Source organism: Paenibacillus sp. ICGEB2008 (assembly GCF_000307675.1).
GTDB classification, from domain to species: Bacteria; Bacillota; Bacilli; order Paenibacillales; family Paenibacillaceae; genus Paenibacillus; species Paenibacillus polymyxa.
Genome location: NZ_AMQU01000007.1, coordinates 1 through 230,686, shown reverse-complemented (window position 1 = coordinate 230,686; position 230,686 = coordinate 1). Strand labels below are relative to the sequence as shown.

Here is a 230,686-nt window from a genome sequence, read left to right as displayed (position 1 = left end):
AGGGGAAAGTGACTCAAAGCAAAAAATAACTGAAAGACCAAAAGGCCAACATAAGTTGGCCTTTCCATTAACATCAGGTCCTTCAATCACATCATCATGAGCAGAAATTCAGTTTATAATGCTGATACTCGTTCTTTTTCACCTACGCTATTAAGGACTGGTTCGGCATTTTGACTGAAAAAGTTACGTAATGCTTTGTTCTTATGAGCCATGATCCCCATCACCAGAGCAACTATTCCCGATGCCAGAGGAAGGTATACCCAATGGATTCTATCCAATAGTATTCCGTACAACCCGATTCCGAGCGGAGTTGCTAGCATAGTGATCGAGCTGATTACACCAAACACCCCGGCTCTGATATGTTCTGGAGTATACAGCTGCACATAAGATATCATGGGAACATTGCTCATTGAATTAAAAAATCCGGTTACTGCCAAAATCATAATGAAGATGAACGTCATCTGTATCAGGCTTCCTGATGTTGAGGGAAACAATAATGGGAAACACCATGTTAGGAATAAGATGGCTTGAAGCTGAAACAGGATAAATATTTTGGTAATAACAAATTGATGTACTTTCCGACGTGAAACCACAATGGCTCCCGCAATGACTCCTACGAACCAGGCTCCTTGAATAACAGATAGTTGCTGAGCTGAAAGTTGAAGTTCCTGATAAGTCACATACGGCAGCACAACCTGGACTAATGGAGCGAGCATAAAATTGATACCAACAAAGATAACAAGTAAATACATTATGGCTTTTTGCTTGTTTATATACGCAAACACGTCTTTTACGCTGTCTAAATAACTTGAGGATACCGTTTGTTCATCAGACTTCCTGAATTGTAACCATAGTTGCATTAATCCAGCCGAAATAAATGTTATTCCGTTAATCATCACAATCGTTTCCAAGCCCCAAGCACGATAAGTAATTGCACCCAGGATCGGGCCAAGTACATTTATGATTGCTCCTATACTTTGATAGGAAGAGTTTACGCTATGAACGTTGTCTCTTTCCACTAAGTTAGGAATTGAAGCATTCAGCGTTAGGAACGTAAATGATTGAATAAGGCTTAATATAACGGAAAACACGGCAAGCAACATAACATTGGTTGAATCCAACAAGAAAATGGGTAAAAAGATTAGTAGCGCTATTCCGCTTAATATCTCGGTAATGACAAGCACTTTTTTCTTATTACTCCGGTCTATAACTACACCTGCAAAAATATTAACAAATACTCCGGGCAGAATGGACAAGCCTAACACCATTGAAAATACAGTGGCCGACCCAGTGATATCCAAAATATATAGACTTAAAGCAAACTTAAAAATCGAACTTCCTAGCTCCGATATAAGCCTAGTCACAGAAAAAATAAATAGGTTCCGGCGAGCATAAAACGAAAATTCCTTTGGCTGATTCATGAGATCCCCCTATTCGGTTAGGGCAAGAGTTACAGAACGGTTGCCCAGCGTCTTTCCAATTGCTCCAAGGCACTTTGTAGATGATTCCGTACTATACTTTCGTCTTCTGAAAAAGGTAGAGTTAGTGCCACAAACAGATTAGACTCGCTATCATGCCAAACTTCGCATAAGATTCGTGTTCTTCCTTCAACATTGACATTACCCAGATCCACCGTTTGTAGGAGTTGATGCTCACTTCTCAGCTCACCAAGGAAATTAAATACAATTGGCATTCTATCCAAAGCCTGCTGCAAGTATCCTCCAGATAAAGGATAATCATTCTGTACATCCGGGTTATACATTAAGTTAGCAAAGCTGATATTATGTTCAGCTGCCCATTGAACACTTTGGCGAACCTGCTGTTCTAGAGATACCAGATTTTGGTCTAAATTAGTTAGTATCGGGATATGATCCACAAATTCACCAATAACATCATAGTAACGCTTCTCTCCAAAGCTTCGGCCATATTGCGTTACCCAAATGGGAACCTGACTAAGCTCGAAATACATTTTACAAAAAGCAGTGAACGTAAAGAATGCAATCTCCCAATGACTAGTGTTGTCCAAGTGAATTACTCTCTCGGAAGATTTCAAATCCCAAATGACAGTTGTATGCCCTTCAAGTACTGCTTTTTGACTTACAAAATCGGTTATAAGACCAATTGCACGATCAAACTTATCTAGATTATAGGTAGTAACTAATTCCAAATCATCAACACCCTGAGGTCCTTCCATAATATGAGCTGTAAAATCAGAGTAACGATTTCTGCTCCCTTTAGGCGTTTCCTTTCCAGCTCGTACACATTCATAATAAGTGTTGAACTGGTGCTTAATAATCTCACTGCTCATAAAGTCAAAGATCGAGTGCGAAAAAGGTAATATAAGCATGTAGTCTTTCAGATTCTTTTTCACAATCAATATCCGATATAAGAGTGAATTGCTCAGTTCATGCTGCTTGTAAAAATAAGGCCAGACGATATTATTCAGAATCACTTGCTGTGTATCTTCATCGTACATAGAGATATCAACCAGTGGTACAGGAAGATGATCTGGTGCTTCCCTTACTTGCCACTGCAATTCTCCGTTTTCTTCACACAGCGTACTTCTCATCAAATCCTGCTCTCGAATAATCTGCCGAATCGCTTCTTCCACATATTCCATGTTCATATGTTTTTCTAGCGGAATAATCGTGCCAGAAATATCACTATGTTGGAGATGGTAACGTTGTGTTGGAGAAACAGGCAGTCTCTCTATCACTCCTAGGCTTAAAATAGCTTTGGAGAAAACGTCCAAATCATTGTCAATTCTTTCTGTCCATATGCTCTTAATGTCTTCAAGATTGGCCTTTTCCAGTCTCAGGTTTTCTTCTCCATGCCAAGTGATGTAATGAGGCTGAATCGATTCATCGCATTTCATGTCCAACAGTTCCATAATCTCTTTTTCAAAAGAAATGGCTCCATCTTCTAGATGCAGAACGATATAAGATTTTCCATTGAATTGCTCTTGTTGTAAGCATCCCTTAACGTTCAGCTTTTGATGCAGCAACGCTATAATTTGATCAAATTGTTGGGCAAGTGCAGAATGGTTTTCTTCCATCCCTTCCACATGTAGTGCCAACTCTCTGACCGTAGGGTATTGATAGATACTGCTCAACCGTAATTCACTACTCCAAATCCCTTGTAACCTGGATGCAAGCTGAATAGCCGTTAAAGAATGTCCTCCCAGTTCAAAGAAATTATCGTCGATACCCACATGTTCAATACCAAGTACACTCATCCAGATCTCAACTAATTCCTTTTCCAGCTCACTGCTTGGCTCCACATATTCCGTTCCGGTACCAAATTCCAGCTCAATCTCTAATAGCATACGACGATTAATCTTACCACTCGACGTGAGCGGCATCTGATCCAAGAATACAAAATAGGCTGGAATCATATACTCTGGAACTGAGACAGATAAATTTTGTCGCAACATTGCCGTTGTCACATGAGGTTCGGCAACAACATACGCCCCCAAACTAGGCATCCCCGTTCGGTCATCAGCACGGGCAAGTACTGCCGCTGCCCGAACTCCATCATGCGCAAGCAAAGCCGCCTCAATCTCACCCAGTTCGATCCGATATCCGCGGATTTTCACCTGATGATCGATTCTGCCCATATATTCGATATTTCCATCCGGCAACCATCTGGCCAGATCCCCTGTTCGGTACATCCGTCCTCCCGGCTCGTATGGATCTTCTACGAACTTCTCTTCCGTCAATTCCTCCCGATTCACATATCCTCGCGCTACACAATCGCCTCCAATATGCAGTTCGCCAGGTATCCCTATCGGTTGCAAACGGTCCTTCTTATCCAAAATGTACAATTTTACGTTATCAATCGGCTTCCCGATCGGAATGCTCTCCGGTTCATGCTCGACAGGACAGTCATAATACGCCACCTCCACGGTCGCTTCCGTTGGCCCATACAGATTGTGCAGCGTGGCACCGCCGCCTCCTATCAGACGGTTAAACCGACGCACATGCTCTGTCATCAGCGCTTCCCCGCTGGCAAATACCCGTCGTACACTGCGCATTTTCCCCGCAGCTCCGCTGTGTTCCATGTATTCCAGAAACGCGCCCAGCATCGACGGCACAAAGTGCAATGCCGTTACCCGGTTAGACTCAACTGTTTCAGCTATTGTGGCCGGGTCCTTCTCTCCTCCTGGCTCCAAAAAGCATACCGTTGCCCCTTGGATGGCCCACGAGAACAATTCCCACAACGATACATCAAAGGTATATGGTGTCTTTTGCAGGATTACATCCTCCGCTCCAAATGGAATCCGCTTTTGCATCCAGTGCAGACGATTGATCAGCGAGGCGTGCTCAATCATGACTCCTTTAGGCTTACCCGTAGATCCCGAGGTGTAAATCACATACACCAAATCCGTCGAGCGATTGATCGATTCCGGATTCTTTTCTCTTTCTGTTTGCTCCTTTTCCTGTACCAGCAAATCTTCGATAGCGATCAGTTCCCTGGTTGTTCCATGACAGCGAAGCTGTTCCACTAACTCCTGCTGGGTCAATAAAATGGATGCTCCACTGTCCTCCAGCATGAACGCCAGTCGTTCTTCAGGGTCCTCTGGATTCAGCGGCAGATAGGCTCCACCTGCTTTCAAGATTCCTAGTAGTCCGATAATCATCTCCAACGATCGGTGAACCGCGATCCCCACCACACGATCAGGTCCTACTCCTTTTTCCCGCAGCACATGAGCCAACCGATTCGCTTGGGCATTCAGCTCCCGATACGTTAACTGCCGTCCTTTGTAAAGGGCTGCCGGATGCTCCGGTGTTCGCTCCACCTGCTCCTCAAACAATTCATGGATTGTCTTCGCTCGCGGATAGATCGCTGTCGTATTGTTAAATTCATTTAAAATCACTTCTTTCTCCGGTAAAGAAGTTACTTCAATCGAGGATATACTCATCTCTGGATTATCCACGATTTGTCGGACTACGCCATTTAGATGATTTTTTATACGTTCCACAAATTCTCTACTTAAGGTATCAGCGTTGTACAGAAATTTAATGTTCAGTTCGTCTTTCAGGGAAACAATAAGATTAAAGTCATAGTTTGTCTGTTCATAAAAGGCCATATCTCGCACATGAATTTTCAGATTGTGCTTCTGTAGCGCCTCTTCTTCGCCATACTCAGGGTAATTTTCAAACACAATAATATGATCTAACAGGCTTTGCTTCAGTGTGGTTACGGACTGAATGTCCGCTAATGATGTGTACTCATACTTAACCGATTCGATGGAGCTTTGTTGAGCTCTCTTGGCCATTTCAATGAAGCTTTCATTCTCCTCGCCATAAATTCGCACGGGAATCGTATTAATGAAAATACCTACCATGCTCTCAATGTCTGGGATTACTGGCGGTCGCCCTGAAACTACGGCTCCAAATACTACATCGTTGGTATTGTTATATCTTTGAAGCAATGCCCCCCACATGGATTGGAACAACGTGTTGACCGTAATCCGATTATGAGATGCAATCTCTGTTAATCGTCGTGTCATTGTTTGGTCTAACGAAAATTCCAGCTGACTCGTCCGGTAACCACCTTCTTTAGCCTGCAATTTGAACGTCTTCGGTATAACTGCACATTGCGCATATCCATCCAAAGCCTGTTTCCAATATTGCATGGACTCCTCTTTGTCCTGTTTTTCCAGCCAACGGATATAAGTTGAATAAGCAGGGGCTGTTTCAGACTTAAGCGGTCTACCATTTTTCAAATCTAGATACATGCTCATAAAATCGTGGTAGACAATCCCTACGCACCATCCATCCATAATCATATGATGGAAGGTCCACATCATAAGGAACTTATCAGGAGTTGTTTTTAATACATTTATACGTATTAGTGCCTCATTGGATAAATCAAATCCACGCAGAAGATCTTGTTTTTTGTAATCCTCTAGATAAGCGGTAATTTCTTGCTCATTCATCCCGGTAAGGTCATAAAACCGAAACTCTGCATGTTGATGTTTACGCACTACTTGCCGAGGTTCACGTATACCGGTAAACACAAAATTCGTACGCAATACTTCATATTTTGCCAACAATTCTTGAAAACTCTGTTCCAGAAGCTCCTGCTGTAGTTCACCTTCCATTTCAATCGCGACTTGTTCCACATAAGCTGTAGTTTCCGGCTCCATCATGTAATGGAACAGCATTCCCTGCTGCATAGGTGTTAACGGGTAAATATACTCTACCTGTTCAGTCCCACCAAACTGTGTGAGAATCTGATCTAATTCAGGAATAGAGAGAGTATGGTCTTGGTAATCAGATGGTGTGAGAACCTTCTGTGAAATGCTTGTACAGTGATTAATTAACATTTTTAAATGCTCAATATACATAAGGGTTAATTGTTCAATAGCATGGTCTTCATGCTCGCCGCGAATATATCCAAATTCAAGTAACAGTTGGTCTTGGGAAACAATACTGTTGATGTCCAGTGTAAAATGGCTTTCTGCCCCTTCACCAACAGAACGTCCAGGAGATAACGGTGACGATTCAAAGCTTCCCTCTTGCGTACCATCCATAAATTGTCCCAGATAATTAAAACTGATTTGTGGCTGTATGTTAAAATCTAAATCTCGAATATGCTCCACATCGGCCAAATACTTCAGAACTCCGTATCCAATCCCTCGATTGGGGATATGCCGAATCATTTCCTTAGTTCGCCGAATAACAGTTGAAATATCCTCACTATCCCTCATATCCAGCACAACAGGAAACATCGAAGTAAACCAGCCTATGGTTCGAGTAACATCAATTTCCTCCATAATCTCTTCCCTGCCATGTCCTTCAAGATTAATAGCGAAGATTTTACTACCCGCCCATTGCTTAATAGCCAGTCCAAGTGCTGATAACAATAAGTCATTAATTTCGGTATTATAGGCCTGATGAGCAGTTCCAAGCAGTAGCTGTGTATCTTGCTTGTCCAACCGGACAGCTATGCTCGTTCTTTCTTTTTTCACTCCATCCTCATCAGTACCTGTGCTCTTCTGAGGAAATGGAGACTCACATTGAACACCTTCAATTTGCTGCCAATATGCCTTCTCCTTCAGTAAAGTCCGACTGTTCGAATACTCTGCAAGCCGGTCGGACCAATACTGAAAAGAGTCCGTTTTATCCGGCAAAGCGATAGCCTTACCCTGTAATGCCTGGGTATATGCGCTCTCCAAGTCTTCCAATAAGATTCGCCAGGAGACCCCGTCAATAACCAAATGGTGAATAGCAATCAGCAAATGCTGACCTTGATCTGTTTGGAACAAGCCCACCCGGATCATCTCACCTGCTCTTAAGTCCATGGTAGCCTGTAGCCGACTCGCCTCTTCCTCAATCTTGCTTTCAGCATCGTTATTTCCTTGTAGATTATAAATATTTAAATGAAAAGGCTTTAACTGCGTTCCCGTATGGTATTGGCAAACAGAATTCTGACCAATCTCATACGCCATTCGTAGGGCATCATGGTGAATAATAATATTCTCCAAAGCAGTCTTTAGGGCTTCTTCATCAAATACACCACTAGTAAACAACATAACTGCTTGATTAAAATGGTTCCGATCATCCTGTACATTTTCGAAGAACCATCTTTGGATTGGAGTTAGCTGTACCTCACCTGTTACCGCCTTCTGGTCAATGATTCTGGAACGACGTTGGACATATGGTGCTACTTGCTGAACAGTAGGGTGCTGAAATATGTCCTTCATATCCAGCTTTAATCCCTCTTGGCTCAACCTTGCGATAACTTGAATGGCCTTAATAGAGTCTCCTCCAAGGTCAAAAAAACTGTGACTAATTCCAATTCCCTCTTGTCCCAGCACGCCTTCCCAAATTTTAACCAACTTCTCTTCCGTAGGGCTTGTTGGTGGTTCATACAGCGTGCTCAAGTCTAAGTTAATATGAGGCTCTGGCAGTTTCTTCTGATCCACCTTGCCATTAGCGTTCAGTGGCAAACTGTCCAGCAGGATTAAGCTGGATGGCAACATGTAATCTGGTAAATACTTCGCCAAGTAACGGCGAATAGCTGAAGTATTTAATTCCCCATCTGTCACCATATATGCAGAAATACGGTTTTGGCCGGATGGATCCGGCTTAGCTACAACTATTGCCTCTTTAATACGTTCATGGGATAGTAGTTGATTTTCAATTTCTCCAAGTTCTATACGAAAACCCCTAATTTTCACCAGATGATCTTGGCGGCCTACAAATTCAATATTTCCATCTGGAAGCCATTTTGCAATGTCACCTGTTTTGTACATTTTCTCGCCTGGATTAAATGGATTGTCTATAAACTTTTCGTTTGTAAAATCAGGTAGGTTCAAGTAGCCCTGGGATAGTGCATCCCCTGCTATACAAAGCTCTCCCGGTATACCAATAGGCTGCAATTTAAGATTTTTATCCAGAATATACACAGTAGTACCTGTAATCGGGGCTCCAATCGGAACGGTACCTTTCCGTTCATGAATCTGATCTACACCATAACAGGTAGCAAAGACCGTGCTTTCGGTAGGACCGTACATGTGCAGCATTTTATGGGGCCCGATATGTTCAAACAACTTGCTCACATGCGGTAGCGAAACCCGCTCTCCACCAAAAAGTATTTTGCGAATTGTAGTAAAACATTCAATATTGGTTTCTATCAACGTGTTAAACAAGGCGGTAGTAATAAAAAATACCGAGACATTTTCATTTCGAATCAAGGAAGACAGTTTTTCTGGATTCAGCATATTCTCTTTACGTAAGAGAACCAGCTTAGAACCATTGACCAGAGCGCCGAATATATCAAAGACCGACCCATCAAAGGCATAGTTGGATAACTGCAAGAGAATATCCTGTTCCGTAAGATTGATATAATTGGAGTTTTTAATCAATCTCTCCACGTTATAATGCATGGTCAGATTCCCTTTTGGTTTACCTGTTGAGCCAGAGGTATATAGCACATATGCCAAATCATCCGGTTCATTCACATAAGGTAAGTTACTAGAATCCAAATCCTTAACGATAGTATCGAGCTGATCCAAATCAAGGATTTCCCCTGCAAACGCATCTGCTCCTGCCTCTTTTATGAAAGTTGATTCAGTCAGGACATGATGGGAAGCCAATAATAGTGTTATCTTGCAATCGTATAGCATCAGACTAATTCGCTCCGCAGGATAATCTGGTGCCAGAGGAACATACGCACCCCCAGCCTTTAAAATCCCTAGGATTCCGACTATCATTTCAAAAGATCGCTCTACCATCATGCCAACAAGCGTATTGGCCTGTACTCCTTTTTCTCTAAGCACTCTGGCAAGCTGATTCGCTCTATCGTTTAACTCGCTGTAAGTCCATTGTTGTTCCTCGAACGATACTGCGACACGCTCCGGCGTCTTCGCTACCTGCTCTTCAAAGAGCTGATGCAGCAATTTTCGGTTATCTTTCTCGTTAGAAGCGGGTACCGTATTAAATTTCGTTAACAAAATCTCTTCTTCGGATGCAGTTACCATGTTTACGTCGCCAATCCGTGCATCCGCAGAGTCCACAATAGTCTGTAAAATCTGCAAATAATGCTTCGACATTCTCTCAATACTTTCTTTGTAAAACAGCTTATTACAATAATCAATTCGAAAAGAGAGTCCCTCTTGATCCGCTTCTGCTGTTAACGTTAAGTCAACTTTGGCTATGCCAGCTTCAACAGAATAGGGCGATATGGATATCCCGTCAGCTTGCAGGCTTACCGAATCGGTATTTTCTAGAGAGAACATCGTATCAAACAGAGGATTTCGGCTTAAATCCCTGTGAAGTTCGAGCTTATCTACAAGATCTTCTATTGGATAATCCTGATGTTCGAATGCTTCCAGGCTGCTTCTTTGCACCTCCAGTAAAAATTGCTTGAGCGTTTTGTCAGCAGCTGGGCGGTTACGCAGCACAAGTGTGTTAACGAACATCCCCATAATATTTTCTAAATCCGTATGATTACGACCTGCTATTGGAGACCCTACCACGATATCTTCCTGGCTTGAATACTTATGCAGCAATACGTTGTAAGCCGATAGCAGTACCATAAATAAAGTGGTCCGATTTTCTGTAACAAATTGTTGTAGACCTTCACTAAGTGTCTTATCAGCTTGAAAAGAATACCGGTCACCTTCAAAGCTCTGTACTTGAGGTCTCGTGAAATCAGTTGGTAGATTAAGGACAGGAAGCTCATCCGAAAACAAGTCTAGCCAGTATTGTTCCTGCTTAATCAAGTGTCCTTCTTTGATCCACTCACTATTCCAAACGGCGTAGTCTTTATATTGAATACGCAATGGTGGCAATGAGTTCCCGTGATACAATGCCGTGAAATCATTAGCCAAAACGCTCATGGAAACACCATCTGCAACAATATGGTGCATATCTACCATTAAAATATGCCTATTGTCCGAAATACGCACCAGCTTCGCCCGCAACAATGGAGCCTGACCTAAGTCAAACGGTCTTACGAACGTTTTGAATATCGCTTGAATCTGTTTGTCCTGTGCTTCTATTCCGATATCATCAACCTGTTGGAGACTCAGTTGAAATGGAACCTCACTATGAATTTTTTGTACTGGCTCCTCTGTGCCCCACTCAAATGATGTCCGCAATGCCTCATGCCTATCTATTAGATCCCTGAACACTTGCTCCAGCCGCTGGATGTCCAGTTCTCCCTCCATCAGTAAGGCAAAGGGCATATTGTATGCTGTTTCTGCTCCTTCAAACTGATGTAAAATCATTTGTCTCTTTTGAACGGATGTCACTGGATAAGAATCGCGTAGCTCGGCAGGAGCAATATCCATCATCGTCCCAGCTGCAACCTCTGGTCCGCAGATCAAAACACTCATTTCTTCGATGGTCGGATGTGCAAAAATATCACGGAGTGGAATTTCAACTTGCAGCAACTTATTGATTCGAGACATAAGTCGAGTCGCCGTTAGTGAATGTCCACCCAGTTCAAAAAAGTTGTCATGTATACCGATGGAGGATATGTCCAGCAACTTCTCCCAAATCTCGGCTAGTTTTCTTTCCGTTTCGTTTCTTGGTGCAACGTAGCTGGTGGCTCGCATCCCATGATCCGGTTCGGGTAGCGCTTTACGGTTAACCTTGCCACTGGACAGGTGCGGCATAACATCTAGCCGAACGAAATGACTTGGCACCATGTAATCCGGTATAAGTGCCTTCAAATGTGCCCTTAAAATAGATGTGTTCAAACCCTCTCCGCTTTCAACATATGCGCATAAATATTTGCCGCCATCTCGATCATCAAGGGCAAGTACTGTAGCCGCCTTGATACCTTCGTACGCGAGTAAGGCCGCTTCAATCTCACCCAGTTCGATCCGGTAGCCCCGAATTTTCACCTGATGGTCGATCCGACCCATATATTCAATGTTTCCATCCGGCAGCCATCTCGCCAAATCTCCCGTTCGGTACATCCGTCCCCCCGCCGCATAGGGGTCTTCTACGAACTTCTCCTCCGTCAGTTCTTTCCGATTCACATATCCTCGGGCTACGCAGTCCCCTCCAATATGCAGTTCGCCTGGTACGCCTATTGGCTGCAATCGGTCTTTATGGTCCAAAATATACAATTTCACGTTATCGATCGGCTTCCCGATCGGAATACTCTCCGGTTCTTGTTCCGCAGGACAGTCGTAATACGCCACCTCTACCGTCGCTTCCGTCGGTCCATACAGGTTGTGCAGCGTGACTCCTTCGGCCCCCAACAAACGGTTAAATCGGCGGACATGCTCTGTCATCAGCGCTTCCCCGCTGGCAAATACTCGCCGTACACTCCGCATTTTCCCGGCGGCTCCGCTGTGCTCGATATACTCCAGGAACGCTCCCAGCATGGATGGCACAAAATGGATTGCCGTTACCCCGTTGGCCTCCACCGTTTCGGCTATCGTTGCCGGGTCTTTCTCGCCTCCCGGCTCCAAAAAGCATACTGTCGCTCCCTGAATCGCCCACGAGAACAGTTCCCACAACGATACGTCAAAGGTATAAGGCGTTTTTTGCAGGATCACATCCTCCGCTCCAAACGGAATTCGTTGTTCCATCCAGTGCAGCCGGTTGATCAGTGAAACGTGCTCAATCATGACCCCCTTCGGCTTGCCGGTGGAGCCTGACGTATAGATCACGTACACCAAATCGCTCGAGCGGTTAACAGGTTCCGGGTTCTTCTCGCATTCTTCTCCTGTAAGCTCCATCCCCTCCATCAGCAAATCTTCGATAGCGATCAGCTCGCGGTCGGCTCCGTGCGGACGAAGGCGGTCCAACTGATCCCGCTGGGTCAGCAGGATAGATGCCCCGCTATCCTCCAGCATGAATCCCAGCCGTTCTTCCGGGTCTTCCGGATGTAACGGCAGATACGCCCCGCCTGCCTTCAAAATCCCCAGCAGGCCGACGATCATCTCCAGCGACCGATGAACTGCGATGCCCACCATCTGGTCGGGCCCGATCCCTTTCTTCCGCAGGACGTGAGCCACCCGATTCGCCTGGGCATTCAGCTCCCGGTACGTCAATTGCCGATCTTGGTATAGGGCTGCCGGATGTTCCGGTGTTCGCTCCACCTGCTCCTCAAACAATTGATGAATCGTCTTCTCCCTTGGATAAGGCGCAGCCGTCCCGTTGAATTTCTTCAAAATCACTTCTTTTTCTTCTGGCAGAATGATATCTATTTCGTGCAAAACTATATCAGCAGACGAAACTACAGTGCGGGCGATTTCCTCAACATGTCGACCTAATCGATCTATATATTCTGGTTCGTATAATAGACCGTTATAGCTGAATTTCATCCGCAGTTTCTCACCGGGGACAACGTTAAGGTTGAAAGAATAATTAGTCTGTTCAAAGCCAGCCATCTCCGAAACCGCTAAACTGTTTTCGTTTTCGTGATCGGAAGCTTCCTCCATACCCGGGAAGTTTTCAAAAGCCAAAATATGGTGTATCAGATTACTCTTCAACAAACTACCCGCCTGAATATCAGCAAGGGGCACATAATGATGCTGCCCCGCCTCCATAACCGAATGTTGTACATGCTGGACGAAATCCGAAAAAACAAGATGATCCTCTTCACTCGATATACGCACTGGAATAGTATTGATAAATAGGCCTACCATGTTTTCTGCTCCCGGAATATCTGACGGACGACCGGAAACGACAGAGCCAAATACCACGTCGCGGGTGTTGTTGTATTTCATCAATAGCAAACCCCAGATAGAGTGAAACAATGTACTCAAAGTAACCTTGAGTTCTTTGGCCAGTGATTCCAACTGACCCGTTAATTGCGAATCAAAGCTAAAGATTTGCTGCTGTGGATCGTAATCAACGTGGCTCCCTTTACCACTCGCAGGCAAGATACTCTGCTGTTCAAAACCATCCAAATATCGCTCCCAAAACGTAAGCGCTATATCTATATCCTGCTTGTCCAACCACTTGAGGTATTTTTCATAAGAAGGAGCTTCTCCCAGTTGAACTGGCTCATTCTTTTGCAATGATGTGTAGATCTGGAACCATTCTTTCAAAACGATTTCTAAGCACCATCCATCCATAATGATGTGGTGGAAGCTAACGATCAGCTTGTATACATTAGACGCACACTGCAATATGGAGACCCGGAATAACTCATCCCGGGTAATATCAAATCCGTTGGCCTTATCACGTTGAACAAACTGTTCTATATAGGCCACCTGGTCAGATTGCGTTAGTGAAGAAATGTCCTCAAAGTGAATTGCTGGATGCTTCTGCCGAAATACGATCAATTTAGGCTCTTCAATATTGACGTGAAAAACATTGCTGCGCAATATTTCATGGTGCTCAAATAGAACAGAAAGACTTCGATCCAGAAGCTCTACCTCGAGTAAGCCGTTCAAGGTAAGACTCACTTGTTCAAAATAGGCGTACGAAGTTTGATCTAGCAGGCTATGGAACAAGATTCCTTGTTGCATCGGGGTTAATCGGAATATACTTTGAATTTGCAGATCTTTACTCATAATCCACCGCCTAGGAAGATGTATTATTTTTATAGTAGGCCATAATCTCATCCAAATCGTTAATTGAAAGATTCTCATCGCTCACATCTGCGGGAGTCCATTCCTTCTCCTTCTTTTCAGAGCAATGCTCAATAATTTCTAGCAAACGACTTTGCAAGAAATTCCCCAATTTTTGAATACTCGATTCAGCATATTCACGACTGCTATACTCGATCTCGAGGGTTAATATCCCCTGTTCGATACTGCCATTAATATCAAGCACAAATGGTGTCTCGGTCTCCTCACTTACTGTCCGGCCCGGAGAATACTTTGATTCGACAAATAAAGGCGCAACGGAGCCTGAATCAATCTGGCCGTGATAATTAAACCGGATTTCAGGTGCAAAATGTCCCTGATTAGTACTTTTCAAATCGTGTAAGGTCATATATTCCAGAATTCCGAAGTCAATGCCCTTATTAGGAACACGTCGCAACGCTTCCTTGGTCAGCTTAATTTGGTAAGCTAAATCTGCATTATGCTTCATATCCAGATGAATAGGATACATCGTAGTAAACCAGCCGACCGTTCTGGTTATATCTATATCATCAAAGATCTGTTCCCGTCCGTGTCCTTCCAGCAAAATGGTGAATTCATCATTATCAGTCCAGTCTCTCAATGCCAGTCCAAAGGCTGTCAACAGTAGATCGTTTACATTCGTACTATAAGCCTTGTGTACATCCTTCTGCAGACAATCTGTTTGTTGCTTGGAAAGCCTTACGCTGCAGATTTTCAGGTCTTTCCCTCTTCTGTCAGCGACCAGGTAGTCTTTATGAAGCGGTTTACTGGCATGACGGATCACATTCTCCCAATAACGCTTGTAACGAGCTGGACGCGCACCCTTTGCATCATCACCCAGGCGATGGGTCCAGTCCTTCCATGAATGGGTCTTCGCCTGGAAGAGAATTTCTTCATTATTAAGCGCCTGCATATACCCTTGCTCCAAATCTTCCAATAGAATTCTCCAAGAAACTCCATCTACCACCAAATGATGAATCGCGAGCAATAAGTGATCCCCTTGAGCCGTGTGAAACAACCCTGCTTGCACAAGTGGACCCTCTTCCAAATTCATACGCCGCTGAATCGCTTCGCTAAGGCTTTGGATTGCTTCTTCAATGGATGCCTCATGGCTTACATCCAGAACAGTAAGAGCATATGCCTTTCGATTCGTACCATGAATGACGGGAGTGATCCTGTCCGGACTCGCTGTATATGTCATTCGTAAGGCATCATGATGCTCTGTCAGTTTACACAACACCTGATCGACCAGTTCTTCCTTCCATCCCTTTTGGCTATACAACATAACAGCCTGGTTCCAATAGTTCGATTCCGTGAACTTTTGCTCAAAAAACCATCGTTGGATAGGCGATAACTCAGCCTCTCCTTCAATAATCCCTTGTTCGGCTTGAACACTGACTGCTCTTAGATCCGGAGTCAGGCTACCTATCGTTTGATGACGGAAAAGGTCCTTAATTTCCATACGATATCCGTGCTTACTTAGACGTGTGGAAATTTGAATAGCTTTAATTGAATCTCCGCCCAATTCAAAAAAGTTATGATTCGTTCCGATAGGAGCATAGCCAAGAACCTCTTGCCAGATTTCGGCCATCAACGCTTCAACCTCATTGGAAGGAGAAATATAATCTACCTCAATCGACAGACTGTGATCAGGCTCAGGCAATGCTTTTCTATCGATCTTACCGCTCGATAGATAAGGCATAGCTTCCATAGATACGATATAAGCAGGCACCATGTACTCGGGTAGAACTTCTTTAATACGAGCCTTTAATGCTTGTATATTGAACTCCTGGGCATGTTCAACATAGGCGCATAAATAACTTCCCCCAGAACGGTCATCACGAGCAAGCACTACTGCCGTCTGGACCCCTTCGTAGGCCAGTATTGCCGCTTCAATCTCACCCAGTTCGATCCTGTAGCCCCGAATTTTCACCTGATGGTCAATCCGACCCATATATTCAATGTTTCCATCCGGTAGCCACCTCGCCAAGTCTCCCGTCCGGTACATCCGTCCCCCTGCCGCATAGGGGTCCGCTACGAACTTCTCCTCCGTCAGTTCTTTCCGATTCACATATCCTCGGGCTACGCAGTCCCCTCCAATGTGCAGCTCGCCCGGTACACCTATCGGCTGCAATCGGTCTTTATGGTCCAAAATATACAGTTTTACGTTATCAATCGGCTTCCCAATCGGAATGCTCTCTGGTTCCTGCTCGGCAGGACAGTCGTAATACGCCACCTCTACCGTTGCCTCTGTCGGTCCATACAGGTTGTGTAGCGTGGCTCCTTCGGCTCCCAGCAAACGGTTAAACCGGCGGACATGTTCTGTCATCAGCGCTTCCCCGCTGGCAAATACTCGCCGGACACTACGCATTTTTCCGGCGGCTCCGCTATGCTCGATATACTCCAGGAATGCTCCCAGCATGGATGGCACAAAATGGATCGCCGTTACCCCGTTGGCTTCCACCGTTTCAGCTATCGCTGCCGGGTCTTTCTCGCCTCCCGGCTCCAAAAAGCATACTGTCGATCCCTGAATCGCCCATGAGAACAGCTCCCACAACGATACGTCAAAGGTGTATGGCGTTTTTTGCAGGATCACATCCTCCGCTCCAAACGGAATTCGTTGTTCCATCCAGTGCAGACGGTTGATCAGCGATGCGTGCTCAATCATGACCCCCTTCGGCTTGCCGGTGGAGCCTGACGTATAAATCACGTACACCAAATCGGTTGAGCAGTTAACGGGTTCCGGGTTCTTCTCGCACTCTTCTCCTGTAAGCTCCATCCCCTCCATCAGCAGATCTTCGATAGCGATCAGCTCGCGATTGGCTCCATGCGGATGAAGGCGGTCCAACTGATCCCGCTGGGTCAGCAGGATAGATGCCTCGCTATCCTCCAGCATGAATCCCAGCCGTTCTTCCGGGTCCTCTGGATGTAGCGGCAGATACGCCCCGCCTGCCTTCAAAATCCCCAGCAGGCCGACGATCATCTCCAGCGATCGATGAACTGCGATGCCCACCATTTGGTCGGGCCCGATCCCTTTCTTCCGTAGGACGTGAGCCACCCGATTCGCTTGGGCATTCAGCTCCCGGTACGTCAATTGCCGATCTTTGTATAGGGCTGCCGGATGTTCCGGTGTTCGCTCCACCTGCTCCTCAAACAATTGATGAATCGTCTTCTCCCTTGGATAAGGCGCAGCCGTCCCGTTGAATTTCTTCAAAATCAATTCTTTTTCTACCGCTGTTAACAAATCGGTATCACCTATGGTTTGTGTGCTATTAGCTACAAACGACCTTAGCACCACCACCATATGATCCAAGAAGCGTTCAACAGTGTCCTTTTGGAACAAAGCACTGTTATACTCCAAATTTAAATGAAGGTAGCTACCTGTTTCTTCCGCACTCAAGGTTAAATCAAATCGGGATACACCTGGATTGAACGGAAACGGTTTGAATTCCAACCCACTAGATTGTAGCGGCTGTCCTTTTGTATTTTGCATGACAAACATGGTGTCGAAGATCGGGCTTCGGCTCACATCTCTCCGCAGCGCAAGCTTTTCGACCAATTGTTCAAAGGGATATTCCTGATGCTCAAAAGCAGATAAAACCGTTTCCTTAACTTCGTCCAGAAAAGCTGAAAGACTCTTCTCCGCTGAAGGGCTAGTACGTAGTGCCAACGTATTAACAAACATGCCGACGATCTTTTCTGTATCTGGATGTCTTCTCCCAGCAACCGGTGTACCGATGACAATGTCGTCTTGTCGTGCATGCTTGGACAAAACAACGTTATATACAGCCAGTAAAATCATGAACAATGTACTTTGAGTTTCAGCTGCAAGTTTGTGAAGTGGCTCTGTTATATCATCGCCCAGGATTCGGGATACCGTGTTACCTTCATAGCTTTGAATAGACGGTCTTGGGAAATCTGTTGGTAGCTCCAGTACCGGCGGCTCATGTTTAAAGAGATCCAGCCAGTAGGATTCCTGATCTTTAATAAATCCATGATTTACTTGCTCATTATGCCAGCTAGCATAATCTTTGTACTGAACGGATAGAGGCGGAAGTGCTTGTCCATCATACGCTTTTACAAATTCATCCATAATAATAGACATAGAAACGCCATCCGAAATAATATGGTGCAAATCAACCAGCAGCATATTTTGGTTCTCTGTCAACGGAATCAGCTCGCCTCTTAATAAAGGGGCACGGCTCAGGTCAAACGGTTGGACGAATTCACTTAGCACCGTTTCTATTTGCTGTTCCTCTAAATCCTCTTTGCTGGTCAGACTATGAATCTTCAACTCAAATTCTACTTCGTCATGTACGCTTTGAACCGGCTCTCCATTGATCCATGAAAATGAAGTGCGCAATGCTTCATGCCTGTGAATCAGAGTGGTGAATGCCATTTTCAACCGCTCCTGATCCAGATGGCCTTGAACGAGCATGACAGAAGGCATATTGTAAACCAGTTCCGCTCCTTCAAGTTGATGCAGTATCATCTGACGTCTTTGCGAGGAGGAAACCGGATAATAGGTTTGACCAGAAAGTAGAGCAATTTCGGTAAATGTACCTGCCCCTCTCCCGATGGTACGTTCAATGAGTTTGCTCATACTTTCCACAGTTGGATACTCAAAAATTTCACGCATAGGCAACTCGACCTGGAATTCTCGAATAATTTTCCCGATCAGTATTGTAGCCTTCAGCGAATGTCCACCCAGTTCAAAAAAATGGCTGTGTACACCTATTGGGCTCACATGCAGAATATCCTCCCACAAACGTACTAGACGAGTTTCTGTATCTGTACGAGGAGCTACAAACCCCTGCTCCCGAATCACATGATGGGGCTCAGGAAGCGCTCCTCGGTTCACCTTTCCATTATTCGTAAGAGGTATCGCAGCAATCTGTATTAGATGAGCAGGTACCATATACAAGGGCAGAGACGCTTTCAAATAGGATCGTATTTCCTGTGTTAAGAGTTCACGGTCAGACACAATATAAGCGCATAAATACGTTTCGTCCTCTTGGTCCTTTCTAGATAGAACCACGGCCTCTCTGATGTCATGATGAGAGAGAAGGACCTTTTCGATTTCTCCAGTCTCAATACGATATCCACGAATTTTCACCTGATGGTCTGTTCTTCCGAGATACTCCACATTGCCGTCAGGAAGCCACTTTGCCAAGTCCCCTGTTTTATACATGCGCTCTCCGATAACGAAGGGACTATCGGTGAATCTTTCGTCCGTTAGATCAGGTTGATTAATGTAGCCTAGGGCTACTCCTGTACCAGCAATATAAAGTTCCCCCGGAATACCGACAGGAAGCAGTCTCCCCTCCTGATCCAAAATGTACAACCGGTTATTGTCAATCGGCTTACCGATTGGAATACTCTGCAAATCATCTCCATCCGGGCAATCAAACCATGTTGCATCCACTGTTGCCTCTGTTGGTCCGTATAAATTATGCAGAGTTGTGCCATTCGGCTTTCGAAGCAGAGTATTAAACCGTCTGGCTTGCTTTACTGTTAGTGCCTCCCCGCTAGCGAAAACTCGTTTAATACTGCTGAGTTTTCCCTCTGCTTGGTGCTGCTCAACATACTCCAAAAAAACAGACAACATGGAAGGTACAAAATGAAGGGTTGTAATTTTCTGCTCTGCCACCGTGTTCACCAGTAGCTTGGGATCCTTCTCCCCATCAGGTGGAAGAAAGTAGACTGAAGCTCCGGCTATAGCCCACCAAAATAGTTCCCATACAGAAACATCAAAGGTGTAAGGTGTTTTCTGTAAAATGGTATCGTCCACACCAATCGGATACTTTTTTTGCATCCAATGAAGTCGATTCACTATAGAGGTGTGACGAATCATAACCCCTTTAGGCTTACCTGTAGAACCGGAAGTATAAATTACGTAAGCTACATCCTCCGGCCCACTGTAAGGTTCAAGATTAGTTTTTTCAGTTGCCCAGTCTGCTCCGATCGCAAGCACGCTGATATTCTGTGAAAGATCCTTCAATGTAGATTGGATTTCCTGCTGCACCAGCAGGATGGAAGTTCCGCTGTTACCCGCTATATATTGAATTCGTTCCAGAGGATCCTCTGGATTGATTGGCAAGTAAGCCCCCCCTGCCTTAAGAATAGCCATGATCCCGACTAGCATCTCCGGTGAGCGATAGGCTGCAATCCCAACAATCTGGCCGGTTTGCACCCCTTTCATCCTCAAGACGCGAGCCAATCGATTAGCCCGTTCGTTCAATTCCAGATAAGTTAACCGCCCATCAGCGAATGCTGCTGCCAAACGATTCGGCGTCAGCGCCGCCTGCTCTTCGAAAAGCTGTTGAATCGTTTGACTTTGAGGATACAAGGCATTGGTATCATTAAAATCTCGCAGGATTCTGTGTTTTTCCTCGCCAGAAAGCAAATCAATATCGTCCACATCCATGTGCGGATTAGAGACTACCTGTTCAGCTATTTGTTTTAGGTGCAGTTCAATTCTTTGAATATCTGAAGCTTGATAAGCAATACTGTTATAGCCGAACTTCACTTTCAATTCTTTACCAGGAATGACTCCAATATTAAAATCATAATTCGTTTGCTCAAAACCTTCGGTTTCCACAATTGAAGCAAGCTGTTCTCCTTCGCCACCCGCAAGCTCTTCAGTAATTGGATAGTTTTCGAACGCTATGATATGGTGGATCAAGTTCTTACCCAGTGGGGTTAGCATCTGGATATCAGCCAAGGATAGAAAATGGTACTTCCCCGATTCCATCATGTTCTGCTGAAATTGTTTGATTATCTGGGAAAATGTTTGTGCTTCTTTATGACAAATACGTACAGGAATCGTATTAATAAATAATCCAACCATTTTCTCCGACCCTTCCAGCTCAGCTGGACGGCCGGAAACAACGGAACCAAATACCACATCCTTGGTGTCATTGTATCTTTGCAGCAACAGACCCCATATCCCGTGAAATACAGAACTTAAGGTTACCTGATTTTGCTGTGCTATCATTTCCAAACCACGGGTTAACTGCTCATCCAAGGTAAAAATATGGTTGTTCAGCTTGTAGCTTCCATCCTCAGTTGACTTGCTGCTAAGAGGTAAGCCACTTTGCTCTTCCACACCTGATAATTGTTGTTCCCAATAAGCAAGAGCTGTCTTCTTATTTTGCTGCCCTAACCAACTGATATATCGGCTATACGGAAATACAGCGTCCAATTCTGGCTTCTGCTTGATGGAATAAGCTCTGTAAATTTGGAACAGATCCTTCGCAATGGTACCAATACACCAGCCATCCATAATGATGTGATGAAAGCTTAGAATCATTTTGCAGCTTGTATCACTTAATGCAAGAACACTTATCCGAATAAGGAGATCTTTTTCAAGATCAAAACGCATTTTCCGATCATTAATCGTAAAATTATCAACATATAAACGTTGTTCTGCTTCATTTAATTCAGTAATGTCTCTATAATCAATCGTTGCTTCTTTATTAGCCAGCACGACTTGTAACGGTTGGTCTGTTTCTTTATAAACAAACACAGTCCGTAACACATCATAACGGTCAATTAGGGTTTGGAAGCTTTCCTTCAGCGTCTCTGCATTCAACCGTTCATTTAAGGTAATGACCGTTTGATCAAAATATGCTTCTGAGTGCTCGTCTAAAATGGAGTGATATAGAAGCCCCTCCTGCATGGGTGTCAATGGATAAATGTTTTGAATGAGTGCGTTTCTCATACGGCTCACCACTTTGCTACAAGTTTAGTTTGTTACTTAAGAGTTGGGACAGGTTCTGAAACTCATCGATTGACAACTTGTCATAGAGAAAATCAGTTGGACTTTGTTCCGTTACTTGTTTGCTGCAGCAATGGTCGATTAGATTCGTCAAATGTTTTTGGAATAAAAATAATAGTTGTTCAATGGTTTGTTGCTGGTATTCTTGCTTGTTATAGTTGCATGTAATAATTAATTGTTCGCTTTCATTAATAATGCAGTTGATATCTAACGCTACAGATCTTTCCGTGAAGGGACTAGCCTCTTCTCCAGAGGAAAATTTAGAAAGTGTAAATACATCTGTATCTAGTTCCGTATCAAAACGCCCCATATAATTAAAGGCAATTTCAGGAGCGGCCTGAAATGCAGTCACACCAGACTCATTCACTTGAGCATAGTTTAATACCCCATACCCAAAGCCCTTGTTCGGTATCCTTCTAAGGCTGTCTTTAATGTTCTTAATCTGATATGAGAGATCATGCGCATTGTCCACTTCCAGTAAAAATGGATACATTGTTGTGAACCAGCCAACAGTTCTGGAAATGTTCATTTCCTGAAATACTTCTTCTCGCCCATGCCCTTCAAGATAGATCAACACACGAGACTGCTGAGTCCATTCTTTGATACTTAATCCAAGAGCAGTGAGCAAAATGTCATTAATTTCAGTATTGTAGGCCTGGTGCACCTGTCTTAACAATTTGCTAGTGTTCTCATTATCAAGTGATACACTTCCATTTTCACTATCACGCAACATGTTGGTTTCATAGGAGCTGTCTTTAGGCAACGCTCCGGACTGAGTTTGCTCCAGCTGTGCCCAGTATTCCAGTTCCTGCGCCAGCTCCTCGCTTGTTGCATATTGGCTTATTTCTTGTGCCCATGAGCGGTAAGAATCCGTTTTGTCTGGCAAGTGTAGTGCTGTCCCCTGCTGATATTGCTGATAAAGGGACGTAAAATCTTGTAAAATAATTCTCCACGAAACCCCATCAACTACCAGGTGATGAACCGCAATGAGCAGGTGATCCCCCTCAGCAGTCCGGAATAATCCAAGCTTCATTAAAGGACCGGTGGTGAGATCGAAACTACTTTGAATAGCCGTCGCTTCTTGCTCAATCCATGCTTCTGCTGGTAGACCTTCAGGCAGTGATTTTATCGTCAAGGATAGTGGTTGATTGTTTAGTCCTTCATTGTATTGAACGATGCGATCTTCTCTCTGACAGAATGTCATTCTTAAGGCATCATGCTGTTTAACAATGCAGTCAAATGCAGCCATAATCCCTTGCTCATCAAAACCGTCTTCAGAAAATAGCATGACGGACTGATTAAAATGCTGAGGACTTATCTTCTGTAGATGGAAGAATCGCTGCTGTATTGGCGTTAAAGGCAGCTCTCCCTCAATGGCTTCCTGACTAATCTTCCGACGGATCACCTTAACGAATGGGCTCAATTGTCTAATCTGAGGGTACAAAAATAATTCTTTAATGCTTAGCTTGTAGCCATGTGTGTTCAAACGTGAGACGATTTGTAGACCCTTAATAGAGTCTCCTCCCAAATCAAAGAAGTTGTGAGTCGCACTTACGCCTGTTACGGCAAGCACTTCCTCCCATATGTGGGCCAGCAATACTTCAGTCTCACCTGTTGGTTCCACATACTCTACTTCTAAGGCACCGCTCCAGTCAGGTTCAGGTAATGCTTTACGGTTAATCTTTCCGCCTGGTGTTATGGGAATCATGTCAAGCGGAACATACACCGAAGGTATCATGTAATCAGGAAGCTCCTTAGCCAACTGTATTTTGATACGATCCGTATCTACTGGGTTAGCTGATACCACATAAGCGCATAAATAAGAACTTCCCTTATTTTCTTTGACCATCACGACAGTTTCCTGAATTTCAGCTATGCCTAAAAGATGATATTCAATTTCACTAAGTTCAATCCTGTACCCGCGAATTTTGACCTGAAAATCGGATCTACCCAGGAATGCAATATTACCGTCAGGCAAGTATTTAGCTAAATCCCCCGTTTTATAGAGCTTTTCATAGCCAGGCATTGAATAAGGATTATCTATAAAGCTGGCCTTCGTTTTGATCGGATCATTCAAATATCCAATCCCAAGTGGTGTACCTGCAATATACATTTCTCCTGTAATTCCTACGGGAACCCTCTTTAGTCCAGAGTCCAATATATAAATCTTGGTATTGGCAATTGGCTTTCCGATCGGAATTCTGTCTTCATCTCCTGTCACTCGATAAGCAACACAGCCAATACTTGCCTCCGTTGGACCATACAGGTTCGTGATTTGAACATGAGGAAAAATGGTTAAAAATGTATGAACTGTCGATGGCGTAATTTCCTCACCACCAAGAATAACTTGTTGAAGAGAATCCAATTGCTTAGTTCGAGTTGAATTTTGATCTAACTGGTTGACAATAGCATTAAATACGGATGGAACGAAGTCTGTAAAAGAAATACGCTCCTGTTCAATGATATTCGTCATGTACGTAGCATCCACGGTCATGCCTGTTTCCGGCAACACGGTCGTTCCGCCGTTCATTAATGGCCAAAACAATTGCCATACCGCGCTGTCGTATACATGATGAGTCGTCTGGAGAACACTTTGTGCAGCCGATGTTCCAAAATAGTCGTTCATCCATAGAAAACGATTGGTGATTCCTTTATGGGCAGCAATAACTCCTTTGGGTTTGCCGGTTGAACCCGAAGTGAAGATTACATAGATTGGTGATTCCATATCTACATCTACTTCCGGGTTACTGATAGCGTTACTCCTCTTTTCGACTACAGAGCAGTCTATAACTAGATACTCTTCAGCATTTATTTCTGAGCTGATAGGTGTACTTGAATTGACCAATAGGGTAGAACTTCCCAAATCCTGCAGGGCGCTCTGTAAGCGGTCAATAGGCCACTCTGTATCAAGAGGCGAAAAAGCAGCACCTGTTTTCATAACAGCCAGCATGGATACTACCAGTTCCAGGCTCCGTTCCATGAGTATAGGCACATAACTTCCAAGTCCAATTCCTTTAGCCAACAAATTGCTTGCTATCGCGTTCGCCTGATCATTTAACTCCTTGTAGGTCAGCACCTGATCTTGATAGATAACAGCTTTAGCATCCGGTCTTCTATCAGCCTGCTCCTCAATATAATGATGTATGGGTCTTGGCTGTAGATAAGCTATATGAGTGCTGTTATACCGTTCCTCCATAGCAGCCGCTTCTGTTGCGCTTAGAAGATTAATATCAGTCAATGCCATATCAGCGTTTTGGACTACTTCCTCCAATACATTCAGGTAATGCTCGACGAGAAGCTCAATGGTTTCTTTTTTATACAGTTTTGTACTGTACTCAAATTCCAGATGAACTCTCCCAGCCTTTTGTTCGGCATTCAGTACAAGATCGAATTTGGAAATACCCGTTTTGAACGGATATAGCTCAAAATTAAGGTTATCGGCTTGCCACTGCTGTGCATCCGTATTCATAAAGGAGAACATCGTGTCAAACAACGGATTTCGACTCAGGTCTCTCTTGATGGACAGCTTATCAACCAGTTCGGCAAATGAATACGATTGATTTTGCAGAGCTTGCAGCGTGTTTTCTTTTACTTCGTTCAAAAAGGTTTTGAAGCTCTTATGACTAGCCGGATGGTTTCGAATAGCCAGTGTATTAACGAATAACCCTACGATCCCATTGGTATCTGCATGCGTTCGTCCAGATGTTGGGATGCCGATTACGATATCTTCCTGTCCCGCATATTTCCCCAGCAGCACATTATAGGCAGCAAATAGAAGCATAAAGAGTGTGCTATCTGTTTGAATACACGTGAGATTCAACTGTTCTATAAGCTTCTCGGACAGTTCGACTTTCACCATATCTCCAACAAAACTCTGCAATTGTGGCCGCTGATAGTCTGTAGGCAGATCTAGTACGGGAAGCTCCCCTTTATATTGATCAAGCCAATACTGTTCTTGCTTTGCATGAATTTCTGTATTCGATCTGAGCCAAGCAGAGTAATCTTTGTATTGAAGCGGTAAAGCGGGAAGTTCTTCTCCCTTGTACAGCTTGTTCCATTCGTTAATAATAGTGTCGATAGAAGTACCGTCAGCTATCAAATGGTGCATATCAATAAGAAGCATAAACTTATCACGATCCATTTGAAGAAGCTCCGCCCGAAATAGTGGGGCTTTGCCAACATCAAAAGGACGGATGAAATTATGGATCAATGTATCTATGCCCTTTGTCGTAATATCACCAGCAGCCCGGGCAAAGCCAAGTTCAAAGCTTACCTCTGGTTGTACAAATTGCACCGCTCTATCATCCACATATCCGAACGAGGTCCGAAATGCTTCGTGCCGAGCTAATAATTGCTCAAAGGTACGCTCCACTCTTCTTCGATCTACATGACCTTCGATCATCAATGCTGCCGACATGTTGTAAGCCACACCCGTCTCATCCAGCGGCAGCACGGCCAACAATCTGGATTGTGCTGGAGAAACCTCATAATAAGCTTCCTCAGTCACTGCCTCAATTCGTCGATAATCTGTTGGCTTGGCAGCAAGTATTTTCTTGGAGAGTGCTTCGATTGTTGGTGCCCCAAATATATCTTGAGTCGAAATTTCGATATGAAAGACCTCGTTGATTTTCGCAGTCAACAGAGTAGCTTTCATCGAGTGCCCACCTATTTCAAAAAAATGATCGTGTATACCAATCGGCGAAATCTCCAGCAGATCCTGCCACATTTCGATCAATAGCTGCTCCGTTTCATTATTGGGCCCAACGTGCTGTAATTCTTTGTTGAGATGACCACCTGGTTCAGGCAATGCACTTTTACTAACTTTACCATTTGCTGTCAGCGGCATCGCATCCAACAAAATTACATGGGCTGGTACCATATAGTGAGGCAGGCTTGACGACAAATAGTCTTTCAAAATATCTACTGTAACTGATTCCCGCAAAACGGCATAAGCGCATAAATACGGATTGTCATCTGTTCCTTTAATCACTACTGCTGCCTCTTTTACCGCTCTGTGAGCCAACAATGTGCTTTCAATTTCACCTGGCTCAATCCGGTAGCCTCTGATTTTAACTTGTTGATCTGCTCGGCCAAGATACTCTAGCGTTCCGTCAGGTAACCATCTCGCCAAATCTCCTGTTCTGTAGAGCTTCATATTGTCCAAATAAGGGTGTGGGATAAATTTCTGCGCCGTAAGCTCAGGACGATTACGATATTCTCGCGCAATACCTTTACCCCAAACACATAATTCTCCTGGAAGTCCTATTGGTCGCAACTGCAAGTATTGATCCAGAATGAGAACACCCGTATTTGGAATCGGCTTTCCAATACACCCCACTTCTTCAGGCCCCATATCTCGTAACATCGTTGTAACTACGCTATTTTCTGTTGGGCCATATTCATTGAACAATTGAATGCCAGGATGTTTGGCTTGGCTGGCTTCTACCAACCGTTTCGTTGCTTTCTCACCGCCTAACGTTACAACCTTGAGAGACATGGCTTCATCTGGGGCCAGACCCTCTATAACAGACATGTACATGGAAGGAGTACACACGAGATGTGTAATATGACTTGATAAAATTAAGGTCTTCAGAGCCGATAATTCACTCAATTCCTCATTCGTAGGCAGCACCACCGTACTTCCAGACAGCAGCGGAGTAAAAAAGGCACCCACAAAAGCATCAAATGAGCTAGACAGCAATGGCAGGATACGGTCTGTTGCTTCTAGTGCGTATTCATTTATTCTCCAAGATAACGTATTTAATATCGCTCGATGCTCAATACAAACTCCTTTAGGAGTACCGGTTGAGCCCGATGTATAGATCACATATGCCAAATGACTTGAATCCGATTCCCACTTGGAAGACAACTTGCTTTCTGTTTTATACCACTCATCATCGTCCATATTTAGGACTAAGCCTTCATAAGTAGTAGCATTGTAATTAGATGAGTCATTCAACAACAGGAGCGGAGCCCCGCTATCCTCAAGCATAAAGTGAATTCGTTCTTCTGGATAAGAACTGTCGATTGGAAGATAGGCACCACCGGCTTTTAAAATAGCCAACATACCCACGGCCAAATCTAATGAACGACCCGCCATTAATCCGACTACAGTGTCTGCCCCTACTCCCCGCTTCATTAATGCCCTCGCCAGCTGATTTGATTTCTCGTTCAGCTCTTTATAAGTAATCACATGTCCCTGATGAACTACAGCTACATGATCCGGACTTTTGAGGGCTTGCTCTTCGAATTGCAAGTGCAGCGTTTCTTGTTTCTTCACTATCGATGAAGAGGGCAGATCAAAAGTGTTAAAGCCGTGTATTAGCTGTAACTTCTCTTCCTCAGGTAACCATTCCAACTTCCCAATCTCGCTCCAAGGTTGTTCCAAAATGGAGCGTAGTATTTGTATATAAAGACTAGCAAGGCGATCAATCGTTTCTGATCGGAACAATTGGGTACAATAATTGAAGCGTAAGGCCAGACCCTCCTGCCATTCGTCAGCACTTAGTACAAAGTCGAATTGGGAAATCCCTGGATTGAATTCACTTGGATGAAATTTTACTCCATTGGCTTCAAGCGAACTCATCTCAAAATTCTGCATGACAAACATCGTATCAAACAAAGGATTGCGTCCTTGGTCACGACGGATATCCAGTCTCTCAATCAATGCTTCAAAAGGATAGTCTTGATAATCCATAGCTCGTAGAGTCGTTTCCTTGACCTCTTGCAAAAATGAATGAAAACTACGCTGAGGAGACGGACGGTTCCGCAAAGCTAACGTGTTGACAAACATCCCCATCATCGTTTCCGTGTCCGGATGCTGACGCCCTGCCACCGCTGTTCCTACAATAATATCTTCCTGACCCGTATACTTTGCGAGCAGTATATTATAAGCCGCAAGCAGGATCATAAAAGCTGTAGTCCCCGTATTTTTGGCAAGCTTCTTTAATTCTTCTGTCATCGCTGAAGTGATGTTATACGACAATACAGCCCCTTCGTAGCTTTGATGTAATGGTCTAGGGAAGTCCGTAGGCATTGCCAGTATAGGTAATTCTCCGTTCAAAACATTTTTCCAATAATGTTCCTGTTCAAACAAACGATTACTGGTATACTGTTCCTTTTGCCATGCAACAAAATCTTTATATTGAATTTGGATCGGAGCTAAAACTTCACTCCGGTACAGTTGTACGAGTTCATTAAGGAAAAGGGATAACGAAAGCCCATCTGCAATACTGTGATGCATATCCATGACCAACATATGTTTATTAGCCTCAAAGCGAAACAATTCTGCTCTGAAAAGTGGCCATTGGCGCAGATCAAACGGACGGACAAACAAGCGACTCATCTCGTCTGCATCTTTCTCCAATATTTCTGTGACTTTGATTTCAAAAGTCGGCTCATCATGAATAACTTGTACAATTTCGCCATCCACGATATTAAAAGAAGTACGAAATGATTCATGACGCCGGATCAAATCCAGGCAAGCCTTCTGAAGACGGGGGATATCTAGATCCCCATCAATACGCACCTGACCCGTAATATTGTAGGCTGTACCTATCCCCATATCCTGTAAGACAAACATACGCCTTTGGGCATCTGATACTGCATAATGCGTACATTCTTCGAGCTTTTTAATAGAAATGGCTGTTCCTTGTTTGGCTCCTTCGATCACCTTGGTCAAGGTCGAAACTGTCGGTGAATGGAAAAGTACATTCAAAGGGATTCGTTTGCCAAACTCTTGATGAACTCTGGCAAGCAAGAGAGTCGCCTTCAACGAATCTCCTCCTAGATCAAAGAAATTGTCATCAGATCTAACACGATTTAATCCCAGCACCGTTTCCCAAATTTCTCCTACTTTTCTCTCCGTGCTACTAACTGCCTCAACAGGTTCTTTGCTAACAACTTGTTTCATAGTAGAAAGCTGCGACAAGTCTACATATCCCTGCGAATTTAAGGGCATGTTTTCAAGCTGAACGATCTGTTGAGGTACCCATTGGTCTTGCAAATGATTTCGCAATTGCTTGCGTAGGATTTCCTCTACTCCATCATTAAGACTCGTAACATAAGCAACCAAAAGTGTGTCTGCTCTGCCGTCTGTGCTCTGGGCTATCACTTGGCATTCGCTAATTTGTGGAATAGAGGTAATAAATCGTTCAAGTTGTTCAGTATATATGGCATGTCCTTTTATATAGACTCGTTTCTGAACAGGTCCCAACAATTGTAATTCACCGTTTGCGGTTCGCAAAGCCAGGATTCCTGTCGGTAAATACACTGAATTTTCGGAAGGAGATTCGTTTTCCTGTACTACATGCAGTTCCCCGATCGTCCCCACAGGCGCAGGTTGCAGATAATGATCCAGTAAATAGATGGCTCTTGGTGAATCGTTGTCCGTGATGCCGCTGGATTCGAGTTCCACATAGTCCCTGTAGTTTTTAACCCCATATTTCAGTTCATCCTGATTTAAGAGGGAGATATCTACAAAATCCCGTTCCTGCCCATCAGCAATCGTATTCAGGATGTGTAAAAAATACTCTGCCCAAATCTGCATTGTTTCCGGTGCGGCCAAGCTGGCTTTAATATCAAAATCAAACCAAAGCTCTCCCTCGACCTCCATCACATTGAGAAACATGTCATATTTGGAGTACAGGATCGGCGTCGGTATCAATTCGACGTCCAGTCCATGAAAATGAAAATTCTGCATTGGTCGATCCATATTGAAGATGACATTCATCTCAGGTATCCGTATGTTCTCAATACGCTCAATCAGATCAGCAAAAGAGTAGCTTTGAAGCGGTTCGACCTCCTGCATGACTTGCTTAACTTGTGCCATATACTTAAATAAAGAATCTTTACTGGTAATATGGCTCACAATCGGCAGCATGTTAACACAGTTACCGATCAAATTAATTTGTTCCATTCTAGACTGTCCAGAGGTAGGAATACCTACTACTATCGTTGTGTTTCCAGTTAAGCGGTGCAGAAACACCTTATATGCACTCAGCAGTGTAACAAACAAGCTGTTACCCGCTTTAATGCTAAGCTTTTTCAACTTTCTCGCCAGCGTACTGTCTGCCCGAATATTTATTCTTCTTCCTCTATACGATGCTTTCTTCATGCCACCGTCCTCAGACGGAATGTCCATGGCGACAGGGACGGAATCCAATGTCCGTGCCCAGTAAGAAACTGCCTCACTCACTCCTGCATGTTCTAGCTCCAACTGCTGCCAAGCTTGAAATTCTCTGAATTTTGGCGGTACAGGCAACGTGACTATATTTTCACCTTTGCAGAAAGAAGTGTAGGCTTGCTCCCATTCACGGATAAATACTGCCATCGACCAACCATCAGCAACAATGTGATGAAATGTGAACACCACAATATGTTCTTCCGGTTGTAAACGTAAAATGTGAGTTCGGAACAGCGGATCTTTGGACGTCAAATCAAACGCCCTTTTCCCCTCTTCCTCAAACCATTGCTTGACCTTTTCTTCGTGCTCTGATGGAGGAGATCCTGAGAAATCACTCAGTGAGATGACCACATTCACGTTGTCAAGAACATGCTGTTCTTCGCCATCGAGGTCAATAACCGTCCGTAGCGAATCATGCCGGTTCACAATTGCTTGAACTGAACGTTTTACAGTATCAAGCTGCAGTTGACCCTGCATCCGCAAGGCTGCTATTTCATTGAATGCAGTGGATGAATCACTTCTGGATTGCGTAGCAAACCAAATTTGCTGCTGCTCCTTTGTTAAAGGGAACGATGAGGATTCGATGGGAACCACATTATTTTTTCGGTTTCCATTTCCATCCGGTGATGGCGTATTGTCAGGTAAGAATCCCCCTTTTCTCAATTCCTCCACGCTTTCCTTTACAGCCTGTGTAATTTTTTGAAGGTCCCCATCTGTATGAGCAGTCGATAAAAAGCAATTGCGACCTTCCCAAATGTAAATTCCCTTGTCAATCAGCAGATGGAAAAAGAGCTCAATGTCGCCAAACGAAACAAACCGGAATAGTGAGCCATAGTTCACCATGTGGATAGGTACACTATTTTGTTTAAAATAAGTATTCAGCTCTGCTACCCATTCGTTGGTTCTTCGGTTCAGTTGTTCCTGAAGATTCGGCCCTTCAGACTTCAAATATTTCAAAGTCGCTAGAGCCGTGTGCATGGTCAGCGGATGTGTGCAGAAAGTACCGCCTACGAATGTTTTAATATTCGTATTTTCCGGATAGGAGTCGTCTCCGAACGACCACACACCTCCATCTACAGTGTCCATAAACTCTGAGCTTCCGGCGACAATGCCAACAGGCATACCTCCACCCGCCACTTTTCCGTAAGTAACTAGATCAGCTTTAATTCCAAACCAGGCCTGAGCACCTCCTGGATGAATTCTAAATCCTGTAATTACTTCATCAAAAATAAGTGCCGTTCCCGAATGTGCTGTTATTTCGCGAATTTGCTTCAAGAACTCCTTTGGTTGCAAATCCGGTCTGCGACTCTGTACAGGCTCAACCAATACGGCAGCAAGTTCATGTGCATAATGTTTGATAGCTTTTATAGAATCCGGGTGATTATAAGGGAGTACAATAACATCCTCCATCATGCTCGAAGGAATTCCCGGTGCCATGGGTAACGCCTCTCCTCTGCTTGAGTTCGGATCGGACACAGCCAGTACACCATCGAACGTTCCATGGTAAGAACCAGCAAACAGCACTATTTTGGAGCGTCCTGTAGCCGCTCTAGCCAAACGTAAAGCAACCATAACAGCTTCTGACCCCGAATTATAAAAGGCAACCCGCTCCACACCTGTCAGCTCGCTAATCAAGGCAGCAACCTCACCTGCTGTATTCGACATAGGGCCGATCGAAGGCGTACGGTCGTGCACATTGCTCCGCAAAGTATCGGTTAGCCAAGCTGGGTTATGACCCAGTAAATGAACCCCGAAGCCCATAGTTAGATCAATGTACTCATTCCCATCTACATCCCATATCCTTGAACCCGAAGCGCTCTCTGAAATGATAGGATATACGATTTCTTTCCAATAGGACCGGAACCCAGACACATGACGATTATTAGCATGAACCAATCGACTATCCTGTGTGTATTTCTTGGACCCGCGGGTTCGTTGAGTATATCGTTTAATAAAACGCTGTAAGAAATCATTTTGCCGCCCACTGTATCCACTTTCCTCACCGATCAGTAGAGGTTGATAGGGTACAAAGGGTTTGGATTCAGTAGTTGTATTCACTTTAATTGTAGAAGTGATAGGCACGTCAGTTGCCACAGCATGCAGAGTTGTAGGCTGAACACTGACTGTGTCTTTGTTTGTTGTTAACGGTGCAGCCTGAATAGTTCCCCCTTGACCGCCACTAAGCATCTCTAGTTGTTTGGTCAACACTTGAGTAAGTCCAAGCTGTTGGTTGTTCAGTAATTCAATTTGTTGAGAGAGTAACTTTTCCAGGCCACCAAACTCGGACGAAGACTTTGCAGCAACCGTATTTTCTGGATTGACTTCTGTCCGATCATCGACCGTACTTAGAGCATCAGCAGCCGCTACCGATTGGGTGGTATATGTCAAATCTGAAATAAACGTTGTTAGACGATCCAGGTTTGTAACACTTTCAAAGAAGTGGTTCATGGGAACATCCACATTAAATTGTTCTCTAATTTCTTTTTGAACTTGAACTAGCATAATTGAATCCAAGCCCATTTCGAGAAAATGCATCTGTTCATCCAGTTGTTCCACCGTAAAACCGGAAACTTTACTGATTACATCTTTTAATACTTTGGAAATCTTCGCTGTGTAGTCTAGCTGATCTGTAGCTTGCAGTTCTTTTGGATACGCGGACTCCATACTTTTCTCCTCCCTGCCTACGTTACTTATCTGCACTACTTTTGGAGTAAACCAGCAACGATTTCGTTCAAAAGGGTACAAAGGCAGCGACTGGATTATTTTGATATCATCCGCATAAAGCGCTTGCCACGGAATAGCCATACCTTTGACGTACAGTTCACCCAATTGGCGTAGAGCGTGAACATCTGTATGTGCACTTGCTCTAATGGCTGTAATCAATCGACCTACCGTATCATCTTTTTCCCGTTTATGATCAACGCTCTGTTTATGAGAACCTATATACATATCAGGTGTATTCTCTCGTTTGTTCCCGGAAGTCCATCGCTCCAACTTGTGTAATAAATCCTCTGGACTGGAAGTAATAACTGCTAATTTATGTTCCATATGAGCTCTGCCGATATGTGTGGTATAGCACATCTGCTCCAAGGAAACCGCTGGATTTTGGCGTAAATAGTCCACATATCCCTCAACCAAATGATGCAGACTTCGCTCATTTTTTGCAGAAACCGTAAAAAGATGAATGCCATCCGGCGTGTTTACAGAATCATCATCTGTTCGCGTTTCTATAAACTCTTCCATAACAACATGAGCATTTGTTCCACTGAAACCAAAAGAACTTACTCCGCAGCGAAGTGGGGCATCATTTGAACTTAAATCCGCTACTTCTGTCGTTAAATAAAACGGCGACAATTCAAAATTAATACGGGAACTAGGCCTCTTAAAATGAACCAACGGAGGATTCTTCCTCGTTTGCAGCATCAGAACTGCTTTAATAAGACTGGATATTCCTGCTGCTTCAAATAAGTGACCAATATTGGGTTTGACAGAACCTATTGCACAAAATTGTTTTTTATCCGTATATTTTTCAAAGGCTTGTGTCAATCCCGCGATCTCAATAGGGTCCCCCAGTTTAGTTCCCGTTCCATGGGCTTCGATAAATGACAGAGTTTCCGGGTGAATAGCCGCATCATTCCAAGCCGCCTCCACCACTTCTGCCTGTGCGGAAGGACTAGGCGCAGTAATTCCTACCGTTGTACCATCCTGATTCACCGCACTTCCTTTTATTACTGCATAAATACGGTCTCCGTCTTGCAAAGCTTGATCGAGAGGCTTCAACAGAACCGCTGCAACCCCTTCTCCTACACCTGTTCCATCCGCTTCTGCATCAAAGGTACGAGCTCTGTAATTTGGCGATTCCATATCTAGTCCCAGCTTCACTGGTAATAGCATCGTTCGAATTCCTCCGGCAATCGCCATCTTGCAATCCCCTGTCGCTAACGCCTTGCAAGCCATATGAATCGCGACAAGTGAAGAGGAGCACGCCGTATCCACTGTTACTGCTGGACCTTTTAAATTAAGAAAGTAAGAAATTCGACTTGCCAGCACTGACGGTAAATTTCCAACAATATACTGGTGAAATTTGTCCGGTTCTCCTTTAGAGAGCATCCGCTCATAATCGTAGCCCACTTTTGAGTAGCCGACGTAAACTCCTACCTTTTGTCCATGAATCCGATCCCCTGCATAACCCCCATCTTCAAGTGCATGCCATGCCGTCTGAAGGAACAATCTCTGATTAGGGTCCATATAGCTAGCTTCCACAGGACTCAGCTTGAAGAACGCATAATCAAATTTATCAATTTCTTCTAGGAAGCCGCCTTCTATAAACTCTTCTTCTCCCTTCCTTTGATCCACAACTGATAAATAATCGATGGCGTCTTGCTTACGTTGAGAGCCTAAGTTCCCGATACAGTCATCGCCTTGGACAATATGATCCCAATACTGTGACACAGATGAAGAACCAGGTAAGTCCAAAGAGAGCCCAATAATAGCCACGTCCTTGCTATGATTGTGATCCGTATCATCCGTAGGAATATGCTGTTGTTCAGAATCAGTAGGGCTCGCTAAAAATTCTGCCAAGTGAGCTATTGAGGGATGATCAAACAAATCGGTAACTGCAAGCTTAATCCCCAGCTGATTTTCAATTTTGTCTGTAATCTGAACCAGTTGTAGGGAATTGGCTCCTAAATCAAAATAGCTGTCTCTCGTATCAACCTCTTCCCTAAGTAATACCTCGCAGCAAATATCGTGAAGTACTTTTTCGATCTCAAACGAAAGTGTAGGCAATTTTTGATTTTTGTTTTCTTGCTCCATAATCCCTTTTAAAACTAATGAAGTCTCCTGATAATGTCCCGCTTCATACTGAGCCGCAAGCTTATACCTCTGCAACTTTCCACTAGTCGTTTTGGGCATTTGCTTAATAGGTATAATATCGTGAACCGCCCATCCTCCATGACGATACAAATGTTTTTTTAATTGAGTTGCAATTGGAGAAAATTTTCCTATCGTCTTTTTGGATACGACAAATACCACAATTTCCTCTGATTCCATCCCATTAACACGAACTCCACACGCCGCCACACGATTAAGTTCGACTCCTTCTACTTCCTCAGCGATACGCTCGATGTCATGAGGGTAAACGTTCTGTCCATTTACAAATATGATATCCTTTGCTCTCCCTGTGACGACTAATTGACCTTCACGGAAGAACCCCAGATCGCCAGTTCTCACCCATCCGTCTAGCGTCAAAAGTTTGGATGTCGAATTCTCGTTGTTATAGTATCCCTTTGTAACATTTTCACCTTTGATTTGTATATGCCCAATAACGCGATCTGCGACTTCCTCATCCTCGTCATTGCATATTCTGATTTCACAATAATCTAACGACTGACCGACTACAACAAATGGCAGAGCATTATGAAAAGTCTTGTCTACCTCCAAGACAGACTCTCCAATGTTTAAGTGCTTACGATCAACATAAACGGTTATATAGTCAGCATCAATTGGCGGGATAGCAACTCCAACCGATGCTTCTGCTAAACCATATGATGCTCGCATACTCGTTCTTTTTAATCCAAAAGGAGCTAATGTCTCAAGAAATGCGTCACATAATTCAGTAGAGATAGGTTCAGCACCATTGATGATGGTACGGATCTTGGACAGATCCCAGTTCATTGCTTTTTCGGGTTTGAAAAATTGCATGAAATACTTATATCCAAAGTTCGGCGAGGATATAATGCTTACTTGATGTTCACTAGCTTTTTTTATCCAAAGTACTGGCTGACGAATGAACAGCGAAGTCGGCATAATGTACTGATTCACTCCAGCAACTAATGGGGTAATATGATTGTAAATTAAACCCATATCATGGGTTAGAGGCATCCACTGCAAGAACGAATCTTGCTCTGTGACGACCGTCCTATTTATAATTCCACTTGTGTTATGAATGAGATTATGATGTGTAAGGATGACTCCCTTAGGATCACCTGTGGAACCGGAGGAAAACTGAATAAATGCTATATCCTCCAATTGAGGGGTGTGTATCTTTGCAAAGGATTGCTTAGGTTGTTCATGGTCTTGAAGAAGTAATTGATGACGATGGCGGATATTTTCGAATAGGTTATTCTGATTGGTTTTCAGGGTATATTTCTCAAGGTCTTTTAATATTTTGGGCTCGATGAGTAAAAAAGGATCGTTAAGAACATCCCAGATTTTAAAAAGCTTCATTCTATGCTCATCATTGTTACCGATGCTGACAGGTACCGGGATCATACCACCAAGAATGCAAGCCCAAAACGCTTTCACAAAATGACGATTATTTTCTATTTGAAATACGATTTCCTGTCCCTGCTTCACTCCTGCATTCTGAAGATTCTCCAGAAACGCTAGAGCTTCCCAATATAAATCTTTATAAGTAAGTGTTGTTTCGTTTTGATCCGACTCAATAAAGGTTATAAATTTATGGTCACTCTTTCCCCGTTCTGTAATAACATCAACCAGGGTTTTGAACCTTTTTGTATACATGCTATTCCCCCCGTATATCGTAAGATTTATTAGCTTCCAGTTAATAAATTTACAATTTCCAACATCATTGATGAATCTTATTTAGATCATATTAAGAATCGTCTGTTGTTCTTGCTCGGGCACTTGCTTGGTAGTGAGAATAGTACGAATGAGCTCTAACACCTCTGTATTAACCGCATTATAAACGGTGTCATTTTTATGATTTTGAAGTTGATTGATCCTATTTCGGATCTGCTGACTAGGGTAAACAACTCCCTTCATATGTTGTTTGTAATCCCCGTTTCGATTTCGTGCAATAAGCGCTGCTGCAAAGCCTTCCTCCAGACGCTCAAGTGTAAATTTGCGTGTAGTTTGCTGCTTACTTAGCCACTTGTCCGCTTCTTTTAAAGAAGAACTGGTATTAATAGAAAAAGTAGAGATACTAGGATATCTTTCTTTCATTAGCTGTCCAAGTACTTTTCTCGGACCTAATTCTAACGCAACAGTAATACCGTTCTGGTATAAATAATCCATCGTATCTGTCCAACGTACAGGGCTTATCATTTGCTTGTACAGCAAGTCATAAATTGAGAATTCATCATGTGGTAAGGCTGTTACATTGGAAACAACCGGCCACCTTCCCTTGCGTAGCGGGATTTTTTTTAGTTCTGCGGCAAGCTTATCTGCTGCAGGCTTCATCAGAATACTGTGAAAAGGCCCGCTTACTGTTAAATAGTTAACCTTACTATGTTCTAGACGTTTGATTTGCTCCACTATTCGAGCCATAGGTTCTGTATGTCCTGATAGCACGTACTGATTGTTTGAATTGTGACAGGCAATAGATATAACATCACGTTCCGTAGATATCTCTTGACATAAGCTCTCCAGAATAGAAGCAGAAACATTCGCAACAGCAACCATAGTCCCTACCCCGTTGGCTGTAGCCTGCTGCATGAACATTCCTCGTTTTCTCACGATTTGAAGTCCATCTTGAAGGGAGAAAAAACCGCTGCACACCAATGCTGAGTATTCTCCTAAACTATGACCGGCCAACAGTTGAGGTTCCAGTTCCAGTATTTCTCTGCTAGCATAGTATGCAGCAAGACTGGCAGTAAGTAAGGCTGGTTGGGCATTCATGGTCTGAAGAAGCTCTTGGGAATCTCCTTCAAAGCAAAGTTTTGAGAGTTTTACACCTAAGATATCATCCGCTTCATCGAATAAACGCTTTACCACAGTAAAATTATCCCATAGTTCTTTACTCATTCCTACATATTGCGAACCCTGCCCAGGAAAAATAAAAGATACTTTATTCATCTGAAAACCTCTTCTCCAGTGAGCTTCCTGAATATGTGTACTTTTCAAATTTAACTTCTGTTGCAAGTTATAACCTTTATAGTATTAAAGCAGAAATTTATGATCGACATAATTAATGAAAAAAAGAATCATTTAAAAACAAATTAAATCATATGTAATTACCGTGCACTAGCATTTAATAAGCTTGTATTAATAATTTATCAATCGTTATTCAAACCCATGTTTTACTCCTTTTACGAATTAAAATAACGATTTATTTCAACAAAGTCAATGAATAAGTCAACCTTCGAATGTTACATTTTTGTAAATAAAAGGTCGCAAAATGTAGAAATTTGTTGATTATCATTAGATAAAGTCGTTTTCTTGAAAGAATAGCTTTTTTCATTATTTTCACTACATAAAAATAAATAAAATTAAATTATGCAATTGTTAAATATTTTTAAAAGATAAACAAATATACACACTTATTATATTATTGTATTTATCCAAATTATGATATTATACTCTTTTTTGAACCTTGCTCTTAAGCTCAGATTGCTCTATGTTTGAAAACATAAATTAAAGACACTACATGAGTCAGATGTCCTTTACCCCATGAAATTGCTGCTTAAATCATAAATACTATGTAACAATTAAATAACTCTAATAGAATTTTAGAAATATGCGCACGAAAAAATCTACAGATTTTACCAACTGATGAGCTTCGCAGTCTTCCACTGCTGCTCGCTTAGTCTTGAAAAAGTCTGTAGATTTTATAGATACTCGTATTCACGTTATGATCTCTCACTGCTCAAGACCTAGTTATAATCCTCCCAATAGCGATACTTCATTTCATTCTCACCTTTGGTGACGATGATCATGTTCTCGACATGCCCAGTTTCTTTATTTGTCCGGTAGATCATGGTACGGGTTTCTCCCTCATCAGGAACAGAGAACAGCACCTTGTCACTGATCATACCGCCACCAATGCCGACAACGTGTTCCCCCCAGCCGGAGGCTGCGCCCGAACCTGCTCCACTGACGCCAGTCCCGCGCGACAAAATAAGACCCATTCCATATCCGGTAACGGTCTGGGCCGTTTTACCTAGAGCGTGTTCTCCGGCTGATTGAGTATGCTTTTGGACCCAGTAATCGTATTGGTCCGTATTTTGCTCATAACTTATAATATTTCCTTTTTTATCTATAGATATATCTGTTTTGCTTCCGTCTTTACCTGTCAGTTCAGTGACGGCAACAAGGGAATCGGATGTGATCTTGGAAGTCTCTCCTGTATTGTAATCTGTGCGAGTAACCGAGTCCTCGTATTGCAGCTGCAGGACATTCATCTGGTCGTGGATTTTCTGCATGACTTGCTTGTCGCCGATGGTCTCCGCGTTTTTCAATAGTTCCTCATATTGATGATATTTATCCGCGTCTGCCTGCTCCCACTCGTCTATATTTTTGGGTGAATTCACGATATCTTCAGCATGATTTCCAGCCTCTCCGCTACCCGCCAGCGCTGCACTAGCGTTCATCGCTGCTGCCAAGGCTGACCAGAAGCCACGTGTGCTTCCAGCATCCGCATTTCTAAACTTCAAAGCAATGCTTTTCAGCTCAATTTCAATGGATTGAACCTTATTTAATATAGAAGAAAGCGTATATTTAGCTGTACGATAGTCATTATAAAAACGATTTCTCTCCATACCATCCCACTGGCTGTGAAGGCGGTTCATTGTGCTATCCAGACCGTTCAGCTGGTTATACAGTATGCCGTGGGCATTGGCAAATTGGGAGGCCACGTTATCCAGCTGCTCCGGTGTGACTTGGATTTTTGTCATGGTGATCACATCCCATCTTCGAAAATAGGAGATAGACATTAAAGTTTACAGTAATCCTTATTTCATATTGTAAGCTATAGAGGTCGGACATTCATGAGGATTTATACGTATTTGTGTATCCAGAAGCAGTTCCTTTGATATAATGAATCCATATGAGTTTATTTCGACAATATATTATTGAAAGTCAGGTGTAAGGACATGTCAGACAAAAAAAATTATTTTTTTTGATATCGACGGTACATTACTGGACGATGAAAAGAAGATGCCGTTAACGGCAGAAAAAGCAGTCTTTGCTTTGAAAGAGCAAGGACATGAGGTAGCCATCGCAACAGGACGTGCGCCTTTTATGTTCAAGGATATCCGCGAGCAGTTAGAAATTGATTCCTACGTTAGCTTTAACGGGCAATATGTGGTGCTTCGTGGGGAAGTCGTCGCTACCAATCCGCTGAATCGAGAAGCCTTGCAAGCGATGACTGATCTGGCACTCACACATAATCATGCTCTCGTATATATGGATCATATGGACATGAAGGCTAATATTCCTAACGATGAGCTTGTGGAGAAATCGGTCCAAACGCTTAAGGCCAAGATTTCGGTTGGGTACGATCCGCTCTATTTCCAAGGGAGAGATATTTATCAGACGCTGTTGATGTGTACAGCCGAAGAAGAGCCTTACTATGAAGCGGTATTCAAAGCATTTGACTTTGTACGCTGGCATCCAAGTTCAGTGGACGTTGTTCCTCACGCTGGCTCTAAAGCAAAGGGAATCCGCGAAATTACATCCAGACTGGGCATTGCCGATGAGAATCAATACGCTTTTGGCGATGGATTAAACGATGTGGAGATGCTGACAACTATACATAACAGTGTCGCGATGGGGAACGGTTGTGATGAAGCCAAAGCCGTTGCTAAAATGGTCACAAAACGCGCAGATGAAGACGGTATTTTATACGGACTGCAAAAGCTTGGTTTGTTAAGCTAACAGAATTGTTTGACACGCTGAGCATGTTTCGGGAAAAATCAAGTCGGTTTAATGACTTAGATATGAGAAAATAGGAGGTTGTCGTTGGTATGGAAACGGAAGGCTTACGCAATGTCGAACAGCTAGCCCTGAAGAAGTACAAAATTTACAAGCAAAGCCTGCTCCGGTATTTGGCGCGTTCCATGCTGGCAAGTATGTTTATCGGATTCGGCGTTATTGTCGCCTTCAAGACGGGTAACTTTTTTTACATGGAGCATTCTCCATTCACTTATCCCATGGCGGCGCTCACCTTTGGGGCAGCCATCATTCTGATCGCGTACGGCGGCGGTGATTTGTTTACTGGCAACACCTTCTATTACACCTATGCTGCGCTCCGTAAAAAGCTGCGCTGGGGTCAGGTGCTTCGATTGTGGACTGCCAGCTATGGAGGTAACTTGTTAGGTGCGGGGGTATTCGCACTCCTTATATACCTGACAGGGCTGTTTGACTCCTCCAGCGTGAACAGCTTTCTGCTGAACGTAGTTGAGCATAAAATGGAAGCGCCTGCAATGCAGCTATTCTTCCGCGCTATTTTGTGTAATTGGCTGGTCTGCCTCGCCTTTTTTGTGCCGATGTTTATGAAGGAAAATGGCGCAAAGATGTTCGCTATGATGCTGTTTGTATTCTGTTTTTTCATTTCGGGATATGAGCATAGTGTAGCTAACATGTGTACTTTCGCCATTGCGCTCGTGCTGGACCATCCGGGTACGGTCTCTGTCGCTGGCGTCATCCATAATCTCGTTCCGGTTACGCTTGGGAATCTGGTGGGTGGCGTGCTGCTTATGGGGGTTATGTACTATTCGGTGAATCTCCCGTTTTTGGACGAGGAGGAACATTAAAAAAGAAGCCGTGGAACCTGAGTTCCATGGCTTCTTTGCATTCATTTTGAAAAATAGCGTATGCAGTGTCTGCAGGTGCTTCTTTGCTGTTTATTCTGCTTGAGCAGGAAAATGAATAAATTCCTCCAACTCCTTGAACAGCTTTTTGGGATTGACGTTGTCAGGTACAACCAGAGTTAGCGGCTCATCCAGCTTGAGCACATACATGCCTAAAATGGATTTGGCATCTGCCATGCCGCTTTTGCCATGAATCCAGATGTCATACGTATAATTGGATACGATTTGATTGATCTTCTCAATATCCTTAACGTTTTTTACCTTGATGGGTGTCATCATTGCACAGCTCTCCCCTGCGTTGAATTGGGGCTTACAAAACAAGCCTTAACATCACTATACCCTATTTATTAAGAACGTTGCACAAACTTAATTTAGAAAATGACATGCGGCGCGGAGCTAACCTTCCAGTAGCTGCCGACCTTTTCAAAATTCACGGTGATTTTCTCGTTTGGCTGTTTGGCTTCTGCCGGATAAGGCACGGTCAGCAGGTAGCTGCGCTTCACCGGAGTCATGGTTACCATTTTCGCTGTAGCCCGGCTAAACTCTAGCAAATTGCCGCCATCTGCGTTCAATTGAGCGAGTCTACCATTGACTTCAACAAAAAATTTACTGACAAATTGCTCGCTGGCCTGTTTGGTATATGCCTGCGTCAGATAGTTGATCAATTTGGTCTTCGTGCCGATGTCCTCGGACAAATAGCGGTAGCTTTTACCATTCAACTGGAACGCTTGGCCCAACGATTTGCCACCGCTGGTGGCATACTGATAACGAGACTGTGCCTCCAGCACAAGCGGAATCGCACTCTCATGGTTCAGCTTGTCCAGCTGGATTGGATTCACGCTGGTAGCCGTAGCTGCAGCTGGCGCCGAAGTGGACGGCTGCTGCGGCTTGGACGGCTTGGCAGTCGATGGTACGGACGGGACAGCCGCTGGCGCTACCGACGTAGATGGGCGCGGTGCTGGTGCAGACGGAGCTGCTGGTTTAGCCGTTTGGACGGAACCTGCGGCTGGGGCTGTTGTTGCTGGAACTGACGGCGCTTGCGCAGGAGCCGGCGTCGTAACAGACGCAGATGCTGCTGGTGCTGGCACCTGGGCCGGTACGGTAACTGACGGAACGGCGACGCTTGGTTGCGCTGCGTTCGCTGGAGCGGACACAGCGGGCGCAGCAGCGGCAACCTGTGCCGCGCTCAAAAGTGTGGCCGCAACACATAGTGCGGATAGTTTCGTATTTATTTTCATACTTCTATACACCTCCATAATCATATGTCTGCATAAACTGCACACGTCTCTATTATAAGAATTTTGTTTCTCGATTGGGTTGCTAAATTGTTTCTATTTGCCTTTTTTTGTTCATTCTGCGCGAAGTTTGTCCGTATTTACCGGGAGCGTAGGTTCTGACCGCTTCTCCTGCTTTTCCTCGATCTCTTCCAGGGATCGTGACATTTTCTTCATAGATTGGTCCAGCTGCTCCAATCTACGGTTAAGGGTGACGAGAATGTATTTTAACAGAATCAGGCTTAATGCTGCAGGGAATCCGACATTAGTTACGAGCTCGATCATGCTTTCTGTCGTTAAAGAACTCACAGATTCCGCCTCCTTTTCCATACATAAATTACCTCGATAAGAACTAATGTTCCCATTATTATGGAAATCATACGTACTCTTCTATGCCCATAACAAAAAGAGCCCCGATTAGCCTGGAGCCCTATCTGATACTATTCATTTAACCTGCACTCACCCCACTATCGAGCTGCTGCACATCAAGGAGTGTATATGTTCGGCTGCTGGGGCTTGGACATCCCTTCTCCCAAATAAAATCCGGTGTGCGGTGGCTGATTATAGGCTACGTTCTGCCAGGCCACACTCAGGCGGTACACCGGATCATGCATAAGCGTGTAAAATCGGTGTTCTGACTCATAAGGTGTTGTATAGATACGAAGCGCCGAATTATCACTTTTGCGCCAAATGACTTCCTCCCGCCAGTCACCGAACAGATCAGCCTGCAGCGACGGCGTTCCTTTGGTCCCGTTATTGGAACTCGTCCCTGTGGCCGTAAGCAAGTTGGAAGTCGTCGAGTTCGTATAGTTCCACTTGTCGATTTTACCAGCGCTTGAGGAGGTATGATCCAGCAGTTCACGGAGGAGATCCCCATCCCACCAAATTCCGAAGTTAATGGAGGACGGCATCGTGTTGGTAATGAGCTCTCCCTTGGCTGAACGTAACCCGATGCTCGGTGCCCACTGTTCGTTTCCTTTGGTACGCGGATCAATGTCTGCCGACATGCCTCGTCCCGTATCCTTGCCTGTTTTTACGCCCCATAAAATGTTGCCATTACGCGGATCATACATGGCGGCTCCGTAAGTGGCATTTTTGTCCTCGTTCACCTTGAACACTTCATAACCTGAACGGTCCGGGTCCAAATCGCCTACATGAAGTGCATCGCCGTGCCCCATCCCCGTGTTAGCCAGCTTCGCCCCGTTATCGTCTACAACCAGCGAGCCATACACGATCTCATCCTTATCATCTCCATCCACATCTGCCACGCTCAAACTGTGATTCCCCTGTCCAGCCGTCCCGGCGTTGGTGGAGCTATTGCTGTCAAAGGTCCAGCGGCGGCTTAGATTGCCGTTCCGCCAATCATATGCGACTAGAACGGTGCGCGTGTAGTAACCACGTGCCATCACTATGCTGGGTCTTACGCCATCCAGATAAGCAACCCCGGCGAGAAAACGATCCACACGGTTACCATAGTTATCTCCCCAGCTGGACACCGTTCCGCGCGGAGGTACATAGTCAATCGTGCTAAGAGCCTTGCCTGTATCACCTGAGAACACAGTTAGAAACTCGGGACCTTTCAAAATATATCCACTCGTGTTGCGATGATCAGCCGAAGCGTCGCCAATCTTTACTCCTGTACCATCTACCGTGCCGTCTGCTGTCTTGCATACAACCTCTGCTTTACCATCTCCATCAAAATCATAGACGAGAAATTGCGTATAGTGTGCACCAGCCCGAATATTCCGTCCCAGATCAATTCGCCATTTGCGTGTTCCATCCAGCTCATATCCGTCCAAAAATACATTTCCCGTATAACCGGATTGCGAATTATCCTTAGAATTGGAAGGGTCCCATTTCAACACAATCTCATATTCGCCATCCCCATCGAGATCCCCCACACTGGCATCATTGGCATTGTACGTGTAGTTCACATGATCCGGGGTTGTACCTACTGCAGGCTGCTGGATGGGAACGTCCAGATAGTTGTTGTTCCATACCTTTACCGCTGGAGAAGCGGCCTGCTCTGCTCCATTGACCACGGCACGAACGGTATACGAAGATGATGTCGTACCTGCCTTGTCCAGAAAGTTGGTTCTCGATGTAATCGGCGCATCATTCACCTTGCTTGACCCTCTGTACAGATTGAAGCCAACCGAATCCGCTTCCGTACCCGATAAACGCCAGCTCACCAGTATCCCCTCTGGTACCTTCACTGCGACAGTTCCCCTGTTCAGCTTCTCCATTTGCCTCGTAGACGCAGCTGAGATTGGGCTATCCATTGGAGCGACCACTCCACACAACATGACACCGAGACAGAGCAACACAGTATGCCGAAATCTTTTGTTCATCTGATCATTAGCTCCTTTCATGGTTTGTATTTTCAATAAATTTATTTTATATGACTGATAAGTTATGGTTGTTTAAATCTTATGATAGCGCTTACATCATTGTAAAGGGACGATTCCGTCCTTTTTGTTCAAAAATCCGGGCTAATGCTTTAAAAATCAGAGGTCCATGAATAATCGTTCTTCGTCAGCTATGCTTTGGATATCCTCTGAGCTAATACTAATATATTGATAGCCTTCTGCCTGTTGTTTTTTCAATGCCAGTTCCTTCATAAAACGTGGGCTGCCCTCTCCGGCATCCTCATCGTACACAAGCAATAAACCGTCTGTTTTGCGGAAAAGGAGTTCATCCCGTGCCTTGAGTTGCCATATTCCCTGATACGGCTGGCGGCTAACCACTCCCACATAGTCAACTTCGGCACAAATCTGCTGAAAATATTCCTTTTTATCCTCTTTCCATTTTTCCTCCATATTTTGATAAGCCATCATAATAGAGCATTTTAAGTGAGGATATTGCTCCTTTAATGCAATGACGACCTCGCAAGCCCACAAGTCCACCCCGTATTGACCAGGGGTAATCACCCATTCCAGCCCTTCTTCGATCAGGGGAATCAGTCTGCCTGCAATCGCCTTTTTAATGTATGGAATGCCTTCGTGCTTTTGACTGAAAATATTCAGCTCATGGGCACGATAGCCAGAAACGAGCAAGTTTTTCATCATCTCATCGTCCTTCTGAAATTATCATAAAGATTATTGTAAAAACGAACCTCTGCCCTATGGGCTTAACAAGGTTCGTTTTTGGGAAGCTGGTGTTAATTTAGCATTGCTTTTTGGTGCTTAATATTTTTATTACCTCCGCATATCACGCCTTGGACGAGTTTACACGCCGATCTTGAATTCTAACATTGCTGCTCAATATACCAGCATCGCTACTTACTTTGAACGATGGGTAACTTGGATCTGCCTCAAGCCGCATTTGGCTATCGAACTGCTGCTCCTGCTGCCGATCTACCCAAAAAGAATACGAATCGGACTGAATTGCTGTGTCGGTTGCATTCGGTGCATCGATCACCAAAATGGTAAGTACGCCGTTGCATCCACAATCCTCTGTATCATAAAACAACTTGAACATGCCTGGCCGTCCTGAAAGGACCATTGCTAGCCTTTCAACCGACAAGGAATCCAACTCTAAATGTATACTCATGAAATGAATTCTCTCCTTTGTAATTGAAGTGTTTGGATATATTAGGACTCTACAACTTCAAAAAGTCTAAATATAAACTATATTTTCATTATAATCATCTAAAAACTTTAAGTACAAGGAGATCATTAATGATCGCATTTACAAAAGGATACACTGCACCTAGCTTGGCAGCAGGTATTGCCTCTCTCCTGTTAGGTATGGTTCCTAGTGAAAAAGAAGCTCTCAAAAGTAGGATTATTAATGGTTAGTGGGAGATGGGATATCTTCAAGACTTTTTGGAGGACAACCGAGGGAAATATGATTTGATTGATGTCAAATTTTTATTTATTAAATATGAAACAGAGGGAGTCGCTCCCTTACTTGTCGATCAGTCAGTCTACTTGCTACAGATACCCCGGCTGGTTAAAACCAGCCTTTAGTTTCAATCATGTATTAAAAAGGGCTCTCCTGGATTTCTCCAGAAACCCCCTACTTCTCAATCAATCAGCATTGCAGCTTCAAATGTAGCGTTCGTTTTTTGAATGAAAACAATTCAAAATTCTGATATGATATCCACTACCTGCCGGGATACCATCAAAAGATCTACTGTACCAAGTACTAGAATCTTTTTCAGAACTGTTTCCAGATACCTTCTGTGGAACACTCCATTCTTTCCATCCATTCCATACATCTTCCACAATCTCATATTTATTTTTAGCTTCTACGCCATTAATACCTGTGTCTTGCCATCCTTTGATTGTCGCAGAATGGGATGAACCAACAGAAAAGGCATCGCCCCCAATTAGTACAGTTCCATATTGAACCCCACTAAGTCTATAATAGTCTACAGCCGCATTTGTAGGAATTTCAGATGGATTCAGTGCTTTAACGGTTGCAGGATTGCCATCACCAAGAACCAACTTCCACTCTTCACCATCTTTGATTACTTTCAAATTTTGTTTTTCCCCATCCTCTTTGACTGTAACTGCTACACTCGAATTGGACTCTTTTTGGGCACCAACAACTTCAATTTTGTCAAAATCAGTTCTATTACTGCATCCAAAAAATTCTTTTCGTGCATAGCAGTTAAGTATTTTGTGACAACTTTTTGAGCCTCTTGCTCGGATTGATCGACAGCAGTTTCGGATGTAGCTTGATCTTTTGTTAAAGCTTCAGAAGCAGAAACCGAAACTGAAGTATCAGCCGACGGAACAACAGGTGCAGCGGATACAGAAGTACCTAATGCAGCCACCATTGTAAGTGTAGCATGATATATCCCCCGATATGTTTTTTATTGTGGTTTTATAACCTTAAAAGCCCCCTCTTGTATTAACAGAGAAGGCTTTTAAGCGCAAACAGATGTTTTTGATTACTTATCGTTTTCCACATTTGCAAGTTTTTTTGATTTTTTTCACTTTCTTCACAACGCTACTTTTACCACTATTTTTGCGCGAGCTGTTGTTGTTTCCGTTATGGTCTACTCTGCATTCCTCGCAAAGATCCCAGTGGTCACCATACCAGCAAGCTCTGCGACATCTTCTGTGACATCTGTGTTCTGGAGAGTTATATTGCGTTATTTTCTTTTTTACTGGACGACGTGTATTAGCCAATTGGATTCACCTCCCCTCATGCTCTATTACATGCTAAGAGGATGAAAAATGCTTGTACTAATAACAGAAGACAAATCAATCAAAATTGATAACGGATCGCTACTTCAATTGCATTGAGGACACGAGGGAAGTTAACAGAGGCAAAACCGATTGGGTTACAAATATAGGAAAACCACATCATAAAAAAAAACACCTGGCATAAGCATAAGTAAGTAAAATATTAGACTAGATATACAGTTCCAAACGTCTTTTCAATTTTCAAAATCGGCAAACTCGATAAAATAAGTATCCGATTGTCCCCAAAAAAAAGACAGCAGCAGCCTTGGACGAGAAATAAAGTCCTAGACTACCGCTGTTTGATTAAACAAACGTTTCCCTTTATAGCTTAATGCCAAAAGGAGTAGAGACCGCGAAGGAAAACTACTCCTTGGAGTGTTGAACTTTCATTCAAGGATACTATAATTCTCGCTCATTGAAGTCTTAATCTTTTGTTACAATTCTTCCATTCTTGTGTTAGCCGGAGAATATGACCCGGTAGATTGATGGGAAACGATGAAAAGCAAGCTACTGCCAAGCATAACTCATGCATAACTACACATCATTCCCCAGACTACACATCTTTCTCCATTAGAAGCATCCAACCAAATCTGTATGGAAATCTCTAATTTTTTACCAAGCAATCCTTATAAACTAATTTCGCAAAAGTAAGTTTACTAAATGTTGTAAGATACATACAGTGAAAACCTTCAGTTTTTCTGTTCGAAGTTTTTTTGCCTCCCCAATATACACAATTAAGGTGTATGCCTTCCCACATATTGATAAGTACCTTTCGGGTATGCAATCCACTCATTGTGCTGATTAAAAACGGGCGATCCGCATGTTATACCTTGTTTACGAACAAATGTCCCACCTTGAGGAAACAATTGATCCTGCGAATGAAGCTCTCCAAGCACATCTACCACAGTTCCATGATATTTTAGTACATATGCGACCGTATTAAATTCGCTTGGGTTATAAAAATGACCCTCTTGATTAAAATAGGAAACATTTGTAACATCCATAAAATCGTAAAAGATGCTGTTTATGATCAGATACGGTATTAATGGGTTAACCGGATATAGCGCTATGCTGGACACGTTCATGCGGTTCGTATTTTTCATGAATTGGTGAACCTCCAGCTCATATCCTTCTATTTTATGAGAGAAGTCACATTCTCGGTTGTAAAACAATTGCAGCACGATGCGACCGTCTCCACCATCGACATATTGTGAAAAGAACAAAAAAAAATGCCTCCTGTGGTTCCTAATGAACCTGAAATATAGTCGCTCTGCCAGGCAGTACCACTAAATACAACGTGAACGTCCAGCTTTGTAACATCTAATTAGATCAAAGTTGAGCTATAAGTAGAGCCAGTGACTGTATAGGTGAAAAACACGCTCGCTCTACCACCTTTTCCATCCTTTGCTGTCACAAACACCTGTGTGCTTCCTGCTGATTTTGGCTTTAACATAAGCTGTTGGCTTGCTATTTCTGCTTTTACTACGTTTACATCTGAAGTGATCGCATGATACGATAGCTCATCCTGATCAGCACCAAAAAATACATTTTTTAAATCTACTAGAGTATCTCCAGAACCTACAATGCCATATTGATCGGGAGGAACTGTGGCTGTAACAGGTACATGGTTAGGTGTGGGTGTTGGATTCGTTATAGAACTGCCACATTCCTCATGACTCACCGGAGCACCCGGGTGGAAAGCTCCTGTTGGGTCCTCAGTCATTAGACCTGCCGCACGCACCGCCTCTATATAAGGAAGGGCCCAACTCCCCTGTGTGTCATTAAAAGTTACTGCTTTCGCCGTTACGGCAAGCTTAAGTGCATTAGCCAGCAAAGCGGCCATTCCCTTACCCGTCAGTGGTTGATCTGACTGAAATGAGCCATCTGGATAACCGGTGATCAGCCCTTGCTTCACAGCCTCCTGTACCACCTGCAACGCTTGGGACGACATATTGGATTGATCGGTAAAAGATACTGTATTCGCTTTACTCACAATTACTGACGTGTCCCCTTTCTTTTCCACATGGACAAAGCTGTGGTCTTCATGCCATACCTACCAGCAATGTCACGATTAGCGCCTTCTGCCATTCTTTATTGGTTCTTGATCACCAGTTTTTCCTCGTACACGATTCATTCTTTTGTTAGTGAAAAGATCTTATCATCCGCTTCTGAACCGATTCTGAACAACATTAAAATTTTATTTATTCACAATTGAAAATTGATAGAGAAAAAAAGAGCACTTAGCCAATTAGGGCTAAGCACTCTAAAATTTTTATAAACATTGATGTAGAGACCATATCAGGAAGTTGTAGGCTCCCATTGAAAGGTAGCTGCTGACTTGGATGGAAGGGTTGATTTGAAAACGTGATTTCCCTGCCGAACCTTAAAGGTCTTTGTGTTCTCTCCCGTATTGGCGGCAATCAGGACCAGCGTACCATCGGGGTTACGATAAGCGACTGTTTCGATACTTCCACTATAGTGGGTAGAATCAATACGTACCGCACCTGGACGAACAAATTTGCTGGCATGTCCAATCGCATAGTATTCTACATTTTTTGTAACGGCACCGCTTAACGGGTCGATGGTCACTACACCTCTGCAGTTGGTACATCCACCATTGGCCGGACCGCCGGATGGATCAAGTGCAATATTCCAAAAGAGGACGTTTTGCGACCAGTTTCGAGGTGCACCAATAATCAGCTTGGACATATCCCAGCTTAAATCATCTCCAAAGCCTGGGCTCCATGCTCCTCCGCTGCATTCTGTCATATAAACAGGCTTATCCGGAAAAGCATCGTGCACGTCTGTCATCGCTGTCGGCTCTCCTTGGTAGCAATGAAAGGCTGTTCCGTGCGTATAGCTTCGAGCCTGTTCGTCTCCCAGCACGGTCTTGGCATATTCACTCCCTGTATCCCAGTTATGGTCAAAGGCAATAATGTGGGTAGACAAATCGTTTCGACTTAAAGCAGGGCCTAAGTATTGCTTGATAAATTTCGCCTGCTCCACTGCTCCCATACTCATGCTGGGATACTTGGACGTGGTGAATTCCGGTTCATTTTGAATGGAAATCGCCTGAATTGGGACTCCCTCGTTCGCAAAGGCTTGTATATAACGAACAAAATAGTCAGCATACGCCTGATAGACACGCGGATCGGTATAGTCCAAATACCAGCCGTTATATATCTGCTCACCATATTTCATCCAGGGCGGGGCCGTCCAAGGAGTCCCCATAATCCGTAGATCCTGGTTTCTTCTCAGAATTTGCTTCAGCACATCGATCACATCCCGATCCTTGGCAATGGAAAAATGATTTAGCTCATAGTCCTTGCCGGTTGCCACATCATCGTAAGTATAGCTGCTAGGTTGTCCCTGTTCATCCACTGAATAATCTGATGCTCCAATGGTATGGCGAATATAGCTTAATTGAATGCCGCCAGCTGTAAACAAATCATTGAGCAACTGGTCACGTTGATTGGCAGACATGCCATGATTCATCAGATATGCGGACGAACCGGACACGGCTGCACCAAACCCTTCTATCGTCTGGTAACGAATATTGGGTCTAATCTCAACCGTCAGTGTATCCGCACTCGCTGCAGCTTCGTTACTGTCGTCTATTCTCCATGGAATTGGGGCTTGCTGTGTTAGACGATTCGCGGGGTCCGGTGTGGTTAGCCACATACTGACATTCTTTTCGCCTGCCGTGTTCACACCATTCTGCATAGCCAGACTGACCAGAATAGCACCAATCAAGATGATAGCTGCAACTATAAGCAGCAAGAAGTCAGAACGTCGTTGTTTTTGGAGTTTCTTCATCTATATCCTCCTCTCTCTATAATCATCCTGTCTCCATCATTCCTACTATTACAGCTTTCACTCGGTTTTCCCTTTGCATACCTATTAGATCCTATTAGAATGGTTACCTACTTATAGCAAAAAGAGAGCCGGTGCTAGTGCCCGTGCTCTCTTGAAATTTAACCACTTTAAAAGGAATATAACGGGATTACTTTTTTGCCTTTTCTGTAGAGGTTGCCGGAATCGTAACACTTCCTGTCAGTCTTGTATCCTGAGAGGAGCTGCCTACATAAATCGGAACTTCACCAGATGGCATAACCCATGCTTTGGATTTTTCATCCCAATAAGAGAGAGCTTTCGGGTCAAGCTCAATGCGGACTTTCTTCTCTTGGCCCGGCTTTAATTCCACCTTGGCCCAACCTGCCAGTTGACGGGATGGGGTCTCTACATTGGTCGGGAGCTTACCGCTGTATACCTGTACAACCTCAGCTCCAGCTTTTTTCCCAGTGTTTTTCAATTTAAGCGAAACCTCGACTGAACTTGTACGATCGGATTTCTTTCCACTCGCATGCTGTTTTACCTTCAAATCACTGTATCCGAAAGTCGTGTAGGATAAACCGTGTCCAAAGGAGAACGCAGGTTGGATACCCGATTTTTCATATCCACGGTAGCCTACAAAAATACCATCTGAATAGTCACCCACTCCATTGACACCCGGAAATTTCTCCGGTGAGGATACAGGTGTAGACTGCTCGTTAACCGGGAAGGTTACCGGTAGCTTGCCAGAAGGATTTACATCCCCAAACAAGACGCGCGCGATGGCATGCCCTTGTTCTTGACCAGCAAACCATGCCTGTACGATCGCAGGAACTTTGTCCTGCCAGGTGTCCATTTGCACAGCTCTGCCGCTCATTTGTACCACAATGGTTTTCGGATTGGCAGCGGCAACCGCACGGATCAGCCGATCCTGATTGTTTGGCAGCTCCATATCGGAACGCTCCACATAGCCTTCACTCTCATACGTACGCGTGACCACAATCGCAACATCCGATTTTTTGGCCAGCTTTACAGCATTGTCAATCAGCTTGTCTGTCGTATCTGCCGGAGGCTCCCAGCCCAGACGAACCATACCGCCAGAATCGCGACCATTTGTTGGATAATCGGCACGATATTCAATACGTATCTTATGTTTTTCCCCCGCTTTGAACGAGATGTTTTTCTTCGTTGTTTCCAGCTTCGTACCCTGATTATCTACAAATAGCTTATCATCAAGATACAGCTTGCTTGATCCCAAACTGGTTAATGACAATGCATAGTCACCATCCTTGGGAGCTGCAATAGCCCCTGTCCAGCGTGCAGATATCAAACCATTCAGGGTCGTGGGTGTATTAGGAACTTTAGGGGACTTCGCATTGAAGCCCTGATAATTATAAAAGCCAAGGTTCATATTGACTTGATCATCATTGCGCACAAGAATCGGATTGCCTTCCATCTTGTTATTCTTCCAGTATTCGCCTCGCAGTCCCTGCTCAGCATCGCCATAAGTCGCATATCCAACACTGATATTCTCCTTCTGATCGGATGTGGTCAGCAACGAAGATGGAACAGCTGATGGACCTGGCATAATGTCCCCCGCAGAAATAGGATCCGTGCCCGGTGCATACTGGACGGTAACTCCTTTGCCTACACGATTACGAATGCCCTCCAGCGGACTCACCGTGTACGTCGGGTTCACCAACGAACTGCCTCCGCCTGCCACGGTGCCGTTATCTGCATCTGGACCAATTACAGCAATGGATTTGAGTTTATCTTGAGACAACGGTAATACGTTGTTTTTATTTTGAAGCAGCACCATACTTTCCTCAGCCAATTGACGGGCTGTTTTACCATGGTCACGGGCATCAATTTGATTATTTTGAGCCGGGTGATCAAACAAACCTTTACTGAACATCTGCACCAGAATACGCTTAGCCTTATCATCAATCGTTTGTTCACTTACTTTACCAGTCTTGACCGCATCCAGCAGCTGATCTCCCCATTTACCATAAGGGGTTCCCGGTGTTTCCAGGTCCAAGCCGCTATTTGCCGATTCGACTGTACTCAGATTCGCGCCATAATCACTCATCACGAAGCCCTTGAATTGCATTTCCTTTTTCAAAAGGTCTGTCAGGATGGTCTTGTTCTCACATGCCGATTCGCCGTTGACCTTGTTAAAGGAGCACATAGCTCCGCCCAAATCTGCCTTGGCAATAGCCTCCTCAAACGGGCGTATGTAAATTTCATGCAGCGCACGGTCACTGACTTTGACATTTGTCGTGAAACGCTCCGTCTCCTGATTATTCATAAGGTAATGTTTCGCAGTCGCCAAAACAGGATGGCTTTGTACACCTTTGACATAAGCGGTCACCATTTGCGATTGCAGTAGCGGGTCCTCGCCCATAGATTCAAAGTTCCTCGATCCCCATGGAATACGGGCAATATCCATCCCCGGTCCAAGCACCACATTATGAGTTGTATTAAAAGCCTCGTCTCCAATCAAATCTCCATACTGTTTGGCAGCCTGAGTATCCCACGTTGCAGCCAGTGCAATAGGGGCCGGCAACGCAGTTGATTGCTTGTCCTGCACATCCGGATTGGCGATCCGCACACCCGCAGGTCCATCTGCCATCTTTAACGCTGGAATACCCAACCGTTCCATCGAATTATTATAAAATCCATAATAATTGTTGACCTTACCAGTCACCAGATCTATTTTTTCTTCCAGCGTCATTTCTTGTAACAGCAATGCTGTCCGTTTCTCAGCCGACATGGACGTGTTCATCCAAGGCCGATCTGTCCGGCTTCCTGCCGCTCCTGCAATATGCATAGGTCCGATCACAACAGCCGCAATGACTGTCATCATCACCATACGGAACACCCATGTTGATTTTACTTTCACGTTTGTAATTCCTCCTTGATGTTTGGTCATGAGGTGAATGCCTATTCAACGCTCACAGGCTTGCAAAGGCTCTCGACCCTGCGAGCTCCAACAAAAATCCAGAGCCACGGGGTAAGCAAGCAAATCAGCAAAAGCCGCAATGGCTCAAGTGACACGTTTACCACCCTACCGCACATTTTCGGAAATTTCATTGAAAGTTTTTGGAAGAAGAACACTAGGACCTTCATTCTTTCTCATAAAAAGAGAGCGCTAACAATTCAGTTAACCGATCATAAGATTACACTTTTGTAACTTTTTAATGACGTATTTTTAACTATTTATAGTCATAAAAAATGATTCATATGTCCCACACTTTGGCATGCTTCTATGGTCTTTTTTAGCGTGCGACCAAAGCCTCTATTTTAGGAAATTGGGAATACTTATGTATAAAAAATTTCATATAACAAAAAAATCCAGGAACCTGAACGGTCCCTGGAAGCACTGTGGATTCAATGTGATTATTCAAACGGATACCGAAGTCCCCACTGTGAACGAATCTGATCCATCAATTTCATAATTCCTAATGATTCATCCAAAGAAATAGTAGAGCTTTCGAGCAAACCTTCGTTCAAGCAGCGCCCAACTTCTTCTGCCTCAAAAGCATAGCCTGTAGAGGAACGATTATCCTGAAAGTTTTGCGCCTCTTCACCGTCCACAACTAAAGTAGCCGATGTACCATTCAGGAACGACGGAATGTGAATATAGCCCTTGGTTCCATGGATATAAGCTTCATTCGTCAGTCCGAGACGAACTGCCCCATTAAGCATAGCTGTACGTCCTTTTCCATAATCCAACATGATTGAAAATGTCTCATCAACGCCCGTTTCCCCGATATAAGCAGTACTCCATACATGCTCTGGTTCAGGGCCAAACACCATCGAAGCAAAAGAAACGGGGTAAATTCCCGCATCTAATAATGCCCCTCCGCCCAGCTCGGGATTCAATAATCTTCCCTCTGGGTTCCAATCTATGCGAAAACCGAATTCCGCCTTCACCAACTTCACTTCACCAATACGTCCCGCATGTAGCCACTCCTGCACTTGGCGTATCGGAGGCAAAAAACGCGTCCACATTGCTTCCATCAGGAATAGCTTATGGTCACGGGCGTAACGGATTAGTTCCTCCAACTCTTTGCTGTTGACGGTGAAGGGTTTCTCACACAAGACGGCTTTGCCCGCTCGTAGAGCTGCTAGAACATTTTCTTTATGAAAAGGATGAGGAGTCCCTATGTAAATAGCATCGACCTCGGAATCTTGCACTAATTCCTCATAGCTACCGTAAGCCTGTGCCATTTGATGCTTGGCTGCAAATTCGGTAGCGCTTTCAATATTGCGTGATCCAACGGCATATCCTTCTCCATTCGTAACATGTTGCAGATCGGCAACAAACTGATCTGAGATCCACCCCGTACCGACAATTCCCCATTTAATCTTTTTGCTCATACTTGTATCCCTCCCAGTTGTATAGTTAACATTGGCTTACACGGTCTTCTTCATTCTAGCAAACACCTGTCCTAAACAAAAGAAATTCCTGCTCTGCGACAGTTTGTATTGCAGCTCGGCAGGAAGGCAGCGAGGCGAGCACGAAGTCAGTTTTGAGCAGGAATTTCCTTTAGGATCGTCTTGGTTCAGGCCATTTATTGAATGGTGTATTTGTAAAACTTTTTATCTACTTTCATAACTGGAAAGCCCATTGGCAATTCATCAAGAGCTATACTAACAAATCCATTCTTCTCATAAAATCGATGAGCGGCTACGAATTGCGGTGTTGTTCCAAGATAGATTCCCTCAACAGACCGTTCCTTGGCCCATCCTATGGCATGCTGAAGTAATTGATTCGAAACATTAAAGGCTTTGCCTCTATAGTTTTGTTTGACAAACATCTTTCTGAGCGCCGTCTTATGGTTTCCGATATTTAGTAAGGCAACCGTCCCTACTACGATTCCTTCGTGAAGAGCCACCCAGAAGTTGCCGTTACCATGCTGATAAAAGTTTTCAATATCAAGCAGATCAGGCTGATCTTCTTTAGTGATGGCGATATTATATTCGTTCTGTTGAATATGTAGAATTAAATCGACTACTTGCGATTGATACTCAGTTGTGTACTCTTGTAAAAGGATACTATTTATCATCGCTGTATTCTCCTATTATCGTCAATTGTGATGTCGTAAGCTTCCCTTCAAAACCAGGAACAACTTTTTACGCATATCTCCTTATTCGAGCTCGATTCATACCTGATATTAAATAACTCAACCTCCGCAGCTAAACTTAGCTTCCACTTGCACAGTCGATGATTTGTAACCTTGTCTAGATGCGAACGTTGAGTTAATTATGAATTTCTCTATATTACAATTTCTATCCTACGCTTGAAGCTGTTCAAGAATTTGTGGGTCCTTGATTTTCTGATCATCAGCCAGCAACGCTATTTTGGATAGAATCTCGGCTGTTCTTGGATCCTCATCCAGAAACGGCAGGAAGATGCGACCACGATGCTGCGAATGCACCGGAATAATGTGCAGTGCTCCCTTGGCTTGCTTGTAGACCCCACCGCTTCCGAGGTGCACCGCATACTCGCCAAGATTCCCATCTATACGTGCGTAATTCCCATCTAAGCGTACATTGCTAATTTTTAGCAGACGAAGGGATTCCTGTACAATGACCTTACGCATTTCAACGGTTGTCAGACTAGCCTCTGGATCAACGCCGCCTACATGAGCAACACTGACGACCAGATCCACGTCCCGCATAACTTCAGAGAACAGAACAGGTGGAACCTCCTCCAAAGGCACGCTCTTATATGTTGTCCGATCAAAGAACTGCACGGTCTCCAGTGTAGGAGCCTCAGTATCCGCTGGTGAGAACCAGTCGGCCATGGCATACAGGTTCGCAATCAGATTCTCGGCATAGTACACCTTCTGGAGTCCGTCTTCATAGCTGACTGTCCATTGGCGACTTTTTAGTAAGGATACCGTTTTATTCGGCTGTACCTGATGTCCCGCATACCGACGGGAAACTGTCGCGTTGGCACGTTCATCAGCATTCAGCAGATACAGCTCACGGAACACCTGCTTAAATGGCTGGCGTATCTGGCGGTCGAATAAGTCCTTCTGGAATTCGCTCCAACGACCACTTTCGTACAAATGAAGTGGATGTGCAATAACCAACTTATCCTCTTCTCCAATAGTATGCTGTTCAGCAGAAGGAGCAGTCAACACTAACGTATCCCCATTAAAATAACCGAGGTGATCACCAGCTTTGAAAACCAGTGTCCTCACCAGCGAAGCAAGCACAGGATTGCCTAACAATCCTCTTAATTCCTTCACCATAAAGGTCGTACCAGACTCCATAGAGCGTTCCAATTCTTTGCGAGCTCTGCGATATTGGTCTACCAGATCTCCTTTAAGCTCTTTCAACGCCGTAACATACTCATCCTTCTTGAAACGAGCCGGAATGGATTTCAGCGTCTTCCCTTTGCTGACAATTTCAATATCTGCCGTTCCTTCATCATCAATGACCAGTTGTATCGTTGTAGCCTCATCCAAGGCATGGGGCTCAAAATAAGAGCGGAGATCATCCAGCTTGCGAGCTTCCATGTCCCAGACGAGACGGGTTACGTCATCATAACCTGCATTACGTGCCAAATTCCCGAGCGCAATCCGTGAAACCAGTGCCTCACTAGCCTTACGCTGTGCCCCGAATTTCTTGCTTTGTTCCAGAAACTTCTGGATGAAATCATAACGTTCGCGGACATCTGGTTCAGGCGGCTCGGCAAGTGGAATCAAACTGTAGGTCAACAAATGGTCTTTGTTTCGCTTATCTTCCACTGATTTTTCCATTTCACTCCGTTTCAGCTTACCCAACGTCGCATCCGCAAACAATTGGGATCGACGATGATTGGCTCCAGCCGAAATATACTTGGCACAGTCGTACAGCAGATCAAATCGTTCCTCGCCCAGCGTCTCATAGGCCTCATGAAACCAGTGAATATCAAAGGCACCATCATTAAAATCCTGCGGAGCTATCGGTGAATAATGAGCTACAATCGTTTCCTTCTCAGCCGAAAAGCCTTCATTGATATGCGCATGGAAGTACCATGCTGCACTGCGAAGTCCTTCCCACCCGAGATAGCCTGCTACAATCTCAATCCATTGTGGGGCATACATTGCCGCCTCCAACAAACGTTTATCTGTAATTTTAGTTTTCTTCAGCTTCTCCTTGAGTAATGCAGCATCCTCGCCATCACTTGGATAACATGCCTTGAGCAAGTGGCTGAACGATTCTTTTTTGGTAATACGATCACCGTAGCCATACAAATAACCACGCACGAACGTTTCCTTGTCGAGCCCCTCCAGAATACGGATAAAATAATCCATGCCTTCAATCCGGCTCAGACCCATCACCTTTGACGTGGCTTCGGTAGGCAAATCGCCTCGAACCAATTCAACCTCTAGCAGTCGATCAATAACCGTACGACGTATCTCCAAAAATTCTGGCTTGCTGGAAATCCATGTATTACGAGCATTGGTTAAGGTGCTCATATGCCTTCTGCTTTCACTACCGGCCAGCAGCTCCCGATACACTTCACCTACACTGATCAGTCCTTTTTCATAAGCTTTGAAGTGATCCTCCAGATCCAGCGGAGAATAAAAACGATTTTCCATGCCTGGCCATTCTGCGTAGTTCACAAAGGTATGGAAAAAGCGCTTAAAGGACTCATTATCATGGACTCGCCCTTTCTCCAATGCCAACCACGGGCCGGACAATAAATGAAACATTCCCATATCCTCTACAGGTCTATCCTTAGGCATGCTTTGCATTAGTGAATTGAAGGCAAGGTCGATTACGTCAAATGTTTCGGCTCCGGCTGTGTCCATAAAATAAGCATTAATTAATGTGCTTACCTGATCGGAATAGGTCAGCTCTGCCATCCACTTTTGAACCTCGTTAATCCGCTCTAAAGGATACATTTGTTCGGCGAAGTCTTTACGCCATCCTTCTAGCAGCTTTTGCTTGCTTTGTTCTGAATAGCCAAAGTTAAATGAGAAATATCGATAGTAGCGATCCAACGTTTGGTCCATTGGCTCCAATCGATCATAAAAAACAAGCTCCAGCAGATCACGTGCTTCTATGCCGCTTTCCTGCAAATAACGTTCCCATTCCTCATAAAGAGGATATAAAGACAGCCTGGAATCTACTTCTTCATCGACCTGAACCAGTCGTAGAGGGCGAAGATTCGTCCCAATAAGCAATGTATCTTTGTAGCCTGAATAATACTCCGCAGTATATTCCACATCACGATGATGATGAATAAGCTCATCCAGTCCACTCAAAAACTGCTTGAGCTTCTCCAATGGACTAGCAAAAACATCGGCCATTCGGAAATCACCCAGATCAACCTTCTCTTCCAACCAAGCTTCCTTGACATTCGGATCGTACAAGCCAAAGCCGTTTGTCCCTGTATAAGCATCCTCCTGTCCCAGCTTGGACAGCAGTTGCTCCTCTTTGGCGGTGGGTTGCTGAATGATATCCGCTAAAGCCCGCAGATTTTCATACTGCTGGGCACGATCCGGGTCTGCATATATCTTTGTCAATATTTCCAGTCCACCCAATCGTTGCAGTTCCGCCTTCGCACGAAGCAAGCGTTCCAATGAGCCAGCGAGCGGATCTTCCGATTGTGAAAGCAACACACCAATGACACTTTGTCGCAACGAGCCTGTCTTGAGCTTTAATAAAGCTTCCATTTGCTGCATTTCTGGTTCCGACAGCGTCAGCTTGCGCGCCTTGGCCACAGCGAACTCACGGATACTCATACTTTTGTCAGACAAGCTGGAAAAAATAAAATCACGCTGTACCGCATCCTCAGGGTTCTGCACAAAATGGTTCAATATCTCGCCGCGCAGATTAGGGCTAATCTGATCCTTTAAGGCTATAATTTCCCCAATCCAGGAAGCATCCATATCATAACCAGCGAGATACAGCATTTTTTGAATAGGTGCATCCGAGCGGTGATACAGGTTTACATAATCCAGCACCTTGGAAGGCTCGGTAGACTCACCCTTTTTCATATGTACAAATAGATTATGAAGTCGTTCAAAATCCTTACGACGCTCCTCTTTGCTCTCCAGCAAAGGAGTGCGCGCCACTTTAACGATTCGATCCGCGACCGTCCCGCCTTCTACCCATTCATAAAAATAATCAGTTGTATAGTTCGTGAGTATCCAATAGCGAAGCTCCGGATCCGTCTCATCCAGATATTCTCTTGCAATTCCGAGGCGCAAATCCTTGTTTTTAGTATTAGACAGTACATACTGAGCTACAATCTTCTGGTAAGCTGCCCCCTGCTCCATAAGTTGGCGAACCTGTCCATACAAGTCACGTTCCTCATGTACTGCTGTAGCCCACAAACTCATATACAGTTCGTTAGCATTTGAACTGGTCAGCCATTCCTGACGCAATTCACTGCGAGTCAATGCTTCATATGCCTGCTCGATCAGTTGGCGAACGACCCGCTGATTGGCGGATTCCAAGCCCATGCCCGTCCAGACTGCAAGCGCCCGCACCACCGAACTGTAACGAATGAAGCCTTGGTCGATGATCACCTTTAACAGATAAATGAGAGCCTCTGGAGTTCCTTCATCCATTTGCTCCACAATGCTTTGGCGCAATCCCTCCTGAAGCTTGGCCGCTGCCAGCAGCTCGCCAATCATATGATAATTCTCTTCTTGATGGCTCAGCAGCATGCCTTTAATCATATTGCGTGTAAGTAGCGCCGCCTGATTATCCCCATAAATAATAGCTTTTAGCGCCTCAAGCACCTGTGAATTGCCATTGTCTAGCTCGTAAGCAATCCAATCCCCAATCGTTTCCTGAATCCGGTAATCCCTGCCTGGTTCGTAATCCTTTTTCGTTAAATAATCCATTATAGAGAATCCGATACAGTCCATTCGGATCAACTGCACCATTTTTTTATAAACCCGGGAAGTATGAGCGGTAATTTCCGAAGTGCGAAACGGTCTGCGCTCATACCCAGTGCTGTAAGGATATTCGGTCACATGCTCGGTTAGATGTGCAAACACATCGCCAGCTGTTTGTCCAATTAGAGAACGCAACACTTCTGCCAGTGGCTTGAACAGCGGTTCTCCGCTTTCTGCCGCCCGTTCTTTCAGTATTTGCTGACATTTGATAAATGGCTCCTCAACCTCTTGTATGTAATGAAGCTTACCCAGTTCCACAACATACTGAGCCAACTCCTGCTGTTGTCCACCCAGTTGCGCCGCGCGCTCTTTCAGTGTGGCGAAATATTCTTGCTCATTGTTCTCCTGATGCATATTTCGTCTCCTCCTCTACCATAGGCCTCCAGCCAACATTGTGAAGCGTATAAATACAATCTCATCCCCTGCATGAAGTGACAAAGGAGCGTCCAGTTCAATCGCTTCCTCATCACATACAAAAACCCTGTATAAACCATCCTCAAAGGCCTGCATTGCCGTGTTCACGGCAGCCTCAATATTAGGAACACCATCATTATATATGGAACCGAATCCAACTTTGCCTGTCTCGCCTTGTGCCTGAATTTCCTCTTCCGTGAGGAACGGAATCAGCGCGACACTCTCCTGCTTTTCCCGTAGCTTTTGAACATTCAGGGCAACGGTTGCTGTAATCAAATCTCGCAATGTTTCTGGAGTAGGGCTCAGCTCTATTTCCTGTTGTGCGAGTGCGGGTTTACGCTTTCCCAAACTTTTTACAGTTACAAACAGCTTCATATTGTTTCCCTTCCTTTTTATTGACGCTTTTGAACCGTTGTCAGCTGAATTTCTCGACCCTCCTACAAACATCGTTAACAAAACATAAAACGAATGTTTGTTCGTATATTTATTTTAATAGGTTCCTTATCATTACTCTATCACCCTTTATGACCAAAATTCACAGTGCTGTAATACACTAAAATCTTAAAAAATAAGACTTTGTACCCTGATTTCGATGAATTTTACCCATATTAAGGATGAAAAAGAAAAAGACCTGCACAAGGGAGACCATCTGCTCTTCACAGACTGCACTCCATTATACAGGTCAAATATCATCAAAAATAATGTTTCAATACTTATTTATTTAAAATGCTGGAACAACGCTATCCTTGTAATTGTCCTCAAAAAATTTGCGTACTTCCGGTCCGGTCATTCGTTTTGCTAGCTTTTGAATGGCATCGGAATCTGCATTATCCTTACGCGCTACCAAATTAATGGCAAAGTGCGTATCATCTTTTTCGGTAATCAGCGCGTCCTTCTTCGGTGTCAGACCGAGCGGCTTGGCATATGCGGGATACATGGCAGCCATGTCCACATCATCCAGCGACCGCGCCAGCATCAACAAATCCACTTCTTTAAACACAAACTTTTTCTTATTCTCAATAATATCAGCCTGTGTAGCATTATAGCCTACACCTTCTTTAAGCTTGATTAGACCGTTTTGCTCCATCATTACCAAAGAACGTCCGGTATTGGCCGGATCATTGGCAATGGCAATCGTCGCACCTTCGGGCAGGTCTTTAATGTTCTTGTATTTTTTGGAGTACGCGCCATAAATGGCGTTGTAAATCGGTTTTACCGCTACCAAATCAGATTTGTTGCTTTCATTATATTGTTGCATAAACGGAGCATGCTGAAAGAAGTTAGCATCCACTTCACGGCTTGCCAATGCGTTGTTCGGTTGGATATTGTCTGACAGCACAACAATTTCCAGATTGACTCCGTCCTGTTTAAGCAGTGGCTTCACGATATCCAGCACATCTGTCATCGGTGGGATCAGCGTGGCTACTTTCAAGGTCACTTCTTTTTGGGATGTTGCTTCTTTAGTTGTTGTTTCTTGTGTAGCCTGCTTCTGACCACCGCATCCGGCAACCAGCAGCATAACCACTGCAAATAGTGTAAGTAATTTCAAGTTCGTTTTCATGTTGTTTTTCCGACTCATTCGATGATGAACCTCCAAATTAGTTGTGATTGGGAAGATAAAATATGAGTTACAGTAGGAGCCGTAGCCGCTTCGCGAATGATTTGATCTTACGATCGCTGTTGAAATGGGATTCTCTCTGATTTCTAAAGTAATTTATAGGTTTGAATCCCATTTCAAAGGCGAACGCTAACGCTTCTCCAGATTCAAATCCTTCTCTCCGCTTTTGAGGTACTGTAAAGTTATTTTTATTTCCCATAGTGGGTGTTGCAAGTGAATTGCCATACAATCTGCCGTTTACCGCTTGTCGATCCGGCGAGATATGGTGCTTCCGGTGAACTGGATCGTTTGTACGAAAATAATCATAACGACGATGGTGAACGCCATCAAACCTGTTTCAAACCGCTGGTAACCATAGCGAATGGCAAAATCACCTACCCCGCCGCCGCCCACTATGCCCATCACCGTGGAGTAGGAGATGAAGCTAATGGTGGACGTGGTCAAACCCAGTACAAGTCCGGAACGGGCTTCCACGTATAGAAATTTAAAAATAAGCTGGAGGGTGGATGCTCCCATAGACGTAGCGGCTTCAATCACACCCTTGGGCACCTCAAGCAACGATTGTTCCACCAGTCTCGAATAATAGGCGATAGCTACCACTGACAAGGGAACCGTAGCTGCCATCGTGCCCAGCGCCGTGCCTACCACCAAACGTGTAAATGGAATCATAAACACCACGAGCAGCAAAAACGGAAACGAGCGGATAACATTGACCAGACTGTTCAGTATGGTGAAGAGCAGTCGATTTTCATATTTTTGCCCTTTACCACACAAATATAAAATCGTTCCTGCCGGAAGCCCTAACAGTACAGCTGCTGCGATAGAAATCCCCACCATGATAAACGTCTCCCCGATGGCTTTCCATATCTCTGACTGATACTGTGCAATGATGTTCAACATGTCATTCATCAGCTTCACCTGCTTCCAAGGTTGAACCTACCATAGGGTCAGCTACATGTTTCGTTGAAAGTAATTTCCCGTCCCGCATTTCGGATACACGGGTACAAATATCGCGTACCACGTCCATATCGTGTGTGACGATTACAATCGTAACTCCCAGTTCACGGTTGATCTCCCTTAACACGCCCAGAATATCAGCGGTCGTCTGCGGGTCAAGGGCTGAGGTCGGCTCATCACAAAGCAGCACCGCAGGGCGATTCGCCAATGCTCTGGCAATCGCCACACGTTGCTTTTGGCCTCCGCTCAGTTGTGCCGGATACTGTTCTGCCTTATCCGCTAAACCAACGAATTGCAGGCATTCGCGCACGCGTTCCGCTCGCTCTTTTTTCGCGACACCTGCCAGCTCCAACGGCATTGCTACATTTCCACTTACCGTCCGATTATGAACAAGATGATAATGCTGAAAAATCATCCCTATGGATCGCCGCGCTTCACGGAGACGTTTTTCCGGCATGCGAGTCAGATCTTCCCCGTTCACAACCACGTTTCCCTCATCCGGCCTTTCCAATACATTCATCAACCGGAGCAACGTAGACTTGCCGGCACCGCTGGCACCTATGATACCGTGAATTTCCCCTTCCTCCACTTGAAGAGACACGGATTGAACCGCATGAAATGGGCCGCTTGAGGTGGTATAATGCTTGTTTACCTGATGCAGCGTAATCATGAAACTTGGCCTCCTGATGATCCATTACTGCGGGAAAATGTAATAAGCCCGCCAGCCCAGGCGGGTCTGTACGAGCCGTCAATTCCCATTGCATTAATATACCACAGAGCAGAAATCGGGCAAAGCCTTTTGACAACAATTAACGTACATCCCATACCCCCACATAAGGAAAGCAGGTACCAAGTCCCCAAGCTAGCATCAGCAGCACCACAAAATACAAAATAAATATAATATCTACAGCCGAATAGCCGATCGCATAATAATACGTACGCTTGGTTTCATTAGCAAAGCCCTTGGCTTCCATGGCTATAGCAATGCGCTGCGCACGCCGGATACTTTGAGCGAGCAGCGGAATTGCGTACCTGCGCAGCGTGGCATACATATTCCATTTGGACACATGCTGGTGCAAACCTCGAATACGGTGGGCATGTCTCAAAGCCTGAAATTCCTCCAGCATCATCGGCATCAACCGCATAGCTGCCAAAAAGCTGTACGCATACTTGGGAGGGAGCTTCCATTGCTGCATCAGTGAATAAAAAAGGCTCACCGGACGAGTCGTTAAACCAAACAGCAACCCTGCTGCGGCCATACTCAGTGCACGAAAACCCAGATGCATCCCTCGGAAAAAGCTTTCCTGCGTAATATGGATCAGACCCCATGTCCACCAGGTCGTCACTCCCTTGCCAAACATCATCATGCCTGTTGAGGTTGAAATAAACACCAATATAAAGGGAGATCCGTACAGCAGCAGCCGCTTCCATGGATGGCCTGACCAGACAAGCAACAGCAGCATAGCACATGTAACATTAAACATAACGTTCGGATCATGGATGACTATAACGATCACAAACAGCAGAGAAAACATTACGAGCTTTAGGCCCGGATTCACACGATGCAGCCATGTTTCATGATGAGGAAAGGACAGACTCATACAGTAGTTCCCCTTTCTGAATCCGCCATATATCAGTGCAATATCGACGGACAATTTCCGGGTCATGCGTAACCATCACAATGGCCGTGCCTGCCACTCTCAGCTGTTCCAACATATCCAGCATGACAAAGGTATTACGCGCATCCTGCCCAAAAGTCGGTTCGTCCAGCAGCAGCACTTCCGGCTCCCGGATCATTGCCGTAGCAATACTCAACCGCCTTTTTTGGCCCAGCGAGAGCTGATACGGATGGCGTTCATCCAGCCGCTCCAGTCCAAACTGTATAAGCATTCGATCCACTCGTTCCCTACACTGTTCAGCTGTAAACAGGCTCTTGGGTAACGAATATTCCAGTTCCCTTCGTACGGTGTTCGCTACAAATTGCAGCTCTGGATTTTGAAACGCGAACCCAATGCGCTCAGCCAGTTGCTCCGTATTGCCTGCCTCAGCTCCGCACACGCGATAACACCCCTGCGTGTGAAGTAAGCGCATCATAGAGAGCAAAAGCGAGCTTTTGCCAGCCCCGTTTTCACCGACCACACCAATCCAGTCGCCAGGCTTCACCTGCGCTTGCTCCACATAAATGACTGAGCTCCCTCCCCGAAGTCCGCTAAAATGTTCCAACTCCAGCAAATTTGTTGTACATGCTGAAGTGGACGGACTATCCGCAAGCAACGCATCATTCTGCTGCGTCATAGAATCATTCCAACGTGGTGAAGACGATTCATCCCATACTCCCGGATACCACACGCCATACTCGGATAATGCTTGTCGGTGTATATGAAATACTTCTTCCGCCCTTCCGTCCGCAATAATCTCCCCTTGAGCAGAAAGCACCACAATCCGATCCACATCCTGGACAATTTCATTAATTTTATGCTCTACAATCACCAGCGTCTGGTCTGCCGAAATGTTGCGAATGGTATCCCACACCTGTGTAGTACCTTCCTCGTCCAACAAGGCTGTCGGCTCATCCAGAAAAAGCACTTCCGGCTCCATAGCCAGCACCGATGCAATCGCCAGCCGCTGTTTCATTCCTTGTGACATGCTGGCAATGGGCAGATGTATATCATCCGTTGGAAGACCAACCTGCATTAGCAGCTCGCGAATACGGGATGGCATCTGCTCCCTTGGAACCTGCTTATTTTCCAATACAAAAGCCAGTTCCTCGTCTGCATATGACATACAAAACTGTGTGTCGGGATCTTGAAATACAATACCAGAGAGACTCGGGATCACGGCAGCATCGCATTTCATAGGCACTTCTATCGTGCGTGGAATCAGACCGCTCAGCACCTGAAGCAGCGTTGATTTGCCGCATCCGCTCGGCCCCAGTAGCAGCAGCTTTTCCCCTTTGCGAACAGATAAGGAAATATTGTGAAAAAGCAGCTCTTGCTCACCGGGGAATTTCAACCGAAGACGGGTGATCGAAGCCACCACATCTTCGTTGGTCGGACTCATCAATCCAGCCCCTTATAATCTTGTTCCGTTGCCGGTCTCAAACTTCGCGTAACGCCGGTTACTTCCAATGCCTTAGCCAGATAGAAAGCGAATATTCCAGCAATCACAATACTGCCAATCATCCGAAATCCAATATACAAAGCATAGTTCCAGGTCGATAGCTGATCAATATACCCATAGCTGAAGTCTAAAATCAGAGAAGTGACAGCCGCTCCTGCCGCAGCTAGTGAAGCAACCCACAGGTTGGCGTTCCGATACAGAAAAATCGCAAAGAACAGCTCCGCTCCCAAGCCTTGCAGCAAACCATAGTACAAGGTGGACATGCCCCATTCACTTCCCAAAAAAGCACTGACGGTTGCCGCGGCCACCTCTGCCAAAATCGCAACACCCGGTTTGCGAATGATGAGATAAGCGAACGTGCCAGCCATAAACCACATGCCATACATTAGTTGTTCGGCGTGCAGACCGAATGGTTTCATCAAATCATAGGCAGGTCCCCATATTTTGTAGACCAGCCCGAATACCACGGAGATTACAATCGTGACCAAAATATCAGTCAGCTTCAGCCCTTTGGACGCTCTTACATTCGTATTCATTGTTGATACGCTCCCCTTTTTCTTTAAAATAGGCCATTTGGCCATAAAAAAAAAGCCTGTCCGGAGCTGAATCTCCAGGCAAGCTTTATGCGCAGTCATAAAATGATCACCATACATTATCAGTTGTCGACATATCTCATATAGCACAGCAGTCTACTGCACTAAAACCAAGCCAAAGTCAGGTACAGAACAAGACACGCTTGTCCGTCTGCAACTTTTTACAGACTGTAGCTCATTAACTTGATATAGGATATGAAACGTATCCATCGACTAGCCGCCGCTAATCGGCGGTATTCCTGTTTCTTGTAAGGTGTTCTAGGTTTCTCTACGCTGGCATTACCCAGATCAGATTTCACGGTCGGCGGCAAGGGCCACCCTCTCAGCCTGACTATCTCAAGCTCCCGACAATGCTTTTTAATTCACTATAATATATACCACATCCATGGCTTTGACAATCCTATAATCCGAAGAAACGTTTGGCCGTTTCCGTCGTCGCAATTTCGATCTCCATCATGCTGCGGCCTGTGCACTCGGCAATCGTAGCGGCGATGTGAGCGAGATACACCGGCTCATTACGCCCTTCTTTGGGCTTCACGGGCAAATTACGCGGGGTCAAAAATGGAGCGTCCGTTTCAATCATCAACCGGTCCAATGGAATATCCCTGACCAGCTCCCGCAGATGCTTGCCGCGCCGTTCATCACAGATCCAGCCCGTAATACCGATATACAGTCCCATCTCCACATACGTATGCAATTCCTGTGCAGTGCCGGTAAAACAATGCACCACCGCTTTATCAACAAGCCCCTGATGCTCTCGCAACATAGCAACAAAGTCCTCATGCGCATCTCGTTCATGCAGGAATAAAGGCATATGCAGCTCCCCCGCCAGTTGAATCTGCTCTCCGAACCATCGGCGCTGTACATCACGCGGAGAAAAATCACGGTTATAATCCAACCCGCATTCCCCTATGGATACGACCTGCGGCTGAGCCGCAAGTTGGCGGAGCTGCTGAATCGTATCTGTGCTGCAACTTTTGGCATCATGGGGATGCACGCCAGCCGTCGTGTACAGTTTACCCGGATAACGAGCCGCATACTGAGCAGCCTCCCGACTGCTCCGGACACTGGTTCCGGTAATAATTAACGGTGTAATTCCTGCAGCCGCTGCTCTCTCTACCACCTGTTCCCGATCTCCATGAAACGAACGGTGCATCAAGTTCACACCAATATCAATTAACGGTGTACTCCTATCCATCTCAATCCCTCCTTCGCAAACTACAATCTCGGATCAATCGGCTCCGATTCCAGAGATAGCGCGGCAAGGACGCATTCATGAATACGATCCACCGTATCCTTGCGGACAAAACGTTCTACGCCCTCCATACCAAGCGCTCCTTCCATCAGGGCATGACGCTCCTTTTTGTTCGTTCGGCGCTGCTTCAGACGCTTTAAATTCTCAGGGGCAAGATAATCCATACCGTAAATGATATGCAAATACTTCCGGCCTCTCACCTTGATTGCAGGCTGAATCATCTTGTCCCGATTTTTCATCAAAAAGCGTTCCGGCTTGATCACAATGCCCTCATGACCATCCTCTGTCATCTCATTCCACCAGCGGATAACCTCTTCCTCGCTTGCTTCGTCCGTGATGACCCGATACTCTGTCTCCATAAACAGCGAGGACAGTCCTGCTAGCTCCCGGTTGTGCTCCATATGCCAAAGATGAGATTGGTCAAAAAACGTCCGGCCGCTGTGGGCCAGTGTATGAAACGGTGCAATACGAATTTCATCCAGACCGTCTACATCCCAGCAATATTTTTGAAAAGCTTCTTGGAACGTTACGGCATTGCCATATTTCCGTTCCATTTCCTCCAGCCAGTCTCCAACCTCCCGGCCTGCAACCTCCGCCTGCTTCAGCTTGTCTACCAGCTTACTGCGATCCAGCAGAGCTGCTTCACCCACATGCGCATACTGTGCGGCAATCAGTTCCCGAGCCTTGAGATTCCACGGTACTATTTCTGCATCCAGCAACACGAAATCCGTCTGATTCCGCTCAAAATACCCGGCAGTCTGTAGATCGGCATTCAGCTTTTCCAGCACCTGCTTCGCAAGGCCTGGTCCAAAGAAAGGGCGGCCGCTGCGGCTGTAGATCGTGCCTAATGTCGGGTATCCTACATATTCGACAGCAGCCTGTTCGTTTTTGAATAATAGCAAAATCGCCCGGCTACCCATATGCTTTTTCTCCGCTACCATCGTTTGTACGCCTTGACCACGATAATAAGCCAGCGCCTCACGCGGATGCTCCAGATATCCTTCTTCTGCGGAAATCGTGGGAGCAGGACTCATAGTTGGTGGAATGTACACCAGTTCCTCCATCGGTACTGTCACATGTGACACGGTATCTATAGCGGATTTGACCCATTCTCCTTGTACGCGCACTTCGCCATACGATTCCGTCAGTACACTGTAACCAGCGATGAGCTTACGTAAATTCGGCGGGGAAAACCGTTTTTTCTGCCACCTGACAAGTGGGCTATCGGGGTCATTCGCATAATTCTCATGAGCCGGAACGCTGACAAATTCCTTTTCCGGATAACGATAAGCGGTCAGCATGCCGCCAAATACCACACCCTGATCAATATTCACCGTCTGGTTCACAATCGTAGGCTGCGGTCTCGGGTCATGTCCCCATACTACTATTTCTCCCGATTCATGGTCTACGAACCAATCTTTGCGGATTGGTTTTCCGTCTGCATCCTGACCATCCGTATCTCCATAACGACAGTAATCAGAAATACGTGCCGACTGTTTGCCAATAAAATGATCCTTAATCCCCGCATGAGTCACAACCAGGTGTCGCAACCCATTTCTGCCGAAAATAAGATGAGAGGGCGCATGTAGCAGAAAATCCCTCAGCTCGCCTCTAAGCTGTTCCGCTGCTGCCTTGCCCGCTTGTTGTTCATATTGAACCAGTTCCTCTGCGAATCGTTCATCTCCATGATTGAGAGTTACTTTTCTTCCATCAAGGTAACGACCGATTTTCCAACCATGATTGCTGTCAATCATGTAGGCGAGTCCAGCATCCACGTGCTTTTTCCAGAACTGCACCGCTAATAACGATGCTGGGCCACGGCTCATCACATCCCCAACGGATACCAGTCTTCTGCCTTCTGGATGATGATATAGTCCTTCCGTATCTTCCATATATCCGAGCCGCTCTAGCACTTCCAGCATCTCCCGGTAGCACCCGTGGATGTCACCAATGATATCAATGCCTGCACTTATATCATGAAACAGCGGCTGAGCACGGCGGGCGAAGTTAAGCTTTTCTACATCCTTGAGGACATAACAAGCGTTAAAACCTTCTTCCCGGATACCGCGCAGGTCCCGCTTTAACAGCTGTGCCTGCTGCTTGACCCGTTGGCGACCACGCGGATGCGCCCTGCCTGCATCACGTTCCAGCAGCACAGATTCGGGTACATCCAGCACCAGAACCATCACAGGTACATGCGCCTTGGCTGCCAGCTGTACATATTTCTGGCGATCCTCAGCATACAGATGGGTGGCATCCACAACCGTCAGCTTATTCAGACGACAGCGCATAGCCAGAATGGTATCCATCGCTTCAAACGCCTTGGCTGACATCTGCTGGTACTCATAAAACAGCACGTCCGATTCCAGCCTTGGAAGTCCGCTCCAGTCTATAAATTCCGTATCTCCGACCAGCTGGCGAAAATGATCTGAGGATACCACTTCCGTTTTCAATAGAATCCCTTCGCTCACCAGCCTGTCCAGTAAAGTGGTTTTGCCACTATTCGAGGCCCCTACCAACACAACCAGTCCAGCATGCGGTAGATTAATCGTTCGTTCGGATGAAATGCTCATGAATTCTTCGGCTCCTTTCTGCGCGTAAATACAGCCATTTGGGTCGGTTGTCCAAAGCCTTCGACCTCTTCTCCGATCCCTTCCAGCGCTAATGAATAGGGAGCTTCCTCAATCCATTGCTCGCATCGTTCACGAAACTCGCTTCTGCTCCATTCAAAACGGTGATCGCCATGCCGCAGCTCTTGCTGATCCATACGATACACCTCATTATATTCTCGATTGGGAGTCGTCACGATCAGCACACCCGGCTGATATTCTGTCACAATCGTATCCATCACCCGGTTCAGACGATGCTCATCCACATGCTCAATGACCTCACACAGGATCATCACATCTTTTCCCCGCAATTGTTCATCATAATAAAAGAGAGAGCCCATCATAGGTGTAGGGCGAATTGCATCGGCATGCCTTTCCAGCTTGGCAAAACGCTCCACAGCCCTCACCTGTGCATATGCAGACGGCTCCACCGCCCAAATCTCTTCAATGCCCTTGATTCGAGCCATCCGAGCCGAGAGCTTCCCTTCCCCTGATCCAAAATCTACGATTTTCTGTCTTCGGGGCAGCTTGCGAATCACATCCATAATGGCTTGATACCGCAGCTCATTTAGCCGCATTACAGGCTGTTGCTTTCCTTCCTCCAGTGACTGATCTTGCTGCTGATCCTGTTCGTGATTATGGTTTTGTTCTTGGACCGCATGTTTTTCAGTCTGTGTAGCAGCAGAATCAGATTGCTCAAATTGCTCAATCAGATTGGTAAAATGAAGCGTGCGTCGAATGATGAGCTCGCGCATCGGATGCTCTTGCAGCCAGCCTTCACCGTAACGTTTCAGCTTATCAAACTCTTCTTCGCTAATATAGTAGTGCTTATAATTATCCAACACTGGAATCAACAGCAATAACTGACGCAGCGCATATTGCACCGTCTGATGGCCACTTAGCGTGACATATCTGACGGTGCTTCGATTTTTCAGCTGAAAAGAATAATCCGCTTTCCCTCGTTCGATGGTCACTTGATAGCCCAGCGGCGCAAATAGTCCCTCCACCACAGCATCTGGCAAATCTGACGCAACAGGCCCAAACGATAACTCCAGCGCAAAAGGATGCGTCACCCACGCTGTATAGTCTTCCTTGGGTTTGCCGTTCAGGGCTGTGCCAAGCGCGCCGCGAATATAGGTACAGAACAAGCTGCTGGTTACAAACTCCCGGTCATTAATATATTGTGTAATGTCATAGCTATCCGGACTGTTTTTGACCAAATCTATTGAATCTGGTGAAGCCTGAATGACGATTTCTGCCTCTTCCTCTGTAAAAGTGGTGTACACCATGCGTACACGTGCACCCTTTTCCGTGCGATCATACGTATTGTAAGGGTTCTTGGCGAGCAAATGCGAAATCATCCCAGCATTGTTTCCGGTTGCTTTTAGCGTGATGTGCATACTCCACTTCTCCTTCCCTGCTTATGTTTTCCATACTTCATTCACCGCAGCGCGGAACATCTCGTCCAATTGCTGATCCCGTCCGCCCTCCATATGCTGAAGCAAAGGCGCCTTCTGTTCAAAATAAGCAATTTGCTGTTCAATAAAGTCATTCACCACCGAAAGCTGCGGCTCCATATCCAGCTCCTCACCCGCTTTTTTACGCTCCAGCAAAAGCTCGATCACCTGATAAAGTTCGGTATCTGCCGGAATGAATTCCGCTAGCAAGTCTACGAATTTGATAGGAGGCATACTGTTGTAACGTTCAATCCAGCCACAGGCCAGCAGCGGACGCAGCACGTAAAAATATTTTTTAATTTTCACCTGTTCACCTTGCAAATAGTCCCGATAGTTTCCCCGTGCCATATTCAGATAGTGATACATACAGGACTTCGGAGAGAAGGTTAACGGCGAGATTGCACGGATCTGATCGGCCACTGAATATTGCTCCAGATAGGGAATCGGAGATTGCAGCCATTCCAGCAAAGGCGGATTGGATTTGCGAAATAAATGGAGCGCCTTTTTCAAATCCCAACCGTTTATATCCAGCATATTGCTGATTGGCCGCTCAATCACATCCCGCTTATCAAAAATAGATAAATACCATTCTATGGGTCTTACATAAATAAATCGTACATCATAGTCACTGTCCTGTGAAGGAAACCCCCATGCCCGACTGCCTGATTCACAGGCGTACACAATGCGCACCTGCTCTTCCTGCTCCAACGCGCGCAGTTCACGCAAAATCGTTTCGCGCATTTCCGGTTGAATGAAACCCTGCCCATGCTTCATATCTGTCATGTTGTTCCCTCCCTTATCCTTAAAGTATTTCCCGAATCTGTTCTCTGATCGACTCCTCCGTTTCAGCTTCCGATAAGCAACGAAGGCGCTCTATCGTTGCCTCTCCCCACATCTCAGAAGGCCATTCCTTGAGTACATGAAGCGCTGCACGGCGATTGGAGGTCACCGGGCTCCAAAGTCCGGTAGCAACTAGCTCTTGTCCCATTCCTTCGTAAGAAGACAATAGTTGCAGCAGCATCCCCAGACATTGATGCGCTTCATACTCCGGTCCAAAGCCCGGCACATCAGCAGGACCGGAAGCTATCTCTCCCAGAGGCAAGTGCTTTTCTGCAAAAGCCACCAGCTTACATGCCCGCTGTTCATCCTCTGTCTTGCTAAGTTCAAAGTACAGATTAGGCTTGACTGGGTGTTTGCTTAATTGATCAAATAGCACGGGCCATACATCTAGTGCTAGCATTCGAGCTGCGCGAATGGCACAGTGAAGATGCGGTGAATCTGCATGATGTAGTTCCTGCTCTACCAGCTTCATCCACTGCGGATCGTCCATCATCTGCTGGCATATCGACGTGTAACGTTTACGTAATTCCGGCGTCCATTCATGCTCATAACGTGCCTCCCATGAATCGTCTTCTTCATCGAGGAAGTCCGCAATATCCATGATGATCGTAAGATGCTTCACAGTCGTACACATAGTCTTAGCATGACGAAGGTAGTTGCCTATGACCATAGCGGCATGCTCATAATCGTCTATACTTTCCGCAGGTCCGCCTGCCGCCAGCAATGCCGACAGTATATCGCCTGCTCCGTCAAACAACTCCCGATCAATGTGCGGTACAGCCATGGCTGTATGCAGCTCGCCTTTATGAGCGCATTCATAAGCAAGGTACTCATACATGACATTATTGCGGAATCCTTCCCGTAATAACCAATCACGTATTTCCTGCCGCGCCGGCTCCAGTCGTTCCACGACGTGAATACGTCCCCAACCATGTACCTGTAAGGCTAAATTATACAACTGCTCATTGGCCTGATCCGAAATATTACGGATAGCTACAGCCGCATATAGCGTGAATTCATCATGCTTGGCTAGCGTTAAAATAAGCTCGTGGTGCTGCTCTGTCTCCAGCAATCCGAGCAGCGCAATACCGACCTTCACCACATTGCGATGTGCTCCGTGTTCGGCCAGCCAACGCGCTTCCTCATACAATCGATCCGGCTGAATTGCTGGATGTTCGCGCACCGCATCTAGCAGCGGATCAATCAGGCTGAGCGCATTTTCCTCCATCAAGCGTACATACGTCTCACGTCTTGTTTTCATCCCTGGCTTGCGGCATTGTCTGGACAACAAGTGTGCTAGCTCCTTAATTTTCTCAGTCTCTCCATCTCCGCCAGCGCCGTGATGCCCAAACGCTCCATCCAGCCCTCCTGCCACCCAACGCATCGTGTGACCTGCCCAGTATTCTTCATCATCCGGCAAATGATCATCCGTAAGCCTGCCCTGAGAGTCCAATCCCTGCTTAATCGTTTCATAAATCGAAAGCTTACCTACCCATGGATATAACACTTCATTTTTGAATCGTCCAAACATGTTGCCTCACCCTTCTGTTATGTATGACTTTTTACTTATCGTGCTACCTTATATCCCTATAATCCTTTATTTTGGAAGTCATGAACATGGTGAAAGTATTACAAAGATGAATAAATTACCTTTTTCCTGCATCCCTTCCCTGTTAGAATAAAGGGATACTTATTTTCGGAGAACGGCTACAGAAACGGGGAATGCATCATGGCGAGAGAGAGTTTTGATAAAGAAATTCAGTTCCTGCGTATGCTCACACTAACCAGCGGCGCTTATAATCGGCAGCAATTTGCAGACAGACTTGGCATTTCGGTACATACCTTTGATAAGACGATCCGGCGCCTCAAGGAAATCGTCCAATCCGTACAACAGCAGCTTCCTGCGGAACAGGGACATGATTTTAATGAGATGCTGCGCTTTAATTATTACGAATCCGCTGACCCATTATTGTTATTCCTGTTTCGGGCCAAATCGCTCAAGGAATCGGAAAGCGTCCGCTTATCCCTTCTGCTGACAGCGCTGCAATCACAGCCTATGACCACCATGGAACTGCTGGACGCTTGCTGCAATGGGCTGCCTTCCGACAGTGCACTGCCGGATGAAAAAACAATCCGTTCTGATCTGAAATATCTGGTCGAAGTCGGCGTAGTTCGTAAGGAGCCTGGCGGCAGACCCTATCGCTATGCTGTCCGTAACGATCTGGTGACAGAACTGACGGACGAGGAATTACTGGACTTATATGATTTTGTGGACATTATGGCCAACACTCAGCTCCCCTCTGTGCAGGGATATCTGTTGCGAGATCATCTTAAAAAGGCCATGCGCCGTCAGCTCGGAGATCGGGAGATGGCAGAGCCTTTTTTTATATAAATACCATTATTATTCACGCATTCTGGACGAAGCCCATATTCATCCGCTTCTGCATGCCATTCGGCAACGCCGCTGCGTAAACTTTTTATATTTTTCGGCATCCAAACGAAGCATGTACGGGTCACAGAACACCAACCCACGATTTGAAAAAGAGACTGAAGGCCGTGAACATACCATTCTGCCCTTGCAAGTCATCTATGATCATCAATATGGACGTTGGTACGTGCTTGGTCATGTGGGCGGCAAAGGAATCATGAAGTTTCGTATGGAGGGCATGACCCAATTGGTGGAGGGCAAGCCTGTCCCAGAACAGCTTTATGCCGACCTGTTAGCCGTGTTGGAGGAAAAAATGCGATACAGCTGGCTTGTTGATACGGGTCGTCCCGTGAAGGTAAGGGTACGTTTTTTTAATCCCGAAGGGGCAAAACGCAACTTTATTCGGGAACGTGTGCTGTCACAAGGACAATGGGGTACGATTACGGAGGAAGAAAGTGAATCCTTTATCTATGAAATCACAGTGAATGGAATCACTGAGATTAAACCGTGGATTCGCAGCTTCGGATCAAGCTGTGAGGTATTGGAGCCCCAGCGGCTGCGTAAGGAATTCAGACAGGAATGGAAGGAGCTGCAAGCCTATTATGAGCCTGTTCGAGAAAATATTTAACTATCAGATCGTCTCACGACTGGATGAATCGGGCGCTTTTGCTACCACATCGCAGGAAAGAGTCTGGCTTAAGTCCATGCTTGCAGACTCGGCAGCGACAGAGGCTTTTACCCCCTCTACACTTGATAAGCTTCGGCAATTACTTGCAGATGACGAGCCTCTGGAGGCTGATGGCAGCCTGCGCGAAAAAGCAGGGGTCCCTGCTGCTTCGGTTTATCATCCACTCCTGCGTGAATTGCGTTCCATTCTGCGATCCCGTTCAGGCATCTGTATGACCTACAAACTGCGCAACGGACGCCTGCATGAGCGAATGTTCGGATTCCCATATAAGCTGGAGTTTTCCATGGTCAAAAAAGAATGGAGTCTGCTGTGGTATAATCGCCGCCACCGCGCATTTATGTCCACCAAACTGTCCAACATCGTAACCGTTACGGAGGATGAGATCCGACCTGAAGAAGCCGAGACGTTTACCCAACGAATACTCGGTATACTGGAGTCACGCAAAGAACAGGGCATCATCGAAATTATTCCTATATATAACGGTGAAATGTCTCGTATTTTATATGCTTTTTCCTGTTTTGAAAAGGAGGTCGAATATGATCAGGAAGCAGATACCTATCGTATTACGCTCACTTTCCAGGCAGACGAATGTGAATATGTGTTATCCAAAATCCGCTTCCTCGGCAAACGTGTCAAGGTCGTTCAAGGCTCTCGATTAATATCGCGAATGAAGGAAACAACTGCCAAGGCCCTCGCACGATACGAAGAGGAATAGCTGCTGAAGAAATATAGGATGAATCCACGTAAAGGCCCTCCCTCCGTCTGCTAATGAGACGAAAGGAGGGCCTGTTAAACGAGTTATGGCAAGGCTTGTCCGCGTGCACTGACATACAATTGATACCATTCCTCACGGGTCATCAGCTCGCTCTGGCGTTCTGCATCCTGACATGCTTTGATTCGTTCAGGATTGGCGCTGCCAATGACAGGCTGAATCCGTGCCGGATGCTTCATCAGCCAGCCCAGGACGATCGCTTCACGTGTCGTCCCCTTTTCAGAAGCCAGCTTCTGCACCAGTTCTGCCGTCTTACGGATATGCTCAGGCTCTCCTTCCAGAGAACCTCCGCTAAAACGTCCATGCGCCAGCGGTCCCCAAGCCTGGAGCTGAATATCCTCAGTTTGGCAATATTCCAGCAATCCTTCGCCAAAATGTACATTCGTCCCTGCCTGCTGGTTCACGTGTACGGTCTGATCTATAAAATGCAGATGTGCCAGGCTCATCTCCAGCTGATTAACAATCAGCGGCTCCGTTAGGCTACGCTCCAGAAAACAAATTTGGCTTACATTCATATTGGAAACGCCAAAATGCCGTACTTTGCCGGATGTCCTAAGCTCGCTGAACACCTTCGCTACTTCTTCCGGCTCTACCAGCGGATCGGGACGGTGCAGCAGCAGGATGTCTAAATACTCAGTACCCAGACGCTTCAAGATACCATCTACGGACTCCATAATATGATCATATGAGAAATCAAAACGGCCTGGGAGCGTGCCATCCGGCAAAAAAATGCCGCATTTGGACTGAATTACGATTTGTTCACGCAATCCGGGCTGTCCCTTTAAAATCCGACCGAAAATTTCTTCCGCTTTTCCCATACGATAGATATCCGCATGATCAAACATCGTAATCCCGATGGATTGTGCAGCTTCTACAGCTCTCTCCGCTTCAACGACATGCTCCTGTGTATACGGTGCATGGCTCCATTCTCCACCAAAAGGCATGCAGCCAAGTACCAGCCGACTATCGGAGATTCCACGTTTCTGTAAAGGCATAATTTTCATGCTGCTCCTCCTTGAACCCTCAAAGTATTCCTTGCTTCATCAACATTCGAATAGTTCGTCAAACCGCAAAAATCAGACGGAAAACATGTCGTTTCCCGTCTGATTTTATTTTAGTTACTTATTAGACAGCCCTTCTTATATGTAATAATCAATAGCCAACTTCAGCAGATAAAGCGCGAGCAAATGCAGCGGATAAAACAAATAGAAGAAGGTTCGTGGGCCTTTTCCCCTCTCTCCGTTATATCGGGATAGCAAAGGGAGTGCAAAAATACAGGCCCCGCCGATCGCAAACGGATAAAGATATTCGTTCATTGTGCTGGCGTTGATGCCCATGATGCTGAGCGAATCGGGAACAGCCCATATAATGATGACTCCGAAAATGAACATAAGCGCAATTATTGCAATAATCCATCCGTTGTAAATCTTCTGTTGTTTGCGAGCCACATAGAAAGCCAGAACCAGGAACACTCCAATCACACTCCAGTCTCCCAAAAGAGAGACTACGCAAAGAGCCGAAATAGCCAAGTATTTAAGCACAGGATTGGTCGTGTTGTCATAGAACCATATTGCCAGTAGGCCCATCAACAACGTTAGCATGATGTTTCCCGAAGTATACCAATCTTTAAATACCAATCCGTAAGGCACCACACTGGCTAGCCCGGTTAGAGCAAGGCGCATTGTATATTTTTTGAAGCTTCTGGTATGGATATATCCTTCGGCTACAAAAAAAGCCATGATAGGCAATGTAATTCTGCCTACCACCTGAAAGCCCAAAAAATCGGCAAAAAATAGCCCTCCAATATGATCAATTAGCATTGCCAATACTGCAATTAATTTTAAACTGGTGGCATCAATGCCTTTCACCTCTGCTTGAACGGATAATCTTTGTTCCATATTCCTCCCCTTTTCTTCCCGAAGAACTATGCCCTCCGTATCTATTCTATTCGTAAACAGGTCTGTTCAGGAGGCTCCGGTCTCCCATCTTATCTAAGAGGTGCTTCAACAATTGGCGGGAAACGGGAATAATGCGCCTTGCTTCTCCGGAATTCTGATTGGTTTGAAAAATGATCTCCTTCTTGCTCTTATCTATAGATTCCACCTTCATCAGGTTTACGATAAATGCCCGATGACACCGGAACAACCTTGGGTCCTTAGCCTCAATATCTTTCAGATCGCCGTAAAACTCAAGAGTTCTGTTTTCGGAAACCAGACGGATTTTGTGGGGAACACCGGTTGTTTCAAAGTAATAAATGCTGGAGAAGGAAATTTGAAATTTCGTAAATTTATTGTCGAGTATAAACCAATCATTGACATCCAACACAGGCTTTCTTTGATGGGCAACAACAAGAACTTCTCTGACCTTTTTTTCCATTTCATCCTGAGTAGCATCCTTGATAATGAAATCAAGAGCTGCTACCTTATATTGGAAGGTAAGCGGAGACAGATGACCGTGGGTAGTTACAAAGACAATATGCCCATACATATCATATTTTCTGATTTCCTGGGCAACTTCCAGTCCCTTCATCTGACAACCAGAGATTTCAATATCAAGGAAATACAAGTTATTCGCACAAGCTTTAGATTCAAAAAGCAGGAGATCCGGCTTACTGGTGGCAATGAGATTGCTGCAGCAGATGCCAAGTTCCTCGCAGCTTTTACGGACCATCTTTTCCATTATGCGCTGCTGGATAAACTGATCTTCCAGAATAAAAATATTCATGATGTCGCTCTCTTTATAATTAATGTTTGCGTGAAAAAATCCGGTTCCTTTTTGGTATCCAAAGTTACATACTTGTTGCTGCGCAGCACCTTTGCTATATTGTACAAGCCAAGACCTCGATTGTCCGCTTTCGTTGAAAAGTTCCGTTTGTAGAGATCATTCACCTTAATCCCGTCAAGTGCAGAATGATTATAAGAGTTTCGTATCGTCACCGTCTGAATATCGTCTTCATGGATCAGCACAATATTTATGGACGGATTGCAGGTCTCTAGTGCCGCATCGATTGCATTGTCCAGGAAACAAGAGATTACTCTGCAAAGGTCTATAATATCCATATACATTTCACTGATACCGCTATCAATTTCCAGTTTTACGTCAACTCCACGCTTCTTTGCCACCAGCACCTTGGATGTAATAATACTCTTGAGCTCACTCACGTCCAGATTAATCAGGTTATCCAGACTATAGGAATATCCGTTCAACTGTGAGGCAGTAGGTTGGATAGAACTCTCATATATCCGCTTGATCATCGCCAAATCCCCAGTTCTGATCCCCTCGTCCAGCATTAACAGGATATTGGTATAGTCATGTCTGAAGCCGCGGATGTCTTCGTACATTTTTTCAATCTCCATAATATAAGCCTCCAGCTGCAGGTATTGTTCCGTCTTGTTCTTCTCTAGCTCACGTTCACGCAGGAAGCGATACAGCCAATTGATCGTCATCAGGAAGATGGAGGTCAAGCCGATCAGCATCAACACAATCTTTAATCTGCTTGGATACGGATTGTTGCTTTCACACTCCGAATAGATAATCAGTCCTAGTCCGATGATCCCCAAGACTAAGATTAAAGAAGCTCCGACGATAAGCTTAATCCGATATATCTTCAAAAGCCTGACCGCCGGAGTAGGAAACAAATAAGACACAAGCTTTCGGAGCGCCAAGTAGATCAGCGGAGGTGAACAAGCGGTTAGGAAGGGCGCCGTCCATTTGTTTTTATATTCATAAGGAACCGCATAGCTGATTACCGTTATGAAATAACCCAGCAGTGTCGTAATGAAGATGGTAAGGATGGCGTAGAAGCCTATGACCCACAAGGATTCATATTTGTCGGTCAACCACCCGTATAATGCCAGTAGCACAAATAGAAATAGGTAAACAATCAGTCCGAAGTTATTCAGAGCTGTTATTCCGATAAAATAATACATGACTAAAAACAGCAGCAGCTTATAATTCATACGGAAAACGCTTAGACCATTGCCGCTGACCATATGATATATTACAAGATAGCTGGTGTATTGCAAAAAATAAATGCCGGATGTAATCATTTTTTGTTCAATTTCCAAACTTTTGGGTTGACTGGTTCATAGAACAACCCGAAACAAATCCCTCCTCCTTCACCTCTTTTACTCATATGCTCCAGTAGCTTAGCCTTGAGTCTCTGAGTATGGTTATTTCTGTATTCTTTAATATTCTTGATATTGTTCATAATTGGCATAACTCCTTCTCATTATGGAATAGAATACTGGTGTGATGACAACTGCTTCAAGAAACAGCCCAAATATTAACCAAGGATAAAAATCTAGTGCGATGGCCATGAAAACAAACACTATACTTAAAAAGATAGCTTGTAATCTGCATGCTCTTCTGAACTTCGGATCTACCAATGGATTGCACTCCGTATCGGCCGGAGCGTATCTGACAATCAGAATGATAGAAAGCAGACAGAGCGTCGCCAAAAAAAAAGCGGTTCCATTCTACTTCCTTTAAGAGCCAGGGAACAAACACAAAGGTCAGTAGACTGACCCAGGTGCAATGATGCGACTTGCGAGCATGCCAGCCAAAGGACTTTCGCCGGACCACTGTATAGGAAAGCAGCATCGCAGCCGTTTCGGCTAATACACCGAGCAAACAGGCACTGATCAATACAAGAAGTATTTTTTCTGTGCCAGCCAGTATGTTCTCCAGATAATAAAGCACATAAGCACGCTTCTCCGCTTCCAATTCTTCGTCTTGAAAGTATTTATCAACGATCCACGTTGACAATTGATGATACAACGCCACCGCCCCTCCCTAACTTAATTGTGCGGGAAGCTGGAATTGAACATAATCACGATATTTATCATGCCAACTCATTAATTCGTGATGCGTGCCTACCCCCGTTACTTCTCCTTTATCCAAAAAGATTATCTGGTCCGCTTTGTAGATGGTTGACAAACGATGAGCGATAACAATGGTCATTTTATTCTTGGAGAGAAGCTTGATTACATCATGGACGAGCTGCTCTGACTCGCTATCCAGGTTGGCGGTAGCTTCATCAAACAGCAGAATCTCATGGTCTGAAAGCAAGCATCTGGCAATCTGGATTCGCTGCTTCTGTCCCCCCGATAATTTGACTCCCCTTTCTCCAACAAAGGTATCCAAACCATCCGGTAATTGATAAATTACCTCCTTCAAGCCTACTGTATCAAGAGCCGCATAAATCTCATGGTCATCCGCGTCTCTGTTTAGGCCATATACCAGATTGTCTCTCACTGATCCTACCAGTAAGTCACTATCCTGCATAACATAGGATATTTTGCGACGCCATTCTTCTGTCCTAATCTTATCCAAATATACATTATTGTAATAGATTTCTCCATTATATTCTGAGTAAAATTTCTCTATTAAAGAAAATATTGTTGTTTTTCCCGAGCCGGAAGGCCCTACGATCGCTGTAGTGGTACAGCCTCTGAAGGTTAACTCCACGTTGGATAATACCGGTTGGCCCTGGTTGTACGAGAAAGAAACATTGGCAAAATGCAGGATATCCGAATTCTGATCATGACTTTTCATGTCCGGCACACTGCCTAACTTTTCTTGCTTCTCATCTCGCTGGTTATATATGGTATAAATTTCCTTACTTGCTCCCTTGGCCTTTTGATACTGCGAGAAAAAACTGCTGAGCTGGGTCAGAGGCGAAACCATTGTAAACAAATAAAAGATCATGGATACCAGAGTACCTGTAGTGATATGTCCAGCGGCAATGCCGGCGCTTCCATACCAAAACATTCCTACCAAAGCTAGCATGATGATAATTGTGACAATCGGCTCAATGACAGCTGACAATATTCCCTCTTTGATGTTCAAGCGAAAGATACGTCCAAGTATCTCCCGAGTATATTTCATTTCAAGCTTTTCCGACGTCGTCGCTTTAATGAATCTGATGTTATAGAGAATTTTGGATAACTCACCGGAAAAGTCTGCGGCTGCATCCTGTGCCTCAACCGCTACCCTATTCATCCTTCTTCCAATGGGATAGATTAGTAGCGCCGTTATAGGAATCAGAGCAACGAGTACACTCATTAATCTCCAATCCAACACAAATAACATGATGATGCAACCAGTGACCATCAGGACATCAGCCAGAATAGAAGGCAGAGTGATAGCTAGAAAATTACTTACAATAGCAAGGTCGTTCGTCATTCTGCTGATGATTTTGCCGTTCTCGTTGTTATCAAAATAATTAACCGGCAAATGGATAATTTTTTCCCAAATTTTCAGTCGCAGTTCCTGAAAAAACTTGCTCCCCACATATCTGAGGAGCAGAGAAGACACGGCGTTTAAAATCCCTCCGGCCAGAAACAGCGAAATAAGCACAGCTGCGGTCTGGATCGTCAGCTCCATAGCTGAGATCTTATCGACAAGCTTGCCTGTCATGATCGGCAATACTAATGAAAAAGCGGCGGAAATCAGTGTAAATACGATGCTCCAAGCAAGCGCAAGCTTGGGCCATCTCGCAATTTTGATTAACTTCAGCAAGGAATGGGCCGTTTGTTTTTCTTCACCGATCTTTTTATATGCCGTGCTCTCCATATTCAATTCCATTATGGCTTAATCACCTATTTCTCTTTGTGATTTTCGTATTCTAGCAAAAACTTCATTGCCATTGTATAGACACCTGCGGCTATCGCTACCATGACAATATAGGAGAGCGACAGCTTGGTTCCTATCCAGTCCGTTTGGTTGCTTAACTGGAACAGTAAGAAGCACACGGCGCTTCCGGCAAGAAACTCCAAAGAGTAGGAGAATTTCCGCCCTCTCTTCAACCTATCTAGTATAATATCCACTATAATTACAGCGGATGTAAGCATAAAAGAAATTTTATACAGCATAATCTTATCTTCAGCAACAATCTGCTGATCCTCAAAACTTGCAAAGTATCTGGCCAAAATTGTACCGATTACTAGGTATAATACGACAACTAGCACATTTATTCCGACACATTCGGCTGTGCTGTAGGTAATAGTCCCTTCGCTTCGTTGAACCAGGGTCGCTGCCAAGCTTGAAATAAACAGGACCAGAAACCAAATATAAAAATATGCATCCAGTTGAAAAGAGAGAAAATCGGTAATCAGTCCCACCATGACTGTAATAATTTCTTTTAATAAAATGAACATTACCGTCTCCTCCTGTTAGCTAAATACCAGCATCTGCTTCCATGTACTCAAGTTCTCATTATCACAGGTCAGCAGTGTCAGCAATACACCTGCACATCCATCGAGCAGCCCAACTTTATCGAGAGATAACGGATCATCGACGCTTCCCTCAAGGTCTATAAAAGGTACTCCCTCACCAGTATTTCGATATGATAACAAACGATGCAAAAATTCATCCTTAAACGGCATGGCTGCCGCACGGCTGAAATGGTGCTGAATCAGGACCAAGCCTGCATAGCCGTGACAGATCGTCGGTGAAATTACCTTTCTTAGCGAATCTGGTCTGGAGTAGACGGTATTGAACAATTGCAGAGCCTGCTGCTGCAGTGCTTTGTCCTCCAGGGCCAATCCCAGCCGGAACATAGCCACAGAAGCTCCCGGTGTGCCGTAACACCATGCATCTCTGTGATAACCTGGATTCCGACTAGTCTCTGCGGATTCATCCGGTGTGAACATATTAGGTATGACAAGGGTGCCGTTCCACTCCCTGATACTTCCGTGTAGAAAAGTCTTGGCAACTTCCAGTACTTCTCTCAATCCAGTTAACGGGTAGCGGCGGAGATGTGCAACGGCCAGCAGATTAATGGCTCCTGTAATTCCGTGCGCCATGCCAAGATTATAATAAATGGTCTGTTCGGGAAGTTCCTCGAAATGTCTCAGCTTGCCTACAGCATCCGTAATCAGTTGAAGTATCTTAAGGAGCACTGCATCCAGCTTCCCAACGTATCTGTCCTGGCGTTCCTTAACCTCCATTAATGTAGCTGCAATCCCCGTCCAGCCTGAAATCAAATCCAAGTCGCTATCCTCAATCAAAGAGTCTTCCAATTTCCCTCTTGTCTCCTCATAGAACTCCCCGTAGCTGCTAAGAAACATATCCAGCGTCTGCGAGAGCACATTTGTATATCTTGTTGAACCTCTTGAACACTCGTTGAACAGATAAATAACGCCTGCTAATCCGGTATACAGTGACAATGAATGGAACGGTATATTACCGATTAAACGCACAATCTCCTGATTGTACTTGAAAGCAAGCGCAGCCCACCCTTCCCCCGGGTAAACTTCATCTAGCTTATCCAGAAGAAGGCTGATCCCGGGGTATCCTGAAGCCAGCGATATCAGCTCCATTTCAGGGTAATCATGCATGGCGTGCTTCTTGATTAGCAGGGTTACAGTATCTATATCTTTGTAAATTTCTGCGCTTTGCCTGACTATTTCAGATAAATTTCCCGGGACTTGTTTGACCGCCATAAGCTCCTCCTCAATAGGCAACATGATATTTGCTTACCTGTAAATAATCTTCCAAACTGAAGTAGCATAGGTGTAGGGCAAGCTCTTCTTTTTCCCGGTCCAGGCCGAACACTCTGTTGCAGAACATGTGCATGATGCTGAACATAATATCATCGTAGTAATTGGTTCTGTCGTCAGCTTCCCGGATAGCCGTGAAATATGCAGCGTATTGCCGCAACCTGTCGTCTTTATCGCTTGCTGGCATGGATATGGAACGGGTCTGTTGAATCCTTTGGAATAGCGCTTCTTTGTGTTCCCGGTACTCCTGTCTGAATTTCTTTGGATCAATAATCGCAGCCATAGCCTTCAATTGATCTTCTACCAGCGGATACGCGCAGTTCACAACCTCAAAAAGTCCGGTGCAGCAAAATAACATCTGATCGGTTGCATTAATTGACCTCTTCCCTGCATAATAGCCTGAAACTAGATAAGAATCGATAGCAAATAACCTCTCCGCTTGTTCAATGAAGGCTGTGCCGCCATACCGCAAAATTTCAGGCCGGTAAGGAACAACCGAATAGGAACTAACCAATCCGGACGAGGTTACAGTATTCAGGAAATCAAAAACATAGTTCAAGGCCGTGAAACGCTGATGCTCTACGCTTCCCGACATTTTGCACCTTAGCCTGATATGCGGCTCCTTATCTGCATACTGGACAAAAAAAAACCTGGTCAATGAAGTACTCGGCGCTATTGTCCATGAATGTCTTAAATGCACTGCCCAGCAAATCGGTTAGCAGTTCCTGATTGTAATATACCTGCAGGGATATCCAATCCGAACCTGGATAATAAACAGCATTCACCGAAGAACTCAGCACTTTATTTAAGCTTTTATCGGTAGCCTGTGCAGACAATCTGTCTATCGGCAAGTACTGAAACATCGGGCTTTTGCAAAAAAATACGCACTCCTCCATATACCGGTTAACGGAAGCGAACAATTCTTTCTCCGTCTCCATAATAACAGCCGCCTTGCCTTCCGGATTCCGCGTATATTCTTTGTGCAAAAGCTTTCGATGATGATGGCGATCCAAATCCAGCAATAGCTTATTGTCCAGCTCCACCAAATATACATATCGCGGAATGTTATACTTTATGATCCAATCCTCCAAAAAGGCCAAAAACTGTTCTTCGCTCTGGAGCCGTTTATCCGCATATAATGTCCATTTTTTAGGGCAGATGATGATATTTTTATAGGTTACTCTCGGTGTAAAAGAAGAATCATAGAGATACTCCTCCAGATGGGACCATCCGGTCTGATACTGCAGATTAATATCATTCAGAAACCGGATCAGATAAGGCGCCAGCTCTGTATTGTACATGCTGCTGAGTTTGGGAAATACCAGTTCGCCTGTTTCCCTGTGCTTCAGATAAAAGTATCCCGAATCCTCCACCCCTACCAGCAGCTGGGAAACATCTAATTTCCGATTCTCGGGAAACGTGGCCATATCCATAGATTGGTCTGGTGTCGGGCCTGCCGTCATAATATTAGTTATTTTGGGACTGAATGGGTAAAATGAGATTTCAGCGCCGCTCTCCCCTGCTTTCTGATCCTTCGGGTTCCTGACAAAATTGAAGATTTCATCACGGCTATCCTTGTCAAACATGTAGGCAAATCTTCCGAAGCTCTGACACGCTTCCAATGATCCGGCTCTGTTGTTTAAATAAAACGTAACTTCACCTTGCTCATTCTCCATGCAGGAATAATACAAATCGAACGAGACATGGACATTCTCCAGACTCAATTCAGACAGCTGTTGGATTTTGACCTCGTCAAGCACGATATCCGAATGATTGACAAGCGCTTCGGTCTGCCACTCCGCAATTAGCGCCTTAAGCTGTCGGAACCTGCCTTCATCTTTGTGCCTGTACTTATCTCCGTTCTGGTAGTGGCTCTTGTACTCTTCAGGTTTGCCGAGCCCCAAGGTCTTACTGAACAACTGCAATAAGGGCACTTCTTCATATACTCCGTACTTCTCAGTAAATTGCTGACGATAGTCGGAAAGTGTATCCTCTTTCCTGTACGTAGAAAGCATGCTCAATATTGAAGCTATTTGGGCCAACGATTGCCTATCGCTGTCCGACAATAGAATTTCATTTACCTGATTCAGTCTTACGTCTATTTTGACCAAGTCGCCCTGATAATCGGGAAGGATAAGCTGGACTAGTTTTCGGACAGCCTCAATGCCTTCGCGTTTGACCGCAGCAACTGTAATGTCCTGAATGGCTTGTCCAACTCTCTCCAAAATATCTGAGTAATATGCTGCCTTGGGAGCAGCAAGCAGCTTTAGTGTACGTATCAGATGCTCCAGAGGAGCGGTATCCCGAGGATTGGGAATCATCTCACTTACTAAAAAGCCTTGTTCTATCAATTGCTGCAAAAAATCTGTGCTGATCGTGTCATCCACGCCGAAGGCGTCTTTTATAGCTTGCATAAGCTGCAGAAAAGTCTGCTGCTCTTTATCAAGGATCTTCATGATGAAATCTATGACCGGGGTTTTGAGAATAGATATATTTTCAGTGCTTCGTTCCTCCTGATCTGCTGCAAACAGAGTCTGATAAGAGATGACGAGCCTGTGATGGTCAATGTAAGAGGTGTTATTTACACTCAGTCTCAATTCATTGCGGACATCCGCATCCCCATGGAAAAGCCCTATTAAGCGGTAAATTAGGCTATAATCCGGAGTTGCCCAGACGACATGTTCCCCGGCGCCTCCCGTTTTTCCAAATCGGGAAATGCCTACTCCCGCGAACAGTCCAAACGGTGTTGGTCTACAAATTGCCCGCGAAATGAACTTGCTTAGACTTAGGATAAGATTCCGCTTTTTTTTGGACTTCAATGTTCTGCCTTGTTCCAGGCTTTGCAGTGCAGCGTAGGTCGAGGGGCTGGAGACATAAATGGAATCTATCAACCCCTGCTGCTGAACGAACCGTACAAGTCTGTCAAGGTATTCATCATCATCTAGTTGTTCATGATCAAATATCTGCGTATAATGCTCCATGCCAAGCAACGTTTTCCGGTACATGTAATTTTCCGAGATTTCAAAGTTCTCCAACATGCAATCAACCTCTCATCTGTCTTAAAGCACGAATTGAACCGGCAAGGCTTACTTCATAATAATTCCGCTGAACATCAATCAGTCTCGCGCCTTGACGGAGCAGACACTCCATTTCTGTGCGTCCGGCATTCATCCCCTGCGCGATAAGCTCTCCGCTAAGAGAGGCAACAACTCCGCTGAATAAGGCGCTGGCAATACTCGTACCGATACCCACTGTGTATGCTTTGTCAAATCCCAGCACTTCGTATAAGTAATCCTCTGTGTCGAAGCTCGATTTGGCAACCATTACCCAATCATTGTTGTAATTGATTTCATACTCATCACCACTCGGCGCAAAAAATTGATCGTTGAGCGTATTGCTGAACCCGGAGATATCCCCGTTCTTATTAGTTGATCCAATTGGGTATACTCCCTTTAAATTCGCAGGTACTCTGTACTCCTGCGTAATATCGCGTCCATCGTTTCCTGCGGAACAGACTACCCATATGCCTTGCGCATTGGCGCAGTCAACCAAAGCCTGAAACCTATTGAACTCGAATAAGTCGACCTCATATTCTGTACGATAGCTGACGTTGATAATTGGATATCCTTTAGCAATACCCTCTTCCAGCGCTCTATACAACCATTCAAGCTTGCTTATTCCTTTTTTGTCCGTAATTTTGTAGACAACAACCCGAGCGAAAGGGCATATCCCCTTCAATATATATTTGCCGGTAACAGAGCTAACCATTTGTGTACCATGCCCGACGTAATCGCTTATACAAGGCTCATAAGGTACAAATGACTTGCATTCTGCCTCAACTAGATTACCTTGGATCTCTGAGTGGGATTTATCGACGCCTGTATCAATAAACAGGATAGTAAGCGGCTGACCAACAGTTGCACCACAACTAAAATGATCGGTCAGCCGGGCTACATGCCAATTATATATATTAGGTTTTATCATGCAATCTCCATAATGTAAGTAGGGGTAGCCCATTTCACTACCCCTGACTTACGAATCGCTTATGAATTATTTACAATTGGAACAAGAACCGGTACAGATACAGGTAAGAGTTTTACATACTGCTTTGGATACCTTAATGGTTGTCTTGATGATTGAAGCTTGTGGGCTAAGCTCACTGGCCTCATAGCTCTTTCTTAAATCAAGGTCAAACATTTGATCTACTTTCATTTTCCTCTTCCTCTCTAAATTAAATTCTAATAAACATGATTTCAGTGGTACCCCTTAATCATGTTTATTGTGAGTGACTGTATGTCATATCTTGCTGTCGATGAATAAAGAATATATCTAATTCTCCCGTTTTTTAAACTTTATTCCTAAAAGGTATTCCAAACCTCCTAAATTGCAGTCATTTTGCTTCCCATGCGGCATGACAAAAAAAATACCGACACAGAGCGGAACGATTGACGCTTAGAGCATGACGGATGCTTGCAAGAATCCGGTATGTTCCTATACAGGTGTCTCGTATAAGTCGGCTGAAGAAGAGATGCTTAGCAAAAAGCGCTCGCCCTATGTTTACGATACGCTGGATCTTGTGGACGAACTGCGATTTTTTTCAAACAGGACATGACTGTAAAGGAATTGACCGACGCACTACGTGTACACGGCATCTCATAAGTTGACCCGTTTGAGGCAGCTCTTGCTGAAATGGAGAATAGGCTTGGTGTTTCCTTCTCTGATTACTTGGTTTTTTCAAGAGGATCCTGAAGAAACAAATAAGGTCGAAGAACGGAACATGAACCGTGAGACTTTTAAAATTCTCACGAATATAAGCTATAATCGACAATTAATTAGCCATAACCTTATGAATTGTGGCTTATTGATTTGTCAGGAGTGAAATTAACCTATGAATATGGCAAAGATGTATTCAATGTTTATGTCTACCATATCGCCAATTCACTTCTGTAACTTCGATTAATGAGGCTGGATCTTACATATAAATGAGTCGAATCTCTTTGACCCGATCCCCATCTTTTTATCCGAATATCCCCATGCTCAGATAACGCTCTCCGGTATCCGGGGCAATGCAGAGTACCCGTTTGCCTGCTCCCAAACGCCGGGCTTCCTGAATGGCCGTCCATATTGTAGCCCCACTGGAGGGCCCGACGAGAATCCCTTCCTGAGCAGCAATCGCCCGTGTCATCGCAATCGCATCCTCATCGGAAACCTGTATGATTTCGTCATACACTTCCGTATTCAGCACGGTGGGAACAAAGCCCGGACTCGTTCCCACCAGCTTATGCGGACCGGGTTTTCCCCCAGATAGGACGGGCGAACCCTTGGGCTCGACCACAACAATCCGCAGATCCGGCAAATGCTGGCGCAGCACTTCACCTGTACCCGTAATGGTACCACCCGTTCCCGAAGAAGCGACGAACACATCCAACCGCCCCTCCGTCTGCTCCAAAATTTCAAGTGCCGTGGTTGTACGATGGATATCAGGATTTGCTTCATTTTCAAACTGATGCGGGATAAAACTCCCTTCAATTTCTGCCCCCAGTTCGAGAGCTTTACGAATCGCTCCTGGCATCCGTTCTTCCGCTGGTGTCAGTACGACCTCAGCCCCATAGGCTTTTAAAATATTGATCCGTTCCTTCGTCATATTCGAAGGCATTACCAAAATCGCACGGTAACCTCGAGCTGCCGCATTCATCGCAAGACCAATCCCCGTGTTGCCACTGGTTGGCTCAATAATCGTGCCTCCCGGCTTGAGATGTCCCGCCTTTTCCGCCTCGGCAATCAGATTGCCCGCCGCCCGATCTTTAACACTGCCGCTTGGATTAAAATACTCCAGCTTCACATACACTTCCGCATCCTGCGGTCCTGTGAGCCGTTGCAGCCGCACACAAGGCGTATCTCCGATTAAGTCCGTAATACTATGTACCACTTTAAGTGTCATTGTTATATCCTCCCCGGATCATTCCTTACAACGTCATTTCCTATCTTCATATCATACTACCACCAAAATAACATAATTGGCTCCTTCCAACCTGTCGCTTTTGTAAATTACACAAACCTTATCAACTTAGTATGTAAAATTCTTGCAAAATGGGTCGCCAGATGTTGCCTGGAATGATATACTCGCATTACTATTTTTTCAGGAGGATACAAGAAACTTATGAGTACTCAAGAAAATATGACAGCTAATCGCTTCCCCCCCTCCTTGCTATGGTTAACCCTTGGTGCCTTCGCCATCGGCATGACCGAATTCGTCATTATGGGACTTCTGCCCAATGTAGCCCATGATCTTCATGTTACGATTCCGCAAGCCGGGCAATTAATCACCAGTTACGCGCTTGGTGTGGCCATTGGCGCACCTGTGCTTACTGTATTAACCCATAAGGTTCCGCAAAAAAAGCTGTTGTGTCTGCTGATGTCCATATTCATTTTAGGCAATCTTTTTTCCGTCATTGCTCCTAACTACGAACTGCTGATTGCGGCCCGTATGGCTACTGCGTTATCGCACGGAACCTTCTTGGGAGCAGGTTCCTTGATCGCTGCCCGGCTGGTTCGTGCTGATAAGCGGGCAGGAGCCATCTCTATGGTGCTGACCGGATTGACCGTGGCGAATATTATTGGCGTGCCCTTTGGCACCTTTATCGGGCAGCAGCTCGGCTGGCGCGCTTCCTTTGGAGCCATTGTTGTGATCGGCTTGATTTCTCTCTTCGGTATTATTCGTTACATTCCGGTGATTCAGCAGGACAAACCTTCCAGTCTCAAGCAAGAAGTCAAAAGCCTGTTTAATCCAAAAGTGCTGCTGATGCTGCTCACAGGTGCAGTTGGCTGTGGTAGCTTGTTCACTGTCTTTACGTACATTACGCCCATGCTTACGGATATTAGTGGCTTTGCCGAACACAGCATTACCTGGATTCTCGTCCTGTTCGGCCTAGGTGTCACGATTGGCAACATCGTTGGCGGCAAGCTCGCAGATTGGAAGCTGCTTCCGTCCTTGGTTGCAAACTATGCTGTACTGGCCATTATTCTGGCCATTCTGACGTTTACGCTTCAAAACAAGGTACTGGCCGTGATCACTGTCTTTATCTGGGGGATTGCCGCATTCGGCATCATGCCGGGGATTCAGGTTCGTATCATGAATCTGGCCTATGAGGCTCCTTTGCTAGCCTCTACCTCCAGCCATTCCGCATTGAATCTAGGCAACGCAGGCGGTGCTTTTATCGGAGGAGTCGTTATTAACCAAATGGGGCTACCCGCCATTCCATGGGTTGCATCACTCATTACTGTCGGCGGTCTGCTGCTGATGCTGGTCAGCTACATGATGGATCGCAAGACGGCTCATACTGAAGCGATAGCAGAGATACAGTCATAAGAAAAAGGACTTTCGTTCATTAGAGCGAAAGTCCTTTTTTTTATGGTCTAAATCCACGCATCCTGCCTCGTCGTTCAGCTTAACCAACCATCAAAAAAGTCTCGGTATCCCTGCTTCATCACCTGACTCGAAAACTGTTCCATGGCGTATGTCTGATTCTCCGCAGAAACCCGGCGAGGTGAAGCCGCAGCCATATTGACCAGCTCGAACCAGTTTTTCTCATTTCCTGAAAAAGAATGCGTAGAGCTGATGTGCCCATAGCAAGGATGCTCCGGCTTGACGACGATTTTCCCCATGGCTAGCGCTTCGGTCAGCGGCATCGCGAACGTGTCGAATTTAGAGCAGCTCCAATACACCTTCGCCGTATTCATCAGTGCAAACACCTCGTCTTGCGTTAATGCAAATTGAAGTTTTACATTGTCCGGGATGTCGTACTTCTTCATGCTTTCCTTGTAGCGTTCACCGCCAAATACCATATAGACATCCTTATCAGGATTATGCCGCGCATACTCCAGTACCAGATCCGGACGCCGATTCTCTTCATCTCTACCAATCCACATCACCCGGTTCTCCACCACTTGTGAGGGATCAAAATGCTTTTCCACCAACCGCTCATTAAATCCGATCGGGATGACTGTCACATCGGTTACGCCAAACTTCGAGGCCATCTCCTGCTTGAGAAAGGCAGTCTGTACGATAGCCTTGTCCACGATCTGATAAAAAGGCTTCATCATCTCATAGCCTGTCAGTGCCGGGTCTGGAAAACTATGTGGAAAGAGTACACTGTTTTTGAAAAACATGTTCAAATAGGTAAAACCAGATACCGTATAAATAACGTGCTCAATCTGCTGCTCATGGAGTTGGTCCAGTACGATGTCATAATTGACTAGGTCACCCTTTTCGTGCTCATAGCCCGGAAGCCAGTCATGGCTGCTTACATGGCGCTCCGGTGATACAAATACGATATCCACTCCCAGTTCCAATCCGATCTGCTTCAGACGTTCTGCAAAAATACGAGGACCCTGCGCTTCAGCAAATTGTATTTTTCTCATGACCAAACCGACTTTTTTCATGGATTTATTTCCCTACCTTCTTTGGCTAACTATATAGAATCTAGGCCTTAAACCGACTACTTACATGGTTGGACTTGTCCCCAATCCATCATCGCTGTACATTGGTTTAAACAAGCTAACGTTTCATCCAACTGGGACTCTAATTGTTCTTTTGACCATTTGTTGCTATTTCTATGCAGCTCCGTTTCAATCCTTTGCAAATCACTTGTGATTAGTAATAGCATCCAAAGCGAAAATACCACAGCAAACATACCATATTCCTGTATAAATGCCGTTCGATCTACCTGTATCCCCAACAGCTCCAGCTGTTCCAGATAGGTGTCCAACATACGAATACGCAATTTAGACGTCATGTGTCGGGGGAATAACGGATGGGACATGTCGATCAGGTGATATACATCCCACAGCGGTGTGTTTAGATGAACATGCTCCCAATCCAATACCTTTAACTGCTCCCCACTCAGCGCATAGTTCCCCGGATGAAGATCACCATGAGACAGTACAAGCTGGTGTGAAAAAGATAGATGCTCCAGTTGTGCATAAATACGCTGCATGTGTTGCTTGGAAAAACCGAGTGAGCTGCAAAGCTCTAATATATCTGGCTTGCGTATGTGCAGCTCGGAAACCATCTCCTGGATGAGCGGCTTCGGTCCACGCAATGGCATCCCGGCAAAACGACCCGGCGGCAAAGCATGCCACCTTGCGACAAATCCAACAGCTTGCAATAGGGTTTCATCTGCATGTAGATGATGTAACGGACCAAGATCCTCAAACACCATCCATTCTCCTCCGCCATCTGCGTCTGTATCGGAACAAGCTAGCAATTGGGGATAGATGGGTGATAATGCTGGAAGCACATGCTCATACACCCATCTCTCCCGTCCCTTCTGATCATCATTGGTCAGGGGTTTAAATATATAACTTTCAGAGGAGGACACGTAAAAACGTTCCACATGTCGGCCATTCGTACCTGTATATAAAATTTCACGACTGTGCACCAGCGTATCATTTAAAGTACCGTCATGACTCACATATTGATGAAATAGATTCATAGCCACCCAACTTTTTTGTATAAAATGTAATAGCACGATCATAACATAGTCCTCGTTCTGAACGAAGCCCAGATCATCTTAGGGTTAACTTAACATACCAAAAAAGGGGCATGTCCTATCAGATCATACGACCTGTTGGACAGCCCCTTTCCTATCGTACTCCTATCCTACGCTAACGATTAGTATTTAGTATTGCCGGACTCGCTCGTATTGCCAGATTTAAAACCTTTGAACAATTGTTTTACATTATGATAACGAGTATTCGTAATTTTAGCTTTGCTGTTAGGACCGTCCGATCTGAGGATCGAATCCTTGACGTTGGAAATATCCGAGTTATCCAAAGTCATATTCACCCTAAACGTAGAGCCCCCAAGTTGGCGAACCAGCTTACCGATATCATCGGCTCTAAAGTTTTTAATGTTAATCGTGCCTTCGGCATTGATTTGGAATACTTTATCATATGCATGAAACGCTCCACCACCTGTAATGTTCACCGTGCCTGGTTCTTTAAGCGTCAATGCATCTTCACCGACATCCTCCCACGTTACGTTGGAAATGGTGCCATTGCCATATACATGCACACCATCCGCAGCAGGTGCAGCGATGATCACATTTTTCAGCGTTGCATTATTTTCTAGCTTAAAGATAGGCTTTTGAGCCTCTTTCTGGCTTCCATCTCCCAAGGTGTCGGGGTCAGCCACTACGGTCTTGCCTTTACCATCGTATACTTCTCCAGCTTTAACAAGTATGGTCTTGTGAACGACCTCTGGAGCTGCATGGGCAGAGTAATTGCCGACAAATAACGCGATTAACATACCGGATAAAGCGATACTCATGCCCTTTTTCAATACTTTAGCTGTGTTTGTTTTCATTTCAATTCATCCCTCTCCTAGATCGTTTTTTATTCTTATCTCCAATTCTTCGTTGACTAGAGCGTAAGCGCGTAGACCGTATCACCACCTTCGTACAATGAACCCATTGACCGATACATGTCCGTAAAGTGATATTTAATTATTTGCATATGTATACTTGGTTTTTGGTTCAAAGTAGCTTTCTTTTTTATAAATTAAATCAATCACAAATTGTAAATAGAGCGATTACATTTACAATTTTCATAACTCTATTATATTCCTACTTCCAATAATTTCAATACGTTTTTCGGCAAAATATGTCCTTTTTTTCAATTAAGTACACAATATTGCCTCTTTTATACTTGTACAAGTTTGTTTTTCTTCCATTTACGCATTACATAACACTTGAATACCTAGTTTTTTACCTGCTGTTCTATCACTCCATTGGTAATCAGAGTCTCTTTTATCGTATACCTCATTGCTGATGTGCTCTATACTATTGAATGACACGGTTGATGAACGTATAATGTATTTAGTGCTTTGAAGCGTTACATCTCAACATTACTGGTGAGAAAAGAGTGGTTATGTGCAAAACAATAGTGAGATTCCATTAAAAGAACAAAATATTGTGCTCATCGGCTTTATGGGCGTGGGCAAAACAACGATCGGTTCCCATCTAGCGCGCAAGCTGTATCGCGATTTCGTGGATATTGATCAGGAGATTGAACAAGAGTACAACATGCCTACAACAGAAATTTTCAAAACTTACGGAGAGAAGCGTTTCCGTGAGATTGAAAAAGAGCATATTTTGAAGTTGTGCAGCAATACGCGTCTTAAAATCATTTCTGTTGGCGGTGGCGCGTTTCTACAGGAAGAGGTGAAGCAGGCTTGTTTGGCTTCCTCCATTGTGTTCTTCTTGGATTTAAATTGGGATTCCTGGAAAGATCGGCTCAAGATGCTGATTGACACCCGCCCTAATCTGCAAAACAAGACGTTAGAGGAAATTGAAGATCTTTTCCGTTCCAGACAGGACATTTACGCGGTGAATCACTCCAAGATCGATACCGATCAGTTGGATGCGGAAGAAGTCGCAGACTATATTATTCAAACACTGAATCTGGGTTGGGAATTGTATGAACCTACTCGGGGATTGAATTAAGCATTACAAAAAGGAGGACCCCAGCATGCTTATCGCATGGGGTCCTCCTTTTGTGTTCACTATGAATTCCTTGCTCGCTAGTGGGTAGTAATTGCATCTCTTAAGAGTGGCTATGCAGCACCTGCAATATTTCTCTCAGTTCAGTGACAGGAATCTGTCCCGGTGCAGAAGCCTTCTTGGCAGCACCAAAAGTCAACGCTGAACCAAATAGCTCTCCGGTCAGACGGCTCACGACACCTTTTCCCGCCATCGACATCGTGATAATCGGCCGATCCGCATACTCTTCTGCCATGGTGCGTGTGGCGTCCAACAAGGTTAGGACGTCGGCTGTATTGGTTGGCATCACCGCTATTTTAGGCAGATCGCCGCCTAATTCCTGTGCCTTACGCAACCGGGACACAATTTCCTCCTTCGACGGCGTCTTTTGAAAATCGTGGTTAGAAATAATCACATACACATTATGCTTATGTGCCGCTTCTATCAGCATCTTCACATCAGCTTCCTCATTAAAAAGCTCTACATCAATCATATCTACTTGTCCCGTTTCGGCTATTGTACGATTCAATTCTACATAGCTTGCCGCACTGATTTCCTTTTCTCCACCTTCTCGGGCGCTACGGAACGTAAATACGAGTGGAATATTGGCTAAAATAGACCGAATCTCATGTAAGGCAGCCTTTACCTTTTCCAGCTCCTCCACATGCTCGAAAAAATCGACTCTCCACTCTACGATATCCAGGTCGAGTGTACGTAAATGGGCAGCCTCTTCCTTCAACTGCTCCAACGTTTCTCCCACCATGGGGACACATATTTTAGGCGCTCCTTCACCGATCCGTACATCTTTTACCTTTACGATTTTTGCCATATCTATCTCACTCCCCAATTACAGTTTCAAGTCGAACATTCACAATAATTCATAGTATAACGCATTCTGAATAAGCATGCAGATGATTAGGTTCAGTCGCTAGTTATTTCGTATCCAGTACAATTTGAGGAGACAATTCTCGTTTTGCAGGAAAAACGACACTGTAACGAAAGTTAACAAACACCGCCAGTCCGATCCCGAGCACATTCACGATAATAGCCAGCATAAACACACTGGAAATCTGAGAATGCTTCAAAAGAAAGCCTGTAAACACGGGGATGAGCGTATAGGATAGCGAAGTTGCGGTATAAATAAACCCGGTAATCTGTCCTTTTCGTTGACTAAAAATTTCACTCATTACGGTTAACGTCAGCTGAAGTACACCCGATATGGAAAACCCGATGACACTCGCACAGATAATGGCGGCAGCCCCTGATTTGAAAAGAAGAAGCGCTCCAAAAGCCAACAAGGAAATACAAGGATAAATAAGGATGATATGAACAGGTTTAACCCATTTTCTCAACACAATGACCAATACAAACACGGAAACCAGCGAACCCATATTGTAATAAACTAATAGTCTGAGAGACTCTGATTCCGTCATGCCGATAAACTGTTGTCCAAACGTAGGCAGCCATAACTGCACAATATACAGCAAAGTAGGCCCCGTAAATCCAAGCAGAATAAGACATACACCTTCCTGCCAAAACCGCGGTTTACTCGCATCATCTGCCTTTAAATTTCCTGTCTGCTCGGCACTAGATACAGTAGTACCGCCACTTTGCTCCTTGGTGGGCTGTACCCGCATGTCTGGAAACTTCATTCTGAACAAGTAGACCGCATTTAATGCAAATATCAATGCTGGTATAAAGAAAGAGAACCCGTAAAAAATATCGTGATTCATAAAAAAGATAATCATTAGCGGTAAAAATGCCGCCCCAATGGATATAAAACCTCTCACCAACACTGTAGCCGAACCAGAGGATTGGGGGAAAGCCTCGATCAGAGCCGGATAAGTACCTGAATCAAGAAAAGAATTCGCTACACCTGCCAGCACAGCCAGTACCATCGCCATCTCAAAGGTGGGACTCAGTGGTATACCGACCAAAAATACGGCCATCAGCAGCCCTGCGGCCACAATGAACGGTTTGCGACCATAGCGGTCGGAGAGCACGCCGGATATGTACAGCGTAAACAGTCTGCCAAATCCCATCGCGGAAACCAAAAGGCTAATGCCCGCCTGATCTGTATGCAAATGCTCTGTTAAAAAGGACATGTGCGACGCCAGTATAATATTAAACATGCCGAACAAAAGATAGTTCACATACAGACCTGTCGCCACGGGAGTAGAAGAACGTTTCATCATGAAATCACCTGCTTTTGTAAGTAAGTCTTGTAGTATCAAAACGTGAATCATTTCACATTGCTTGTGTCGATGATGAAGTATAGAACACAATTTAAAATTTATCAAGTTTAAATATTGCGAGACTCCAGCTTAGACACGCTGATGCGTTTTCAGATAAAACTCCTTGCCATAACTTAGGGCAAAGTTCCGAAACTCTACTACTGCCGGGGATAAATATCTATTTTTAATGCTGGCTAGGTAGATAAAACGTTCGTATTCTGGATTTACAATAGGCAATGTTTTGACGTTAAAATAATCTAACGATGAAATGCGGGGCATAACTCCGATCCCGTAATTAATAGACACCAGCCCAGCCATTGCCGTATCTTCTTCAATCTCACAAATAATCTGTGGCGTAACGCCTGCCTTGGCGAACAAATTTTCAATAATGGGCCGAACCCCACTCTTTTTGTTGAAGAAGATCACCGGGTAATCCGCTGTATCTTTGAGGTCAATTTGATCCAGAGAAGCCAGCGGATGATCAGGAGAAACAATGACCACCAATTCCTGCTGAGCCAGCGGAATAAACTCTACATCTGGTTCATTTTCCACGTGAGAGCAGAACGCCACGTCATAGTGTTCCTGCTTCAGGCCTTGAATAATATCGTTCGTATTCCCTTGGTGAAACGAAAAGGAAATGTCTTTACGGGCATCCAGAGCTGAAAAGGCTTGGATTATCGCTGGAATGAAGTGTGAACCTAACGTGTAAATGAACGCCAAATCTATATTCCCATGGCTTGGACTCACTAATTCCCGTAAGTTATACTCCCCCTTTTCCAATTCATCCATCGCGTGCTCCACATACTTCAGAAAAAATCGCCCGTATTTGTTTAGCCGAATATTCCTCCCCTGCTTTTCAAACAGATGAACGCCCAAATCCTTTTCTAATTCTGAAATCGCATGACTTAAACTGGGTTGAGTGATACATAGCCGCGCAGCTGCCTGGGTAAAATGCTCCATCTCTGCAAGTACACGAAAATATTGTAAGTGCTTCAGATTCATAAGGATGTACGCTCCCTCTTTAATTCATATTTTAAATTATAGATTCAAACTATGAAAAACGATAAAAATATGCATTGGATTTATAATAACACCCCTTATATAATTAAGACATAGACATTATGTGAATATTTTCACTTGTTTGTGGGCGCACTTTAATAGACCTGGACGATGCCTATCTAGGCCATTGATCTAAAATTTAAGTTGGGAGTTACACTTATGAAAAATCCTTATATCAGAATGGCAACAGGGCTTTATATCAACTATTTTCTTCTGGGTATGATTAATGTTATTCTCTCGTCGAATATGAGCTTTCTGACCGTGCAATTGAACACGGATAAAGCAGCCATCGGCTATCTGGTGTCAGCGATTGGAATCGGTAAACTGCTTGCTCTCGGAGTAGCCGGAAAAATGTCAGATAAATACGGAAGGAAACCACTCATTGTTATTGCATCATTTGCTTATTTAATCTTCCTGATCGGCATTCCGCTTGCACCTAACTACACGTTGGCATTCGTGTTTGCCATTATCGCAGGGCTCTGCAACTCTATGATGGATGCGGGGACTTATCCAGCACTCATTGAAGGGTTCGGAAAAAAAGCCGGGTCTGCAACCGTCCTGGTCAAAGCATCCATCTCGATCGGTGCCATTGTTATTCCGTTCATGATTGCATTTTTTATTAACCACGATATGTTCTATGGATATTCCTTCTTTATTCCTGCAGGAATTTATCTGCTGAACGGGATCTTCTTGTCGATGACCGGTTTCCCCAACCACAAAGCAGAGGAACAAAAGGCTCCAACCGAGACTGGTCAATCAACGGATTCGTTCCACAGCGAGCCCAAGTTTTGGCAAGAAGGTTTGTCTCTGATTATTATCGGTTTTACTTCCACTGTATTGTTCATGATCGTGCAGCTATGGCTTCCTACCTTTGGACAAGAGGCTCTGGGCATGGACAAAGCCAGCGCCATTAAGCTGCTTAGCTACTATAGTATAGGTTCACTAGTTTCCGTTATTTTGTTAGCTGTGGTACTTGGTAGATTCATTAAGCCCATTACCGTCATGATTGTGTACCCGCTTATTGCCCTGCTTTCTTTGCTGGCTTTAATTGTATGGCACAATCCTGTCGCTACTTTGATCAGTTCATTCTTAATCGGCTTGTCCACCGCAGGCATATTCCAAATTGCCCTCACGGTTATGACGGAATTTTTCCGCAAGAACAAAGGAACTACGACTTCTCTCGTGAACATAGCAGCCAGCCTATCGTTCATCCTGATGCCTTTGGCTACCGGGAGCATGTCCAAAAGTCTGGGAATTACCTCGGTATTCATTCTGGATATTGCGATTGCCGTAGTCAGCATTTTGCTGGCCGTGTTTGTTGCTTATCGATATAAAAAAGTGTTTCATTAAACTACACAGATCACTTGGAGGCTTATTATGAAAAATGCTGGACGTATTGACGGAAGAACACAATTAATCGGACTGCTTGCTACACCGATCGGACACTCTTTGTCCCCGGCTATGCATAATCTTGCGTTTGAAAAACTGGGGCTGAACAACGCATATATGGCCTTTGAAGTAGGCAATGAACAACTCGAAGAAGTAGTACGTGGGATGCGCGCTCTAAACATACGCGGCTACAACGTGTCCATGCCTAACAAAACAGCGATCTTACAGTACCTTGACGAGCTGGACGACAGCGCTAAATTTACAGGTGCTGTCAATACCGTCGTGAATACGGATGGTAAGCTGAAAGGCTACAGTACAGATGGATCTGGTTATGTTCGCAACTTACAGGAGCACGGCATTGATCTGAAAGGTAAGAAAATGACACTCGTCGGTTCAGGCGGTGCTGCAACGCCGATTGCTATTGAAGCCGCTCGGGCTGGTCTCGCTGAAATTTCAATTTTCGCTCGTAATGACCAGTTCTTTGCCCGGGCGGAAGAGAATGTTCGTATTATTAATGAAGAGATGAAACATACCCAAGTCAAAGCGAATATCTATGCATTAGAGAATCAAGAGAAGCTACGTGAAGAGATTCTTACAAGTCATATTTTCGCTAACGGTACAGGTGTGGGTATGAAACCGCTGGAAGGTAAAAGTGTCATTGAGGATGTGTCCATGCTTCGTTCCGACCTGATCGTGACCGATGTTGTATACAGCCCAGCCAAATCCAAGCTGATGGAACAAGCTGAGTCTGTAGGTGCAACCGCCATTAACGGTCTGGGCATGATGCTGTGGCAGGGCGCACTTGCCTTCGAATTATGGACAGGACAAGAAATGCCTGTCGCTTATATTAAAGAACAGCTTTTTGCTGATCAACTGTAAGATTGAGAGGCACTACATAACTCAGAAGGACTATGCCCGACGAATGATCATTCCTGTCGGGTATAGTCCCTTTTTATTGTTAAATCATTTCATTAATCCTTATAAGGGTCAAACTCATTGGCCCCAGCCATGCATACCCCGATCGGCTTCAGCACATGCATAACTTCCACGGTCTCGGAATGAGCGTCCAGCACCTCACGCAGTTTGCGGTAGACGAACGGACTCTCATCAGTACCTGCTCCGCGCAGCTCGACACCGTAGTTTCGAACGGCCTCCTTCATCTGTAGGTCCGTAATCTGCCCACCGCTACGCGTACGGGTTTTCCAATTCATTTTACCAGCTGCCTGGGTACGACTCATAATACGCCCTGCACCATGAACTGTACTATAGTAGGAATCCCGATTTTCTACCGAATCTTTTCCACGTACAATCACCGAGATATCGCCCATGCTTCCTCCAATAAAGCCCATTTGACCAGGGGCCGAGGGGGTTGCACCTTTGCGGACCACAATGGTGTCGCGTCCATCATGCTGTTCTTTCCACGCGTAATTATGGTGGTTATGCACCGTAAAGTCCGCTTCAGTCCCCAAAATACCAAGCACTTGTTCTATCACATAGTCGCGTCCGGCATAAGCATAACGTCCGGCAAGGCGCATCGCACGGTAGTACATATCCCCCAGCTCACTGTTCATATCCAGCAGCACAGGCGGCTGATCCATATGTTCTCCTGGCGCCTTTCCAAGGAACTCCCGTCCTGCGGCCAAATTTAGAAACCCGCTTGCTGTTTTGTGACCAAAGCCCCGGCTGCCGAAATGATTGGCAATCCAGACCTGTCCTGTCGCTTCCTCCACAAATACATCAACAAAATGATTGCCACTTCCTACTGTACCCAGCTGTTCTCTCGCCAAGGTCTTCAGTTTATTATGCTCTTGCTTCCCAATCGCTGCATATACCGCCCAATCCGGGTCATCGAACAGCTCATGGTCTACCTGAACCTCATTCACACGACCTACGCCAAACGAAATCTGACGTGCAATCTCATTCATCACGGTTGAAATACGCGGCATAATATCTGCTGCAGACAGCTTGGTTCTTACCGCCTTATTTCCACAGCCGATATCATATCCCACACCTGAAGGTGAAATTTGTCCGTCATATACCACCACACCACCAATCGGCTGACTGTAGCCTTTATGATGATCTGCCATCAGCAGCGCCTGAATCACATTGCCATTTTCGGCACATGTGCGGGCTTGAGATAGTGCCCCCGGATCAGGTGCTCCCCATACGCGTACTCCATTCATTTCTTGATAAGCCATCGTTGTATCCTCCCTTATTTTGCAAAAAAATTATCTATGTAAAATTGAATACTCTACTTTTAAACTTTGGACTGTTAATAGCATTATGTACGATGTACCCGCTTCCGAACAGGGCGTAAGTATTACAAGCACCACTTCAGATGTCTCTCTATAAGAAAGTCCCGGCCCTATAAGGAAATGAAAAAGGATATCCTTGCAGCCAAACAGACTGTAGGATATCCTTGTATGATCATTTAGAGATTATTTGGAAACCATTGAATCAAAATATACTAATATTTTTTGATGATTCCGAACTGATCCACAATAAAAGGTTTGGCATCATTTTTGTTTTGATCAATTTCATACGTTACAGCTGTAAGTTTATTTTCGTCTACGGTGATGCCCACAAAATTTTGTACCTGTCCTCGTACAGGTCTACGATTGTCACTCGGATCTGGGCCATAAACTGCCGCATGATTCTCTTCAGCTAGTTCAAAGAGATTATAGTACTTATCTCCAAGTTTTTCACTTGGGTTTTTGTAGTAGACCTTGGGGCCAGCGGTTGCCGGGATGACATAGATACTTCCATCCGGATTCACACTATATTCAATCGTCTTTTCATTTAATCTATCTTTTAATTTGGTTGGCGTTGTTGCTTTACCCTCTTGGTTGATTGGTTTCGTCCGAGCATAAATATGATCATGCCCCTGCACGACAAAGTCGATATCAAGTTTGTCCATGAGTGGAGCGATTTGGTTACGAACTCCATTGTTATCCATGATGTCAGCATCTGTTGCATGGTTAGAGGTAGTGTAAGGACCTTTATGAATATTCACAATGATCCACTTTGCACCTGCCTTTTTGGCTGCCGCAGCATCTTTCTTTAACCATTCGACTTGGTCTTCAGAAAAATTGGCATATTTCTCTGAGTCCTCATTGGAGTTCAGTACGATAAAGTGAGCATTGCTGTAATCAAAGGAGTAGTACGCTCCTGTTTTAGTAGCTGAACCAGCTGGTTGGTTAATATTAAAGTGATCATAAAAAGCGTAGTTCTCATCCTCATGATTACCTGCTGAGGGAACAATGGTTGTATTCAAAAGGCTTTTTTGTGAATGCCCCAACAACCAGTTCCACTGCTCTTCTTTGGTACCGGTATCTACGATATCCCCGTTGTGAACTACAAACTGAGCATTACCTACGGTTTGAAGTGCTTTTTCGAGCGTCTGTGAAGACAATATGGCTTCATCTTCGCTTTTTGCTTGTGTATCAGCTAGATCAATGAAGGTAAATTCACCACTCTTAGGAGCTGTTTGGAACGTACCTGTTTCGCTCCATATCCCACGCGCTGCATCACCCACACGATAATAATAAGCTGTGTCCGCTTGAAGACCTGTTGCTACGGCTTTATGGACAAGCTCTTCTGGAGAATTGGTTGATGGAGAGGAAGTACCTTCGAATGTAAGAGCACTCGTAAAATCAGCTTCAGAAGCGGTTTTCTTGGTTACTTGAACCGTGCTCTTCGTGAAAAGTTTTGAGGTATACCAGGTAAATCCTTTGGAGGCTTTGGTGTCTCCATAAAATGTAGCTGTAACTTTACTAATACCTTGATCTGTGTTCCCTGGTGACTCAGCATGAACAGGCAAAGCTGACATGCCAGTAATCAAACCTAGTGCAAGAGCAACAGACATAGATGTTGCTGACCATTTTTGAAACTTCTTAAACATGTGTACACTCCTCTGTGCAGTTAATATGTAAAAGTTATAAACATGATCATAACAATCAATTGTTAATACGTTATTTGCTGAGATGCAGTGCTTTGTAAAAATAAAAAAGGATATCTTTACAGTCAACAAGACAGTAAGATATCCTCTTTATGCTATTAGGATAGAAGTTATTAAAGCGCTGATGCTTACTGCGCCGCTGGATGCGTACGCTTAAAATCCTCCTTCACCGCAACCAGCAGGGTTTCATTCACCAGTAGCTCCAAGCCTGACAAGGCTAACGCTTTGGCTCCAGTCACCAAGGCTTCCTCTCCCTTGACAGAACCCGCTGCTTCCCGGAACTCTACCGTATGAGCGATGAGATCATCCGGGCCGATTTTAATGTAAGCATGTGCAGTTGGGACAACATGACTCACATTTCCCGCATCTGTCGAACCCAGCCCGGCACGAGGGCCACGATCCACCTGTTCTCCCAGCGCTTCCAGTTCACGACCGACGACCTCGTCCAGCGTATCGTTCAGTATGAAGTCGCGCACTTCATTTTGAAAACGTTCGATTTTCACAGTGGCTCCCGTTGCCAAAGCAGCAGCGTCAGCTATGTGGCGAACTTTCGTGGAAACCTCCTCTGTGCGCTGCCAAGTGCTTGCCCGAATGAAAAAGCGCGCCGACGCATAATCCGGAATGATATTGGGTGCGTCACCTCCATGCGTAATGATGCCATGAATACGCACATCGGTCGGCAGTTGCTGGCGCAAAGCATTGATCCCGCTGAACAATTGCAGCACCGCATCGAGCGCATTGATTCCCTGCTCTGGTGATCCTGCGGCATGAGCCGCTTTGCCGTAAAAATGAAAGTCTAGCGGGTCAACTGCCAGGCTCGGTGAGGTCAGCCGGGTCACACCTGATGGATGAACCATCAGCGCAGCATCAATTCCTTCGAACAGCCCGTGCTTCACGAAGCTGCCTTTTGCACTTCCATTAGGACCGCCTTCTTCCGCAGGAGTACCGAACACATACACCTCGCCCCCCGTCTCATCAATCACCTGTGCCAAAGCGATAGCTGCTGCCGTACTTGCGGTCCCGATAATATTGTGGCCGCAAGCATGGCCCAGACCGGGCAGTGCATCATATTCAGCCAGATATCCAATTTTCGGACCTGGTCTAGCCGAAGTCTTGCGAGCAACAAATCCGGTTTCGTGTCCCGCTACATTACGGGTTACCTCAAATCCCGCTTGCTCCAAAATACCCGTCAGTGCCTTGGAAGCTTGAAATTCCTGATTGCCGATTTCGGGATTAGCGTGAATAAACCGGCTCGTCTCCGTGTAGAGCTGACGAGACTCCTCAATTTTCTCAATAATCCGCTGTCTTTGGGTATCCACCGTATTCGCTGTACTCATCGCAATCTCTCCTCATTTCAATAATAGTAGTTTTTATATGCTTCCAAGTTAACTTCTATCAGATATCCTTATTTCTTTTGCGCTTTAACATCCGCCACCAGCTTATCCAATGTAGCCTGCAGCTCCTCGGCAGACTGGTCTACTACGACATTAGCTCCTTTGGAATCCTGCTTTACAGCCTCGGCTACATCAGCGTCATGGTACAAATCCACGATCGTCTTGTAGGTCGCATTATCTTTATCCTCTGCACGGGCAGCAAACACGTTCACATATGGCTTCGCTTCTTCACTGCTTGCATCATCCTTGTAAATGGCTCCATCCAGCTTGAGCCCGGCATCCGTAGCAACACCGCTGTTCACGGCTGAGGCAGCTACATCAGACAAGACGCGCGGCGTCTGTTGGGCGACAACAGGAACAATCTCTAGCTTTTTGGGATTCCCTTCGATCTCATCTGGGGTCGGATACAGGCCTGAGCCTTGCTTCAATGTAATCAATCCGGCAGACTGGAGCAATTTCAAAGCCCGTCCCTGGTTGGAGGGGTCATCCGGTATAGCAATTTTGGAGCCAGCAGGAATATCCGATACGTTTTTGAATTTTTCGGAGTACAGCGCCATGGGAGCGATAATCGTTGCACCAATAGGGACGAGATTCACATCATTTTCTACATTAAATTGGCTGAGAAAGGCCAAATGCTGAAAGGAATTCAAATCCACCTCTTTATTCGCAAGTGCCTTATTGGGTAAGGTATAATCCGAAAAGCTGATCAGCTCAATTTCAATGTTTTTGGCTTCTGCTTTCTTCTTAAGCACATCCCAATACGTATCCTCTGATCCTGAAACCCCAATTTTAACATGTACTTTTTCATTACCATTGGAGCCTGAACCATTAGCTGAGCAAGCAGAAAGAACCGAGACACTAAGAATAGCCAGCAAACCTAAGCGAAATATTTTTTTCATTTTCATTTCTCCTTTATCATTATGTATAATCCTTGTTTTCCAATTAACGACGTAGGAATTTACGAGACAAGTAGTTCCCCGCATATTGGGCGACCTGTACAAAGACGATCAGCAAAACAATCGTGACGATCATAACCGAAGTATCGAATCGTTGATAACCATAGGTCATGGCCAGATTCCCGAGACCCCCTCCGCCCACAGTGCCAGCCATAGCAGAGAAATCGATCAAGGCCACCGTAATAAACGTCAAACCAAGAATTAAAGGTCCCAGTGCTTCCCGAATCAGCACACCCGTGATGATCTGAAAGGGAGTTGCCCCCAGCGCCTTGGCTGCTTCGATCATCCCTGGATCAATGGAGACCAGATTGTTTTCTACAATTCTTGCAACTGCAAAAGCTGCTACAATAGTCATTGGAAAAATAGCTGCCGAGGTGCCAATCGTAGTTCCTATGACTAAACGTGTAACCGGACTAATCGCCACTAAAAAAATAATAAACGGAATCGGGCGAATGATATTAATCAGCAGGTTTAGAGACATAAACACAAATTTGTTTTCAAACAAGCTCCCTTTTCGTGTCACATACAGCACTAAACCAATCATAAGTCCCAGAATACTAGCAAAAATCAGCGTGACAACAACCATTAAAAGCGTTTCCCCTGTAGCCTCCACGATCTTAAGCCAAAACGTATCCCAATTAACTCTCATGATCGACCACCTCCCTGACTTCCACCGTCGTTCGCAGTTCCTCCACGACCTTGTTAACTTCATCCTCTGCACCGATTAATTCAACAATTAAACTTCCAAACAGCGCCCCCTGCAGCTCATTAATGCTTCCATATACAATGTTGTAATCCAGATTATACTTACGTGTCGCTCTTGAGAGCACTGGTTCACTTGTCGCCCCATCTCGAAAAACAAGTCTGTACAATCGGCCGACGTGATGCTCCCGAATCTTGTCCAGCAGCTTGGGTGAGAGTTGGTCATTCAGTACAGAACGAATAAAATTTTTCGTCGTCTTCGTCTGTGGATTGGCAAATACATCGAATACACTCCCTTGCTCAATCACCCTACCATTCTCCATTACTGCCACACGATCACAAATACTACGAATCACATTCATTTCATGGGTAATGAGCAAAATGGTAATCTGATAATCCTCATTTACTTTTTTCAGCAGCCTCAATATGTCTTCTGTCGTTTCCGGATCGAGTGCTGAGGTCGCTTCATCACAGATCAGAATATCAGGCGAATTCGCCAGTGCTCTGGCAATGCCGACCCGCTGCTTTTGCCCACCAGATAGCTGCTCTGGATAGGAATCCGCTTTGTCCTCCAATCCAACAAATTGTAGCAATTCCTTAACACGGACATCGATCTGAGCCTTAGGCAGTTTAGCCAGTTTTAGCGGATAAGCCAAATTCCCGTACACAGTACGAGAGTTAAACAGATTAAAGGTTTGGAATACCATCCCGATCCGCCTTCTTAAATTCCTCAGCTCCTTGGGACGTATCTGGGTAATATCCTGATCATTAACGACAATCCGTCCCTCTGAGGGACGCTCCAGTAGATTGACAAGCCTCAGTAGCGTACTTTTGCCCGCACCACTAAAGCCAATCACGCCGAAAATTTCTCCCTTTCCAACCGATAGCGATACCTCTTCCAGTGCATTTACCTTACGATTGGGTAAGGAAAATATTTTGCTAACTTGCTCAAACTTTATCAAACCGCTTCCCCCTTGCGCCTACAATTGATGTATTCCTCCATCTTATTTAGTAATCCGGTTGATTTAATCGGATTTAAAACTAAAAAAAAACTCCCTAATCTTCGTGGACGAAAATGGGATAATTTAACTGATATTGATCATGTATTGTTAACACCTTAAGACATGAAAGAGAATCTGTCAATAAAAAAAGAATACAATCTGCTTACTCTCGTCATCACCATGGATTACCTTTTTAGACCTACAAAGCCAAATAAGGCTAACCGTATATTTGCAAAGTTATGCAAAATCGGCAGCCTTTTGTGCATTGTTAATCTTGATTATGCGCCACAGACTAATGCGCAGAAGTATTTTTCAAATCCGCTTCATAACGAAGGCCAAATTGTTGTCTTGCCTCCTCCATCACTTCAGCGACTGCCAGTGAACACTCCAAAGAGTTAATAGAACTGTTGCGTTCCCCACTCTTGATCAGATCCATAAATTCCCGAATTTCATAATACATGGGCTCACGCGTCTGAGCCTTGGTCAAATCCTCAATCGTGCCGTCCCGATAATGAATTTTCACCTCATAGGGCTGGCTGATTTTGTCGATCACCATCGTTCCATACTCACCCTGAATTTCGGCAGGCAAATAGGAATCTGTAATTTTGGAATGCATGACGATCGCATCCATATCCGGATACTTCATCACGATGCTGCCCTCGCCGTCCACACCAGAGGATAACAGCACACCCACCGCTCGGATCTCATCCGGTTTGCCGAACAATGCCACCATCGGATACAAACAATACACTCCCAGATCCATCAAGGAACCATTTGAAAAAGCCGGATTAAAGGCATTCAGCACCTTACCCTGCTTAAAAGCATCAAAGCGTGAAGAGTATTGACAGTAACTTGCAAAATAACGCCGAACCCGGCCTATTTTATACATATGATCCTTTATAATTTTAAAGTTGGGCATAAGCGTGGATTTAACAGCCTCCATCAACAGAACATCGTTGTTGCGCGCGGCTTCGATCATGCTCTGCACCTCTGCTGCATTAGAAGCAAAAGGCTTCTCACACAGCACATGCTTTCCATGATTCATGCATAAGATCGCTTGCTCCGCGTGTAAGGAATTGGGACTGGCAATATATACGGCGTCCACTTGGTCACTTGCAGCCATTTGGGCCAGATCTGTAAAAACCTCCGGCTGGCTGTTATATTTGGCAGCAAAGGCTTGGCCTTTCTCTTCTGTGCGTGAGTACACCGCGGTCAGGGAAAATTCGTCTGTCTCTATCGCAGCTTGAATAAATCTTTCTGTTATCCAGTTCGTTCCAACGATACCAAAACGCATCACAGTATCCCATCCTTTCCCGTGAGTCATTACAAATAATATATGTCCTATTCTCGCATTCCAGCCAAGACTTGTCCACTCTACCGCCTGTCATCCCTCATGCTTCCACATATTAAAAAAGACTGTGGTCTATCAGCTTAATTTATACTGATTGTACCACAGTCCTTGTATGCTTTTTGGGGTTATATCTCTACTTTGTGGAGATTACCTTGCCCACTTCTGTCAAAATGGCATCCATGGAGGCAGGGTCGTGTACATCGTACTCATCAATGTTTAGACGCAGTACAGGACAGGCATCAAATTCGTTGATCCAATTGGAATATCTGCGATGCATTTGCTCCCAATAGGATCGCTCGGTCTGGATTTCCATTTCGCGGCCGCGTTCTTCGATCCGACTCAGTATGGAGGGCAAGCTGCCTTCCAGATAGATCAGCACATCAGGGTGCGGAAAGAACGGGGTCATGACCATCGCCTCAAACAGGCTAGTATATGTTTCGTAATCGGTAGGGTTCATTGTTCCCTGATCAGCATGCATTTTCGCAAAAATACCCGTATCCTCATAAATGGAACGATCCTGCACAAAACCTCCACCAGACAAGAAAATGTTCTTTTGCTCCTTGAAGCGTTCCGCGAGAAAATAGATTTGCAGATGAAAGCTCCATCGTTCGAAGTCGTGATAAAACTTCTCCAGATACGGATTATGATCGACTTGCTCTAACGAGGTTTTAAAACCAAGACGACTGGCCAAAGCACCTGTTAACGTGGATTTACCTACACCTACCGTACCCGCTACCGTAATCAGGGCATTTGCAGGAATGTTGTAATTATTCACTATATAAGCTCCTTTACATCGGAAACAATTTGTTCAAATTGTGCCTGGTTTTCTACAAAATCAATTTCATTCCCGTTCACGGTCAATATACGTGGGGCAGGTGACTGTTCGGCGAGAAACTGAATGCCTTTATCATAATCCGTAATCAATTGCTCCAGATAGGCAGGGTCCATCTCCTGTTCAAAGGAGCGTCCGCGCTTACGGATTCTGCTCAGCAACGTATCCAAATCTGCTCTAATATAAACGATAATGTCCGGCTTAGGCATATCATCGGTGAGCAAATGATAGATTTGGCGATATTTTTCGAGTTTTACACCTTTAAGTGTACGTTCAGCAAAAATCAGATTTTTATAGATATGGTAATCTGAAATCACAGGCTGAGCTTTCTCGATATATTGCAGGCCAGTATCCTCTAGCTGCTTATATCGATTGCAGAGAAAGAACATTTCCAGCTGAAAGCTCCACTCATCTATATTTTGATAGAATTTATCGAGAAACGGGTTTTCCTCGACAATCTCTTTGATCATCGGCAAATGTAGCTCGGTTGAAAGCATCGAAGCCAACGTCGTCTTGCCGGCTCCAATCGGCCCTTCAACGGCTATAAACGGGGCTTGTTTCATGCGGTTCTGCTCCTCCTTGTACTCCGGGTCCATCCTGTGGACAACTATCCTATTGTATCACAAGGAAGTACGCTAGAGGCATAGCAAATCTATGGATAAAACAAAAAAACAGAGCAGCTATGTTTGGATTCATAGCGTCCCTGTCCTGCTTAATATTTTGTCTGTCTCTCATTTAAACCAACCTTTTTCATTAAAACGTGTAATGGCCTCAATCCGGTTGCTGACACCCAGCTTATCGAGAATGACTGAAATATAATTCCGCACTGTCCCTGTTGTTAAATACAGTTCACCAGCAATTTCTTTGGTGTTCTTTCCGTCAGCAATAAGCGCCAAAACGGTCTTTTCACGCTCAGTCAGCGGGTTGACCTCGGCGTAAGCATCATCAACCAGTTCTGGAGCGTAAATACGCCGACCTGCCATAATACTGCGAATGGAGGAAGCCAGTTCTTCACTGGGACTATCCTTGAGTAAATAACCGTGTGTGCCCGCCTTAATCGCTCGTTCAAAATACCCGGGGCGAGCAAACGTTGTTAAAATAAGCACCTTGCAATTCAAGCCTTTGAGTTCCTCTGCCGCATCCAATCCGCTCTTGATCGGCATTTCGATGTCCATAATGCATATGTCTGGCTGATGCAGCTTCACCAGTTCTATAGCTTCTTCCCCGTTGCTTGCTTTTCCGACTACTTTCATGTCTTCTTCCAAGTCCAACAGGGAGGCTAGAGCACCCAGCAGCATACGCTGGTCTTCTGCGATGACGATTCGAATCATGGCCCCACCTCCTCATTCGGCTTTTCAGTGATGTTAGGCACTTTAATGACCAGGGTCGTTCCCTGATCTGAACGCAGTTCCATACATCCGTTCACGAATTCGAGCCTTTCCTTCATGCCTTGCAGACCATGTCCCCGAAAGACTGCATTTTCTCCCATAATACCAACTCCATTATCCTGAATCCGCAGGGTCAATTCCTTACGAGACGGCTCAATGGTGATGGAGCAAGCGGTAGCTCCACTGTGTTTCACTACATTAGTTACAGCTTCCTTCATACACATACTCAGCACATTTTCATTCATTAATGACGTATGCTCCAGCTTCGGGTCGCCCTCCAAGGTCAGTTCGATGTGAGCAGCCTTTAAAATTTGCCGAATACGCAGCAGTTCATCCTCTAGTCTCATGCCGCGCATTTGAGTAACCATTTCTCTTACTTCTTTTAACGCACTTCTCGCCGTAAGACGAACATCGTTAATTTCGGCATGAGCCCGTTTCGGGTACTGGTCCAGCAACTTGCCCGCCAAATCGCTCTTCAGTCCAATGAGTGACAGCTTCTGACCCAAGGTATCGTGCAGGTCACGCGCGATTCTTTGCCGTTCTTCCAACTTAATCAATTCCGATATTTTTTTATTGGCATCCTCCAATTGGACCTGAAGCCGATCACTTTTGTTGCGATTAAAGTTCGTAATCGGCAGGAGGATCACACCAATCAGATTGAGCAGGATAAAAGGAATCTGCTTAATGAATACAGGATTTTGAGAAACAAACCCATAATTAATTAATCCAATCGTAATCACCATTAAAATGATATACAGCGTCGTAAATGCAGCCTTACTTTTCATATTACCAATCAGATAAGCGATAAATATGGAAAAGTACATATAGCTAAATAGCAGCGTCATCGTAATCGATATAGCAATCTGCACACTGGTCCAAAAGTATATGAGCCAGCCTTGAGAGACAAAAGCCAGTACATAACAAGCAAAAAACACCAAAATAATAGCAGTTCCCAGAATAATATGACTTGTAGATGAAGAGCTAAAATAATAAAAGGGCAGGATATAAAAGACAACCCACACATAAGGGCTAAGCCCCGTATTTCTTTGGAAAATCTGATACCACTTTTGCATCCTGCCACCCTTTTCTACTTTAGATACCCCTTATTTTAACATACCAATTTCCGTACAACGTTATTTTCGTTCCGTGCCTACAACAGGCGTAGGGATGGGCTTTGAAGTGCCAACACGTTTGCTAAGCAGCGGCTTTACTTGTTTAAAGGTCAGAAAGGTCTTGGTACTTTCATCCCATAGTCGGAACTTCAAAGATTCCAGACTGCTACTCACCGTAATCGTGGTCGCCTTTTGCAGCAACGGTGTCGCTTCATGCGCTTTCTCCAAATTGTAATTTGGTACTTTCGGGCTCAAGTGGTGAACATGATGAAAACCAATATTACCTGTAATCCATTGCAATACTTTAGGAAGCTTGTAGTAAGAACTGCCCTCGACGGCCGCATTAATATAACTCCACTCTTCATCATGCTCAAAATACGAATCCTCAAACTGGTGTTGCACATAGAACAGCCAGATTCCCAACATACCAGAGACAAAAAAGATAGGCGTCTGTACCAGAAGGAATGCCTGCCAACCAATAGCCCAGCACAACAGTGCATACAATGCAACAATGGATATATTCGTCACATAGGTGTTTATCTTTTCCTTACGTTTGGCTGTCTTGACATTAAACCGATAGGAAATCAAAAAAGTATAGATTGGACCTAGGCCGAACATAACCCAAGGATTTCGATATATACGATAGGCCAGCCGTGTCCATGTGGAAGCTGCTGTGTACTCTTCTACCGTGAGCACCCACATATCACCTGTGCCTCTTTTATCCAGATTACTGCTGGTTGCATGGTGGATCGCGTGACTATTTTTCCATTGGTGATAAGGGCAGAGCGTAATAATACCTGTAATCGTTCCCACAATATCGTTCAGCTTGCGACTTTTGAAAAAAGATTGATGACCACAATCGTGAAAAATAATAAACGTCCGTACCACAAACCCTGCCGCAATAATGGTAATGGGAAGCGTCAGCCAGTAAGAAACCGCTAGGCTAAGATAAGCGGCATACCACAATAGGATCAGCGGTCCCAAGGTATTGAACAGTTGCAGAACGCTGGATTTCGTGTTTATTTTCTCGTAGGGAGCCATATTTTTTTTCAATTGAGCTAACGGGAGTTGTGTCATACCCATTATGATCCTCCTTTAAAATGCAGCCCATACCTTAATCCTGTCAGGCGTACATGTTGATCTAAGCTCAGTATAAGGAGACCGCTGTATCTGCTGTAGTCATAAACGTCAGTTCAGGCATATGACATTTGTCATATAGACAACTAACCAAACCTGTTTGGCAAATGTTCACGGGTTTCTTTTCTGCTGTTATTTTGTTAAAATATAAGATATATAACGCTGTATGTGACTGGCGAAGTCAGTGGAATGAACCACGAGGGAGCATACAATCAAGCGTACCGTTCGCCTGGGAGAAGTATTTGCAGAGGATTCGTCTGTCTTGACGACCTTGTGCAAATACTTTTTTTCGTTTTCTAAGACCATGACACCCTGTTGATTCCATTATGCGATAAATTCAGAGGAGGCTCGGACTATGGCTATTATCATGAAATCCAAAGAAGCAGCTGAGCAAGTGTATGCAACGATCCGTTCCCAAGTAGAGCAAATGAAACAGCAAGGACACCGTCCCCATCTGGCAACCCTGTTGGTAGAGGGTGATCCGGCATCTGCATACTATGCACGGACCAAGCAAAAAATAGCAGAGAAGCTGGGCATCTCATTTCATCTCCATACTTTTAATCGTCATGTAAGCGAAGCCGAACTTCTGCACGTGATCGGTACCCTAAATGATGCATCCCATGTACATGGCATTATGCTGGAACTCCCGCTTCCTCAACATCTTTCTGCCTCCGTTATTAAGCAGTCCATCGCCCCCTACAAGGATATTGATGGAATTACACCTAATAACAAGCTGGCTACCGTTACGGGTGACGCAGGGCTATACCCCGCTACACCTCAAGCCTGTATTGAACTGCTCAAGCATTACGGCCACTCCTTGACAGGCAAAAATGTCACGCTCGTGGGCATCGGGCAAACAGTGGGACTTCCCCTTTTCCACATGCTGCAAAGAGAAAATGCCACCGTCACCGCCTGTCATGCAGGTACGCGTGATATTGCAGAGCATCTGAGCCATGCAGACATTGCCTTCGTCGCAGTCGGATGTCCTGATGTGATTACGCAGGATATGGTTCACCCAGGTCTGATTCTCGTGGATGCAGGAATTAATGAGACGCTGGAGGGTAAAATTGTGGGGGACGCTGCTCAGGACGTTGTAGAAAAGGTACATGCCATTTCTCCCGTTCCTGGTGGCGTGGGCACCCTAACGACCGCAATTTTGTACAAAAATCTGCTCAAAGCGATACGTCTGCAACATTACTCCAGAGAGGTGGTTTATTCATGAGTGAACTGTCGTGGAACCAGTCCATCGGACATTTTCTGAAAGAAGCTGCAAGTGCAGCGCCTACCCCTGGTGGAGGAAGTGTATCCGCGCTGGCTGCGGCACTAGGCGCAGCGATGACCTCCATGACCGCCAACCTTTCACAAGGAGAAAAATACACGCAATTCCGTGAACAAATGGTGCAAGTCATTAGCAGTATGGAAAGATTGTCTACGCATTGTGAGGAACTGATGGCTGCAGACATCCAATCCTTTGAACAGTACATGACCGCGCTGCGTTTGCCCAAAGAAACAGACGAAAAAAAGCGCTATCGTACCCATTCCTTACAAACAGCTGTGATTGCTGCCATTGAGGTACCTATGCGCCTGCTGGAAGTATGCCGGGACGGACTATCACAAGCCTACAACATTGTGGAAATATCCAATAAAAATGTGATCTCCGATCTGGGCATCGGTGCGATTTTGTTTGAAGCAGCCGCTCAATCCGCCCTGCTCACCATTGATATTAACCTTGCCTCGCTAAAAGACTTGGATGTCAAACAATCCTACGAAGCCAAAACAGCCACAATCCTCCGTGAAATCGGACAAATTAAAGAGCAAACCTTGTTGACCGTACGCAGTCGAATCGCAAGTAGTTAGCTCATACTACGCACTAGCTGTGCTAACCCATATATTCTACCTACTTGCTAACAGAAATAACCTCCAAATCCATCTCTATTTGTTGGATTTGGAGGTTATTTTATTTTGATTCATTATATTTGGAAAACTTTTCTATACCTTCTTCGTCTATGGATTAGGGATATTCTTTAAGATTACTTTTTCTCTTATACACATTGATCAAGAAATGAGGAAAATCGTATGAAAAGACGTGGTCTATTACTCAGTATAATTACGTTATTACTGATCAGTCCCAGGGTGTGGGCGGCCGGAAATGATTCTACATCGCATATTCGCTCCTATGATTCCGGAAGTCTGATCCAATCCGATGGAAGCTTGTGGCTGTGGGGCTATAATCAATCCGTACCGACTCGTGTAGAGGGTAAGCCAAACGTAATAAAAACATTCTCTAATATCATCAACGAAGGTGATCTGCTATTTACCTTGCAAGACCACTCTGCTTGGTATGTGCCTAGAAACAACATTTCTGAATCTGTGAAGTTTGTTCCTCTGGAAGGACTACAGAACCTCGCTGCTGTAAGTAGTTTGAATGATCATGTACTCGCTCTGACCAACGAAGGCAGCATATTTCTCGCTGATCAACTCGAAGATAAAAATACCTTTAGTCCTTTTCAAATTCTGTCTGGCATCGACGAGGTTGCCGATATAGTCAGTTACTATGAGGAAAGACCGGATTATGAGGAACGCTGGATATTTCTTAAGAAAGACGGCAGTGTATGGAAAAACACAACAGCCTTACAGGGCTTCGAACCTATTTCACCATTAAAAGACATTACGGCAATTACTAAAAATATAGCCTTAAAAAAGGATGGTACCGTGTGGACGTGGCCCAAAGAATTTGATAAAAATGCAGCTCCGTCCGAAACGCTATCCGTATCGCAAATTCAAGCCTTATCAGGCATCAAGACAATCAAGGCTAATAGGTATTCCAATCTCGCCATTGATCAGCAAGGTCGGCTATGGTTCTGGGGGGCTACAGTTACAGGTGCCTTAGACAATACGACCTATCACAACACGAATATCCCTGTACTGCTAACAGGAGTAAAGGACGTTAAAGACGCCTTTTTCGTTGAGCGCTCCCTTCTTGCTCTAACCACTGCTGGTAATGTATATGTTGCATCTCTAGATGACGAAAAATTATCCTCCAATGTCCCTTTTACATTACTTGCTCAAAATATTCAAAGCATCAAGGCAGGCCCACGGCACGTCATCATGCAAAAGGCAAACGACGCACTGTGGGGCTGGGGTGTTAACAAACACGCGCAACTCGGCATAGGCGATTATGAATTTCTTTATAGTACGCCAGTTCCTGTACAAAAGCCGATTCTCGTCCGTCTCAATGGTACACCTGTCCCTCTAAGTAACGGTGTAATTACCCGCAACGGCCAGGCATTTATTCCCCTCCGCTCCGTATTTGACAAACTAGGGGCAGAGGTCACATATGATTACAACAGCAAAATAGCGAAAATGAATCAGTCCAAGGCAGGAGACCATCCCGTCTCTCTAGAAATAAATTTTAAAACCAGCCAAACAAAAGTGAACAGTAAATCTGTAGAACTCACCAATCCGCCCTTCATGGTGAACGGTATTGGTTATCTTCCATTGAGGCTCATCAGCGAGACACTGGGAGCCAAGGTAGATTGGATACAAAAAGAAGATACTATCGTAATTACGACGAAATAATATATAAAAGACCAGTCCAAACATGATTTATGTTGGACTGGTCTTTTATTGCTATATACTGCTTGTAGTATGCAGCTTCCTATCTGCCTTCGACATTTTGTTACAACACAAAATTCACCTATTTTTTAGCTTTATTTTCTTTCTCTCTTTCAACCAGCATATCCACAATCATATCAATCTGTCCGGTAATAGCGATCGGATCATAGCGATAGTACGTATCAAAATCATTAAAGAACACTCTATTATTCTTCACCGCAGGCAGATTGCCCCACACAGCGGACGATTTCAGTTGCTTAAGCGCGGTTCCCTTTTTGTCTGGATCATAGGTTGTCAGGAACATGTAATCTGCGTCATACTGCGGCAGTACCTCCATTGAAAGCTGTACAGTTTGTTCCTTGGAATTAGCTGTCTTCTTCGGCATGTTCAGTTTGAGCGCATTGTATACGGCTTGTCCGCCTCGTCCTGCATTGTCGCCAAAAATCCAAAGTGCGTTCTTGTCCGTCAGCTCATACAACCCGAAAGTTGCCTTTTCGTCAATAACACCTTTCAGACGAGCGCGGCCTTCAGCAGCCTTTTTGTCAAAGGTGGCAATAAATTGCTCAGCCTTCTCCTTTTCCCCAGTGATATCGCCGAACAGCTTGACCGTATCATAGATATTAGTCGTGGTGCCGTACGGAATATACAGGGTAGGTGCAATTTTAGACAAAGCTTCATAATTCGTATCCTTCATAACCACGATCAGATCGGGTTTGAGTTCCAGCGTCTTTTCCAAATTGGTAGGATCACCCACCTCTTTGGTTCCTTTTTCCTTTAGCAAATCAGTCAGAAAAGGATTTTGAAACGCAGTCGGCTCCACACCCACCACGTTAGCACCAACAGACAGCAGTTCTCCGCCGTAAAAATCCGTTACAATACGCTGTGGCTTAGCGGGAATCTCAATATCCCCTTTAACCGTTTTAAAGCTTCTCGTCTCTCCAGTAGAAGCCGATTCTTGCTTATCTCCAGAAGATGAAACGGGATTACTTCCAGTGTTATTTCCGCCGCATGCGCTGACAAATACAGCCAATACAAGCATCAAAGTAGCCAGCATAAATATCGATTTTTTCCTCAACCTATTAGCCCCCTATGTAATATGGTAATAGCCTTATACCATTATGATAATGATTATCAATATCGTAAGAAATATATCAAGCGTCATCCTTGCTGTCAACTGCAAAGCGAACTTTTTATTATTTCACTTTTAAAATAAAAAAGACCTGCCAAAATGATGGCCAGGTCTTTTGGATGCGGCTGCTTCTTAAACCTACAAATTGGGGCTAGGTTGCTGAAGGGCTGCTTTCCGGTGATCGCTGTTTTGTTTTATATTCTTCTCCCCAATCCTTCATCAGATTAATAATCGGGATGAGTGTTTCTCCAAACTCGGTGAGAGAGTATTCAACCTTAGGCGGAACCTGCTGGTAGACTTCACGATGAACGACACCGTCCTCTTCCAGCTCGCGCAATTGGAGTGTCAGCATACGCTGGGTAATTCCCGGGCAGATCCGCCGAAAATCACTAAATCGCTTAGTCCCATACATGAGATGGTATAAAATAATCCCTTTCCACTTGCCCCCAATCACATCCAACGTGTACTCAACAGGACACGCCTGATCATTCCCAGCGGTACATTCACCAAAACCGCCTTTCCGATTGCGCATTGGCCCTTCTCCTCCTTGGTATCATTTTATATACTACAGCACATTAATGTGCGTACTTCAAAAATGGTCATGTATATTCTAATATTAGTCATGCACTTAGTAAGCGTCAATTTCAATCACAACCATAAGGAGTGGAATCACGATGGAAACCTTAACAACCACTAAAGATCAAATCTTGGCTGCATACAAGTTCAGACATGCTACAAAAGAATTTGATAGTCATAAGAAAATTAGCGATTCCGATTTTGAGTTTATTCTTGAAACCGGTCGTTTATCCCCAAGCTCGTTTGGCTTTGAACCCTGGAAATTTGTTGTCGTCCAAAGTAAAGATATGCGTGAGAAGCTGTTGCCCTATTCCTGGGGGGCAACAAAACAGTTGCCAACAGCAAGCCATTTCGTACTTGTTCTCTCCAGATTGCCTAAAGATATGGTAGCTTCATCCGATTATATCAAGAATATGATGGTAAACGTGCAGCAATTACCTGCTGAAGTGATGCAAGGCAAAGAGAAGGTATATGACGCCTTCCTAAAATCAGATTTTGCGCTTGAGGAAAATGAAAGAGCTATGTTCGAGTGGGCATGCCAACAAACCTATATCGCACTGGGCAATATGATGACTGCCGCAGCTCAAATCGGCATTGATTCCTGCCCTATCGAAGGTTTTAATAAACAAGAAATTGAACGCATCCTCTCCGAAGAAGGCATTATGGATGCCGAGCATTTCGGTATTTCTTGTATGGTGGCTTTTGGATACCGCCTGAACGAGCCGCGCGACAAAACTCGGCGACCTGTAGATCAGATTGTGGAGTGGGTATAAAGCGCGGAATATCCTTATTAAAAACAAAGGGCGCTCCATGCCATTTCCATGGCTAGGGGCGCCCTCTTTACATAAAACTATAGTTCCTAAAAGTGTTGTCACTTCATAACGCCTACTGATAATTCACTTCTTCCACGAAATAGATTTCCTTCAAACGAGTTTTCACACGCTGAATTTCATCTACTGTTAAAGGAGCCGTTGGACATAGCTTGAAGTTCCTTCCAGTGACATAGCTTACGTCCGTGTGACTATTTTCCGGGCTGTAAGCCAGCTTCGGAACCGGTTTTGAGGTATAATCGGTAAAGTCAATAATGGACCATGCCGCATCTCCATCCTCTTTGGATAAAATAATCCGCTGTGAGGCATTTTCAGTCCACAAATAGCGCAGATTTGCCGGTGAATTATTGGAATCCATAGCCGTCTTTATTCCTGAACCTCTAAACATAAGCGTAAACTCAGTATGATCATTATTAGCTCCTGCTACCGATTCATAAATCTGTTTCAGCCCGTCAACACCCACAATCTCGACCTTGCGATCAAGCGGGAAATGATTCACAAAGTTCTCCCATATTGGACCCATGTTATGGGTGTTGGCAAGTGCGTTGATGTCCAAAATAATAGACAAGTAGTTTACCGTATTTATACGTTGATAAGGATTATCCAAATATTGCTGTACTATATACAGTTGTGGTGCCGCATCCGTCTCCGTCACATAGGGATCACCCGGATGAAGAGTCCAGCGTGAGGAATCTTTCGTATAGCGTGACCCAATCGGATCAATCGTAACCGAGTTCATGAATACGGTACCGCTATTATCAGCGATTCCTTGTGCGGGAACAATTGGATTGTCCTTATGAGACCAGTAAGGCATCAAAGGTGAGCCCTCACCATACATGCCGTTGACATTATATTGTGTAGCCGACCATCCCATCGCGGATGTAATTCGATAGTGATCCTTAAGCCATTGAGTCTGTTCGGGATTCACCGTAAAGCTGGTCAATGATTTCGGCAGATACTTCCGATATTGGTCTGTATCCATGCTTTCAAACACGGATGGTGATCCCATTGTACCGGATTGGTGCAGCTCATTGAATGCATTGTAACGGTACATATACAGCCACTCGTCCATCCGGGTTTCCCAAATAGGTAACTCGTATAGCTTATTCGGATACCCGGCCAGTATCCCGACTTCATCTCCATACTGATCGACGTAATCCAGAACCTGTTTAAGCTGCGGTCGGTTCGATTCCACAAAAACAAATCCGTTTTCCATCGCCCACGTCACTTTGATGTTGGGACCAAAGTGATCCATCAGCAATTGACGAGATTGCTTGATTTGGTCTACGGTAGTCACGCTTCCCTGCAGCATGATGGAGACAGCAAAATATTGCTTCTTGCGTTCCCCGGGTTCTACCGTTAATTCCGCATCAGATGTGAAAAGAATCCCTTGGGATGGTGACTCAACCGTGAGCTTTAATGGAATAACCGAGTTTACTACCGGAATCAAATGCAGATTGGCAATCTTTCCATCCTCGTCAAATATTCCTCTGGAATCCTCTACCCGAAGTATCAAGTCGGACGGCAGCATTTCAGGAGCTATAACCTCTCCTTTAGCATTATGAAATACGTAGGACATTTTCCAAGCAGCGGGATCTAAAGCAGCAGCCTCTGAAATAGTATACGTAGACGAGTATACGGACCTGATTACATTCGGTGGCTCTGCCGGCGGAGTCTTCCCTTTCACGATCAGCTTGGTCTGAGCTGTAAGGACCTGATAAGGTTTGGCAATAGTGACCTTCATCTCTACAGGAATGAAGCTGTCCGCAGCCGGAATATTTTCAGGATGTGCGATTTTCCCTTGTACATCAAACACGCCTAACTCATCACTAAATGTGTACGTAACACTTGTGACGCTGGCAGCAGGAATGCTTACTGGACGCCCTTCATGGTAGAGCTGAAAGGATAGCTGATACGAAGAGTACGTTTCCGGCTGATTTACCAGCTCCTCCGCCTTGATTACGACTTCATCTACCAGAAAATCCGAAGAAGGATCCGATGGATCTACTGGAATTACTGGTGGTTTGGGATTAGGCACCGGTGGTGTGACTGGCGAGTCCGGTCTCGGCTTCGGTGGTATCACCGGCGGTTCCGGCTTCGGTTTCGGTGGTGTCACTGGCGGTTCCGGTTTCGGCTCTATTGGTGTCACCGGGGAGACTGGTGAATCAGGTCTTGGGCGATGCCTTTTAGGCTCCTCAATTTCCGAATTCACAGGTTGTTGCCTAATTTCCGGTGTCAAATCGACCGCAATCTTCTGCGATTCTTGTTGGCTGGTCGCCTGAGGCATCGTTGCAGCTCCATTTCCTAATGACTCCAGCAAACGTTTGGCACGTTCTCTCAGACCGTCACCGCCTAGCCATATCCGATAAGCAACCAGCGTGGCGTCCTGCCGTCTCACAGACTCTTTAGGATGGAAATAGTGATTCGTATCCCCCTCGATCAGCTCCAACCGTTCCATTAGCCATACACTCGTTTGTGCATAGTCTGATATATCTGATTGATCCACAAAACTGGATATTCCAGCAGATCGGGTAACACCAAAATACCGGGCATACCAAACGGCCATATCCTGACGGGTCATATTGTGCCTGGCACCAAATAATTGATCGCTAATCCCTTTCGTAATGCTCTCTTCCTGCAAGGCCTGTACATAAGGTAAGGCCCATGGTGACACATCCCGAAAAGAAGTTACGCCTCTGTTATTCGATGTTCGCTTTAAGGTTTTAGCAAAAATGCTTGCCCATTCCTGACGCGAGATAAAATGTAAAGGTCGAAAGCTCCCATCCTGATAACCTGTAACATAACCTTGAGCAGCCATGGCCTCAATCGCATCAGCTGCATAGGAATGTTCGATATCGTTAAAGGCTCTGTTCGCAAAAACAGGCGCACTATGTATACAGAACAACCAGACAGCCAGTAAACCAGCCATGTAATGCCTAATTTGTTTCAACCTTTTTTCACAGTTCATTATTTGAGATCATTACACCTCCTTTACGAGATGGCACTGGGCCACTTTCACCTGTACCTTCATATCAACTTTGAAAATAAATCTCTTTTGTTTTCAAACGATTTTTCATTACTGTTAACACCAAACTGTATATACTTGGTTTATCGGAATAATCTCTCTAGGATTGAATAAAGCCAGCAAAAAAAAGTGGTTTGAGCAATCTGCTGTCCTGCTCATTCACCCTGTTTTTTTAAGCCGTAATTCCCTATCACTAAACAATGGTTTTCATTGGCAATTAAATATTTATCACCTTTGGGTTATCATTTTATTCATGTATACAAACAAAAAAAAGAGATGACACCTGTATCCGCATTCGTCTGAATACAAAATGTTATCTCATTTTTTGTGTAAGATGCACTTATTAAATTCTGTCTTCTCTTTCTAATCCTTTTTCAACTCAGAGCCCTTATAAATATAAAAGTAGCCCTTTAAAGATCCGTTTTGTGGATAAGCAGCAGGATCTTTGTCTTTTATTTGAGCTACCCACTCTCGGTTTATAAGCGTAGAGGGGCCTTCCTCAACTAGTGCTTCAGCAGACATTCCAGTGATTGGTTTTGCTGCGCTGGACCAGAATGCAACTAAGTATACATCGTCAGCATTAAAATGATAGCGTTCTTCACTTGGAGTTCCCTCATAAAACAGCTCAGCCAACGAAGCTGCCTCAGATCCTCTCATAAAAATTCGAATCTCATCGGTTCCGTTCCATGTATGAGGAATTCCGTCTTTTGGATTAATGTATTCTACAGTTTCTGGCTCCTTGTCGGTATTAAAATCAACAACTGCATATTTATAAACCTCATCCGTTACACTCTTGGTTGCAAATTCAGTTGTTTTCTCTGTTCGGTAGCCACTGAACTTTCCATACACATTCGGGGTTTTGCTAATCGCAGCAAAGGCCTTTTCCTGATCCATAAATCCAGCTCTACCGGCTACCGGTGTCAGCCTGTAGGTCTTGATTTCAGTCCCCTTGTACTGATCCCAAGAGTATTCGTAATAATATTTTGCATAAGATATTCCACTGTTCCACCCTACGGATACCAGCATGATAATACCTAGCATGAATACTACTGGCCATTTTTTCAACTTCATACCCACAACCTCTTTTCTTCATATACACTCAAATCATCATTAGAATTATAGCTTTTCAATAATTCTACTAACAGTTAAATATTAGAAGGAAGTGTGGATAAATTATGTCTTTTCTGTTAGTTAGTCATGTGACTCCCTATATTATTGTTTTTATGAATATTTTCCGTTCCGGCATCCAATGCAGTTTTGTAATATAAGCATTTATGTTCAATAACCTCCATTGTTTTTCTTAGTTCCTCCATTTGTGCTTCTACAGTCGCTTTTCGTTCGATAAACATGTCATATCTTTGTTGTAGTGTGGAATCTCCCCCAGAACACCAATCAATGAAATTTTTAATTTCTTTAATCGGCATTCCGGTGGATTTTAGACATTCAATTATTTTTAAAGCGTCAATATCGGATTCTTTAAATAATCTTGTTCCGCTAGATGTCCGTTCTACAAAAGGCATAAGTCCCTCCTTGTCGTAGTAACGCAATGCATATGCTGTAAGATTCAATTCTTTAGCAACTTCGCTGATCGAATATGTCTTCATCATGTATCTCCTATCCTTAATGATATAGACTTCGAGTTAACTCTAGGAATAAAGGGATTCTATCAAGCTATTGGTGGAGTGTCAAAGTCTCCTAGCATAATTTTTAAAAAGGATTATAGGTAGTTGCTTGACTTAGAGTTAACTATAAGGATTAACATTGATCTGCAAGAGGAAAACTTCAATCGACTTCACTTAGTTTTCACTTTGTATTCAATACAATTACTTTCTCTTGAAAAATATAAGTAATTAGGAGGCTATTTATGATTACTGCTAAAGCACGAGCTGTCGACGGCCCAGACAAACCGTTTCGAGCGGCTGAAATTAAACGACGGGATCTTGATTCACATGATGTATTGATTGAAATTAAATATGCTGGCATATGCCATTCTGACATCCACACTGCTCACGGCGAATGGGGACCCGTGAACTACCCACTTGTACCTGGACATGAAATTGCAGGGATTGTTACGGATGTAGGAGCTGAAGTTACAAAGTACACAGTTGGTGACCGGGTAGGAGTTGGCTGTATGGTTGATTCCTGTGGCGAATGCGAGAACTGTCGTAAAGGAGAGGAACAATACTGCCTTAAAGGAAATGTCCCTACCTACGCTGGTGTTGACAAATACGGCGAGCCTACACAAGGCGGGTATTCCACCCACATTGTCGTAACTGAGGATTTTGTAGTAAGAATTCCAGATAATATTGAGCTTGACGTGGCTGCTCCATTACTTTGCGCAGGTATTACGACTTATTCGCCGTTAAACCACTGGGGAGCTGGCCCAGATAAGAAAGTGGCAGTTGTGGGTATGGGAGGCCTTGGCCATATGGCTATCAAGATCGCACATGCTATGGGTGCTGAGGTAACCGTTCTATCACAAACATTAAAGAAAAAAGAAGATGGCTTGCAATTTGGCGCGGATCACTATTATGCCACAAGCGAACCAGAAACATTTGAAGAACTGGCTGGACGCTTTGACTTGATTATTAATACGGTAAGTGCCAACATCGATCTGAACGCTTATTTTGCACTACTCACTCTTGACGGAACTTTGGTGAATGTCGGTGCCCCCGGGGAGCCGATGTCACTCAATGTGATGTCCCTTATCGGACATCGCCGTTCATTTGCAGGATCAATGATAGGAGGTATCCGCGAGACACAGGAAATGCTGGATTTCTGTGCGAAACACAATATTGTTCCTAAAATTGAAGTGGTATCAGCTGACCAGATTGACGAAGCTTACAAACGAGTATTAGCATCTGATGTGAAGTACAGATTCGTGATTGACATTAGCACAATGTAAGCTAGGTAAATCAATAAGTTGTAAAAGCAGTTTTAATTTGAAGGTGTCTCCAAGTATAGCTTGGGGATACCTTCGCTTTATTTTGCAATGATCACACCCTTCTGTAGCTCACTCACAGCCTTCCCATTGCTCTATTTCTCTTCATATAAAAAGAAAAGCCGAGTGCAACTCAGGACATCTGAATTACACTCGGCAAATACTACATCTTGAGCAGCCTATTCGTGTTTCTCTAACTCTTCAATTCTCTGCCGCTTTCCTATACCAAAGACAAAATATCCAACAACGACGATCGCCATGAATGTTGCCCCGACAATCAACGACAAGCGTGTGTCCGGGTTAAACCACATTCCAACGATTACGAGCAACAAAAAGATAATGGTGATGTAATTACTGATCGGAAAAAAACGAGACTTAAAATTATGATCTTCCATTTCGTTTTTCCACTTTTTCCGGAATTTAAATTGACTGATGGCTAATGCAAACCACGGTACCATACCCGGGAGAACACTAGCGCTGTAAATATACAAAAACAGTTTGGAATCAGGCATTAGGTAGTTAAATAACACGCCTACCAGTAGCAATGAAATGGTCGTTATTATACTATTTCTAGGGACACCGCTTGCGGAAACCTTCCCGAAGAACTTAGGAGCTTGTCCGTTCTTAGCCAATGTATATAACATTCTGCCCGCACTATAAATACCACTGTTGCAACCTGACATCGCAGCTGTAAGTACAACAAAGTTAATAATACCCGCAGCAGCTACAATTCCTACTTTGGCAAAAGTCAGAACAAACGGGCTGCCAATCTCGCCAATTTGGTTCCAAGGATAAATCGTAACAATGACAAAGATTGCCCCTACGTAAAAAATCAGAATACGCCAGATGATGTTTTTAATAGCTTTTCGCAGGGTCATTTTCGGATTTTCTGCTTCACCCGCTGTAATGCCTACCATCTCAATCCCCTGGTAAGCCGCCGTTACAATACATAGTGCAAATAGGAACCCTTTTAATCCTCCTGCAAAAAAACCACCATGGCTGACTAGATTGGATAGACCTATCGGTTGTCCGCCGTTACCGAGGCCAAAGAAGATCATCCCCGTACCAACTACTAGCATGAAGATAATAGCGATAATCTTAATCATCGCAAACCAAAACTCAAATTCTCCATAGAATTTCACAGCCGCTAAATTGGCCAGCGCAATAATAATTACACCTGCCAAAGCCGGCAACCATTGCGGGATATCCGGGAACCAGTAGCCCACATATACCCCAATCGCAGTGACCTCCGCCATTCCTACAGTAACCCATAAGAACCAATAGCTCCAAGCGGTCAAGAAACCGGCCAAAGGGCTGATGTATTTATGAGCAAAGGTAGCAAATGAGCCCGTCACCGGTTCAAAAATCAGCATTTCCCCCATGATCCGCATGACAAAAAACATAATAATCCCAGCTAAGAGATAAGCCAACAGCACCGAAGGACCTGCCCATTTTATCGTACTTGCCGATCCCATAAACAAGCCAACGCCAATCGTGCCTCCAAGCGCAATCAACTCAACGTGTCGTGGCTTCAGCCCTCTCGTTAATTGTTTCGATTCCAAAAGAACGCTCCCCTTCGTATATGTTCGTCATCAAATGCTAATGATCCGGAAAACTGCCCCCAAACATTATTAATTTTCAGACTGACGTGGTTGATCGAACGACTACACAGTAGCTCCACGATTCATAAATATACAAAGTCAACCACGTCCTATTTGCCGTCCAAACCTTACTGTTTCTAAGACCGAGTCCGTAGCATTAGATGCATTGTATGACAAAAAACGTCTAAATACAACTGCTAATTAGCAGACATTTTTAGACATGAAATGGAAAGGAAGGAGATTCATTTTACTGAACATTGGTCAATTCAATGTAATGCATTAGAGCGTTGAAGATACGTGTTTTTTCAATGATAAATATCACGATATTAAGCTTGTTTAAAGCCTATATCCATACAGTGTAAAACATAAGCTCCGAATGAAAGAGCAACATTTCAAACATACCCTTGTGATATAACTATGCATGAATTCCAAACAAGGAGATGAAGACATGAGTAAGTTAAAAGGTCAAATCGCTTTAGTAACTGGTGCAAGTCGAGGAATCGGTCGTGGCATTGCATTACGTCTGGCTCGGGAGGGGGCCATTGTCGCAGTACACTACGGAAAAAGGCATAAAGAAGCTGATGAGGTGGTTCATCAAATTGAGCAACTTGGAGGGGCTGCATTTACGATTGGTGCTGACTTCAGTGCCCTGAACGGCATTCATGATTTATATGCGAAATTGGATGAAGCGCTTCGGGAATGTACAGGCGATAATCGGTTTGATATTCTCGTCAATAACGCTGGAATAGGTCAAATTGTCCCTCTGGAAGAGACAACAGAAGAATCTTTTGACGAAGTCATGAACATGAATGTTAAAGCACCTCTTTTTGTTACCCAGCAAGCTTTGCCGCGTCTAAAAGATGGAGGCCGCATTATTAATCTCTCATCGTTTGTTACACGCGTGGCCTCCCCTGGTGTTTTTGCATATAGCATGTCAAAGGGGGCCATCGACACACTAACGCATGTTTTGGCTCATCAACTTGGGAGCCGTCATATTACCGTCAACGCCATCCAACCAGGCATTATCAATACAGAGATGAATAGCGGAACATTACAAGATCCTGACGGACAGAAATTTGCCGCTGGCCTTTCGACCTTTAAACGTTGGGGAGAGCCTGAAGATGTTGCAGATATAACTGCCTTTCTTGCCTCAACGGATAGCCGCTGGATAACGGGTCAATTGATTGATGCAAGTGGTGGATCTCATCTGTAAATGAACAGATTCAAAATAAAAACAAAATGCGTTGGTGAGAGAAAGTCGTTCTTCTCCACCAACGCATGAAATACGTTATCAGCCAATTGTTCAACATGACTACTACAGATCAGGTACCGCAGAAGGTTCGGTAAGGACAAGTGGATTCCTCAGGCAATGTAGAGTAAATTTCCTGTTCGGTAGAATAAGCATAAGGGTTCGAAAGAACTTCAAGAAGCTGCTCCATCACTCGGTAATCTTCTCGTTCCACCGCAGCCTCCAGTGCTTCTTCTACCCGATGGTTGCGCGGGATAATTGCGGGATTGCTGCTGCGCATCAGCTGATGTGAGGAGGCTTCGGATTCCTGTTGTCTGTCCAGCCTCGCCTGCCACTGCTCGTGCCACGGGGCAAAATCCGCCGTGCTGAACAAAACCGCATCCTCCAGCTTGTTTAAAGTGAGGGCACGGAAGGTATTGGTGTAGTCCGCGCGATGCTTCTGCATGATTTTAAGAAGATCCTCAATAAGGGACTCATCCTGCGGTTCTTCGTTAAAGATCCCCAATTTAGCCCGCATTCCCGCAAGCCAATGATGGCGAAACATATTTGCAAAATCTGAAATTGCATCCTCGGCCATTTTGACAGCCTGCTCTCTGTTGTCATGCAGCAGTGGCAAGAGGGTCTCCGCCAATCTCGCGAGATTCCACGCAGCGATATGCGGCTGATTGATATAAGCATAGCGGCCCTGCATGTCGATGGAACTGAACACCGTCTCAGGATTATAGGTATCCATAAAGGCGCAAGGACCATAATCAATGGTTTCTCCGCTAAGGGTCATATTGTCGGTATTCATCACTCCGTGAATAAAACCCACCAGCTGCCATTGAGCGATCAGCTTCGCCTGACGCTTAATCACTTCCTGAAGCAGTGAAAGGTAACGGTTTTCGTCATTGGCAACTTCCGGATAGTGTCGTTCCAATGTGTAATCAGCCAGAGTACGCAGATCTTGGGAAGTGCCCCATGCTGAGACATATTGAAAGGTGCCGACGCGAAGATGACTGGCAGCCACACGAGTCAGAATGGCACCGGGCTGCTCAGTTTCCCGGACGATCGCCTCACCCGTGGTTACTACCGCCAAGCTGCGGGTGGTAGCGATACCTAGCGCATGCATCGCTTCGCTGATGATGTATTCGCGGAGCATCGGCCCAAGTGCCGCACGGCCATCACCACGACGGGAGTACGGCGTTCTGCCTGATCCCTTGAGCTGAATATCAACTCGTTTGCCCGAGGGAGTGATCTGTTCGCCGAGCAGTAGAGCACGACCGTCTCCTAGCATGTTAAAATGCCCAAATTGATGCCCTGCGTAAGCTTGTGCAAGAAGTGTAGCACCTTCGGGAACCTGATTGCCGGCCAACATGGCTACAACATCATCTCTTTGCAGCGCATTTTCGTTCAAACCCAGTGAGACTGCCAACGTATGATTTAAAATGATCAGCTTTGGTGAGCGAACAGGATTTGGATTGAGCTTCGTAAACATGGATTCCGGCAGACGAGAATAACTGTTGTCGAAGTTCCACCCTATTTTATCAGCTATTTCTTTTTTCTCCGTCATAGTGTCTCCTTTTCTGCTGTGGTGTCTTGGATTTGCCCATTTTAGTTTTTACTTCTATCCATTTATTATCCACTTTTCACCATGCTGTTGTGCTTTTTTCAACCTACTTTTTTATTGTAACCGATGATCAAACATTAATTGTATTTGGATACCGAACGGGTCTTCTACAATACCGTAGGCTTGGCTAAACACATTGCCAGATAAAGGTACAATGATTTTCACTCGCTCATCTGTTATGAGACTATGATAAAAATGTTCAATTTCTTCTATGTCAGCACTTTGAATACATAATGAAGTATTATTCCCTACGATATATTCCTCATTGGGATTCATTGGTTCTTCTGCTATCATAACCTTTGTTCTTCCTATCAATAAGACAGAATGAGAAATATAATCTTTATTTTCATCAGTAAGCTGTATTGAGTTATCATGTTTGGCCATGTCCTGATAAGTAACGAGAAATCGTTCCTCTGCGTTAAAATGTTTTTTGTAAAAAGCTATGGCTTCCTTTGCTTTTCCGTTCATGGATAAGAAAATAGCTACTTCCAGTGTTGTACTCATGGGTTCAATCTCCTTTTTTATCATGCTTTTAGGTAGATATCTTATAGATTTGATATATCACCTTGAATCTATTATCATTTGTAAAGGTATCAAAACATGACACCTTTTATAAGGAGATTTATGTATGAAGAAACCCGAAAGATTAAATGACATGATTAGATACTTAAACAGTCGAGAGTACTTTAATTTAAATGATCTCATGGATAAATACCACATTTCAAAAAGTACAGCCCTACGTGATATTAGTTCATTAGAACAATTAGGTATGCCTATTTATTCGGAACATGGCCGACATGGACGATATGGTATCTTAAAAAATAGACTGTTATCCCCTATTATTTTTACGATGGATGAAGTGTATGCTCTATACTTTGCAATGTTGACCTTAGAAGCTTATCAATCTACACCCTTTCATTTAAGTGTTAATAAACTCAATGAAAAGTTTGAACACTGTCTTTCTAAAATACAAATAAACCAGATTCATAAAATGAAAAAGGTTCTACAATTTGAAATATATCAGCATAATCATATTAGTCGTTATTTAGATAAAATTCTAACCAGTATTCTTAATGAGACGTACTGTAAGATTCAATATTCAAAAAATAACCAGAACAAAAGTTACCATGTTCAATTTTTCAAGATTTCCGCTAAGTTTGGCCAATGGTACGCTACTGGAATAGAGTTAAATACGAACAAATATAGGGTTTTCAGATGTGATCGAATCACCTTGGTAGAAGAAGAGGACATCAATTCTCACTTTTCTATAGATGAACTCCTTATTCGTTCATTAGAAATGTATCAATCTGAGAAGAGCATTGATTTTGAAGTAGAAATTGTAGAACAAGCTAAGGATATCTTTTATAAAGAACATTATCCTTCTATGAAAATAGAACAGGGTCATAAAACAGTCATAAAAGGATTTTATAATCCTGGAGAAGAAGAGTTTATCGCTAATTACTTTATGAGATATGGTCATTATGTACGATCCGTGAAGCCTGAATCTTTAAAACAGATTATTAAAGAAAGAGTTGAGCACCTCTTAAACCATTATCAAAAATTATAAGATCATCGAAGGTTTGTTCAAAATGCTCTCTACATTTAGCAGGGAAAAGAAGCCTCAAGCTCCTTTTCCCTGCTAACGATGACATTGGTATTATGGCTTCCGTTTGGCGATAACAGCATAAGATACCGTTCTTGTGGTTCCAGTTGGATTCCATGCAGTAAAGAACCATCTGTCTTCCGCCGCAGAATAGTTATCGAGCAGAAACCCTTGCTGATTTCCCGAGAAAATCCATGAACCGCTAATCAGATTGTAGTCGTTACCGTTAATCGTAGTGCTTCTAAAGCTATTAGGAGAAATAGTGACCGGAGCGAAAGTGAAGCGTGCAAACCCATCTCCAAGTTGAGTTACACGAATGGCTTTTTTAACATTCATAACCACATGGCTTCTTTTTTTCAGTTTTTTCCCCAATTTTGCTTCCGCTTTTCTAATTTTCACTAAAGTTGCCTTTCGCAAAGAAATCATCTCCTTCATTGTTATACTTATAGTTAATGAAGGACTAAATGCTTTTGAATGGACAAAATCCCCGGTACATTGGCTGGATTTCCTAGAGATGCTGAAATAAAAAAAACCTCCCTTAAAATAAAGGAGGGCTTGATACCGCTACTTCTTATGTCCTATACCGATTTTGTTAAGCCGATATGGGTGATCATGGTGTCATATGGCTCTAACTCCATGGTTTGTTTGCCATAGTCCGTTTCAATCGTTGTTTTTTGCAGTTGATCGCTATTGTTAATAACAACCAACATTTTACTTTCTGGATAATAAGCACACTCTGTATATAAGTTATCTGTAATATACTTTGTTTCATTGAGCTCATTGCCCGCAAAGCGGATTATATTCAGCAGCAATCTTGTATTTTCCCAACTGAATTTGAAGGAAGGAAGGTAAATTCCCTTACCTTTACCGAAGGCATGAGTGGATAATGTTATCATTCCATTCATTTCACCCGCTATCGCAGCTGACCCATCCATAAGATAAATCCTATTTTTTGGCGTTATACTTGCCCCTTCAGGCACCAAACCATGCTCATCCCTAACCTCATATGTCCATCTTCCATGAGCTACTCTGGAGCCTGTATCCTCATCCAGACCGAGGACATGTGCCATTCTGAAAAAGCTGTCATGACCTTCAACCGCCGAAGGCTGATTGATGCCAATAAAGTTGCCGCCCTCATAAACCCATTGGGTAAGTAAGTCCACACATTTGTTGTCATCCCAGTGCTTTCCGCCACTCCATGCTGTACCAGCAGAGCCCGCATTAATCACTACATCACAATCCTGTAGTATTCCCTGACAGATATCTTCAAAATTAATGAACTGCACTTCAATCGGCAATCCGGATAAAGCCTCATTGATATGAATCAAATCATGCATATATGTTTCGTGAAAATGACCAGACAAGGTCCACGATCTCAATTTTCCCCAGCTGTGCAGAATAGCTACCTTCGTCTTGATGTGATAGGGTTTGCCTTCATGATGCAGTTCTTTGATTTCTCTGAACTCGTTGGCAATCTTTTCGATGTAATCGCAAAAATCCGGGTAAGGCTCTACAAGATGCAAATATCCACCCAGTCCAATCCGGTCAATAGGCTCCCTCAACAGGGCGCGCCGGATATTAATCCAATACTTTTTGGCATCCAGCGTGGGGTCGCCCCCTTCCATAAAGGTAGGAAGCCCGCCTAAGCCAACCGGAAATAAGTAGGGATGCAGCCGAATCTCATGCGTATTCACTTTTACACCTGAACACAGCCTCGCCTCATAACCTGAGAACACACATTTGATCAATCCGTCAAATCCAAACTCTTGAAAACGTTCATTATAAGGCTCCATGCCAACCCAACTGTCATCATAAAACACATAGGCCAGCTTGCCGTGCTGATGCACGATATCAATTAATTTCTTGCCAAATTCGATTACAAAATCATTGATAAATGCCATCCAGTCCAGCTTACGCTGCTCAGCCGGGATATGTGTGACGCGATACTTTCCACCATTCACAAAATCCTCGGCAGTCATCGAATACCCATATCTCTTGGCAAATAGATCCAGCGCTCTTGAGCTTACCGTAAAATCGTATGACCCCCAATCAGAGAACAGATGGCGATTGCGCTCATTGCTGCCCCAAATCCAGGCGAAGTTATAAAATAAGGAGGTAAACCGGACAACCGTGGTTTCCTTATGATGAAGACACCAATCTTCCATCCAATCCAGCAGATACTGTTGCGTTTCTGTATAGATAGGATCAATCTGCATCAAATGCTCTTTGTCCCAATGGTTCGTGGTGTGATTGTACATGGAAATCTCTTCCCAGATCCGGTAGACCATGAAGCTTACCGTGTATTTATGCCAAGGAGCAATTCCGGTAATGACCACATTTCCGGATTCCCTTTCATAATTCCATTGTTCTCTTGGAACTTCTTCCCCGGTCGTTCTGTCAAAAACCTGCCAGTAGTTAAGCGCCTCTTTGGAATCATTCACTTTGAATTGTTCTGCAAAAAAATCCTCCATCAGATAGATAGATACATAATCCTGTACAGCTACCTTCGGATTCGTAATTAAAAAACACTGCTGCAGCTTATCCAGATTGCGGGACGCCCACTCGTTATGATCTCTGATGATACAGATTGTAGAATAAATGCCGTATCCAGCGTTTATAATCTCATCGGACAATTGCGTGCCGTCACTGTCACGGATGACATCGGCGCCCCATCGTTCGGCTAATTTCAGGGTCAGCGCCTCGTAACCAGATTCCCCCGGTAGTGTAAAGGCCCCCGTTGTTTGTTTAGACAACTTCAATCCCTCCTAATTCAACATATCGGATAGAAAAGCCAACGCCAAGCCTTGTCCCCAGCCCTGAATCCAGTCTTTAGGAATATTGCGATACCCTTCCCGATCTTTCATAACCGCTGTGCCGCCCGATACACCCAGTACCCGTCCGTCTTCGCTAATATGGTTCAAGATGCCCTTCAGTGCCTTTTGCACGTATTTGGTATGCAGCGGATTGCCGTTATTGATCATGGCCGCCGCAATACCGCAAGATGCAGATACTTCTTCATAGGACTCCTCGTCATCCAGTACCGTCCGCCATAAGCCGTTCTCTGTTTGGACACCTTTCAGTGCCGCCAGTTGATCCCGAAGGGAACATTCCACGTCCATACACGGCGGATACAAATACCAGTCTTTCAAATGAATTTTGACTTGCGACATGGTATATGCTCCCCAAGCATTCGCTCTTCCCCAGAAAAATCCGGACATGTGATCCTGTTTGACATTGTTGTAGCCATGGTACCAGAGACCACTGCTAGGGTCTTGCAGGTATTTGATATGCCAGTAATATTGATTTAAGGCATCCTGGATCATTTTCTCGTCCTTTAATTTGGTTCCTACTCGAAGCAGAAAAAATGCCGCCATAAACAACGTATCTGCCCATGCCTGTTCTGGAAAATCATTAGCAGTGGATACCGTATGCTGCAGAACACGATCTCCGAACCGGAGAGCATTGTTTTGGATGTAATCCACCTTGCTCATCACAATATCCCAATATTTCTGGTCCCCTGTTTCTTCATACAATGTGATCAGCATATGGCCCATGGCACATGTGTTTACCGTCCAGTGCGGCAGACCCAGCTCGATGTATTCATCTGCCCACTGGGCAAGCATATTTAAATAATCTTTATTTCCTGTTTGGGTATAGGCTCTGGATACACCATAATAAGCCACACCGCAGGGCCAATCCCATGTTAAATCCATCGCCATCGTTTTTCTGACGACTTTATCAATAACTCTTAATATCTCTTCCTTGTCATAAGTTAATTGAAGCATTGTTATTCCCCTCTCTTAGTGCACACGCCCCCAAAGGCGCTTGAGAGCGGTTCGTCACTGTTTTGGAAACGCTTTACTTATTCCATTGTACGCAGTAAAATAGTCTCAATCTAAGCACATTCGCAACAAAACTGCGCAATTCCAATCATTTATGTGAGGATTTTGCAAAAATCCAATAAGCGACTTCCGATAAACAATATATAGATCGACATGGTCTAGTTCGTCTATATATTGCACCTTGGAGCGATTGGAATCGAATTTTCCAAAATGCTAATGTATATCTGCTGGCTAAGCTTGATGTAACGTTGACCTAGAATCAACTCAAATCCAAGTAATGGGAGTATTGAATATGCCCAGAAAAAAGAAGCCCGTTATAGAATACCGACACTACAGCTTGCCCATCAACTTTCCTGTGTTGCTATTAAGTGGTGAACGTTGGAAGATTTCAGATATTAAAAGTGAGCACCTTCATTTTCATAACCATTTGGAGATTGGTATTTGCTATTCGGATGGCGGTTTCATGGAGATCAAAGGAGAATCTGTCCCCTTCAAAGCCGGTGATGTGACCTTCATCCCCAGGTATCTTCCTCATACCACGTACAGTTCGCCGAATACAGCCAGCCTTTGGTCTTATATCTTTTTTTCGCCAGAGGACCTTTTTCAACATTCTTTTAAAAGCGCTTACATGAACTTTGAGCCCAATTTGTGGGTGATGAAGGGAACGAACTGTATATTAAACAAGGAGCAGCATCCCAAGGTGTATACACTTGCGACTTCGGTCGTAGAGGAATTACAACAACAGAACCCTTACTACCAGGAAAGCGCCTACGGCTTATTGCTATCCCTTTATATAGAACTTCTCAGAATTCACTCCAGGAATGAATCATTGAAAGATGCAGAAACAGTACATAGCCGGAAAAGCGATTTTGCCATTTCTCCGGCTTTGGAATACATCACTAAAAATTACATGAAGCCCGTTACCATAGATTTTTTGGCTGATCTGTGCCATTTAAGCACAACTCATTTCCGCAGAAAATTTCATGAGATTATGGGAACGTCACCTCTCGATTTCCTAAACAGCACCCGAATCGAAGAAGCCTGCAAGCAGTTAAAAAGCACAGAAGACTCCATTCTTTCAATCTCCGAGCAAGTCGGTTATCGTTCCATTTCCAGCTTCAACCGATGCTTCTCCAGGCTTATGGGAGAGCCCCCCAAAGAATGGCGTAAAGGGGCGCAATCCGAAGCGCAATCGGCCAAAGCGTCTATACTGGAGTTTACTGGATGGGTCTAATTACTTTTTTTATAAAAATCAATTATTTTTTTGCATATCGAATAGATAAACCATACTTAGTTCTAACCCTTTTTATTGCTTCTACTTCTAATGCTTCTGTTAAAACCTCTTTAATGAAAGATTTAACTTCATCGTTATTTCTATATGATTCATAAAATGCTTCCTCTAATGAGTTTAGTTTCTTTGAATTATAATAATTTGTAATGACAGAGAATATAAGTGCTAACAGCAAGAATATTATTATATAAATTGAGTTGTCCATAAGGTTCCTCCTATTTTTCTTAAAACAGATTATTACCAAGATGCGGCCTCAAAGAAATCGGGTACAAGAACTTTTCTATTCCGTTCCTGCTTTTAGGGCTTCACTCATGGAAATCGCATTGACTTTTCTCCTGCAAAGCAGCTTTGACAACTCATAGTAGAGCATGACAGCGACAAATCCGACTATGACGTAAAGCGGATCGATCATCACGGATATTGAAAAAATAAGGCTATTTTCAAGCGTTTTCATAAACCCTCCCATTAGTGCAAAACTGAGCGGTATCCCAATGAGGAACCCAGCCATGACGACAATCGTCGAGCTGTTCAGAATCAGGGAACTGACTTCCTTCTTCCTGTAACCGAAAATCTTCATCAGCGAAATCGTGCTCTTGTTTTCTTCAACGATCATGGAGGTTACAAGATAGATTATTATTAATTCTATAATAAACGCCATCGCCGAAATGAAAACGACCGTTGACGCCAGAGGTGCCATGTGAACTGCACCCCAATTGTTAGACATCATCTAGCAGTTAGAGGTGCAGTTCATAGAAAGAGGTTCAAAATTCGTCTTCACTACTAACTTTCTCCAGTGCCACTTTCTCGATATATTACTACCACGTACTCCACATGCCTTGTGCGGCTATCACGGATGAAGTTATGGATCTATTAGATTTCTCTGTGCCACGGTTTTGGTAAAAACTCCACCACACAAGTTTATTATCTTTAGATTATTTTATGTTTCTCATATAAATGCTTGGAAGAATAATGACTAACAAAGACCCGACACTCTAAGCTTGATTATATGGAGGCGCAACCAATTCAACAGAGTAATTTCCATATATAATTTCAGAAGTTTTAATTTCATTTTTTTGATTATAGGGACTTTCCTCTTGAATTAACTCAAACAATTTTGTTATGGTAATACTTTCACTTGTAAGCGTCCCAATTAATTCAAGCAGGTTGTACCATTGGCACCAAGCTGTATTACTATATGGCTTTTCATCTCCAGAATAATTCCCATTGTGTCTACCAATAACAAAAAGTTTAATTTTATCCTTGTTTATAAGTTGTGGACTTAATTGCAGAAAATCAGCCATCCGTTTTTCTGAAACTGTATTAATCCATTGTTCAATATCGTTAACCCACTTTTTTGACTTCTCTATATAATTCTTTCTTTTACTTATAAAGGATCGTGTTGATTCATATATTGAATCCTGCCATTTTAGTTGAATAAAAGCTATATCTCCTGTCTCTTTATCAAGAATACATGCATCAATATCCGTAATAATTCTCCCATTGTCGGAAATATCTATACTTCTATCAAATGTAATAAAGCGTTTGTCGTCAAAATACTTATAGAGCTCGTTTCTAAATAATTGTTCTCTTTCTCTTGTGTTGCGGTCCCAATCTATTGAATATTGTCTTTTTAACTCAGACAACATAAAATCTATTGGCCTATGGATGCATCCGGTAAATGAACGCAACAACTGTGTAGATGATATTCTTATGAATAATGGAACAGGAGAACCTATATGACTGTAATATTTCTTTTTCTTGTCATCGTATATAAACTTGTCAAATATATACTCGCTTGTTTCTTTAGAAACACCTAAAATATAGGTCAGAGAATCCAAGAAAACATCATAATCTACAACAAGCGGTAGTATATTAATTTTTTCCAGAATAGGATCTTTTTTCGTTGCTATCTCAACAAACTGCAAATGCTTTAAACTTATTGATTCAATAGCAATGAGCGCTTCTAGAAAAAAATGATACTCAATACCTCCAAATTCGGAAGTAGGCGAGAATCCGTCCCATTCTGTTGCTTGCACAAAATCTAACTGTGCATTGCGAATGAAAAAATGATCTACTTCAGGGTCAGCATCATAACCGATAAAATTGTAGTTCCATGTATATACTAATTTCTCCATCTTTTTAATGATCCGGGGAAGTTGACTAAATCCTTTAATGTATTCATCCCCCAAAGAATTTAAGATTGCATGAGAGTACTTCACAGACTTTGTTTTTTCATATCTTTCAATTGAATAATGTGTATTCATATAAGATAGGCGTGCATTTTTTTTCTCTAATAAGCTCATATTTTAATACTCCGAACCGAAGCAGTTCTTCGTAATTTTCCATGAGACCTGCTTTAAAACAAATATCCAAGAATGTCTTAACGCTTTGTATAGATTGCGGTGTTGAAGGTGTTAATGGGCACCCTTTAACATTGTTATAATCTTTATACAGGTAACGAAATGCTATTGGAAGAGAAAAATCAATAAAATTAAGATCTTTTTCACTGTTTTCATGACTTTCATGAAGTACCGAATCGTAAATTTGATCATAATAGCGTATAACTTCATTAATAAATAGTTGTTGTTCTCTTATGGATAGTCCTGATATATACTTTTCTACTCTGTTTAATGCATGATCTTTAATTTTCTTTATTAATGTTGTATTTCCCATAGAATCACCCTTCATAAATTCAAAAGCATATTAAACCTAAATTTCAAAAGCACAGCTCTCTGGAAGCATGAAAAGGAGTGGTATTCGTCGGAACTATATCACCCAAAGTGAGGGGAGCAACTTTTAGGTGAAGTCTACCATATATATCTGAAAAGAAAGAACGAATTTCCCCTACAAAACGCAACAAGCTTCAGAGGCATCAAAATCTTTCTGACGTTTCTCGAAAACTCAAACTGTCAGAGGCGAGGTGTAGCCTTTTAGGCAGAAAAGCGCACAACGACCCCTTCCCTTTGCACCGCATTCTATTTTAACTTATCATCGGCTGTAAGCGGATTGCGTTGCTGAGCCGTTTCCCCGGTGGACGCTACCCACTTCATAGCTTGTTGTATAAAAATCACGAAAGATTGGATCGATCGTATCCCGAGCTAGCGGTGGAATTGCGACGCTCCATTAGGAGATCATTCGTCAGTGTTTGCCCACCAACCTCATACTTGATCTGGATTCAATGGTCGAGACAGTCTACGGGGGTCGGGCGGCACGGCCAAAGGGACACCCAAACTAGGCTGGAAGAGTTATCATCCGTTGTTGGCTTTTGAAGGACAAGCCCGCTTGAACCTGAATGCCCAGCTTCGTCCCGGTAATACACACTCCTCCACTGAGGCCATCGATTTCCTGAAGCAAACCTTCAACCTGCTCGGCAAGCTAAAATGGACGATTGTTTTCTTTTTGATCTCTCAGGACATTGCCATCGAATTTTTTAAACCAGTAATCGGTATCCGCTTTAGGGATACGATAATATTTGCATCCTTCATGAGCATGCCAGAAACATCCCTGTAAAAGACAACCGTCTTATACTTTGGTAGAATAACATCGGGTTTCCCAGGCAGCTTCTTATCATGAAGTTTGTATCGGAAACCTTCGCTGTGCAAATGCCTCCTGACAATCAATTCAAGAGCAGTGTTCTTCGACCTTGTCTTTGACATCATCTTGCTGCGTTCTTCTGTTGTCAGTGTACCTACCATTAGCAAGTCCCCCCCTGCACATTGGATAGCCCACTGCACGAATCCAGCATTTCTGCAAGTTTAGTTGCGATAGCCCTTGCCATTATCGGTGGTACTGCGTTTCCAACTTGCTGATATTGCGAATCCTTGCTCCCTATAAATACATAATCATCAGGAAAGGATTGAAGTCTGGCTGCTTCGCGAATGCTTATTGCTCTTGAAATTGTTGGATGTATCCACATTGACTTGCGTACATTTGTAACGGTTCCAGAAGGCTTCCCATATACAAGCCTTAGATAGATGGAATTCTGTGTTCTTTCCGGTCTAGTGTAGGTATTCTCAATTAAGCTACGATCAAGGTCATGGAAGTTCTGACCCTGACCTAAGGCTTCAAAACGTTTTTTTGCAGTCTCTCGTGTTTCAGTAACTATGTGATTGCTTAGTACTGAAGCGTTGCGAAGTTGCCTTGTAAGCCCCGTTACTTGAAATTCATTATTTAATGGGATAGGATCATCCTCTATATTAAAAACTGGCGTTATTTGCTCCAAATCTTGAATTGCATCGTATACAGTAGGATACTCTTTTTCTTTATATACTCTTTCAGGTAGTTTGGGCTGAAGATTTAAATCCTTTCTTAATCCTATACTAATATATCTTTCTCGAAGTTGCGGTACTCCAAACCACGCAGCATTAAGCACGCCGTCATCTATGAAATATAACTTCCCTAGTCTTTTTCCAATGTAGTCAATGACTGAATATGAACTAGTAACTACATGTACACCTCTTTGATCTTTTCTTAAATTATATATAGCAATATTGTTATCCACCAGTTCTTTCGCATGTCTCATCAAGCGTTGAACATTTAGATAATCTAACATCTCATGTTCCGCTTCCTCAAAAGCAATTTCCTCTCCAGCATATTTAATAAATGTATTGAGCGAAGCTTGCTCAAATTCAATATATTGTCTTGAGATTCCCTGGGGTTTCTTAGGAAGTTTGGAGATGTTTTTTATACATTGCCTTCCTTTGCTCAAAGCCTTATCCCTTGTTTCTAATTTTTTAGAATTTTTATACAAAATCCTCATCGCATAAAATACCTTATCAGGCAAAATTAATTCATTTAAAATAGCTGAATCAAACAAATATTCATCAATATCAGCCACAGGACATTCTGCATCAAGCAAACATATCGTTTCGTCACGAGTGGTTATTCCCAAATGCTCAAATTCAATTCCATCATTATGCGTACAATAAAACCGATGAATATCCGATTTAAGCATCCGGACATTCTCCATTACAAACGCTTTTGGCCTTAGATTGAGAATTACTTCAACATATTTTTTAACAAGGCTATTATTCTGACTAATGATATGATTTCGTTGACGATTTGCATTTGAAAACCCTTGGCATGGTGGCCCCCCAACAACAACATCAAATTCTCCATACTCACGCTTGAAACCCTCATAATCGGTTATATCCAAAATATCACTCAATACTACAGTGTTTTCATGATTTCGTTCATATGTTGCTTTAGCATTATCATTTTTCTCGACTGCAACAGCAATATTATATCTGTCTGTTTGCGCAAACCCTAAACTCATACCGCCCGCACCCGCAAACAAGTCTAACATTTTATACACTACTTCACACCCTTTCAATCGTCTTACCAACTCTCAATAATAACTCTTTTGAGCAAAGAAAGCAACTTCTGGTTATATATTGAGGTTTGGTAGCTTCGCGGGCTATTGGGCTAAAGCTATTTTTAGGACTTATGCTTCTACTGATAGGATATTTACTTTTCAATCAGTCATCTCTGGTATTCCGCTCTATAATTGATCACTTTTTCCTGTGCCTCAATACACTAAATTTTCTGATCCTTGCGGACTCTGCGTTTTTCTGCTTTTTCATCACCTTAAGCAATAAGTGCTGGCTCTAATCTTTCATCAAGAGAAATATTCAACCTAAAGTTTTGAAAATACAACGCTCTGAAAACGTGAAAAAGAACTCGAACCTTTGTTGAATGGTGTTTGCGAGGACAACATCAACCAAAGAGAGGGGCAACTTTTAGGTGAAGCCTCCCATACCAAATCAAGAGCGAATTTTCACTGCGCAGCGCCAACTTCGGTGCCGTTAAAATCTTCCTGGTGTATGTCGGGAAAATTGAGCTTACGAGGCGATACGCAACCTCTCCGGTAGCAAAGCACACAATACCATTTTCCCTCTTCATCAAATTCTGATCTATCTATCATCAGCTGTATGCTTGGATGCGAACGGATTTTTCATTTCTGCAAGCCACAGTATGACGCGCTACTCCATTAAGAAAGTGACTTAGAACATTTGATCCTGAATAATAGTTGGGTTAATGCAGCAAATGCAAGAAGAGCTCTGGCGGTTCATACGCACAGAGCTCTCTTTTGAGGCGTTAAAATAGTTCGGCTAAAGTGTGGGCATTTTTCTTCTCTCGATGATTGGTTACAATAAGGGTTAAGAAGTCAGTTTTTCTTTAACCACTCTTTCAATGGTACTGGAATCAAATAAATCCACGATGGACATACCTCCCGCATAATTGAAATGTTTCATCAGGTCCCGGAACCGATCCCGGTTATAGAAACTAGGGTTGTCCTTCTTGATCTTCGCGACCGCGCCTAGAATAGTTTTTGTGAACTCCATGTTCCGGGAGAAATTTCGTTCTGTCAGATTTAAGGTGAGATCGGAGTTGTGAAGCAAAATCTCTGTGAGTTCCCATGGATTTCTAAGAGACTCGTCATGTGTCATGTAACCGAACCACCAAAGTCTGGCAAGCCCGTTGCGAACCGGCGCTTTCTGGCCCGACAAGAAATAACGTGCTTCTACTCGCTTCGACGAACTGCTTTTTCTATTGCTCTGCTCCTCTTCAAAGACCTCACCTTCCTCTTCATCTCCCTGTTGCCCAACTGGCCAGCGGGAACGCATATACGTCCAAAATGTTGAATGCGTCAAGTATGTCCAGAGCCGTTCGTTAGAGGCTTCTGCAGGTGTTAAATGTCTAAGAGCCCCATACAGTTTGCGAACATTTTCCAAATCAAAGTGTTCTGGACGCCGTCCATCATTATAAACAGAAACCTTTAACTGAATATCCGGGATGACTAAGTTCGAGGGTACTGACCACGAATCATCGACCCAAGGTACGTCCGCCTCATACTTCTTCATTTGAATGTGTTCCAGCGCTTTCAGCTTTAGGCGTTGTAGTCCATTTTCTGTAAAATAGCGAAGCCGCATCTTTAGTTCCCCTCCATTTCCATGAGCAATTCAAGGGAAGGCCCTAACGGTTTCCCTAGCAATTCATGCGCAATACTGATGGAAGTGTCGTTCATATTAATGTTCTTCTTCTTTATTGCATTCATAATTACGGCATACCACTTCTTATTCTGAAGGGGTTCGATCTCACTGTCTTTACTTGATTTAATGAATTCAATGATGTTGGCAAGGACAGGTACAACGGTCATTAAGGAATAAAGCGGAGCAAATACCTTGTTATTGCTGTTTAGTAAACTTAGGTTGTTGAACTCCTTTTCCGGTAGATAAATGATCACCTTATCTCCGTCAAGATTAAAGTCGATAGGATTCGAACTATCCGGTGACCGTTCAAACATAAATACGGAAGATACAGGGCGAAGTGAATCTTTCTTTTTCACGATAATTAATGACTTCGGTTCCGCCACGGCTAAGATATCTCCTCTGTTAATGGAAAAAGGTTCCTCGCCGTAAGCTTCATCAAACTCGTCACTAGCAAATTTGTCGATATCTTTGATCGCAGAAATGGCGGGGCATACATCGACTTGGTTTTCCAGCTGATAAGCTGAAATTATAAAGGTCAGTGTTTCATCATTTGATGTAAAGACTTTACGATATCGTGTCGGCCCACATTCAAAATGAAGAAGATAACAGGCCTGATTTTGCTGAATCATTCGTTTCAACGTTTGACTTGTTGTTTTAAAGATTGCCTCAAACCGATAGAAGTCGCCTTCCGCTTCAGATTTCAGCTCTACCTCATAGGTGTGCTCGCCATAGCCATTGAAAAAGCTACACAAAACCGGATGTGGAAAATAACGATGTTTAATTTGCATGCAGTTTCACCCTTATCGCACGTTTTTCTGGATTTACAGGCGACAACTCCACCCTACACTGTTGATTGGCTTTCATTGCAATCGGTCCGATTTTTGTTTGCCCCTTTATAGATATCGATTTGCCGGTAGTACTGTTCTTGGCAAATGCAATTTTGGCCTGTTCCGATGACTCTTCGCCCTCAAATAACAAACTAAAAAATATCTGCCCGTCCATTTCCGGAACAAATACGACATAGTACTTCCCAGATCTGTAAAATGGTAGTTGTTTTTTTAGTTTTGACAACGTATTAACAGGCTGGATTTGCGCTCCTTCAGAATCCGGCCGAATATTGCCATCTCTCCCAGCCTGCCCGCCCTTTTCTCCTTGGTCTCTGCTTCCGCCACCATGTCCGGTTCTGTTGCCGAAACTGTTTTCTCTCCTGTTGTTGCCTCCTTCAGGACAATCTCCGCCCTGTTCACCACCATCCTGTGCATCTGCATCATCAGGTACATCTTCGATGCCTGCCATAGCTTCTTCCTCAGCCATATAAGCAGTATCTTGCTGCAACTTATGCTTTTTCTCGCGGATAAGGATGGATTCCGGCGCATTATAGTTTGTATCCTGTCCATTACCGGCAGTAGATAGGACAATGTCATCGTTGTCATCCGCCAAATACTGGCTGATCCCTTCAAGGTCCATCGTATCGCCCGTGTTCTGTCTGACCAACGTTTTAATCTGTTCCGAAATCCAGCCGTACATGTCAGACAATACTTTGCTTGCCCCCCGTTCTTTGGCCCGGCTTGATATCCAGTCATCGTGTTTCGGTGGTTCCATTTTCCTTAGCAACTTATTCATTTCATCGCCGCTTGCGATAAAAACGCCAGAAAACTTTAACGGGCTACGGAATTGTCGTTGCTTGATCATCATTCCCGTTTTTCTAAACATCGTAATTGTATTGTTTTGATCAGGTCCTAGTTTCAAGTAGAGCTCAATCGTCCCCTTGTTTTTGAAATTAGGCTCAAAGAAATAGGGATCTTTCTTTGTAAAGGCTTCAAAATACGAAGGAAGCTTAAAATCCTCCCCAGCGAAATATTGCTTGACCAAGCTTCCAATGGTTGTATCGTCAATGACTATATTCCCGGCATGGACAACCAGCTTATTATCCATGATTGCAACAAAGAAGTTTTCAATGACGGTTTGAATAGTGACTTTCTCCCAATTTTTACTATTTTTAAATGCTGCAATAAAGATGTCCGTACCGATTTCCGTTCTTGTGAAAAATGGATGCGGATTATACTCCAAGATTGGTAGATTGCCGTTAGTTTCTCCGAAAAAGCCTGTCCCTCTTGTGAGTTCTTTTTTCTCATTATAATGAGAGACAAGTCTTGCAGAGCCTTGAAACGCCTTTTTGTTTTCTTGATCGATAGTGTTGTAGAAAACCGTACGAAGCATCGAGCATTCTAACGGGGCGGCTTTTCCTATGCCAAAGGAGCCACCGTCATCGTCCCCTTTATTTGAAACCCCGACCGCCTTCACAAGAGCAAACCATTTTCCTTTGAGAGGGTTGTCCGATCCTGATAGACCGGTAGTATTATAATCACTAACTTTCATAAACGCGATTTGATCTTCCTCGAATACTTTTAATGCTTCTTTGAAAAAGTTGATCTCATCCTGATGACTTTCTGCGAGTATCAAAAATTCTAAACACGACTGTAAAGTCTCCACAAATTGCTTCCATTCAGGAAACACGTTTTTAGGTAAAAACTCGCAATTATATGTAACGATTACTGGCTTGGAGTCTGATATTTTTGCATCTAATGCATTTTGTATCGTCTCTCGGACCAATGATGCAGGACTTCCGGCAAAAGTCTCAATCCCAGCATCGTTCAATCCTTCTCTTGTACCGCCATCATTAAGTGGAAACTTCCAGCTTACCATAAAGACTTCCTCCTATCTTCTAAAGAACTAGCATTTTTGTATGCAAACAAACCTAGGATTTTTTAAATGAGAATGCCACATCTTCGTAAGTCTCCTCGCTTCTAAATTTTGATTTCATATTCTTTAATTCTGATTCTAATGCCTCAATAATTTGTTTAACATGAGCTTCTGTATAATCGTAATTCCGACGATTAGATAAGTTTCCGATAAGACGAACTTTTTTTTATCGCCTCCGATACTCGTTTTTCCGCCAATCTTTCAAAGTTTATTCTTTTATCCACAACCTATAATCCCCTTTCAATTTCGAATATTATACTATTATATAAACATACATTCACAAAAATATCTACTATATAATTAAAATGTAGCCTATAATTTTCATAATATATCACTACGAAGAACAAAATAAACGTTAAATTTAATCTTTATATCATGTTATTTCTGAAGGGATTTTATTAATAGTACGAGAGTTCGTCAGAATGGAGATGCTAAATATTCCCTATATTCGCAATCTACTGATCTCAGCAGCTCATAGGCGCTGAAATCCCTCTGTTTGTACACTATTCCTAAAGCCATTTCAACCGCCGCGTTCCTTTTTGTGTCTGATCAAGTAGGCATCACTGATGACTTCTTACTATTCTGTAAAGCAGTTTATCCGAGCACGTTGACGAGGAGTATATCGGAGAATTATTATATGACCTACTTGAAGCACTCCCGTAGAATGCGTGTGTTGCCCAATAGTTGTGAAGAACTGGCACATTTCTTAGTCGGAGACGAAAAAACTAATTGAGAAAGTAATATTTAGATTCGAGATTAATATTTATGATAGGGTTGATGCTCTCGGAAGGGAATAAATGCTTGAAAGAAGATTATTTACGTACAGTATCACTAGGCTAAGTCAGAACAAATCCCCGTAGAAATTATTGATGGATTTATTAGACTTGACAGTCAAAAGTTCTTGTCGAAAAATTGTTGTATGGAAGAATAACCCAGACGAGCAATTATAGTATCCTTTAGCTCTCACATGAAAGGAATAGTCGCCGAATGGGTTACAACAAGCAGTTTACCCCATTTCCAAGCGATTGACCGCATCTATACTCAAAACTTTGAACGAACTTTTACTGCCCTTCCGTTCTTGTTTCTCTAGACAAGCCACGTTCGAGTGGTTTGTCGTGATCGTCGTTGGCTTTATGTTGCGCTCTGGCCATCTCGGTGTAACTTCGGTCATTCGGGATCTCTCCCTAAGTGACCGCTGTTATGAAACACTCCTTCACTTTCTTCCGTTCTTCCGCCTGGTCTCTGCCCTCTTTACGGCAGATGTGGCTTTAGGTCGTTCGACGGTCTGCGCCTCTGCTGGTGATTCAGGATCGTGTCGTCCTTATCGACGACGGGATGAAAGAGGCCAAGGTAGGGCCCGGATGCCTTTAGTGACGAAAGCCAATTCCAATGTGATGGCCTACGAACTCCCTTCTACCAAGAAACCCGGACGAGTCAAAACCTAAAAAAGTCAAATATGTAAACATAAGGAACTTCTCTCCGCTCGTGCTGCCGATTTTCATACCGCCATCGTTCCCCTGTGCGGTAAGGAAGAGACGGTTGAATTTCTCTGCCACGGATCTGCTTTGGGGGCAGGGTTTATCAGGAATTGCGCTTTGTGCTGGTGATTCATCAGGGCCGCTACTCCATTCTGGCCAGTACGGATCTCACGCTTTCGGCTATAGATATCATTCACTTATACGGTTATCGCTTTAAAATCGAGTGTACGTTTTGGGAGATGAAACAGGTTATCGGAGCTTTCGGCTACTGTTTCTGGAGCAAGTCCATGCCGAAGCTGAACCGCTTTCTGAAGAAAAAGGAAGCCCACCCGCTCGAAGCCGTACAAGAACAAACAGGATCCGCGCCGGATTGATTAAACGATTAAAGCGATCGAAGGTTGTGTTATATGCCAGTGCATTGCGATGGGACTACTGCAGTTGATCGACTTGCACTTTTCAAGCCGGACGCCAGCGTTATTTTTCTGCTATTTGCGTACGCCTTCCCATGCCATGGTGACCGAGGCTACCGTTGCCGCTTATTTAAGCAAGTCTATTTTTCGGCTGTTTGTTCAAAACCTCACTTATCCATAACGAAAATAATTAAATCTCAGAAGGATACATCCAATACTGACGAGGATTCACTGGCTTCTTAGAAGCTTAGCACTTTTTACTGTCCAGTATTAGAGAATGCTACTTAAAAATGTCCTCTCTCATTGCCGACTTTGATGCGAACCCGGATATTGAGAATATGATAAAAGTATCTGAACTGGCGATTGAGAAGAACCACGTTTTTTCAACCAAGCAAGTGATCGAGATGATCAAAATGGGGAATTATACTGAAAGTTGAATGGACGACTCCTGCACTGAAGCTTGTTTATGTCGATCAATTCATTGTTTCATTCCGACCTTCTAAGGATGGTACAGCATATACGGTTACAGCGCTCTAACACGAGCGGCAAAATAAAAAAAGCCTAAATGGATAAAAAAGTTACCATTCGGCTTAGAAAAAGACGTCTCTTCTCTAAAAGTCTGATGATGTGCCGATAGAATCAATTGCTCTAAATCAGGTGAATAGGGACACGATTTGCTTGCGTCTCCATTTCCCCCAACTCTCCTCTAAGCTTATTCAGTCCCCTTATAAATCAAGCAACACGCAACACTCAACCTGCCTTGAGCGGCTAGCACGGATAAAGTTTTTATTTTTGACGGATTGTAATATGAAGTGCGACACCTGCTGGAAATAAATAAACAAAGGGCCCATGGCCAGATTCGTGTAGAATGAAGGTTCCTACACCACACATTAACACAATGAGAATCCACCATGAGCTACAAACATCTTAGAATAATTGAGCGCAGCAAGCTAGAAATCTGGAAAAGGTGCCAGAGCGATTACTAAGGAGCTTGGCAGACATCATGCCACCATTAGCCGGGAACTCCGCCGAAATGCAGCAGAGCAACCTTACCATGCTGTGACCTCTCAGAAGAGCTACGCCAAGCGGCGCAAGACTTCAGTTCCCTCAGGCAAGTGGACGCCAGAGCTGGCTCGTAGCAACGAAAATAAGCTTCAGGCTACCTGGCCCCCCGAGCAGATCATGGAGAGGCTACGTCAGGAGGGGCAAGTAATGGTATGCTTTAAAACAATCTATCGCTGGCTGTATCACGGACGTTTGGCGAAAGGCATCCTCACGCTCTTCAGGCATAAAGTCAAAAGGCAGAATCCGGCGGAGACACGTAGTAAATTTGCGATAGACAAGTCCATCATCCAGCGTCCCAAAGAGGTTCGATCCCGGGAAACGTTTAGTCATTGGGAACTGGATACGGTCGTCTCTGACCGTCGGAAAAGCAAGGGGTGTGTGGCCATTCATTGAACGCAAAACACGCCTATACACCGCCATTCGGATGCCTGACCGTACCGCGTTGTCCATGCAGATCACCTTTGGAATATCCGCCTCCCCAGTATCCCTTCGGGGCCTTTCAAACCGCTACAGCTGACCGTGGTAAAGAGTTTGCCTGTTATGCGAGCCTGGAAGCTACCCATGGCGTACAGATGTATTCGCAGATCCGTATTCCTCCTGGCAACGGGGCTCTAACGAGAACGCTAACGCTAATGGCCTCTTGTCGAGAGTTTTTCCCAAAAGGGACGGACTTCGCCCAAATCTCGGATGAAGCCTTGGAAACCGCTCTCCACTTGATTAATCACAGACCACGAAAATGCTTGGGTTGGAAAACCGCTAACGAATCCTTTTCAGAGAAACTATCGCACTTGGCTTGGCAGCCCGTCTTTTAAAATAAGTATAAATATTTCCGACAGAAACCTTGACAGTTACGACAGACGGTAATTCCATTGATAGCGATATAAAAAACAGGGAAAAGACATGATAATGGAAGCTGGTTTGCCCTGTTCTTCACTCAAGCTTTTCCCCAATTTCCTTCAAATCTTATTCATATTTTCAGAGAGAACACCCCTGACACGATGTGTCCCCATTATTGAAAGTTATTTTTTTCATAACGTACTACGCCGTAACTCATAAAAATACTGCACAATCGGATGCTTTAACTTCATCTTCTCGGTCATGTTTAAAATTCGCTTTTTTCCTACTCGTCTGTCCACTAAAGCTAGAACATTCAATAAGATATCATTACTCTCTAAGCTGTCCTCTATAGAAGTAGTTAAAAAGTTATTAGCTACAACATTAAAATTAGACTTGCTTAATGAGGCCTGTGCTGACAAAAGCTCCTTTGCATGTTCTGATATTTTTCTACCTCTTGCAATTACTTGTAGACGATCCTCCGGAACGTTCCCATTAGTATCTTTTCTGACCGCTTCAATTTCCTCATTGCTGATAGGAACTTGGATATTGGGATCATTCTTGATTTCCAGCTCCGTCTGATACCATTTGATTGGACTAGTGATATCATTCATATTGAGTATGTTCTTCTTATCTACAGTTATATGACAAATTCCAGACTTATCAGATAAATAACGGTAACTGGTAGCTCGGTATTCGACCCTTCCGTCTAAAGCAGGAGAGAGGAAGCTCTCCAGTTGTTGCTTCAATTTACTCCAGGACATATATCCTCCTTTGTTTTCAATGCCTACTAACAGCCCGTCCCCAACTTGGGAATTTAATTTCCACGTTCCTCTACCTCATCATGATCCTTGCTTCCAAACTCATCAAGCAATGTACGCACTTCACTTGTTGATTTGGCATTCATTAAGCTGTTTCTGAGTTCACTTGCCCCTCGGAATCCACGGACATATATTTTGAAGAAGCGGGCGAGAGGGCTGAACGAACGTGGCTCCTGCGCTGAATATTGATCATGGAGATCTAGATGAAGCCGCAGCAATTCAAGCAATTCCTCACTGCTGTGTTCCTTCGGTTCCTTCTCAAACGCAAATGGATTCTGGAAAATACCACGCCCAATCATAATGCCATCCACTCCATATTGCTCAGCGAGCTTCAAGCCGGTCTGACGGTCCGGAATATCTCCGTTAATGGTCAGCAGTGTATCTGGTGCCACCTCATCACGAAGTTTCTTAATCTCCGGAATCAGTTCCCAGTGAGCGTCTACTTTGCTCATTTCCTCTCTTGTCCGCAGATGAATGGACAAATTCACAATGTCTTGTTTCAAAATATGGGTCAACCAGTCGCGCCATTCGTCTACGGTAGTGAAACCGAGCCTTGTTTTCACACTGACGGGCAGTCCCCCGGCTTTGGCAGCCTGAATGATATCCGCTGCGATTTCGGGACGGCAGATCAGGCCGCTTCCCTTCCCATTCTCGGCTACATTCGCTACAGGACAACCCATATTAATATCGATGCCTTTGAAGCCTTCTTTCGCCATACCGATGCTCATTTCACGGAAATATTCCGGCTTATCTCCCCAGATATGGGCCACCATGGGCTGTTCATCCGCTGTAAAAGTCAAACGCCCGCGTACACTTTTGTTCCCCTCCGGGTGACAATAACTCTCTGTATTCGCAAACTCCGTAAAAAACACATCCGGTCTGGCTGCTTCACTTACGACATGGCGAAACACAACATCCGTCACATCTTCCATCGGTGCCAGTATAAAAAAAAGGTCGTGGCAAATCACGCCAAAAATTATTCGTCATATCAAAAACTCCTCTATAAATACCAGGACAAATCTTTGGTCCCAAAATGGTAAAGCTAACCTGTTCATGTCCTTGCTTCTTCTTCACATATAATATGTTTAAGCAACGTAGTTCAAACGGCAGTATATGTTAAGCATAGACATCTAAATGAGTATATCATACCCAAGAGAGGAGCAGACTCCCCAAAAGACTCGCAAAAAAAGGAAGAGCGCCGCCCCTCCTTGCCATCTTCTATAACGTACTGCGCCGCAGTTCATAGAAATACTGCACGGCATAACTTCCCCCCAGCCTACGCCGTTCCCAAGCGAATCGCTTAAAAAAAGAGCCGAGGAATAATATCCTGGACCCTTTTCGTCAATTTCCACACATGAATACCCAAAATTTTCAGCTGCATGCCACATGAGCATATTTATCAACATCTACACGATTTCGGTACGTTTCTATAATCTTATTAATGTTTTTATCAGTAAGTTTGTTTTGATTTTTGCCTTTTTCAAATTCATTGCTTGCATCGATAAACAAGATGTCTTTTGTTTTACGATTTTTCTTGAATACTAAAATCGTAGTTGGGATGGATACACCGTAAAACAAGTTGGCAGGTAAGCCTATAACGGTATCAAGATAGTTTTTCTCAATGATCGTTTGGCGAATCGCACCTTCTGCTGCACCACAGAACAAGACACCATGCTATTTTAGATTTATTAAATCCTTCCGCCTACTCCTTTAAATTTATCTACAAAGGCAGAGATTTTCTGAAAAACGCTCTGTTTTTTTGTTAAATACTGAGTATTGAGAGGACTCATTTTAGGAAGAACCTCATTAAGCTCCGTTCCATTTTCACTGGCGTATTCTCTTTTTAATGAAGTCAAAATATATCTTTTTGCAGCATCTTCATTCAGATTTTCAGTACTAATCAATTCTTCTGCTTCACGCTTTTGCTCAGTTTGAGCAAATGAGAAAAAGGCGTCAATAATACTTGCTTTATCTTGAATACTATCTAAATCAGCTTGATTAATAAAATCGACGACCAAACTTTCTTTCGCACGGTTCCCTACACTCGAACGAATTAAACGACGTACCTCTTCAACCAACGATTCTTTATCTTTTATTTTTTTGTTATTTTCAAAAATAAGTTCAAGAATATAATCTAAATTGATCTCTTGGGATTTTAGAAGATCCACTTCAAAGACAACATCATCCCAATCAATAGAGGAATTGTCTTTTTGTTTTCCGTTTTTCTCACGACGAAGCCAATCACGAATATCATTATAGGATGAACGATAATCTTGAATCGTTCTTTCTTCTGGTACATTAATTTCTTGCATGGCAGCTATATCTTCATCACCCATATAGTGAGTAGATTTAAAATTTTCCAAAGCCTCAGAGTCATTGAGATCTACTGTTTGTAAAGCTTTTAGACTTGAAAACTCATCATAATTCTGCAAAATATTTTCAACACGCAAATATTCACCAAAAAGCTTGGCAAACTCTTTCTTATCTTTTTCAGTAGAAATATCTTCAGCATCAGGAAAACGTTCTTGCAGCTCTTTTACTATGTCTACATAACCACGCCGGGCTTCCCCCGTTGCGATATCAGTAAACCCTTCCATATACTCTTTGTAGCTTTTTTCCAGCACTACATTTTTAGTGTTTGTATCCCCGAAAAGAGTAATAGCATCTATAGTGGCTTGCTCTAAATCTCTAAATGTAATGATATTTCCAAAGGTTTTAGTTGCATCATAGATTCGATTTGTTCTCGAAAAGGCTTGCATCAAACCATGATACCTGAGATTTTTATCAACAAATAAAGTATTTAATGTAGGAGCATCGAACCCGGTTAAAAACATGCCTACAACAATCAATAAATCGATCTCTTTGTCTTTTACTCGTTTAGCAAGGTCACGATAATAATTTTGAAATTCCTTACTTTCTACGCCGTAATTGGTTCTAAACATGGCATTATAGTCTTTAATGGCTAAACTTAAAAACTCTTTTGCACTACTATCCATTGCTGAAGGTTCAAAAGTTTCATCAAGAATTTCACCTATAGCATTTTGCTCTTCATTAGCAGCAAAAGAGAAGATTGTCGCAATCTTAAGGGGTTTACTGCTTCCCTTTTGTAAGTTTTTTAATGATTCATAGTAGAGCTTGGCTGCGTCAACACTACTCACAGCAAACATCGCATTAAATCCTTTTCCACTCGCATTTAAACGATGGGTTTTTATTTTAAAATTATGAAGAATATATTGAGAAATTTCTTTAATCCGTTCAGGATGTAATAATGCTTCTTTATTTTCTGCTGCCGATAGCTTCTTCTCGTCCTGTTCTTGTTCAAGCGTTTTGAACTTGGGACGTACATCGTTATAGTCTACTTTGAACTTTAAAACTTTCTCATCTCGAATGGCATCCGTAATAACATAAGAGTGCAGCTCTCGACCGAAGACAGAAGCAGTCGTTTCAGACCCCAACGCATTTTCCGGGAAAATAGGCGTACCTGTAAAGCCAAATTGATAGAACTTCTTAAATTTTTTATTGATATTTTTTTGAGCTTCACCAAATTGTGAACGGTGGGCTTCATCAAAAATAAATACCACTTGCTTATGATATATGGGCAAATCTGTTTCGCTCTTAATCAGGTTATTCAGTTTTTGAATCGTCGTCACTATGATTTTGTTATCTTCTTTTTCAATGTTACGCTTCAATCCAGCGGTATTTTCTGAACCGTTAACACTATCAGGAGAAAAACGCTGATACTCTTTGATCGTCTGAAAATCCAGATCTTTTCGATCCACAACAAAAAATACTTTGTTTATAAAATCAAGCTCAGTAGCCAAACGAGCTGCTTTAAAACTCGTAAGCGTTTTTCCTGAACCTGTTGTATGCCAAATATATCCTCCACTTTCAGTACTTCTCCAATTTTTGGCTAGATATGAACTTTCGATTTTCCATAAAATCCTTTCTGTAGCCGCAATTTGATAAGGACGCATAATCAGTAGATTATTGCTCGCATCAAAAACAGAATATTTCAGTAATATACTCAATAAAGTGTTTTTCTGAAAAAAGGTAGCTGTGAAATCTTTTAAATCTTTAATCTGTTTATTTTTTGATGTAGCCCAATTCATAGTAAAATCAAAACTGTTTTTACCGCGTTTGGTCGTATTGGCAAAATAGCGGGTATCCGTCCCATTGGAAATCACGAAAATCTGTAAATATTTAAACAGAGAGTTTTCCGAATTAAAGCTCTCCTTACTATATCGATGAACCTGATTAAAGGCTTCACGAATGGCAATTCCACGCTTTTTAAGCTCTATTTGTACTAAAGGCAAGCCATTCACTAAAATGGTAACATCATATCTATTGGCTTGATTTCCTTTTTGTTCAAATTGGGAAATGACCTGCACTTTGTTTCTGGAAATCTTATCTTTGTCTACTAGGTAAATGTTCTGAATACGCCCGTCATCGAAAACAAAGTCATAAATATAATCGTTATGAATTTTACGGGTCTTATCAATATGGTTATCACTCGGTTTATCTAAAAACTGCTCGCAAAATCTAATCCATTCTGCTTCTGAAAATTGTACATTGTTAAGGTTTTGCAGTTGCACACGAACATTAGCAAGCATTTTTTCAGGAGTGGTTAAACTTGGGAGATGTTCATAACCTTGATTTACTAAATCTTGAATGAGTTCTCGTTCTAAATCAGCTTCTGTTTGATAATCGGCTCCTTGCTGATCGATCTTCGTATATTTATCCAGAACGATGAAGTTGTTTGATTCTACAATGGGTTTGAAATCGCTCATTCATTTCCCCCCTATATAAAATTTCTTTCATTTTATTTAAAACGATACATTTCTTTAATGTTATTCATTAAATACTTTATTACACGTCTATCATCATCTGTCAATTCAACCATCTCGTCTCCTGAATGCTTTGAATGACTTGATATATTAATAATTCTTGTCTCATAAGGATTAATATTCTCATTTGTGTCTTTAGGCAGAAGTTCTCCCCAGTTGTCATAACCTAAAAATGTTGATGTTTTCTCCAAAATATTTCTAAAGAAATTAAAATGATACTTCTTTAACTGACCTGTTTCAATCGCTTTTTCAATTTCGGTTTTTAAGAAAAGATGATAGGAAAAAGGAGAATCATTGCTTTGGGGAACCAAATCATATTCTCCATCTTCATTTTTTTTAAGAAAATATTTTTTTAAATGTACCCTTTTTAAACTCATTATGCAGCACATTATAAAATAAAGGATTATGTGTGGTTATAATAAATTTAAGGTATGACTGACTTGATTTAATCAAGTGTGCCAAATTTACCGCTAATTCAATCAAGCGATTATCATCTAATGAACTTACAGGGTCATCTATGAATACATATTCCAGCTGATCAAACTGATTTGTTTCTCTCTCACTTGGTTCGGCTACATTTAATACATCAATAACTTGTTCAAGCAGAGAATAAAAAACACACCATACAAAGTTACTCTCTTCTCCTTTTGAAATTTTAATGTTATTGGAACGCTCATCATTACCACGCTCATATGAAAAGGTTATTTCTGAAAAGGCTCCTACGGTTACATTATTCCCATTCTTATCTTTAATAGAATATTCTTCATTAAAATGTGGCGTTAATTTTTCATCGGTATAATGTTGGAAATTAGAAATAATATTTCTATCTTGCCCCTGCTCTTCAAAGATCCATCTTGTAAAAGAATTAGGATGGATTTTAAGTTTTGGCTCAGCATCATTTTCTAAGTCATTATCCCAATAAAACAAATCTTCCGTAAAGGCATTGTAATAAAGAATTTTTTTTATTAACTGCTTCTGATTCCTCTATCTCCGCATCCTCATCTGCTTTCGGTGCCACTAACGATTTGAATTCTCGTGAAAGCCTCGTTTTACCCGTTCCATTAAAAGCATAAATTAATTGAACTGTTACATCCGATTCACTCGCACCTTTAGCTTTCGTTTTATGTTTGGATTTTTTTAACATTTGTGCAATGTCCGTTAATGAAGCACCCATATTATTCCTTCACCTCCTCTTTCGGAAAGCTAAGAAGCATATTGCGGTAATATTCGTATTGTTTTTGACGCAACTCTATTTCACGAGGTAAACCCTCAGTAATTGAGGATGTCAAGGCATCGAATTTGTCGAGGATAGATACGATTCGGGCTTGTTCGGTAAGAGATGGGATGGGAAGTTTAAATTTTTCTAACTTATCTCCATGTACTCGAATAACCTTTGTTCCTGTTCTATTTTGCTTTTTATAATCAAAAAACATAGGGGTTTGCAGATAATAAGCTAAATACTTTGGGTTTTGATTGTGCTTAAAAACATAAGTCTCTCCGCTAACGCAAACCTCATCCTCACCCAGCCAAACTAGAGGCTTACAAACATCTTCAATATTTTCGCTTGTAGTCGCAATAATCAAATCGCCTTTCTGAGCTTTCCTCAACTTGGTTGCCAATGTTGGTGAAACAAAAGATTTTGTTTGATATGCAAAGTTTCCATAGTAAGTATAAATTTGACCGTAATGGATACAACTCACACCACTCTCTGCAAAATCACTTTTCTGCAATCCGTTGCCCCGTTCAAACTCCCCTATTTCCCCCAACGTCTTCCACTCAACTTCACCCTCTTCAAAAGTCAACAACTTATCACGGTAGTAGGTATATTGCTTTTTACGAGCTGTAAGCTCTGCTGTAAGCTCTGCTGTAAGCTCTGCTGTAAGCTCTGTAAAGGTGTCCAAAATACGAACAATTTCTTCTTGTACATTAAGGGGTGGGATGGGGATTTTGAGTTTCTTTAACTCGCTCATTGGTAAGCTCACAACAGGTGAACCAACAATTCTTCTACTATAATCGTTTACAATATCATGGGAATTAAGTAGATGAGAAAGATATTTTGAACTAATAATTTCTTGGATAGGTTTTATTACATATACCCCTTCCTTAATATTCCAATTTATAGGTTTTGTTTCTATAACAGCAGTACGTCCAACAGTTCCAGTCCCTGAAAATAAAACATCGCCACTTTCTAAATTAGAACGGTTATTTATTAATAATAAGGCTCTGTTATCTACCCTATCTGTTTTGTCAAGAAATACAACTTTTCCATTTTGTATTTCACGAACTGTCACATAAAACCCTTCTGAATCAGGTGCATTTAATTGAAAATTTTTACGAGGATTTAAACCCGTTTTTAATGACTTAATTACAGCCTCCAAAGGCTTCCACTCAACCTCAACCCCGTCAAGCAATTTCTCTATAAAGTTCGGCTTAATCATGATTCAATCCCCTCAATAATCTCATCAATTTCAGCACGAAGTTGGTCTATCTTTGCTACAGTCGTTTTTATTTCTGCATTCAGCTCATTTATATCAATGACTTCCCTTGTGTCTTTTGCTGCTATATAAGAACTTACAGAAAGGTTATACTCATTTTGAACGATTGCATCATAATCAACGGATTTTGCAACATGGTCAATATTTTCTTTGCTGTCGAACATTTTCATTATTTGCTCAATATGTTCATCTTTAAGTATGTTATTATTCGTTGCTTTTTTATAGAAATCTACTCCACTTGCATCAATAAATTGAGTTTTATTATCGGTTTTATGCTTAGAAAGAACCAAAATATTAACCGCTATTGAAGTCCCGTAAAAAAGGTTAGGTGCTAATGAAATGACCGTCTCAACAAAGTTATTATCAATCAGGTATTTTCTGATTTTTTGCTCTGCACCACCACGGTAAAAAATACCAGGAAAACAAACGATAGCAGCACGACCTTTACTTGAAAGGTAACTAAGCGTATGAAGTACAAAGGCAAAATCGGCTTTAGATTTTGGGGCTAATACGCCTGCGGGAGCAAATCTTTCATCATTAATAAGCGTAGGGTCATCACTACCAATCCAATTTACGGAATAAGGTGGATTAGATACAATAGCATCAAAAGGTTTTTCATCACCAAAGTGAGGGTCTAATAGCGTATTTCCTAAAGCAATATTAAACTTATCGTAATTTATGTTGTGTAGAAACATATTCATACGAGCAAGGTTATAAGTTGTATGGTTAATCTCCTGTCCATAAAAACCATCTTCGATAATATGAGCATCAAACTGTTTCTTTGCTTGTAATAGCAATGAACCTGAACCGGCTGCAGGATCATAAATTTTATTGATGGTTGTTTGCTTGTGTATTGCTAATTGGGCAATAAGCTTAGATACACACTGCGGTGTGAAGAATTCCCCTCCAGATTTTCCAGCATTGGCAGCATAATTAGAGATTAAAAACTCATAGGCATCACCAAAAAGGTCAATTTGACTATCTTCAAAACCACCAAAATTAAGCCCTTCAACTCCTTTAATCACAGCAGCTAAACGACTGTTTTTATCTTTTACAGTATTCCCTAGTCTATTGCTTGTCGTGTCAAAATCGGCAAATAATCCTTTAATATCTAGTTCAGAAGGATAACCATTTGCTGAACTTTCAATAGCAGAAAATATAGTAGCTAAATCTGTATTCAAACTTTCATTTGTGTTTGGCGTTTTTTGCAATATTTTCAAATAACTGACTAGGATATATGAAATAACCTTTTGTTTTGATTGCATCCTCTTTAATTTCTTCAGTTACAATACTATCGTCAAGTTCTGCATAATTGATGCTTTCGTCGCCACCTTCAATATAACTAGAAAAATTCTCACTAATAAAACGATAAAAAAGAGTTCCCAAAACATATTGCTTAAAATCCCATCCGTCTACAGATCCACGAACATCATTAGCTATTTTCCAGATTTGAGATTGTAATCCTGCACGTTGTACTGCACTTGACATTTGTATACCTCCGATTTTTACAATGAGCACTCTCATCATTCTACAATACTAATTTTGCTCTGTTTTTCTGCTTTTTTAGGCGCTGATCTTAATATTTTCTTCTTTTACATCTATTATCTCTTAGGTTCCCTAAGTTAGAAAAGAGAATTTCATTCGAATTTTTTATACCAAATTAAACGAGATGTCTTCGGCCGTTCGATTGTGGACCGCTAATGAGAGCCGTTGTGTACAGCTGCCATGGATTTGCGAAATGCTCCAAAAAACCTTGGACGCGGGATGCTACGTCCTACTGAAAACGGGGCAGAACGCTAGTAATTCGAGCCGTTTCACAGCATTTTGGAGTACAACCTGTTTCGCCGACGCGAGTATTCGTCATTGAATGACTAAATAAAGTTTTACAACCAAAGATGCATACACGGCAAATTAAAACGAATAGCCCCTTATGCTTTAGCGAGTGGTTCATGACTTTCCCTGAGAGCAAAGCATTTTAATGAAAAGCGTAAGTTAGAGCAAAACTGCCAACGCACGAGTTTAAGCGTAAAAGTCTTCAGTATTAAAGGCTAGCCGATTGTAATTTCTTTTTTATTCAGCGGAGTGAAAAACTCTTATAAAATTACCAGATATATGAAAATCTCTAATCTTGCTCATAAGTTCAATTTTTACTTATCAAAATACTAATCCAAGAAACAAGTAAGAATATAAAATCAGACGCGTCCCCAACTCAAACATTCACTTATTCCAAACCCCGCCATTCCAACAACGCCACGCACTCCACATGAACCGTATGCGGGAACATATCTACAGGCTGTACTTCCGCTGTACTGTACCCGCCATCCTCCAATATCCTTAAATCCCGCGCCAGTGTGCTTGGGTTACAGGATACATACACCACGCGTTCTGGGTTCATCTCCAGAATGGTGTCGAGCAGGCGTGGATCGCAGCCCTTGCGGGGTGGGTCGACGACGATAACGTCGGCGGTGATCCCTTGCTCTTTCCATGCAGGAATGACGTCCTCGGACGCGCCTACCTCAAATTTCACATTACGCATTTCGTTCAATAGCGCATTACTTCGTGCATCGTCGATGGCTTCTTTGACGATCTCCACCCCATACACCTGGTCTGCATGCTGAGCGAGGAACAAAGAGATCGTGCCGATGCCGCAATACGCATCAATAACCGTTTCTTTGCCCGTGAGACCGGCATATTCGACGGTTTTGCCATACAGCACTTCCGTTTGTACGGGATTCACCTGATAAAAGGATCGCGCGGAAATCGCAAACTGGACGTTTCCAATGTAATCGTAGATCACGTCACGTCCCCACAGTACACGAGTCTCGTCGCCAAAAATAACGTTCGTTCGCTTCGTGTTCACGTTCTGGCATATGCTTGCCACGTGTGGGATGTGCTCACGAATACTGCCGATCCACGCATCAGCGTGCGGAATATCTCGTCCATTCGTGACGAGCACCAGCATCATTTCACCCGTGCGAAAAGCAGTCTTTACAACGACATGGCGCAGCAGCCCACGTCCGGTTTCTTCATTATACGCGCTGATGCCCAGCATTCGGCCAATCTCTTTGACATGTGCGATAACTTCGTCGTTGCGCTCGTCCTGAATGAGACAGGTGTTCATATCCACGATGCGATGGCTGCCACGTGCGTAGAAACCACCGACAAGCCCGCCCTCGGTGACACCAATCGGCACTTGGGCTTTGTTGCGGTACCGCCAAGGCTCACTCATACCGAGTGTAGGATGCACGACTACGCCTTGTACACGCGACATGTGGTCTGCACTTCCATCCGCAGAGTCAGCCAAAACCTCTGCAATATGCTCACTGGACTCCGTAGCCACACTCAGCTTTCCAATACGCTCCAGCACATCCACCACATGTTGCCGCTTCCAGCCCAGCTGCGCTTCGTAGCTCATATGCTGGAGCTGACAACCGCCGCATTGAGCGTAGATGGCACACGGAGCTGCAATCCGGTCAGGGCTAGATTGCGCGATATCCAGAAGCTTGGCATAGCCATATTGCTTTTTTGTTTTCAGCACCTTGACCCTTACCTTTTCACCCGGTAACGCGCCCGGAACGAACAGCGTAAAACCCTCGACACGTCCTACACCCTCGCCATCATGGTTCATGCCGATGATGTCTATCACGGCCTCATCATTCTTTTGCACAGGCAGATCGCTACGCTCTGCATTAGACCTGCTACGATTGGAAGCTTCCTGATTCCGTCTATCGTTACTCCGTTCACCTTTGGAAAAATGACGAGATTTCCGTTCATCCCCCCGCATTTTTCGATCCGAATTATCCATATTTCCACTTTTGCTTTCGGTTCCAGCCCGAAGCATTCTATTCCCAGCTCCAACTCGTGACTGTTCCAGTTCTCTCTCTTTTTTCGCCTGTATGGTCTTGTGGTGCTGCTTTCCTTGAACTGGAGTTGCTGTTGCTGTATTCCGGCGGCTTTTTCCACGTCCGCTACGGTTATTCGTCATGATGGTCACTTCTTTCTGTTCTTCTTTTCATGCTTATCTTCATTCAGCCACATCATTCAAATCGTCATCTAGACGATGTTTAAACATCAACTCGAAAATGCCGTTACTCCCCACGGAGAACGGCAAGGACCGATATGTTCCCTACAAAAAACAACTACCCACTCTGCGTTCTGTATACCGAACTACTCAACCAACCGGAAATAAAATCATTTCCGATCCTCTTCCTACCGAAACACATTCAAATGATGCGGAAGATTTCGGAAGGTCGCTGGCAGTGTGCCTCCTAATTCGCCATCCAGATTAAGCTGGACATAGCCAGGTGAGGTCACTTCCATGTAATCGGTTCTGAAATAAACGATTTTTTTGTCCTGCAAGTGCTCTCCGCGCAGCGCAAGTGTAACCAAGCGGATCATTTCCGCCAAATTGCATTTGCGCACAGCGATGACATCGAGCAGTCCATCATCTATTGTCGCCCCAGGAGCAAGCTTTTCAAACCCGCCCACCGAATTTGTATTCGCGATCAGGAAAAGCATAAATTCGTCGTGGATCACTTCCTGACCCGTTGCCTTGATGATCAGCTCCTGTGGAGCAAGGCTGACCATTTTCTCCATACCTTTAAAATAATACGCCAATTGGCCAATCATCGTTTTGAGCTTGCTTGGAACTTCATACGTAAGCTCGGTTAAAGTTCCGCCGCCTGCGATGTTGATAAAGTAGCGGTCATTGGCTTTTCCGATATCCAGTGGCTTCGGATTTTGACGAATAACGAGGTCACAATAATCCTCCCAGTGCTTGGGAATGCCCAGTGCTCTGGCAAAATCATTCGTCGTTCCCAGAGGAAACACACCCAGAGGCGGGCGGTTTTTCCGTTCAGCCATCCCATTAATGACCTCATACAATGTACCATCGCCACCAGCGGCAATAATCATATCATAGCCACGTTCAACGGCCTCTGTTGCGGCACGCGTTGCGTCCCCTTCTCCTGTAGTTGCATGGCAAGAGGCCTCAATGCCACCTTCATCCAGGCGCTGCAAGACATCCGCAAGGCGACGTTTCATTTCCTCACGCCCAGAGGTCGGGTTATAGATTAATCTAGCTCTTTTCATTCCGTTACGCCACCCGTATATTTAATGATATTTATATTCACATCGCAGTTCATCACATTCAGTCTGTACAAAATATCATCATACTGGAAAAAGACCTCTTTTACAATAAAAGAAGCCAGTCACTATCCAAATAAGGGAATTTCAGGTTAGAAACACTATCACCGAATTCAGACCATCTTATCTATTGTCAGTCCTTGCTTGTTTCTGCATACTCTGTAACAGTTCACAAACTTGTCTGTCCATCCAGCTTGTAAGCAAAGGATGCGGCAATAAAGGATCTCCTGAGTAACGATAATCGAGTCCCTGTAAGCGTTTGGGAATCATATGACTTGTAAAATAACCCGAACTCAAAAACAGCGGTGCCACAATAACATCATGACCCCGCTCCTGATTCCAATACGCTGCCTTGTCATGCACACCCTCAGGATTTAGCAAAGCGTAATCCGTGATGATACCACTCACGTTTTGCACCGTACGGGCCAACGAGGAAATCCCTTGCTCCCAGCGCTGAAGAAAGCCGTTGTGCGCGCTCCCGTGTCCTACGAGTAAAATGACCTCTCTCGCAGGGTCAACCGACAACGGGCGAACCTTGTCCCACACCATGCGGGCAACATCTTCGCCATCATCCAATGGACTACCAAAATGCACACGTGCCTTCAATTGAAAAGGCTCCAAATCTGTTTCTTTGTCTGGCGCAGCTTTGACTCCCAGCGCATAGCTAATTTCATCTACATGCGTACTGCCTGACGACACAAACAAAGGAATAACCAGTAAATCTGTTACCCCCAAGGCTTCCAGACGGTCAATCCCATCTTGAATCAATCTTCCTTTAACCGTTTCCAAAAATGAAACCTCTACCGGCATTGCTTCCAGCAATTGAAGCTTTGCAACTGCCTGATCCACCTGTTCCACCCAATATGGCTCTCTAGAGCCATGGCTGATGACCAGTATCCCAGGGCTCTGCATTAGCGACCTAGACGTTCCAGAGTCATTTTATACCCGTCATTCCCATAGTTCAGGCAACGTTTCACACGTGAAATGGTGGCTGTACTGGCGCCTGTCTCAGCTTCAATCTGATTATATGTGCTGCCTTTGCCAAGCATACGGGCAACCTCCAGACGTTGGGAGAGGGATTGAATTTCATTAATTGTGCACAGATCATCAAAAAATACATAGCACTCTTCCAAATTTTTAAGAGTTAAAATAGCTTCGAACAATTGATCAATACTTTTATCATTAAGCTTTTTAAGCTGCATAGATTATCATCTCCCAAAGGTTACAATCTCTCCTCATTGTACTCGACAAATAGTTAGTTTTTCAAGCATTAACGGTTTCACGCATTACAGAACAACATTACATGACTACAGAAACTTCCTGTACGAATGCCCAAATCCGCTTTTATACCTCATTTCAGGACACGTGCCTAAACCCACTGTGCGTTTGTAACATACAGTAGAGTATCAATCTGCAAAGGAATGTGATCTCATGCCTGGACATTACTATCATCGGAGGGCGCAAACGCGTTCCATTTCCGATCCGTATAGTTCAACTCCTTACCCTGGACTCGATCCCTACAGCGAGGTTCCGCAAGTCGATTCCTCCGCCGTGGTGCCTTATGAGGCACCAGCGAGCATAACAGATGCCGCCGTGGTCACGCCAGACCCCGCCCCAGCCAAAGGAGGCCTGCTTGGCGGTCTTGGCAATCTTGGTAATCTCAACGATATTAAAGGTATTATTGACCGTATGGGCGGTATTGACGGGATTGTTGCTACGGTCGGCAAGGTACAAAAGATCATGTCTAGCGTGCAGCAATTTGCTCCGATGGCAAAACTGATTATGGGCTCGCTCCCAGCATTCAACAAAAACGCAAGCAAAAAAACGACAACACCAATTACTGAGGAACTGGATGAATATACCCCACCACGCCGACGTCGGAAAAAGACACAGCGCAAAAGTACCACAACCCCGCGCAGACGTCCGCGCAAACGCACAAGAAAGTAGGCTATTTTATTTAAACCAACCTCGGCGCATAAACCACACCACCATCGCAACACTCAATAAGAACATAAAGAACAATACGCCAAAATATCCATATTTCCAGCCCAACTCGGGCATATTCGAAAAATTCATACCATAAATTCCTGCAATCAGCGTCAAGGGCATAAAAACGGTCGTAATTACGGTTAGCGTCTTCATAATTGAATTCATGCGATTGGAATTAAGCGATATGTAACTGTCTCTCAGGTCGGCTGTCATCTCGCGGTCGGCCTCCAGCATGTCCGTCAGTTTCAATAAATGATCATAGATATCCGTAAAATAAGCCATATGATCCCCTTGACCCAGCACATGCTGCGAATTCAAAACTCGGTACATCAGATCACGCATCGGTACGATCGTACGGCGCAGCTTGAGCAACCTGCCACGCAGGTCAAACACCTGCTTCATTAATTCCTCTACCGACTCGTGTGCGCCCAAACCTTCCAGTTCGGCTAATTCATCCTCAATGATGAAAAGGCTTGGAAAATAGTTGTCTACCAGCTTGTCCATCACAGTATAAGCTGCAGCCAGCGGTCCGCGAGACCATATTTTACGTTCATTCGCATGCTCGACAATCCGCTCCCAAGCCTGATCCAGTTCCTCTAGTTCATGATGGTGATATGTAACCAAAAAACGGCTGCTAATAAACATATCTACCTCTTCCGCCTCTAATGTATCTACATCAAGCGCATGTACCACCAGAAACTGTACATTCTCGTAATAATCCAGCTTGGGACGTTGCAGAACATGCATACAATCCTCTACAGCCAGCGGGTGAAAATGAAAATAACTCGTCAGCAGCTCTGACTCTTGATCTGTAGGCTCGTTAAAGTCAGCCCAGATCCATATGTAATCTTCCATGACAATCTGCTCTAACGGTTGTCCCACCGTCACCTGATGATCGTGCCCTATAGTCAATGTACGTATCACCGTACGTCCCCCTCGCTTATACTGCCGTCTTATGTGTTATTTATATTTTATATAAGCCATTCCACATTATACAAATCTCAAGTTCTAGGTTTCATATGCTCTAATGAAGAAAAGGATATCTCCGGGCCAGCACGCTCCCGAAGATATCCTTAAAATAATTCATTCGTTACCCCTTAAATCTTTTTTCATTTCTTATACAGTTGTGGGATGCCCTGTTCCACCATTCAAATCGAATGATGCTTACTCGCTATATCCCCCTCGGCGCAGCAAGCAGAGCGCTGCGCCAATTCCCTCTGCCTATCCCCACCTATTTAAAAGTGGGGCAGGCTTTTGCCAAGAAAGGAGCAGATTCAGCGGGCAGTAGCGGAGCGGTACATTTGAATCTGGAGAAGCGAAGCGCTCGCCTTTGCCCCTGAATTCTAACCTTTTCATGTGTTACATAATCCAAAAAAAAATTCAGAGGCAACAGCGATCGGAAGATCAAATGGAACGCGGAGCGTCACACACATCTCTATCTGCGCTCAAAGTAAACCCTGCCCACTTACAATACTTTCTCTAAGAAACTAATGGTCCGCTCGTTTTTCGGATTACCAAATACCTCTTGCGGTGTTCCTTCTTCCACGATGTAACCACCGTCCATAAATACGACACGGTCGCTTACTTCACGCGCAAAGCCCATCTCATGCGTTACGATCATCATCGTCATGCCTTCGCGAGCCAGATCTTTCATTACGCCGAGCACTTCGCCCACCATTTCAGGATCAAGCGCCGAGGTTGGCTCGTCGAACAGCATAATGTCTGGGTTCATTGCAAGCGCACGTGCAATCGCCACACGCTGCTTCTGGCCGCCGGAAAGCTGTCCTGGCAATGCATCTGCCTTATCGGCCAAACCCACGCGATCCAGCAACTTCATAGCTGTCTCACGGGCCTCTGTCTTCGTCTGTTTACCCAGCTCAGTCGGCGCGAACATAATGTTCTTGAGCACCGTCATATGCGGGAACAGGTTGAAATGCTGAAACACCATACCTATATTTTCACGGACCTTGTTAATGTCCACGTTTTTGTCACCCAATTTGTAATCATCGACGATGACCTCACCAGCTGTAATTTCCTCCAGCATATTCATACAACGTAAAAACGTACTTTTCCCTGAACCCGAAGGTCCAATGACGCATACAACTTCGCCTTCCCGCACTTGCATGTCAATGCCTTTCAGCACCTGGTTACTGCCATAGCTTTTTTTCAGGTTTTTAACGATAATCTTACCCACGGCGAACTCTCCCTTCAAGACGGTTGGAAATTTTGGTCAGGACTGTAATGACGATAAGATACATCACCGCAACGACCAGCCAAATATCAAAGGATTGGAACGTCCGTGCAATAATGATCTTGCCCGATTGAGTCAATTCAACCAGACCGATAACCGACAGAATGGACGTATCCTTCAACGTAATAACCAACTGATTGATAAACGACGGGATCATGATTTTCACGGCTTGTGGCAAAATGATCTTCAGCATGGCTGTCCGATACGGCAAACCAAGCGAACGAGCGGCTTCCATTTGTCCCGGATCAATGGACTGAATACCCCCGCGGATAATTTCGGTCACATAAGCACCAGCGTTTAGGGATAACGTCAACACCGCCGCGACAAAAAGCGGCATTTTAAAATCGAGTGCCTGTGGGATACCGAAGTAAATAAAGAATGCAAGTACGATCAGTGGAATACCACGGAATACATCAACGAAAACAGTTGCAATACCGCGGAACACCTTGTTATGGCTCACTTTCATAAAGCCAAACACCAGTCCCAGCAAAAAGGCTACGAGCAAGGATACCAGGGTGTACAACAGCGTATTTCCCATCCCTTTAATCAACGCAGGCAGCGAAGCGGAAATGAGTTCCCAGCGGCTGCGTTCTACAGGAGCCACACCTTTGCCGGATTCTCCCAGGTATTTGGACATAATTTTGTCATATTCCCCGCTGTTGCGAAGATTCACAAGCCCTGCATTGAATTTTTCCAGCAGCTCCGCATTTTTGCCTTGGTTGACAGCGAAACCGTAAGAGCCACCTTTTTCCTTATCAGTCACCAGCTTAAGACCATTATTCTGAGTCACACCGTATGCCAGTACCGGATAATCATCAAAGCAGGCAACCGAATTACCTGTTTTAACTTCATCATACATTTGAGAAGAATCGTCGAACGGAACGGTAGTAAAGCCATATTCTGCCTTAATGGATTCCGCGAATGTGTAGCCTTGTGTTCCTGTTTTGACAGCGACACGCTGTCCTTTCAGGTCCTCATAGCGTTTAATCGTATCATTATCCTTACGGACCGCCATGACAACACCTGAGTCGAAATAGGGCTCAGAAAAATCAAATTTTTGCTTGCGTTCATCTGTAATACTCATCCCGGCAATGACACCATCCACTTGATTCGTTTCAAGGGCCTGCACTGCCGCGTTAAAGCCAAGTGGCTTAACGGTATACTCAAAATTCTGGTCCTTAGCAATAGCTGCCAGTAAATCCATATCAATTCCGACAAATTTACCATTTACATCTTCAAACTCAAAAGGCGCGAACGTTGTATCCGTGCCGATATCATACTTTGTTTTATTTTCTGCGTGGGCCACTACACCGAAATTACCGGCCAGGGCAACCACAGAAAACAAACAAATCATGAGTGCTATTAGTTTTCTTGGTTTTTGCATAAGATCCTCCAGTCAGTTGAACGGTTCAAAGTTTTCTGTTTATTCTACAGGAGTTATTAAAAATTGACTACTTTGATGTCAGGTATTTTTTAAAAAACATCTCATGGAACTATCTGGATGTGTAAACTTTGAAGATGCATTTTTGCCCGAGAATGCCAATAAGCCCCTGCCGCAAAAAGCGGACGGAAGCTTATTGTGTATCCTATATTGTATGTTCTTTTTCTAGAAACCATGAAGAAAACTAGAAAAGAATTTTGAATATCAAACCTGACAATAGCGCAGAAATTGGAATCGTTATTACCCAGGTTATTACAATACGACCAGCTAATGACCAGCGAACCGCACTAAAACGCTTCGCAGACCCTACACCCAGAATCGCCGAAGTAATTGCATGAGTGGTACTTACTGGCAAATGGAGCAAAGTAGCTGTGAATATAACGGAAGCCCCCGAAACATCGGCTGCAAATCCATTGATTGGGTCAATTTTAAAAATCTTAGTTCCCATCGTCTTGATGATCTTCCAGCCCCCAATAGACGTACCAAGCGCCATGGCTGTTGCAGCTGAAATTTTCACCCACATAGGTACTTCCAAATGGTCTTGATACCCTGCCGAGACGAGTGCGAACGTGATAATCCCCATCGCCTTCTGAGCATCATTCGTACCATGCGTAAACGACTGAATAGCTGCCGTAATTACCTGCATGGTGCGAAAACCCTTGTTCACCGTATGCGGACTGCGATAAGCAAAGATGTATTTCAAAATCATCATCACAATGTAACCGACAACAAAAGCAATCAACGGGGAGAAAATAAGACCCTCAACAATCCCGATGAAGCCGCTCCAATTTAATTTATCCTGTCCTGCACCTACATACACCGCTCCGGCCAACGCACCAATCAATGCATGGGAAGAGGATGAAGGAATACCGAACCACCAAGTCAAGAGATTCCAGATAATGGCGGCGATCAACGTCGCAATGACGATATCAATTCCGTTCGTAAGCTTGGTTGGATCAGCGACACTTCCACCAATGGTCTTGGCAACCCCGGTAAACAAGATCGCTCCGAGAAAGTTCATAACCGCAGCCATAATAATCGCACGTCGCGGCGTCAATGCACGGGTCGAGACCGAAGTAGCAATTGCGTTCGCCGTATCATGAAATCCATTAATAAAATCAAATGCCAGAGCAAGAAAAATAACAATACCTAGTACCAGTAAACTTGTATCCATGTAAAAGGACTCCCTTACGAGTTACGCATAATGATGGATTCCAGCATATTTGCAACATCCTCGCATGAATCCGTTGTCGTTTCAAGGCGTTCGTACAATTCTTTGCGTTTAATCAGCTCAATAGGATCAGTTACAGTTGCAAACAGGTTTTTGATGCAAATACGCAGTAATTCATCCCCCTGATTTTCCAAATCATTCAGGCGAATGGTGTATTCACGAATAGCCAGCAATTTTTTCTGTGAAAGCAAATGTACAGCCTTTTGAATTTCGTAAGCTGATTGACGCAAAATATCAGCGAACTGCACAATATACTCGTCCGGCTCTGTAATGTTGTACATATAAAAACGAGAGGCTGTCGCTTCAAGACCGTCCAGCACATCATCCATGGTCGTTGTCAGTTCCATGATGTCGTCGCGTTCGAGCGGCGTAATGAAGGTCTTGTTCAACTCAGTAATAATCGTGTGTGTGTAATCATCACACTTATTTTCATACTTCTTCATCTCATTGGTAAACAAAGTCACATCTTGAAGATTTGAAGTATGTTGGGCAAAATAATCGGCTGCTTGCACGATCGTATCTGCCATATTTTCCAACGTCTCGAAGAATATATCCTTTTTCTTCAATCTCATAACGATTACCCCTTTACGAAAATATCCGCAACCTGTTTCGACTGCAATAGACAACCTTTGCTATCTTATCACACTCATCAATGTTTTTGTAATGTTTGTAAAAGCAAATTTCTAGATATACGTATACAATGCCCGACATGGAAGGTCATTATCCGACAATTTTTCCCTAAAAAGGAGTATTACGTTTTCTAATTTGCTTCTATTGTTACATGTTCGGCTAGTGAAGTATCTGCAGGTACCACATGTATATAGGATGTACCTGGCGTTAACGGGATTTCAACCCCATTTTTCATAAACCGAATCGCATCGCCAGATATATGCTGCCATTCAGCACGTATTAGCTTTCCTTGTTGAAACACCATGGCTTCTCCGCTACCGTCCAGCTCAACACTTAGTCTACCTACATCATCCAACGTTCGATGCCTCGTGCTCATCACAATCACATTGGCCGCTGAGAGCTGTTGATTATTATTTTGATCTAGATGTGACTTTTCGTTCACAAAACGCTTATATCGTTGATCAGCTGGATCATAGGTATAAGATACGCGATAGCTTTTTAACAAAAATCGGATGTGCAAAGAGGCAACACTCTCGTCCACCATAACTGGAGTTTCGCCAGTTTTAAGATAACGATATACTGGAACCTCCGTCTGCTTGGCATACCCTTTGCTATCGCTTCCTTTACGCAGTCTGCTCACATCTGTGTATAAATTATGTGGAGGACGACGATCTTTGCTTCGCCAGAAGTAAGCCCCTCCATTTGAAATCTCGTCCAGATGCTCCTTCCGCTGCTGCTGTAAAATCGCATAGGCATCTGTACTTCCCCCTGCATGTATCGGCAACGCACCATAGGTTTCGCCCAGTTCAATCAAATACGGTCGGATGCTGCGGACCGGACCGATCTTCACATCACCACCATGACTTTGGAAAAAAGCTACCAAACGGGTAATTCCGCCTTCTGCAAGAACCTCATATACCATGTCTGCCTGGCTAAGCCCCGCCTGTGGACGCGCAGCCGGAGCATTGTTAATCATGACAGCCAGCGGCCGCTCTATAACAGACTGCTCCACCGGAAGCCCGGTAAGCGGAGCTGTAAATGCCGGAACAGATGGCTCCTTAGGCGGTTCAAGCACCTTTTTCTCTGTTACTTGCTGGGTCGGTTTGGGAACGGATTCAGATTCACCCGTATTGGACAAAGCAGAACAAGACATCATTGTCATGCATAACAGAGCTGAGGCCATCACACGCAGCCAATGATTTCGTTGAGACATGGGCCCGGACAAGTTCATCCCTCCACATAGTTATTTTTCTCATTATAAGCTTTATTTCCTGTTTTTGTCTTGATTGAGGCATTACCTCTCTATAGAATACTTATCTGAAGACATTAAAATTTAAAAAATATTTAGACTTTGTGATTTTTATCACAAATAACTGTAACTGAACCTAATACAATAAAGGTGTAGCAAAGATGATCATCCCAAACAAAATGAAATACAACCCATCATTATAGATTAAGAAAGAGGAGTGGTTTAAATGTTTAACAACTGGTTACGTGAGAACAAAGTAGCAATGTGGCTGCTGACTGTAGTACGGGTTTATCTAGGTTATGAATGGATGACCCACGGACTTGAGAAGCTGACTGGCGGATTCGATGCAGGTGGATTTATCTCGGGGGCCATTGCTAAAACAGGTGGAGATCATCCCGCTGTACAAGGCTGGTGGGGATCGTTCCTTGAAGCCTTTGCTCTGCCGAATGTCGGTTTGTTCAACGTCCTGATCCCATTGGGTGAGTTCTTGGTCGGGGTTGGCCTACTGCTTGGTACATTGACTACACTGGCTACTTTGATGGCTATGGTTATGAACTTCTCGTTCCTGTTCTCGGGTACAGTAAGCACCAATGCAATCTACCTGTTGGTTGAAATCTTCCTTATCGTTGCTGGTGCAAATGCCGGAAGAATCGGCTTTGACCGTTGGGTACTGCCCTTCCTGCGTGGACTGTTTGGTAAAAATAAAGATACTTATCAAACGGACCCCAATCGAAAAATAGCTTAACTATCCAAAAAACAACCGTTATCCTCTGGCTAATGGTTGTTTTTTTGTGCAGCTATGCTGCTTCTCTTTGATGTTTTTTGCAGCTATGCTCCTTCTCTTCGGTGTTTTTTGCAGCTATGCTGCTTCTCTTTGGTGTTTTTTGCAGCTATGCTCCTTCTCTTCGGTGTTTTTGTGCAGCTATGCTGCTTGTATGTGTGACCATGCTGCCCCTCCTCTATTTAAATGAACAAAGGAGTCCTCAAGTCCACTCTGACTTGGAGACTCCTTTTTCGGATTCATCTTCCCCCACAAACGTTTACAAGTTGGATACAACATGGAATGTTCACGATACATTTACCCTGTACACTACAGTTACATCAAAGAACGCAATGGAGGGTTATAACATGAAAAAAATCACCAAAGCCTACCTCATGCTCGCAGCAGTAACTTTCACAGTACAGACGATCGGATTGGGATCTACGACATCAGCCAAAGCAGCGACATCTACTACAATATCTCTAGCAGAAGGTGTGCAACATATTTCGAAAACCTTCGAGCAGCTACTACGCCAACCAGGCAAGTTACCTCAGGCATTCACTTATTTACAAAAGCATATCCAATCCATTCCGGCCTCTCAAGCTACCATCCTAGTGCTACACTTGGAAAATGCACAGAAACAGCAATTGGATTCATATGCACAGGCCTTATATCCGACCTCTATTCAAACTAAGATTAATCAAGTCTATAAACCTGGTGATTCGTTCACTAATGTAATCAGTCGGACAAGTGATACAAAGCTGAAAAAGCTACTCACTCAATCAAGAGATGCCGGCTACAAACTTGAAACCGCAGAAGGCATGTTTTACCCAGTCATCAATTATGAGAAATATAAAGTATTCGGAAATAACATTACAGCAGATATCCGCGACTATATTGACATCATGGCGACGGAATCTGGACAGCCGGCTACCAAGGATGCAGCATTACACATCGGTTATCAACAGTTAGCCGGAAGAGTGCTGGCGCAAGAGTCGTTTATAACCCAATATCCACATTCCAATCATACACAAGCAGTCAAATCATTACATGATCTCTATTTCTTCTATACTTTTTATGGTACGAACAATACACCATTATTCGATGATGACACCGGGAAGATTCGCCCCAATGCCAAAAAAGGGTATCAGCTCGTCATTCAACGCAACAGGGATTCGAAGAGTACCTACATTCAAAAGCTGAAGGCATTTATGACACTATTGGAGCAAAATGAAGATAAGCGAACTCCGCAAGTATCCGCCTGGCTAAAAAAGAACGTGCCTGCTAATTAATCACAGAAGAACACACCAAAAGAACTTCCAACCCCACACACCATGTGGTTTCGGAAGTTCTTTTTCTTACATTTACAGATTAGTTTCTTGACCAAAAGCCCAACAATTCAGGCTTAATGAGCCAAGGACATACGACTGAAAAAGCTTACGCGCGGAGCGATCATGATCGGCAGCTCCCATCACGTAAAACAAAGGTGAAAAATGCTCTATTCCATACGAAGGAACCGCCTGCTTGGCATACGGAGCCTTCTTGTCATATTGGAACAGATGACGCAAATTCCAGTCTTGAAGCTGCTGTGCGATCCAGTCATCATATTGAACGGCCCAATCGGCTGGCTCACTCGTCTGCTTGAGTGTCCGCAAGTTGTGGACCAAGCCTCCACTACCGAGGATCAAAATCCCTTGATCACGCAGTGGCGCCAGCATCCGTCCAATCTCGTATTGCTCCTGAGGATCGCGCCGTGAATCAATGGATAAGGGTACGACCGGTATGTCCACATCAGGATATATATGCCGCAAAACCACCCATGCTCCATGATCCAGTCCCCGGTTCCGAACCGGCTGGTGGAACAGGTTATGCTGACTGAACAGATGCCCTATCTCCTCATACAGCTTTGGATCGCCTGGTGCAGGGTAATCAAGAGTGTACATTTCTTCAGGAAAGCCGTAGAAATCGTGCAACGCTGCATGCTGATCATCCGCGCTGATACATTGATCGGGGCTATCCCAATGCGCGGAAAAAATGACAATTCCTTTGGGTCGGGGCAGGCTCGCGCCCAGCTTTGCAAGAAAACTGGTATATGCGTTATTTTCTACAGCCAGTGTCGGTGAACCATGCGCAACAAAAATTGAGGGTAATGTCATCGCTGCCAACCTCCACACGCCAGTATAGTGTTACTCTTTCATTTTACTCCGGCGGAGGCACAATTTCCAATACAAACCGTTACACCCTGAAATCAGATCATCCAGTGCTGCCAATCCCGTTGAATATTTTCTTGTTCATCCAGCCATTCCAGTGTGCGGTCAATCAGCTGTTGCCGCTCTTTACCTGATGAGAAAGTGTGATCTCCCTGAAAAATAATTTCCTTATCACAGCGTCCTTCCGGACGCATCCAGAACACCTTTTGAAACAGAAACGCATAATCCACAGGAATGATATCATCCGAGGTGCCATGAATAACGAGCACATCACCGTTAAATTTAACGGCTTCCTGGAACGGTTGGAATTGAGCTAATGACTCAAAATAAGCTGGTGTGAACTTATAGCCCAGGTAGTCTGCATGACCGGTTTTAACAGATTCGTCGTATACGCTTCGCTCCGTAATTTTGACAATGTCGTTGAACGGATAGCCGACAGCTGACCAAAGGACCAGGTTCTGTACTCTCTTGTCCCGAACAGCTGTGAGAAGGGCAACTGCGCCCCCCAAACTGTGACCGATCAGCGTCACCTTGGTCGGGTCAATGTCCGCGCAATTCACGGCGTAATCCAACACGGTGCGTGTCTGATTGATCATGGATTCGAGCCCCTGCTTGCCGTATTCACCAGTGCTTTCTCCACAACCGGCAAAATCAAAGCGCAGTACAAAATACCCCCCTTCAGCCAGTTCACGCGCAGTCTTGACAAATAATCGATCGACTCCGATTCGATTGCCCACAAAACCGTGGCAAATAACAACGAGTGGAACACGTCTTTGACGCTCTCCCTCATTTGTACGGTTTGGATAATGAATTGTAGCGGCCAGTTCCTCATTTTCAAAACGAATTCCAATTTGCCGTTCCATCCTGATTCCCCCTGTTTCAAGCTTCATTACAGCATTTCATCATTCAAGCTCATATAGTAACGTGGAATATCCATCCAGAATATTCATTCACTTTAATTCCGATAAGTTTAATAAGTTTTATAGTAAAATCAGTCTATCATCGCCCTGCTTCCTTGTCAACCTGTCAGTTCATACCGATATGGAAGTAAACAAATGGCGCTCCCCAATGCTTGCCGGAGAACGCCATACTACTCGCTTATTAGAGTGCAATCTCTACATTAAAGTAGACGACTTGCTATTCGTAGCTGTGCCTGAACATTTGGTGGGTTTCGACTCGTCCCTCCCACTCCAGTTTACAAGAGGCGCCGTTATTTTGATCCTCATGCCACAGGCTGCGGTAGCTCTGTTCACCCAGTTCACCTGCAAATTCTGTGTCCTCTGCCAATTCAGTATCGTCCAATATACGGTACGTTGGAGATGTCCCTTGAACGCTCCGGTGACTCACGTTTGCAAGCAAGGCTCCCCCACTGTTCCCGTTCGGAGCACCTGTCAGTCGTTTTTGGACCGAATAATCTGCCTGGTTCTCCAGTTCCATGATGCCACATCCTCTCAACGTTTTATATTCAGGTTGCTCCATGCGCTCACCCTGTATCCAGTTTGAGGAGAATGCGGCGGTAATATACATAATGGATAAGCCTTTTGCCATCCGGCGTTTCCTCACGTATACTGTCTTTGTTACAAAATGGCGATTCCATCAGTTTGGAATACGATCATAAAGCAGGAGGAAGCAATGAATAAAGCAAAAAATTATACGCTTATTGCATGGGTTGCCTTGTCCATGTTTTTCTTGACACAGGCGATTATCGGTTGGTTTATCACATTTACAGGCGGGGATATCAAACCTTTTGAAAAAATTAGCCTTTCCACCCTCATCATCATCGCCGCAGGTGCCATTCTGCTGGTTGAAGCACTGATGAATTTCATGGATCGTCCTGAAGAAGGCGAGGAGACACAACAACCAGACCATGCTCCCGTGAAGCCCCAAATGAATTTTAAATCCATCTTGATGTATGTAGTACTGGTTGTTGTCATTCTTGTCGCCGGACTTGCGCTGCGCAGTGTGCTGCCGGTATTCAAAATCTCACCATGGATGAATTTAGTGTTTGCGGCTATTGGCTTTATTGGACTCAAACCGATTTTTTTGCGTAAAAAACATTCATAACCTCGCAATTCTCACAGTGCTGGAGCTGCCTCATAACGGAATCGTAGCAGCTCCTTTTTATTTGCAATCAGCTATCTCACTTGAAGCTTGGGATCGTCAGAAAAACCGTATCCCCACCTGCAAGAAGATGCATGGGAAATACGGCTTGCTGTACTTTAGCATTTATTTGGAAAATAGTTGTTCTGCATTATCCAATGCAATTTTGTGCCCCATCGCGGAATAGTCCAGCCAAGGCTGTCCGTCCAGCATGTAGACATGACCTTGCTTCACAGCCTTAAGTCCTTGCCATACTGTATTCCCCTCCAGCTGCTTGTATACCTTTTGCGCATCCGTACCTTTACTAATAATAACCAGGATGGCATCGGCATTATAATCCGGCAAAACCTCTTGGGATACAACCTGGTAGGCCTTGTTGATCTTTTCCACACCTTTGGCTGGCTTCAAGCCTAAGTCCTGATACAATAACGGTCCTACTGGACGCTTCATCCCCATGACACGAACTTCTTTCGCTGTGACACGTACAGCCATGACAGTCCCGTCTCCGATTTTGGAATGAATGAGCTTTTTGACCCGTTCCCTCTGTGTATCATAATCTTTTAGAAAAGTGTCTGCCTGTGCTTCATGTTTAACCATAGCAGCTATTTTTTTCAATTGATCTTTCCATGTACCTTCATCCAAATCAAAAACCTCGGTTGGTGCAATTTTTTCAAACTTGGCCACATCAGTTCCCGAATATTTTTTGTCGAGGAAGATATGATCAGGTTGAAGCTCCAGTACCGCTTCCATATCAGGGTCTGTGACAACTCCCAGCTTACGAGTATTTTGAAGACGATCTTTTACATGGGGCAGAAAATCCTTCACATCTCCACCAATAACTGAACCTGCTGGAGTAATGCCCAATGCCAGAAGATTATTTGTCAAATGAATAGACATTGAGGCAATACGCGAATCCGCACTAATGGTGGTTTGGGCACTATCGTCCGCTTTCGTATCGCTAGCCTGTTTGTCTGCTGCTTGTCCACAAGCGGACAGCATGATCATGCATGCCACAAGAGACAGGGCTACCCATGAACGTTTAAGCCCTGAACCCTCAAATCTATTTTTTCTCATGAATATTCTCTCCTATACTATAGAAGCTCTATTTTATAATGTTAAATCGTCAAAACTTCTACTTCGTTGTTGTTCCGCACGCTGCATCATGTGCAGCTTTAGATTTCATATGTAACCTAATCCTATTGTCATTTGGTTCGGGACAACAAGAATAAAAAATACGGAGCTCCTACCACAGCAACCACTACACCTGCTGGAATCGCATTCGGCTGAAATACCGAACGACCAATCGTATCTGCTGTGACCAGAATAACGACCCCGACCAAAGCGGCTACTGGCAGCAAATGCTGATACATCGGTCCAACCAGACGGCGAGCCAGATGAGGCGCAATCAGCCCAATAAAACCGATGCCTCCGGCCATGGATACGCTGGCGCTCGATAGAGCCACTGCTGCGCCAAGCAATATCAAGCGCTGGCGCTTCACACTTGTACCAATTCCAGCTGCGGTCTCATCACCCAGCGACAGATTATTCAGGCTACGTGTCTGAGATAGAACATAGGGCAATACAATGACAATCCACGGTAGTAAAGCCACTGCATGTATCCAGTCCCGTCCCCATACGCTGCCAGCCAACCAACGTGCGGTAAATGCGTACGTATCCTCATCCAGCCGCAACGACCAATACAGCGTTATGGCGCTGAGCCCTGAGGCTACACCGATACCGGACAGAATTAATCGCACAGGCACGATTCCTCTGCTGCCACTATAGGACAACATAACAATCAGTACCGCCGCAACGACACCTCCTGCAAAGGTAAACAAGGGAATGAACAAGGCTACTGATCCTTCCAGATCGCGAAAAAAGCTAACATACATCACCAGACCCAACGCAGCCCCCGCATGAAGGCCCAGCACTCCCGGATCTGCGAGTGCGTTTCGCGATAAGCCCTGCATGACTGCCCCGGCTGCACCCAGTCCCGCTCCAGCCAGCACTGTTACAACAATCCGCGGCAGACGGTATTCAAACAGGACCATATGATCACGTCCGCTCCCGCCGCCAAACAGTGTATCCAGCACGCGTAGCGGTGGAATACGAATCGTTCCGGTATTCAAACCCAGCACAAGAACAGCAAAGCTGATTCCCACCAATACTAAGCAAACGAGCCAAGCCTTGGTCGTTCTCGTATCCCCTGTCCCTAGAGAGCGACTCACTATAATTCCCTCCTTTCCTTACGAGCGAGAAAGAGGAAAAAAGGTACTCCGATAAAAGACACCATAATTCCAATAGCTAGCTCCTCCGGTGGATTCGCCATTCTCGCTCCCAAATCAGCCAGCACTAGCAGCACGGCTCCCAATAATGCAGACAATGGTACGATCTGGCGATAATCCACACCGATCAGCTTGCGAGCAATATGTGGAACGACCAAGCCTACAAAGCCGATGGCCCCGGCAGCCGATACGGATAGCCCAGCCAGGACCACCACAGTCAGCAACCCCAACAGCCGGATACGCCTGAGATTTAGTCCCAGGTTCAATGCTACCTCATCGCCCATTGAAATCAATGAAATGGAGCGTGCGAGCCCCATAGACCAAGCGATCACAATAAGCAAAATCGGCGCAAGAATCTTAAGCTGCGACCATTTGATTCCGGCAACACCACCCGCATACCAGAAGGATAGATCCTGACTTAGATCAAAATAAATCGCAATTCCCGAAGTCATGGAACCTAACAAGGCTGCTGTCACAGCTCCAGACACCGTTAGTCTCATGGGTGTCAGTCCTCCCGGCGCGGATGCCCCCAGCCCGAATACCAGTAAGGTACTCATCAGTGCCCCCAGGAACGACAATATAATTAACGTCCCATAAGGTAGATCGGGGAAAAAAGCAAAACTCACTGCAACTACAAACATCGCTCCTGCGTTAATGCCCAACACACCTGTATCCCCCAACGGATTGCGTGTAATGCCTTGTATCAGGGAGCCTGCAACCGCCAGGGCAGCCCCAATGATAGCTGCACCGAGTACACGCGGCAATCGCAGCTCATGAATGATCCTGTGTGTCATCAGCGAACGATCATAGTGGAATACTGCCGACCACACCGTGCTTACGGTCAGGTCTTTGGCTCCAAAAGAAATGGCAGCGAATAGGGCCAAGGCCAACAATACAGTAGAAGCTGTAAACAACAACGCCTGCCGAATCCTACCCGCTCGGAGCACCGGACGGGCTACAGAGGCTACTTCAGGTGCGGTCCTCTCTGTCGAAGCTGTATGTTTGTCCATGCTGTCTTTAGACTGCATTCGGTGAGGTCACTCCCTCCATACCTGAAAGCCATCATGGCTCTCATTACGATAACGTCAATGATAATGATTATCAACTTGATACATAATAGCATGTTTCTATGACATTGCAAGCCAAAAACTGTTCCCCCATTAGGAGGAACAGTTTTTAGATATACCTATGTGAGATCGCTGTGAATGATTTCAAGTAATCCGCTATTTAATACGTAGGCCAGCCTGCGGAATCCCATTTCAAATCACTAATCAGCAGCTTTGGATTTCCGCCATCGGTGGCATCATAGGCATGACGCGCAATCACACTGTTGTTATAGACAGATTGTCCGCCCGGCCCCTTCCAGCGATCATTCCCCGCATCCAATATCGTTCCACCGCCGTCCATCATGCTTTTTCCGCTCTTGTCCACATACGGCCCGGTAATACTGGTGGAGCGACCATAAACGATTTTGTAATTACTATTTACGCCTTTGCAGCAGTTATCAATGGAAGCAAACAGATAATAATAGCCGTTGCGGTATGTAACATGCGGTGCTTCCAAACCTCCAGCCGTACGTCTAGCAATAGAATAAATCTGGCCCGTAGGCTTCATCGTATTTTTATCCAGTCGAGTCACTTTCAAGCCCGTATTCCATGAACCGAAGGAAAGCCACGGGTTTCCGGAAGCGTCAATGACCAGATTCGGGTCAATCGCATTATAATCGTCAGAATCCGTTGTACGCAGCACCAGTCCATCATCTCTCCAGCTTCCTGCGCCAATGCTCGTTGCTGAAGTCAAGCCAATGGCCGAAGTACGCGACCCAAAAGTAGAAATGGAATAGTACACCCACACACGTCCATTGTACTTTTGAGCATCCGGTGCCCACACATCATTTGGGGTTTGTTTAGGTACATACGATTTCCACCATGATGGCGGCGACAAGAATATTTGCGGCAATCTGTAAAAATTACGGCCGTCATCTGATCTTTGGACCTGTATTCCCTGTCCTGTGGAGAAAATATACCATGCATTGCCTTCCTTCGTGATGGACGGATCATGTACTGCCACATCGCCTGTTAACGCCCAATGCTCGGCCGATGTGGACGGCACCACGGACAGCAACAAAGCAGCCGAAGTTACGGCAGCAAACGCTGTTCGGGCGAATTTACCCTGTACTGATTTTTTCCATGCTTTCAACATTCTTTCGCACCTCCGAATAAGTATCTTATAATGAGGAATCTGGTGATACGTCTATTACGTTAGTGTTTTCACTTATGAAGTTACACATATATTAACCTATTAACTTCGGTTTTGTAAACGCTTTATTTCAAATAAAAAGAAATTCATAAACTACGCATAACTGTATGAAGAAAATATAGTTCTAGATTGGAATTGTTGATTCCGAATATTTGTTCAAGATAACGTTTTTACTCTTTACTTAACTCCTCGAATACCCTTGTAGATAGATTCGCACAGCTCCGTTGTAAACCTGCCTGACATTCCTTCAAGTGCTGTATTGGTGAACGCTACAACACTAAGCTCCTCACTCGGATCAACAAACCAGGAGTGACCATAGGTACCGCCCATCCGCCATGTTCCCGGCGATTCCGGTGTATTGGCATCCGCTGGGTCTTTAAGCAGCGTGAAACCAAGTCCAAAGCCTCTCCCCGGCCAATAGGGCATCACAAGGTTACCAATTTGATTGGTTGTCATTTCTGCGACAAGAGCCTGAGGCAGAATCGGATTTCCTCCCTGCCGCAAAGCTTCCAGCAGTTTAAGAAAGTCTCCTGCGCTGCCAATCATGCCGGCTCCTCCGGAAGGATAAGCTGTCTTATCGGTAAATCTGTTAGGCGAAAGGAGGAATCCTGCCGTCCCCTCCACGAAAGGAACGGTATCAAAATCCTGCAAGCGCCGGGGCTCTCCAGCGCTGTCTGCGTAAGCCGTGGTCAATCTGTCCGTATCCACGGCCTTGAAATCCGTGTCCATCATGGAAAGCGGATGAGTTACAAGCAACCGTACAGCTTCACTTAGCGGCATTCCTGTAACCTTTTCGATGACCGCTCCGAGCACGTCTGTTGCTATGGAATACCTCCACATTTTCCCCGGCTCATATAGAAGTGGGACAGAAGCGAGTCTTTGCAGATTCTCTTCAAGTGTAATTCCCGCCAGATCCATGCCGTCCGATACCCCGGCAAGCTCATAAGTTCCCTTTTCTTCCTGGAAGAAACGGTAGGTTAAGCCGGCGGTATGGGTCATCAGATGGTGAACGGTCATGGAGGCATATTTTCCGTTTGGCAGTTTGGGACGAAAGGCGGGCAACCATTTTTCCACCAGATCGTTTAACTGCAATCTCCCTTGCGAAATTAATACTAAGGCTGCCGTTGACACGATCGGCTTGGTTACCGAAGCATATCTAAACAAAGCATTCTCCTGCATCGGTCGTTTCTGCTCACGGTTGGCCCAACCAGCAGGTCTGTTGTAAACAAGGTTTCCGCCTAATGCAATTTGGACAACGGTACCCACAATCCTTTTTTCCTCAAGTGTGTGGTCAATTACCTCATTGACGCTTTTATGCAGCAATTCCAGATCTATTTTTCTCATGCTTCTCATCCTCTCCTGCTGTAATTTACTTGATTATTTATAGCAAGTGTGTTTATTATATAAATAATTTCTTCCGTCTTGCATAAAACAAACAAGTTAAATAAAGAAATTTTCGATGATTCTAAAGGTATTTGAAAGAAATAACTTTTAAAACAAAGGAGTCGATTTTTTTGGACGAAATCGATAAAAATATCCTGCTCCATTTGCAGAACCAAGCGAGATTATCAATGACAGATTTAGGAAAGCTGGTGGGACTGTCTCAGCCAGCCGTAACGGAACGTGTAAAACGCATGGAAGAAAAGGGGGTTATCGAGGAATACCGAACCGTCATTTCTTCGCAAAAAGTGGGTAAGCAATGCACAGCCTATATGCTTGTTCGGACCCGGAATTGCTATCCTTTCCTTGATTTTTGTCGTTCATCACCGGAGGTAACGGAATGTTACCGGATAAGCGGAGAGCATAATTATTTATTGAAGGTCCTTACGGAAACAACCCAGGAGCTGGAAGAGTTTGAAAACCGGTGCGATCAATACGGAACCTATACGACTCTGATCGTAATGTCTTCACCGATCGCTTATAAAAATTTCATTGGAGAAACGAATTTGCTTGCATAAGATGTAATTCTCTAATCCCAAAAAAATGAATCCGCCATGCAGCGGATTCATTTTTTTGCTTATGTTACACATACTCATGGATTTCTTTAGGAAGGAAAGCCATGCTTTTTAGCTAGCCAAACTGCAAGCAAAGAGGGAAGCAGCAGGATGATTAATGAGCCCGGAAGAAATCCGGCTCCAAGCAGTTCGAGAAGAAGCCCGCCGATTGCCACATTCCATGCAGTAACCAGCATCGATTGGGCTATATCTGCGCTTTTTCCCCCAGCTTGTGCTATTGCTGTTTGTAGTAAAGTGGCTGCCCCGCCAAACGTAAGCCCCCACGCTGTAACACCAAGAATGATGATTTCAGGTTGATTTATTCCTATTCCTAAGGCTGCAGAAGCCACAGCAAATCCTGTGATGCTGATTAAAACCAGCATTCTTAGAAAACGGTCAATCAGCATGCCTATCACCCAAATGCCGACTACCGAGGTAATTCCGAAAATAAGAAGAACCAAATCCACTCGCTGAGCAAACGCGGTTTCCGCAAGATACGGTGCAATATAAGTGTACAAAATATTATGAGCTAGTACCCATGCCAAAACGACAAACAGAATCGTCCGTACACCGGGAATCAGGAAAACCTTGTGAAAAGGGAGTTGATCACCGGCAGGCTCACCTGCATAATCCGGCACCTTCCAGAGCACCCAGCCAATAAGGGCTGCAGTCAGTAATGATACAGCTCCGAAAATGAGACGCCACCCAGTATATGTTCCGAAAAAAGTACCAAGTGGAACGCCCAGCGCCAATGCCAGCGGGGTGCCGACCATGGCTACGGCCATCGCTCTTCCTTTCAGCGAATCAGGCACCATGCGCCGCGCATAACCGGCCGTCATCCCCCACAGAACACCTGCTGAGATACCTGCGAAGAAACGCGCGACAAGCGTCAGCACATAAACGGAAGATAACGCGGTGATGGTGTTAAATACAAGAAAGCCGATGATGCACAGCAGCAGAAGCGGTCGGCGCCTCCACCCACGGGTAGCCGTTGTCAAAGGAATGGCGGCTAGAAGAGATCCAACCGCATAGAGAGTAACCAATTGTCCGGCAAGAGCTTCTGTGACCCCTAGATCCTGTGCAATTTGCGGCAGTAATCCAGCAGGCAGGCTTTCCGTAAGAATGCAGATGAATCCCGCCATGGCTAAAGCCAGCAACCCGACCCACGGGAGACGTTTGGAAGACGACACATTTGCACCGCCTTTTCTTATAAGAGCAGTGTTTAAGTTCACGAAAAAAATCTCCTTTATTTATTTTTTGCCGCTTAAAAAAGCTTTCGCTTCCGTATAAGCTTATATAAATAAAACACTTTTTTACATGGATGATTAAAGGGGGATGAAGTGAATTAAGAGGAAATTACTTTTATTTTCACGAAAATTCCATGATTTTAAAAGCAAAAATGTAATACAGTAGTTTTCCTTACCCTAGATTAAAAATAGGCGTACCTTATTGCGCCTAACAGTAGTCATTATTATTTTTCGCGAACCAGCTATCCTGCCCGGTAGCTTAATGCCGTTCTCAGTCTAATGGTTTATTTTCTTTTTACAATAACATTGCACATACAAAAAAAAGAGCCCGTAGGCTCCTTGTTAGATTAGCATATTAAACAGATTCTCATTCTTATTCAATTCCGTATATTGAATCCCCTTGCGATTCATCCGTTCAATTAAAGGAAGATAGTCCTCCTTGTGGAACAACTCAATGCCGACCAGCGCCGGGCCATTTTCCTTATCATTCTTTTTCGTATACTCAAACCTTGTGATGTCATCGTCTGGTCCAAGCACATCCTGAAGAAACTCACGCAGTGCCCCCTGCTCTTTGCGGGAAATTAACCATGAAATAATGTTTTAGTCCTTCATAAATCAGGGAGCGTTCCTTAATCTCCTGCATACGATCAATGTCGTTATTGCCACCACTAACGATACAGACTACTGTTTTGCCTTGAATCTGCTCACGATACAGATCAAGTGCTGCTACAGGCAGCGAACCCGCGGGCTCCACAACAATCGCATTTTCATTATACAGCGCCAGAATCGCTGTACATGCCTTGCCTTCCGGTACCTTCACAATATCATCCAAGGTATGTTTACAAATGTCATATGTTAACTGACCCACTCGCTTCACCGCAGCCCCGTCAACAAACTTGTCTATGTGCTCCAGTGTAACGACTTTGTTCAAACGCATCGCTTCCGTCATCGATGCTGCGCCCAAGGGTTCTACACCGATTACTTTGGTGGTCGGATTCACAGTTTTAACATATGTGCCTACGCCTGCCGCCAAACCGCCGCCGCCAATCGTCACGAACATATAGTCCGCAGGTGTATCCAGGCTCTCCATCACTTCCATCGCAATCGTGCCATTGCCTGCAATAATTTTCGGTTGATCGAACGGATGGATAAAGGTCATTTCCTGTTCGCTGCATACCTTCATGGCCTCGTCATAAGCATCGTCAAACGTATCTCCGGTCAAAATGACCTCTACACTGTCTCCGCCAAAGCGACGTACCTGCTTCACCTTCTGATTGGGCGTTGTGCTCGGCATAAATATTTTACCGTGGATGCCAAGCGCGTTACATGAAAAAGCCACACCTTGCGCATGATTACCCGCACTCGCGCACACGATCCCTTTTTCCATTTGCTCAGGAGTTAGGCTGCGGATCATGTTGTAAGCTCCACGGATTTTAAAGGACCGCACAACTTGGAGATCCTCTCGTTTCAGATACACATTACAGTTATATTTGGCCGATAGGACGGCATCCCTCTGTAAAGGTGTACGAACAATCACCTCACGCAGCATATGATGCGCCCGTACAATATCCTCCATGCCAACGGTTGACGCTGTGGCTGGCTCAGTTTTCTGGGTTTCTGTTGGTTCCATAGGTTCTCCACGCTCCGCCTGAATATTTCTGTATTGAGCATTTTGCATAAATCCCAAGAGCGATTTCAAATTCAGTAATATATAGATCGAATCGGTTTAGTTCGTCTATATATTAAACTTTTGAGCGTTAGGAATCGAATTATGCAAAGTGCTGTATTTGAAATCTTTCAAACATCATACCACGTTTACCTATAGCTTGTGCAGTTGATAGTCATGAAAATGAGAATGAAAATCATTGAGTTCATAAAAAAACAGGCCGAGACAATGCCCGACCCGCCTTTCCTGACTCTATACATTTCTTGTCTTCAGTCGACTCATTCAGCACCGCAATGATTATCCTTTCACCCCGCCTGCAGTCATCCCTTCAATAAAGTAACGCTGGAAGAACAGAAACACGACGAGAATCGGCAAAATAGCCAGGACTGAACCGGCAATCAACACATCATAATTGTTGCCATATGGCGTCAGCAGACTGGACAGACCGATTGGCAGTGTCAGCATGTCGTTAGTACGCAATACGATCATCGGCCACAGGAAGTTATTCCAACTGTTCATAGCTTGTAAAATAGCCATTGCCGCAAAGGCAGGTGCCATCAGAGGCATCATAATCCGCACAAAAATACCATACTCTGAACAGCCGTCAACCCGTGCAGCATCCATAAAGTCCTTGGGTACTCCGCTCAAATATTGACGGAAGAAAAAGATCGGAATCGGTGCGACGACAAATGGCAAAATCACACCCCATACCGTATTGATCAGCTTCATACCGATCATGAGTTTGTAAAGTGGCAGCATAATAATTTCTACCGGGATCATCATCACGACCAGCACCAGTGTAAAAATCACATTTTTCAGTCTAAAACGATACATCTCCAGGCCATACCCGACCATCGCCGACAATATTAGACATAACACCGTAAACAAGACGGTAATGACAAGACTATTCCAGTACCATTGAAAATAATCCGTCGTCCCCTGAAAGATGAACGCATAGTTTTTTAAGGACATGATGGCCCACTCCAGCTTGAGATTCAAGCCGTAGCGCAGCAACTCCGTTGATGGCTTGAATGAGGCAAGCGTCACGGCAAATAGCGGAAACAGGGCGAACCCGGCAAACAGAATGAACAGGACAACGAGAAATGCAGATAACGGGCCTTTTTGTTTCTGAGCCATCGCTTAATCCTCCTTCCGAAACATGCCAAAAAATTTGAGCTGGATCAGGTTCAGTACTAATGTGAATACGAGCAATACAATACCCACCGCTGCTCCAAAGCCCATGCTGTTCTGTTCCAGACCTTGGCGATAGAGATAGCCAACGATCGTCAATCCAATATCATTCGGAGAGTTGTTTCCGTTCCACAGCATATAGCTCTCGGTGAACATGGACAATCCGGCATAAATACTGATCGTAAATACGTAGATTGTCACGGGTTTTAGCATAGGAATCGTAATCCGCCAAAATGAATCAAAGCGGCTGGCCCCATCGATCTGAGCAGCTTCATACAACTCGGGAGGAATGTTCTGTAACCCCGACATGTAGTACAGCATGTTTACCCCTAGCCATCTCCATAAGGCCAACACGATCAGCGCTAAAAAGCCGGTGTTCGCATTCATTAGCCATTTGTAAGGCTCAAGACCGAATATCCCCAACAGGGAGTTCATCAGCGAGCCATCCAATTCCCCGAACATGAGTCGGAAGATTGTTCCTGCTACCACCACTGAGGTGAGTGCGGGTATAAACATTACGGAGCGAAACAGCCCTCTACCCGGCATTTTAGGCGAATTTAGCAATACCGCCAGTACCAGTGGCAGAGGAATCAACACGACCAGTGTAAGCAGCGTGTACAGGACACTGTTCAATATTGCTTTTCCAAATGTAGGATTCATTAAATCCTTATAATTTTCCAGGCCAACATAAGTTGTTATCCCTGGCAAGACTTCCTGAAAGCTCATAATGACCGTCGAGATGACCGGATACGCAAAAAACAGCGCAAAGGACAGTAAAAATGGAAGGACAAATACATACGGTGCCGTACGACTGGAATGAATAAAGCGGCTCCATTGGCTTCTGGTCGGACGCTGAGTTTTTGGCGGCTGACCTGTCGGTACATTAGCGTTCGTATGAACGGGCGTTGCCATGAATCTCACTCCCTTTCCTGTTGGGGTCTATCTCAGTTCATCTGCTAGCTCATGCAGCACCGTGGCTGGATCTTCGCCACTCTGTAGTGTCCGATAAAGTATTTTATTACGTACAGCACTGGCGATGTCAGGCGTTTTCGGTCCAATATGCACCGCATTGATTTCATCTTTTACTTCGATCAGCGTATCAAAAATATTGGTTCCGAAATAATCCGTAAATTTATTTTTGGCTTTGGCTTCCGGCATAGTCCACACTTCACTACGGATGGGATCAAACCCTAGTTGCTTCCAAATCTCCACATTCCCTTGCTTGGACAGCTTGGCAAAGGCTAGAAAACGCATCGCCAAATCCTGGTGCTTTGATTGGTTCGTGACTACCGTTCCGGTCCCGCCCATACCTGCTGAGCGATAGCCGCCTTTTTCCCACGCCGGCATCGGTCTAATGATGACTTTTCCTTTCAAGTCAGGCATGTAATCCGTAAAACGTCCCATATACCACATCGGCATCCACACTGAAGCGGCCCCGCCTTTGTTCATAAACCCGTAGTATTCCTCCATATGATGCCCGCCGCCCGGTGCGGGAATAGCGATTTTGTCTTTTATCATTTGTTGGAGAAACTCAAGTGTTTTAATATTGGTTTCGTTATCGAGCGTCAACTCGCCCTTGTCATCCAAAAAATCTGAATTTTGCTGGGAGATCATCGGCCAGTAGCTCCACAGGTCATTGGTCTCCAAGGTCGCCATCGGCTTGCCCGTTTTGGCCAGCACTTGCTTGCCAGCAGCAGCGTAGTCTGCCCAGGTAACGATGGAATCCGGGTCTACCCCCGCCTGATCAATAATCTCTTTATTGTAATACATCACTTCGGCTCCAACGTGAAAGTCAATGCCGTAATACTTACCGTCTTTGCCGTAAATCTGTACTCTGGAAGGCACAATGTTATTGATCTCAGGGTCAATCACCGGATTGAGCGGGACCAATTGCGGTATTCCTTTGAGGAAATTACCAATTTTGTTGACCTCAATATCCGCGATATCCGGCGCTCCCACCCCTGATTGCAACGCAATCGAGAGCTTGCTGTGGTGGTTGTCATAAGGAAATGTATTCGCTTTCAAATTAATCAATTCATCAGGGTGCTGTTGGTTCCATTGGTCAGCCATTTGCAGAAAAAACTTCTCATGCAGTTCATTGAATGTCCATAATACAAGTTCTGTTCCCGGCCCATCCTTTTCATCAGTCTTGAAAGAACAACCTTGCAGCAGTCCAGCCATCAAAACCACCGCCATAAGCATCAAAGCCATGCTTTTTCTTCGCAGCAGCATATCCTTCCCCCTTCGCATGATGAAATCCTAATTCGTAAATGATTGCGCTTTCTTTTATTATTTAACATCAATACAAATTAGTTTACAACAATATTATTCAAAAAAAATTCGTTTTTGTGTAAAATAGATCTCATTGCATTATAGGGGGAAAATGAATTGGATGGGAATATGATGATTTCTGCATAAAAAAACGACCCAACTCCAATTGAAACTCGGAGTTGGGTCGCGCTATGTTAACTACTCTTGCGAATGTGCTGCTTCGTCTTTCACTTCTTCTCGAAATGATCTAATACTTTGTTTACGACGATTATTTTTTTCTTCGATCTGCTGACGCTCCTCATTGCTGATTTCAGAGGAAAATTCGTTTAGATATCCTTCAGCCTCATGAAGATTCTGCAATGTATTCTGAATATTTTGTTGCAAATGCTCCACATTATCTGCTCGATTATCCGGTTTTGCCATCGGTTTGACGCCTCCTAATCATAGAATCGCTCACTAGAGCGCTAAACCGTAGCTTGATCGTTATCGAGTTATTTTATACATTAAAATGCTTTCCAAACCATCGGCCTGCGGCTTCGGCTTCAGTGCGAGTCAATTGATGACCATTGCGTTCCAAGTAGGCTTCTACCTGTGCTCCGGCCCCTTCCAGCAGGGCTTGCAGCTCCTGAGATTCCGCCGCTGGAACAATCGGGTCATTTTCACCGGAAGACAGAAATACAGGGACACCGTTCAAGTCCGGCAGTTCCAGCCCTCGCAATGGCACCATAGCATGATGGAGAATGGCCCCACGCAGCGCTTTTGCATCATGGAAGAGCATACTGGCCGCTATGTTGGCTCCATTGGAATAGCCCAGAGCCACCACGTTGTTACGGTCAAAATCATATTGCTCTGCAGCTGAATCGACAAATTCGCTTAGTTCTTTGGTACGGAATACGAGATCCTCAATGTCGAACACACCCTCTGCCAAACGGCGAAAGAAGCGCGGCATTCCATTTTCCAGCACATTACCTCTCACACCTAACACAGATGCGCCTGGTGCAACCAAATCAGCCAATGGTAGCAAGTCTTGTTCATTCCCGCCGGTACCGTGCAACAGCAAAATAACCGGAGCTTGCGGATCATTTCCTTTACGAAAGACGTGTTTCATATCTATTCCCTCCTCTAATTAACTTTAAATTAAGAATCTTATTTTTGTATAATTTGATTATAGCCCATTTCACTGCTTTATACAAACATAATTGACCTCGTTAATTTTTTCTAAAATGATGTCTTGTTCCATTGACATGTAGTATAGCTTTATTTTACTATGTGATTAGATATTTAGAGAATTATCTAAATACCTAAAGGAGTGAGCAAACTTTGAATGATGCCTTCAAAGCCTTGGCAGATCCGACCCGGCGCAAAATATTGCAGCTTTTGAAAGAGAAAAGCATGAGCGCGGGCGACGTCGCTGAGCATTTTCAAATCAGCAAGCCCAGCATATCCCACCATCTGAATTTGCTGAAGCAGGCGGGGCTTGTGCTGGATGAGCGACAGGGGCAAAGCATTATTTACACCTTGCATACAACAGTTGTGGCGGATGTCATCGGCTGGATGTTCAGTATCGCCCAATCGGATGCCCCTGTAAAACCAACTTCGAATGATATTAAGGATACGGAGGGGTCTGAATGAAGTTCCGAACACGTTGGAGCTTGACGGATGTTTTGACGACTTTGCTTGCCTTATCACCTGCTATAGGCGCTTTACTACTGTATAACCGGCTTCCCGATGTGCTGGCCTCTCATTTTAGCATGGACAATACCGCAGACGGGTATATGAGTAAAAACAGTTCTATTCTCATGCTGGTGCTATTGGGGCTGGTGCCTTTGCTCCTTCGGCTATCCCGCTACATGGACCCCAACAGAGCAAATTTCAAGAAATTTACTAAAGCCTATGAGGTTACGCGTGTAGGCACTTCGCTCATTCTCGCTATAGCCGGTTGGGGAATGCTGCTGTATAACCTGAATTATCGGCTACAGATGCTTACGATCCTTTATGGAGTGCTGGGTCTGATGCTGCTGGTGCTGGGTAATTATATGACTCAGGTACAGCCAAACTATACCTTCGGTATCCGCACGCCATGGACTCTGTCGAATCCGGAGGTATGGCGTAAAACGCACCGTTTGGGCGGACCTATGATGATGCTCGGTGGTGCTTCGGGCTTGGTAGCGGCATGGGTCGATGGAGTGGCGGGCACCGTCATTTTTCTCACCGGGCTGTTTATATCCGTCGTCATTCCTGTACTCTACTCCTTCCTACTGCATCGCAAAATAAATCATCAGTAGGGATAAACAAGGAACCTCCCAAACCACGATAAACGCAGAATGGGAGGTTCTTTGTACATCTACATATTCCATTAGAACAACAGCTTATCGGGATGAGTACCCACACGCTCATCCAGATGAAGACCATTAATTCGGTCAATATCCTCAGTCGTCAGTTCAAAATCGAACAAATCGGCATTTTCGCGGATACGATGCGCGGTAACCGATTTGGGAATCGTCACAATTCCCCGATCCAGATGCCAACGCAAAATAACCTGAGAAGTCGTTTTGCCGTATTTGGCAGCAATCTCAACGATATCTGGCTGCTCCGTCAGTTTCCCCTTCATCAGAGGACTCCACGATTCAAGCTGGATCTGGTGTTCCCGGCAGTATTGATGCAGCTCCTGCTGAGTCAGACGCGGGTGAAGCTCTACCTGATTGATGACAGGTACAATATTACTGTCTTTCAGGAGGTCTTCGAGATGGTGAATTTGGAAGTTGCTTACTCCAATCGCGCGTACGCTTCCTTCTTCATACAGCCGTTCGAACGCCTTCCAAGTTTCCTTGTACTTGTCCTTGCCAGGCCAATGGATAAGGTACAGATCAATGATATCCAGGCCCAACCGCTTGCGGCTTTCCTCGAAAGCACGCAGTGTTGAATCGTAGCCCTGATCTTGATTCCATAGCTTAGTGGTCACAAACAGATTGTCTCTGTCCGCTCCACTGTCACGAATGGCTTGTCCGACCAGTTCCTCATTGCCGTAGATCGCCGCGGTATCAATGTGACGATAACCGACCTCAATAGCTGTTTTGACTGCTTCGTAGACCTCATTGCCTTCCGCCTTGTACGTACCAAAACCAAGCCAAGGCATCTGAACTCCGTTATTTAGTAAAGCTGTATCCGCAATGTTCCCCATGTCTATCTCCTCCTATTCCTAGTTATAAATTATCCAACGGGATGATTACAGTTTAGTCGCATCCTGAAAAGCATTCACTTCAAGCGGAGCAGCCAACAATTCTTTAGCTGCAGCAACAAATGCCTGGAAATGGGCAGACTTGTTATGGAAATCTACAGCAGCAGCATCTTTCCACTCTTCAACCATCGTAAATGCGTTGGGATCATTCAAATCCTGCATTAACGTATAGCGTACATTGCCTTCTTCAGCTTGTGATGCGCTGATCAACCCTTGGGTTTGTTGCAAAAAGGTCTCTCTCTTTTCTGGTAAAACTTTCATATCTGCATGAATAATAATCATAATATTTTCCTCCTCTTATTATGTAACTATTTCTATTATAGACCATTCTTTCGATAGATTAAAAGTGCGGCCGTTTCTGGAATACAGTAAAATGATTCATATTGGGGTGTTTATCCGCTGATCAACTGCTCCTATATTTTGTTTAATGGCGGTGAAGGCATGTGCGTTTTCAGACAAAATTAATGGTATTCATATCCCTTTTAGTGCTAGTCGTTACCGGGCTGTTGGGATTATCCCTGCGTTATATGATTACCTCCGCCTTGTACGAAGAGATTGGGAAAAGGGCACTGACTGTGGCCAATACGCTTGCGGTAGATGCACAGGTCAGGGATGCTCTAGAACAGACCGACACGACGCAATTACGTGTTCGGATCAACGAAGCAGTGAAACCTGTCCAAGCCAGCACCGGCGCTGATTTTATTACGATTGCAGATCGTCATCTCATTCGGCAATGGCATGTTAACCCGGAACGCATCGGGCAGCCTATGATGGACCCGCTGAATAATAAGGTGCTGCAAGGACATTCCTTTATTACGGAATCCACCGGCTCTCTCGGACCGTCACTGCGAGCCAAAACCGCAGTCTATGATGAACAAGGCCGAGCTATCGGACTCGTTTCTGTAGGTTTCCTGATGACAGATGTGGCGCAAAATATTCGTACATACACATATACATGGCTGTGGTTCATGGTAGGCGCGCTAATGATCGGCATATTAGGAAGTCTGGTTATAGCACGACGGGTAAGGCACGAACTGCATGGGCTGGAGCCAGTGGAGATTGGACGTTTGTATCAGGAAAAGCAAGCCATTCTCGAATCCATAGGTGAAGGGATTATCGCGGTTAATAGCAGTGGACAAGTCACACTTGCCAATCCACAAGCCGTCCGTTTGCTTGGTCTTCCTCCGGAAACTAGCCTCTATGGATGCGAGCTTCGTCACTTGGCGGGCGCGGCATATCAGCTGGCAGATGTACTTGCTACAGATTTTATCGAAAAGAATCCTAGCATGAAGCCGGATCAGGAACAAAACGTATTCAATGAGGAAATTGAGATCCAACAACGAGTCGTCGTCGTCAGCCGTGTACCGATCAAGGATCGATTCGGACGAATGCTAGGCACCGTTGCCAGCCTGCGTGACAAAACAGAGCTGCTTCGCATGACGCGGCAGTTGACAGAGGTCAAGGATTATGCGGACGTGTTACGATCACAAACACATGAATATACCAATCGGCTATATCTCATATCCGGCCTGATTCAGTTGGAGTGTTATGACGAAGCAGTGGACTTTATTACTCAGGAATCGGAAGAGTATCGTGTACATAGTTCCGTTTCGTCTTCTCTTTCACCCGATTCAATCATCGCCAGCCTGCTGATCAGCAAGAAAAAACAGGCGTTGGAAAAAGGGATTGTACTCCATTCATATATAAAAGGAGCATTTTCAACCCCGTCTCCTGCGTTGGAGTGGTCGCTTCTTGCTACCATTGCCGGAAACCTGCTGGACAATGCTATGGAAGCAGTTGCAATAGGCTCTATACCTGACGGACAGGTCTGGTTCCGGCTTGAAGAAATGACTGAAGCCATCGTCGTCGAAGTTATGGATAATGGATCGGGTATTTCGGAGGATATCCAGGAAAAACTGTTCGTTAAGGGAGCATCAACTAAAGCAGAGGCAGGACACGGATATGGCCTTGCTCTCGTGCAGGAGTACACCGAACGAATGAGTGGCTCCATAAAAGTACATGAACGGCCTGGTGGAGGTAGCATTTTTGAAGTATACATTCCTTTAATTGACACGAATCATGATGTAAAAGGAGGTTACGGCCATGAATGAGCGGGTATTATCGGACATTGAGGTTCTTATTATTGAAGATGATCCGCGAATTGCGGAGATTAACCGACGATTTATTGAAAAGGTGGACGGGTTCACCGTATGTGCAATAGCAACGAACGAATTTGAGGCGAAGCTTCAACTAGATGTTCTGCGTCCGTCTTTAGCCGTGCTGGATGTTTATTTTCCCGATACGAATGGTCTAACCCTGCTATCGTTCATCAAGCAACACTATCCAAGTACAGATGTCATTATGCTGACTGCCGCCAAAGAAGCTGAAACTGTGGTACAAGCGGTTCGAGCAGGCGTATTTGATTTTATCGTAAAGCCGCTCGTATTCGAGAGATTGCGGGCGACCTTAGAGGAATATGCTCGTTTCCGCCGCCAAGTCACAACATGGCAAGAAGAACACTCTACGGTGGAGCAATCGGAAATTGACCGTCTGCTTCAAAGCGCGGGCACGGGTCGGATGACGGGTAACGGAGTAGGAGAGCTATGGGCCAAAGGCATTGATAAAGTCACTTGCGAAAAGGTGCTTGATCTCCTGAACCGACGAGGTGAGGTAACTACGGGTACAGTGGGAATTGAGCTAGGTATGAGCCGATCTACCGCCAGAAGGTATCTGGAATATTTAGTGGAAAGTGGCGATGCTCACCACGATCAGGTATACGGAACTGTCGGCAGACCGGAGCGTATCTATCGCAGACGGCAGGAAAATGCATAAACCACCAATTCATACGTCTGGTCTCTTCCATCCTCTCATCTCGCTTGTGATTTTAATGAACTTAATTCTCATAATAGGCTAAAACGGTTTAAATGATCACATTATTTACGTCCCCTTTCCCGGTTGCTAGAATGGTCAACAGTTAGTTAATTGATAATGATTATCAGTTTCTCTGGTAAGCATATTTGGAACGGGGGACAACATATGGCAACACCGAAACAGCCACTACGCACAGGCGTGCTGCTTGCAGCGATTCTGGTACTACTGACAGCCGTTATGGCGGGATGTGGAGGCCAGTCACAAAATAATAACGCAGCAGCACCTCAAACCACAGGCGACACTCGAACGATCAAACATGAGATGGGAAAAACCAAAGTTACAGGCAAACCCAAAAGAATTGTGACGTTGGAATTCTCTTTTGTCGATGCTGCTACCCAACTGGGCGTGATGCCTGTCGGCATAGCTCAGGAAAATGATGATGATATCGATGGGCTGCTTGGCAAAAGAATCGACTTTACACCTGTCGGCACACGCAAACAGCCGAACCTGGAAACGATCAGCTCTTTGAAGCCCGATTTGATTATTGCTGATCTGAACCGTCATAAGAGCATTTACAAAGAACTAAGTGAGATTGCTCCTACCATTGTTCTAAAGAGCCGCAATTCCTCTTATGAGCAAAACCTGGCATCCTTCGGCGTTATCGCTGACGCGTTGGGTGAGAAGGAAAAGGGTGAGCAAATTCTCGCAGCACATAAAGCTACAATGGCAAAGCTGAAAGAAGGCATCCAAGCTGGTGAGTCACGTAGCGTATTGCTTGGGGTATTTCGTTCTGATTCACTATCGGCTCACGGCGCTTCATCTTTTGATGGACAACTGCTGGAGCAAGCAGGCATCCACAATGCCCTTCAAAATACAAGCGAGCCTACAGTCAAGCTGACACTGGAGCAGATTGCACAAGCTGATCCGGACGTGATCTTCTTAGTGGAAGCCGATGAGAAGCTGCTTGCAGAATGGAAGCAAAATCCGTTATGGCAAAACATTACGGCCGTGAAAAAAGGGGAAGTTTACGAAGTAAACCGGGCACTGTGGACCCGGTACCGTGGACTCGGCTCTGCCGAGAAAATACTGGAGCAAGCGATTTCGCTTCTGTATCCCGCGCAAACTAAAGGAGACGGCTCCCGTTGATCGGACAAGCCTTACGCGACCGGCTAAATAAGCCGGTCTTCTTTGCACTTCTATTCGCGCTGCTGGCTGGACTATTGCTGAGCGTGGCGATTGGCCCAGTCAGGATGGACATCCCCACCATGCTGACTGCACTATTCACCGAGCATCCGTCCAAGGATCAGCTCATTATCTTGACGATACGCCTGCCACGTGCCGTCATTGGTCTGATCGTCGGCGCCGGGCTTGCCGTGGCCGGAGCGCTGATGCAGGCCATCACACGCAACCCGCTGGCTTCGCCACAGGTATTTGGGGTCAGCTCTGGCGCTTCGCTGGCTGTCGTCCTGTCGGTCGTGCTGCTGCCCAATATCGGGTCGTCCGGCAGCATTTATTTTGCTTTTGCCGGAGCGATCGCAGGTGGCTCCTTCGTATATGCGCTGGCCGGAACGGCGGGCATGACGCCAGTCAAGCTGGCTCTTGCCGGGATGGCTGTGCATCTGCTGCTGGCCTCTGTCACTCAGGGACTGCTCGTGTTCAACGAGCAAATATCCGATGTACTGTATTGGCTCGCCGGAGCCATCGACGGGTCTACTTGGGCCGACACGCGTCTGGTGCTGCCATGGTTCGCCGTCGGTATGATCCTTGCACTGGCGCTGGCCCCCTCGCTATCTGTGCTTAGCCTCGGTACAGAGGTCGCACAAGGACTGGGGCAAAACGTACGTCTTGTCCGCTTGCTGGCCTCGGTTTCAGTTATTATGCTGGCAGGCTCTGCTGTAGCGGTAGCCGGGGCCATCGGCTTTGTGGGTCTGATGGTGCCGAATATCATTAAGGTATTTACAGGCGACAATTACAAACGGGTCATCCCCCTGTCTGCAATCTGCGGAGCTCTGCTGCTGACATATGCGGACGTGCTTGGACGATTTATTGCCTTTCCTTATGAATCGCCCGTTGGTATTGTAACCGCGCTGGTGGGTGCGCCCTTCTTTTTATATCTGGCGCACAAGAACGGGAGGGCTTCACGATGAAAAAGCTGTGGATTTTACTCGTGATAATGATGGGTGTTTCCTTTATAGCTATCGGCGTGGGCAGCACCTACATTACGCCCGCTGAGCTGATCACGGCGCTGACTAACCGAAATGCCTCTTCCTGGTTCATCGTTCACCATTATCGACTGCCTCGTGACCTGCTGGCCATCATGGCCGGTGCTGGTCTTGCTGTAGCCGGCGTGCTACTGCAAGGCATGATTCGCAACCCACTGGCTTCGCCGGATGTGGTGGGTGTATCCAAGGGAGCCGGCTTTGCTGCGGTTCTCGTCATCGTGCTGCTCCCCTCATCCCCGGTGGCGCTACTGCCTGTCGCTGCCTTTGTGGGTGCCGGGTTAGCTGCACTACTGCTCGTACAGCTTTCGATGAGGGGAGGCATGCGTCCTAATATGCTAGCCTTAACCGGGCTGGCGGTAGGTGCTATCTTCCAGGCTGCGACCGATTATATTCTGGTCAAATATCCACTCGAAGCCAGCGATACGCTGACTTGGCTAGCTGGAAGCTTGTGGGGCAAAGGCTGGGATGAAGTATATGGGCTTTTGCCATGGTTAATTGTATTGCTGCCTCTCGCCTATACACTACAGCACAAGCTGGATATTATGAGTCTGGATGAGGAAAGCTCCGCTGGTTTGGGACTTAGCGTGAAGCGTATGCGCACAGGACTGCTGGCCGTATCTGTGGCCTTAGCTGCTGCCTGTGTTGCTGCCATCGGCTCCATCGGCTTTATAGGGCTGCTGGCACCACATCTGGCACGGCGATTGTTTGGTAATCGCCACCGCTATCTATTGCCCGGCGCAGCCATGATCGGTGCCCTGATCCTCGTCCTTGCCGATGCGCTCGGACGGGGGCTGAAGCCGCCGCTCGAAATCCCCGCCGGCATAGTGACAGCCGTAATTGGCGCGCCCTATTTCCTGTATCTCTTGCTGCGGGAACGCAAACAAAAAAGCAGCGGATAAGGAAACCTGTACACCGATCCGCTGATTGGTTTCTTTTCTAAACGATTCATCGTACAGTAACTTCGATATGCATTCCACACACAAGATTTCATTATTCGTCATATTGTCAGACAACATAAAAAAAGAGAGTCAGCCTGTATATAACACAGGCTGACTCTCCTCACCCCTCAACACTTACGCTGGATAGGGTACTTCTGTTCCATTTAAAATGAGGTGCATCCGAATTTCCGCTTTTAGGGAATCAGATACTGCACAATATTTTTCCTTACCCATCTGAATCGCTTTCCATACGCGGTAATCTGGAATATCTCCATCTACGTGGAATGTCAGATCAATCGCTGTAAATCCTGTTGGCATTTGCTCCTTGCGCGTACCTTCTGCATCAATATCAATTCGCTGAATGTCTGACAAAAAACGATCCAAAATCATCGTAATATCAATACCGATACATCCCGCCAGACCTGCAAGCAGCAGTTCCATCGGTGTCATCCCTTTACCATCGCCGCCATAAGCCGCCGTAGCATCCATCCCTACGGAATAACCGGATGGTCCTTCCGATGTAAATGCGCGTTTGCCGTGCCAAGTTGTAGATACTTTCATAATCAATTGCCTTCTTTCCATCTTAATAATCTATGATTCATCCTCTAACTTAAAACTCGCTAATTTGACGCAAAAACTTTTGTGTCCTCTCATGCTGGGGAGCATCAAAAAATGCCTGTGGTGCAGCTTCTTCCACAATGATACCGTCCGCCATAAATACAACCTTGTCTGCCACCTCGCGGGCAAATTTCATCTCATGCGTCACGACGACCATCGTCATTCCATCTTGAGCCAACTCCCGCATAACCCCCAGCACCTCACCCACGAGTTCGGGATCAAGCGCCGATGTCGGCTCATCGAACAGCATAATCGCCGGGTCCATCGCCAGTGCACGTGCAATAGCTACCCGTTGCTGCTGTCCACCGGACAGACGAGATGGATGTACATCCTGCTTATCCAGTAACCCCACCCGCTTCAGCAGCTGTTGTCCGATAGACATAGCCTTGTCGCGCGGCATTTTCTTAACTGTCAGCAGTCCTTCAATCACATTGCCGATAGCTGTTTTGTGCGGATACAGATTGAATTGCTGGAACACCATCCCCGTCTGCTTGCGAATATCACGAATGGCTGCTTGGCGGGCACGAACAGGAGCCATAGCATCAACCTCAATCCCGTTCACCTCAAACTTGCCAGAAGACAACTCTTCCAGTCCGTTCAGGCAACGCAGCAGGGTACTTTTACCTGAACCGCTGGGACCGAGCAATACGACGATTTCACGAGCGGCAACCTGAAAATCAATGCTTTTCAGAACCTCTACCTGTCCGAATCGTTTACCTAATCCGTTTGTTGTTATCATCATCTATCATCTCCACCTTAATAAGCTCGAGCCAGACGCTTTTCCACCCGCTCCAGTATAGCGGAGAATCCAATGCTCATAATCCAGTACATCAGGGCAATTTCGAGCAGAAACGGCATGTAGCGCAAATACTGCGCCTGTAAAAGCTGTGCCTGTCGCATCAATTCACTAACCCCGATAACCGACACAAGCGACGTTTCTTTAAGCATACCCACGAACGTATTCCCCATCGGTGCAATTGCAATGCGCAACGCCTGTGGAAGAATGATACGCCACATCGTTTGACCAGGCGACATTCCCGTCGCATAAGCAGCCTCGGTCTGTCCCTGTGGTACGGCTAAAATAGCTCCACGGAACGTCTCCGATAAGTACGCCCCTGTATTAATACTAAGCGCGAGACAAGCAGCCGTTAACGATCCGAAAGATATTCCGTAATCATCCAGACCATAATAAATGACCGCAATCTGCACCAAAACCGGCGTTCCCCGGATGATCGATACATACATACGAGCCAGCCACCGAACAGGTCGATTCCCCTTCAAGCGCGCTACAGCAACAATCAAACCAATAATTAAACCAAACAGCATAGAAACAATCGTTATATACAGCGTATAATAAGCGCCCTTCAATAAAAAAGGGACGTTCTCCCACATTAATTCTAGCATCAATTATATTCCCTTCTTTCAGACGAGTGGCCCCATGTCAGCATAAAAGCCAAGACTGGAGCCAGACGCCTGTAACAGGCTTACGTTATTCTTTTGGCTCCTCGCCAAACCATTTTTTGAAAATTGTTTTGTAAGTGCCGTCTTCCTTCATTTCCTTCAGAGCCTTGTTCAAGGCTTCCTTGAGCTCAGGAGTTTTCTGGTTAATGGCTACAGCTGCTAGGTCTGATTTAATCGGCTCGCCTACGGCTTTAATTTGGAACCCGTTTTTGTCGATAATGGGTTTGAGAGCATATAGATTGTTAATGGTTGCATCAATACGACCAGAGTTTAGATCCTTCAATGAAGTAATGACATCATCATATGTTTTGATCTCAAAATCGCCTACCTTTGGCAGCACTTCGTTGCGCAGATAAGATTCATCATTTGTCCCCAAGCCGACACCAATGGTTTTGCCTTTAAAGTCTTCCAACTTCGTAATGTCATTTGTTTTGCTATTCACGATAATATTCACATTATTGGTGATATAGGGATCTGTGAAGTCAATGGCCTTCTTGCGATCCTCTGTAATCGCAACCTGGCTAACCACTGCATCGAATTTTTTCTTTTGCAGACTTGGAATCAATCCCGAAAATTCTTGGGCCGTGAATTCCGCTTTTACTCCAATCCGTTTCGCCAACTCTTTGGCAATATCCACATCAAACCCGTCCAACTCCTTGTTGTCGTTCAAGAAATTGTACGGTGGGTAAGTGCCCATCATGCCTACCTTCATTACACCGGCCTTCTTGATGGCTTCGAGCTGATTGGCGGCTGCTTCATTATTGCTGCCCGTTCCAGTTCCGGTATTGGAAGCTTCCTGTTTGGTACCGCAAGCGCTCAGCACAAGGCTGAACAATGCCAGAGCCATGAGTGTGGTCACCAAGAATCCTTTTTTACGTGTTTTCATGTATCGTTCTCTCCTGTCTAGATGTAAATGTTTAAGTTTGTATGTGTAATTTGGCTATATTATTTGTTGCATACTACTCATTCATGCGATGTTGACCGTCTAGCTTTGACCTAATAGTCCGTAAAATTCAAAATTAGCAGCCTCTTCTGCCAATCTTGTAGCGGATACCTGCTTGATGTGGTCATGTGTTCCCTCTGAACCGAATAACCAGCGTATAATGATCCCTTCGATCATGCTCATGAGTAGTGCTGCCCTTAATTCGACATCTAATTCGGCAGGCAACATGTTCAGCTCGATCGCTCTCTCCATATTGCGCCTGAATGCAAGCTCCATTGCAGTCCTGGTCTCACGGATACTCTGCCGTACGGGTTCATCGACACCACTGCCGATCAGCAGCAAACCCATCAGATAACGGTTCTCCAATGCAAAATGAAATAACCGAACAAACAGCGCTTCCGATGCCTTGACCATATCAGCCAGCGTTCCTGCATCACGGCGATACCCCTGCCCGATCGCTGACAAAAGCTGTTCACGGCCTGTAGCGATAATCTCCAGCGCCAGAGCCTCTTTACTTTTAAAATGCCAATAAAATGTGCCTTGAGCTACTCCTGCCTCCACCACAATATCTGAAATCTTCGTTTGGTGGTAACCCTGCTCAGCAAACCGCTTTAACGCAATGTGAAGAAGCTGAGTCCTGCGGTCTTTTTCTTCTCCCCCGTGATTAACAGGTGAGTCATTCGAAAGGGTTTTGGATTGCTTCGCCTTGCGTGGCTGCATGGGTTTCCTCCTCCCGATTGATCAGTCAGTCAGTTTTGTATTTTTAATCCTATAGGATAAGTATACTTTTGTCAAACGAAAAAAGAGAACCTCCGCAGAGGTCCTCTTATCCTATATATTGCTGTTATAGCAATGCTTTTGCCGCAATGTCTGTACGGTTTTGCTTGCCTTCAAAGGTAATACGAGCCGCCTGCTCGTAAGCTTTGTCCCGTGCCTCGGCAATGTCACGTCCCAAACCAACCACGCCTAATACGCGTCCGCCGTTCGTTACCCACTCACCCTGTTCGTTGATATCTGTGCCGGCATGGAATACGATGGCTTCATCTGCCTGATCCAATCCTTGGATAGGTATCCCTTTGGCGTAAGCTGCGGGATAACCTCCGGATGCCAGCACCACACACACCGCGGCCTCATCCTTCCACTCGATCTCCACCTGATCCAGCGTGCCGTTCACGGCAGCGAGAAAAATATCAAGTAAGTCGGATTTTAGTCGAGGCAACACGACTTGTGTTTCTGGATCACCAAAACGTGCATTAAATTCAATCGTCTTCGGCTTGCCGTCCGGCGAAATCATCAGCCCGGCGAATAAGACACCCCGGAACGGACGCCCTTCAGCAACCATCACCTTGGCCGTCGGCTTAATAATCGTCTCAATGGCTTCCTCAATAATAGAATCGGCTATGTGGGGCAACGGGGAGTACGTGCCCATGCCACCTGTGTTCGGTCCCTTGTCACCATCAAAAACCGGCTTGTGATCTTGGGCCGCTGCCATCGGGCGAACCGTTTCCCCATCCACAAAGGAGAGAATCGACATTTCCTGTCCAGCGAGGAACTCCTCGATCACGACCTGTGCACCCGCTTCACCAAAAACCTTCGCTACCATAATATCGGACAGCGCCTTTTCCGCTTCCTCCATCGAGTAAGCAACTGTCACGCCTTTGCCTGCTGCCAATCCGTCCGCCTTAATGACCACCGGAATAGACTGTTCCTTCAAATAGGCATGTGCTTCCTCATAGGTATAAAACTTGCGGTAAGTTGCTGTCGGAATTTGATATTTGTGCAGCAAATCCTTCATGAAGATTTTACTGCCTTCAATTTCCGCTGCATTTTTACGCGGTCCGAATACTGGAATGCCCTTCGCTTCAAATGCATCCACAATGCCGTCTGCCAGCGGATCATCGGGACCTACTACGACAAGTCCGACTTTTTTGGATTCCGCCAGTTCTGTCAGCGCGTCAAACTCACTCACCGGAATCGGCACACACTCCGCTAATTGTCCGATGCCAGCATTACCTGGCGCACAATAGATTTGTCCGGCCTTGGGGCTTTTCTTCAGCGCCCACACAATTGCATGTTCGCGGCCGCCCCCTCCGATAACCAAAATATCCATTCAGGTGATTCCTCCCGCCCCATTATGATCGTTCAGGTGTGCTGCATCCACAACTCACACAACTTAGTGCTTGAAATGACGTACGCCTGTAAAGACCATAGCAATGCCATATTCGTTAGCAACCTTGATAGATTCCTCATCTTTAATGGAACCGCCCGGCTGAATGACTGCTGTAATGCCTGCTTTAGCTGCCAACTCCAGCGTATCGCCCATCGGGAAAAATGCATCCGATGCCAATACGGCACCTTTTGCTTTGTCACCGGCCTGCTCGATCGCAATCTTGGCTGCTCCGACACGGTTCATTTGTCCTGCGCCTACGCCAATAGTCATATTATCTGCCGCCAGTACGATAGCGTTGGATTTCACATGTTTGACCACTTTCCAGCTAAACAAAAGTTGTTTCAGTTCCTCCTCGGATGGCGTACGCTCTGTTACAACCGTAAGTGCATCCGGGTCCACAGCATGAACGTCATTTTGCTGAACAACCATGCCGCCTTCAATGGAAGTCACGACGAAACGGCTCTTCGCCTCAGATGGGGAAAGCTCACCCAGATCAAGCAAACGGATATTTTTCTTTTTCGTTAAAATCTCCAATGCTTCTTTCGTGAAGCCCGGTGCCAGTACAATTTCCAAAAAGATTTCACTCAGCTTATTTGCTGTATCGCCGTCAATAATCCGGTTAGCCGCGACAATGCCGCCAAAAATCGATGTTGGATCTGCTGCGTAAGCTTTGCTGTACGCTTCATAAATACTGCCGCCAATTCCCACACCGCAAGGATTCATATGCTTAACTGCAACTACTGTCGGCTCGCTGAATTCTTTGACGATTTGCAGGGCTGCATTCGCATCATTGATATTATTGTAAGACAACTCTTTACCGTGAAGTTGCTTCGCTGTTGTTAGTGTACCCTTGGCCGCCAAAGGCTCACGATAAAATGCCGCCTGTTGATGGGGATTTTCGCCATAACGCAAATCCTGAATTTTTTCATAGGTTACAGTGTAACGCTCAGGCAGAGGATCACCTGTCACATTCGACAAGTAATCGGAAATCAAAGCGTCGTATGACGCCGTATGACGGAACACTTTTGCAGCCAAACGCTTACGAGTATTTAGCTCCGTGTCGCCATCCTTACGTATTTCCTCCAGTACAGTGCTATAGTCATCCGCATCGACCACTACACTGACAAAAGCATGGTTTTTTGCCGCAGAACGAAGCATTGTTGGTCCGCCGATGTCAATATTTTCAATCGCGTCTTCATAGGTTACACCGGGTTTGGCGATCGTTTCCGCAAAAGGATACAGGTTCACAACGACCAGATCGATATAATCCAATCCAAGCTCCTTCATCTGGCGCTGATGCTCTTCATTATCCCGAACAGCCAGCAAACCGCTGTGCACCGCAGGGTGGAGTGTTTTAACACGTCCATCCATAATTTCTGGAAATCCCGTTACCTCTGAAATACCGATGACAGGAATGCCCTCCTTCGACAGCAAGCTGCTCGTTCCCCCTGTCGAAACGATCTCCACACCTAATTTGGACAACTCGCGACAAAACTCCACGATTCCCCGTTTATCTGATACGCTGACGAGCGCTCTTTTAATACTCACCCTGTCTCCTCCTTTAGCTCTTTCAGAATTTTGCAAATTTCTCTTCAATCAATTTATTTCCCGAGAAATATCGGAAAATGCCTGTACAGTATCCTTGTTAGGACAATGATATGACAAATTACAGTTATCTTTAGAGAAGTGAGCTCACCTTGCGGCCATTCAATTGGATTTTGCCTTGAGCCAGTCTACCAACTACCTCTGGATATAGCTGACGTTCCACGGATTGAATGGCTGCGGATAAGGATTCCGCTGTATCATGATCGTGAACTTCTACGACACGTTGGGCAATAATCGCACCAGTGTCCATCCCGCCGTCCACAAAATGGACGGTGACCCCGCTTACCTTGACCCCATAGGCCAATGCCTGTCCAACAGCATCTTTCCCTGGAAATGCCGGAAGCAGTGACGGATGAATATTGATGATTTTCCCAGCGTAGGCATCAACCATGACACTGGAAAGCAAACGCATATAGCCTGCTAACACGATGAGGTCAATCGATTTCTGCTCCAGCAAAGCCACCAATTCACGCTCATAGTCTTCTCGGGCAGGATATTCCTTAGGGCGAAAAGTATGACAAGCAATTCCAGCTTTCTGTGCTCTAGCTACAGCCGGAGCCGCAGGCTTGTCACAGATAAGTAGTTCTACCGAGGCGCCGCCCAGTTCACCCCGTGCGGCCGCATCCACCAAAGCCTGAAAGTTCGTCCCTTCGCCTGATGCAAAAACAGCAATCCGGTAATTGCCCATTATACCTCGGCTCCCGTAAAGGTCACGATCGAGCTGCCTTCCGTTACTTTTCCGATCACATACGCAGCTTCACCCTGTTCCTTCAGAACTTCCAATGCAGTCTGTGCGTGCTCTGCCTCAACAACGATCACCATTCCAATCCCCATATTGAAGGTCGTGAACATGTCTTTGTTAGAAATTTCGCCCTTTTCCTGCATGAGCTGGAAGATCGGCAGAATTGGCCATGTGCCATACTGTATATCTACATTGACGTGATCCGGTAATACTCTAGGGATATTTTCAATAAAACCGCCACCAGTGATATGCGCCATACCTTTTACTTTTACCTTGTCCAGCAATGCCAACACAGATTTCACATAAATTTTCGTTGGCTCCAGCAGTACATCGCCCAGTTTGCCGTTCAAGCCTTCGATTTCATCATGCAAATCATAGCCTTGCTGTTCCAATAACAGCTTGCGAACCAGTGAGAAGCCGTTACTATGGACACCACTGGAAGCCAGTCCGATTACGGTATCTCCAGGAACAATGGAACTGCCGTTAATGATTTTGCTTTTATCTACAATCCCTACGGTGAATCCAGCAATATCATATTCGCCCTCACTGTACATCCCCGGCATTTCTGCGGTTTCGCCGCCGACCAACGCACACCCCGACTGGTGGCAGCCCTCCGCGATTCCAGCGACTATAGCTTCAATCTTCTCGGGCACAACCTTGTCACAAGCAAGGTAATCTAGAAAAAAGAGAGGTTCTGCACCTCCGACGACAATATCGTTTACGCACATCGCAACTGCATCAATGCCAATGGTGTCATGACGATCCATTGCAAAGGCAAGCTTCAGCTTCGTGCCGACACCATCGGTACCGGAAACGAGTACAGGCTCTTCATACTTATCTTTATTCAGGCCGAACAACGCACCGAATCCGCCCAAGTCCGTGAGCACTTCCGGACGGAAGGTACGTTTAACGTGCTTTTTCATCCGTTCTACTGCTTCATTACCGGCAGCGATATCTACCCCTGCGTTTTTGTATGCTTCGGACATTCATGAACACTCCTTCAAATGATTGACCCTCCTAAGTCCTCCCTAGCAGGAGGATTCCATGGGGCTGCTCCCCCTGGACCCCTCAAGAGTCGGTCAGATGCGTAGGATTGGGTGCTGCTTGGTGGTGGTTCGTGCTGAGCGTCGCGTGTTTTCCATTGTGAGTTGCGGGTCTTCCCGTAATTCACAAGGACACGCTTTGATGCGTGGCCGCCTTTGGTAGTGACGGCGGCAAGGGCACGTCCCGGACTGTTTGCTTCGCAAAGGCGGGGACGTGCCCGGCCAAAGAAGTGAGCAGCGCCAACGGGCGGCTTACTTCTTTGGCCCTTGAGGCAGGCAGCTTCCGCCCTGCCTGCTGCCTGAGCCTCGCTTCGCTGGCTCACAGGCGGCTTTACAAGCCGCCTGTTAAAAACTCATGGCATGAAATAGTTATGCCATGAGTTTTTAACAGCCTTACCTCTTCTCTTCCCCGTGGGAACAGAAGAGGTACAGGCACTGCTGCAAAATGCTGAACACCTGAGGAACGCAGCGGGTGGAAGGATTCTGGAGAAGCGAAAGCGTTCGCCGACGGATTCCTACCCTGTAAGGGGTTATTTCAATCCCGGAATCTGGCGGCAACAGCGATCGTAAGAACCTTGCACACGCGGAGTGGTCTCCTCAGAACCGCCATCCCATGCCTCCATGCACCTCTGTACCTCTTTTGTTCCTATATTAACAACTACACCCGAACTTTTCTTCGCCTTTAAAATCTACCTGTGTCGGATAATCATTATCGAAACAAGCCAGGCACAAACCGCCCTTGTAATCCTGTTCGTTATGTCCGCCTACCGCGGCAATCAATCCCTCTGCGCTCATAAAATAGAGCGAATCGGCGTTAATCTCTTGCCGAATTTCCTCCACGGTTTTGGACGAAGCGATCAGTTCCCGACGGTCCGGTGTGTCGATACCGTAGAAGCACGGGTTTTTGAAAGGCGGTGAGGTAATTCGTACATGTACTTCCAAAGCGCCCGCATCCCGCAGCATATTTACGATTCGACGAGATGTGGTGCCCCGAACGATAGAGTCGTCGATCATAATGACCCGTTTACCTTCAACAACACGGCGTACGGCGCTCAGCTTCATTTTCACACCCTGCTCGCGCAGCTCCTGACTCGGTTGAATAAAGGTACGTCCAGTGTATTTATTTTTAATCATGCCCAGCTCATAGGGAATACCTGTTTGTTCTGCATAACCAATTGCAGCCGATATGCTGGAATCCGGTACACCGGTAACCAAATCTGCATCGACAAAAGCCTCTAGCGCCATCTGGCTGCCCATTCGTTTGCGTGCTGCATGAAGATTAGAACCATTCAAGTCACTGTCAGGACGAGCAAAATAAATATACTCCATCGCACACAGCGCTTTACGCTGCTTATCTTCCGTATAACGGTCTTCGTGCAGTCCGTTTTTATCCAGAACTAGCAGTTCACCTGGCTCGATATCGCGCAACAGTTCTGCACCAATGGTTTCCAAGGCACAAGACTCGGATGCAAACAAATAAGCATCGCCCAATCTGCCCATCGTCAATGGACGCAAGCCGTTGGGATCAGAAGCCACAAGCAGCTTGTCATTGGTCATAATAAGGAAAGCAAACCCACCGACAATACGCTTTAATGCATCCTTGGCAGCCTCCACTAAATCCTTGGACGACCGAGCGATCAAATGTGCTACTACTTCGGTATCGCTGGTTGTTTGAAAAATAGACCCACCCTGCTCCAGTTCATGCCGAATTTGCAAAGCATTTACGATATTTCCGTTCGTCGCTACCGCCAAATCACCATCACGATACTTGAACACCAAAGGCTGTGCATTCGTCAGCTTACTGTCTCCACTTGTCGAATAGCGCACATGTCCTATGGCAATATCGCCTGTCAACGAAGCCATTAAGTCTTTATTAAATACTTCTTTGACAAGTCCCATTCCACGATGATAATGGAATTCGTCTCCACTGCTCACACAGATCCCTGCACTTTCTTCACCACGATGCTGAAGCGCGTGCAAGCCGTAATAGGCTAGGGAAGCGGCATCGGAGTGTCTGTACACCCCGAATACGCCGCATTCCTCTTTTAATTTATCAAACAGCCCCTCTTTACCCGAGCCTTCATTATAATAATCTCCAGTCCACAACGTCCGTGCTGTTATTTCATCAGACATGGAATGACATCCTCCCAGATTTGCTTCAAACTGGCGACTGCCTCGTTCAAAGCGGGTTGTCCGTTCACCTCAACTGTCAATTGTGATCCTTCAACTTTTCCCAATACGGTAACTGGTACTTCCAGTCCACGCAGATGTGCTTCCAGAACAGACGCTTTATCCGGTGATGCAGATAACAAAATGCGGGATTGACTTTCGCTGAATAAAGCATGGTCAGGGCGCAAAGACGTTTCTACGTTAACCTGCGCTCCCAATCCGCCGCTAATTCCAGATTCGGCAAGTGCTACAGCCAAACCGCCCTCTGCCAGATCATGTGCGGATTGTACCAATCCGGCCTGAATCGCTCCTAGTACCGCAGTCAGCAGTTTTTTCTCTACATTCAAATCGAGCTCAGGCGGACGTCCTTCGGATACACCGTGCACGATAGCCTGGAACTCACTGCCTCCTAGCTCAGCCTTCGTCTCTCCCACTAGGAAAATGACATCGCCTTCGGCTTTGAAGCCTTGTGTCGTAATATGATCTGTATCATGTACCAGACCGACCATTCCGACTACAGGCGTCGGATAGATCGAACCTTTGGCATTTTCGTTGTACAAGCTAACGTTGCCCCCGATAACAGGTGTATCCAGTACACGGCAAGCTTCTGCCATACCGTCTACGGCTTTTTCCATTTGCCAGAAAATATCCGGTTTTTCAGGGTTACCAAAGTTCAGATTGTCCGTAATCGCTAAAGGCTCTCCGCCGGAGCATACAATGTTTCGAGCTGCTTCGCTGACTGCAATCCGTCCACCTACCTCAGGGTCCAGATATACATAACGTCCGTTACAGTCCGTAGTCATTGCAAGTCCCTTGCGGGTGCCACGTACGGTCACTACAGCTGCATCCGAACCCGGACGAACGGCCGTACTGGTGCGAACCATGTAATCATATTGCTCGTATACCCATTTCTTGCTAGCTACACTTGGTGAAGATAGCACCTTTTTCAGCGCGCCGTTCAAGTCTGTTACTTCTGCATACCGAAGTGTGTCAATCGCAGCATTTTGCTCATAATAAGCAGGGACTTCGGAAGGCTTGTCATAGATCGGACACTCGTCAACCAGCGCCGTCACTGGCATATCACCCACCACTTCACCGTGATGGAACAAACGCAAACGACCGTCATTCGTCACTTTACCGACCTTGGCACAAATGACGCCCCAACGCTCGAAAATTTCAAGCGCCTGTGCTTCATCCTTAGGCTCAACAACGAACAACATACGCTCCTGTGATTCAGACAGCATCATTTCATAAGGTGTCATGCCCTCTTCACGCTGCGGTACCTGATCCAGGTACAGCTCAAGCCCGTTGCCCGCCTTGCTTGCCATTTCAGCACTGGAGCAGGTAAGTCCCGCTGCGCCCATATCCTGAATACCCAGTACAATACCGCTGTCGATCAGTTCCAGACATGATTCCATAACCAGCTTTTCCATGAATGGGTCGCCTACTTGAACCGCAGTCCGATTCGCTTCGGATTCCTCTGTCAGCTCAACTGATGCGAAAGTTGCTCCATGAATCCCGTCACGTCCTGTTGGTGGGCCTACGTAGAACACCGGGTTACCAACCCCTTTTGCCACACCACGTTGGATTTTATCATGGTCAATCAGTCCAACACACATTGCATTAACCAGCGGATTGCCTTCGTAGCTTTCGTCAAATACAACCTCTCCACCCACGGTCGGAATACCGATACAGTTCCCGTAGCCCGCAATACCCGATACCACATGCTCGAACAAATATTTCACACGATCGCTCTCCAGCTTGCCAAAACGCAGCGAGTTCAAAACGGCAACAGGTCTTGCGCCCATGGAAAAAATATCACGGATGATGCCGCCTACCCCAGTTGCTGCCCCTTGGAAAGGCTCTACAGCGGATGGATGGTTATGACTTTCGATTTTAAATACAACCGCTTGGTTGTCTCCAATATCAACAATCCCTGCTCCTTCACCGGGTCCCATCAGAACTCGCGGTCCGCTCGTCGGGAAACGTCTCAGCAACGGCTTGGAGTTTTTGTAAGCACAATGCTCTGACCACATAACACTGAACACGCCAATCTCCGTATAATTCGGCTGACGCCCCATGAATTCGCAGATCAGCGCATATTCACTGTCCGACACACCCATCTGCTGATACAGTTTATGTTCGGCAATCTGCTCTGCCGTCGGTTCCTTAGCGGACACTTGCTGCGCCATGACGATCCCTCCAAGCATTCAAAATAGATGTAAACATACGTTTGCCGTCATCCGTTCCAAGCAATGCGTCCACTGCGCGTTCCGGGTGGGGCATCATGCCCAGCACGTTACCTTGTTCATTACAAATCCCTGCAATATCCGTCATGGAACCATTGGGATTATCTTTATACGTAAATACGATCTGATTGTTCGCCTGCAAACGAGCCAGCGTCTCATCATCACAGTAATAGTTGCCTTCACCATGTGCGATCGGAATAATGATCTCTTCACCAGCAGCATAATCTCTTGTAAAAGGCGTTTGGTTATTCGCAACCTGCAACACCGTATCACGGCAAAGGAATTTCATCGACAGATTACGGCGCAAAGCTCCTGGCAACAGCCCGGCTTCGGTCAAAATTTGAAAACCGTTGCAAATCCCCAAAATATATTTGCCCTCGGCAGCTGCTTTGGCTACTTCCTTCATCACCGGAGCAAACCTGGAAATCGCACCACACCGCAGATAATCCCCGTAGGAGAAGCCTCCCGGAACAAGAATACAATCGTAAGGTGACAGATCCGTTGCCGTATGCCAAACATAATCGACAGGTTCACCGACCGTGTCCTCTATCGCCTTATAGCAGTCAATATCACAGTTGGAGCCCGGAAAAACCAGAACTGCAAAATTCATGGAATCAGCCCTCCAGTTCGTAGCGGTAGTCTTCAATGACCGTGTTGGCCAACAGCTTTTCACACATCTCGATGACGCGTTTCTCTGCACTCTCGCGGTCTGTTGTATCCAGATTCAGTTCCATATACTTACCAATTCTGACGCTGTCCACTTCTCCGAAACCCATAGAATGCAGTGCGCCTTGCACCGCGACCCCCTGCGGGTCCAAAACGCTTTGCTTTATCGTGACATAGACTGTTGCTTTCATCATGTTCCTTCAGTTCCTCCTCCGAATGAGTGAATCCTATTGGTTGAATTATGATTACTATTTACTGTGCCGTCAGACGCCGCCAAATATCCGTATATCTTGCAGTTGTTTCTTCTACGACCTCAGCAGGCAACGGATCGGGCTTGCTATTCTTGTCCCAACCGGAGGCTGCCAAATAGCTTCGTACCGGCTCCTTGTCCATGCTATCAATCTCAACATCCAGCTCATACTTCTCCTGTGCCCAGAAACGGGATGAATCCGGGGTGAAAATTTCATCAATCAAAATCACCTTACCATCAACAAGTCCAAACTCAAACTTGCAATCCGCTAAAATGATTCCTCGCTTTTCGCAGAAAGCACGCGCAAATTCATACAATGCCAAGCTTTTTTCCTCAAGTTCACCTGTTAGCTCAACCCCGACCAGTTCCTTCATTTGATGAAGGGAAATGTCCTCGTCGTGACCGACATCGTTTTTGGCAGCCGGTGTAAATAGAGGCTTGGGAAAGCGTTCATTCTTACGTAGCCCCTTAGGCAATGGAATACCGTTTACCTCACCGGTCTGTTCATATTGACGCCAGCCGCCTCCGGTAATATATCCGCGCACCACACACTCGATGTCGATGCGTTCAGCCTTCAGCGTGACCATGATCCGATCCTTTAGCAGCTCTTTATTCTGTTCGTCGATGACATGTCCGAGCTTGTTTACATCGGTATGCACGACATGGTTTTCCAGCAGGTCTTTCGTCTGCTCGAACCAGAAAGTACTGAGCTTGTTCAGAACATTCCCCTTTTCCGGTACAGGCGGCTCCAACACATAATCAAAAGCTGAAATCCGATCTGTCACGACAATCAGAAAATGTTCTCCGAGATCATACAACTCACGCACTTTGCCTTTGTACAAAAGCGGCGCATGAATCAGACCTTCGGCGGTAGACAATGACATTTCATTACACCTCTTTCAAAAGAGTATGGCCCCTCCTAAATCGAGCCTTTGCCCCTCCTAAATCCTCCCCTCAGGGAGGACCCCCAGGGCTGCTGCCCTCGGGACTCCCGCAAGGGTTGGCTAATGGGCAAGGTGAGGGCGAGTATTTTGTAGCTATGGTGAAGTGAGCGCGTTTCGCTGGATGAAGGCTTGTTCGCACAAGCCCTCATCCAGCAACGCTTTTACGTTGGTGCGAACGGCTGGCTCAAGGCTTCGCTTCTTGAGCCTGTGCGTGCTCGTGAGGACTGCCGGCTGTTTGCTGCGCAAATTCGGCAACCCCCACGAGCACGTGGTCTGTGATAGAAAAGCAGTGGAACACGCTTTTCTATCGCTCTTGGGAAGGTGCGGCATCTTATGTGCCGCACCTCCCCTAGCTCTGCTCCCACACGAAGGTTGGTGCTGGAAGCAGCGGAGCGGACGGAATCGTTCTGGAGAAGCGTTAGCGCTTGCCTTTGCCCCTGGATTCCAACCTTTGCAGATTTTCCAGGAAACCAGGGGCAACAGCAATCGGAAGAATGATCCGTTCGCGCAGCGGCCTCATCACGCTCCTGAGCCTCTCCCAAGCACCAAACCGTCCTCTACTCCCCTAATCCCAACTTTTTAAAGATCGTATCCACGTTCTTCAAATGCCAAGCCGGGTTGAACGCATCCTCGATTTCATCCGGACTGAGCACGGCAGTAATTTCCGGAGTCGCCTCGACAATTTCGCGGAACTGGCGTTGCTCTTCCCATGCCTGCATCGCACGCGGTTGTACGGTATCGTAAGCTTTTTCACGACTAAAGCCCTTGTCGATCAGCTTCGTCATAATGCGGCCGGAGAATGGTACACCATACGTACGCGCCATATTGCGCTTCATATTTTCAGGGAAGACCGTCAGATTTTTCACGATATTGCCAAAACGGTTCAGCATATAGTTCAACAGCATCGTTGCATCTGGCAGAATGATACGTTCTACAGAAGAATGCGAAATGTCGCGTTCATGCCACAACGTTACGTTCTCATACGCCGATACCATATGCCCACGAATCACACGTGCCAGACCGGAGATGTTTTCACTTCCGATCGGATTGCGTTTATGTGGCATCGCGGAAGATCCTTTTTGACCTTTGGCAAAAGCTTCTTCCACCTCACGGAATTCACTCTTTTGCAATGCACGGACTTCTGTAGCAAACTTGTCCAACGATGTGGCGATCAACGCCAACGTGGCCATGTATTCAGCATGACGGTCGCGCTGGAGCGTTTGTGTAGAAATCGGGGCAGGCTTGGTGCCGAGCTTGCGGCATACGAATTCTTCCACAGCCGGGTCGATGTTGGCGTATGTTCCGACCGCACCGGACATTTTACCGTATTGTACTTGGTCAGCAGCATAGCGGAAACGTTCCAGATTGCGCTTCATTTCCTCGTACCACAAGGCCATTTTCAGTCCAAATGTGGTCGGCTCAGCATGCACTCCATGTGTACGTCCCATCATCGGTGTGTGCTTGTAAGCCAATGCTTTTTCCTTCAAAATTTCAATAAAATTCAGAATATCTCGTTCCAGAATTTCATTCGCCTGCTTTAACAGATAGCCCAGAGCCGTATCAACCACGTCTGTAGAGGTTAGGCCATAATGTACCCATTTGCGCTCGTCGCCAAGACTTTCGGATACCGTGCGGGTAAAAGCAATGACATCATGTCTTGTCTCCTGCTCAATTTCATAGATCCGTTCAATATCAAAGCTTGCATTTTTACGCAGAGCCACGGTATCTTCTTTTGGGATAACCCCTAACTCAGCCCATGCTTCACAGGCACACAGTTCTACTTCCAGCCAAGCTTTAAATTTATTTTCTTCCGTCCAAATCGCTCTCATTTCCGGTCTGCTATAGCGTTCGATCATGACTATTTATTCCCCCAAATATTGGTTTGATCAATCCATTCCAGTGCTTGTTCCGTATCCTGGCACAACAGATTAATATGTCCCATCTTTCGGCCTGGCTTGGCTTCACTTTTTCCATACAAATGCAGCTTTGGTACAACACTCAATCCTTCAGCTTCAGCATCTGATTGTCCGAATCTTCGAATTACGTCCTCCAAATGCTCACCTAGTACATTGACCATCACCACCGGAGTCAGCAGCTTCGTGTTGCCCAGTGGCAAACCACAAATCGCACGTATATGTTGCTCAAATTGCGAGGTGGCGCAACCCTCCATCGTGTAATGGCCGGAGTTATGGGGTCGTGGTGCCAACTCATTAACGTATAATTGTCCGTCTTCGGTGACAAACATCTCCACAGCTAGCAGTCCCACCGCATCCAATGACTCCGCCACAGCCAGCGCCAATTTGCGTGCTTCCTCCTGGACAGCTTCAGGTACGCGTGCGGGTACAATCGACGTGTGCAAAATATTGTTCACGTGGATGTTTTCCGCAGGTGGAAAGGCTTTGGCTTCACCGTTCGTGCTGCGAGCTACAATCACCGAGATTTCGCAGCGAAAACGGATGAACTGTTCCAACACCAGTTCCGCACCGCTTCCAGCCAGTTGCTCGTAGGCATTCGTGGCTTCCTCCGATTGGCGAATGACCACTTGGCCCTTGCCATCATAACCGCCGACTGCTGTTTTGAGCACACACGGCACACCCAGTTCGGCTACCGCTTGAACCATATCGGCAGGACTGCTAATTTCACGATATGGAGCAACAGGAACACCAGCTGCTTCAATAGAACGTTTTTCCCGCAGACGATGCTGTGTCGTGTACAAAAGACTGCTGCCCTGCGGTACACTGGATTCCTGTTCCAAAAGTGCGGCTACACCCGCATCCACATTTTCAAACTCATACGTGATCACGTCACACCGTTCAGCCAGTTCTCTGGCCGCGTGCTCATCATCATAGGCAGCACGGATTTGTTCTGACACCTGTCCACACGGACTATCCGGTGCAGGGTCCAGTGTCACGAAGCGATAGCCTAGGTTAGTTCCTGCCAGTACAAGCATTCTGCCTAATTGTCCGCCTCCCAAAATTCCAATCACTGTGCCAGGAGGGCGAATACGGCCAGCGGATTCACATGCTTCATTCATAGCGAGTCACTGCCTTCCAGTACCTCGTCACGGATACGGTCGCGTCTTGCCACAACCCGCTGACTTATCTTTTCGTCAAAAGCACCTAATATTTGTGCAGCCAGCAACCCTGCGTTGGTAGAGCCTGCCTTACCGATTGCCACAGTGGCGACTGGAATACCACCCGGCATCTGCACAATGGAGAGCAGGGAGTCCAGACCATTCAGAGCCTTCGACTGGACAGGCACACCAATCACTGGCAAGGAGGTCTTCGCAGCTACCATTCCCGGCAGATGTGCAGCCCCACCCGCTCCAGCAATAATGACCTTTAGTCCGCGCCCGGCGGCCTCTTCTGCAAAACGAAACATTAAATCCGGTGTACGATGGGCTGAAACTACTTTTTTCTCATATCCGATTTCAAGCTCGTCCAGCACAGCACATGCATGTTGCATGGTGTCCCAGTCTGATGTGCTGCCCATAATGACAGCGACCTGCACTGACATGTCCTTCACTCCCTGTTTATCAATAAGCGCCAAAAATCCGGCACTCGAAAATAACGTTATTTTCAAGACACCGGACTACGAAAAAACAAACGACAGAGCCTCTTAAAGGCATGCCAAAAGCAAGCCTGTTCCACCGCATCCAATGCGGCTTCAGCCGTATGTCTCCCGTAGTCCGGAAATTTAAGGTTTCCAGGTAGAAACTTCCGGGCCATATCCCCGGCATTATACGAGTCAGGATTGTGCTTACTCCATACCCAACGATATACTTTCCCAGCATAATCGTGATGGATTTCGGCTCCAACATGTGTACCTAATTAAATTGTACCTAAAGTTCATTTTTTATCGACAATACACTTCATAGTTTAACAATTCCCTACACCCTGTGTCAACTTGAAAACGAACATTGTCATAATGATACAATTTAATGTTCGTGTTTAACAAAAACCAAGCCCTTTATATGCATACCTCAGGACTATTGTATTACATTTAGCTATCACTCTACCTACACTGGTAACGGCCAGCAATACATCTTTCCAACAAAAATAAAAAGCCGGCACTTCCTGTACAGGTAGTGATCCGACTTTTGCTTTTTACTTCGTTATTTTACGACCAGCACGGGGATACGTGCATGCTGCACCACATTGTGACTTACGCTACCTAATACAAATTCACGAATACCACCCAATCCGCGACTGCCAATCACAATCACATCGAAGCCATTCTCATTGGCATAATCCAAAATGACTTCGGCCGGCGAACCTTGAATCAGCTCTACCTTGGCGTCTACACCTTGCTCAGCAAGCCGCTTTTTAACTTCATCCGTAGTTTGCTCAGCCAAATCATAATACTCTTTATTCACCGAAGCTGGAATTGGAGCCAAACCTTCGCCCATAAAAATCCGCGGGAAATCGAATGCTGTCACTACCTCAAGCTTCGAGGAGGGTGATGCCTTCACCAATTCAGCCGCCTTCAATAAAGCTTTGTTGGAAGCATCCGAACCGTCATAAGCAAGCAATACTTTTGAAAATAGCATAATACGCACCTCTTCCGAATTCAGTTTGTTAAATCAAAGCCTGAAATTATGTATTCCTGTGGTTGTTCACTTCATACATCATGTAATGGCTGAGAATAGCCTTCTCAATCATCATTAAACTTCCCTATGAGAAGCTAAACTCCCAGCCTTAGCGTAAAAAATACCCATAGAGCAATGCGTTAATGAATAGCAACACAGGAATACCTAATCTGAAGGTCATATGCCGTGTTTTATGGCGTTTGCGGTACATCGCAATGAGTACACCCAATGCGCCCCCGATCAGGGCCAGCAAAAACAACGTCCGTTCAGGTACACGATCACGGTGTTTACGTGCTCTCTTTTTATCTTCCGACATTACCAGATAGCCTACTGCATTAATGAACAGTAGCCATACCAACAAGCCTGTCTGCAATGTCTCTCCTCCTTTTGCACACCGTACCAGTTTCAGGTATTAGGACTTATATAGGGCTCTCTTCTTCATTATAACCTCACCCCTTTTATAGAAACAACGCCTTCTCTGACTGGGAAAACGTTTTTGCGGAAATAGTAACGGTGTATGAGGGCAATTCCCGAGTGCATTTATTTTGTCTTAAAGGAGGAACTACGATGGAAAGCACCCATGAATACGTTGAAAAGCTACGAGAAAATGCAAAAAAGGCAGAACGTAACCGTAAACAAGGAAAAGGAACTCCCAGCGCTAGCTTGCCAACAAAACAGCATAGCAAAAACCCCTGATCATGGAATCTGTATTCAACTGTAGAACCATGTAAATACCGTAAAACATCAACTCCACCTTGTCACTCTCATTAAATGAAATTAAAGGTACACTCAGTTGTTCACCTTTTATCAAAAGCAACAAGCAGACTCCTTATGAGTTTTCTGCTTGTTGTTTTCTTTTATAATTATTTTCCATTTAGCTGTATTTAAAGCGATTACATATATAAAAACGAGTTTTAAAGTTATATTTTCTAACATACATATTGACTAAAAACAATTTTTCACCCTATAATGCGTGATATTAACGTAATTCGACAAAATATTTGTCAGTTAATCTATCATTAATATTTCAAGGTTTAAGATTGGAGAGGAGCTTTATATGACTAACATGAAAAAAATGACAATGATTCCCCTGTTGGCCAGCTTTATTCTCGGAAGTACCTTATGGAGTGGTGGATTTACTGCTAACGCTGCGGCAGCAGCTACAACCAGCACAACGGTATCTACTTCTAACACTACAACTTCAGACAAATCTGAAAATCCACAAACTAATCATTTACCCAATATTAAAATACTAGCCACAGGAGGGACCATTGCAGGGTCATCCTCCGTCAACACGGATACAACCGGCTACAAAGCAGGCGCATTAGGTGTTGAAACCTTAATCAATGCCGTTCCTGAGATGAAAAGTATTGCAAATGTCAGTGGTGAGCAAGTGGTTAACGTGGGTAGCCCCGATGTTAATAATGAAATCCTCTTAAAACTTGCCAAACGCACCAACGAACTGCTTGCCAGAGACGATGTAGACGGTATTGTCATTACCCATGGTACAGATACATTGGAAGAAACGGCATACTTCCTTAACCTTGTCGTTAAGAGCGATAAGCCTGTAGTTGTTGTTGGCTCTATGCGCCCAGCTACTGCCATCAGTGCCGATGGTCCATTCAACCTTTATAATGCTGTAAAAGTTGCCGGAGCTTCGGCCTCCAAAGGCCAAGGTGTACTCGTATTGCTGAACGATCGCATCGGTGCAGCAAGATACATCACAAAAACGAACACAACTGCAGTCGATACGTTCAAGTCTGTGGAGCAGGGCTACCTTGGAGCTGTAGTGGGCGATCAAGTATACTACTACAACAAATCCACTCATAAGCATACGACTTCTTCTGTATTCGACGTCTCTAATCTCACCCAGCTGCCGCAAGTAGATATTCTATACGAGTATCAAAACAACGGTCGCTACCTGTATGATGCTGCCGTAGCAGCTGGCGCCAAGGGCATAGTGGTCGCTGGTTCCGGTAATGGTTCCTTATCCAAGACCTCCTCAGAAGGCGCAGAGGCCGCAGGCAAAAAAGGAGTTATTATTGCCCGCTCCAGCCGCGTAGGAAGTGGAGTTGTGTCCCCATCGACAAAAGACGCAGCATCGAACTTTGTGTCCACCGATTCGCTCAATCCGCAAAAAGCACGGATTTTACTCATGCTCGCTTTGACCCAGACGCATGATGTTAATCAAATTCAATCTTTCTTTAATGAATACTAAGGGCAGTTATTCCAAATCAAATAAATATAACTTCATTATTATAAAAAAGAAGCAGCAGTTACGGTTGACCACCGTACTGCTGCTTCTTTTATGCAAGACAATGTCTGGCACCCATAACGATTACATCTGGAATCCAAACGTCTTGGTCTTATATAGCCATTCGTTTTCCCTTACAGGTAGCATTAAGACTGCTGTTTGGGAATCCCATTCAAGCTTGGAGGATATTTAGCTTGCTTCTCTGGATGAGCAGCGATTTCTTCCTCCAGTATACTTGATTTATTTTGCTGATTATTGATTTTAAGCGGCTTATGTTTGGGCATAAATACTCACCTCCTCGGATTACCATGCCAAGGAGTAAGCTTTTTTATACCGACATACGCCTGCTAATTGTGTAGCTTGAAGCACGCTCTGGCAATCTTTATTCGCCCTGCTTTTGCTCCATTGCTGCTTTTAGCAAATCACCCAAGCTGGAGCCAAAAGATTCCTTCTTTTCAAACTGTTTTACCAGCTTTTGCTGTTCCCGCTTGTTTACCCGTTGCTTGTCCTTATCCAGCGTCTCCGTAATGCCACAGGATAAGCATCTTACATACAAACCTGCCTTGCCCTCTTTCATTTCCATTTTCTTATGACACTGCGGACAACGTCGATTGGACAAGCGTTTTTCGCCTGAACGACGGTAACCGCAATCCGCACTTGGACATACAAGAAACTTGCCTTTCTTCCCTTTCTTCTCCAACAACTTTGTACCACAATCCGGACAATGGCTATTCGTTACGTTATGGGGCTTGTACTCAGCGCTGCTATTTTTCACAGTAGAAACCAATTCTTTCGCCATAGCACGGATAGAATTCAAAAATGGCTCAGGTTGTCCTTGACCACGGGCGATCCGTTCTAACTCCGCTTCCCATTGTGCCGTCAATTCGGGCGTTCGCAGCTGTGGAGCCGCCAGTTCGATCAGTTGCTTGCCTTTGCCAGTTGGATGCATCACGTTCCCCTGGCGCTCTATCGTATCCGAGCTGACGAGTTTCTCGATCAGATCCGCACGGGTGGCTGGAGTACCCAGGCCATGCTTTTCCATCTGAGCCAGCAGGGCTGCTTCTGTATAGCGCTTGGGTGGCATCGTTCTTCCAGCACGTACAATACAACGCTGCAATTGGACGGAGTCTCCTTTTCTCATTTCAGGCAAAATAACGCCCCGTCCATTACTTTCACGATCATCTGTCTCTTCCTCGTCCAATTCATAATGACTTTCGTCATACACAGCACGCCAACCGCTATCTTTTATGGTTGTACCTTTTACCTGAAATGTTTCCTGCCCCACCATGACCGATACAGCTACAGCATCATAACGTGCAGGTGGGTAGAACAGACTGATAAAACGGCGTGCAATCAGATCATACAGCTTACGCTCCTCTGGGCTTAACTGATTAAGCAATAACGTCTGCTCAGTAGGAATAATCGCATGGTGATCTGTGACTTTACTGTCATCTACAACTCGTTTTGTGATTGGCAATTTGTTACGCAATAGCGGACGTGCTAAAGAAGCATACGGACCCACGGCTACGCTACTGAGCCTTTCCTTAAGGGAATCCACCATATCGGAGGTAAGATAACGACTGTCTGTACGTGGATAAGTCACCAGCTTATGCTGCTCATATAGACGCTGAAGAACATTAGACGTCTGCTTGGCCGAGAAGCCGTAGCGCTGGTTAGCATCTCTTTGCAGCTCAGTTAGGTCATACGCAAGCGGGTGAGGCTCGCTTTTTTCACTTTTTTTAACACTCACAACTGTACCTTTGGCCCCCTCAAGCCTGCGGCGCAAAGTCTCTGCCTGAGTACGGTCAAACATACGTGAATCCCCATTTTCTGCACGCCATGTTGCCTGAAAATGACCAAAATCCGCCGTCAACGTATCATATTCTTGAGAACGAAACTGGGTGATCTCTTTCTCACGTTCCATAATCATCCCCAGTGTCGGTGTCTGCACTCTTCCAGCCGAAAGCTGGGCGTTATAACGAACCGTTAACGCGCGGGTTACATTGAGACCAATCATCCAGTCTGCTTCAGCCCTACAGCGAGCCGATTCATATAAACGATCAAACTGCTGGCCAGGCAATAATTTCGCGAAACCTGCCTTAATTGCCTTATCCGTCTGCGAGGAAATCCATAAACGCCGGAAAGGCTTTCTCCAGTTTGCCATTTGTATAATCCAACGCGCCAACAATTCTCCTTCACGAGCAGCATCTGTTGCCACGATAAGTTCTCCAATGTCCTGTCGTTTCATCAGCTGCTGTACAGCTTTGAACTGATGATTGCTCTCCCGCAATACCTTTAACTTGGAGTTCTTCGGAAGAATGGGCAAGTCCTCTAAGTTCCAATTCGCATACTTAGAATCGTAATCCTCAGGCTCTGCTAATCCGACCAAATGACCCAGTGCCCATGTCACTACATACTTAGGTCCTTCTATATAACTTTTATGCTTCTCACGGCTGCCCATCACACGTGCAATCTCTCTGGCCACGGATGGTTTTTCTGCCAATACCAATACCTTCATGTTACGCTCCTTTCTCTCATAATGTTAATTATACCATCCTGCCATCTTACGATAAATCTAATGCCAACCAACGTCTCTTTATTAACACGATCTTTACACACTATTACTATTGCTCATGCATTAGTTAGCAGCTTACAAATCAGGCACACTCCATTTTAATAACAGACCCGCATACGTCAGGCCTCCCCCGAACCCATATAACACCACATGTTGTCCATATCTTAAACGCCCATCATCCAATCCACACTTTAAAGCCAACGGAATGGACGCCGCCGAAGTGTTGCCATAAAACTCTACACTCGTCAGCGTCTTTTCTAAAGGTACTGCACTCTTTTCACATATGGACTCAATCATTCTCAGATTAGCGCTATGAGGTACAAACCAGTCAAGATCCTCTTTCCCCATATTTGCCTTATCCATTAATCGCTCGATTCCTGCTGGGACAGAACGTACAGCCCATTTATAAACCTCACGTCCATTTTGAGCGATAAAACCATTATCTTGCAGCTTCTCTCCATCCAAATAGTTAGATAATCCTGCGCGATAAAGATGTGCTCCTCCTTGCCCAAAGGTTCCTATATCTGAAGTCAAAAACGACCCTTCATCCTCGTCATATTCAACAAGTGCAACCCCTGCTCCATCTCCAAAAAGAACACATGTCGTCCGGTCCGTATAATCTGTAATTTTGGATAATGTTTCGGCTCCAATCACTAGAACCTTGCGATGTAGACCACCCGTAATCAGACCATTTGCCAAATGAAGTCCATAGGCAAAGCCTGCGCATGCAGCACTAACATCCATTGACCCTGTATTGGGAATATTAAAATAAGCCTGAATACGGGAAGCCGTACTTGGAAAATAGTAATCAGGTGTACTCGTCGCTACAATGATCATGTCAACATCGTCCACATTTACGTTATAAAGGTTAACCATACGTTTAATAGCTTGTATACATAAATCAGATACATACTGATCTTCGGCCGCGATTCGTCGTTCCCGCATACCCGTTCGTTGTACAATCCACTCGTCACTAGTCTCCACAAGCTTCTCCAAGTCGGCGTTCGTCAAAATCCGTTCAGGTACATAAGTGCCAAGGGCCGTTAACTTTGCTTTTGAATTCAACAATCTGATCACTCTCCTTTATAATCCTTATTCATATTATACCACCAGATACTAATACCTGGTACTAATTTTCTTTAAAAAATGTCTATCTATTTACTAGCTAATATCCACAGATTCAGTCGAACTTATAACTAACTTAAACTAATTAAAAATTCTACTCATATTTAACACAAAAAAGGACCATGATCTCAAAAAGATCATGGTCCTTTTTTCTTGTTGCTTGGCGGCGTCCTACTCTCCCAGGACCCTGCGGTCCAAGTACCATCGGCGCTGGAGGGCTTAACGGTCGTGTTCGGGATGGGTACGTGTGGAACCCCTCCGCTATCGCCACCAAACATGAATTTGCTTCGCAAATTCTTCCGTAAGCTTATTCGGTTCATCACAGATCGTGTGAATGAATCGCCATACGCTTGTCGTATGTACTTCTACATACCTTCAAGGTTACACCCTGAAAACTGGATCCGAAACTCATTGCGCCTTATCTTAGGATAAGCCCTCGACCGATTAGTATTGGTCAGCTCCATGCATTACTGCACTTCCACCCCCAACCTATCTACCTCGTCGTCTTCAAGGGGTCTTACATACTGGGAAATCTCATCTTGAGGGGGGCTTCACGCTTAGATGCTTTCAGCGCTTATCCCTTCCGTACATAGCTACCCAGCGGTGCTCCTGGCGGAACAACTGGTACACCAGCGGTACGTCCATCCCGGTCCTCTCGTACTAAGGACAGCTCCTCTCAAATTTCCTACGCCCACGACAGATAGGGACCGAACTGTCTCACGACGTTCTGAACCCAGCTCGCGTACCGCTTTAATGGGCGAACAGCCCAACCCTTGGGACCTACTTCAGCCCCAGGATGCGATGAGCCGACATCGAGGTGCCAAACCTCCCCGTCGATGTGGACTCTTGGGGGAGATAAGCCTGTTATCCCCAGGGTAGCTTTTATCCGTTGAGCGATGGCCCTTCCATGCGGTACCACCGGATCACTAAGCCCGACTTTCGTCCCTGCTCGACTTGTAGGTCTCGCAGTCAAGCTCCCTTCTGCCTTTGCACTC

At 44.8% G+C, this 230,686-nt stretch carries 175 protein-coding genes, 2 rRNA genes, 7 pseudogenes and 2 riboswitches (1 of these 186 cut by a window edge); of the genes and pseudogenes, 37 read left to right on the top strand and 147 right to left on the bottom strand.

Translation table 11 applies throughout. The annotated features are described in order from the left end of the window. Positions 1-29 carry the 3' portion of a DUF4097 family beta strand repeat-containing protein gene (locus C400_RS0105860; protein ID WP_017426298.1) on the top strand. It extends 670 nt beyond the left edge of the window, so 29 of the gene's 699 nt are visible here — the last part of the coding sequence; the start codon falls outside the window, past its left edge; the stop codon is at positions 27-29. 84 nt (positions 30-113) lie between these two features. On the opposite strand, the gene C400_RS0105855 is transcribed toward C400_RS0105860, so the two are convergent. The 6 genes from C400_RS0105855 to C400_RS0105830 all read right to left on the bottom strand — a co-directional run bounded on the left by C400_RS0105855 (position 114) and on the right by C400_RS0105830 (position 40,646). Then, entirely contained in the window at positions 114-1,421 is a 1,308-nt protein-coding gene (locus C400_RS0105855) for an MFS transporter (RefSeq protein WP_017426297.1), read from the bottom strand. 29 nt (positions 1,422-1,450) lie between these two features. Then, a complete protein-coding gene (locus tag C400_RS0105850; RefSeq protein ID WP_026065377.1) occupies positions 1,451-13,993 on the bottom strand; it encodes a non-ribosomal peptide synthetase in 12,543 nt (4,180 codons plus the stop codon). Between the two features lie 10 nt (positions 13,994-14,003). After that, a complete protein-coding gene (locus C400_RS0105845) occupies positions 14,004-21,770 on the bottom strand; it encodes a non-ribosomal peptide synthetase (protein WP_026065376.1) in 7,767 nt (2,588 codons plus the stop codon). 16 nt (positions 21,771-21,786) lie between these two features. Further along, the gene (locus C400_RS0105840) at positions 21,787-37,536 is read right to left on the bottom strand and encodes a non-ribosomal peptide synthetase (RefSeq protein ID WP_017426296.1); all 15,750 of its coding nucleotides are present in this window, start codon (positions 37,534-37,536) and stop codon (positions 21,787-21,789) included. Between the two features lie 81 nt (positions 37,537-37,617). Continuing rightward, a complete protein-coding gene (gene fabD / locus C400_RS0105835; protein ID WP_017426295.1) occupies positions 37,618-38,829 on the bottom strand; it encodes an ACP S-malonyltransferase in 1,212 nt (403 codons plus the stop codon). Between the two features lie 797 nt (positions 38,830-39,626). Beyond that, positions 39,627-40,646: a WXG100 family type VII secretion target gene (locus tag C400_RS0105830; protein ID WP_017426294.1), complete on the bottom strand. Its 1,020-nt coding sequence runs from the start codon at positions 40,644-40,646 to the stop codon at positions 39,627-39,629. Between the two features lie 214 nt (positions 40,647-40,860). Here C400_RS0105830 and C400_RS0105825 point away from each other — a divergent pair, with 214 nt between their 5' ends. Then, on the top strand, positions 40,861-41,628 hold the full coding sequence (locus C400_RS0105825) for a Cof-type HAD-IIB family hydrolase (RefSeq protein ID WP_049885675.1): 768 nt from the start codon (positions 40,861-40,863) through the stop codon (positions 41,626-41,628). A gap of 89 nt (positions 41,629-41,717) precedes the next feature. Beyond that, positions 41,718-42,506 (top strand): formate/nitrite transporter family protein, encoded by a 789-nt coding sequence (locus tag C400_RS0105820; protein ID WP_016819917.1) that lies wholly within the window; start codon positions 41,718-41,720, stop codon positions 42,504-42,506. A gap of 90 nt (positions 42,507-42,596) precedes the next feature. Here C400_RS0105820 and C400_RS0105815 read toward each other — a convergent pair whose 3' ends face one another. From C400_RS0105815 to C400_RS0105680, 27 genes are all read right to left on the bottom strand, one after another. Continuing rightward, positions 42,597-42,842 carry an HPr family phosphocarrier protein gene (locus tag C400_RS0105815; protein WP_016819915.1) on the bottom strand — a complete coding sequence of 82 codons (246 nt, stop codon included), beginning with the start codon at positions 42,840-42,842 and terminating at the stop codon, positions 42,597-42,599. A 92-nt stretch (positions 42,843-42,934) separates the two neighbouring features. Further along, positions 42,935-43,801 carry a DL-endopeptidase inhibitor IseA family protein gene (locus C400_RS28535; protein ID WP_017426292.1) on the bottom strand — a complete coding sequence of 289 codons (867 nt, stop codon included), beginning with the start codon at positions 43,799-43,801 and terminating at the stop codon, positions 42,935-42,937. Between the two features lie 111 nt (positions 43,802-43,912). Continuing rightward, positions 43,913-44,146: a hypothetical protein gene (locus C400_RS0105805; RefSeq protein ID WP_017426291.1), complete on the bottom strand. Its 234-nt coding sequence runs from the start codon at positions 44,144-44,146 to the stop codon at positions 43,913-43,915. A 176-nt stretch (positions 44,147-44,322) separates the two neighbouring features. Next, the gene (locus tag C400_RS0105800; protein ID WP_442952195.1) at positions 44,323-46,188 is read right to left on the bottom strand and encodes a rhamnogalacturonan lyase; all 1,866 of its coding nucleotides are present in this window, start codon (positions 46,186-46,188) and stop codon (positions 44,323-44,325) included. Positions 46,189-46,344: 156 nt separating this feature from the next. Continuing rightward, a complete protein-coding gene (locus C400_RS0105795) occupies positions 46,345-46,902 on the bottom strand; it encodes an SLOG family protein (RefSeq protein WP_025364125.1) in 558 nt (185 codons plus the stop codon). A gap of 145 nt (positions 46,903-47,047) precedes the next feature. Next, positions 47,048-47,389, bottom strand: coding sequence for an iron-sulfur cluster biosynthesis family protein (locus tag C400_RS0105790; RefSeq protein WP_013369597.1), 342 nt, complete (start codon positions 47,387-47,389; stop codon positions 47,048-47,050). A gap of 497 nt (positions 47,390-47,886) precedes the next feature. Next, the gene (locus C400_RS0105780) at positions 47,887-48,321 is read right to left on the bottom strand and encodes a hypothetical protein (RefSeq protein ID WP_017426289.1); all 435 of its coding nucleotides are present in this window, start codon (positions 48,319-48,321) and stop codon (positions 47,887-47,889) included. A gap of 35 nt (positions 48,322-48,356) precedes the next feature. Beyond that, entirely contained in the window at positions 48,357-48,623 is a 267-nt protein-coding gene (locus tag C400_RS0105775; protein WP_017426288.1) for a hypothetical protein, read from the bottom strand. 1,146 nt (positions 48,624-49,769) lie between these two features. Then, positions 49,770-50,258 (bottom strand): hypothetical protein, encoded by a 489-nt coding sequence (locus tag C400_RS0105770; RefSeq protein WP_017426287.1) that lies wholly within the window; start codon positions 50,256-50,258, stop codon positions 49,770-49,772. A gap of 101 nt (positions 50,259-50,359) precedes the next feature. Next, positions 50,360-51,028 carry an S-layer homology domain-containing protein gene (locus C400_RS0105765; RefSeq protein WP_017426286.1) on the bottom strand — a complete coding sequence of 223 codons (669 nt, stop codon included), beginning with the start codon at positions 51,026-51,028 and terminating at the stop codon, positions 50,360-50,362. Positions 51,029-51,333: 305 nt separating this feature from the next. Next, positions 51,334-52,851: a glycoside hydrolase family 30 protein gene (locus tag C400_RS0105760; RefSeq protein WP_017426285.1), complete on the bottom strand. Its 1,518-nt coding sequence runs from the start codon at positions 52,849-52,851 to the stop codon at positions 51,334-51,336. A gap of 187 nt (positions 52,852-53,038) precedes the next feature. After that, positions 53,039-55,768 (bottom strand): beta-glucosidase, encoded by a 2,730-nt coding sequence (locus tag C400_RS0105755; protein ID WP_017426284.1) that lies wholly within the window; start codon positions 55,766-55,768, stop codon positions 53,039-53,041. Positions 55,769-56,265: 497 nt separating this feature from the next. Then, a complete protein-coding gene (locus C400_RS0105750; protein WP_017426283.1) occupies positions 56,266-57,249 on the bottom strand; it encodes a Gfo/Idh/MocA family protein in 984 nt (327 codons plus the stop codon). Between the two features lie 194 nt (positions 57,250-57,443). Beyond that, on the bottom strand, positions 57,444-57,938 hold the full coding sequence (locus C400_RS0105745; RefSeq protein WP_017426282.1) for a GNAT family N-acetyltransferase: 495 nt from the start codon (positions 57,936-57,938) through the stop codon (positions 57,444-57,446). Between the two features lie 228 nt (positions 57,939-58,166). Beyond that, a complete protein-coding gene (locus C400_RS0105740; RefSeq protein WP_017426281.1) occupies positions 58,167-63,134 on the bottom strand; it encodes a DUF4132 domain-containing protein in 4,968 nt (1,655 codons plus the stop codon). A gap of 15 nt (positions 63,135-63,149) precedes the next feature. Further along, positions 63,150-63,569: a hypothetical protein gene (locus C400_RS0105735; RefSeq protein WP_017426280.1), complete on the bottom strand. Its 420-nt coding sequence runs from the start codon at positions 63,567-63,569 to the stop codon at positions 63,150-63,152. Positions 63,570-63,915: 346 nt separating this feature from the next. Beyond that, positions 63,916-64,773, bottom strand: coding sequence for a MetQ/NlpA family ABC transporter substrate-binding protein (locus C400_RS0105730; RefSeq protein WP_016819898.1), 858 nt, complete (start codon positions 64,771-64,773; stop codon positions 63,916-63,918). 276 nt (positions 64,774-65,049) lie between these two features. Next, the gene (locus tag C400_RS0105725) at positions 65,050-65,721 is read right to left on the bottom strand and encodes a methionine ABC transporter permease (protein WP_016819897.1); all 672 of its coding nucleotides are present in this window, start codon (positions 65,719-65,721) and stop codon (positions 65,050-65,052) included. After that, positions 65,714-66,439 carry a methionine ABC transporter ATP-binding protein gene (locus tag C400_RS26125; protein WP_017426279.1) on the bottom strand — a complete coding sequence of 242 codons (726 nt, stop codon included), beginning with the start codon at positions 66,437-66,439 and terminating at the stop codon, positions 65,714-65,716. The genes C400_RS0105725 and C400_RS26125 overlap by 8 nt, the downstream gene beginning before the upstream one ends. A 139-nt stretch (positions 66,440-66,578) precedes the next feature. Beyond that, positions 66,579-67,370, bottom strand: coding sequence for an energy-coupling factor transporter transmembrane component T family protein (locus C400_RS0105715; protein ID WP_017426278.1), 792 nt, complete (start codon positions 67,368-67,370; stop codon positions 66,579-66,581). After that, positions 67,345-68,829 (bottom strand): ABC transporter ATP-binding protein, encoded by a 1,485-nt coding sequence (locus C400_RS0105710; protein WP_017426277.1) that lies wholly within the window; start codon positions 68,827-68,829, stop codon positions 67,345-67,347. The genes C400_RS0105715 and C400_RS0105710 overlap by 26 nt, the downstream gene beginning before the upstream one ends. Then, entirely contained in the window at positions 68,829-69,425 is a 597-nt protein-coding gene (locus C400_RS0105705) for an ECF transporter S component (RefSeq protein ID WP_026065374.1), read from the bottom strand. The genes C400_RS0105710 and C400_RS0105705 overlap by 1 nt, the downstream gene beginning before the upstream one ends. A 457-nt stretch (positions 69,426-69,882) precedes the next feature. Continuing rightward, entirely contained in the window at positions 69,883-70,680 is a 798-nt protein-coding gene (locus C400_RS0105700) for a TatD family hydrolase (protein WP_017426275.1), read from the bottom strand. Between the two features lie 20 nt (positions 70,681-70,700). Beyond that, positions 70,701-73,310, bottom strand: a complete 2,610-nt coding sequence (locus tag C400_RS0105695) for a polynucleotide kinase-phosphatase (protein ID WP_017426274.1) — start codon at positions 73,308-73,310, stop codon at positions 70,701-70,703. Continuing rightward, positions 73,307-74,746, bottom strand: coding sequence for a 3' terminal RNA ribose 2'-O-methyltransferase Hen1 (locus C400_RS0105690; protein ID WP_017426273.1), 1,440 nt, complete (start codon positions 74,744-74,746; stop codon positions 73,307-73,309). The genes C400_RS0105695 and C400_RS0105690 overlap by 4 nt, the downstream gene beginning before the upstream one ends. A 21-nt stretch (positions 74,747-74,767) precedes the next feature. Next, the gene (locus tag C400_RS0105685; RefSeq protein ID WP_017426272.1) at positions 74,768-75,586 is read right to left on the bottom strand and encodes a nucleotidyltransferase domain-containing protein; all 819 of its coding nucleotides are present in this window, start codon (positions 75,584-75,586) and stop codon (positions 74,768-74,770) included. Positions 75,587-75,605: 19 nt separating this feature from the next. Continuing rightward, positions 75,606-77,174 (bottom strand): hypothetical protein, encoded by a 1,569-nt coding sequence (locus C400_RS0105680; protein WP_017426271.1) that lies wholly within the window; start codon positions 77,172-77,174, stop codon positions 75,606-75,608. A gap of 198 nt (positions 77,175-77,372) precedes the next feature. On the opposite strand from C400_RS0105680, the pseudogene C400_RS0105675 reads away from it, so the two are divergent. Continuing rightward, positions 77,373-78,699 (top strand): annotated as a pseudogene (locus C400_RS0105675) (helix-turn-helix transcriptional regulator). Then, a complete protein-coding gene (locus C400_RS0105670) occupies positions 78,674-79,474 on the top strand; it encodes a WYL domain-containing protein (RefSeq protein ID WP_017426270.1) in 801 nt (266 codons plus the stop codon). Before C400_RS0105675 ends, C400_RS0105670 begins: the two are co-directional and overlap by 26 nt. Positions 79,475-79,557: 83 nt before the next feature. Here C400_RS0105670 and C400_RS0105665 read toward each other — a convergent pair whose 3' ends face one another. The 14 genes and pseudogenes from C400_RS0105665 to cysK form a co-directional block, all read right to left on the bottom strand. Next, on the bottom strand, positions 79,558-80,535 hold the full coding sequence (locus C400_RS0105665; RefSeq protein WP_017426269.1) for an aldo/keto reductase: 978 nt from the start codon (positions 80,533-80,535) through the stop codon (positions 79,558-79,560). A gap of 135 nt (positions 80,536-80,670) precedes the next feature. Then, positions 80,671-81,429 carry a TraX family protein gene (locus tag C400_RS0105660; protein WP_017426268.1) on the bottom strand — a complete coding sequence of 253 codons (759 nt, stop codon included), beginning with the start codon at positions 81,427-81,429 and terminating at the stop codon, positions 80,671-80,673. A gap of 46 nt (positions 81,430-81,475) precedes the next feature. Beyond that, positions 81,476-82,255 (bottom strand): LytR/AlgR family response regulator transcription factor, encoded by a 780-nt coding sequence (locus C400_RS0105655; protein WP_017426267.1) that lies wholly within the window; start codon positions 82,253-82,255, stop codon positions 81,476-81,478. Next, positions 82,252-83,598 (bottom strand): sensor histidine kinase, encoded by a 1,347-nt coding sequence (locus tag C400_RS0105650; RefSeq protein WP_230877825.1) that lies wholly within the window; start codon positions 83,596-83,598, stop codon positions 82,252-82,254. The genes C400_RS0105655 and C400_RS0105650 overlap by 4 nt, the downstream gene beginning before the upstream one ends. A gap of 120 nt (positions 83,599-83,718) precedes the next feature. Further along, a complete protein-coding gene (locus tag C400_RS28660) occupies positions 83,719-83,991 on the bottom strand; it encodes an accessory gene regulator B family protein (RefSeq protein ID WP_442952194.1) in 273 nt (90 codons plus the stop codon). Positions 83,992-84,058: 67 nt separating this feature from the next. Then, positions 84,059-84,232, bottom strand: a pseudogene (locus C400_RS28655) (accessory gene regulator B family protein); the annotation flags it as partial. Positions 84,233-84,325: 93 nt separating this feature from the next. Continuing rightward, positions 84,326-86,107 (bottom strand): ABC transporter ATP-binding protein, encoded by a 1,782-nt coding sequence (locus C400_RS0105635; protein ID WP_026065373.1) that lies wholly within the window; start codon positions 86,105-86,107, stop codon positions 84,326-84,328. Between the two features lie 26 nt (positions 86,108-86,133). Beyond that, on the bottom strand, positions 86,134-86,691 hold the full coding sequence (locus tag C400_RS0105630) for a DUF5823 family protein (RefSeq protein WP_017426263.1): 558 nt from the start codon (positions 86,689-86,691) through the stop codon (positions 86,134-86,136). Between the two features lie 15 nt (positions 86,692-86,706). After that, a complete protein-coding gene (locus C400_RS0105625; protein ID WP_017426262.1) occupies positions 86,707-87,978 on the bottom strand; it encodes a lanthionine synthetase C family protein in 1,272 nt (423 codons plus the stop codon). 10 nt (positions 87,979-87,988) lie between these two features. Continuing rightward, positions 87,989-88,735 (bottom strand): thiopeptide-type bacteriocin biosynthesis protein, encoded by a 747-nt coding sequence (locus C400_RS27450; RefSeq protein WP_232795318.1) that lies wholly within the window; start codon positions 88,733-88,735, stop codon positions 87,989-87,991. After that, complete coding sequence (locus C400_RS0105620) at positions 88,659-91,073, bottom strand: lantibiotic dehydratase family protein (RefSeq protein ID WP_232795317.1); 2,415 nt, start codon at positions 91,071-91,073, stop codon at positions 88,659-88,661. Before C400_RS0105620 ends, C400_RS27450 begins: the two co-directional genes overlap by 77 nt. Before the next feature lie 4 nt (positions 91,074-91,077). Next, a complete protein-coding gene (locus C400_RS0105615) occupies positions 91,078-92,019 on the bottom strand; it encodes a S8 family serine peptidase (protein ID WP_226888857.1) in 942 nt (313 codons plus the stop codon). Positions 92,020-92,085: 66 nt separating this feature from the next. Further along, positions 92,086-92,247: an epilancin family lantibiotic gene (locus C400_RS27445; RefSeq protein ID WP_080561132.1), complete on the bottom strand. Its 162-nt coding sequence runs from the start codon at positions 92,245-92,247 to the stop codon at positions 92,086-92,088. An 805-nt stretch (positions 92,248-93,052) separates the two neighbouring features. Further along, positions 93,053-93,976 (bottom strand): cysteine synthase A, encoded by a 924-nt coding sequence (cysK, locus tag C400_RS0105605; RefSeq protein WP_017426260.1) that lies wholly within the window; start codon positions 93,974-93,976, stop codon positions 93,053-93,055. Positions 93,977-94,195: 219 nt separating this feature from the next. Here cysK and C400_RS0105600 point away from each other — a divergent pair, with 219 nt between their 5' ends. Then, positions 94,196-95,404: an MFS transporter gene (locus C400_RS0105600; RefSeq protein ID WP_017426259.1), complete on the top strand. Its 1,209-nt coding sequence runs from the start codon at positions 94,196-94,198 to the stop codon at positions 95,402-95,404. A gap of 74 nt (positions 95,405-95,478) precedes the next feature. Here C400_RS0105600 and C400_RS0105595 read toward each other — a convergent pair whose 3' ends face one another. From C400_RS0105595 to C400_RS0105585, 3 genes are all read right to left on the bottom strand, one after another. Continuing rightward, positions 95,479-96,477 carry a glycosyltransferase gene (locus C400_RS0105595; RefSeq protein WP_017426258.1) on the bottom strand — a complete coding sequence of 333 codons (999 nt, stop codon included), beginning with the start codon at positions 96,475-96,477 and terminating at the stop codon, positions 95,479-95,481. A 56-nt stretch (positions 96,478-96,533) separates the two neighbouring features. Further along, positions 96,534-97,571 (bottom strand): phosphotransferase family protein, encoded by a 1,038-nt coding sequence (locus C400_RS0105590; protein WP_017426257.1) that lies wholly within the window; start codon positions 97,569-97,571, stop codon positions 96,534-96,536. A gap of 137 nt (positions 97,572-97,708) precedes the next feature. Further along, positions 97,709-98,401, bottom strand: a complete 693-nt coding sequence (locus C400_RS0105585) for a pectate lyase (protein WP_016819868.1) — start codon at positions 98,399-98,401, stop codon at positions 97,709-97,711. Between the two features lie 565 nt (positions 98,402-98,966). Here C400_RS0105585 and C400_RS0105580 point away from each other — a divergent pair. Continuing rightward, positions 98,967-99,539 carry a shikimate kinase gene (locus C400_RS0105580; protein WP_016819867.1) on the top strand — a complete coding sequence of 191 codons (573 nt, stop codon included), beginning with the start codon at positions 98,967-98,969 and terminating at the stop codon, positions 99,537-99,539. Between the two features lie 100 nt (positions 99,540-99,639). On the opposite strand, the gene aroD is transcribed toward C400_RS0105580, so the two are convergent. The 3 genes from aroD to C400_RS0105565 all read right to left on the bottom strand — a co-directional run bounded on the left by aroD (position 99,640) and on the right by C400_RS0105565 (position 102,811). Beyond that, positions 99,640-100,404, bottom strand: coding sequence for a type I 3-dehydroquinate dehydratase (gene aroD / locus C400_RS0105575; protein WP_017426256.1), 765 nt, complete (start codon positions 100,402-100,404; stop codon positions 99,640-99,642). Between the two features lie 103 nt (positions 100,405-100,507). Next, positions 100,508-101,770 (bottom strand): MFS transporter, encoded by a 1,263-nt coding sequence (locus C400_RS0105570; RefSeq protein WP_017426255.1) that lies wholly within the window; start codon positions 101,768-101,770, stop codon positions 100,508-100,510. A gap of 129 nt (positions 101,771-101,899) precedes the next feature. After that, entirely contained in the window at positions 101,900-102,811 is a 912-nt protein-coding gene (locus C400_RS0105565) for a LysR family transcriptional regulator (protein WP_016819864.1), read from the bottom strand. A gap of 216 nt (positions 102,812-103,027) precedes the next feature. On the opposite strand from C400_RS0105565, the gene C400_RS0105560 reads away from it, so the two are divergent. Continuing rightward, positions 103,028-104,218, top strand: a complete 1,191-nt coding sequence (locus tag C400_RS0105560; protein ID WP_016819863.1) for an MFS transporter — start codon at positions 103,028-103,030, stop codon at positions 104,216-104,218. A gap of 27 nt (positions 104,219-104,245) precedes the next feature. Continuing rightward, a complete protein-coding gene (locus C400_RS0105555) occupies positions 104,246-105,136 on the top strand; it encodes a shikimate dehydrogenase (protein WP_017426254.1) in 891 nt (296 codons plus the stop codon). A 92-nt stretch (positions 105,137-105,228) separates the two neighbouring features. Here C400_RS0105555 and C400_RS0105550 read toward each other — a convergent pair whose 3' ends face one another. From C400_RS0105550 to C400_RS0105490, 12 genes are all read right to left on the bottom strand, one after another. Then, on the bottom strand, positions 105,229-106,455 hold the full coding sequence (locus tag C400_RS0105550; RefSeq protein WP_017426253.1) for an RtcB family protein: 1,227 nt from the start codon (positions 106,453-106,455) through the stop codon (positions 105,229-105,231). A gap of 269 nt (positions 106,456-106,724) precedes the next feature. Beyond that, a complete protein-coding gene (locus tag C400_RS0105545; protein ID WP_017426252.1) occupies positions 106,725-108,158 on the bottom strand; it encodes a purple acid phosphatase family protein in 1,434 nt (477 codons plus the stop codon). A 185-nt stretch (positions 108,159-108,343) separates the two neighbouring features. After that, a complete protein-coding gene (locus C400_RS0105540; RefSeq protein ID WP_017426251.1) occupies positions 108,344-109,552 on the bottom strand; it encodes a M20 family metallopeptidase in 1,209 nt (402 codons plus the stop codon). 68 nt (positions 109,553-109,620) lie between these two features. Next, the gene (locus C400_RS0105535) at positions 109,621-110,508 is read right to left on the bottom strand and encodes a MetQ/NlpA family ABC transporter substrate-binding protein (protein ID WP_016819858.1); all 888 of its coding nucleotides are present in this window, start codon (positions 110,506-110,508) and stop codon (positions 109,621-109,623) included. A 43-nt stretch (positions 110,509-110,551) separates the two neighbouring features. Beyond that, complete coding sequence (locus C400_RS0105530) at positions 110,552-111,214, bottom strand: methionine ABC transporter permease (protein WP_016819857.1); 663 nt, start codon at positions 111,212-111,214, stop codon at positions 110,552-110,554. Beyond that, positions 111,204-112,229, bottom strand: a complete 1,026-nt coding sequence (locus C400_RS0105525) for a methionine ABC transporter ATP-binding protein (protein WP_017426250.1) — start codon at positions 112,227-112,229, stop codon at positions 111,204-111,206. Before C400_RS0105525 ends, C400_RS0105530 begins: the two co-directional genes overlap by 11 nt. 331 nt (positions 112,230-112,560) lie before the next feature. Continuing rightward, the gene (locus C400_RS0105520) at positions 112,561-113,562 is read right to left on the bottom strand and encodes a Gfo/Idh/MocA family protein (RefSeq protein WP_017426249.1); all 1,002 of its coding nucleotides are present in this window, start codon (positions 113,560-113,562) and stop codon (positions 112,561-112,563) included. Positions 113,563-113,752: 190 nt separating this feature from the next. Next, positions 113,753-114,394: a deoxynucleoside kinase gene (locus C400_RS0105515; RefSeq protein ID WP_017426248.1), complete on the bottom strand. Its 642-nt coding sequence runs from the start codon at positions 114,392-114,394 to the stop codon at positions 113,753-113,755. Next, positions 114,394-115,014 carry a deoxynucleoside kinase gene (locus C400_RS0105510; protein ID WP_016819853.1) on the bottom strand — a complete coding sequence of 207 codons (621 nt, stop codon included), beginning with the start codon at positions 115,012-115,014 and terminating at the stop codon, positions 114,394-114,396. Before C400_RS0105510 ends, C400_RS0105515 begins: the two co-directional genes overlap by 1 nt. A gap of 168 nt (positions 115,015-115,182) precedes the next feature. Further along, positions 115,183-115,782 carry a response regulator transcription factor gene (locus C400_RS0105500; protein WP_017426246.1) on the bottom strand — a complete coding sequence of 200 codons (600 nt, stop codon included), beginning with the start codon at positions 115,780-115,782 and terminating at the stop codon, positions 115,183-115,185. Continuing rightward, positions 115,779-116,912: a sensor histidine kinase gene (locus tag C400_RS0105495; protein WP_017426245.1), complete on the bottom strand. Its 1,134-nt coding sequence runs from the start codon at positions 116,910-116,912 to the stop codon at positions 115,779-115,781. The genes C400_RS0105500 and C400_RS0105495 overlap by 4 nt, the downstream gene beginning before the upstream one ends. Positions 116,913-116,972: 60 nt before the next feature. After that, positions 116,973-118,034, bottom strand: coding sequence for a fatty acid desaturase (locus tag C400_RS0105490; RefSeq protein ID WP_016819850.1), 1,062 nt, complete (start codon positions 118,032-118,034; stop codon positions 116,973-116,975). Positions 118,035-118,246: 212 nt separating this feature from the next. Then, a riboswitch (ZMP/ZTP riboswitch) is annotated at positions 118,247-118,330 on the top strand. A 113-nt stretch (positions 118,331-118,443) separates the two neighbouring features. Here C400_RS0105490 and C400_RS0105485 point away from each other — a divergent pair. The 3 genes from C400_RS0105485 to C400_RS0105475 all read left to right on the top strand — a co-directional run bounded on the left by C400_RS0105485 (position 118,444) and on the right by C400_RS0105475 (position 121,667). Then, the gene (locus tag C400_RS0105485; RefSeq protein WP_017426244.1) at positions 118,444-119,310 is read left to right on the top strand and encodes a bifunctional 5,10-methylenetetrahydrofolate dehydrogenase/5,10-methenyltetrahydrofolate cyclohydrolase; all 867 of its coding nucleotides are present in this window, start codon (positions 118,444-118,446) and stop codon (positions 119,308-119,310) included. Beyond that, positions 119,307-119,945, top strand: coding sequence for a cyclodeaminase/cyclohydrolase family protein (locus C400_RS0105480; protein WP_017426243.1), 639 nt, complete (start codon positions 119,307-119,309; stop codon positions 119,943-119,945). Before C400_RS0105485 ends, C400_RS0105480 begins: the two co-directional genes overlap by 4 nt. Positions 119,946-120,164: 219 nt before the next feature. Continuing rightward, positions 120,165-121,667 (top strand): stalk domain-containing protein, encoded by a 1,503-nt coding sequence (locus C400_RS0105475; RefSeq protein ID WP_017426242.1) that lies wholly within the window; start codon positions 120,165-120,167, stop codon positions 121,665-121,667. 118 nt (positions 121,668-121,785) lie between these two features. Here the strand turns inward: C400_RS0105475 and C400_RS0105470 are convergent, their stop codons facing one another. Together C400_RS0105470 and C400_RS0105465 are read right to left on the bottom strand one after the other, a co-directional pair. Next, positions 121,786-122,778, bottom strand: coding sequence for an ABC transporter substrate-binding protein (locus C400_RS0105470; protein WP_017426241.1), 993 nt, complete (start codon positions 122,776-122,778; stop codon positions 121,786-121,788). Between the two features lie 205 nt (positions 122,779-122,983). Next, positions 122,984-123,364 (bottom strand): winged helix-turn-helix transcriptional regulator, encoded by a 381-nt coding sequence (locus C400_RS0105465; protein WP_017426240.1) that lies wholly within the window; start codon positions 123,362-123,364, stop codon positions 122,984-122,986. Between the two features lie 142 nt (positions 123,365-123,506). On the opposite strand from C400_RS0105465, the gene C400_RS0105460 reads away from it, so the two are divergent. Then, positions 123,507-124,181 carry an NAD(P)H-dependent oxidoreductase gene (locus C400_RS0105460; RefSeq protein ID WP_017426239.1) on the top strand — a complete coding sequence of 225 codons (675 nt, stop codon included), beginning with the start codon at positions 123,507-123,509 and terminating at the stop codon, positions 124,179-124,181. Positions 124,182-124,293: 112 nt separating this feature from the next. On the opposite strand, the gene C400_RS0105455 is transcribed toward C400_RS0105460, so the two are convergent. From C400_RS0105455 to C400_RS0105445, 3 genes are all read right to left on the bottom strand, one after another. Next, entirely contained in the window at positions 124,294-127,206 is a 2,913-nt protein-coding gene (locus C400_RS0105455; RefSeq protein ID WP_017426238.1) for an S-layer homology domain-containing protein, read from the bottom strand. Positions 127,207-127,626: 420 nt separating this feature from the next. Continuing rightward, a complete protein-coding gene (locus C400_RS0105450) occupies positions 127,627-128,334 on the bottom strand; it encodes a hypothetical protein (RefSeq protein WP_017426237.1) in 708 nt (235 codons plus the stop codon). Between the two features lie 116 nt (positions 128,335-128,450). After that, positions 128,451-128,867 carry a MerR family transcriptional regulator gene (locus C400_RS0105445; protein ID WP_017426236.1) on the bottom strand — a complete coding sequence of 139 codons (417 nt, stop codon included), beginning with the start codon at positions 128,865-128,867 and terminating at the stop codon, positions 128,451-128,453. Positions 128,868-129,127: 260 nt separating this feature from the next. On the opposite strand from C400_RS0105445, the gene C400_RS0105440 reads away from it, so the two are divergent. Continuing rightward, positions 129,128-130,168, top strand: coding sequence for an NAD(P)-dependent alcohol dehydrogenase (locus C400_RS0105440; protein ID WP_017426235.1), 1,041 nt, complete (start codon positions 129,128-129,130; stop codon positions 130,166-130,168). A 215-nt stretch (positions 130,169-130,383) separates the two neighbouring features. Here C400_RS0105440 and C400_RS0105435 read toward each other — a convergent pair whose 3' ends face one another. Then, positions 130,384-131,766, bottom strand: coding sequence for an amino acid permease (locus C400_RS0105435; protein ID WP_017426234.1), 1,383 nt, complete (start codon positions 131,764-131,766; stop codon positions 130,384-130,386). Positions 131,767-132,253: 487 nt separating this feature from the next. Between C400_RS0105435 and C400_RS0105430 the strand changes: the two genes are divergently transcribed. Then, on the top strand, positions 132,254-133,018 hold the full coding sequence (locus tag C400_RS0105430; RefSeq protein WP_017426233.1) for an SDR family oxidoreductase: 765 nt from the start codon (positions 132,254-132,256) through the stop codon (positions 133,016-133,018). A gap of 109 nt (positions 133,019-133,127) precedes the next feature. Here C400_RS0105430 and C400_RS0105425 read toward each other — a convergent pair whose 3' ends face one another. Together C400_RS0105425 and C400_RS0105420 are read right to left on the bottom strand one after the other, a co-directional pair. Next, positions 133,128-134,606, bottom strand: coding sequence for a protein adenylyltransferase SelO (locus C400_RS0105425; protein WP_017426232.1), 1,479 nt, complete (start codon positions 134,604-134,606; stop codon positions 133,128-133,130). 111 nt (positions 134,607-134,717) lie between these two features. Next, a complete protein-coding gene (locus C400_RS0105420) occupies positions 134,718-135,167 on the bottom strand; it encodes a VOC family protein (RefSeq protein WP_017426231.1) in 450 nt (149 codons plus the stop codon). 124 nt (positions 135,168-135,291) lie between these two features. On the opposite strand from C400_RS0105420, the gene C400_RS0105415 reads away from it, so the two are divergent. Beyond that, positions 135,292-136,230 carry a helix-turn-helix transcriptional regulator gene (locus C400_RS0105415; protein WP_017426230.1) on the top strand — a complete coding sequence of 313 codons (939 nt, stop codon included), beginning with the start codon at positions 135,292-135,294 and terminating at the stop codon, positions 136,228-136,230. A 90-nt stretch (positions 136,231-136,320) separates the two neighbouring features. Here the strand turns inward: C400_RS0105415 and C400_RS0105410 are convergent, their stop codons facing one another. The 3 genes from C400_RS0105410 to C400_RS0105400 form a co-directional block, all read right to left on the bottom strand. Beyond that, entirely contained in the window at positions 136,321-136,665 is a 345-nt protein-coding gene (locus C400_RS0105410) for a hypothetical protein (RefSeq protein WP_228552542.1), read from the bottom strand. 179 nt (positions 136,666-136,844) lie between these two features. Further along, the gene (gnpA, locus tag C400_RS0105405; RefSeq protein WP_017426229.1) at positions 136,845-139,019 is read right to left on the bottom strand and encodes a 1,3-beta-galactosyl-N-acetylhexosamine phosphorylase; all 2,175 of its coding nucleotides are present in this window, start codon (positions 139,017-139,019) and stop codon (positions 136,845-136,847) included. 12 nt (positions 139,020-139,031) lie between these two features. Further along, on the bottom strand, positions 139,032-140,051 hold the full coding sequence (locus C400_RS0105400; RefSeq protein ID WP_017426228.1) for a glycoside hydrolase family 88/105 protein: 1,020 nt from the start codon (positions 140,049-140,051) through the stop codon (positions 139,032-139,034). A 349-nt stretch (positions 140,052-140,400) separates the two neighbouring features. Between C400_RS0105400 and C400_RS0105395 the strand changes: the two genes are divergently transcribed. Then, positions 140,401-141,342 (top strand): helix-turn-helix domain-containing protein, encoded by a 942-nt coding sequence (locus C400_RS0105395; RefSeq protein ID WP_017426227.1) that lies wholly within the window; start codon positions 140,401-140,403, stop codon positions 141,340-141,342. A gap of 22 nt (positions 141,343-141,364) precedes the next feature. On the opposite strand, the gene C400_RS0105390 is transcribed toward C400_RS0105395, so the two are convergent. The 4 genes from C400_RS0105390 to C400_RS0105375 form a co-directional block, all read right to left on the bottom strand. After that, positions 141,365-141,604 (bottom strand): hypothetical protein, encoded by a 240-nt coding sequence (locus C400_RS0105390; protein ID WP_017426226.1) that lies wholly within the window; start codon positions 141,602-141,604, stop codon positions 141,365-141,367. A gap of 75 nt (positions 141,605-141,679) precedes the next feature. Continuing rightward, entirely contained in the window at positions 141,680-142,096 is a 417-nt protein-coding gene (locus tag C400_RS0105385) for an FtsX-like permease family protein (protein ID WP_017426225.1), read from the bottom strand. Between the two features lie 295 nt (positions 142,097-142,391). Beyond that, positions 142,392-143,702, bottom strand: coding sequence for a hypothetical protein (locus C400_RS0105380; protein ID WP_128574127.1), 1,311 nt, complete (start codon positions 143,700-143,702; stop codon positions 142,392-142,394). Continuing rightward, a complete protein-coding gene (locus C400_RS0105375; protein WP_232795316.1) occupies positions 143,641-144,087 on the bottom strand; it encodes a hypothetical protein in 447 nt (148 codons plus the stop codon). Before C400_RS0105375 ends, C400_RS0105380 begins: the two co-directional genes overlap by 62 nt. A 126-nt stretch (positions 144,088-144,213) precedes the next feature. Here C400_RS0105375 and C400_RS28650 point away from each other — a divergent pair. Further along, positions 144,214-144,771 (top strand): annotated as a pseudogene (locus C400_RS28650) (transposase); the annotation flags it as partial. 35 nt (positions 144,772-144,806) lie between these two features. Here the strand turns inward: C400_RS28650 and C400_RS28645 are convergent. The 6 genes from C400_RS28645 to C400_RS27435 form a co-directional block, all read right to left on the bottom strand. Further along, positions 144,807-145,055 carry a hypothetical protein gene (locus C400_RS28645; protein WP_414477680.1) on the bottom strand — a complete coding sequence of 83 codons (249 nt, stop codon included), beginning with the start codon at positions 145,053-145,055 and terminating at the stop codon, positions 144,807-144,809. Between the two features lie 38 nt (positions 145,056-145,093). Beyond that, complete coding sequence (locus tag C400_RS0105360; RefSeq protein ID WP_226888833.1) at positions 145,094-146,704, bottom strand: DNA cytosine methyltransferase; 1,611 nt, start codon at positions 146,702-146,704, stop codon at positions 145,094-145,096. An 853-nt stretch (positions 146,705-147,557) separates the two neighbouring features. Next, positions 147,558-148,331, bottom strand: coding sequence for a DUF6339 family protein (locus C400_RS26120; protein ID WP_017426220.1), 774 nt, complete (start codon positions 148,329-148,331; stop codon positions 147,558-147,560). A gap of 2 nt (positions 148,332-148,333) precedes the next feature. After that, a complete protein-coding gene (locus C400_RS0105350; protein WP_017426219.1) occupies positions 148,334-149,179 on the bottom strand; it encodes a hypothetical protein in 846 nt (281 codons plus the stop codon). After that, positions 149,169-151,097: a hypothetical protein gene (locus tag C400_RS0105345; RefSeq protein ID WP_017426218.1), complete on the bottom strand. Its 1,929-nt coding sequence runs from the start codon at positions 151,095-151,097 to the stop codon at positions 149,169-149,171. Before C400_RS0105345 ends, C400_RS0105350 begins: the two co-directional genes overlap by 11 nt. A gap of 1,063 nt (positions 151,098-152,160) precedes the next feature. Further along, on the bottom strand, positions 152,161-152,325 hold the full coding sequence (locus C400_RS27435; protein WP_017426217.1) for a hypothetical protein: 165 nt from the start codon (positions 152,323-152,325) through the stop codon (positions 152,161-152,163). Positions 152,326-152,742: 417 nt separating this feature from the next. Here C400_RS27435 and C400_RS27430 point away from each other — a divergent pair, with 417 nt between their 5' ends. From C400_RS27430 to C400_RS26115, 4 genes and pseudogenes are all read left to right on the top strand, one after another. Continuing rightward, entirely contained in the window at positions 152,743-153,006 is a 264-nt protein-coding gene (locus tag C400_RS27430; RefSeq protein WP_017426216.1) for a hypothetical protein, read from the top strand. A 49-nt stretch (positions 153,007-153,055) separates the two neighbouring features. Beyond that, positions 153,056-153,223 (top strand): hypothetical protein, encoded by a 168-nt coding sequence (locus C400_RS27425; RefSeq protein ID WP_180986886.1) that lies wholly within the window; start codon positions 153,056-153,058, stop codon positions 153,221-153,223. Between the two features lie 109 nt (positions 153,224-153,332). Further along, entirely contained in the window at positions 153,333-153,479 is a 147-nt protein-coding gene (locus C400_RS27160; RefSeq protein WP_017426215.1) for a hypothetical protein, read from the top strand. Positions 153,480-153,953: 474 nt separating this feature from the next. Then, positions 153,954-154,919: pseudogene (locus C400_RS26115) on the top strand (IS30 family transposase). Between the two features lie 216 nt (positions 154,920-155,135). On the opposite strand, the gene C400_RS0105315 reads toward C400_RS26115, so the two are convergent. The 14 genes and pseudogenes from C400_RS0105315 to C400_RS0105255 all read right to left on the bottom strand — a co-directional run bounded on the left by C400_RS0105315 (position 155,136) and on the right by C400_RS0105255 (position 169,448). Continuing rightward, positions 155,136-155,705: an SF0329 family protein gene (locus tag C400_RS0105315; RefSeq protein WP_017426214.1), complete on the bottom strand. Its 570-nt coding sequence runs from the start codon at positions 155,703-155,705 to the stop codon at positions 155,136-155,138. Between the two features lie 53 nt (positions 155,706-155,758). Continuing rightward, a pseudogene (locus C400_RS0105310) lies at positions 155,759-156,749 on the bottom strand (tRNA dihydrouridine synthase). Between the two features lie 393 nt (positions 156,750-157,142). Beyond that, positions 157,143-157,436: pseudogene (locus C400_RS0105305) on the bottom strand (N-6 DNA methylase); the annotation flags it as partial. Positions 157,437-157,450: 14 nt separating this feature from the next. Continuing rightward, a complete protein-coding gene (locus C400_RS0105300; protein WP_017426212.1) occupies positions 157,451-160,549 on the bottom strand; it encodes a type I restriction endonuclease subunit R in 3,099 nt (1,032 codons plus the stop codon). A gap of 32 nt (positions 160,550-160,581) precedes the next feature. Then, complete coding sequence (locus tag C400_RS27420) at positions 160,582-160,983, bottom strand: hypothetical protein (protein WP_232795315.1); 402 nt, start codon at positions 160,981-160,983, stop codon at positions 160,582-160,584. Continuing rightward, positions 160,943-161,533 carry an AAA family ATPase gene (locus tag C400_RS27415; RefSeq protein ID WP_017426210.1) on the bottom strand — a complete coding sequence of 197 codons (591 nt, stop codon included), beginning with the start codon at positions 161,531-161,533 and terminating at the stop codon, positions 160,943-160,945. Before C400_RS27415 ends, C400_RS27420 begins: the two co-directional genes overlap by 41 nt. Then, the gene (locus tag C400_RS27410) at positions 161,517-161,780 is read right to left on the bottom strand and encodes a hypothetical protein (protein WP_026065369.1); all 264 of its coding nucleotides are present in this window, start codon (positions 161,778-161,780) and stop codon (positions 161,517-161,519) included. Before C400_RS27410 ends, C400_RS27415 begins: the two co-directional genes overlap by 17 nt. 1 nt (position 161,781) lies before the next feature. After that, on the bottom strand, positions 161,782-163,044 hold the full coding sequence (locus C400_RS0105280) for a restriction endonuclease subunit S (RefSeq protein WP_017426209.1): 1,263 nt from the start codon (positions 163,042-163,044) through the stop codon (positions 161,782-161,784). Continuing rightward, entirely contained in the window at positions 163,041-164,321 is a 1,281-nt protein-coding gene (locus C400_RS0105275) for a type I restriction-modification system subunit M (protein ID WP_232795314.1), read from the bottom strand. The genes C400_RS0105280 and C400_RS0105275 overlap by 4 nt, the downstream gene beginning before the upstream one ends. Beyond that, complete coding sequence (locus C400_RS27405; RefSeq protein ID WP_232795313.1) at positions 164,287-164,589, bottom strand: type I restriction-modification system subunit M N-terminal domain-containing protein; 303 nt, start codon at positions 164,587-164,589, stop codon at positions 164,287-164,289. The genes C400_RS0105275 and C400_RS27405 overlap by 35 nt, the downstream gene beginning before the upstream one ends. A 733-nt stretch (positions 164,590-165,322) precedes the next feature. Next, positions 165,323-167,086: a 23S rRNA (uracil(1939)-C(5))-methyltransferase RlmD gene (gene rlmD / locus C400_RS0105270; RefSeq protein WP_017426208.1), complete on the bottom strand. Its 1,764-nt coding sequence runs from the start codon at positions 167,084-167,086 to the stop codon at positions 165,323-165,325. 224 nt (positions 167,087-167,310) lie between these two features. Next, positions 167,311-168,192, bottom strand: coding sequence for a diacylglycerol kinase (locus tag C400_RS0105265; protein WP_017426207.1), 882 nt, complete (start codon positions 168,190-168,192; stop codon positions 167,311-167,313). 177 nt (positions 168,193-168,369) lie between these two features. Further along, positions 168,370-169,158, bottom strand: a complete 789-nt coding sequence (locus tag C400_RS0105260; protein WP_026065368.1) for a sirohydrochlorin chelatase — start codon at positions 169,156-169,158, stop codon at positions 168,370-168,372. Beyond that, a complete protein-coding gene (locus C400_RS0105255) occupies positions 169,158-169,448 on the bottom strand; it encodes a YerC/YecD family TrpR-related protein (protein WP_007428885.1) in 291 nt (96 codons plus the stop codon). Before C400_RS0105255 ends, C400_RS0105260 begins: the two co-directional genes overlap by 1 nt. Positions 169,449-169,677: 229 nt before the next feature. Here C400_RS0105255 and C400_RS0105250 point away from each other — a divergent pair, with 229 nt between their 5' ends. Beyond that, positions 169,678-170,193 (top strand): hypothetical protein, encoded by a 516-nt coding sequence (locus C400_RS0105250; protein ID WP_017426205.1) that lies wholly within the window; start codon positions 169,678-169,680, stop codon positions 170,191-170,193. Between the two features lie 6 nt (positions 170,194-170,199). Here the strand turns inward: C400_RS0105250 and corA are convergent, their stop codons facing one another. Next, positions 170,200-171,159, bottom strand: a complete 960-nt coding sequence (corA, locus tag C400_RS0105245) for a magnesium/cobalt transporter CorA (RefSeq protein ID WP_017426204.1) — start codon at positions 171,157-171,159, stop codon at positions 170,200-170,202. 233 nt (positions 171,160-171,392) lie between these two features. Between corA and C400_RS27400 the strand changes: the two genes are divergently transcribed. Then, the gene (locus C400_RS27400; protein ID WP_128574126.1) at positions 171,393-171,575 is read left to right on the top strand and encodes a hypothetical protein; all 183 of its coding nucleotides are present in this window, start codon (positions 171,393-171,395) and stop codon (positions 171,573-171,575) included. A gap of 125 nt (positions 171,576-171,700) precedes the next feature. Here C400_RS27400 and C400_RS0105240 read toward each other — a convergent pair whose 3' ends face one another. The 5 genes from C400_RS0105240 to C400_RS0105220 all read right to left on the bottom strand — a co-directional run bounded on the left by C400_RS0105240 (position 171,701) and on the right by C400_RS0105220 (position 177,013). Next, a complete protein-coding gene (locus tag C400_RS0105240) occupies positions 171,701-172,429 on the bottom strand; it encodes an amino acid ABC transporter ATP-binding protein (protein WP_013369518.1) in 729 nt (242 codons plus the stop codon). Then, on the bottom strand, positions 172,422-173,870 hold the full coding sequence (locus C400_RS0105235) for an amino acid ABC transporter substrate-binding protein/permease (RefSeq protein ID WP_017426203.1): 1,449 nt from the start codon (positions 173,868-173,870) through the stop codon (positions 172,422-172,424). Before C400_RS0105235 ends, C400_RS0105240 begins: the two co-directional genes overlap by 8 nt. A 241-nt stretch (positions 173,871-174,111) precedes the next feature. Next, positions 174,112-175,101 carry an inorganic phosphate transporter gene (locus tag C400_RS0105230; protein ID WP_016819805.1) on the bottom strand — a complete coding sequence of 330 codons (990 nt, stop codon included), beginning with the start codon at positions 175,099-175,101 and terminating at the stop codon, positions 174,112-174,114. A gap of 14 nt (positions 175,102-175,115) precedes the next feature. Next, a complete protein-coding gene (locus C400_RS0105225) occupies positions 175,116-175,730 on the bottom strand; it encodes a DUF47 domain-containing protein (protein ID WP_007428879.1) in 615 nt (204 codons plus the stop codon). 188 nt (positions 175,731-175,918) lie between these two features. Then, a complete protein-coding gene (locus C400_RS0105220) occupies positions 175,919-177,013 on the bottom strand; it encodes a DUF3048 domain-containing protein (RefSeq protein WP_017426202.1) in 1,095 nt (364 codons plus the stop codon). Positions 177,014-177,263: 250 nt separating this feature from the next. Between C400_RS0105220 and C400_RS0105215 the strand changes: the two genes are divergently transcribed. Next, complete coding sequence (locus C400_RS0105215) at positions 177,264-177,782, top strand: DoxX family membrane protein (protein ID WP_013369513.1); 519 nt, start codon at positions 177,264-177,266, stop codon at positions 177,780-177,782. A gap of 383 nt (positions 177,783-178,165) precedes the next feature. Then, the gene (locus C400_RS0105210) at positions 178,166-179,089 is read left to right on the top strand and encodes a hypothetical protein (RefSeq protein ID WP_017426201.1); all 924 of its coding nucleotides are present in this window, start codon (positions 178,166-178,168) and stop codon (positions 179,087-179,089) included. A 72-nt stretch (positions 179,090-179,161) separates the two neighbouring features. On the opposite strand, the gene C400_RS0105205 is transcribed toward C400_RS0105210, so the two are convergent. From C400_RS0105205 to C400_RS0105195, 3 genes are all read right to left on the bottom strand, one after another. Continuing rightward, positions 179,162-179,953: a dioxygenase family protein gene (locus C400_RS0105205; protein WP_017426200.1), complete on the bottom strand. Its 792-nt coding sequence runs from the start codon at positions 179,951-179,953 to the stop codon at positions 179,162-179,164. Positions 179,954-180,045: 92 nt separating this feature from the next. Next, positions 180,046-180,870 carry an alpha/beta hydrolase gene (locus C400_RS0105200; protein WP_016819801.1) on the bottom strand — a complete coding sequence of 275 codons (825 nt, stop codon included), beginning with the start codon at positions 180,868-180,870 and terminating at the stop codon, positions 180,046-180,048. 274 nt (positions 180,871-181,144) lie between these two features. Further along, entirely contained in the window at positions 181,145-181,444 is a 300-nt protein-coding gene (locus tag C400_RS0105195) for a hypothetical protein (RefSeq protein WP_025364061.1), read from the bottom strand. A 195-nt stretch (positions 181,445-181,639) separates the two neighbouring features. On the opposite strand from C400_RS0105195, the gene C400_RS0105190 reads away from it, so the two are divergent. Then, positions 181,640-182,071, top strand: coding sequence for a hypothetical protein (locus C400_RS0105190; RefSeq protein WP_017426198.1), 432 nt, complete (start codon positions 181,640-181,642; stop codon positions 182,069-182,071). Positions 182,072-182,233: 162 nt separating this feature from the next. Here C400_RS0105190 and C400_RS0105185 read toward each other — a convergent pair whose 3' ends face one another. The 5 genes from C400_RS0105185 to C400_RS0105165 form a co-directional block, all read right to left on the bottom strand. Beyond that, a complete protein-coding gene (locus tag C400_RS0105185; RefSeq protein WP_017426197.1) occupies positions 182,234-183,181 on the bottom strand; it encodes an ABC transporter substrate-binding protein in 948 nt (315 codons plus the stop codon). Positions 183,182-183,309: 128 nt separating this feature from the next. Then, positions 183,310-184,335 carry a FecCD family ABC transporter permease gene (locus tag C400_RS0105180; protein ID WP_017426196.1) on the bottom strand — a complete coding sequence of 342 codons (1,026 nt, stop codon included), beginning with the start codon at positions 184,333-184,335 and terminating at the stop codon, positions 183,310-183,312. After that, positions 184,335-185,402 carry a FecCD family ABC transporter permease gene (locus C400_RS0105175; RefSeq protein ID WP_049885677.1) on the bottom strand — a complete coding sequence of 356 codons (1,068 nt, stop codon included), beginning with the start codon at positions 185,400-185,402 and terminating at the stop codon, positions 184,335-184,337. Before C400_RS0105175 ends, C400_RS0105180 begins: the two co-directional genes overlap by 1 nt. 217 nt (positions 185,403-185,619) lie before the next feature. Further along, a complete protein-coding gene (locus C400_RS0105170; RefSeq protein WP_017426194.1) occupies positions 185,620-186,594 on the bottom strand; it encodes a glycoside hydrolase family 43 protein in 975 nt (324 codons plus the stop codon). A gap of 234 nt (positions 186,595-186,828) precedes the next feature. After that, on the bottom strand, positions 186,829-187,995 hold the full coding sequence (locus C400_RS0105165; RefSeq protein ID WP_017426193.1) for a serine hydrolase domain-containing protein: 1,167 nt from the start codon (positions 187,993-187,995) through the stop codon (positions 186,829-186,831). A gap of 170 nt (positions 187,996-188,165) precedes the next feature. Between C400_RS0105165 and C400_RS0105160 the strand changes: the two genes are divergently transcribed. Then, positions 188,166-188,609: an Lrp/AsnC family transcriptional regulator gene (locus tag C400_RS0105160; protein ID WP_017426192.1), complete on the top strand. Its 444-nt coding sequence runs from the start codon at positions 188,166-188,168 to the stop codon at positions 188,607-188,609. Positions 188,610-188,695: 86 nt separating this feature from the next. Here the strand turns inward: C400_RS0105160 and C400_RS0105155 are convergent, their stop codons facing one another. From C400_RS0105155 to C400_RS0105125, 7 genes and pseudogenes are all read right to left on the bottom strand, one after another. Next, positions 188,696-189,877 (bottom strand): MFS transporter, encoded by a 1,182-nt coding sequence (locus C400_RS0105155; RefSeq protein WP_017426191.1) that lies wholly within the window; start codon positions 189,875-189,877, stop codon positions 188,696-188,698. Between the two features lie 357 nt (positions 189,878-190,234). Next, a pseudogene (gene ilvA / locus C400_RS0105150) lies at positions 190,235-191,522 on the bottom strand (threonine ammonia-lyase IlvA). A gap of 333 nt (positions 191,523-191,855) precedes the next feature. Then, positions 191,856-192,695: a carbohydrate ABC transporter permease gene (locus C400_RS0105145; protein ID WP_013369500.1), complete on the bottom strand. Its 840-nt coding sequence runs from the start codon at positions 192,693-192,695 to the stop codon at positions 191,856-191,858. 3 nt (positions 192,696-192,698) lie between these two features. After that, positions 192,699-193,661, bottom strand: coding sequence for a carbohydrate ABC transporter permease (locus tag C400_RS0105140; protein WP_016819793.1), 963 nt, complete (start codon positions 193,659-193,661; stop codon positions 192,699-192,701). A 27-nt stretch (positions 193,662-193,688) separates the two neighbouring features. Beyond that, entirely contained in the window at positions 193,689-194,981 is a 1,293-nt protein-coding gene (locus C400_RS0105135; protein ID WP_017426188.1) for an ABC transporter substrate-binding protein, read from the bottom strand. Positions 194,982-195,218: 237 nt separating this feature from the next. Next, positions 195,219-195,443: a small acid-soluble spore protein Tlp gene (gene tlp / locus C400_RS0105130; protein ID WP_016819791.1), complete on the bottom strand. Its 225-nt coding sequence runs from the start codon at positions 195,441-195,443 to the stop codon at positions 195,219-195,221. Between the two features lie 73 nt (positions 195,444-195,516). Then, on the bottom strand, positions 195,517-196,128 hold the full coding sequence (locus C400_RS0105125) for an alpha/beta hydrolase (RefSeq protein ID WP_017426187.1): 612 nt from the start codon (positions 196,126-196,128) through the stop codon (positions 195,517-195,519). 212 nt (positions 196,129-196,340) lie between these two features. Between C400_RS0105125 and C400_RS0105120 the strand changes: the two genes are divergently transcribed. Both C400_RS0105120 and C400_RS0105115 read left to right on the top strand, forming a co-directional pair. Next, positions 196,341-196,652, top strand: coding sequence for an autorepressor SdpR family transcription factor (locus tag C400_RS0105120; RefSeq protein WP_016819789.1), 312 nt, complete (start codon positions 196,341-196,343; stop codon positions 196,650-196,652). Further along, positions 196,649-197,305, top strand: a complete 657-nt coding sequence (locus C400_RS0105115; RefSeq protein WP_017426186.1) for an SdpI family protein — start codon at positions 196,649-196,651, stop codon at positions 197,303-197,305. The genes C400_RS0105120 and C400_RS0105115 overlap by 4 nt, the downstream gene beginning before the upstream one ends. A 71-nt stretch (positions 197,306-197,376) precedes the next feature. On the opposite strand, the gene C400_RS0105110 is transcribed toward C400_RS0105115, so the two are convergent. Together C400_RS0105110 and C400_RS0105105 are read right to left on the bottom strand one after the other, a co-directional pair. After that, on the bottom strand, positions 197,377-198,201 hold the full coding sequence (locus C400_RS0105110) for an aldo/keto reductase (RefSeq protein ID WP_017426185.1): 825 nt from the start codon (positions 198,199-198,201) through the stop codon (positions 197,377-197,379). Positions 198,202-198,246: 45 nt separating this feature from the next. Next, positions 198,247-198,540 carry a putative quinol monooxygenase gene (locus C400_RS0105105; protein ID WP_017426184.1) on the bottom strand — a complete coding sequence of 98 codons (294 nt, stop codon included), beginning with the start codon at positions 198,538-198,540 and terminating at the stop codon, positions 198,247-198,249. Between the two features lie 203 nt (positions 198,541-198,743). Here C400_RS0105105 and C400_RS0105100 point away from each other — a divergent pair, with 203 nt between their 5' ends. From C400_RS0105100 to C400_RS0105080, 5 genes are all read left to right on the top strand, one after another. Continuing rightward, positions 198,744-200,369: an ATP-binding protein gene (locus C400_RS0105100; RefSeq protein WP_442952193.1), complete on the top strand. Its 1,626-nt coding sequence runs from the start codon at positions 198,744-198,746 to the stop codon at positions 200,367-200,369. Then, on the top strand, positions 200,362-201,090 hold the full coding sequence (locus tag C400_RS0105095; RefSeq protein WP_017426182.1) for a response regulator: 729 nt from the start codon (positions 200,362-200,364) through the stop codon (positions 201,088-201,090). The genes C400_RS0105100 and C400_RS0105095 overlap by 8 nt, the downstream gene beginning before the upstream one ends. 204 nt (positions 201,091-201,294) lie before the next feature. Further along, a complete protein-coding gene (locus C400_RS0105090; RefSeq protein WP_017426181.1) occupies positions 201,295-202,275 on the top strand; it encodes an ABC transporter substrate-binding protein in 981 nt (326 codons plus the stop codon). Further along, the gene (locus tag C400_RS0105085; protein WP_017426180.1) at positions 202,272-203,276 is read left to right on the top strand and encodes a FecCD family ABC transporter permease; all 1,005 of its coding nucleotides are present in this window, start codon (positions 202,272-202,274) and stop codon (positions 203,274-203,276) included. The genes C400_RS0105090 and C400_RS0105085 overlap by 4 nt, the downstream gene beginning before the upstream one ends. Beyond that, positions 203,273-204,250 carry a FecCD family ABC transporter permease gene (locus C400_RS0105080; protein ID WP_017426179.1) on the top strand — a complete coding sequence of 326 codons (978 nt, stop codon included), beginning with the start codon at positions 203,273-203,275 and terminating at the stop codon, positions 204,248-204,250. The genes C400_RS0105085 and C400_RS0105080 overlap by 4 nt, the downstream gene beginning before the upstream one ends. 174 nt (positions 204,251-204,424) lie before the next feature. On the opposite strand, the gene C400_RS0105075 is transcribed toward C400_RS0105080, so the two are convergent. From C400_RS0105075 to C400_RS0104975, 19 genes are all read right to left on the bottom strand, one after another. Continuing rightward, positions 204,425-204,850 carry an OsmC family protein gene (locus tag C400_RS0105075; protein ID WP_013369486.1) on the bottom strand — a complete coding sequence of 142 codons (426 nt, stop codon included), beginning with the start codon at positions 204,848-204,850 and terminating at the stop codon, positions 204,425-204,427. 49 nt (positions 204,851-204,899) lie between these two features. After that, positions 204,900-205,649, bottom strand: a complete 750-nt coding sequence (locus C400_RS0105070; protein ID WP_017426178.1) for an amino acid ABC transporter ATP-binding protein — start codon at positions 205,647-205,649, stop codon at positions 204,900-204,902. 14 nt (positions 205,650-205,663) lie between these two features. After that, positions 205,664-206,311, bottom strand: a complete 648-nt coding sequence (locus C400_RS0105065) for an amino acid ABC transporter permease (protein ID WP_016819779.1) — start codon at positions 206,309-206,311, stop codon at positions 205,664-205,666. 85 nt (positions 206,312-206,396) lie between these two features. Further along, on the bottom strand, positions 206,397-207,254 hold the full coding sequence (locus C400_RS0105060; RefSeq protein WP_017426177.1) for a transporter substrate-binding domain-containing protein: 858 nt from the start codon (positions 207,252-207,254) through the stop codon (positions 206,397-206,399). A 99-nt stretch (positions 207,255-207,353) separates the two neighbouring features. Beyond that, positions 207,354-208,031, bottom strand: coding sequence for a TetR/AcrR family transcriptional regulator (locus C400_RS0105055; protein ID WP_017426176.1), 678 nt, complete (start codon positions 208,029-208,031; stop codon positions 207,354-207,356). Between the two features lie 124 nt (positions 208,032-208,155). Continuing rightward, positions 208,156-209,421 (bottom strand): phosphoribosylamine--glycine ligase, encoded by a 1,266-nt coding sequence (gene purD, locus C400_RS0105050; RefSeq protein WP_017426175.1) that lies wholly within the window; start codon positions 209,419-209,421, stop codon positions 208,156-208,158. Between the two features lie 63 nt (positions 209,422-209,484). Beyond that, positions 209,485-211,029 carry a bifunctional phosphoribosylaminoimidazolecarboxamide formyltransferase/IMP cyclohydrolase gene (purH, locus tag C400_RS0105045; protein ID WP_016819773.1) on the bottom strand — a complete coding sequence of 515 codons (1,545 nt, stop codon included), beginning with the start codon at positions 211,027-211,029 and terminating at the stop codon, positions 209,485-209,487. 130 nt (positions 211,030-211,159) lie between these two features. Continuing rightward, entirely contained in the window at positions 211,160-211,774 is a 615-nt protein-coding gene (gene purN / locus C400_RS0105040) for a phosphoribosylglycinamide formyltransferase (RefSeq protein WP_017426174.1), read from the bottom strand. After that, positions 211,774-212,814: a phosphoribosylformylglycinamidine cyclo-ligase gene (gene purM / locus C400_RS0105035; protein WP_017426173.1), complete on the bottom strand. Its 1,041-nt coding sequence runs from the start codon at positions 212,812-212,814 to the stop codon at positions 211,774-211,776. The genes purN and purM overlap by 1 nt, the downstream gene beginning before the upstream one ends. 708 nt (positions 212,815-213,522) lie before the next feature. Continuing rightward, positions 213,523-215,004, bottom strand: coding sequence for an amidophosphoribosyltransferase (gene purF / locus C400_RS0105030; protein WP_017426172.1), 1,482 nt, complete (start codon positions 215,002-215,004; stop codon positions 213,523-213,525). Continuing rightward, the gene (gene purL / locus C400_RS0105025) at positions 214,989-217,232 is read right to left on the bottom strand and encodes a phosphoribosylformylglycinamidine synthase subunit PurL (protein ID WP_017426171.1); all 2,244 of its coding nucleotides are present in this window, start codon (positions 217,230-217,232) and stop codon (positions 214,989-214,991) included. The genes purF and purL overlap by 16 nt, the downstream gene beginning before the upstream one ends. Continuing rightward, the gene (purQ, locus tag C400_RS0105020; protein ID WP_017426170.1) at positions 217,210-217,899 is read right to left on the bottom strand and encodes a phosphoribosylformylglycinamidine synthase subunit PurQ; all 690 of its coding nucleotides are present in this window, start codon (positions 217,897-217,899) and stop codon (positions 217,210-217,212) included. Before purQ ends, purL begins: the two co-directional genes overlap by 23 nt. Before the next feature lie 4 nt (positions 217,900-217,903). Beyond that, positions 217,904-218,149, bottom strand: coding sequence for a phosphoribosylformylglycinamidine synthase subunit PurS (gene purS / locus C400_RS0105015; RefSeq protein WP_007428837.1), 246 nt, complete (start codon positions 218,147-218,149; stop codon positions 217,904-217,906). Between the two features lie 58 nt (positions 218,150-218,207). Further along, complete coding sequence (locus C400_RS0105010; RefSeq protein ID WP_017426169.1) at positions 218,208-219,089, bottom strand: phosphoribosylaminoimidazolesuccinocarboxamide synthase; 882 nt, start codon at positions 219,087-219,089, stop codon at positions 218,208-218,210. A gap of 617 nt (positions 219,090-219,706) precedes the next feature. Further along, a complete protein-coding gene (gene purB / locus C400_RS0104995) occupies positions 219,707-221,005 on the bottom strand; it encodes an adenylosuccinate lyase (protein WP_016819766.1) in 1,299 nt (432 codons plus the stop codon). A gap of 2 nt (positions 221,006-221,007) precedes the next feature. Beyond that, complete coding sequence (gene purK / locus C400_RS0104990; protein ID WP_017426166.1) at positions 221,008-222,183, bottom strand: 5-(carboxyamino)imidazole ribonucleotide synthase; 1,176 nt, start codon at positions 222,181-222,183, stop codon at positions 221,008-221,010. Then, the gene (gene purE, locus C400_RS0104985) at positions 222,180-222,665 is read right to left on the bottom strand and encodes a 5-(carboxyamino)imidazole ribonucleotide mutase (protein ID WP_013369467.1); all 486 of its coding nucleotides are present in this window, start codon (positions 222,663-222,665) and stop codon (positions 222,180-222,182) included. Before purE ends, purK begins: the two co-directional genes overlap by 4 nt. Positions 222,666-222,813: 148 nt before the next feature. Beyond that, positions 222,814-222,915: riboswitch (purine riboswitch) on the bottom strand. Between the two features lie 348 nt (positions 222,916-223,263). Continuing rightward, positions 223,264-223,698, bottom strand: a complete 435-nt coding sequence (locus tag C400_RS0104980) for a universal stress protein (RefSeq protein ID WP_013369465.1) — start codon at positions 223,696-223,698, stop codon at positions 223,264-223,266. A 148-nt stretch (positions 223,699-223,846) separates the two neighbouring features. Next, positions 223,847-224,110, bottom strand: coding sequence for a DUF1294 domain-containing protein (locus C400_RS0104975; protein WP_016819762.1), 264 nt, complete (start codon positions 224,108-224,110; stop codon positions 223,847-223,849). A gap of 194 nt (positions 224,111-224,304) precedes the next feature. On the opposite strand from C400_RS0104975, the gene C400_RS26580 reads away from it, so the two are divergent. Together C400_RS26580 and C400_RS0104965 are read left to right on the top strand one after the other, a co-directional pair. Beyond that, entirely contained in the window at positions 224,305-224,433 is a 129-nt protein-coding gene (locus C400_RS26580) for a DUF4023 family protein (protein ID WP_013369463.1), read from the top strand. Positions 224,434-224,794: 361 nt separating this feature from the next. Beyond that, a complete protein-coding gene (locus tag C400_RS0104965; protein ID WP_017426165.1) occupies positions 224,795-225,955 on the top strand; it encodes a type II asparaginase in 1,161 nt (386 codons plus the stop codon). A 182-nt stretch (positions 225,956-226,137) separates the two neighbouring features. Here C400_RS0104965 and C400_RS27395 read toward each other — a convergent pair whose 3' ends face one another. The 5 genes from C400_RS27395 to C400_RS0104940 form a co-directional block, all read right to left on the bottom strand. Then, a complete protein-coding gene (locus C400_RS27395; protein WP_016819760.1) occupies positions 226,138-226,275 on the bottom strand; it encodes a hypothetical protein in 138 nt (45 codons plus the stop codon). 98 nt (positions 226,276-226,373) lie between these two features. Beyond that, on the bottom strand, positions 226,374-228,509 hold the full coding sequence (locus C400_RS0104955; protein WP_017426164.1) for a DNA topoisomerase III: 2,136 nt from the start codon (positions 228,507-228,509) through the stop codon (positions 226,374-226,376). Positions 228,510-228,641: 132 nt separating this feature from the next. After that, positions 228,642-229,634: a ketoacyl-ACP synthase III gene (locus C400_RS0104950; protein ID WP_017426163.1), complete on the bottom strand. Its 993-nt coding sequence runs from the start codon at positions 229,632-229,634 to the stop codon at positions 228,642-228,644. 215 nt (positions 229,635-229,849) lie between these two features. Beyond that, positions 229,850-229,966 (bottom strand): 5S ribosomal RNA (gene rrf, locus C400_RS0104945). Positions 229,967-230,115: 149 nt separating this feature from the next. Next, positions 230,116-230,686 (bottom strand): 23S ribosomal RNA (locus C400_RS0104940); the annotation flags it as partial.

Excerpts from the sequence above, each read along its gene's own strand:
- C400_RS0105065 (WP_016819779.1), bottom strand. The coding sequence starts at position 206,311 with ATGCTAGAATTAATGTGGGAGAACGTCCCTTTTTTATTGAAGGGCGCT.
- aroD (WP_017426256.1), bottom strand. The coding sequence starts at position 100,404 with ATGGCAAAAATCGTAAAGGTAAAAGATGTACGGATCGGTGAAGGAGCG.
- purM (WP_017426173.1), bottom strand. The coding sequence starts at position 212,814 with ATGTCCGAAGCATACAAAAACGCAGGGGTAGATATCGCTGCCGGTAAT.
- C400_RS0105075 (WP_013369486.1), bottom strand. The coding sequence starts at position 204,850 with ATGAAAGTATCTACAACTTGGCACGGCAAACGCGCATTTACATCGGAA.
- C400_RS0105475 (WP_017426242.1), top strand. The coding sequence starts at position 120,165 with ATGAAAAGACGTGGTCTATTACTCAGTATAATTACGTTATTACTGATC.
- fabD (WP_017426295.1), bottom strand. The coding sequence starts at position 38,829 with ATGAATAAAGTATCTTTTATTTTTCCTGGGCAGGGTTCGCAATATGTA.
- C400_RS0105625 (WP_017426262.1), bottom strand. The coding sequence starts at position 87,978 with ATGGCGGTCAAACAAGTCCCGGGAAATTTATCTGAAATAGTCAGGCAA.
- C400_RS0105630 (WP_017426263.1), bottom strand. The coding sequence starts at position 86,691 with ATGTTCATTTTATTAAAAGAAATTATTACAGTCATGGTGGGACTGATT.
- tlp (WP_016819791.1), bottom strand. The coding sequence starts at position 195,443 with ATGGCAAAACCGGATAATCGAGCAGATAATGTGGAGCATTTGCAACAA.
- C400_RS0105855 (WP_017426297.1), bottom strand. The coding sequence starts at position 1,421 with ATGAATCAGCCAAAGGAATTTTCGTTTTATGCTCGCCGGAACCTATTT.
- C400_RS0104965 (WP_017426165.1), top strand. The coding sequence starts at position 224,795 with ATGACTAACATGAAAAAAATGACAATGATTCCCCTGTTGGCCAGCTTT.
- C400_RS0105695 (WP_017426274.1), bottom strand. The coding sequence starts at position 73,310 with ATGAGCATTTCATCCGAACGAACGATTAATCTACCGCATGCTGGACTG.
- C400_RS0105055 (WP_017426176.1), bottom strand. The coding sequence starts at position 208,031 with ATGCAGCCACGCAAGGCGAAGCAATCCAAAACCCTTTCGAATGACTCA.
- C400_RS0105415 (WP_017426230.1), top strand. The coding sequence starts at position 135,292 with ATGAAGAAACCCGAAAGATTAAATGACATGATTAGATACTTAAACAGT.
- C400_RS0105140 (WP_016819793.1), bottom strand. The coding sequence starts at position 193,661 with ATGGCAACGCCCGTTCATACGAACGCTAATGTACCGACAGGTCAGCCG.
- C400_RS0105500 (WP_017426246.1), bottom strand. The coding sequence starts at position 115,782 with ATGATTCGAATCGTCATCGCAGAAGACCAGCGTATGCTGCTGGGTGCT.
- purL (WP_017426171.1), bottom strand. The coding sequence starts at position 217,232 with ATGGCGCAGCAAGTGTCCGCTAAGGAACCGACGGCAGAGCAGATTGCC.
- C400_RS0105280 (WP_017426209.1), bottom strand. The coding sequence starts at position 163,044 with ATGATTAAGCCGAACTTTATAGAGAAATTGCTTGACGGGGTTGAGGTT.
- C400_RS0105060 (WP_017426177.1), bottom strand. The coding sequence starts at position 207,254 with ATGAAAACACGTAAAAAAGGATTCTTGGTGACCACACTCATGGCTCTG.
- C400_RS0105705 (WP_026065374.1), bottom strand. The coding sequence starts at position 69,425 with ATGAATACGAATGTAAGAGCGTCCAAAGGGCTGAAGCTGACTGATATT.
- C400_RS0105845 (WP_026065376.1), bottom strand. The coding sequence starts at position 21,770 with ATGAGAAACGCACTCATTCAAAACATTTATCCATTGACACCCATGCAG.
- C400_RS0105775 (WP_017426288.1), bottom strand. The coding sequence starts at position 48,623 with ATGGTGGCTGCATTAGGTACTTCTGTATCCGCTGCACCTGTTGTTCCG.
- purQ (WP_017426170.1), bottom strand. The coding sequence starts at position 217,899 with ATGAATTTTGCAGTTCTGGTTTTTCCGGGCTCCAACTGTGATATTGAC.
- C400_RS0105350 (WP_017426219.1), bottom strand. The coding sequence starts at position 149,179 with ATGCAAATTAAACATCGTTATTTTCCACATCCGGTTTTGTGTAGCTTT.
- C400_RS0105670 (WP_017426270.1), top strand. The coding sequence starts at position 78,674 with ATGAGCCTGTTCGAGAAAATATTTAACTATCAGATCGTCTCACGACTG.
- C400_RS0105665 (WP_017426269.1), bottom strand. The coding sequence starts at position 80,535 with ATGAAAATTATGCCTTTACAGAAACGTGGAATCTCCGATAGTCGGCTG.
- C400_RS0105815 (WP_016819915.1), bottom strand. The coding sequence starts at position 42,842 with ATGATGACACCCATCAAGGTAAAAAACGTTAAGGATATTGAGAAGATC.
- cysK (WP_017426260.1), bottom strand. The coding sequence starts at position 93,976 with ATGACACTTAAAGTGGTACATAGTATTACGGACTTAATCGGAGATACG.
- C400_RS0105495 (WP_017426245.1), bottom strand. The coding sequence starts at position 116,912 with ATGCAAAAGTGGTATCAGATTTTCCAAAGAAATACGGGGCTTAGCCCT.
- C400_RS0105250 (WP_017426205.1), top strand. The coding sequence starts at position 169,678 with ATGCCTGGACATTACTATCATCGGAGGGCGCAAACGCGTTCCATTTCC.
- C400_RS0105375 (WP_232795316.1), bottom strand. The coding sequence starts at position 144,087 with ATGAAGGGTGATTCTATGGGAAATACAACATTAATAAAGAAAATTAAA.
- C400_RS0105170 (WP_017426194.1), bottom strand. The coding sequence starts at position 186,594 with ATGTTGAAAGCATGGAAAAAATCAGTACAGGGTAAATTCGCCCGAACA.
- C400_RS0105390 (WP_017426226.1), bottom strand. The coding sequence starts at position 141,604 with ATGGACAACTCAATTTATATAATAATATTCTTGCTGTTAGCACTTATA.
- C400_RS0105265 (WP_017426207.1), bottom strand. The coding sequence starts at position 168,192 with ATGAAAAGAGCTAGATTAATCTATAACCCGACCTCTGGGCGTGAGGAA.
- C400_RS0105090 (WP_017426181.1), top strand. The coding sequence starts at position 201,295 with ATGGCAACACCGAAACAGCCACTACGCACAGGCGTGCTGCTTGCAGCG.
- C400_RS0105315 (WP_017426214.1), bottom strand. The coding sequence starts at position 155,705 with ATGTCCTGGAGTAAATTGAAGCAACAACTGGAGAGCTTCCTCTCTCCT.
- C400_RS0105385 (WP_017426225.1), bottom strand. The coding sequence starts at position 142,096 with ATGGCACCTCTGGCGTCAACGGTCGTTTTCATTTCGGCGATGGCGTTT.
- C400_RS0105800 (WP_442952195.1), bottom strand. The coding sequence starts at position 46,188 with ATGAACAAAAGATTTCGGCATACTGTGTTGCTCTGTCTCGGTGTCATG.
- C400_RS0105425 (WP_017426232.1), bottom strand. The coding sequence starts at position 134,606 with ATGACGGAGAAAAAAGAAATAGCTGATAAAATAGGGTGGAACTTCGAC.
- C400_RS0105570 (WP_017426255.1), bottom strand. The coding sequence starts at position 101,770 with ATGATGAAACGTTCTTCTACTCCCGTGGCGACAGGTCTGTATGTGAAC.
- C400_RS0105590 (WP_017426257.1), bottom strand. The coding sequence starts at position 97,571 with ATGATCGTGCTATTACATTTTATACAAAAAAGTTGGGTGGCTATGAAT.
- C400_RS0105235 (WP_017426203.1), bottom strand. The coding sequence starts at position 173,870 with ATGCAAAAACCAAGAAAACTAATAGCACTCATGATTTGTTTGTTTTCT.
- C400_RS0105510 (WP_016819853.1), bottom strand. The coding sequence starts at position 115,014 with ATGAAACAAGCCCCGTTTATAGCCGTTGAAGGGCCGATTGGAGCCGGC.
- C400_RS0105690 (WP_017426273.1), bottom strand. The coding sequence starts at position 74,746 with ATGCACATCACGCTAAAAGCAACCGGAAACAATGCTGGGATGATTTCG.
- C400_RS0105620 (WP_232795317.1), bottom strand. The coding sequence starts at position 91,073 with ATGTTGGAGAACTTTGAAATCTCGGAAAATTACATGTACCGGAAAACG.
- C400_RS0105795 (WP_025364125.1), bottom strand. The coding sequence starts at position 46,902 with ATGAAAAACTTGCTCGTTTCTGGCTATCGTGCCCATGAGCTGAATATT.
- C400_RS0105255 (WP_007428885.1), bottom strand. The coding sequence starts at position 169,448 with ATGCAGCTTAAAAAGCTTAATGATAAAAGTATTGATCAATTGTTCGAA.
- C400_RS0105420 (WP_017426231.1), bottom strand. The coding sequence starts at position 135,167 with ATGAGTACAACACTGGAAGTAGCTATTTTCTTATCCATGAACGGAAAA.
- C400_RS0105545 (WP_017426252.1), bottom strand. The coding sequence starts at position 108,158 with ATGTTTAAGAAGTTTCAAAAATGGTCAGCAACATCTATGTCTGTTGCT.
- C400_RS0105840 (WP_017426296.1), bottom strand. The coding sequence starts at position 37,536 with ATGTATACAAAAAGGTTCAAAACCCTGGTTGATGTTATTACAGAACGG.
- C400_RS0105465 (WP_017426240.1), bottom strand. The coding sequence starts at position 123,364 with ATGCGCAATCGGAAAGGCGGTTTTGGTGAATGTACCGCTGGGAATGAT.
- C400_RS0105750 (WP_017426283.1), bottom strand. The coding sequence starts at position 57,249 with ATGAGCAAAAAGATTAAATGGGGAATTGTCGGTACGGGGTGGATCTCA.
- purE (WP_013369467.1), bottom strand. The coding sequence starts at position 222,665 with ATGTCAGTGCAGGTCGCTGTCATTATGGGCAGCACATCAGACTGGGAC.
- C400_RS27445 (WP_080561132.1), bottom strand. The coding sequence starts at position 92,247 with ATGAAAGTAGATCAAATGTTTGACCTTGATTTAAGAAAGAGCTATGAG.
- C400_RS27425 (WP_180986886.1), top strand. The coding sequence starts at position 153,056 with ATGGGACTACTGCAGTTGATCGACTTGCACTTTTCAAGCCGGACGCCA.
- C400_RS0105490 (WP_016819850.1), bottom strand. The coding sequence starts at position 118,034 with ATGGGTATGACACAACTCCCGTTAGCTCAATTGAAAAAAAATATGGCT.
- C400_RS0105210 (WP_017426201.1), top strand. The coding sequence starts at position 178,166 with ATGAAAAAAATCACCAAAGCCTACCTCATGCTCGCAGCAGTAACTTTC.
- C400_RS0105735 (WP_017426280.1), bottom strand. The coding sequence starts at position 63,569 with ATGAAGCTGTTTGTAACTGTAAAAAGTTTGGGAAAGCGTAAACCCGCA.
- C400_RS0105095 (WP_017426182.1), top strand. The coding sequence starts at position 200,362 with ATGAATGAGCGGGTATTATCGGACATTGAGGTTCTTATTATTGAAGAT.
- C400_RS28645 (WP_414477680.1), bottom strand. The coding sequence starts at position 145,055 with ATGTCAAAGACAAGGTCGAAGAACACTGCTCTTGAATTGATTGTCAGG.
- C400_RS0105360 (WP_226888833.1), bottom strand. The coding sequence starts at position 146,704 with ATGTTAGACTTGTTTGCGGGTGCGGGCGGTATGAGTTTAGGGTTTGCG.
- C400_RS0105400 (WP_017426228.1), bottom strand. The coding sequence starts at position 140,051 with ATGCTTCAATTAACTTATGACAAGGAAGAGATATTAAGAGTTATTGAT.
- C400_RS0105710 (WP_017426277.1), bottom strand. The coding sequence starts at position 68,829 with ATGAGTCCGACCAACGAAGATGTGGTGGCTTCGATCACCCGTCTTCGG.
- C400_RS0105105 (WP_017426184.1), bottom strand. The coding sequence starts at position 198,540 with ATGATTATTATTCATGCAGATATGAAAGTTTTACCAGAAAAGAGAGAG.
- C400_RS0105225 (WP_007428879.1), bottom strand. The coding sequence starts at position 175,730 with ATGAGATTGAAGAAAAAGGATATATTCTTCGAGACGTTGGAAAATATG.
- C400_RS0105185 (WP_017426197.1), bottom strand. The coding sequence starts at position 183,181 with ATGAGAAAAAATAGATTTGAGGGTTCAGGGCTTAAACGTTCATGGGTA.
- C400_RS26580 (WP_013369463.1), top strand. The coding sequence starts at position 224,305 with ATGGAAAGCACCCATGAATACGTTGAAAAGCTACGAGAAAATGCAAAA.
- C400_RS0105110 (WP_017426185.1), bottom strand. The coding sequence starts at position 198,201 with ATGGGGAACATTGCGGATACAGCTTTACTAAATAACGGAGTTCAGATG.
- C400_RS0105395 (WP_017426227.1), top strand. The coding sequence starts at position 140,401 with ATGCCCAGAAAAAAGAAGCCCGTTATAGAATACCGACACTACAGCTTG.
- C400_RS0105830 (WP_017426294.1), bottom strand. The coding sequence starts at position 40,646 with ATGACAAAAATCCAAGTCACACCGGAGCAGCTGGATAACGTGGCCTCC.
- purS (WP_007428837.1), bottom strand. The coding sequence starts at position 218,149 with ATGATGAAAGCAACAGTCTATGTCACGATAAAGCAAAGCGTTTTGGAC.
- C400_RS0105480 (WP_017426243.1), top strand. The coding sequence starts at position 119,307 with ATGAGTGAACTGTCGTGGAACCAGTCCATCGGACATTTTCTGAAAGAA.
- C400_RS0105760 (WP_017426285.1), bottom strand. The coding sequence starts at position 52,851 with ATGAAGAAACTCCAAAAACAACGACGTTCTGACTTCTTGCTGCTTATA.
- C400_RS0105820 (WP_016819917.1), top strand. The coding sequence starts at position 41,718 with ATGGAAACGGAAGGCTTACGCAATGTCGAACAGCTAGCCCTGAAGAAG.
- C400_RS0105685 (WP_017426272.1), bottom strand. The coding sequence starts at position 75,586 with ATGACAGATATGAAGCATGGGCAGGGTTTCATTCAACCGGAAATGCGC.
- C400_RS0105560 (WP_016819863.1), top strand. The coding sequence starts at position 103,028 with ATGAAAAATCCTTATATCAGAATGGCAACAGGGCTTTATATCAACTAT.
- C400_RS27405 (WP_232795313.1), bottom strand. The coding sequence starts at position 164,589 with ATGTCAAGTGCAGTACAACGTGCAGGATTACAATCTCAAATCTGGAAA.
- C400_RS0105115 (WP_017426186.1), top strand. The coding sequence starts at position 196,649 with ATGAAGTTCCGAACACGTTGGAGCTTGACGGATGTTTTGACGACTTTG.
- C400_RS0105200 (WP_016819801.1), bottom strand. The coding sequence starts at position 180,870 with ATGGAACGGCAAATTGGAATTCGTTTTGAAAATGAGGAACTGGCCGCT.
- purN (WP_017426174.1), bottom strand. The coding sequence starts at position 211,774 with ATGGGCAATTACCGGATTGCTGTTTTTGCATCAGGCGAAGGGACGAAC.
- C400_RS0105125 (WP_017426187.1), bottom strand. The coding sequence starts at position 196,128 with ATGAAACACGTCTTTCGTAAAGGAAATGATCCGCAAGCTCCGGTTATT.
- C400_RS0105725 (WP_016819897.1), bottom strand. The coding sequence starts at position 65,721 with ATGAATGACATGTTGAACATCATTGCACAGTATCAGTCAGAGATATGG.
- C400_RS0105440 (WP_017426235.1), top strand. The coding sequence starts at position 129,128 with ATGATTACTGCTAAAGCACGAGCTGTCGACGGCCCAGACAAACCGTTT.
- C400_RS0105175 (WP_049885677.1), bottom strand. The coding sequence starts at position 185,402 with ATGGACAAACATACAGCTTCGACAGAGAGGACCGCACCTGAAGTAGCC.
- C400_RS0105300 (WP_017426212.1), bottom strand. The coding sequence starts at position 160,549 with ATGAGCGATTTCAAACCCATTGTAGAATCAAACAACTTCATCGTTCTG.
- C400_RS0105450 (WP_017426237.1), bottom strand. The coding sequence starts at position 128,334 with ATGAAGTTGAAAAAATGGCCAGTAGTATTCATGCTAGGTATTATCATG.
- C400_RS0105745 (WP_017426282.1), bottom strand. The coding sequence starts at position 57,938 with ATGATAAATAGTATCCTTTTACAAGAGTACACAACTGAGTATCAATCG.
- C400_RS27420 (WP_232795315.1), bottom strand. The coding sequence starts at position 160,983 with ATGAGTTTAAAAAGGGTACATTTAAAAAAATATTTTCTTAAAAAAAAT.
- C400_RS0105215 (WP_013369513.1), top strand. The coding sequence starts at position 177,264 with ATGTTTAACAACTGGTTACGTGAGAACAAAGTAGCAATGTGGCTGCTG.
- C400_RS0105230 (WP_016819805.1), bottom strand. The coding sequence starts at position 175,101 with ATGGATACAAGTTTACTGGTACTAGGTATTGTTATTTTTCTTGCTCTG.
- C400_RS0105530 (WP_016819857.1), bottom strand. The coding sequence starts at position 111,214 with ATGAGAGTTAATTGGGATACGTTTTGGCTTAAGATCGTGGAGGCTACA.
- C400_RS0105070 (WP_017426178.1), bottom strand. The coding sequence starts at position 205,649 with ATGATGATAACAACAAACGGATTAGGTAAACGATTCGGACAGGTAGAG.
- C400_RS0105850 (WP_026065377.1), bottom strand. The coding sequence starts at position 13,993 with ATGAGTAAAGATCTGCAAATTCAAAGTATATTCCGATTAACCCCGATG.
- C400_RS0105790 (WP_013369597.1), bottom strand. The coding sequence starts at position 47,389 with ATGAGTATACATTTAGAGTTGGATTCCTTGTCGGTTGAAAGGCTAGCA.
- C400_RS0105520 (WP_017426249.1), bottom strand. The coding sequence starts at position 113,562 with ATGCGTTTTGGTATCGTTGGAACGAACTGGATAACAGAAAGATTTATT.
- C400_RS27410 (WP_026065369.1), bottom strand. The coding sequence starts at position 161,780 with ATGGGTGCTTCATTAACGGACATTGCACAAATGTTAAAAAAATCCAAA.
- C400_RS0105145 (WP_013369500.1), bottom strand. The coding sequence starts at position 192,695 with ATGGCTCAGAAACAAAAAGGCCCGTTATCTGCATTTCTCGTTGTCCTG.
- C400_RS0105565 (WP_016819864.1), bottom strand. The coding sequence starts at position 102,811 with ATGAATCTGAAGCACTTACAATATTTTCGTGTACTTGCAGAGATGGAG.
- C400_RS0105205 (WP_017426200.1), bottom strand. The coding sequence starts at position 179,953 with ATGACATTACCCTCAATTTTTGTTGCGCATGGTTCACCGACACTGGCT.
- C400_RS0104980 (WP_013369465.1), bottom strand. The coding sequence starts at position 223,698 with ATGCTATTTTCAAAAGTATTGCTTGCTTATGACGGTTCGGATGCTTCC.
- C400_RS0105535 (WP_016819858.1), bottom strand. The coding sequence starts at position 110,508 with ATGAAAAAAATATTTCGCTTAGGTTTGCTGGCTATTCTTAGTGTCTCG.
- C400_RS0105455 (WP_017426238.1), bottom strand. The coding sequence starts at position 127,206 with ATGAACTGTGAAAAAAGGTTGAAACAAATTAGGCATTACATGGCTGGT.
- C400_RS0105550 (WP_017426253.1), bottom strand. The coding sequence starts at position 106,455 with ATGGCTTATCAAGAAATGAATGGAGTACGCGTATGGGGAGCACCTGAT.
- purK (WP_017426166.1), bottom strand. The coding sequence starts at position 222,183 with ATGAATGAAGCATGTGAATCCGCTGGCCGTATTCGCCCTCCTGGCACA.
- C400_RS0105660 (WP_017426268.1), bottom strand. The coding sequence starts at position 81,429 with ATGGAACAAAGATTATCCGTTCAAGCAGAGGTGAAAGGCATTGATGCC.
- C400_RS27395 (WP_016819760.1), bottom strand. The coding sequence starts at position 226,275 with ATGCCCAAACATAAGCCGCTTAAAATCAATAATCAGCAAAATAAATCA.
- C400_RS0105585 (WP_016819868.1), bottom strand. The coding sequence starts at position 98,401 with ATGAAAACAAACACAGCTAAAGTATTGAAAAAGGGCATGAGTATCGCT.
- C400_RS0105655 (WP_017426267.1), bottom strand. The coding sequence starts at position 82,255 with ATGAATATTTTTATTCTGGAAGATCAGTTTATCCAGCAGCGCATAATG.
- C400_RS27400 (WP_128574126.1), top strand. The coding sequence starts at position 171,393 with ATGATGCTTACTCGCTATATCCCCCTCGGCGCAGCAAGCAGAGCGCTG.
- C400_RS0104955 (WP_017426164.1), bottom strand. The coding sequence starts at position 228,509 with ATGAAGGTATTGGTATTGGCAGAAAAACCATCCGTGGCCAGAGAGATT.
- C400_RS27160 (WP_017426215.1), top strand. The coding sequence starts at position 153,333 with ATGTCCTCTCTCATTGCCGACTTTGATGCGAACCCGGATATTGAGAAT.
- purF (WP_017426172.1), bottom strand. The coding sequence starts at position 215,004 with ATGTCTGATGAAATAACAGCACGGACGTTGTGGACTGGAGATTATTAT.
- C400_RS0105730 (WP_016819898.1), bottom strand. The coding sequence starts at position 64,773 with ATGAGTCGGAAAAACAACATGAAAACGAACTTGAAATTACTTACACTA.
- purD (WP_017426175.1), bottom strand. The coding sequence starts at position 209,421 with ATGGATATTTTGGTTATCGGAGGGGGCGGCCGCGAACATGCAATTGTG.
- C400_RS0105715 (WP_017426278.1), bottom strand. The coding sequence starts at position 67,370 with ATGAGTCTGTCCTTTCCTCATCATGAAACATGGCTGCATCGTGTGAAT.
- C400_RS0105135 (WP_017426188.1), bottom strand. The coding sequence starts at position 194,981 with ATGCTGCTGCGAAGAAAAAGCATGGCTTTGATGCTTATGGCGGTGGTT.
- C400_RS0105195 (WP_025364061.1), bottom strand. The coding sequence starts at position 181,444 with ATGGAACTGGAGAACCAGGCAGATTATTCGGTCCAAAAACGACTGACA.
- C400_RS0105165 (WP_017426193.1), bottom strand. The coding sequence starts at position 187,995 with ATGAGAAAAATAGATCTGGAATTGCTGCATAAAAGCGTCAATGAGGTA.
- C400_RS0105485 (WP_017426244.1), top strand. The coding sequence starts at position 118,444 with ATGGCTATTATCATGAAATCCAAAGAAGCAGCTGAGCAAGTGTATGCA.
- C400_RS0105615 (WP_226888857.1), bottom strand. The coding sequence starts at position 92,019 with ATGATAAAACCTAATATATATAATTGGCATGTAGCCCGGCTGACCGAT.
- C400_RS0105445 (WP_017426236.1), bottom strand. The coding sequence starts at position 128,867 with ATGAAGACATATTCGATCAGCGAAGTTGCTAAAGAATTGAATCTTACA.
- C400_RS0105260 (WP_026065368.1), bottom strand. The coding sequence starts at position 169,158 with ATGCAGAGCCCTGGGATACTGGTCATCAGCCATGGCTCTAGAGAGCCA.
- C400_RS0105595 (WP_017426258.1), bottom strand. The coding sequence starts at position 96,477 with ATGAAAAAAGTCGGTTTGGTCATGAGAAAAATACAATTTGCTGAAGCG.
- C400_RS0105555 (WP_017426254.1), top strand. The coding sequence starts at position 104,246 with ATGAAAAATGCTGGACGTATTGACGGAAGAACACAATTAATCGGACTG.
- C400_RS0105345 (WP_017426218.1), bottom strand. The coding sequence starts at position 151,097 with ATGGTAAGCTGGAAGTTTCCACTTAATGATGGCGGTACAAGAGAAGGA.
- C400_RS0105010 (WP_017426169.1), bottom strand. The coding sequence starts at position 219,089 with ATGTCATTGTCTACCGCCGAAGGTCTGATTCATGCGCCGCTTTTGTAC.
- C400_RS27435 (WP_017426217.1), bottom strand. The coding sequence starts at position 152,325 with ATGACCGAAGTTACACCGAGATGGCCAGAGCGCAACATAAAGCCAACG.
- purB (WP_016819766.1), bottom strand. The coding sequence starts at position 221,005 with ATGATCGAACGCTATAGCAGACCGGAAATGAGAGCGATTTGGACGGAA.
- C400_RS0105540 (WP_017426251.1), bottom strand. The coding sequence starts at position 109,552 with ATGAGTACAGCGAATACGGTGGATACCCAAAGACAGCGGATTATTGAG.
- rlmD (WP_017426208.1), bottom strand. The coding sequence starts at position 167,086 with ATGACGAATAACCGTAGCGGACGTGGAAAAAGCCGCCGGAATACAGCA.
- C400_RS0105190 (WP_017426198.1), top strand. The coding sequence starts at position 181,640 with ATGAATAAAGCAAAAAATTATACGCTTATTGCATGGGTTGCCTTGTCC.
- C400_RS0105700 (WP_017426275.1), bottom strand. The coding sequence starts at position 70,680 with ATGGATAGGAGTACACCGTTAATTGATATTGGTGTGAACTTGATGCAC.
- C400_RS0105080 (WP_017426179.1), top strand. The coding sequence starts at position 203,273 with ATGAAAAAGCTGTGGATTTTACTCGTGATAATGATGGGTGTTTCCTTT.
- C400_RS0105460 (WP_017426239.1), top strand. The coding sequence starts at position 123,507 with ATGGAAACCTTAACAACCACTAAAGATCAAATCTTGGCTGCATACAAG.
- C400_RS0105430 (WP_017426233.1), top strand. The coding sequence starts at position 132,254 with ATGAGTAAGTTAAAAGGTCAAATCGCTTTAGTAACTGGTGCAAGTCGA.
- C400_RS26120 (WP_017426220.1), bottom strand. The coding sequence starts at position 148,331 with ATGCGGCTTCGCTATTTTACAGAAAATGGACTACAACGCCTAAAGCTG.
- C400_RS0105600 (WP_017426259.1), top strand. The coding sequence starts at position 94,196 with ATGAGTACTCAAGAAAATATGACAGCTAATCGCTTCCCCCCCTCCTTG.
- C400_RS0105740 (WP_017426281.1), bottom strand. The coding sequence starts at position 63,134 with ATGCATCAGGAGAACAATGAGCAAGAATATTTCGCCACACTGAAAGAG.
- C400_RS0105380 (WP_128574127.1), bottom strand. The coding sequence starts at position 143,702 with ATGAGCTTATTAGAGAAAAAAAATGCACGCCTATCTTATATGAATACA.
- C400_RS28535 (WP_017426292.1), bottom strand. The coding sequence starts at position 43,801 with ATGAAAATAAATACGAAACTATCCGCACTATGTGTTGCGGCCACACTT.
- C400_RS26125 (WP_017426279.1), bottom strand. The coding sequence starts at position 66,439 with ATGATTACGCTGCATCAGGTAAACAAGCATTATACCACCTCAAGCGGC.
- C400_RS0105635 (WP_026065373.1), bottom strand. The coding sequence starts at position 86,107 with ATGGAGAGCACGGCATATAAAAAGATCGGTGAAGAAAAACAAACGGCC.
- C400_RS0105680 (WP_017426271.1), bottom strand. The coding sequence starts at position 77,174 with ATGTTTGGACGATTCAAAAATGAAGTGTTATATCCATGGGTAGGTAAG.